This is a genomic window from Synechococcus sp. CS-603 (assembly GCF_977929215.1).
The window spans coordinates 2,312,578-2,538,678 of the sequence record NZ_OZ376778.1; the positions used below are offsets into that span (position 1 = coordinate 2,312,578).

The 226,101-nt window shown below is 63.8% G+C and carries 222 protein-coding genes, 3 tRNA genes and 4 pseudogenes (2 of these 229 cut by a window edge); 141 read left to right on the forward strand and 88 right to left on the reverse strand.

The window, feature by feature from the left end; genetic code table 11:
- Together ACXMDM_RS12230 and ACXMDM_RS12235 are read left to right on the forward strand one after the other, a co-directional pair.
- Nucleotides 1–187, forward strand: partial view of an AbrB family transcriptional regulator gene (locus ACXMDM_RS12230; RefSeq protein ID WP_071799793.1) — the 3' portion only. 185 nt of this gene lie to the left of the window's left edge; 187 of the gene's 372 nt are visible here — the last part of the coding sequence; the start codon falls outside the window, past its left edge; the stop codon is at nt 185–187.
- Between the two features lie 101 nt (nt 188–288).
- Nucleotides 289–939, forward strand: a complete 651-nt coding sequence (locus tag ACXMDM_RS12235) for a hypothetical protein (protein ID WP_186437669.1) — start codon at nt 289–291, stop codon at nt 937–939.
- A gap of 38 nt (nt 940–977) precedes the next feature.
- Here ACXMDM_RS12235 and ACXMDM_RS12240 read toward each other — a convergent pair whose 3' ends face one another.
- Nucleotides 978–1,253: a hypothetical protein gene (locus tag ACXMDM_RS12240; RefSeq protein WP_259723016.1), complete on the reverse strand. Its 276-nt coding sequence runs from the start codon at nt 1,251–1,253 to the stop codon at nt 978–980.
- Nucleotides 1,254–1,740: 487 nt separating this feature from the next.
- On the opposite strand from ACXMDM_RS12240, the gene ACXMDM_RS12245 reads away from it, so the two are divergent.
- Nucleotides 1,741–3,195 carry a transposase gene (locus ACXMDM_RS12245; protein ID WP_083544325.1) on the forward strand — a complete coding sequence of 485 codons (1,455 nt, stop codon included), beginning with the start codon at nt 1,741–1,743 and terminating at the stop codon, nt 3,193–3,195.
- A 688-nt stretch (nt 3,196–3,883) separates the two neighbouring features.
- On the forward strand, nt 3,884–4,078 hold the full coding sequence (locus ACXMDM_RS12250; RefSeq protein WP_071799796.1) for a hypothetical protein: 195 nt from the start codon (nt 3,884–3,886) through the stop codon (nt 4,076–4,078).
- A 1-nt stretch (nt 4,079) separates the two neighbouring features.
- Here the strand turns inward: ACXMDM_RS12250 and ACXMDM_RS12255 are convergent, their stop codons facing one another.
- Nucleotides 4,080–4,301, reverse strand: a complete 222-nt coding sequence (locus ACXMDM_RS12255) for a DUF1651 domain-containing protein (protein WP_071801845.1) — start codon at nt 4,299–4,301, stop codon at nt 4,080–4,082.
- Nucleotides 4,302–4,616: 315 nt separating this feature from the next.
- Between ACXMDM_RS12255 and ACXMDM_RS12260 the strand changes: the two genes are divergently transcribed.
- Together ACXMDM_RS12260 and ACXMDM_RS12265 are read left to right on the forward strand one after the other, a co-directional pair.
- Nucleotides 4,617–5,030 (forward strand): hypothetical protein, encoded by a 414-nt coding sequence (locus ACXMDM_RS12260; protein WP_071799797.1) that lies wholly within the window; start codon nt 4,617–4,619, stop codon nt 5,028–5,030.
- A 90-nt stretch (nt 5,031–5,120) separates the two neighbouring features.
- The gene (locus tag ACXMDM_RS12265) at nt 5,121–6,059 is read left to right on the forward strand and encodes an IS481 family transposase (protein WP_071801696.1); all 939 of its coding nucleotides are present in this window, start codon (nt 5,121–5,123) and stop codon (nt 6,057–6,059) included.
- A 342-nt stretch (nt 6,060–6,401) separates the two neighbouring features.
- On the opposite strand, the gene ACXMDM_RS12270 is transcribed toward ACXMDM_RS12265, so the two are convergent.
- Together ACXMDM_RS12270 and ACXMDM_RS12275 are read right to left on the reverse strand one after the other, a co-directional pair.
- The gene (locus ACXMDM_RS12270) at nt 6,402–6,584 is read right to left on the reverse strand and encodes a helix-turn-helix domain-containing protein (protein WP_071799799.1); all 183 of its coding nucleotides are present in this window, start codon (nt 6,582–6,584) and stop codon (nt 6,402–6,404) included.
- A 149-nt stretch (nt 6,585–6,733) separates the two neighbouring features.
- Nucleotides 6,734–7,789 (reverse strand): hypothetical protein, encoded by a 1,056-nt coding sequence (locus ACXMDM_RS12275; RefSeq protein ID WP_145537368.1) that lies wholly within the window; start codon nt 7,787–7,789, stop codon nt 6,734–6,736.
- A gap of 328 nt (nt 7,790–8,117) precedes the next feature.
- On the opposite strand from ACXMDM_RS12275, the gene ACXMDM_RS12280 reads away from it, so the two are divergent.
- The 4 genes from ACXMDM_RS12280 (at nt 8,118) to ACXMDM_RS12295 (ending at nt 11,048) form a co-directional block, all read left to right on the forward strand.
- On the forward strand, nt 8,118–8,357 hold the full coding sequence (locus ACXMDM_RS12280; RefSeq protein WP_233830939.1) for a hypothetical protein: 240 nt from the start codon (nt 8,118–8,120) through the stop codon (nt 8,355–8,357).
- The gene (locus ACXMDM_RS12285; RefSeq protein WP_083544326.1) at nt 8,266–8,964 is read left to right on the forward strand and encodes an IS3 family transposase; all 699 of its coding nucleotides are present in this window, start codon (nt 8,266–8,268) and stop codon (nt 8,962–8,964) included. Before ACXMDM_RS12280 ends, ACXMDM_RS12285 begins: the two co-directional genes overlap by 92 nt.
- Before the next feature lie 11 nt (nt 8,965–8,975).
- Nucleotides 8,976–10,349 (forward strand): IS30 family transposase, encoded by a 1,374-nt coding sequence (locus ACXMDM_RS12290; protein ID WP_083544327.1) that lies wholly within the window; start codon nt 8,976–8,978, stop codon nt 10,347–10,349.
- 474 nt (nt 10,350–10,823) lie between these two features.
- Entirely contained in the window at nt 10,824–11,048 is a 225-nt protein-coding gene (locus tag ACXMDM_RS12295; RefSeq protein WP_233831209.1) for an integrase core domain-containing protein, read from the forward strand.
- Between the two features lie 68 nt (nt 11,049–11,116).
- On the opposite strand, the gene ACXMDM_RS12300 is transcribed toward ACXMDM_RS12295, so the two are convergent.
- The 4 genes from ACXMDM_RS12300 to ACXMDM_RS12315 all read right to left on the reverse strand — a co-directional run bounded on the left by ACXMDM_RS12300 (nt 11,117) and on the right by ACXMDM_RS12315 (nt 17,067).
- On the reverse strand, nt 11,117–12,505 hold the full coding sequence (locus ACXMDM_RS12300) for a glycosyltransferase family 4 protein (protein WP_083544329.1): 1,389 nt from the start codon (nt 12,503–12,505) through the stop codon (nt 11,117–11,119).
- Between the two features lie 44 nt (nt 12,506–12,549).
- The gene (locus ACXMDM_RS12305; protein WP_233830942.1) at nt 12,550–14,169 is read right to left on the reverse strand and encodes a hypothetical protein; all 1,620 of its coding nucleotides are present in this window, start codon (nt 14,167–14,169) and stop codon (nt 12,550–12,552) included.
- Between the two features lie 6 nt (nt 14,170–14,175).
- Nucleotides 14,176–15,981, reverse strand: a complete 1,806-nt coding sequence (locus ACXMDM_RS12310; protein ID WP_071799805.1) for an ATP-binding protein — start codon at nt 15,979–15,981, stop codon at nt 14,176–14,178.
- Between the two features lie 102 nt (nt 15,982–16,083).
- Complete coding sequence (locus tag ACXMDM_RS12315; RefSeq protein WP_259723019.1) at nt 16,084–17,067, reverse strand: hypothetical protein; 984 nt, start codon at nt 17,065–17,067, stop codon at nt 16,084–16,086.
- A gap of 263 nt (nt 17,068–17,330) precedes the next feature.
- Here ACXMDM_RS12315 and istA point away from each other — a divergent pair, with 263 nt between their 5' ends.
- Both istA and istB read left to right on the forward strand, forming a co-directional pair.
- Nucleotides 17,331–18,749, forward strand: a complete 1,419-nt coding sequence (istA, locus tag ACXMDM_RS12320) for an IS21 family transposase (protein WP_071799807.1) — start codon at nt 17,331–17,333, stop codon at nt 18,747–18,749.
- Nucleotides 18,664–19,431: an IS21-like element helper ATPase IstB gene (gene istB, locus ACXMDM_RS12325; RefSeq protein WP_233831211.1), complete on the forward strand. Its 768-nt coding sequence runs from the start codon at nt 18,664–18,666 to the stop codon at nt 19,429–19,431. The genes istA and istB overlap by 86 nt, the downstream gene beginning before the upstream one ends.
- A gap of 355 nt (nt 19,432–19,786) precedes the next feature.
- On the opposite strand, the gene ACXMDM_RS12330 is transcribed toward istB, so the two are convergent.
- From ACXMDM_RS12330 to ACXMDM_RS12340, 3 genes are all read right to left on the reverse strand, one after another.
- Nucleotides 19,787–20,248, reverse strand: coding sequence for a helix-turn-helix domain-containing protein (locus tag ACXMDM_RS12330; protein WP_071799809.1), 462 nt, complete (start codon nt 20,246–20,248; stop codon nt 19,787–19,789).
- 133 nt (nt 20,249–20,381) lie between these two features.
- Nucleotides 20,382–21,131 carry a transposase gene (locus ACXMDM_RS12335; protein WP_205526843.1) on the reverse strand — a complete coding sequence of 250 codons (750 nt, stop codon included), beginning with the start codon at nt 21,129–21,131 and terminating at the stop codon, nt 20,382–20,384.
- Nucleotides 21,132–21,146: 15 nt separating this feature from the next.
- Nucleotides 21,147–21,728, reverse strand: a complete 582-nt coding sequence (locus ACXMDM_RS12340) for an IS110 family RNA-guided transposase (protein WP_205526844.1) — start codon at nt 21,726–21,728, stop codon at nt 21,147–21,149.
- Nucleotides 21,729–22,290: 562 nt separating this feature from the next.
- On the opposite strand from ACXMDM_RS12340, the gene ACXMDM_RS12345 reads away from it, so the two are divergent.
- The 3 genes from ACXMDM_RS12345 to ACXMDM_RS12355 all read left to right on the forward strand — a co-directional run bounded on the left by ACXMDM_RS12345 (nt 22,291) and on the right by ACXMDM_RS12355 (nt 27,075).
- The gene (locus ACXMDM_RS12345; RefSeq protein WP_145537049.1) at nt 22,291–22,551 is read left to right on the forward strand and encodes a hypothetical protein; all 261 of its coding nucleotides are present in this window, start codon (nt 22,291–22,293) and stop codon (nt 22,549–22,551) included.
- Nucleotides 22,552–23,188: 637 nt separating this feature from the next.
- Entirely contained in the window at nt 23,189–25,624 is a 2,436-nt protein-coding gene (locus ACXMDM_RS12350; RefSeq protein ID WP_071799811.1) for a plasma-membrane proton-efflux P-type ATPase, read from the forward strand.
- Between the two features lie 344 nt (nt 25,625–25,968).
- A complete protein-coding gene (locus tag ACXMDM_RS12355) occupies nt 25,969–27,075 on the forward strand; it encodes a metallophosphoesterase family protein (RefSeq protein WP_071799812.1) in 1,107 nt (368 codons plus the stop codon).
- Here ACXMDM_RS12355 and ACXMDM_RS12360 read toward each other — a convergent pair.
- Together ACXMDM_RS12360 and ACXMDM_RS12365 are read right to left on the reverse strand one after the other, a co-directional pair.
- On the reverse strand, nt 27,035–28,465 hold the full coding sequence (locus ACXMDM_RS12360) for an NAD(P)/FAD-dependent oxidoreductase (protein WP_071801847.1): 1,431 nt from the start codon (nt 28,463–28,465) through the stop codon (nt 27,035–27,037). The two genes, ACXMDM_RS12355 and ACXMDM_RS12360, sit on opposite strands and share 41 nt — an antisense overlap.
- 38 nt (nt 28,466–28,503) lie before the next feature.
- The gene (locus ACXMDM_RS12365) at nt 28,504–29,793 is read right to left on the reverse strand and encodes a class I SAM-dependent methyltransferase (protein ID WP_499569721.1); all 1,290 of its coding nucleotides are present in this window, start codon (nt 29,791–29,793) and stop codon (nt 28,504–28,506) included.
- A gap of 47 nt (nt 29,794–29,840) precedes the next feature.
- Here ACXMDM_RS12365 and ACXMDM_RS12370 point away from each other — a divergent pair, with 47 nt between their 5' ends.
- A complete protein-coding gene (locus tag ACXMDM_RS12370; protein ID WP_071799814.1) occupies nt 29,841–30,677 on the forward strand; it encodes a TPM domain-containing protein in 837 nt (278 codons plus the stop codon).
- Between the two features lie 6 nt (nt 30,678–30,683).
- Here ACXMDM_RS12370 and ACXMDM_RS12375 read toward each other — a convergent pair whose 3' ends face one another.
- The 3 genes from ACXMDM_RS12375 to ACXMDM_RS12385 all read right to left on the reverse strand — a co-directional run bounded on the left by ACXMDM_RS12375 (nt 30,684) and on the right by ACXMDM_RS12385 (nt 33,824).
- Nucleotides 30,684–31,337, reverse strand: coding sequence for a glycoside hydrolase family 24 protein (locus ACXMDM_RS12375; RefSeq protein ID WP_233830945.1), 654 nt, complete (start codon nt 31,335–31,337; stop codon nt 30,684–30,686).
- A 607-nt stretch (nt 31,338–31,944) separates the two neighbouring features.
- Entirely contained in the window at nt 31,945–33,030 is a 1,086-nt protein-coding gene (locus tag ACXMDM_RS12380; protein ID WP_071799816.1) for a hypothetical protein, read from the reverse strand.
- Nucleotides 33,024–33,824, reverse strand: coding sequence for a TIGR04168 family protein (locus ACXMDM_RS12385; protein WP_499569724.1), 801 nt, complete (start codon nt 33,822–33,824; stop codon nt 33,024–33,026). Before ACXMDM_RS12385 ends, ACXMDM_RS12380 begins: the two co-directional genes overlap by 7 nt.
- A 94-nt stretch (nt 33,825–33,918) precedes the next feature.
- On the opposite strand from ACXMDM_RS12385, the gene nadA reads away from it, so the two are divergent.
- On the forward strand, nt 33,919–34,929 hold the full coding sequence (nadA, locus tag ACXMDM_RS12390; RefSeq protein WP_120352741.1) for a quinolinate synthase NadA: 1,011 nt from the start codon (nt 33,919–33,921) through the stop codon (nt 34,927–34,929).
- Nucleotides 34,930–34,960: 31 nt separating this feature from the next.
- Here the strand turns inward: nadA and ACXMDM_RS12395 are convergent, their stop codons facing one another.
- Nucleotides 34,961–36,046: a class I fructose-bisphosphate aldolase gene (locus ACXMDM_RS12395; RefSeq protein ID WP_071799818.1), complete on the reverse strand. Its 1,086-nt coding sequence runs from the start codon at nt 36,044–36,046 to the stop codon at nt 34,961–34,963.
- Between the two features lie 59 nt (nt 36,047–36,105).
- Here ACXMDM_RS12395 and ACXMDM_RS12400 point away from each other — a divergent pair, with 59 nt between their 5' ends.
- The 8 genes from ACXMDM_RS12400 to ACXMDM_RS12435 all read left to right on the forward strand — a co-directional run bounded on the left by ACXMDM_RS12400 (nt 36,106) and on the right by ACXMDM_RS12435 (nt 43,440).
- Entirely contained in the window at nt 36,106–37,152 is a 1,047-nt protein-coding gene (locus tag ACXMDM_RS12400; protein WP_186437645.1) for a ligase-associated DNA damage response exonuclease, read from the forward strand.
- A 348-nt stretch (nt 37,153–37,500) separates the two neighbouring features.
- Nucleotides 37,501–37,980 (forward strand): DUF1254 domain-containing protein, encoded by a 480-nt coding sequence (locus ACXMDM_RS12405; protein ID WP_205526845.1) that lies wholly within the window; start codon nt 37,501–37,503, stop codon nt 37,978–37,980.
- A 6-nt stretch (nt 37,981–37,986) separates the two neighbouring features.
- Nucleotides 37,987–38,859 carry a DUF1254 domain-containing protein gene (locus tag ACXMDM_RS12410; RefSeq protein ID WP_205526846.1) on the forward strand — a complete coding sequence of 291 codons (873 nt, stop codon included), beginning with the start codon at nt 37,987–37,989 and terminating at the stop codon, nt 38,857–38,859.
- Between the two features lie 524 nt (nt 38,860–39,383).
- Nucleotides 39,384–40,349, forward strand: coding sequence for an orange carotenoid-binding protein (locus ACXMDM_RS12415; RefSeq protein ID WP_071799819.1), 966 nt, complete (start codon nt 39,384–39,386; stop codon nt 40,347–40,349).
- Nucleotides 40,350–40,837: 488 nt separating this feature from the next.
- The gene (locus tag ACXMDM_RS12420) at nt 40,838–41,383 is read left to right on the forward strand and encodes a tyrosine-type recombinase/integrase (RefSeq protein WP_083544330.1); all 546 of its coding nucleotides are present in this window, start codon (nt 40,838–40,840) and stop codon (nt 41,381–41,383) included.
- 134 nt (nt 41,384–41,517) lie between these two features.
- Nucleotides 41,518–41,772 carry a tyrosine-type recombinase/integrase gene (locus ACXMDM_RS12425; RefSeq protein ID WP_499570417.1) on the forward strand — a complete coding sequence of 85 codons (255 nt, stop codon included), beginning with the start codon at nt 41,518–41,520 and terminating at the stop codon, nt 41,770–41,772.
- 219 nt (nt 41,773–41,991) lie between these two features.
- A complete protein-coding gene (locus ACXMDM_RS12430; RefSeq protein WP_071799820.1) occupies nt 41,992–42,561 on the forward strand; it encodes a hypothetical protein in 570 nt (189 codons plus the stop codon).
- Nucleotides 42,562–42,648: 87 nt separating this feature from the next.
- Nucleotides 42,649–43,440 carry a DUF1350 family protein gene (locus tag ACXMDM_RS12435; RefSeq protein ID WP_162922828.1) on the forward strand — a complete coding sequence of 264 codons (792 nt, stop codon included), beginning with the start codon at nt 42,649–42,651 and terminating at the stop codon, nt 43,438–43,440.
- A 169-nt stretch (nt 43,441–43,609) separates the two neighbouring features.
- Here ACXMDM_RS12435 and ACXMDM_RS12440 read toward each other — a convergent pair whose 3' ends face one another.
- On the reverse strand, nt 43,610–44,488 hold the full coding sequence (locus tag ACXMDM_RS12440; protein WP_071801850.1) for a bile acid:sodium symporter family protein: 879 nt from the start codon (nt 44,486–44,488) through the stop codon (nt 43,610–43,612).
- Between the two features lie 234 nt (nt 44,489–44,722).
- Here ACXMDM_RS12440 and ACXMDM_RS12445 point away from each other — a divergent pair, with 234 nt between their 5' ends.
- Nucleotides 44,723–46,435, forward strand: coding sequence for an ATP-dependent DNA ligase (locus ACXMDM_RS12445; protein WP_071799822.1), 1,713 nt, complete (start codon nt 44,723–44,725; stop codon nt 46,433–46,435).
- A 41-nt stretch (nt 46,436–46,476) separates the two neighbouring features.
- Complete coding sequence (locus ACXMDM_RS12450) at nt 46,477–49,056, forward strand: ligase-associated DNA damage response DEXH box helicase (RefSeq protein WP_071799823.1); 2,580 nt, start codon at nt 46,477–46,479, stop codon at nt 49,054–49,056.
- A 179-nt stretch (nt 49,057–49,235) separates the two neighbouring features.
- Here ACXMDM_RS12450 and ACXMDM_RS12455 read toward each other — a convergent pair whose 3' ends face one another.
- Nucleotides 49,236–49,484 carry a DUF8673 family protein gene (locus ACXMDM_RS12455; protein ID WP_071799824.1) on the reverse strand — a complete coding sequence of 83 codons (249 nt, stop codon included), beginning with the start codon at nt 49,482–49,484 and terminating at the stop codon, nt 49,236–49,238.
- Between the two features lie 91 nt (nt 49,485–49,575).
- Entirely contained in the window at nt 49,576–51,720 is a 2,145-nt protein-coding gene (locus ACXMDM_RS12460; protein WP_071799825.1) for an AAA-type ATPase lid domain-containing protein, read from the reverse strand.
- A gap of 95 nt (nt 51,721–51,815) precedes the next feature.
- Between ACXMDM_RS12460 and ACXMDM_RS12465 the strand changes: the two genes are divergently transcribed.
- A complete protein-coding gene (locus tag ACXMDM_RS12465) occupies nt 51,816–52,400 on the forward strand; it encodes a glutathione S-transferase family protein (RefSeq protein ID WP_071799826.1) in 585 nt (194 codons plus the stop codon).
- Between the two features lie 7 nt (nt 52,401–52,407).
- Nucleotides 52,408–53,058 (forward strand): ligase-associated DNA damage response endonuclease PdeM, encoded by a 651-nt coding sequence (gene pdeM / locus ACXMDM_RS12470; protein WP_071799827.1) that lies wholly within the window; start codon nt 52,408–52,410, stop codon nt 53,056–53,058.
- Here pdeM and ACXMDM_RS12475 read toward each other — a convergent pair.
- Complete coding sequence (locus ACXMDM_RS12475; RefSeq protein ID WP_071801851.1) at nt 53,055–53,489, reverse strand: CBS domain-containing protein; 435 nt, start codon at nt 53,487–53,489, stop codon at nt 53,055–53,057. The two genes, pdeM and ACXMDM_RS12475, sit on opposite strands and share 4 nt — an antisense overlap.
- A 194-nt stretch (nt 53,490–53,683) precedes the next feature.
- On the opposite strand from ACXMDM_RS12475, the gene ACXMDM_RS12480 reads away from it, so the two are divergent.
- Nucleotides 53,684–54,241 (forward strand): CDP-alcohol phosphatidyltransferase family protein, encoded by a 558-nt coding sequence (locus ACXMDM_RS12480; protein WP_071799828.1) that lies wholly within the window; start codon nt 53,684–53,686, stop codon nt 54,239–54,241.
- On the opposite strand, the gene ACXMDM_RS12485 is transcribed toward ACXMDM_RS12480, so the two are convergent.
- Entirely contained in the window at nt 54,213–55,130 is a 918-nt protein-coding gene (locus ACXMDM_RS12485) for an NAD-dependent epimerase/dehydratase family protein (RefSeq protein WP_071801852.1), read from the reverse strand. The two genes, ACXMDM_RS12480 and ACXMDM_RS12485, sit on opposite strands and share 29 nt — an antisense overlap.
- A gap of 83 nt (nt 55,131–55,213) precedes the next feature.
- Here ACXMDM_RS12485 and hisA point away from each other — a divergent pair, with 83 nt between their 5' ends.
- From hisA to proB, 14 genes are all read left to right on the forward strand, one after another.
- The gene (gene hisA / locus ACXMDM_RS12490; protein ID WP_071799829.1) at nt 55,214–55,975 is read left to right on the forward strand and encodes a 1-(5-phosphoribosyl)-5-[(5-phosphoribosylamino)methylideneamino]imidazole-4-carboxamide isomerase; all 762 of its coding nucleotides are present in this window, start codon (nt 55,214–55,216) and stop codon (nt 55,973–55,975) included.
- A 233-nt stretch (nt 55,976–56,208) separates the two neighbouring features.
- Nucleotides 56,209–56,571 (forward strand): Fur family transcriptional regulator, encoded by a 363-nt coding sequence (locus ACXMDM_RS12495; protein WP_083544595.1) that lies wholly within the window; start codon nt 56,209–56,211, stop codon nt 56,569–56,571.
- Complete coding sequence (locus ACXMDM_RS12500; protein ID WP_233830948.1) at nt 56,568–58,364, forward strand: DUF3685 domain-containing protein; 1,797 nt, start codon at nt 56,568–56,570, stop codon at nt 58,362–58,364. The genes ACXMDM_RS12495 and ACXMDM_RS12500 overlap by 4 nt, the downstream gene beginning before the upstream one ends.
- 155 nt (nt 58,365–58,519) lie before the next feature.
- A complete protein-coding gene (locus ACXMDM_RS12505) occupies nt 58,520–59,062 on the forward strand; it encodes a thylakoid membrane photosystem I accumulation factor (protein WP_071801854.1) in 543 nt (180 codons plus the stop codon).
- Nucleotides 59,062–60,492 carry a class II fumarate hydratase gene (gene fumC, locus ACXMDM_RS12510; RefSeq protein WP_071799831.1) on the forward strand — a complete coding sequence of 477 codons (1,431 nt, stop codon included), beginning with the start codon at nt 59,062–59,064 and terminating at the stop codon, nt 60,490–60,492. Before ACXMDM_RS12505 ends, fumC begins: the two co-directional genes overlap by 1 nt.
- 120 nt (nt 60,493–60,612) lie before the next feature.
- On the forward strand, nt 60,613–61,134 hold the full coding sequence (locus ACXMDM_RS12515) for a hypothetical protein (RefSeq protein WP_186437646.1): 522 nt from the start codon (nt 60,613–60,615) through the stop codon (nt 61,132–61,134).
- A complete protein-coding gene (locus ACXMDM_RS12520; RefSeq protein WP_186437647.1) occupies nt 61,131–61,292 on the forward strand; it encodes a hypothetical protein in 162 nt (53 codons plus the stop codon). The genes ACXMDM_RS12515 and ACXMDM_RS12520 overlap by 4 nt, the downstream gene beginning before the upstream one ends.
- Before the next feature lie 12 nt (nt 61,293–61,304).
- The gene (locus ACXMDM_RS12525) at nt 61,305–62,099 is read left to right on the forward strand and encodes a hypothetical protein (protein ID WP_499569732.1); all 795 of its coding nucleotides are present in this window, start codon (nt 61,305–61,307) and stop codon (nt 62,097–62,099) included.
- 87 nt (nt 62,100–62,186) lie between these two features.
- A complete protein-coding gene (locus ACXMDM_RS12530; protein WP_399253066.1) occupies nt 62,187–63,389 on the forward strand; it encodes a F420-0:Gamma-glutamyl ligase in 1,203 nt (400 codons plus the stop codon).
- A gap of 126 nt (nt 63,390–63,515) precedes the next feature.
- Complete coding sequence (locus tag ACXMDM_RS12535; protein ID WP_233830955.1) at nt 63,516–64,562, forward strand: hypothetical protein; 1,047 nt, start codon at nt 63,516–63,518, stop codon at nt 64,560–64,562.
- Between the two features lie 29 nt (nt 64,563–64,591).
- Nucleotides 64,592–65,071 carry a Holliday junction resolvase RuvX gene (gene ruvX, locus ACXMDM_RS12540; RefSeq protein ID WP_071799833.1) on the forward strand — a complete coding sequence of 160 codons (480 nt, stop codon included), beginning with the start codon at nt 64,592–64,594 and terminating at the stop codon, nt 65,069–65,071.
- Nucleotides 65,068–65,625 (forward strand): DUF3727 domain-containing protein, encoded by a 558-nt coding sequence (locus tag ACXMDM_RS12545; protein ID WP_071799834.1) that lies wholly within the window; start codon nt 65,068–65,070, stop codon nt 65,623–65,625. The genes ruvX and ACXMDM_RS12545 overlap by 4 nt, the downstream gene beginning before the upstream one ends.
- Nucleotides 65,622–66,137, forward strand: a complete 516-nt coding sequence (locus ACXMDM_RS12550) for a YqeG family HAD IIIA-type phosphatase (RefSeq protein WP_071799835.1) — start codon at nt 65,622–65,624, stop codon at nt 66,135–66,137. The genes ACXMDM_RS12545 and ACXMDM_RS12550 overlap by 4 nt, the downstream gene beginning before the upstream one ends.
- Nucleotides 66,134–67,246, forward strand: coding sequence for a glutamate 5-kinase (proB, locus tag ACXMDM_RS12555; RefSeq protein WP_071799836.1), 1,113 nt, complete (start codon nt 66,134–66,136; stop codon nt 67,244–67,246). Before ACXMDM_RS12550 ends, proB begins: the two co-directional genes overlap by 4 nt.
- Nucleotides 67,247–67,271: 25 nt before the next feature.
- Here the strand turns inward: proB and ACXMDM_RS12560 are convergent, their stop codons facing one another.
- On the reverse strand, nt 67,272–69,323 hold the full coding sequence (locus tag ACXMDM_RS12560) for a mechanosensitive ion channel family protein (RefSeq protein ID WP_083544335.1): 2,052 nt from the start codon (nt 69,321–69,323) through the stop codon (nt 67,272–67,274).
- Between the two features lie 469 nt (nt 69,324–69,792).
- Here ACXMDM_RS12560 and ACXMDM_RS12565 point away from each other — a divergent pair, with 469 nt between their 5' ends.
- The 10 genes from ACXMDM_RS12565 (at nt 69,793) to fba (ending at nt 78,549) form a co-directional block, all read left to right on the forward strand.
- Entirely contained in the window at nt 69,793–70,578 is a 786-nt protein-coding gene (locus ACXMDM_RS12565) for a chitin deacetylase family protein (protein WP_071799838.1), read from the forward strand.
- Nucleotides 70,538–71,593 carry a UDP-3-O-(3-hydroxymyristoyl)glucosamine N-acyltransferase gene (lpxD, locus tag ACXMDM_RS12570; RefSeq protein ID WP_071799839.1) on the forward strand — a complete coding sequence of 352 codons (1,056 nt, stop codon included), beginning with the start codon at nt 70,538–70,540 and terminating at the stop codon, nt 71,591–71,593. The genes ACXMDM_RS12565 and lpxD overlap by 41 nt, the downstream gene beginning before the upstream one ends.
- Before the next feature lie 65 nt (nt 71,594–71,658).
- Nucleotides 71,659–72,732, forward strand: a complete 1,074-nt coding sequence (gene leuB / locus ACXMDM_RS12575; protein WP_071799840.1) for a 3-isopropylmalate dehydrogenase — start codon at nt 71,659–71,661, stop codon at nt 72,730–72,732.
- A gap of 44 nt (nt 72,733–72,776) precedes the next feature.
- Nucleotides 72,777–73,679: a phosphoribulokinase gene (locus ACXMDM_RS12580; RefSeq protein WP_071799841.1), complete on the forward strand. Its 903-nt coding sequence runs from the start codon at nt 72,777–72,779 to the stop codon at nt 73,677–73,679.
- Between the two features lie 33 nt (nt 73,680–73,712).
- Nucleotides 73,713–74,048 carry a hypothetical protein gene (locus ACXMDM_RS12585; protein ID WP_233830958.1) on the forward strand — a complete coding sequence of 112 codons (336 nt, stop codon included), beginning with the start codon at nt 73,713–73,715 and terminating at the stop codon, nt 74,046–74,048.
- Complete coding sequence (locus ACXMDM_RS12590) at nt 74,045–74,908, forward strand: prepilin peptidase (protein WP_071799842.1); 864 nt, start codon at nt 74,045–74,047, stop codon at nt 74,906–74,908. The genes ACXMDM_RS12585 and ACXMDM_RS12590 overlap by 4 nt, the downstream gene beginning before the upstream one ends.
- A gap of 32 nt (nt 74,909–74,940) precedes the next feature.
- Complete coding sequence (gene accD / locus ACXMDM_RS12595) at nt 74,941–75,822, forward strand: acetyl-CoA carboxylase, carboxyltransferase subunit beta (RefSeq protein ID WP_071799843.1); 882 nt, start codon at nt 74,941–74,943, stop codon at nt 75,820–75,822.
- An 80-nt stretch (nt 75,823–75,902) separates the two neighbouring features.
- On the forward strand, nt 75,903–76,280 hold the full coding sequence (locus tag ACXMDM_RS12600; RefSeq protein ID WP_233830962.1) for a hypothetical protein: 378 nt from the start codon (nt 75,903–75,905) through the stop codon (nt 76,278–76,280).
- Nucleotides 76,277–77,380, forward strand: a complete 1,104-nt coding sequence (locus ACXMDM_RS12605) for a Gfo/Idh/MocA family protein (protein WP_071799844.1) — start codon at nt 76,277–76,279, stop codon at nt 77,378–77,380. The genes ACXMDM_RS12600 and ACXMDM_RS12605 overlap by 4 nt, the downstream gene beginning before the upstream one ends.
- A 95-nt stretch (nt 77,381–77,475) precedes the next feature.
- Entirely contained in the window at nt 77,476–78,549 is a 1,074-nt protein-coding gene (gene fba, locus ACXMDM_RS12610; protein WP_071799845.1) for a class II fructose-bisphosphate aldolase, read from the forward strand.
- Between the two features lie 110 nt (nt 78,550–78,659).
- On the opposite strand, the gene ACXMDM_RS12615 is transcribed toward fba, so the two are convergent.
- Nucleotides 78,660–81,689 carry a UPF0182 family protein gene (locus ACXMDM_RS12615; RefSeq protein WP_499569739.1) on the reverse strand — a complete coding sequence of 1,010 codons (3,030 nt, stop codon included), beginning with the start codon at nt 81,687–81,689 and terminating at the stop codon, nt 78,660–78,662.
- Nucleotides 81,690–81,842: 153 nt separating this feature from the next.
- Between ACXMDM_RS12615 and thrC the strand changes: the two genes are divergently transcribed.
- From thrC to ACXMDM_RS12630, 3 genes and pseudogenes are all read left to right on the forward strand, one after another.
- Entirely contained in the window at nt 81,843–83,129 is a 1,287-nt protein-coding gene (gene thrC / locus ACXMDM_RS12620) for a threonine synthase (RefSeq protein ID WP_071799847.1), read from the forward strand.
- A 108-nt stretch (nt 83,130–83,237) separates the two neighbouring features.
- Nucleotides 83,238–83,512 (forward strand): annotated as a pseudogene (locus tag ACXMDM_RS12625) (MoaD/ThiS family protein).
- A 110-nt stretch (nt 83,513–83,622) separates the two neighbouring features.
- Nucleotides 83,623–84,615 (forward strand): cupin domain-containing protein, encoded by a 993-nt coding sequence (locus ACXMDM_RS12630; protein ID WP_233830965.1) that lies wholly within the window; start codon nt 83,623–83,625, stop codon nt 84,613–84,615.
- On the opposite strand, the gene ftsH is transcribed toward ACXMDM_RS12630, so the two are convergent.
- Nucleotides 84,606–86,561: an ATP-dependent zinc metalloprotease FtsH gene (gene ftsH / locus ACXMDM_RS12635; protein ID WP_083544338.1), complete on the reverse strand. Its 1,956-nt coding sequence runs from the start codon at nt 86,559–86,561 to the stop codon at nt 84,606–84,608. The two genes, ACXMDM_RS12630 and ftsH, sit on opposite strands and share 10 nt — an antisense overlap.
- A 72-nt stretch (nt 86,562–86,633) precedes the next feature.
- On the opposite strand from ftsH, the gene rpmF reads away from it, so the two are divergent.
- Complete coding sequence (gene rpmF / locus ACXMDM_RS12640; protein ID WP_071799849.1) at nt 86,634–86,813, forward strand: 50S ribosomal protein L32; 180 nt, start codon at nt 86,634–86,636, stop codon at nt 86,811–86,813.
- A gap of 41 nt (nt 86,814–86,854) precedes the next feature.
- Here rpmF and ACXMDM_RS12645 read toward each other — a convergent pair whose 3' ends face one another.
- Nucleotides 86,855–87,199, reverse strand: coding sequence for a DUF565 domain-containing protein (locus tag ACXMDM_RS12645; protein WP_071799850.1), 345 nt, complete (start codon nt 87,197–87,199; stop codon nt 86,855–86,857).
- Between the two features lie 76 nt (nt 87,200–87,275).
- Between ACXMDM_RS12645 and recJ the strand changes: the two genes are divergently transcribed.
- Entirely contained in the window at nt 87,276–89,213 is a 1,938-nt protein-coding gene (gene recJ, locus ACXMDM_RS12650; RefSeq protein ID WP_083544339.1) for a single-stranded-DNA-specific exonuclease RecJ, read from the forward strand.
- 3 nt (nt 89,214–89,216) lie between these two features.
- Here recJ and psb30 read toward each other — a convergent pair whose 3' ends face one another.
- Nucleotides 89,217–89,324, reverse strand: a complete 108-nt coding sequence (gene psb30 / locus ACXMDM_RS12655; protein ID WP_071799851.1) for a photosystem II reaction center protein Ycf12/Psb30 — start codon at nt 89,322–89,324, stop codon at nt 89,217–89,219.
- A gap of 117 nt (nt 89,325–89,441) precedes the next feature.
- Between psb30 and ACXMDM_RS12660 the strand changes: the two genes are divergently transcribed.
- The 14 genes and pseudogenes from ACXMDM_RS12660 to ACXMDM_RS12725 all read left to right on the forward strand — a co-directional run bounded on the left by ACXMDM_RS12660 (nt 89,442) and on the right by ACXMDM_RS12725 (nt 101,580).
- Nucleotides 89,442–89,798 (forward strand): YkgJ family cysteine cluster protein, encoded by a 357-nt coding sequence (locus ACXMDM_RS12660; RefSeq protein WP_071801863.1) that lies wholly within the window; start codon nt 89,442–89,444, stop codon nt 89,796–89,798.
- A complete protein-coding gene (locus ACXMDM_RS12665) occupies nt 89,795–90,142 on the forward strand; it encodes a TMEM165/GDT1 family protein (protein WP_071799852.1) in 348 nt (115 codons plus the stop codon). Before ACXMDM_RS12660 ends, ACXMDM_RS12665 begins: the two co-directional genes overlap by 4 nt.
- 18 nt (nt 90,143–90,160) lie before the next feature.
- A complete protein-coding gene (locus tag ACXMDM_RS12670) occupies nt 90,161–90,445 on the forward strand; it encodes a TMEM165/GDT1 family protein (RefSeq protein WP_071799853.1) in 285 nt (94 codons plus the stop codon).
- 89 nt (nt 90,446–90,534) lie between these two features.
- Entirely contained in the window at nt 90,535–92,838 is a 2,304-nt protein-coding gene (locus ACXMDM_RS12675) for an RNB domain-containing ribonuclease (RefSeq protein WP_071799854.1), read from the forward strand.
- A gap of 3 nt (nt 92,839–92,841) precedes the next feature.
- Nucleotides 92,842–93,477: a flavin prenyltransferase UbiX gene (locus tag ACXMDM_RS12680; RefSeq protein ID WP_071799855.1), complete on the forward strand. Its 636-nt coding sequence runs from the start codon at nt 92,842–92,844 to the stop codon at nt 93,475–93,477.
- Between the two features lie 73 nt (nt 93,478–93,550).
- Nucleotides 93,551–94,060: a hypothetical protein gene (locus ACXMDM_RS12685; RefSeq protein WP_071801864.1), complete on the forward strand. Its 510-nt coding sequence runs from the start codon at nt 93,551–93,553 to the stop codon at nt 94,058–94,060.
- Nucleotides 94,061–94,106: 46 nt separating this feature from the next.
- Nucleotides 94,107–94,547, forward strand: a complete 441-nt coding sequence (locus ACXMDM_RS12690; protein WP_071799857.1) for a DUF2996 domain-containing protein — start codon at nt 94,107–94,109, stop codon at nt 94,545–94,547.
- A gap of 92 nt (nt 94,548–94,639) precedes the next feature.
- Entirely contained in the window at nt 94,640–95,722 is a 1,083-nt protein-coding gene (gene acsF / locus ACXMDM_RS12695; RefSeq protein WP_071799859.1) for a magnesium-protoporphyrin IX monomethyl ester (oxidative) cyclase, read from the forward strand.
- Nucleotides 95,723–95,838: 116 nt separating this feature from the next.
- Nucleotides 95,839–97,227 (forward strand): TldD/PmbA family protein, encoded by a 1,389-nt coding sequence (locus ACXMDM_RS12700; protein ID WP_120352810.1) that lies wholly within the window; start codon nt 95,839–95,841, stop codon nt 97,225–97,227.
- Between the two features lie 2 nt (nt 97,228–97,229).
- Complete coding sequence (locus ACXMDM_RS12705) at nt 97,230–98,627, forward strand: TldD/PmbA family protein (RefSeq protein WP_071799861.1); 1,398 nt, start codon at nt 97,230–97,232, stop codon at nt 98,625–98,627.
- 51 nt (nt 98,628–98,678) lie between these two features.
- Nucleotides 98,679–99,707 carry a methionyl-tRNA formyltransferase gene (gene fmt, locus ACXMDM_RS12710; RefSeq protein WP_071799863.1) on the forward strand — a complete coding sequence of 343 codons (1,029 nt, stop codon included), beginning with the start codon at nt 98,679–98,681 and terminating at the stop codon, nt 99,705–99,707.
- A gap of 62 nt (nt 99,708–99,769) precedes the next feature.
- The gene (locus ACXMDM_RS12715) at nt 99,770–100,039 is read left to right on the forward strand and encodes a DUF2164 domain-containing protein (protein WP_071799865.1); all 270 of its coding nucleotides are present in this window, start codon (nt 99,770–99,772) and stop codon (nt 100,037–100,039) included.
- Nucleotides 100,040–100,063: 24 nt separating this feature from the next.
- Nucleotides 100,064–100,288 (forward strand): hypothetical protein, encoded by a 225-nt coding sequence (locus tag ACXMDM_RS12720; protein WP_145537052.1) that lies wholly within the window; start codon nt 100,064–100,066, stop codon nt 100,286–100,288.
- A 225-nt stretch (nt 100,289–100,513) separates the two neighbouring features.
- Nucleotides 100,514–101,580, forward strand: a pseudogene (locus ACXMDM_RS12725) (ISAs1 family transposase).
- A gap of 8 nt (nt 101,581–101,588) precedes the next feature.
- On the opposite strand, the gene ACXMDM_RS12730 reads toward ACXMDM_RS12725, so the two are convergent.
- From ACXMDM_RS12730 to ACXMDM_RS12740, 3 genes are all read right to left on the reverse strand, one after another.
- Complete coding sequence (locus ACXMDM_RS12730; RefSeq protein ID WP_205526847.1) at nt 101,589–102,185, reverse strand: DUF262 domain-containing protein; 597 nt, start codon at nt 102,183–102,185, stop codon at nt 101,589–101,591.
- A gap of 167 nt (nt 102,186–102,352) precedes the next feature.
- Nucleotides 102,353–103,516 carry a restriction endonuclease subunit S gene (locus ACXMDM_RS12735; protein ID WP_071799870.1) on the reverse strand — a complete coding sequence of 388 codons (1,164 nt, stop codon included), beginning with the start codon at nt 103,514–103,516 and terminating at the stop codon, nt 102,353–102,355.
- Entirely contained in the window at nt 103,513–103,707 is a 195-nt protein-coding gene (locus tag ACXMDM_RS12740) for a hypothetical protein (protein ID WP_145537307.1), read from the reverse strand. The genes ACXMDM_RS12735 and ACXMDM_RS12740 overlap by 4 nt, the downstream gene beginning before the upstream one ends.
- A 46-nt stretch (nt 103,708–103,753) precedes the next feature.
- Here ACXMDM_RS12740 and ACXMDM_RS12745 point away from each other — a divergent pair, with 46 nt between their 5' ends.
- Genes ACXMDM_RS12745 through ACXMDM_RS12765 form a run of 5 tightly spaced genes read left to right on the forward strand, consistent with a single transcriptional unit; the run spans nt 103,754 to nt 105,100 of the window.
- Entirely contained in the window at nt 103,754–104,086 is a 333-nt protein-coding gene (locus tag ACXMDM_RS12745; RefSeq protein ID WP_145537304.1) for a ribbon-helix-helix domain-containing protein, read from the forward strand.
- Complete coding sequence (locus ACXMDM_RS12750; protein ID WP_071799875.1) at nt 104,083–104,337, forward strand: type II toxin-antitoxin system PemK/MazF family toxin; 255 nt, start codon at nt 104,083–104,085, stop codon at nt 104,335–104,337. The genes ACXMDM_RS12745 and ACXMDM_RS12750 overlap by 4 nt, the downstream gene beginning before the upstream one ends.
- Nucleotides 104,309–104,440 (forward strand): type II toxin-antitoxin system PemK/MazF family toxin, encoded by a 132-nt coding sequence (locus ACXMDM_RS12755; protein ID WP_499570421.1) that lies wholly within the window; start codon nt 104,309–104,311, stop codon nt 104,438–104,440. The genes ACXMDM_RS12750 and ACXMDM_RS12755 overlap by 29 nt, the downstream gene beginning before the upstream one ends.
- Before the next feature lie 55 nt (nt 104,441–104,495).
- A complete protein-coding gene (locus ACXMDM_RS12760; RefSeq protein ID WP_083544341.1) occupies nt 104,496–104,774 on the forward strand; it encodes an antitoxin MazE family protein in 279 nt (92 codons plus the stop codon).
- 20 nt (nt 104,775–104,794) lie between these two features.
- The gene (locus tag ACXMDM_RS12765; RefSeq protein WP_233830971.1) at nt 104,795–105,100 is read left to right on the forward strand and encodes a type II toxin-antitoxin system PemK/MazF family toxin; all 306 of its coding nucleotides are present in this window, start codon (nt 104,795–104,797) and stop codon (nt 105,098–105,100) included.
- A gap of 17 nt (nt 105,101–105,117) precedes the next feature.
- Here ACXMDM_RS12765 and ACXMDM_RS12770 read toward each other — a convergent pair whose 3' ends face one another.
- The 5 genes from ACXMDM_RS12770 to ACXMDM_RS12790 form a co-directional block, all read right to left on the reverse strand.
- Nucleotides 105,118–105,591 (reverse strand): N-6 DNA methylase, encoded by a 474-nt coding sequence (locus ACXMDM_RS12770; protein WP_250638235.1) that lies wholly within the window; start codon nt 105,589–105,591, stop codon nt 105,118–105,120.
- A complete protein-coding gene (locus tag ACXMDM_RS12775) occupies nt 105,549–106,481 on the reverse strand; it encodes an HsdM family class I SAM-dependent methyltransferase (protein ID WP_250638236.1) in 933 nt (310 codons plus the stop codon). Before ACXMDM_RS12775 ends, ACXMDM_RS12770 begins: the two co-directional genes overlap by 43 nt.
- Before the next feature lie 30 nt (nt 106,482–106,511).
- Complete coding sequence (locus tag ACXMDM_RS12780; RefSeq protein ID WP_233830974.1) at nt 106,512–106,985, reverse strand: type I restriction-modification system subunit M N-terminal domain-containing protein; 474 nt, start codon at nt 106,983–106,985, stop codon at nt 106,512–106,514.
- Nucleotides 106,986–107,162: 177 nt separating this feature from the next.
- The gene (locus ACXMDM_RS12785; RefSeq protein ID WP_071799877.1) at nt 107,163–107,330 is read right to left on the reverse strand and encodes a DUF2256 domain-containing protein; all 168 of its coding nucleotides are present in this window, start codon (nt 107,328–107,330) and stop codon (nt 107,163–107,165) included.
- A gap of 11 nt (nt 107,331–107,341) precedes the next feature.
- Entirely contained in the window at nt 107,342–107,521 is a 180-nt protein-coding gene (locus ACXMDM_RS12790) for a hypothetical protein (protein ID WP_499570443.1), read from the reverse strand.
- Nucleotides 107,522–107,730: 209 nt separating this feature from the next.
- On the opposite strand from ACXMDM_RS12790, the gene ACXMDM_RS12795 reads away from it, so the two are divergent.
- Nucleotides 107,731–108,225 (forward strand): TlpA family protein disulfide reductase, encoded by a 495-nt coding sequence (locus ACXMDM_RS12795; protein WP_071799878.1) that lies wholly within the window; start codon nt 107,731–107,733, stop codon nt 108,223–108,225.
- A gap of 407 nt (nt 108,226–108,632) precedes the next feature.
- Nucleotides 108,633–109,427, forward strand: a complete 795-nt coding sequence (locus tag ACXMDM_RS12800; RefSeq protein ID WP_205526848.1) for a cytochrome c biogenesis protein CcdA — start codon at nt 108,633–108,635, stop codon at nt 109,425–109,427.
- 109 nt (nt 109,428–109,536) lie between these two features.
- On the opposite strand, the gene ACXMDM_RS12805 is transcribed toward ACXMDM_RS12800, so the two are convergent.
- From ACXMDM_RS12805 to ACXMDM_RS12820, 4 genes are all read right to left on the reverse strand, one after another.
- Nucleotides 109,537–111,066 carry a SulP family inorganic anion transporter gene (locus ACXMDM_RS12805; protein ID WP_071799880.1) on the reverse strand — a complete coding sequence of 510 codons (1,530 nt, stop codon included), beginning with the start codon at nt 111,064–111,066 and terminating at the stop codon, nt 109,537–109,539.
- Nucleotides 111,067–111,464: 398 nt separating this feature from the next.
- On the reverse strand, nt 111,465–111,908 hold the full coding sequence (locus ACXMDM_RS12810; protein ID WP_071799881.1) for a nuclear transport factor 2 family protein: 444 nt from the start codon (nt 111,906–111,908) through the stop codon (nt 111,465–111,467).
- A 91-nt stretch (nt 111,909–111,999) separates the two neighbouring features.
- Nucleotides 112,000–112,236 carry a chlorophyll a/b-binding protein gene (locus ACXMDM_RS12815; protein WP_071801867.1) on the reverse strand — a complete coding sequence of 79 codons (237 nt, stop codon included), beginning with the start codon at nt 112,234–112,236 and terminating at the stop codon, nt 112,000–112,002.
- Between the two features lie 308 nt (nt 112,237–112,544).
- A complete protein-coding gene (locus ACXMDM_RS12820; RefSeq protein WP_071801868.1) occupies nt 112,545–112,688 on the reverse strand; it encodes a CAB/ELIP/HLIP family chlorophyll-binding protein in 144 nt (47 codons plus the stop codon).
- A 175-nt stretch (nt 112,689–112,863) separates the two neighbouring features.
- Here ACXMDM_RS12820 and ACXMDM_RS12825 point away from each other — a divergent pair, with 175 nt between their 5' ends.
- The 3 genes from ACXMDM_RS12825 to ACXMDM_RS12835 all read left to right on the forward strand — a co-directional run bounded on the left by ACXMDM_RS12825 (nt 112,864) and on the right by ACXMDM_RS12835 (nt 115,366).
- Nucleotides 112,864–113,499: a YbaY family lipoprotein gene (locus tag ACXMDM_RS12825; RefSeq protein WP_071799882.1), complete on the forward strand. Its 636-nt coding sequence runs from the start codon at nt 112,864–112,866 to the stop codon at nt 113,497–113,499.
- A 66-nt stretch (nt 113,500–113,565) separates the two neighbouring features.
- The gene (locus tag ACXMDM_RS12830; protein ID WP_071799713.1) at nt 113,566–114,519 is read left to right on the forward strand and encodes an IS1595 family transposase; all 954 of its coding nucleotides are present in this window, start codon (nt 113,566–113,568) and stop codon (nt 114,517–114,519) included.
- Nucleotides 114,509–115,366, forward strand: coding sequence for an META domain-containing protein (locus tag ACXMDM_RS12835; RefSeq protein WP_071799883.1), 858 nt, complete (start codon nt 114,509–114,511; stop codon nt 115,364–115,366). The genes ACXMDM_RS12830 and ACXMDM_RS12835 overlap by 11 nt, the downstream gene beginning before the upstream one ends.
- Nucleotides 115,367–115,520: 154 nt before the next feature.
- Here the strand turns inward: ACXMDM_RS12835 and ACXMDM_RS12840 are convergent.
- Nucleotides 115,521–115,592, reverse strand: a tRNA-Lys gene (locus tag ACXMDM_RS12840).
- Nucleotides 115,593–115,724: 132 nt separating this feature from the next.
- On the opposite strand from ACXMDM_RS12840, the gene ACXMDM_RS12845 reads away from it, so the two are divergent.
- From ACXMDM_RS12845 to ACXMDM_RS12875, 7 genes are all read left to right on the forward strand, one after another.
- Nucleotides 115,725–116,309, forward strand: a complete 585-nt coding sequence (locus tag ACXMDM_RS12845) for a gamma carbonic anhydrase family protein (protein ID WP_071799884.1) — start codon at nt 115,725–115,727, stop codon at nt 116,307–116,309.
- Between the two features lie 78 nt (nt 116,310–116,387).
- A complete protein-coding gene (locus ACXMDM_RS12850; protein ID WP_071801869.1) occupies nt 116,388–116,510 on the forward strand; it encodes a photosystem II protein Y in 123 nt (40 codons plus the stop codon).
- A complete protein-coding gene (gene trmFO, locus ACXMDM_RS12855) occupies nt 116,510–117,943 on the forward strand; it encodes an FADH(2)-oxidizing methylenetetrahydrofolate--tRNA-(uracil(54)-C(5))-methyltransferase TrmFO (protein WP_083544343.1) in 1,434 nt (477 codons plus the stop codon). The genes ACXMDM_RS12850 and trmFO overlap by 1 nt, the downstream gene beginning before the upstream one ends.
- 82 nt (nt 117,944–118,025) lie before the next feature.
- Entirely contained in the window at nt 118,026–119,156 is a 1,131-nt protein-coding gene (locus ACXMDM_RS12860; protein ID WP_071799886.1) for a linear amide C-N hydrolase, read from the forward strand.
- Between the two features lie 118 nt (nt 119,157–119,274).
- Entirely contained in the window at nt 119,275–120,795 is a 1,521-nt protein-coding gene (gene crtH / locus ACXMDM_RS12865; protein ID WP_259723213.1) for a carotenoid isomerase, read from the forward strand.
- 66 nt (nt 120,796–120,861) lie between these two features.
- Entirely contained in the window at nt 120,862–121,125 is a 264-nt protein-coding gene (locus ACXMDM_RS12870) for a hypothetical protein (protein WP_071799888.1), read from the forward strand.
- Nucleotides 121,118–121,699, forward strand: a complete 582-nt coding sequence (locus ACXMDM_RS12875) for a hypothetical protein (RefSeq protein ID WP_071799889.1) — start codon at nt 121,118–121,120, stop codon at nt 121,697–121,699. Before ACXMDM_RS12870 ends, ACXMDM_RS12875 begins: the two co-directional genes overlap by 8 nt.
- 1 nt (nt 121,700) lies before the next feature.
- Here ACXMDM_RS12875 and ACXMDM_RS12880 read toward each other — a convergent pair whose 3' ends face one another.
- Entirely contained in the window at nt 121,701–122,420 is a 720-nt protein-coding gene (locus ACXMDM_RS12880; RefSeq protein ID WP_071801870.1) for a response regulator transcription factor, read from the reverse strand.
- 179 nt (nt 122,421–122,599) lie between these two features.
- Here ACXMDM_RS12880 and ACXMDM_RS12885 point away from each other — a divergent pair, with 179 nt between their 5' ends.
- Nucleotides 122,600–122,869, forward strand: coding sequence for a DUF6761 family protein (locus ACXMDM_RS12885; RefSeq protein WP_071799890.1), 270 nt, complete (start codon nt 122,600–122,602; stop codon nt 122,867–122,869).
- Between the two features lie 25 nt (nt 122,870–122,894).
- On the opposite strand, the gene grxD is transcribed toward ACXMDM_RS12885, so the two are convergent.
- The 4 genes from grxD to ACXMDM_RS12905 form a co-directional block, all read right to left on the reverse strand.
- Complete coding sequence (gene grxD / locus ACXMDM_RS12890) at nt 122,895–123,218, reverse strand: Grx4 family monothiol glutaredoxin (protein WP_071799891.1); 324 nt, start codon at nt 123,216–123,218, stop codon at nt 122,895–122,897.
- A gap of 39 nt (nt 123,219–123,257) precedes the next feature.
- Nucleotides 123,258–123,491 carry a BolA family protein gene (locus ACXMDM_RS12895; protein WP_071799892.1) on the reverse strand — a complete coding sequence of 78 codons (234 nt, stop codon included), beginning with the start codon at nt 123,489–123,491 and terminating at the stop codon, nt 123,258–123,260.
- Nucleotides 123,492–123,566: 75 nt separating this feature from the next.
- A complete protein-coding gene (locus tag ACXMDM_RS12900; protein ID WP_120352743.1) occupies nt 123,567–124,112 on the reverse strand; it encodes a hypothetical protein in 546 nt (181 codons plus the stop codon).
- Nucleotides 124,113–124,140: 28 nt separating this feature from the next.
- Nucleotides 124,141–124,830, reverse strand: coding sequence for a lysophospholipid acyltransferase family protein (locus ACXMDM_RS12905; protein WP_259723220.1), 690 nt, complete (start codon nt 124,828–124,830; stop codon nt 124,141–124,143).
- A 193-nt stretch (nt 124,831–125,023) separates the two neighbouring features.
- Here ACXMDM_RS12905 and ACXMDM_RS12910 point away from each other — a divergent pair, with 193 nt between their 5' ends.
- Entirely contained in the window at nt 125,024–125,773 is a 750-nt protein-coding gene (locus tag ACXMDM_RS12910; RefSeq protein ID WP_071799893.1) for a pyridoxine 5'-phosphate synthase, read from the forward strand.
- Nucleotides 125,770–126,105 carry an MgPME-cyclase complex family protein gene (locus ACXMDM_RS12915; RefSeq protein WP_071799894.1) on the forward strand — a complete coding sequence of 112 codons (336 nt, stop codon included), beginning with the start codon at nt 125,770–125,772 and terminating at the stop codon, nt 126,103–126,105. Before ACXMDM_RS12910 ends, ACXMDM_RS12915 begins: the two co-directional genes overlap by 4 nt.
- Before the next feature lie 16 nt (nt 126,106–126,121).
- Here the strand turns inward: ACXMDM_RS12915 and ACXMDM_RS12920 are convergent, their stop codons facing one another.
- Nucleotides 126,122–126,301, reverse strand: coding sequence for a hypothetical protein (locus tag ACXMDM_RS12920; protein ID WP_145536639.1), 180 nt, complete (start codon nt 126,299–126,301; stop codon nt 126,122–126,124).
- A 115-nt stretch (nt 126,302–126,416) separates the two neighbouring features.
- Entirely contained in the window at nt 126,417–126,746 is a 330-nt protein-coding gene (locus tag ACXMDM_RS12925) for a hypothetical protein (protein WP_071799896.1), read from the reverse strand.
- 128 nt (nt 126,747–126,874) lie between these two features.
- Between ACXMDM_RS12925 and ACXMDM_RS12930 the strand changes: the two genes are divergently transcribed.
- The 4 genes from ACXMDM_RS12930 to ACXMDM_RS12945 are packed head-to-tail and all read left to right on the forward strand — an operon-like array spanning nt 126,875 to nt 136,363.
- Nucleotides 126,875–127,567 carry a metallophosphoesterase gene (locus tag ACXMDM_RS12930; RefSeq protein WP_071799897.1) on the forward strand — a complete coding sequence of 231 codons (693 nt, stop codon included), beginning with the start codon at nt 126,875–126,877 and terminating at the stop codon, nt 127,565–127,567.
- Complete coding sequence (locus tag ACXMDM_RS12935) at nt 127,561–130,902, forward strand: exodeoxyribonuclease V subunit gamma (protein ID WP_071799898.1); 3,342 nt, start codon at nt 127,561–127,563, stop codon at nt 130,900–130,902. The genes ACXMDM_RS12930 and ACXMDM_RS12935 overlap by 7 nt, the downstream gene beginning before the upstream one ends.
- Entirely contained in the window at nt 130,899–134,654 is a 3,756-nt protein-coding gene (locus ACXMDM_RS12940) for a UvrD-helicase domain-containing protein (protein ID WP_071799899.1), read from the forward strand. The genes ACXMDM_RS12935 and ACXMDM_RS12940 overlap by 4 nt, the downstream gene beginning before the upstream one ends.
- Nucleotides 134,651–136,363 carry an ATP-dependent DNA helicase gene (locus ACXMDM_RS12945; RefSeq protein ID WP_071799900.1) on the forward strand — a complete coding sequence of 571 codons (1,713 nt, stop codon included), beginning with the start codon at nt 134,651–134,653 and terminating at the stop codon, nt 136,361–136,363. Before ACXMDM_RS12940 ends, ACXMDM_RS12945 begins: the two co-directional genes overlap by 4 nt.
- 19 nt (nt 136,364–136,382) lie before the next feature.
- Here ACXMDM_RS12945 and ACXMDM_RS12950 read toward each other — a convergent pair whose 3' ends face one another.
- Nucleotides 136,383–138,554: a glutamine synthetase III family protein gene (locus ACXMDM_RS12950; protein ID WP_071799901.1), complete on the reverse strand. Its 2,172-nt coding sequence runs from the start codon at nt 138,552–138,554 to the stop codon at nt 136,383–136,385.
- A 155-nt stretch (nt 138,555–138,709) separates the two neighbouring features.
- On the opposite strand from ACXMDM_RS12950, the gene ACXMDM_RS12955 reads away from it, so the two are divergent.
- From ACXMDM_RS12955 to ACXMDM_RS12965, 3 genes are all read left to right on the forward strand, one after another.
- The gene (locus ACXMDM_RS12955; protein ID WP_162922832.1) at nt 138,710–138,967 is read left to right on the forward strand and encodes a hypothetical protein; all 258 of its coding nucleotides are present in this window, start codon (nt 138,710–138,712) and stop codon (nt 138,965–138,967) included.
- Nucleotides 138,968–139,530: 563 nt separating this feature from the next.
- Nucleotides 139,531–141,306 carry a DEAD/DEAH box helicase gene (locus ACXMDM_RS12960; protein WP_370454082.1) on the forward strand — a complete coding sequence of 592 codons (1,776 nt, stop codon included), beginning with the start codon at nt 139,531–139,533 and terminating at the stop codon, nt 141,304–141,306.
- 106 nt (nt 141,307–141,412) lie between these two features.
- Nucleotides 141,413–141,667 (forward strand): cyclin family protein, encoded by a 255-nt coding sequence (locus tag ACXMDM_RS12965; RefSeq protein WP_145536636.1) that lies wholly within the window; start codon nt 141,413–141,415, stop codon nt 141,665–141,667.
- A 9-nt stretch (nt 141,668–141,676) separates the two neighbouring features.
- Here the strand turns inward: ACXMDM_RS12965 and ACXMDM_RS12970 are convergent, their stop codons facing one another.
- Together ACXMDM_RS12970 and ACXMDM_RS12975 are read right to left on the reverse strand one after the other, a co-directional pair.
- A complete protein-coding gene (locus ACXMDM_RS12970) occupies nt 141,677–141,877 on the reverse strand; it encodes a DUF8633 family putative protein (protein ID WP_071799905.1) in 201 nt (66 codons plus the stop codon).
- A gap of 237 nt (nt 141,878–142,114) precedes the next feature.
- Nucleotides 142,115–142,309, reverse strand: coding sequence for a hypothetical protein (locus tag ACXMDM_RS12975; protein ID WP_071799906.1), 195 nt, complete (start codon nt 142,307–142,309; stop codon nt 142,115–142,117).
- A 124-nt stretch (nt 142,310–142,433) separates the two neighbouring features.
- Between ACXMDM_RS12975 and ACXMDM_RS12980 the strand changes: the two genes are divergently transcribed.
- From ACXMDM_RS12980 to ACXMDM_RS12990, 3 genes are all read left to right on the forward strand, one after another.
- Nucleotides 142,434–144,230, forward strand: a complete 1,797-nt coding sequence (locus ACXMDM_RS12980; protein WP_071799907.1) for an ABC transporter ATP-binding protein — start codon at nt 142,434–142,436, stop codon at nt 144,228–144,230.
- A gap of 85 nt (nt 144,231–144,315) precedes the next feature.
- The gene (locus tag ACXMDM_RS12985; RefSeq protein ID WP_071799908.1) at nt 144,316–144,948 is read left to right on the forward strand and encodes a ParB-like protein; all 633 of its coding nucleotides are present in this window, start codon (nt 144,316–144,318) and stop codon (nt 144,946–144,948) included.
- Between the two features lie 182 nt (nt 144,949–145,130).
- The gene (locus tag ACXMDM_RS12990) at nt 145,131–145,988 is read left to right on the forward strand and encodes an LCP family protein (protein WP_071799909.1); all 858 of its coding nucleotides are present in this window, start codon (nt 145,131–145,133) and stop codon (nt 145,986–145,988) included.
- A 3-nt stretch (nt 145,989–145,991) separates the two neighbouring features.
- Here the strand turns inward: ACXMDM_RS12990 and ACXMDM_RS12995 are convergent, their stop codons facing one another.
- Nucleotides 145,992–147,029, reverse strand: coding sequence for an FAD-dependent oxidoreductase (locus tag ACXMDM_RS12995; RefSeq protein ID WP_071799910.1), 1,038 nt, complete (start codon nt 147,027–147,029; stop codon nt 145,992–145,994).
- Nucleotides 147,030–147,032: 3 nt separating this feature from the next.
- A complete protein-coding gene (gene psbP / locus ACXMDM_RS13000; RefSeq protein WP_083544596.1) occupies nt 147,033–147,629 on the reverse strand; it encodes a photosystem II reaction center PsbP in 597 nt (198 codons plus the stop codon).
- 129 nt (nt 147,630–147,758) lie between these two features.
- Between psbP and recR the strand changes: the two genes are divergently transcribed.
- From recR to gap, 4 genes and pseudogenes are all read left to right on the forward strand, one after another.
- Entirely contained in the window at nt 147,759–148,328 is a 570-nt protein-coding gene (gene recR / locus ACXMDM_RS13005) for a recombination mediator RecR (protein ID WP_233830982.1), read from the forward strand.
- Nucleotides 148,329–148,345: 17 nt separating this feature from the next.
- Nucleotides 148,346–149,275 carry a lipoyl synthase gene (gene lipA / locus ACXMDM_RS13010; RefSeq protein ID WP_071799912.1) on the forward strand — a complete coding sequence of 310 codons (930 nt, stop codon included), beginning with the start codon at nt 148,346–148,348 and terminating at the stop codon, nt 149,273–149,275.
- Between the two features lie 231 nt (nt 149,276–149,506).
- A pseudogene (gene gltS / locus ACXMDM_RS13015) lies at nt 149,507–150,650 on the forward strand (sodium/glutamate symporter).
- A gap of 58 nt (nt 150,651–150,708) precedes the next feature.
- Nucleotides 150,709–151,725: a type I glyceraldehyde-3-phosphate dehydrogenase gene (gene gap / locus ACXMDM_RS13020; protein ID WP_071799913.1), complete on the forward strand. Its 1,017-nt coding sequence runs from the start codon at nt 150,709–150,711 to the stop codon at nt 151,723–151,725.
- Here gap and ACXMDM_RS13025 read toward each other — a convergent pair.
- From ACXMDM_RS13025 to lysA, 9 genes are all read right to left on the reverse strand, one after another.
- Nucleotides 151,716–154,574 carry a cyclic nucleotide-binding domain-containing protein gene (locus ACXMDM_RS13025; RefSeq protein WP_071799914.1) on the reverse strand — a complete coding sequence of 953 codons (2,859 nt, stop codon included), beginning with the start codon at nt 154,572–154,574 and terminating at the stop codon, nt 151,716–151,718. The genes gap and ACXMDM_RS13025 overlap by 10 nt on opposite strands.
- A 35-nt stretch (nt 154,575–154,609) precedes the next feature.
- Entirely contained in the window at nt 154,610–155,149 is a 540-nt protein-coding gene (locus ACXMDM_RS13030) for a hypothetical protein (protein ID WP_499569765.1), read from the reverse strand.
- Complete coding sequence (locus ACXMDM_RS13035; protein ID WP_071799916.1) at nt 155,146–156,126, reverse strand: DUF952 domain-containing protein; 981 nt, start codon at nt 156,124–156,126, stop codon at nt 155,146–155,148. Before ACXMDM_RS13035 ends, ACXMDM_RS13030 begins: the two co-directional genes overlap by 4 nt.
- A complete protein-coding gene (locus ACXMDM_RS13040) occupies nt 156,123–156,350 on the reverse strand; it encodes a hypothetical protein (RefSeq protein ID WP_071799917.1) in 228 nt (75 codons plus the stop codon). Before ACXMDM_RS13040 ends, ACXMDM_RS13035 begins: the two co-directional genes overlap by 4 nt.
- Nucleotides 156,351–156,375: 25 nt before the next feature.
- Nucleotides 156,376–157,356: an oxygen-dependent tRNA uridine(34) hydroxylase TrhO gene (trhO, locus tag ACXMDM_RS13045; protein WP_071799918.1), complete on the reverse strand. Its 981-nt coding sequence runs from the start codon at nt 157,354–157,356 to the stop codon at nt 156,376–156,378.
- Complete coding sequence (gene bioB / locus ACXMDM_RS13050) at nt 157,353–158,312, reverse strand: biotin synthase BioB (protein ID WP_071801875.1); 960 nt, start codon at nt 158,310–158,312, stop codon at nt 157,353–157,355. The genes trhO and bioB overlap by 4 nt, the downstream gene beginning before the upstream one ends.
- 68 nt (nt 158,313–158,380) lie before the next feature.
- The gene (uppS, locus tag ACXMDM_RS13055; RefSeq protein ID WP_071799919.1) at nt 158,381–159,217 is read right to left on the reverse strand and encodes an undecaprenyl pyrophosphate synthase; all 837 of its coding nucleotides are present in this window, start codon (nt 159,215–159,217) and stop codon (nt 158,381–158,383) included.
- Nucleotides 159,214–160,077, reverse strand: coding sequence for a diadenylate cyclase CdaA (gene cdaA / locus ACXMDM_RS13060; protein WP_259723212.1), 864 nt, complete (start codon nt 160,075–160,077; stop codon nt 159,214–159,216). Before cdaA ends, uppS begins: the two co-directional genes overlap by 4 nt.
- A 24-nt stretch (nt 160,078–160,101) precedes the next feature.
- The gene (lysA, locus tag ACXMDM_RS13065) at nt 160,102–161,517 is read right to left on the reverse strand and encodes a diaminopimelate decarboxylase (protein WP_259723211.1); all 1,416 of its coding nucleotides are present in this window, start codon (nt 161,515–161,517) and stop codon (nt 160,102–160,104) included.
- A gap of 41 nt (nt 161,518–161,558) precedes the next feature.
- Here lysA and ACXMDM_RS13070 point away from each other — a divergent pair, with 41 nt between their 5' ends.
- From ACXMDM_RS13070 to ACXMDM_RS13085, 4 genes are all read left to right on the forward strand, one after another.
- Nucleotides 161,559–162,035 (forward strand): GNAT family N-acetyltransferase, encoded by a 477-nt coding sequence (locus ACXMDM_RS13070; RefSeq protein ID WP_259723210.1) that lies wholly within the window; start codon nt 161,559–161,561, stop codon nt 162,033–162,035.
- 245 nt (nt 162,036–162,280) lie between these two features.
- Entirely contained in the window at nt 162,281–164,854 is a 2,574-nt protein-coding gene (locus tag ACXMDM_RS13075) for an ATP-dependent Clp protease ATP-binding subunit (RefSeq protein WP_259723209.1), read from the forward strand.
- Entirely contained in the window at nt 164,851–166,077 is a 1,227-nt protein-coding gene (locus ACXMDM_RS13080) for an iron-containing alcohol dehydrogenase family protein (protein ID WP_259723219.1), read from the forward strand. The genes ACXMDM_RS13075 and ACXMDM_RS13080 overlap by 4 nt, the downstream gene beginning before the upstream one ends.
- Nucleotides 166,078–166,106: 29 nt before the next feature.
- Nucleotides 166,107–166,958: an alpha/beta fold hydrolase gene (locus ACXMDM_RS13085; protein WP_499570426.1), complete on the forward strand. Its 852-nt coding sequence runs from the start codon at nt 166,107–166,109 to the stop codon at nt 166,956–166,958.
- 52 nt (nt 166,959–167,010) lie between these two features.
- Here ACXMDM_RS13085 and ACXMDM_RS13090 read toward each other — a convergent pair whose 3' ends face one another.
- The gene (locus ACXMDM_RS13090; RefSeq protein ID WP_259723207.1) at nt 167,011–167,193 is read right to left on the reverse strand and encodes a hypothetical protein; all 183 of its coding nucleotides are present in this window, start codon (nt 167,191–167,193) and stop codon (nt 167,011–167,013) included.
- A 52-nt stretch (nt 167,194–167,245) separates the two neighbouring features.
- On the opposite strand from ACXMDM_RS13090, the gene ACXMDM_RS13095 reads away from it, so the two are divergent.
- Complete coding sequence (locus ACXMDM_RS13095; protein WP_233830988.1) at nt 167,246–167,902, forward strand: LmeA family phospholipid-binding protein; 657 nt, start codon at nt 167,246–167,248, stop codon at nt 167,900–167,902.
- 22 nt (nt 167,903–167,924) lie between these two features.
- Here ACXMDM_RS13095 and ACXMDM_RS13100 read toward each other — a convergent pair whose 3' ends face one another.
- From ACXMDM_RS13100 to ACXMDM_RS13110, 3 genes are all read right to left on the reverse strand, one after another.
- The gene (locus ACXMDM_RS13100; RefSeq protein WP_071801880.1) at nt 167,925–168,779 is read right to left on the reverse strand and encodes a phosphatidate cytidylyltransferase; all 855 of its coding nucleotides are present in this window, start codon (nt 168,777–168,779) and stop codon (nt 167,925–167,927) included.
- Nucleotides 168,780–168,805: 26 nt separating this feature from the next.
- Nucleotides 168,806–169,384 carry a precorrin-6Y C5,15-methyltransferase subunit CbiT gene (gene cbiT / locus ACXMDM_RS13105; RefSeq protein ID WP_071799923.1) on the reverse strand — a complete coding sequence of 193 codons (579 nt, stop codon included), beginning with the start codon at nt 169,382–169,384 and terminating at the stop codon, nt 168,806–168,808.
- Between the two features lie 108 nt (nt 169,385–169,492).
- Complete coding sequence (locus ACXMDM_RS13110; protein WP_259723218.1) at nt 169,493–170,884, reverse strand: aminotransferase class I/II-fold pyridoxal phosphate-dependent enzyme; 1,392 nt, start codon at nt 170,882–170,884, stop codon at nt 169,493–169,495.
- A gap of 87 nt (nt 170,885–170,971) precedes the next feature.
- Between ACXMDM_RS13110 and ACXMDM_RS13115 the strand changes: the two genes are divergently transcribed.
- Complete coding sequence (locus ACXMDM_RS13115) at nt 170,972–172,654, forward strand: ABC1 kinase family protein (protein ID WP_499569771.1); 1,683 nt, start codon at nt 170,972–170,974, stop codon at nt 172,652–172,654.
- A gap of 47 nt (nt 172,655–172,701) precedes the next feature.
- The gene (locus ACXMDM_RS13120; protein WP_259723206.1) at nt 172,702–173,184 is read left to right on the forward strand and encodes a hypothetical protein; all 483 of its coding nucleotides are present in this window, start codon (nt 172,702–172,704) and stop codon (nt 173,182–173,184) included.
- A 5-nt stretch (nt 173,185–173,189) separates the two neighbouring features.
- On the opposite strand, the gene ACXMDM_RS13125 is transcribed toward ACXMDM_RS13120, so the two are convergent.
- Nucleotides 173,190–174,182, reverse strand: coding sequence for an RpoD/SigA family RNA polymerase sigma factor (locus ACXMDM_RS13125; RefSeq protein ID WP_259723205.1), 993 nt, complete (start codon nt 174,180–174,182; stop codon nt 173,190–173,192).
- A gap of 152 nt (nt 174,183–174,334) precedes the next feature.
- On the opposite strand from ACXMDM_RS13125, the gene ACXMDM_RS13130 reads away from it, so the two are divergent.
- Nucleotides 174,335–175,066 (forward strand): pseudouridine synthase, encoded by a 732-nt coding sequence (locus tag ACXMDM_RS13130; protein ID WP_259723204.1) that lies wholly within the window; start codon nt 174,335–174,337, stop codon nt 175,064–175,066.
- 23 nt (nt 175,067–175,089) lie between these two features.
- On the forward strand, nt 175,090–176,040 hold the full coding sequence (locus ACXMDM_RS13135) for a helix-turn-helix domain-containing protein (protein WP_259723203.1): 951 nt from the start codon (nt 175,090–175,092) through the stop codon (nt 176,038–176,040).
- Here the strand turns inward: ACXMDM_RS13135 and malQ are convergent.
- Nucleotides 175,965–177,518, reverse strand: a complete 1,554-nt coding sequence (malQ, locus tag ACXMDM_RS13140) for a 4-alpha-glucanotransferase (RefSeq protein WP_259723202.1) — start codon at nt 177,516–177,518, stop codon at nt 175,965–175,967. The two genes, ACXMDM_RS13135 and malQ, sit on opposite strands and share 76 nt — an antisense overlap.
- Nucleotides 177,519–177,571: 53 nt before the next feature.
- Nucleotides 177,572–178,774 carry a Coenzyme F420 hydrogenase/dehydrogenase, beta subunit C-terminal domain gene (locus tag ACXMDM_RS13145; protein WP_162922833.1) on the reverse strand — a complete coding sequence of 401 codons (1,203 nt, stop codon included), beginning with the start codon at nt 178,772–178,774 and terminating at the stop codon, nt 177,572–177,574.
- A gap of 111 nt (nt 178,775–178,885) precedes the next feature.
- On the opposite strand from ACXMDM_RS13145, the gene ACXMDM_RS13150 reads away from it, so the two are divergent.
- Entirely contained in the window at nt 178,886–179,881 is a 996-nt protein-coding gene (locus ACXMDM_RS13150) for an LCP family protein (RefSeq protein WP_083544351.1), read from the forward strand.
- 1 nt (nt 179,882) lies between these two features.
- On the opposite strand, the gene ACXMDM_RS13155 is transcribed toward ACXMDM_RS13150, so the two are convergent.
- Complete coding sequence (locus tag ACXMDM_RS13155; protein WP_499569775.1) at nt 179,883–180,386, reverse strand: hypothetical protein; 504 nt, start codon at nt 180,384–180,386, stop codon at nt 179,883–179,885.
- 126 nt (nt 180,387–180,512) lie between these two features.
- On the opposite strand from ACXMDM_RS13155, the gene ACXMDM_RS13160 reads away from it, so the two are divergent.
- Nucleotides 180,513–181,508, forward strand: a complete 996-nt coding sequence (locus tag ACXMDM_RS13160; protein ID WP_071799930.1) for a ribose-phosphate pyrophosphokinase — start codon at nt 180,513–180,515, stop codon at nt 181,506–181,508.
- 153 nt (nt 181,509–181,661) lie between these two features.
- Nucleotides 181,662–182,840, forward strand: a complete 1,179-nt coding sequence (locus tag ACXMDM_RS13165) for a glycoside hydrolase family 10-like protein (protein ID WP_259723200.1) — start codon at nt 181,662–181,664, stop codon at nt 182,838–182,840.
- 31 nt (nt 182,841–182,871) lie between these two features.
- On the opposite strand, the gene pepN is transcribed toward ACXMDM_RS13165, so the two are convergent.
- From pepN to ACXMDM_RS13180, 3 genes are read right to left on the reverse strand one after another with little or no spacing between them, the layout of a single operon-like run.
- Entirely contained in the window at nt 182,872–185,535 is a 2,664-nt protein-coding gene (pepN, locus tag ACXMDM_RS13170) for an aminopeptidase N (RefSeq protein WP_259723199.1), read from the reverse strand.
- A 48-nt stretch (nt 185,536–185,583) separates the two neighbouring features.
- The gene (locus ACXMDM_RS13175) at nt 185,584–186,051 is read right to left on the reverse strand and encodes a glycine zipper 2TM domain-containing protein (protein ID WP_071799932.1); all 468 of its coding nucleotides are present in this window, start codon (nt 186,049–186,051) and stop codon (nt 185,584–185,586) included.
- 46 nt (nt 186,052–186,097) lie between these two features.
- Nucleotides 186,098–186,520 (reverse strand): DUF8650 domain-containing protein, encoded by a 423-nt coding sequence (locus ACXMDM_RS13180; protein WP_499569779.1) that lies wholly within the window; start codon nt 186,518–186,520, stop codon nt 186,098–186,100.
- A gap of 170 nt (nt 186,521–186,690) precedes the next feature.
- On the opposite strand from ACXMDM_RS13180, the gene ACXMDM_RS13185 reads away from it, so the two are divergent.
- Entirely contained in the window at nt 186,691–187,836 is a 1,146-nt protein-coding gene (locus ACXMDM_RS13185) for a histidine kinase (protein ID WP_071799934.1), read from the forward strand.
- Nucleotides 187,837–187,906: 70 nt separating this feature from the next.
- A tRNA-Glu gene (locus ACXMDM_RS13190) sits at nt 187,907–187,979 on the forward strand.
- 307 nt (nt 187,980–188,286) lie between these two features.
- Here the strand turns inward: ACXMDM_RS13190 and ACXMDM_RS13195 are convergent.
- Nucleotides 188,287–188,862, reverse strand: a complete 576-nt coding sequence (locus ACXMDM_RS13195) for an SRPBCC family protein (protein ID WP_370454078.1) — start codon at nt 188,860–188,862, stop codon at nt 188,287–188,289.
- Nucleotides 188,863–189,028: 166 nt separating this feature from the next.
- Here ACXMDM_RS13195 and ACXMDM_RS13200 point away from each other — a divergent pair, with 166 nt between their 5' ends.
- The 6 genes from ACXMDM_RS13200 to ACXMDM_RS13225 all read left to right on the forward strand — a co-directional run bounded on the left by ACXMDM_RS13200 (nt 189,029) and on the right by ACXMDM_RS13225 (nt 196,012).
- On the forward strand, nt 189,029–190,177 hold the full coding sequence (locus ACXMDM_RS13200) for a ferredoxin-NADP reductase (protein ID WP_499569781.1): 1,149 nt from the start codon (nt 189,029–189,031) through the stop codon (nt 190,175–190,177).
- A 149-nt stretch (nt 190,178–190,326) separates the two neighbouring features.
- Nucleotides 190,327–191,850, forward strand: a complete 1,524-nt coding sequence (zwf, locus tag ACXMDM_RS13205) for a glucose-6-phosphate dehydrogenase (protein ID WP_259723197.1) — start codon at nt 190,327–190,329, stop codon at nt 191,848–191,850.
- Nucleotides 191,851–191,896: 46 nt separating this feature from the next.
- Complete coding sequence (locus tag ACXMDM_RS13210) at nt 191,897–193,198, forward strand: glucose-6-phosphate dehydrogenase assembly protein OpcA (RefSeq protein WP_071799937.1); 1,302 nt, start codon at nt 191,897–191,899, stop codon at nt 193,196–193,198.
- Nucleotides 193,199–193,222: 24 nt separating this feature from the next.
- Nucleotides 193,223–194,674, forward strand: a complete 1,452-nt coding sequence (locus tag ACXMDM_RS13215) for a cobyrinic acid a,c-diamide synthase CobB (RefSeq protein ID WP_071799938.1) — start codon at nt 193,223–193,225, stop codon at nt 194,672–194,674.
- A gap of 35 nt (nt 194,675–194,709) precedes the next feature.
- The gene (locus tag ACXMDM_RS13220) at nt 194,710–195,321 is read left to right on the forward strand and encodes a histidine phosphatase family protein (RefSeq protein ID WP_071799939.1); all 612 of its coding nucleotides are present in this window, start codon (nt 194,710–194,712) and stop codon (nt 195,319–195,321) included.
- Between the two features lie 4 nt (nt 195,322–195,325).
- Nucleotides 195,326–196,012, forward strand: a complete 687-nt coding sequence (locus ACXMDM_RS13225) for a GAP family protein (protein ID WP_071801887.1) — start codon at nt 195,326–195,328, stop codon at nt 196,010–196,012.
- Between the two features lie 35 nt (nt 196,013–196,047).
- Here the strand turns inward: ACXMDM_RS13225 and ACXMDM_RS13230 are convergent, their stop codons facing one another.
- From ACXMDM_RS13230 to folD, 4 genes are read right to left on the reverse strand one after another with little or no spacing between them, the layout of a single operon-like run.
- Entirely contained in the window at nt 196,048–197,526 is a 1,479-nt protein-coding gene (locus ACXMDM_RS13230; protein WP_233830994.1) for an AAA family ATPase, read from the reverse strand.
- A complete protein-coding gene (locus tag ACXMDM_RS13235) occupies nt 197,523–198,113 on the reverse strand; it encodes a divergent PAP2 family protein (protein WP_071799940.1) in 591 nt (196 codons plus the stop codon). The genes ACXMDM_RS13230 and ACXMDM_RS13235 overlap by 4 nt, the downstream gene beginning before the upstream one ends.
- Nucleotides 198,110–199,012, reverse strand: a complete 903-nt coding sequence (gene crtE / locus ACXMDM_RS13240; RefSeq protein WP_186437605.1) for a geranylgeranyl diphosphate synthase CrtE — start codon at nt 199,010–199,012, stop codon at nt 198,110–198,112. The genes ACXMDM_RS13235 and crtE overlap by 4 nt, the downstream gene beginning before the upstream one ends.
- 52 nt (nt 199,013–199,064) lie before the next feature.
- Complete coding sequence (gene folD / locus ACXMDM_RS13245) at nt 199,065–199,988, reverse strand: bifunctional methylenetetrahydrofolate dehydrogenase/methenyltetrahydrofolate cyclohydrolase FolD (protein ID WP_071799941.1); 924 nt, start codon at nt 199,986–199,988, stop codon at nt 199,065–199,067.
- Between the two features lie 82 nt (nt 199,989–200,070).
- On the opposite strand from folD, the gene ACXMDM_RS13250 reads away from it, so the two are divergent.
- The 3 genes from ACXMDM_RS13250 to ACXMDM_RS13260 all read left to right on the forward strand — a co-directional run bounded on the left by ACXMDM_RS13250 (nt 200,071) and on the right by ACXMDM_RS13260 (nt 203,910).
- Nucleotides 200,071–202,158 (forward strand): HDIG domain-containing metalloprotein, encoded by a 2,088-nt coding sequence (locus ACXMDM_RS13250; protein ID WP_071799942.1) that lies wholly within the window; start codon nt 200,071–200,073, stop codon nt 202,156–202,158.
- Between the two features lie 48 nt (nt 202,159–202,206).
- Nucleotides 202,207–203,343 carry a sirohydrochlorin chelatase gene (locus ACXMDM_RS13255; RefSeq protein WP_259723196.1) on the forward strand — a complete coding sequence of 379 codons (1,137 nt, stop codon included), beginning with the start codon at nt 202,207–202,209 and terminating at the stop codon, nt 203,341–203,343.
- A gap of 315 nt (nt 203,344–203,658) precedes the next feature.
- Nucleotides 203,659–203,910 carry a DUF2811 domain-containing protein gene (locus tag ACXMDM_RS13260; RefSeq protein WP_071799943.1) on the forward strand — a complete coding sequence of 84 codons (252 nt, stop codon included), beginning with the start codon at nt 203,659–203,661 and terminating at the stop codon, nt 203,908–203,910.
- 137 nt (nt 203,911–204,047) lie between these two features.
- On the opposite strand, the gene ACXMDM_RS13265 is transcribed toward ACXMDM_RS13260, so the two are convergent.
- The 6 genes and pseudogenes from ACXMDM_RS13265 to ACXMDM_RS13290 all read right to left on the reverse strand — a co-directional run bounded on the left by ACXMDM_RS13265 (nt 204,048) and on the right by ACXMDM_RS13290 (nt 208,884).
- The gene (locus tag ACXMDM_RS13265; RefSeq protein ID WP_499570430.1) at nt 204,048–205,634 is read right to left on the reverse strand and encodes a GMC oxidoreductase; all 1,587 of its coding nucleotides are present in this window, start codon (nt 205,632–205,634) and stop codon (nt 204,048–204,050) included.
- Between the two features lie 644 nt (nt 205,635–206,278).
- Nucleotides 206,279–206,355: transfer RNA gene (locus tag ACXMDM_RS13270), tRNA-Met, on the reverse strand.
- A gap of 16 nt (nt 206,356–206,371) precedes the next feature.
- Nucleotides 206,372–207,343: an asparaginase gene (locus tag ACXMDM_RS13275; protein WP_499569786.1), complete on the reverse strand. Its 972-nt coding sequence runs from the start codon at nt 207,341–207,343 to the stop codon at nt 206,372–206,374.
- Nucleotides 207,344–207,364: 21 nt separating this feature from the next.
- Nucleotides 207,365–207,868 (reverse strand): CGLD27 family protein, encoded by a 504-nt coding sequence (locus ACXMDM_RS13280; protein WP_071799946.1) that lies wholly within the window; start codon nt 207,866–207,868, stop codon nt 207,365–207,367.
- Nucleotides 207,869–207,902: 34 nt separating this feature from the next.
- Nucleotides 207,903–208,256, reverse strand: a pseudogene (gene rsfS, locus ACXMDM_RS13285) (ribosome silencing factor); the annotation flags it as partial.
- A complete protein-coding gene (locus ACXMDM_RS13290; RefSeq protein WP_071801891.1) occupies nt 208,249–208,884 on the reverse strand; it encodes a DUF3318 domain-containing protein in 636 nt (211 codons plus the stop codon). The gene ACXMDM_RS13290 and the pseudogene rsfS, both read right to left, overlap by 8 nt.
- A gap of 116 nt (nt 208,885–209,000) precedes the next feature.
- Between ACXMDM_RS13290 and carB the strand changes: the two genes are divergently transcribed.
- Both carB and ACXMDM_RS13300 read left to right on the forward strand, forming a co-directional pair.
- The gene (gene carB, locus ACXMDM_RS13295) at nt 209,001–212,351 is read left to right on the forward strand and encodes a carbamoyl-phosphate synthase large subunit (RefSeq protein ID WP_071799947.1); all 3,351 of its coding nucleotides are present in this window, start codon (nt 209,001–209,003) and stop codon (nt 212,349–212,351) included.
- A gap of 28 nt (nt 212,352–212,379) precedes the next feature.
- The gene (locus ACXMDM_RS13300) at nt 212,380–213,066 is read left to right on the forward strand and encodes a DUF3386 domain-containing protein (protein WP_071799948.1); all 687 of its coding nucleotides are present in this window, start codon (nt 212,380–212,382) and stop codon (nt 213,064–213,066) included.
- A gap of 66 nt (nt 213,067–213,132) precedes the next feature.
- On the opposite strand, the gene ACXMDM_RS13305 is transcribed toward ACXMDM_RS13300, so the two are convergent.
- Complete coding sequence (locus ACXMDM_RS13305) at nt 213,133–213,363, reverse strand: DUF6447 family protein (protein WP_071799949.1); 231 nt, start codon at nt 213,361–213,363, stop codon at nt 213,133–213,135.
- Between the two features lie 45 nt (nt 213,364–213,408).
- A complete protein-coding gene (locus tag ACXMDM_RS13310; RefSeq protein ID WP_071799950.1) occupies nt 213,409–215,148 on the reverse strand; it encodes an ABC transporter ATP-binding protein in 1,740 nt (579 codons plus the stop codon).
- Between the two features lie 50 nt (nt 215,149–215,198).
- Between ACXMDM_RS13310 and ACXMDM_RS13315 the strand changes: the two genes are divergently transcribed.
- A complete protein-coding gene (locus ACXMDM_RS13315; RefSeq protein ID WP_071799951.1) occupies nt 215,199–215,384 on the forward strand; it encodes an RNA-binding S4 domain-containing protein in 186 nt (61 codons plus the stop codon).
- A gap of 31 nt (nt 215,385–215,415) precedes the next feature.
- Nucleotides 215,416–216,156: a triose-phosphate isomerase gene (tpiA, locus tag ACXMDM_RS13320; RefSeq protein WP_071801892.1), complete on the forward strand. Its 741-nt coding sequence runs from the start codon at nt 215,416–215,418 to the stop codon at nt 216,154–216,156.
- Here the strand turns inward: tpiA and ACXMDM_RS13325 are convergent.
- Nucleotides 216,132–216,392: a hypothetical protein gene (locus ACXMDM_RS13325; protein ID WP_071799952.1), complete on the reverse strand. Its 261-nt coding sequence runs from the start codon at nt 216,390–216,392 to the stop codon at nt 216,132–216,134. The two genes, tpiA and ACXMDM_RS13325, sit on opposite strands and share 25 nt — an antisense overlap.
- On the opposite strand from ACXMDM_RS13325, the gene ACXMDM_RS13330 reads away from it, so the two are divergent.
- From ACXMDM_RS13330 to ACXMDM_RS13355, 6 genes are read left to right on the forward strand one after another with little or no spacing between them, the layout of a single operon-like run.
- Entirely contained in the window at nt 216,385–216,621 is a 237-nt protein-coding gene (locus ACXMDM_RS13330; protein WP_233830996.1) for a pentapeptide repeat-containing protein, read from the forward strand. The genes ACXMDM_RS13325 and ACXMDM_RS13330 overlap by 8 nt on opposite strands.
- Nucleotides 216,612–217,751 carry an HlyD family secretion protein gene (locus ACXMDM_RS13335; RefSeq protein ID WP_083544355.1) on the forward strand — a complete coding sequence of 380 codons (1,140 nt, stop codon included), beginning with the start codon at nt 216,612–216,614 and terminating at the stop codon, nt 217,749–217,751. The genes ACXMDM_RS13330 and ACXMDM_RS13335 overlap by 10 nt, the downstream gene beginning before the upstream one ends.
- Nucleotides 217,729–219,675, forward strand: coding sequence for an ATP-binding cassette domain-containing protein (locus ACXMDM_RS13340; protein WP_071799954.1), 1,947 nt, complete (start codon nt 217,729–217,731; stop codon nt 219,673–219,675). Before ACXMDM_RS13335 ends, ACXMDM_RS13340 begins: the two co-directional genes overlap by 23 nt.
- Entirely contained in the window at nt 219,672–220,799 is a 1,128-nt protein-coding gene (locus ACXMDM_RS13345) for an ABC transporter permease (protein ID WP_071799955.1), read from the forward strand. The genes ACXMDM_RS13340 and ACXMDM_RS13345 overlap by 4 nt, the downstream gene beginning before the upstream one ends.
- Nucleotides 220,796–221,932, forward strand: coding sequence for an ABC transporter permease (locus tag ACXMDM_RS13350; protein WP_233830998.1), 1,137 nt, complete (start codon nt 220,796–220,798; stop codon nt 221,930–221,932). The genes ACXMDM_RS13345 and ACXMDM_RS13350 overlap by 4 nt, the downstream gene beginning before the upstream one ends.
- 41 nt (nt 221,933–221,973) lie before the next feature.
- Nucleotides 221,974–222,477: a cation efflux transmembrane domain-containing protein gene (locus ACXMDM_RS13355; RefSeq protein ID WP_071799956.1), complete on the forward strand. Its 504-nt coding sequence runs from the start codon at nt 221,974–221,976 to the stop codon at nt 222,475–222,477.
- Between the two features lie 276 nt (nt 222,478–222,753).
- Here ACXMDM_RS13355 and ACXMDM_RS13360 read toward each other — a convergent pair whose 3' ends face one another.
- Entirely contained in the window at nt 222,754–223,917 is a 1,164-nt protein-coding gene (locus ACXMDM_RS13360) for a glycoside hydrolase family 10-like protein (RefSeq protein WP_071799957.1), read from the reverse strand.
- A 271-nt stretch (nt 223,918–224,188) separates the two neighbouring features.
- On the opposite strand from ACXMDM_RS13360, the gene folP reads away from it, so the two are divergent.
- A complete protein-coding gene (folP, locus tag ACXMDM_RS13365) occupies nt 224,189–225,064 on the forward strand; it encodes a dihydropteroate synthase (protein ID WP_233831000.1) in 876 nt (291 codons plus the stop codon).
- A gap of 5 nt (nt 225,065–225,069) precedes the next feature.
- Here folP and katG read toward each other — a convergent pair whose 3' ends face one another.
- Nucleotides 225,070–226,101 carry the end of a catalase/peroxidase HPI gene (gene katG, locus ACXMDM_RS13370; RefSeq protein WP_071799958.1) on the reverse strand. It continues 1,170 nt past the right edge of the window, so 1,032 of the gene's 2,202 nt are visible here — the last part of the coding sequence; its start codon lies beyond the right edge, outside the window; it ends in the stop codon at nt 225,070–225,072.

The following is a 226,101-nucleotide window of genomic DNA, read 5'->3' on the forward strand; positions in this document are numbered from 1 at the left end:
CAAAGGACGCGGCAGTGGTGGGCGCAGTTTGAGCTACACCGCCAAAATCCAGTTCAACGGAAATTTGCTGGTGGGCAAGGCCTACACAGCCCTACTTGACCTCAAGCCTGGCGATGAATTCGAGATCAAGCTGGGTAAGAAGCAGATCCGGCTGATTCCTGCTGGTGCGGTCGACGACGAAGAATGAGGCGAGCGTGCAGCTCTGTTACGGCTGACGTCAAGGCCTCCACTGCGGTTGGTGCGACGAACAACTTTCCCTAGCGTGATTGCCACTGGTGCAGGGTCACGGTGCAGGAAAACCAGCTCGTCAGAAACTGCCTGCGACGGCACGGTGGCGCCTTGTTGTTCGTGGCACCGGAGTGGAGCGAGGCTCAGCGATCTGTCCAATGCCAGATCGTCGACGTCTTTGCGCTGAAAGTGGTGACCGGTTTCACCTGTGATCCCCACGGCAGGTTGCTGCTGGAGGCCGATCCCTCGGTGGCGGCTGGCCGGAGCTGGTCGCTGGTCAAAGCCTGCCAGCTGGCGCGTAACGACGCCAGACCAAAGCGTTGGGTGGTGCTGCAACGCAACACCAAAGCCTGGGGGCTGTTTTGGGCAGGCGGCGGACTGCATCGCTGCCGGCAGGAACTGCTGGAGACCACGCGATCACCAACACCGGGTTCCGCCATCGTCCCGGTGACGCCGGAAGCGGTGCTGAAGCTCGTCCTCAATCTGCAAGTGGAGGACAAGTCTGCAGAGAAGGCAAGCCAAACGGTTGTTGCTCCTGCTCCTGCTGCAGTGGCTGCCTCTGGAGTTCTGCGGGCTGTTCTGTTGACCTCCCTGGCCTGGCTTGCCGTGCTGGGCGTGTCCGCTGCACATTTCCTGGGAGTGCTGCAGGAACAGGACCGCAAGTTGGAGCTGCTGCTTGAGCGGCTGCCAGCACCCGCTGTCAATCGCTGATTTACAACCCGTAGGCCCAATGGGCAGCGGGCGCCGGCTCAGCTGCCGCTGGAGGGCCCGGCCTCCTCACGCGGGGCTGCCGCAAAGCGCTCCCACTGCTGCTTTTCCTGCTCGCTGCGGATCTGCTGGATGCGGCTGAGGAATTGCTCGATCACCGGCAGCGCCACCTGCCGCAGGAAGTGCCGTTCAGTGGCTGAAAAGGGAGCTCCATGGGCCCTTGTGGCCTCGGCCGCTAAGAGAACGGCGAGGATGGCCTCGCGGCAGCTGAGCAGGAGCAGCACGGGATCGGTGCCGCTGTTGATGGGACGGGGCATGGCAGCAGACGCCAGTTGGCGCGCAGGCGGGACGCCCCTACCGCCGCACCGCATGGCAAGGGTCGGCCGTCAGGCCGACTTGCACCGTCCTTGCCGCGGGGCGGACGATGGGAAGACCCGCCTCCAGCCGCCTCTCTAATCGCTCTTGTGATTCCACCGCCCGGATTCCCCAAGCGCTGGCAATCGGTACGCGATCCACTCCGCTCCCCTTTGTCGAGGGCATCGCCCTACCCCACCATTCCGGTGGACCCGATGAGCCTGAGCGCTCCGGCTTGGCCCGTTCCCCATAACTCGGAGCCTGTCGCGCATGGATCAGCGGCCGAGCTCTCCACAGACGCCCACGAATCTGCCCAGATCCCAGTGGCAGCAATGGATCTGCCCACGAGAATTGGGCATGCAGAAGCCAAAGTCCTTCCGCCCCTGGTAGCCGGAGCAGACGACCCTGCTGCCGCCACAACCCCGTGACTGGCTCTCGGTTGATCACCAGGTGGATTTCCTGCTGGATTTGGTGGTTGAGCTGGATCTCTCCTCCATCCTGATCCCCGCTCAGGCCAAGGATCCACGCGGTGAGAAGGGTTTTGATCCGCGCATGATGACCATGCTGCTGCTCTACGCCTACTGCGTGGGCATCGTCTCCTCCCGCAAGATCGAGCGCGCCTGCTACGAGGATCTGGCCTTTCGGGTGTTGACGGGCAACCAGCAGCCGGACCACACACGGATCAGTGAGTTCCGTCGCCGCAACCTCGATTCCCTCAGGGGTCTATTTGTTCAGATCCTGCGCCTGTGCCAGAAGGCCGGGGTTGTGAGCCTGGGCCATGTGGCGTTGGACGGCACCAAGGTGCAGGCCAATGCCTCCATGCACAAAGCCATGAGCCACGAGCGCATGCTCAGGGCGGAGAAGCAGCTGGAGAAAGAGATCAATGCCTTGATGCGCAAGGCCGAGATCCTTGATGCCCAGGAGGATCGCCGCTACGGCAAGGGGAAGCTGGGCAGTGAGCTCCTCGATGAACTGAGGCGGCGTCAGGACCGCCTGGCCAGGATCCGCCAGGCCCGCAAGGAGATGGAAGCGGAGACCGCCGCAGCAGCAGCACGTCAGCGGCACGAGGAAGCAGAAGAGGCCAAGGCCCAAGCCACTGCCGCCCGGGAATCGGATGCACCGGCAGCCGAGAAGGCCGATCTTGACAAGAAAGCCGAGGCAGCAGCAGCCAAGGCCAGGGCGGCCCGTGAGAAGGCAATCGAGGCTGCCGAGATCGCCGATGTGGAACCGCCGGATCTGGAGCCCTTGGCGCCTGAGGCGATGCCACGCCGTGGTCTGGCGAGAAGGGCCGATGGCACACCGCAGAACAAAACCCAGCGGAACTTCACCGACGCCGACAGCCATCTCATGAAGTCAGATAGCCACTACATCCAGGGCTACAACTGCCAGTTGGCGGTGGACAGCGACTACCAGGTGATCGTGGCGGTCGGGGTGAGCAACCAGCCGCCGGATGTCGAGCATCTGGAACCCATGCTGGTACGCATCGCCGCCAGCGCCGGTGCCCTGCCCACGGTGATGACGATGGATGCGGGCTACTGGAGCGATAACAACGCCAACGCATGCGCTGATCAGGGCATTGATGCCTACATCGCCACCGGCCGGCTGCCCCACGGCCAGCCGCCCCCGCCGAAATGCGGACCGCTGCCCAGGAACGCCGATGCCAAAGCCCGCATGGCCCGCAAGATCAGAAGCAAGAAGGGCGCCAAGATCTACGCCCAGCGCAAGGCGATCGTGGAGCCGGTGAACGGGCAGATCAAGGAAGCCCGCGGTCTACGCCGCTTTCTGTTGAAGGGCATTGAGAAGGTGAGCGGCGAATGGCACCTGATCGCCGCCACCCACAACCTGTTGAAGTTGTTCAGGTTCAGGCGATCACAGCAACAGGCGCTGGTGGCGGCAACGGGATGAGGGGCATGGCCAAACCCTGGCGATGGCACTCAGGATTGGCTCAAACACAAATCGAAAGACCCTAGAAACGAAAGAAGGGGGCCTCATCGCTTCGACTCAGGGCCGAGTTTGCCGTGACCGGCGGGCCCCTGCTTTATCGGCAACAAACTCCTAGGCGGAGATTTACAGAATGTGCAAATATATTCACCACTATCGGAAAGTCCCGCTGCCTCCTCGCCCATTTCAGTGAGGCAGAAGCGAATAGTCTTCAACCTGAATACGCAGTGGTCACGAAGGCAGCAGGCTACTCAGAAGGCACACAACGCCAATCAAGCCCTCACCAGTAGCCCACAGCTCGCCAGGAAGTATGTAGAGCAACTCATTCCCTTCTGCTCCAGCATTGGGAGCGTCGTCTTTTACGTGTGGGAATTGGGAGTTGGGTGGTCAGTAGGCCACGATTCTAATCTAGTTCAAGACCGTTGCGTTTACCCATCACAAGGAAGATCGTTCTACCTCTGGGGCGAGATCGGCTGTACCTAGGAGTGTTGCCAATACTGCAGCGCGCCCCTTAGCACTACGAATTATGGCTGAGGGAAACCCCTAGGTTCTGGTCTCCTTCTGGGTGGGTTCATTGAGTCAGGGCCACCACGCTCATCTCAGGGTCCAACCCAAGAAAAGTGGGAACACTGTCACCAGCTACCCCTGACCGATGCCTCTCACCACCTCTGATATCTCCATCCAGCTCTTGATGGACAGCACGGTCAGCCTTCAAGAGATCGAGGCCCGCATTACGGCCGGGGTCTTCACGGCGGTGCACAACCCTGACCGTGAGCCTGCAGTGCGACAGGTGCTGGATCTGTTGCTTGCGGTGCCGGATGCCATCAGCCCAGTTGGGGTGATCTGAACTACCACTGTGGCTCCACCCTTCTCCAGCCCGCCTTCAGTAACTTCTGCCACTGCTCGACCGCCCACTTCCGGGAGAGCCTCTCTCGCCGCTTCAGCAGGGCTGGCTGACCGGGAATCGGCTCCCCTCGATCGATGAACACGTAGGCCTTGTAGCGAGCAGCAGGATCACGGTGGAAGCGGAGGACATTGCGGCCATTGGGCTGCTGGAGCCAGCCGTCCATGAAGAAGAGAATAGTACGGCTGTATTCTCGCCGATCGTGAGCCCGATGCTGCCAAGCGTGGTGGAGCTGGCGCCATTGGGCGCAAGGAAACACACCTTGGAGGCAGAAGGTGAAGTAAGACAGCACTTCATCCGTCCCTCCACCTGCCTCTATGCCCGATCGAGAACAGCAGGACGAGGTCCTTTTTCGCTGTCGCCTGACAGTCTTTACTGTTGTTTCACCTCATCATCAGGTGAAAGTCGTTCTCACCTCTCCCTCATCACCGGTTTGGGCAGGTGGCATCGTCATCCCTCACCACAATTGCCCCCTAGGCCCATGGCACCCGCCAACCTCGCCACCGTCGAGCCCCGGTTTATGAGCGCCCGCTTCCGGCCGGAGCTCAAGGCCCTTCTGCTGATATGGATGCCGCTTCTCCTTGGCCTACCGGCCCTGGCGGCCCCCATCGACATGATCTGCTCGTTACCGCCCGCCTCCGTCGGGGGCCTAGGAACCCTCGTTGACTTCAGCCTCAGCGAAGGCTCGGGTAGAGGTTTGTCGTTCTGGCCGACCAGCGGGCAGCGTCGATCGGTGCTCGCTCAAGTTGCCAGCTGGAAGATTCAAATCCTGCAGCCCGGAAGCGGTGTACTTCTGTTCAGCATCGATCGTCTCAACGGCAGCATCACCGCCGCCGAGGGTGAACCTGGGCGCTGCACCAACGCAGGCCATGTTCGTTTGGATCGAGCCATCTAGATGTGTAGTCCCACCACGTTGTTCAGCTGACAAGGGGGTGTGAGGTCGCCAGGGTCGGAGTGTCACCACCGTCCCAAGACCTCACACACCATGCATAGCCACCCTCTGGCCCGACTGACACCCATCAGTCGGGAACGGCTCATCCGCCGGCATCTCGATGAAGGCGTGCCACTCAAAGCCCTTGCAGCACAAGCCGGGATCAGCCTGCGTACGGCCTACAAGTGGCTCTCCAGGTTTCGAGCAGGCGGCGTAGCGGCACTGGCGGATCGACGGAGTGTTCGCCGCAGCCAGCGGCGGACGCTCGATCCGCAGCAACTCCAGCAGGCTGTAGACCTGCGGCACCAGCGCTGCACGCTCCGCCGCATCGCCAGGGCTCTCTGTGCGCCCCTCTCCACCGTTGGTCGGCTCATGAAGGGCCTGGGCCTGGGACGCCTGAAGAACCTTGACCCCAAACGTCTTGTTCGTCGCTACCAGTGGGAGCGCCCCGGGGACATGATCCATGTCGACATCAAACAGCTGGCCAGGTTTGAGCGGGTCGGCCACCGCATCACCGGCGACCGTCGTCAAGGCTCCTCCCGAGGTGCCGGCTACGAAAAGGTGCACGTCGCGATCGACGACGCCACCCGCCTGGCCTACGTCGAAGTGCTGGCTGATGAGCAGAAGGAGACGACCGTTGGATTCCTGGCCCGTGCCGTCGGCTGGTTCTCTGAGCAGGGGATCACCTGTCGGCGGATCCTCTCAGACAACGGCCCCTCCTACCGCTCTGGAGACTGGCGAAAAGCCTGTCGCGCCTTGGATCTCAAGCCCATCCGCACCAAGCCCTACACGCCGCAGACCAACGGGAAGGCCGAACGGTTCATCAAAACCATCCTGGCGGAATGGGCTTACGTGATCGCCTACCAAACATCGGATGAACGCAACCGCTGGCTACCCCGCTATCTGGGGATCTATAACGGCAGCAGGTGCCACATGGCTCTCGGTGGCCTCACGCCTCAGCAATGCCTCCAGCGGCTGCTGATCGCTGAATGACCTGGTGAGAAAGCACATCTAGAGGCCTGGTCGGATACCTGAGTGCCACGGACACGTAGGTGATGTCCTCTGACAATGCATTGCAGTGAATTTCGAAACTGCGTCGCCTGCCGATGTCGGGTTCAATTGCGCCTGAGGCTGATCGGGACAAGCAGCAGCTCACCCCCTACTCCTCCAGGCACAGGTATTCAGCCGACGGTCACCGCCTGGGCTTACAGCCCAAACAGCTGTCCGATGCGAGGGGACATTCCCTGGAAGTTCACATGGGTAGCTACGCCAGGTTCATGACCAGAAACCTGACGGATGCATTTGACGTGGTGAACAGCAATATTATGTCGACTACTATTCTTGTTGGAAACGTGTCTTGAACTGCTCCTTCCCCTGTAACCGCCAGGTCTTCCTCCATTTGAAGAGGGTGATCACGTGAATGCCCAGCTCTTCTGAAATCCGGGTCACGTTCTGCCGGTGCGGCGGGCTCATCCGCCTTTTCACATCAGCCTTGACGGCCTCGCTGTATCCGTGCATTGAACTGCTCCATCAAGCCCCCTGGTGGAAAAGTTGGTCGGGATGGAGAGGCGTCATCTTGTCAGGCAGAGGGGGGACCAGCGCTATAAATGGAGAGCGTTAGCGGAGACTAAAATGTTTGACATCGACTATTCGAGTTAGCCTTGCGGTTAGGGGGGCGATTGAAGGGAAGGTGAGTTGATCTTACACAGGCGTTTACGTAGCTTGCGTATGTAGCCGAACATGACTACGACCCCAAGTCCTGGTAGTGATGGACCTGGGACAGGCGTGACGGTACCCGTAATGGTAAAAGCATCCAGGGCGGAAGTGAGGTTGGTAGTACTGTTGCCGGTCCCGCGCACATCCTCTAAGTAGGTCGTCCATCGGATTCCACCGATCTGGGTGCCAGTTGAAAGCCCGACATCGATGTAGCTTAAGTTGGGGATATTGTTGTTTGTGCCGTTCATTCCCGTTTGAGTGCTGTTCGAGCCTACGCCGATCACTGTTGAGGTTGAAGCCGCTACATAGTTGCCTAAGCCCGCCTGGCCAGTAAAGCCGCCACCGGCCGCAACGTATTGAGAGGCAGCCCCGGGAGTGAAGGTGAGCGCAGTGTTGATCAAAGAGCTGAATGGATTCCCCTGTGAATCGAGGAACTGGATCACCGAATATTCCCAGGTTGTACCAGCGGTATTGAGACTAGCAAAATCGAAAGACGCCCCAGTAACGCCCAAGTTGGCATTGAAGCGTAACTCGAAACTATTCGCCGTTATCGTGCCTGGATTGTTGCTGATAACACCGGTGGTGTAGCCATGGCTGGCTCCTACCCTTCCGGAAGTTACCGCAGGGAATGGAGACGACGACCCTATAGCTCCCAGTACCACACGTCCATATCCGCCGAAGCCAATTGCACTATTTGCAGAAAGGGTGAAGTCATTGAGATCGCCATTGCTGCTAACCAGTTTGGCGCCGGTGAGGTCATTGATGGTGTTGTAGCTGAAGGGTGTGTTTCCACTGAGTACCTGACCTGGACTGATTAGGTTGAGCACTTCACTGCCTGGTGTCGATCCAGAGAGGAACTCAAGATTGTTAAAGTTAGCAGCATGGGCTTGATATACTCCCGCCAGCAAGCCACCAGTGATTCCAATCAGTGTATTAAGTACTGTAGGGATAACCTGGCTCCTTTGTCTATTGACTGATTTGATTGCAGGAACAAACAATTTTATCATTTATCGGAAACGATGTAGCTCAAAGACAGTCACAGTGGTTAAAGTAAGTTATTAATAGGCAATAGCAATACTGAACACTATTGCCAAGCTGAACTACCTGCGGGGTGAAGGCACGAGTTAAAGCAATAACCCAATTTAGCGGATCCGTTCGACCGCATGGGACTGATGCCAACAGACTAAGTTGGTCTGGGTTTTCTCGACAAGCCCCATCGTTAACCTTTGAGGCGGGGCACCGCCCCTGAAAGGGGCTCCTACCGTTGGCGAAGCCTTCTCCGAAGGAGTTGAGCAAACGCCGTACCACAGCCCTGAGTTCAAGGCCAGGGTCGCCATGGAGGCGATCAGTGGCCGCAAGACGCTCCAGGAGATTGCCGCTGATCACGCGATCCACCCAATCCAGGTGAGCCAGTGGAAGAAGCAGATGCTGGAGGGCGCCAGCGAGCTGTTAGGCCGAGGCAAGAGCAGCAACGCCAAGGAGGATGTACAGGCCAAGGAGGCGGAGCTGTTCCAGCAGATCGGTCGTCTCCAGATGGAGCTGGAGTGGCTTAAAAAAAAGTCTCAGCTGCTGTGATGCCCGTGAACTGCGCAAGCTGGTCGACCACGATCACCCTGAGATCAGCATCACCCGGCAGTGTGAGCTGCTGGGGCTGCCACGATCCACGCTCTACTACCGGCCCACACCGATGCGTGAATCGACGCTGCGGATCATGGCCAGGATCGATGCTCTCTATCTGGAGGATCCCTGCAGCGGCAGCCGCCGGATGGTGGACTACCTGGCCAGAGAAGGGATCCCGATCAGCCGTGAGCGCGTGCGAAACCTCATGCGGCGCATGGGTCTACGGGCCATCTACCAGAAGCCACGCACCACAGTGCCAGTTGATCCATCGGAGCGCTTTCCCTGCCTGGTGGACCTCAAGGAGGTCAAGGAAGTGGATCAGGTTTGGGCAACGGATATCACCTATATCGCGCTGCGGAAAGGCTTCCTCTACCTCGTGGCTGTTGTGGATCTGTTTTCCCGGCATGTACTCAGTTGGAAACTCACGGGCAGCCTTGACACGGAATTCTGCCTGGAGGCCTTGGAGATGGCTCTTGCTGGTGGGAGAAAGCCACAGATCTTCCACTCCGATCAGGGGTGTCAGCTCGGTTTCAAGTGGTCGTCGCAACACCTCATTCACTGAGGGATTTTGGGATGACGAGCAAGCATCAGCGGCAGATGGCCGTTCGCTCGATGAGGGGGAAAATCCCCTCTCCTGGCCGTCCCTCGACAGCTCAGCACAAGCATCGAGTTCTTTTCTGGATGGCGATCGCTCAGGGGTTATCGAGCGAGAATGCCGCATCCGAGGCGGGCATCCCTCAAGCGATTGGAACGCGTTGGTTCCGCAATGCTGGCGGGATGCCTCCGATCGATCTGAACCCGCCTTCGGGCCGTTTCCTGTCCTTTTCTGAGCGGGAGGAGATAGCCATCCTCTGGGCGAGGAATCTGGGAGTCCGCGCCATTGCCCGTGAGCTGGGTCGCTCCGCCTCGACCATCTGCCGAGAGTTGCGCCGTAATTCCTCAACACGCAGCAATGCGTTGGCCTATCGGGCCACAACGGCACAGTGGCATGCTGAACGTCGCGCCAGACGTCCCAAAGTTGCCAGGCTCGCCGGGAACGGCCACCTGCGTAAGTATGTCCAGGAACGGCTTTCTGGCCAGATCACCCGCCCGAACGGTGATGTCGTGCCGGGTCCTGTTACAAGCTGGATCGGCCGCAGGCATGGTCGTCGTCAGGACCGGCTTTGGGCGACCTCCTGGAGCCCGGAGCAGATCTCGAACCGGCTCCGTATCGATTTTCCTGATGATGCGTCGATGCGGATCTCTCATGAGGCGATCTATCAGGCTCTCTATGTTCAGGGCCGTGGAGCGTTGAAACGGGAACTTGTCGCGTGCCTGCGCACTGGGCGTGCCCTACGTGTTCCTCGCGCAAGGCGCCAGGCAAGCGGCAAGAACTTCCTCACCCCGGAGGTCATGATTTCCCAGCGGCCGGCCGAGGTTGACGATCGCGCCATTCCGGGGCATTGGGAAGGCGACCTCATCGTGGGGCTCAAGAGTTCAGCGATTGGAACGCTCGTGGAGCGCACCACCCGATTCACCCTGCTGCTGCACCTGCCCCGCATGCAGGGCCATGGAGAACAGCCACGGATCAAGAACGGCCCCCCACTGACCGGACATGGTGCAGAGGCGGTTCGCGATGCGATCGCTGCAACGATCGACACGCTTCCTGCTCAGCTGCGCAGATCCCTGACCTGGGACCAGGGAGCTGAGATGGCACAACACGCTCAACTCCGCATCGACACAGGCCTGAGGATCTTCTTCTGCGACCCGCATAGCCCCTGGCAACGCGGGTCGAATGAAAACACCAACGGGCTGCTGCGGCAGTACTTCCCAAAAGGTACTGATTTGTCCCGACACTCCCGTAACGAGCTTGATGCCGTCGCCCTGGCACTCAATACACGCCCACGCAAAACCCTCGGATGGAGGACCCCTGCTGAGGCCCTTGACAATCATCTGAGGGCTTTGTGAAATCCCCTTTCTAATTCGCGACGGTGTTCTCGCGCATCGCTGCCATCGGACCTAAGCGACAGATCTGGCATTCTGTTCTCCCTGAAAACCACTGTGCATACTGGCTTTTGGATCCATAGGCACCGTCTGTTGAAACGATCATCAAGTGAGCCGGTGATCCATTTTTCCCTCTGAACAAACCGCCTTGGCGGCAAGCGGGGGCGTCAGCCACCGATTGCCGACGAGGTGGAACCGCCCGCAAGCGGGCGGGGCCCAGCCGCTGCTGCTCGTTACTAACTGATCGAAAAGAAATTTAAAAATGATGCAGCTGAGAAAACCCGTATCTACAAGCCCTTATGCTCCTTTTCCAACCCGGTGTTGCGACGACCGGTGGAATCCACCCAGTTCACCTCCGGTGACTTCGTGGCAAGGCTCAAGGCAGAGGAGATCAAGGTCAGCTGGTCGGGACGGAGGCGCTGTTACGACAACATCCTGGTGGAGAGGCTATGGAGAACAGTCAAATATGAGGAGGTGTATCTCCGTGCCTACAGCGATGGCTGGGAAGCGGAAATCAGCTTGGCCCGATTCCTTTGGAGGTACTGCCATGTAAGACCACATAGCTCATTGGGCGGCAAAACCCCCAATGAGGTCTACAGTCAGATTCAACCCTGTTCTTCCCGCCCGAGGTTTACGATGTCAGGGGCCGAATCTGTCCAATAAAAGCCACCCACCTCAGATCCCAAGGGGCTGTGTGGCCTGTCCTGTTCATGTGGTGCCAACGGCAGCGATCAATCCAGGGAAAAGGTCGGCAGAAAGTTCGCCACGTTGCATAGCTCAATATCGATCGCCCCAACATCGGTAAAATCCTGGCTGGTATTCCTGGTTCGCTCGATGAATCGAGCAGTTCTGACTGGGTGGGCCGTCAGCCCGACGAGGCGCTGAATCCAGTTTTTACGGGACACGGCTGGGACAAGACCCTGCAGCCCAAGGAACCAGGGAATCAGTGAGGCTATGAGGCCAAGAGATTCAGATGGACGATGCGCGAAGGATGGCATGGAGATAGCGATCGAACGAATAAATGCATGCTGCGATTCGGCAAGAACCAGGGGCTCACAAAGGGTCCGAAGCTCAGATCCAGTTGTACTCAAAGCATCAATAAGGCGATCGGGATGACAAAGATAAGACTCATAACAAGTGGTCGGCTTAAGCTCTCGCTCAAGAAGACATCGCTTCATCCACTCAAGATCCACACTACCAAGCGAGTGATCGCTGTGGCAGCTGTAGACGAGGCCCCGCCGATACTGGACCGGGCAGAGATACTCCGGCTCAATCAACTCCGACGCCGCAGCATGATCGCTACAGATCACCGGCAATCCTGCATAACTGGCTTCAATGAGAACTCGTCCAAGCGTCTCCAGATTAGAGGTGGTAGGAAACAACAGCACATCGATCCTGGCAAGGAAGTCCCAGATCTCGGCACTCGAGCGTGCAGGGGAATAGCTATAGACATCGGATATGCCGAGCGCCTGTACCAACATCTGGTCAACTAAATGCGGCTCACAGCTGGAGGAATGGTTGTGCCCGCAGGCGAACAACCTGTAGCGACGGGATGACAAACTTTTAGTCTCTTGATTCAGCTCAATTAACAAACGCACGAGATCTGGAAAGTTCTTGTCTTCCGAGATGCGCCCTAGATAACCAAGAATCAAGTCCGCGTCAGTGTTCCGAGAGCGCTTAGACAAAATCCGCTCACGCTCCGGAAAGCACACAGCAAGTGGATGAGAAAGAAGTGAAGGAAAATGCTTGAGCCCTGGAAAGATTGCTTCAAATACGCCCCGAGCGTAGCGGCTGGGCACCAAGAGCGTGTCGTCGTACCGAAGAAAAGGATGGCAAAGAAACTCTTGAAATAGATAGCCGCTCCAGAGAGCAGTATGCACATCCCGGACGATTCGATAGGAAAGTCGAAGGTGTTCTCGGAGATAGAAATAATAATGCGCATGAGGACCTACATTGCTCACTACACAGTCGGCATTGGCCAACATTTCGACTGCGTAAGAGTCATCAGAAAGCAGCCGATTAAAATCATGGAAGTGCACGTTTAAAGCAGGCCCTGACCGATGCTTCAACAGCCAAGTCATGTTCTCGTGGGCAAAATTTACGCCATCACGCTGGGGCAACGCTGGATCGGTCCTGTAGTCATGAAGGGTAACTCGAAATGTCTTCAGATCAGGCTCTCCCCATCAAAAGGCTCAGTTGCTTGGAGGCCTGCAAGAGCAAGGATGGTGGCCGGCAGGTCCTCCAGTCGACCATGACGCAGCTTTTCACCTGGCTTGATTCCTGGACCAACAGCGAGAAGCAGGTTACTGACCTCGGTCCCATGCATCACATGCCCTCCAGAACAGAAGAAGGGAAGAGGGCCAATTCGACCAAACTCCTCGCTATCCAATACATCAGCTGGAGGGCCAGAATCACCCCAGCGCACGATAAGGTCAGGGGGCAGGTGAGAACTTTCAAAAGGCGTTTCTCGCATGATCAACACATCATGTGCCAAGAATTTCCCGGTACGGGGATTCACGCATCGCAGGAGCAAGTCACGTAGCTCATGAAGAGTGGGGAGGAACTCCGCAGCATCGACCAGGCCTTCCACCTCACGCCCACGGACGTTCAGACGCACATAGCCATCTGCCACACTGGGGAGAGCGAAAGCCCGCATGCGGGGCCATAAGTTTCGGAACCAGTTGGCCGGATTCCAGCTGAGTGGATCTCCCGAAGCCTCCTGCTCAAAGGGACTGGAAATCAGAGCCTGCGCCGCCTCCCCCACGGTCTTCCAGACTTCAGCCTTCCAGTGCTCTCCATAGTCGTAGCGCCTAGAAGGCACTGGGGATCCAACCTCAGAAGTTGAGCCAATAGCGGTCTCACCTGGAAAGGCCCAGCGATACATCAGCTCTGGAAGAAGCGCCATACTGGGCACATCCATATGGTTGGCCGATACTTGATCAATGGTGTAGACAATAAATGAAGTATCGTGACGCGCAAGTGTGTACAGCCTGGCCAGTGATCGGTCAATTTCGCGATAGACTTCAATGAGCGGCGAATTCCCTTCAGGAGATTCATCAGCCTGCGAGGGCAGAGCTCCTTCCCCTAAATGCCAAAGCATGTGATTCGCTGTATGGCTTTCTGAATAAAGAGAAAGAAAGAGATCCCAGTCTTCTGCTTGCAGAAGCTCAGCGCAGATAGCCGTTCGACGGCGGACAGATTCACACAATTGTCTCTGAAGTTTCAGCAAGTCCTTCTTGATATAAAGACTGGGAAGGGAAACAGAGCGCTCAGGCTTGCCTGAGATCGGATCAATCATTAACTTCAGGCCATCTTCGATTGGCGGATAGAGCCCATGAACACTCTCAAGATTTGCCAATAACCATTCTGGCTGACTCAAGGGAGCAAATGTATTGGTCTCGCTCCCCCAACCTGCTACTTGGAGGCCGTTGAGATCAGAAGACATAGGCGCCACCATATCGAACACACAGATTCGATGAGAAGCATGGCCGGAATAGAACAGTGGCAGCGAGGCCGAGTCTCTGTGAATTGGCAGAACAGCATAGAGATATTTCTGTGCATCAAAGCAGCATCCTGGATGCGTTGTAGCTCGTCCCGTGAGAAAAACATCCCAACAGGATTCGTTCAGGAAAAGCTTAGTGTAAGAATAGTTACCTGTCGCACCATTCGAGCGCATCCAAGCCAAAAATGGAAGCTCCCCAGAATCCAATGCGTCCATAAGGAGCTCAGTATTAGGAGCATCGATTCCAAGCGCAATAACAGATCTTTTGACACTATCAGTCATGGGTTATCACGGAGTAAGGAAGGGAGTCTGAATCGAGGTCTTTACTGCCGAATCAACCACTCGCAGTTTGCTGACGTGGGGCTTGATCAGCTGCAAGAGCCGCTCGGAGTCTGGGTGGTCTTGCGGCAAGGCATCGCTAAGCAAAGTGCATGTGCCAAATGAGGGAGCAGGAAGCCCCCTCTGAAGAATCTCGTTGGTTCTCAACGTGATCAGAGCTGATCTCAGGCGTTGGTCCTGAATCAGGATCTGAGCAGCGGAGAAGCCATTGGGAGACTTACACGCCAATGGCTTCTCATCAATCCAGGCCTCGTCAGCAAGGACTAGCCCATTACAGTGCAATTGCCGCGCCAATTCATGGGCCAGCGCATGCAGAACCCCAGGCTTCATGCCATCAGAAACTATCAAAAGGTGAACCAGGACAGGCTCTGCACATGTAAGCATATTAGCCAAGATCTCATGGTAAACCAAGGGAGTATCAAACGTACCGATCTGAGGCTGGGCGTTCACCTCGCAGACAATGCCTCCGCCATCCTTCCACGACACATTAACGTCAGGTATGATCAGGTCGATTCCGGCGATGTCCAGCCGGAAGGTTCGCGCAACATGAAGTGCAAGCTCTAGATTCTCAGGATGTACTTGGTCTTTGTCGATCACGATTTGGGTTCCACCTGCTGAGATGTTCGCTTTGCCGCGAAGCCTCACAACAGTGCCCTCCTTAGGAATTGAGAGAGAATCTAGCCCTTGGTAGGCAAGAAGCATGTGAGCTTCTGGATCGAGTTCGAGTCGCATCTTGCCAGTCCTTCGCCAGATCCTCTGATGCAGCTCCGAGGACTGCTCCCTGAGCACGAGACCAGCAACAGTTGTCCTGCCGTCGCCAACAACTCTGCCGGGAATTCTGTGCATGATCTTGACGATTTGACCATGAGCGACTGTGAATCGATAGTCCTCTCCAGCGATGAACTTCTCGACGAGAATCCTCCCAGATAACTTTGCAGCCTCTCGATAGGCCATCCCGACAGACTGCTCATCCCTCAAACCAGCAAAGACCCCGCGGCCCTGCTCTTGGTCCGCTGGCTTGATCACCACGGGATAGCCCAGTTCACCTGCCAGCCGGATGGCCTCTTCTTCTGAACGGCAGATTTGATGGGTGGGCCCAGGCAGCCCATGCTGCTTAAGAAAGCAGGCTGTCCGCGCCTTATCTTTCGCCAGAGCCACGGACATGCAAGGAGTCTGATCCGTCAGAGAACTGTCGATCCAGCGTGTTGAAGCACCGTGGCCAATGGCCATGATATATCTGTCGATCCGAATTACCGGTAGGGCCAGCTCATGGGCCGCCTTGACAAAATAGAAGTTGTTGGTCCCCTTCAGGCCAAAGGCACTCAGTTGTCTGATCAACTGATCCCTGCTCCGGTGAATCTCCTCCAGGCGATTGTTCACGGCAGCAGGAGATTGGACGAAGGCATTGATCAGGAATTCAAGCCAGCGCAGGGTGTCCACCGAAGCCCGTGGAAACGAGTAGGGAAGGAAAAGATCGTGCGCCTCCAAGGGGACATCCCTCCCCTCGATCCTTGCAGGACACGAGTGATAGGGTCCGAACACAGGAAGATTCGCCAGGCGCTGGATCTCGAGATGGGTCATCAGAATCCCATCGAGGAGATCCAGGACGGGGGACTCTCTGCCCCCATCGCCATGAGTTGCATCAGGCTCCACGACCCTGGAGAGGAAGTCCCTGACCTTGCCTGCTGCTGTGGGCCTGTCACGAAGGATCCCGATTCGGCCTTCAAGGAAAGGCTGACGGATTCCGTAGCCCATGCCCTGATAGACCCGGAACTGGGTCGAGAAACGAAGAAGAGAGAAGTTCTTGCCTCGTGGTCCTGATCGCTGAGACCGATCGGATGAGGGGAGCGCCACGACTCAGGCTCCCACTACTTCGGACCGACCCATAGATTCCGTATGGAGCCACTCCAGGATACAAGCCTTGGCCGTATGGACATTGAGGGCATGAACCAGCACGGGATCACCCGGAGCGGCATCCTTGAGGAAAGCGGGGATGGCGGCATGGACCTCTCCGACATAGCGAAGGTCCACCCCCGGATCGGCTGCATAACCGGCCTCAAGAATCATCGCCACAGCCTCTTCCTCAACGCGACCAGTATCCTGTTCACCTCGTGCAATCCGGACCACATCGAACAGCCGACAGGCTTCAGCTGCCATGGAGCACATCCAGTGATCAGCAGCGACGAAGCCCAGTCGAAGCAAGATCCGCGTGCGGGAGTTAGGCTTCGTGTTAAGCGACTCCATCAGCACAGAAATGGACTGTAGCGTTTCAGTGGTTCCCGCCCAGCTCAGAACGATGGATCGCCCAGGAGTATCGATTCTTTCAGATCGACCTGGATTGTGGCTCGAATCGAAGTCAAGGATCCGCTCTCGAATCAGATTTGGAGCCACGCCCATCCTCTCGGCCATCACCGCCACGAATGCCGCTGCGATCACTGTCCCCCGGCACAGACCACCCCAGGCACCTTGGATCTCCGCTGCAGGAATCTCACACAGTGTGGTGTCGCCGCGACACAGGACCACCACGCCATCGGGCCCATCTCGCCACAGGGCGGCCGCTTGCAGGTTGATCTCCTGGCGGCGGCTGGTGTTCTGCCGGGCCCTGACGCTGAGGATCGCGTTCAACGTCTCGTCGTCGCCGCCAGTGTTCTGGCGGATGTAGAGATCCGTTTTGAGGTAGCTGCGGATCTGATCGAGCAGCCGGCCTTCTGCCGGCAGGATCCCCATCAGCTCGGTGCCACCGAAGTTGCGGCTGTGCAACACCGCCTCGCTGCCGTAGTGGGGATGCTCAGGAGTCACCAGGTTCACGGCCACATCAGACTCCTTGCTATCCGGCGACAATCTGGTTGAGGGGTCGCGCCAAACAGGTTGACCGCTCTTGAGGGGCTGAGCTGAATCCAGTTGCCATGCGCAGGGCACCGGCCCATGCCAGCTCCCCTTACCGCTCAACAGATTGCGCTGTACATGTCCAAACGACGAGTCAGCAGCCGCCAGGAGGTGGCTGCTGCAGCGGCGGGTATCTCGGTGAGTAGTGCTCACCGGATCGATTCAGGCCGCCTCCAACCCAAAGCCGCCAAGCCCCCAGCAGACGCCGACCTGACCCGTTGGTTGAGGTTTGGGAGCCCCTGTTGGTGCCGTTATTGGAGCGCCATCCAGCTCTGACGCCCACCACGTTGTTGGAGCACCTGCAGGAGAAAAAGCCAGACCAGGACTGGATTCCTGTCAAACGCACCCTGCAGCGTCGTGTGCAGCAGTGGAAGGCGTTGCAGGGCCCACCGCCGGAGGTGATGTTCCCCCTGGCCTATCAGCCCGGCGAGATCGGCTTTTGCGATTTCACCAAGGTCAAGCGGGTGGAGATCACAGTGCGGGGCGAGCCCTTTCCGCACCTGCTGTTCCACTACCGCCTGGCCTGGAGCGGCTGGGCCTACGGCCAGGTGGTGCACGGCGGCGAAAGCTTTGTGGCTCTCTCAGAAGGGTTGCAGAACGCCCTGGCCGCCTGCGGTGGTGTGCCCAGAGAGCTGCGCACGGATCGGCTTTCGGCTGCCAGTCGCAATCGTGATGGCAGTTACGCCATCGACATCACGCCCCGCTACCAAGCCCTCTGCGCCCACTACCACCTTGCTCCCAGCCGCAACAACCGCGGCGTGGCCCAAGAGAACGGCATCGTCGAGGCGCCCCATGGCCATGTCAAACGGCGGCTGGAGCAGAAGCTGCTGCTGCGCGGCAGCTGTGATTTCGACGAGCCGGCCGAATACGGCGAGCTGCTCTCCGAGGTGTTCAGTGCCCTCAATGCCCCACGGCAGCGGCGCTATGAGCAGGAGTTCGAGGTCCTGGGCACCTTGCCTGCCTTCCGATTCGCAGATTACGAGCTGCTGACTGTGCGTGTGCGTAGCACCAGCACGATCGAGGTGCGGCAGGTCGTCTACTCCGTGCCGCCGAGCCTGATTGGCCGTCAGGTCACGGTGCGGCTGCACCATGACCGGCTGATCGTTTACCTCGGTAGTGACTGGGTTTGCCAGTTGCCCAGGGTCTACGGCAGCGGCTGCCATGGACCCCGGGCTTGGTGTATCGACCTGGAGCACCTGATCGATGGGTTGCGCGCCAAACCCCGCGCCCTGCTGCATTGCCGCTACCAACGCCAGCTGTTCCCTGATACCCGCTGGTGGGATGTCTGGCAGCGCCTGCTTGCCAGCGGTGACCGCGACGCGGCGGCCCGGCTGATGGTCGAAGCGCTGTATGTCGCCGTGCGGGTGGCGTCATTTGAGCTGGTGCTCGCCTTTCTGCAGCAGGCGCAGCAGCGCAAAACCCTGTCCCTCTCGCTCTTGCAGCAGCGCTTCCGGGTGCCGCCCCGCACAGGCAACCTGCCTGATCTCGTCATTCCCCAACACCTGCTGGCCTCCTATGACCACCTCCTCCCCGGTGCCCCGCTCTCAGGCGGTGGAAGCGGCCCTGCCGCTGCTGCTCAAACAGCTCAAGCTGGCGCGGTTCCGCAGCCACTGGCAGCCGCTCGCTCAGCAGGCTGAGGCCGAGGGCTGGAGCCCCGGCCAGTTCCTCTATGCCCTCTGCGAGCAGGAGGTGGATCACCGTCAGCTGGCACGGCACCAGCGCCTCCTGCGGGAGGCTCATCTGCCCTGGCAGAAAGGACTCGATGGCTTTGATCAGCAGCAGATCGAGGCCAAGCATTGGCAGGAGCTGCAGGTACTGGCCCGCAGCCACACCTGGCTGCTGCAGGCCGAGAATCTGCTGCTGTTTGGCCCCAGCGGCGTGGGCAAGACCCACCTGGCCATAGCCATCACAATGGCGATGATCGAGCAGGATCAACCCTGCCGCTTCTTCCCGGCCACCGCTCTGGTGCAGCTGCTGCAGAAGGCCAAGGCCAGCTACGAGCTGCCGGCCGTCATCCAGAAGTTGGATCGCTACGCCTTGCTGGTGATCGACGACATCAGCTACGTGCGCCGCAACGAGCTGGAAACCTCGGTGCTGTTTGAGCTGATCTGCCACCGCTACGAACGCCGCTCGTTGCTGGTGACCTCCAACCAGCCGTTCCGCGAGTGGGACACGATTTTTCCAAGTGGATCCATGACCGTGGCAGCGGTGGACCGGTTGGTGCACCACTGCCACATCGTGGGCATCAAAGGCGAGAGCTACCGTCAGAAAGAAGCTGCTGCAAGGGTTTCTAGTGATTCCAGTGATCCGCCTATGTAATTGACGCGGGCGACATGGCCGTCACGATCAATGGCCGCAGCAACCCAGCTCGCCAGAAACAAGGCGGCGACACGAAAACTGGCCCACCAGCCTTGAAATTGACGCCCGACCCACAACTTGATTGACGTCACGCGACAGCATGGTCAAGATCCAGTACCTACATGGAACCTCAAGCTTGCAGGAGGTTCAAAACAGGGGGATGCCACCGGTCAACCAGATTGACGCCACCCATCAACCTGATTGACACGGGACAGCAGGCTGAGCCCGATCTCAGCGCAGGCACTCGCCAGCCTGGCACCGGCTGCATTCGCCTCGGCGATCAGCTCAATGGCCCTATGCCGAGTCGCAGCAGTGGTCAGCCTTCCGCGTCCTCCGAGCAGAAGGCTTCCCACTTTTTTCGCAGCACCAGCAAGGCCGCCATCTCCGCCATGGCCTTTTCCTTGCGCTGCAGCTCCTTTTTGAGGGCTTTGATCTCTCGCTGGTCCTGGGCGCGGAGCTTTTCGAGCTCCTTCTGCTCGGCCATCGTCAGCACCGGCTTGGCATTGGCATCCTGGGCTGCCTGGCGCCAACGCTCCACCTGCTCGAAAAACGGGCCCCGCTCCCGGCAGCATGCGCTGAGCTCAGTGGCATTCAGGCTAGCGGTCTCCAGCACCACCGTGAACTTGTCGGCAGCGCTCCAGCCGTCTGGGTCCTTCTCCGATGCCGGCACCACCTCCCCCTGTAACCGCCACGTCTTCCTCCATTTGTAGAGGGTGATCACGTGGATGCCCAGCTCTTCTGAAATCCTGGCCACGCTCTGCCTGTGCGGCGGGCTCATCCGCCTTCTCACATCAGCCTTGACGGCCTCGCTGTATCCGCGCATTGATCATGTCCTCAAGCCCCCAGGTGTACTGACGAGAGGGGTGACATCTTCCTAAGAAACACCCACGGCCATCAGAGATCTCGGCCATTCATCCGGTTGCGACCAGTTTGTAACCAAGCGCTTTTGCACGCCTTTCCAGACCACGCACGTGTCGTTCTTGTGATGCCTGCTGGTAAGCCAAAGCCCCCGGCTCTTGAAATGCCATGCCATAGCGCAACATATTATAGTAAAGAATGGCAATCTTGCGCGCTGTAGCTATCAATGCTTTGCCTTTTCCAACCCGTGCAGATAGCCGCCGCTGGAATGCACCCAAGGCAGTGCTGGTTCTGCTGATTGGCACTGCTGCCATCCAAAAAGCGCTGCCGGCCCTAGTTGCTCCCTGTCGTGTCCGCGAGGAAAGTACCCGGCCACCAGAAATCTTATTTTGTGGGCTCAAGCCAAGCCAGGAGACAAAATGCTTGGCGCTTGGCCAGCGGGTCATGTCAAGCCCACACTCACTGATCAAGGTAATCACCGTTGCAGGCCCTAAACCGGGCAGGCTTAATAGGTCTTGGCCTGCTAACGCTGTAATCAAGGCCTGAGGATTGAACGAGAAACCATTGCCCATGATTCGCCAGTCGCTTGCTTGCTTCTCAGGCTCAACATAGCTATCCCCGGCCAGGTCATTCAGAACGACTTGACCGGCTAATTCACATTCTTGAATCTTTACTGAATAAGCATCAAACATCTCGACTGCAACCTTAAGCTCAAAGAGGTGTTCTTCTTGATAGTTGCCGTTTAGAGCGGCAGCTATCGTTGCTTGTGACTCCTTGCAGCGGGGATCACGCAGTGCGGCCAACTCCTCTGCATCTCTTTAACCTGAAAGGATGGCATCAATGATCCTGCGTGCAGTCAGACCAGTGATGTCTTTCACAACATGATGCAACTGTAGATTCATTTGCATGAGGGCCTTCTGCATGTGTTGCTGATGCGAGGAGCGATAACGCACCAAAACATCCCTTTGCCGGAAGTAAGCCCTGAGCTTGGCGATACAGGGATCTGGTTGAAAGCTTGCGCGAACAAGACCGTAGCTGTGAAGTTGCTGCAACCATTGAGCATCACTGATATCAGTCTTCCGTCCGGGAACATTCTTGACGTGCCTAGCATTGACCAGATAGACTTCAATGCCATATTCCACTAGTATTTCGTAGAGTGGAACCCAGTAGATTCCAGTCGATTCCATGGCCACCGTCTTGATGTCGATGGCAAGCAACCACTCAGCCATAGCTTTCAAATCATTGGTGAAGCTTGAGAATTTCCGTACTGGGTCATCGTCAAGCTCCGCTGGTACCGCTACAACATGAAACCGACTGCCGATGTCGATTCCTGCTGAACGTGGATTGACCACTCTTAGGCGCGCACGGCGGAGGCGAGAGGGGGAAGAAGTTCCTGGCATGCATCCACTGCAATGGGTCTGAGGAGGGAAGCCAAGCAGGTTCTGCGCTAAAGAATGAACATTTTCCTAATCGGGATCAACACTCGGGATTACTCCAGAAGTGTCGTCGCCAGGGCAGGGAGCGCTGTGAGAACCCAGACCACGTTTCCTTGCGGGAACAAGTCTCCAAAGATGTCATCGGCCATGGCCTGACTTACCCATGGCCAGTTTGGCAACGGCCTTTGGACTTGGCCGTGGGTGTTTCGGACGCGAGGGCGTGCTCAGGGGTACTGGTACGTTTCCTGAAACCGGGGGAGACGACTGGTATAAATCCATCGAACGACTCATTGGCCAAACTGATTGGCCCAGCGAGAAGCTTTACACGAATGTCAATGATTGCTAAACTGCAGAATGACTTGTCGTAAACCACATTTCAGGCATCCCCATTATCGTTTCATGTGCAGCCAGTTCGTCTTTACCGTGAGGCATGGGGCCTACCTGGTTGCACGACAGGCTTTGCATGGACGGCGGAGTCTCCCAAACTAGTACCCACGCAGACGTGGTGGCAGGCGTTAAGCGAGCCGTGATTGTTTCCCTGACAGACGGTGGCAGCAATGCTGTGAAACATGGGCTTCGCACATCAGTCATGCCCAATACACTTCAAGCTGAAGTCAAGGCCCTTGAAGCACAGGGCACCAAAACCAAACTGATTGTGTGCGGCTTGTCTCCAGGCATGACGCACATCAAGAGCCTCGTTGACCCCACCTCGATTAAACCCATGATGACCGATGGGCGCTCTAGAGGGGTTGACGAAGCCAAAGAACTCGTTGCTTTTTGGAACTAGTATTAGTTGCCCTTTCATGCCTCATGCATAAATCACATCGTCACCACAATAGACAAATCCGCCATATTTTTTCATTTTCTGTAGATGCGAAAGTTGCAGATCTACTCTATAAAAACTACTTTTCTCAGATATCGACTATCGGCCCATTAAGCGGGCACCTTGAAATAGTATCATTTCCAAGCCAGACCTGAGACGCCAAAAACTCATCCTGCGAACGCGCAGATCCCGCAGACATCCAACTCCATGGCTTCAAGTTAGTCCGCTTCCATCTAGCATTGATGATGGGTTAACGGCTGTGTCTATGATCAAACAGCGAGCTTAGTCTCTCACAGAGAATCGCCTAGAGCAGGCCATCATATTGACCTAATATATCTCAAAGCCTATGGATGTACCTCTCCACATCCCAGAATCAACACTATCCCATTCAGCTATGCCAAATGGACAGCTTCAATTACATAGCTCAAAGGCCGACAGGGAGTCGTGCGTACTTTTCAAGATACCCACAATAAGTTTTCGCATCTCAAGCATCAAGCCCGACAGGAGTAGCCATGTTAAATAGTTATCATCTTCATCGACACAAAGCAACAGCAAGGGAGGGCTCATGAGAACAAGATCAGGTCAATCGAAAAGCTCAGAAATGGAATCAACAGATACAGAGCTTTCAAGTAATCTATCAATACCTGATCTGATAGCAAAACTCAAAACATCTAAGACAGGGCTCAGCCAAGAGGAAGCTGATCAACGCCTTTCTAGGTACGGACCAAACGAATTAAAAGAACAAAAAGCCAATCCCTTTCTGGCTTTTCTCCAGAACTTCTGGGGACCAATTCCATGGATGATTGAAATTGCAGCAGTTCTTTCGGCAATAGTGGGACATTGGCCTGACTTCTTCATCATTCTCCTGTTGCTGATCTCCAATGCTTTTGTTGGCTTCTGGGAGGAACATGAGGCGGGCAACGCAATCGCTGCACTGAAGGCAAAGCTGTCTGTAAGAGCGCGAGTCAAACGGCATGGACAGTGGATCACGATCGCATCTCGTGAATTGGTACCAGGTGATTTGATCCGCCTGCGACTTGGTGACATTGTGCCCGCCGATGCCCGCCTGCTTGATGGGGATCCAGTCGAAGTCGATCAATCCGCTCTGACTGGCGAATCTTTACCCACTGAACGCAAGTCTGGCGAGGCCATATATTCAGGTTCAATCCTTCGCCAGGGGGAAGTCAGTGCAATAGTTTACGCGACAGGTTCAAAGACTTACTTCGGTAAGACCGCGCAACTCGTGCAGACAGGACAGACAGTCAGCCATTTTCAAAAGGCAGTCTTGAAGATTGGCAATTATCTAATTGTCCTGGCTTTGGGGCTTGTAACGCTAATTATTGTCGTTGCGATCATCCGAGGGGATCCCATCCTTACAACCTTGCAGTTCGCCTTGGTGTTGACAGTAGCGGCGATTCCTGTCGCCATGCCGACGGTTCTTTCGGTCACAATGGCCGTTGGAGCCCGATTGCTTGCCAAGAAACAGGCGATCGTAAGCAAATTGGTTGCAATCGAAGAGTTAGCAGGTGTAGACGTTCTCTGCGCGGATAAAACTGGCACACTGACCCAGAATAAGTTAACTTTAGGAGATCCCTTTTGTGTCAACTCAAGTTCTGTCGAGGAGGTCATTCTCTATGGTGCGCTGGCATCACGCTCGGAAAACAATGACACGATTGATCTCGCTGTATTGGATGGGATAAAGAGCAACCAGTCTCTAAATAATTACGAGATCGTCCACTTTATCCCCTTTGACCCAGTGCATAAACGTACTGAATCTACAGTCAAGGGTAGTGACAGCAGGACCTTCAAGGTGACCAAGGGAGCACCGCAGGTAATTCTTGCTTTAGCTGAAAACACTCAGGAGATTAAAATGGCCGTTGACAAGGCTGTCAATGCATTTGCGGCACGAGGGTTTCGCTCGTTGGGAGTAGCGCGAGCAGAAGGGGATGGGCCCTGGCAATTTATAGGGGTTCTCCCCTTGTTCGATCCGCCCTGGGGCGATGCAAAGAGCACAATCGCTACGGCAAGCAAGATGGGTGTTCAGATCAAGATGGTGACAGGCGATGCACTCGCGATCGCTAAGGAAACAGCAAAAGTACTGGGGCTGGGCACAACTATTCTCGATGCCAGCAGTCTGGGCGATGTCAAGCAGCAAGAGACAACGGCGGCAGCTAAATCCATCGAGCAAGCCGATGGCTTCGCCCAAGTGTTCCCTGAACACAAGTTCCATATTGTCGATGTGCTGCAAAAACACGGTCACTTTGTTGGCATGACCGGTGATGGTGTGAATGACGCCCCTGCGCTGAAAAAATCGGACTGCGGCATTGCTGTTTCGGATGCAACAGAGGCGGCAAGGGCAGCCGCAGACATTGTGCTGCTGACGCCTGGACTGTCGGTGATTATTGAAGCGATCAAGGAGAGTCGCCGCATTTTTCAACGGATGAACAGCTACGCGATCTACCGCATCACCGAAACGCTGCGCGTTCTGTTGTTGATGACATTGGCAATCCTGGTGTTCAACTTCTATCCTGTCACCGCTGTCATGATCGTCATACTGGCATTACTCAACGATGGTGCAATATTATCGATCGCCTATGACCGCGTTCATTATCGCGATCAGCCTGAAGTATGGGATATGCGCTTAGTGCTAAGCATCTCTACCGTGCTGGGCGTAATGGGCGTAATCTCTGCATTTGGATTATTTTATCTGGGAGAGCGTGTTTTTCTACTAGATCGCGACCATATCCAGACCTTGATGTACCTAAAACTCTCTATCGCAGGACATTTAACCATCTTCCTGACACGTACACAAGGACCGTTCTGGTCGATTCGTCCCGCAAGGATTCTATGGTTCGCCGTTCTCGGCACCCAGGCTCTTGCCACGGTGATCGCCGTCTATGGGTTCTTCATGACACCGCTCGGCTGGGGCTGGGCACTGTTCGTTTGGGGCTACGCACTGGTTTGGTTCCTTGTCAATGACCGCGTGAAGCTACTCGCCTATTGGCTTCTAATACCGCGTCGATTGAAATTCTCCTAATTGTTTTCAATCGCTGAGTTTTAGGGTCAGAATATGGGGCGTTAGTGGATGAGCGTTGCGGAATCAACTCCGCCAGAGTGGTTCAACTAAACAGCAAGGGCTCGCCCAACGAAGGCATCACCACTCTCCATCTTTCACCGTTCCAGCTGGCTCCATAGGTCCAGAGCTGCTCCAGAAGATGGTTTCTTACTGGCGAGCCTTTTTCTATCTATTGATGCGATAGCTGTATCTGTTTCACAATTCATGGCTGAGACGCGCGCTCGCACCCACGAACATCAACGACAGGGTGGATGGGCATCCGGGTAAGAAGCCAGGCCTTTGCCAGCCATTGGTAGCGTCAGTCCATGAATGCGCCGTTTTCTCGCCGTAAGCTTCTTGCCCTCGCCGCCGGCGCCGCCGGTGCCGGTGGCTTGCGGGCCCTGGGGGTCTGGCCTGGGGGGAGCCAGACGGCTGAAGGCGAGATCAGCGCCAGCGCTGCGGCAGCCCCAGGAGCGGCGAGCGCGGCGGAACTTGCCGCCGGAGTGAAACTGCCAGCGCGGGCCGATCTCCGCCTGGTGCTGATCTCTGATCTCAACTCCAGTTACGGCTCCACCACCTACATCCCCGAGGTGGCCAGGGCCGTGTCCCTGATCCCCTCGCTGCGCCCTGACCTGGTGCTTTGCGCCGGCGACATGGTGGCCGGACAGAAGACCAGCCTCAGCGATGGCCAGCTCAGGGCGATGTGGGCGTCTTTCGGGGGGCGGATCCTGGCGCCCTTACGCAACGCCGGCCTGCCCTTTGCGCCAACGATGGGCAACCATGACGCGTCGTCGAGCCGCAGCGGCGGGCGTTACACGTTCGAGCGTGAGCGCCAGGAAGCGGCCCGTTTCTGGACGAGTCGCCGCAAAGATCTGGGGCTCTCCTTCCTGGATGCCTCGGGCTTTCCCTTCTTCTATTCCGTTCTGCAGGATGGGCTGTTCCTGCTGGTCTGGGACGCCTCCTCCGCCCTGATTTCAGCCGAGCAGCTGCGTTGGGCCGAGCGCAGCCTCGCCTCTGACGCCGCCCGCTTGGCCCGCCGCAGGCTCGTACTCGGCCACCTGCCCCTGCAGGCCGTGGCCAAGGGCCGCGACAGCGGCGGCAACGTGCTGAGCGGAGCGAGCAGCTTGCGCCAGCTCCTGGAGCGCTACGACGTGGAGGCCTACATCAGCGGCCACCAGCACGCCTATTTCCCGGCCCGGCTTGGCCAGCTCGATCTTTTCGCGCTCGGCGCCAGCGGCAGCGGCCCGCGCCAACTACTCCTGGGAGGCGCCGCCGCCTTCCAGACCCTCACCGTGCTCGATCTCTCCTGGCAGAGCGGAAGCACCCGTGACACCACCTACAACCTGCGCACCCTGGAGGTGGTGAACCGCAACGCCCTCCCGGGTCGAATCATCAACCGCCAGGGCCAGGCGCTGGTGCGGCGAGCCGGCTGACCCCGGGGATCTCGGAGATCTCGGTGGCCGCCGGAGCCCGCGTCAGGCCCACATCCACGCCGATGTGCTGCTCCGGGCGGCCGGTGATCAGCAGGGCGCTGCGCTGACGGGTGGCGATCTGCCACAGCCAGCGGGTGAGCAGGGTGATGCGGTTTTCGGTGGCAGGGATGAAGGCCAGGTGGGCCAGTCCCCAGAGCAGCCAACCGAGCAAGCCAGTGACGCGCAGGCCGCGCAGGTCGGCCACCGCGAACAGCGGACCGATCACCGCCATGGAGCCAAGATCCAGCCAGCGGAAGGGCGGACTGACCTCGCCCTTGATCTGGCGCAGGATGTCGCCGGCCACCCACGACCCCATCTGCACCGCCGGGCCGGCCATGCCGGGCAGCGGCGCGCCGTCGCTGGTGTGGCCGTAGCTGCAGAGATCGCCCACCACCCGCAGCTCCGGATGACCCGGCACCGAGAAATCGGGCTCCACCAGCACGCGCCCGAGGCGATCCACAGCGCAGCCGCTGCGCTCGGCCAGCAGTTTTCCGAGCCGTGAGGCCCGCACCCCAGCGGTCCAGCAGACGGTGGCGGCCTCGAGAAAGCGGGGTTCCCCTTCTTCCTTGAGCAGGACCTTGCCCGGCTCGATCGCCCCCACCATTGAGCCCAGACACAGCTCCACCCCATTGCGCTCCAGGTACTCCGCTGCCGCCGCCGAGAGGCTGGGATGCATTGTTGGCAGCACCCGATCCACCGCATCCACCAGCACCACCCGGCAGAGCTCCACCTGCAACTGCTTGAAATCGCGGCGGATGGCGCTGTGCATCAGCTCCACCAGGGAGCCCGCCAGTTCGCAACCGGCCGGCCCGGCACCCACCACCACCACCGACTGCAGGAACTGGCGGCGCTGGGGATCGGTGGTCTGCTCGGCCTCTTCCAGGGCCATCAGCAACCGGCGACGAATTTCCTGGGCGTGCTCCAGGATCTTCATCGGCGGTGCCAGCGGCCGCCATTCCTCGTGACCGAAATAGGTGCTGCCCGAACCGCAGGCCAGCACCAGCTGGTCGTAGCCGTAGTGATGGCCGTTGAACCGCAGGGAACGGTTCTCCAGATCAAGGTCGGTGACCTCCCCCAGCAGCACCTGAACGTTGGGGGCCTGACCCACCATCTGGCGCAGGGGCGAGGCCACATCCGCCGCCGAGACCAGCCCCGAAGCCACCTGATAGAGGAGGGGCTGAAACAGGTTGAAATTGCGCTTGTCAATCAGGGTGACGCGCACCGGCTGGCGGGCCAGGGCCTGGCAGACGCGAACGCCGGCGAAGCCACCGCCCACCACCACCACATGGGGCCAGCTCGCCTGGGTGGCGGCGGGGGGGTCGAGTTCAAGAAAGAAGCGTTCCGGCGCCATTGAATCGGTGAGCATCAGCAAGACCAACAAGTTGACGTTTAGGGCGCAGGCGCCGAGCGGGTTGTCTCCGTTGCAGCACTCGCACAGGCAGGGCGGGAACTGGGCTGGGCCTTGATGGGCGGGCTAGGCCGGTTCGGCCAAAAACAGGGGGTGTCGCCTGAACGGGGCTGGGCCTGATCCGCTCCGGACTCGCCCCGGGCAAAGGCCAGCCAGCGGAAATCACCGAGGGCGGCGGGATCCACCAGCCGCAGCAAGGCTTCGCGACGGGCCAGCAGCTCGCCCAGCCCGGCGCCGCCCTGGTGCTGAAGCCCGTGCAGCCGTTCCGCCAGCCCCAGGGCCAGCAGCGCCTCCCCCTGGCGGCACTGACCCAGCAGCTGCCAACCGCTGGCGCTGGCCGCCGCCACCAGGCTGTCGATGCAGAGGTGGGCGGTGAGATCCCAGTGGCCGGGATCGGCCAGGGGATCGCTGCTGGCCTGCTGGCCCCGGTAGGCCATCAAGGTGCCGTTGGAGCGCTGCGGCGCGTAGTAGCGCCAGGCCTCCAGGGCGTAGTCGACCACCAGCAGGCGGCCGCAGCGCAGCGCCGCACCACAGGCCGCCAGCCAGGGCTCGAGCCCCGGATGCAGCTCCGTGCACCAGCCTGGAGGCCGCTGCTCCCCAGGCGGTTGCAGGCCCAGGGGCTGCAGCCGTGCCGCTGCCGCCGGCTCCAGGGGTCCGCCGGGCTCCAGCCGCAACGTTCCCTGCTGGAGCGTCACCAGCTGCTGGCGCCAGCCCGCCCCGCTGCTCACGATCCGCTCCACCGCCAGGGCATCGAGCACCTCGTGGGCCAGCACCACGCCCCGCAGCGGCCGCGCCGCCAGCTCCTCGAAGCTGCTCCAGCGCACCGGCAGCGGGCAATCCTCAAGCCGCTGCCGCTGGCGGGCGGCCATGCCGGCGTTGGGCTCCACCAGCACCAGCTCGGTGCAGGCCGCCAGCAACGGCCAACCGTCCACCAGCGCAGCGGCCAGCTGCCCGGCCAGGTCGCCCTCGCCAGGGCCGGTCTCGATCAGGGAGAGGCGGGAGCTGCCGATCTCCTGCGAAGAGGTGTCTTGCGTCGGTGGATCCAGTGCAAGCTCCTTGAGCCACTGGGCAACCTGGGCCGCGAGCAGGCCGGCAAAGTCAGCCCCCAGCGACGGGGCCGTGGCGAAATCGCCATGGCGGCCGATGCGCAGGCGGCCAGCTCCGTAGGCACCGTGCTCAGGGTCATGCAACGCCCAGTCCATGTAGCGGGCGAAGGGCACGCTGCCGCCTGCCGCTTCGAGGCGCTGTTGCAGCCAGGCAGGAACGGGCACGGCAGGAGCCTGGCTGGAAGAGAATGAAGCGTCACTGAAGCAGCCGCATGGGTCAAGCCGACCGATCCCGTCCCACTCCTCCGCCTGGCCTGCTCGGGATCGCGGCGGCCCTGCTGGTGCTGCTGACGGCCCTGGGCGGCCTGGCCGGGGGGGCGATGGCGGCGGACAACCCTGAGTTGCTTCCCGATCACCCCACCCCGGTGATCGATCTGGCCCGGGCCCTCACCGACGGCCAGCGCGACAGCCTGGAAGCCGAACTGGCCGATTTTGAAACAAGCAGCGGCTGGAAGCTGCGGGTCCTCACCCAGTACGAGCGCACCCCCGGCCTGGCGGTGAAGGAGTTCTGGGGGCTCGATGAGCGCAGCCTCGTGCTTGTGGCCGATCCGCGCGGCGGCAACCTGCTCAACTTCAACGTCGGCGACGCCCTGTTCGCCCTGATGCCCCGCACCTTCTGGGTGGAGCTGCAGACGCGCTACGGCAACCAGTACTACGTGCGCGACCACGGCGAAGACGGCGCCATCGTTGATTCCCTCGCTGCCGTGGAAACCTGCCTGGAGCGGGGCGGCTGTCAGGTGGTGCCCGGCCTTCCCCAGGAGCAGTGGTTGCTCACCTTCTGCACCTCAGTGCTGGGCGGCTTGATCGTCGGCTTTGCCGGCTACCCACGCAAGGAGGGGGATCGGGTCGCCTGGAGTTGGGTGCTGCTGCTCTCACCGCTGTGGGGAATGCTGTTCCTGATCTTTGGACTTGGGCCGGTGATCACGCGCACCTCAGATCTGCTGCCCATCCTGCGCAACAGCCTCGGCTTCCTGGGCTCAACGGTGCTGGCCTACCTGATCGCCCAGCGCACGGTGGGCAAGCCCCCGCTCAGCGGCGATCAGGCCTGAACTGATTTAGTTGGGGGTGCTGCCGACATCCCGCAGGGCACAAGCCAGGCTGCCGTAGGTGCACTGAGCAATCGGCGGCTCCACGGTCTGAGCCTGGGCAATGTCATTGCGGCGGATGATGCTGGCCCGCAGCATTGAGAGATTGGCCTCATAGAACTGCTTGAGCTCGGTGAAGCGCTTGACCGGCTGGCCATAGAAACTGCGGCCAGCGAGGGTGGGGAAGGAGGCCCACTCAGGTGCCAGCTTGGCAGCCAGTTGCGGGGTCATCACGCCGCGGTCTGCCAGCTCAAGGGCTCCACGGTGGCGGATCAGAAAAATCGCTGCTTGATCCTGCACCTCAGGGCCGAAGCCACCCAGACCCATCCGACGGGTCACCATGTCCCAGGTGGGTGGCATGAACTGGTAAGCACCGGCAGCTGCACTGGCATACCGGGCCGTGCGCATCACCCGGTTGGGGTGACGGTCCAAGGAGGACATCAACGAGCCGCCGAACAGGATCCAGTAACCCTGGTCCTGGCCGTTGGCCCAGGTGCCCTCAGCGAAGCGAATCGTGTTGAGCAGGGCCCGTCGTTCCGGCGTGATCGCGAAGGAGCGGGCCGTGTCGGCGGCTTCGCGCACATCCACCGCGGCCACGGAACGGGGTTCCAGTGGGGAGGCCATGGGAGCGCTCATGCTGGGACGACGAATCTCCTGCCAGATGGTGGCCTGAGCCGGGGCTGCTGCCCCGATCAACAGAGCGGAGAGGAGGAGGCGAGCGGGCGGGAAGAAGTTAGGCAAACCGGGGATGTCGTGAGTGGGGAAGAACAACGCAAGGCATTAGCCACCTCAGAAAGCAGTGACCGCCATGGGAATTTGGCGGACTTTGACGCAACAAGAAAACGAAGAAGGTTGCGATCGCAACCAAATTGCGGCGGGAATTAGTTGGAACGACTGCAGAACAGCTGAGCGAGAAAACTTTGTGCTTCAGCAGATGAATCGTGAAAGATTTGGATCAGGAACCGTCGGAGAGATGGATGGATACATCGCGGCGGGCTATGTCGTTGGATAACTTGACAAATACCGGGCCCACAGGTGTTCGCATAAGTGACAGTCGCATAAGTGTCTACCGGTTATCAGATGTGGTGTGGGCGTTCGCATCACTGACTCAGGCAAGGATTCTTGTTGATCAGGGCCCCATCTTTCGCGATGATCAGCTCTCCTGATTGAAGCCATGAGCATCGATAGGCATTTCCAGTAAAAGCCTTCCAGTGCAGCGCTTCTCGGCCATTCAGGCTAGTGCCGAAGCCGCTCTTGCAGCCGCAAAGGCTTCGATCGCCTCAGCCGCCTGCTCCGCCCCATCGCTCACCAGTGGCGCCCCCCGGGCGGCCAGCAACGGCTGGTCGAGTTGCCAGTCACCGCCCAGCAGTTGGGCCTGGCTCAGCAACCGGTGCGGCCCGCAGCGCTGCAGCTCCCGCTCCATGACCGCCGCCTCGGCGAAGCCCTGCCGCGCCACCAGATGGACTCCCATCTGATTGGAGAGGGCCTCACAGAAACTGCTGTAGCCCGCCTTGCCGATCAGCCGCTCGCACAGGGGCATCACCTCCAGCGGCCGCACGTCTGCGGGCAGAACCCGGCCATTCGGTGCGGCTGCAGCCGCTGGATCGGAGCTGATGAACCACCAATCGGGCCAGCGTCCAAACAGTTCGGGATCGAGCCGATAGCCGAAGCCACCGAAGGCCAGCAGCACGCAGCGCTGTCGCTGCTGGGGCAGATCCAGTTGGCGGCGCAGGATCTGCGGATTCAGCCGTGGCTTCCCGGCGGTGAGTCCCACCCGCGTCTCCGGCAGCCGCCAGTCCATGGCCAGCGAAAACGGGCAGCGGATCAGACCATCACCCCGGCGGTACAGATCCCGGCAACGCTCCGCCCAGGCCAGGAACGCACCGCCCATCGGGGCGTAGATGTCGTCCCAGCCGAAGTTGCCCATCCAGAGCAACGGCAGCCCGGTGGCTTCCGCCAGCCGGGCTGCGGCAGGGGGAACATCGCCCAGCAGCAGCGCAGGGCCGCCCTGGGCCGCCAACCAGGCCGCCTCGGTGCTGATCTGCCCAGGCAGGCGCTGCTCCAGGGCCGCAAGGGCCGCGAGTGTGGCCGGCCCGTCCACTCCGAGAGCATCAGCCTGCACAGCGCCCACATCCCAGCCACAGGGGCGGTGCTCAAAGGGAGTGGCCCCGAAGGCGCCGGCGAGAAAGGAGGTGGGCAGGGAGCTGGAGATCACCAGCCGCCAGGAGGGTTGGCGTGCCGCCAGGGCCAGCAGCACCGAAGCCACCCGCGACCCATGGCCAAAGCCGTGGCCGCTGACGCAGGCATAGATCAGCACGTCACGGCAAGGGGTTGCTCCACCAACGTCTGTTCATAGAGCAGGCGACCTTCCGGGCTGTACCAGCGGTGGCTGGCGTGAACCAGCCGGTGGCCGTCAAGTTCGGCCCAGGAGAAATGGCGCAGTTCCCGCCCCTCACCGTCGATGCCGTGGCGCGGCACACAGGCCGCATTGAGATAGGCGGTGCCGCGGCGATCAACCAGAAAGCTGCGGCGTTCGCCGCTGCCACGCATCAGGCGGTGGTGCATATGACCGAAAACCACCAGCGGCAGGGGGCGCTGGCGCTGGATGCGCTCGATCGCCATCGCCAGGTCCATGTCGCCCCAGTCGCAGGCGGGAGGTTTCCAATCCCGGCCGCAGGGGTCGCGGGCCTCGCTGCCCAGGCCCGTGGGGCCTGAATGGGCCAGCAGCACGAGGGGGCGCTCTGGATCGGCAGCCAGGGCGGCCGCCGTGATCCGATCGGCCGATTCCCGCGAGGAGACCGGCCCCCACAGCGCCTTCACCCCCATGGAAAGGTGATAGCCGCCGCCGGCGCTGGCTGGGCGCCCGCCCACCACCGAGAGTCCAGCTGGCTCAAGGTCGCAGCGGCGCCAGCCGCAATGGCGCTCACCGAGTAGGTCGATCTGGCGCTGGAGCTTGCGGCCGCTGTCGTCTTTGCCGGTGTCGTGGTTGCCGAGAATGCAGGCGAGTGGCTGATCGAGCGAGGCGAGGCTGGTGGCGATCCGCTCCTGGCCATCACTGAGATCGCCGACCACCAGAAAGGCATCGGGCGCCAGGATGCGCAGCAGGGCCACGTCGCTGCGATCCCACTGCCCGTGCAGATCCCCGGCAATGGCGATGCGTATCTGCGCCGTGTCGACTCCCTAGGCTGGGAGCATCCTGCCGCAAATGAGGCTCCGGTTGGTTTTCGCGGCCTCTGAGACTCGCTTCCCTTCTCCCACCACCACCGCTGCCGGCTCAGGCTCCGCTCCAAGCCACGCGGCCCTGCCGGGGGCCATCGACGCCCTGAAGCGCCGGCGGAACGCCGTGATCCTGGCGCACTACTACCAGAGCCCCGAAATCCAGGACGTGGCCGATTTCATCGGCGATTCCCTGGAGCTCTCCCGACAGGCGGCTGCAACGGACGCCGAGGTGATCGTCTTCTGTGGCGTTCACTTCATGGCCGAAACCGCCAAGATCCTCAGCCCCGCCAAAATGGTGCTGCTGCCGGATCTGGAGGCGGGCTGTTCCCTGGCTGACGCCTGCCCCGCCGACGCCTTCGCCGCCTTCCGCGCCGAGCACCCAGACCACCTGGTGGTGAGCTACATCAACTGCTCGGCGGCGGTGAAAGCCCAGAGCGACCTGATCTGCACCAGCAGCAACGCCGTGCGCCTAGTGCAGCAGCTGCCAGCCGAGCGGCCGATCCTGTTCGCCCCCGACCAGAACCTGGGTCGCTGGGTGGCCCAACAGAGTGGGCGTGAACTCACCCTCTGGCCCGGCAGCTGCATCGTGCACGAAACCTTCAGCGAGGAGGCCGTGCTGCGGCTGAAGCTGGAGCACCCACAGGCCGAAGTGATCGCCCATCCGGAATGCCAGCCCAACCTGCTCGATCTCGCCGACTTCATCGGCTCCACCAGCAAGCTGCTGGCCCGCGCGGCCGCCAGCCCGGCCCCCGGTTTCATCGTGCTCACCGAGCCCGGCATCCTGCACCAGATGCGGCGCCAGGTGCCGGCCAAGAGTTTTTATGAGGTGCCGGGTCTCGACGGCTGCAGTTGCAACGCCTGCCCCTACATGCGGCTGAACACGCTGGAGAAGCTCTGGCATTGCCTCGAGACGATGGCCCCGGCGATCGAGCTCGACGAAGCCATGCGGCTGAAGGCCCTGGCGCCGATCCAGCGGATGCTGGAACTGAGCGTCTGAGCTGGATCGCGTTCCTCAGCGCAGGTCCGCCTCAGTAGCTGTAGTTCGCCACAAACAGCGAGCCTGCATCATCTGTGGGTTCCGAGCCCGGCACATAAACGCCGCGGGCAGCGGCGCCGTTGGCCCTGGCGCGGGCCAGCAGGGCCGCCTGACCCGCCGCCAGATCGTGGCCCTTCCACTGGCTGAGGCATGAATGCTGCAGGGCACGGCCGTAGGAGAACCCCAGGTGCCAGGGGGCGCCAGCAGCGGCCGCATTGATGGCGGAGAGGTACACACTGGCCTCCTCCTCGCCCAGTCCGCCCGAGAGAAACAGGATCGCCGGCACGGCGGGGGGCACGCTGCGCTTGAGGGTGCGCAGGCTGAAATCGGCCACCTGCTCGGAGCTGGGGCGCTCGGTGCAGTCGGCGCCGGGGAGGGTCATCGAGGGCTTGAGCAGGGTGCCCTCCAGGAACACTCCGTTGAGCCCGAGGGCTTCATAAACCGTGCGCAGTACCCATTCCTGCAGGGCGGCGGTGGTGAGGATGTCGTGGTCGCCATCCATCAGGATCTCCGGCTCCACGATCGGCACCAGGCCCTCGTCCTGGACGGTGCGGGCATAGCGAGCGAGCCCCCAGGCGTTCTCACGCACGCACAGCTCCGACGGGCAGCCATCGGCTGAGATGCGCAGCACCGCCCGCCATTTGGCAAAGCGGGCGCCGCGGGCATAGGCGCTCGCGGCCCGCTCCCGCAGACCCTTAAGCCCGGTGCACCAGCTTTCGCCGGGCAGGCCACCGGCCAGGGGCTCCACGCCCAGATCCAGCTTGATGCCGGCGATCAGGCCCTGCTGCTTGAAACAATCGAGGATCGAGGCGCCCGCTTGGCTGGAGCTGGCGGCAGCCTGCTGGAACAGGGTTTCCTCGTAGAGGATCACGCCACTGATCCATTCGCCGAGGCCAGGGGCGGTGGCCAGCAGAGTGCGATAAGCGCGGCGGTGCTCCTCACTGTTCTCCAGTCCAATCGCCGCAAAGCGCTTGCCGATCGTGCCGGTGGATTCATCGGCCGCCAGCAGACCACTGCCAGGCCGGGAGAGGGCGGCGGCCGTGGCCTCCAGCTCCTCGCGATAGGTGTCGAGTGCCATGGGGCCAGCGGCGATGCGGGATCCATGGCTAACTGGGAAGGGTCGTCACCGTCAACGCCATGGCCCTGCCCCGCGACGGCCTGATCCAGCTCAGCCCGCAGGGGCTGTATTGCCCGGCGGCAGACGCCTGGATCGACCCCTGGCGGCCGGTGCCCCGGGCCCTGATCACCCACGGCCACGCCGACCATGCACGCCCCGGCAGTGGCGCCTATTGGGCCGTGGCCAGCGGCGAAGGCGTGCTGCGCCAGCGGCTGGGCCAGGCGATCGCGCTCACAGCCATGGACTACGGCCAGGAGCTGAAGCTGGGTGACGCCACCCTGTCGTTCCACAGCGCCGGCCATGTGCTGGGCTCCGCCCAGATCCGCCTCAGCGCCGGTTCAGAAACCTGGCTGATCAGCGGCGACTACAAACGGGATGACGACCCCAGCTGCGCGCCGTTCGAGCCGGTGCGCGCCGATGTGTTGATCACCGAGGCCACCTTTGGCCTACCGATCTACCGCTGGCAGCCGGGCCGAGAGGTGGCCGCCGAGATCCTGAGCTGGTGGCGGGCCGCCCCGGAGCGGCCATCGCTGCTGTTCGCCTATGCCTTTGGCAAGGCGCAGCGGCTGCTGGCGGAACTGGCGGCGCTGGGAGTGCAAGAGGAGGTGCTGCTGCATGGCGCCGTGCAGACCCTGATGGCCCCCTACCGATCCCAGGGCATCGTGCTGCAACCGACGCGACCCGTTAGTGAGCTGCCAAGAAGTGAATCACTGGCAGGCCGGCTGGTGATTGCGCCGCCCTCAGCCCACCGCTCGGTGTGGATGAAACGCTTCAAGGCGCCCCAGACGGCCTTCGTGAGCGGCTGGATGGCCGTACGTGGCGCCCGGCGGCGGCGCGGCTACGAGCGCGGCTTCACCCTCAGCGATCACGCCGACTGGAACGGCCTGCTGCGCAGCGTGCGCGATTCAGGCGCCCGCCAGGTGTATGTGACCCACGGCAACAGCGACGGCCTGGCCCGCTATCTGCGCGAACAGGAAGGGATCGATGCGGAACCCCTGCAGGGGGGCTTTGAAGCGGAGCGCTCAGACGAAGACAGGGTTGCCGCTGGCGTCGAACCATTGGGCTGAATCCAAATCATTTTCAAAATCACTGGTTCCTAAGACGAACAGCCCTGCCGGCTCTCAAAGGCTGGAGTTGCCAAAGGGGCAAAGATGAGGCCTGCACGGTTGTCCGCACTCTCCGCTCCAATCCGAGAAGCGCGCATTCGCTATAGCAACGGACCAGCTCGCGATATCAGAGCGGAGAAACAAAAAACCAAAACGTGATCCAAAGACGATCTAATATAGAATCACAGCTATTTATAGCGACACGACACACTCTCCAAAACAGCTGGTCCAGCGGGAAAGTATTCAATGCTCAGAAATAATTCAAAGCGGCTTTCATTCGCCTTTGTTGCATTTTAAAGCCTTACCGCCTTGCCAGCCCGGGCTCAAGCCAAACCGGCCGCTGTCAACGTCAAGCAGATCGCAAAGGAGGCTTTTATCGATGGCTTTCCGATGGTGATGAACTATACCATATTCTACGAGTATTTCATCAACAGATCTGGAGCCGAATACAAAGCACCTTTAAACCATCTCTACAACACAGCTCGCGCCTACACCCCGAAAGACACTGCGATTGCTACACCCAATAGCGATACGCCCTATTCATCCTTTGGGATGTATTTACGCGCAGAACCATTTGCTATCTGCAATCCAAGGATTGAAGAATCACGCTACTTCTCCGTGCAACTCGTTGACATTTACACGTTCAACTATGGGTACATCGACAGTCGCACAACAGACAACAGTGCCGCGCGTAACACGATTGCAGGTCCGAACTGGACGGGAGAAAAGCCTGATGGAATCGGCAAGCTGTTCCGCAGTGAAACTGACTTCTCCATCGCCATCATCTGAACTCAGTTGATTGATTCTGCCGATCTCGAAAATGTTGTAAAAATCCAATCAGTCTACCGGGCCTTAACACTCTCCAAGTTTCAGAACAAGCCATCACCACCAACCGCACCAGCCATCGCCTGGCCCGCGATCAACAAGGAGCTGGCTGACACCAATCCCTTCACCTACCTGAATTTCGTTTTGGGCTTCGCCCCAGCCACAGGGCCAGCCGCCGTGGAAATTCCCATGCGCAAGCGCTTGGCCAACATCGGCATAGAAGCGGGCAAGCCGTTCTCCCTTGATGCACGTTCACCCCAGCAGAAGGCTGAATTCACCATGGGAATGACGAGTGGTCTGGAGGCAATCAAGGCAACCACCGGCGCCCTTGGCAAGGATGAAAATGGTTGGCACGTAGCCACAAACGGCTTCGGTGATCGCAAGACCTATGCGGGCAACTTCTCACTCCGTGCTGCCGCCGCCATGGCGGGCATCTATGGCAATGATGCTGTTGAAGTGTTGTATCCATTGCTGGCCACCGATGGAGACGGAAAGAAAGCCGATACCAGCACCAACCGCTACACACTCACCTTCACGGCCGATCAGCTGCCACCCGTCAATGCGTTCTGGTCCGTCACCATGTACGACGGAAAGACGCAGTTACTGATCGACAACCCGATCAACCGGTATCTGATCAACTCGCCGATGCTGCCCAAGCTGAAAAAGAACATCGACGGCTCACTCACCATCCACATCCAGAAAGATTCACCGGGCAAGGCAGGGGAAGCCAACTGGCTGCCAGCCCCCAATGGCCCGATCTATTTGGTCATGCGGCTCTACTGGCCCAAAGAATCGGCCCTGAAGGGATCCTGGCAACCGCCAGCCTTGCAGCGGGTCGAGTGAATCCGGTCAAAGCCATGGCCCGTCGGTTGCCGGTCTCAGCCTCGTTGGAAACATCCAAGTGGTCACGGAGCTTCCTCTGACAGAGCGACGTAGTCGGTGAGTAAATGCGGCTCCCACAATACAGGGCAGCGAGTGAAGATCCCATAGCCTATCAATTAGAATTAGCTATTTTGCGAATCGAGAATATGTACCACAATCTATTCTTCACAGTCGATCGATCTGAACGACCAAGGCCCGCGGGCTTATCGTTGATGGGCCGTTGCAAGAGACAGACCCTCCCTGCCGCCCCTCAATTGAAAACAACAAGAAGAGCAAGATTAAAGCGATAGGCAGCAAAATTCAAATCAAGAAGAACGAGCTACACCGATTCATGTTTACCAGAAAGAATTAACAACTTTTCAGTCATTCCGATAACTTAACTCCATGATCAACAATGCCAATCAAAGCCAGTCGCACGGCAGGCTCTTGGCATCACAATTCAGCATAGATCGAGGCTAAGATAACTGATCGAAGAATTAAAGAAGTTGCCCTTTACCATCGAGTCTGCTCGCAATATTTTCCCTGGAACGCTGGCAGCGGATGTGGTGCCAGCCACGATTGTGCGCTTCAACAAATTGGAGGTTGAAGACAAACTGGCGTTGATCTGGTTTGCCTACCAGGAAATGGGAAAGACACTCTCAGTGACAACTCCCGACCCTGTGAATATGCAGTTTGCCAGCAGCACGCTCAGCCAGATCAAGTTGATGGATTTTAGTGAGCAAGTGCAATTAATGCGCGACCTCGCCAGTCGCACGGATCGACCCATCTCCCGTATTTATGCCACCTGGTCAGTCAATATCAAACTTGGCTTTTGGTTCCAAATGGGCCAGTGGATGGAAGAGGGGATTGTCACTCCGATTCCTCAGAACTACCAACTCTCAGCCAATGCCTTGGCTGTCCTTCAAGCCATTCGGGATGTTGTTGATCCAGGTCAACAAATTACGATTCTGCGCAATGCCGTGGTGGACATGGGTTTTGACACAGAGCAGTTGGGCAGTTACAGCTCGGTGGCGGAACCGTTAGTCCCACCGATAGAGAGGGCCAAGCGCAACCCGATTGCTGACATTCCTGGCGTGGAAAACCCTTTGATCTGTGAGTATATCGAAAATCTGAATGCCAATGACTTTGACGCCCTGCTTCAACTCTTTGCTTTGGATGGCGCCTTGCAACCCCCTTTCCAACGTCCAATTGTGGGGCATGAAGCCCTGATTCGCTTTTTTCGGGAAGATTGTCAGAACTTGAGCTTGTTGCCAGAACGGGGCATCACCGAACCGGACGAGGATGGTTACACCCGGATCAAGGTCACCGGCAAGGTTCAAACCCCTTGGTTTGGTAGGGATGTGGGCATGAACGTGTCCTGGCGCTTCCTTCTCAATCCAGAGAACAAAATCTACTTTGTAGCCATTGACTTACTCGCTTCCGCCCAAGAGCTGCTGAATTTGGCTCCTTAGGTTGTTTTGTTATTCAGCAGTCCTGCGACAAAGAATGCGAAGCCACTTAAGTGATAAGATTTGGCACTTTTTCATAACAGCCAGCTCCACATCAATGCCCATTTCATCAGGAGTTTTCCTCCACTTGCTCAAGAAACTACTCCACGGTCTCAACTAGATTGGCGCCACAATCAAACCGATTGAAACGGGGCATTATGCTTGAACTAGCATCCATGGGGAAAGCTATAGGGATCGGGGACAAGGGTTGGATCGTCGCCATACGTTTCTAATGGCCAACCTTCTCTATAGGGTACTTTTCAGAAAATCCAAACCAGGCATGGTGTAGTTGCCTGCAAATTTCGAAATATATGTAAGACAAAGGCAACATCAAAGTCGCTGGCGACACATCATGAATCACAGCAGTCAACCATAGCATCAGTCGAACGGGAAAATAGCTGTATAATCGCCTTGCTTCAAAGACCCTGCCTAGGCGTTCGATAGTCCTATCTATGCCTGAGGATCTGCTCAGCCTCCTTCAAGACAAGCTGGCATCACTTGGTTATGCCCGAAGAACAAAAGAGGCGTATGAACTTTGGATTCATCGCTTTTTTGCGTTTCATCAGACATCCCATCTAAGTGAAATCAAGGAAACGGAACTCAATTCATTCCTGATTCACCTGGCAACAGTGGAAGGCGTTAGCCCCTCAAGCCAACATCAGGCCTCTTCAGCATTGATCTTTCTTTGCCGTCATGTACTCGGCAATGGGAAGATCAAAGCATCTTCATTAAATCGGATTCCCAGACAGGACAAGCTGCCTTTGATTCTTTGCCAGGAAGACGTGGAGAAAGTACTTCGTACCATGTCTAATCCTAGTTCTGTCGTGGCAAGTTTGCTCTATGGCAGCGGATTACGACTGATGGAAGCGCTACAGCTCAGATGCAGAGACTTGGAGCTGCGTAGACAGAAGTTCGTATTCGCAACGGTCAAAGCGAGGTACTCAGGACCACAATCATTCCATTTCCCCTCATCACCCCCCTGCAACAACATCTGTTAACTGTCAGAAAGGTTCATCAGACAGACCTGGAAGCAGGATGGGGGCGCGTGCAATTGCCAGATGTTCTTAGCCTTGACAAGGGATGGCTTTCAACCTGCTGGGAATGGCAGTGGCTGTTTCCTCAACATAGACGCATGATTAATCAACTGACCGGCGAGCAGAGTCGTCATCATCTCAATCCAACCGTTGTTCAAAAAGCCCTGAAGCAGGCACTCCACAAATGTGAGATTCATAAACCCGTAAGCTGCCACACTTTGCGACATAGTTTCGGGACCCATATGTTGGAATTGGGCAATGAACTAAAAACCATCCAGATCCTGATGGGGCATGATCATCTCAGAGTCACACAACAATACAGCCAACTAACGAATCCAAATCGTTTCGGGTAGACCTGTTTCATTGGCTAACACTGACCAGTATGTCGAAACAACTGGCAGCACAAAGCCGTGTAATACCTACACAAATCTCAATGTCATCAGGACATTGCTTTTTGCCACTGCAATCTCAAAGGCACAGCAACAAAACAAGCAGTGTGGATACACGCCCCTACGGCAGGCAAGCAGTCGATGCCACTTAGCTTGACCAAGCCTGTAGTGATTCCACCGTCCATGGCACTCGTCTCAACCTTTGAACTGTTACTGAAGCCGCAGCTACCGACTTCAGTCACGGCAAGTATTCCAAATCTTGCTCCCCTGACCCGGACAATTTTACAGGGGTACTTTTTGTCAATTGCCAATCCTAACGGAATTAAAATTGCCCTTAGAATCATATTTACAACACAAACACCAGGACTGGATCCCGCCACGGTTCTTGCCTTTCTTGATACTGCGGGGACGAACACAACCTTGACAGGTAACACCACCATTGCAAGCGGTATCGCTAGTACTACTTACGACATCACGATTGATGCTAACGATACTTGCCTCTTGATTCTTCAGCCAAATATCACAGATCAGAAGTTTTTCCTAGCCAGTGATTATGAATTGCGCGGATACTCCGAGATTTTTGCCTTAGAGCCAAATAGCCTGCGCTCTCTTGCTGTTCTTGTTACCGCAGAACACCGAGGCACATTTTATGGATTGCTTGATGACAAAGAGTTCCTCAATCTCGGTGAGGTTGCTTACTCCTTGCCGTTGGCTGGGGGTGGATCGCTTATCCATGTGGATTCTGCTTCATAAGCACCACCGCGAATGACCTTGGGCCTCTTGATGCTTTCACCATTAATGCGGAGTCGACAGGTACTGCTCCACCCACAACCGCGTGGGGTGATCCAGTTCATCGGTGCCTTCCTGTTCGGCTCCTTTCCAGGCAGTGCCTATCGGCCCCTGCTTCAGGCTCTGTATGCGCAGGGTTATTCCTTAGTGTTGCATCGTTTTTCATTCAATCCAGTGCAGTTCAACCACTGGCAAGTGGCTTTCGGCTTGCTGGAGAGGAAGCAGCAAGTCCTCGATCAGATCCAGCAAGCGCTTCCCCCTGACAAGGCAGCGTTCTATGCCGACCCAACCAACACCTGCTGGTTGGGTCACAGCCTCGGATGCAAATTCATCCTGTTGCTGGAAATCCTCAGCAACCAGCCTGATCGCCGCGAGGAAATTCTGCGCGGTGCTTTGCCGGTACTCGCTGCTGAATCCATCTTGGCTCGATTGGGCCACATGGAGAGAACATCCGCCGATGGCGGCCAAGGTGTCCGTGATCAGGCTTCAATCCTGTTGGCTCCAGAGATCAGCAACACAGTTCGCGTGCTGCGTTCCGGATGGCAGATCTCCCGACAAGGGGTCCAACCAAACCTGCAACAAACCAAGGATCTCGTCCTGGCCAGCTTCGAGCTGTTCAATCTGACTGGGGTGATTGGCTTCAACAGCGACGGCATCTCGCTTGACGATGTGGAGTTCCTGAGATCAGAACTGGCACGGCGAGAGGTTCCATCACTGCCCATAGCTGAGCTGGAGGGATGGCATTTCGAACCTCTGGGATTGCATGTAGGCCGACTGGCTCAGAGCATCGACGACGGATTCGTTCAGCTAAGGGCAACGCTGAAGCAGCCCCTAGTTTCATAGATCAAGTAGCCAAAGATCAAGCAGACTTTGCAAGGGATATTGCAGCGTTCTAGACGTATCGATCAAGGACTTTCTATCCTTTTTAAGATCTTTTTTCTACCAGATTTCAGCCAACTCAGCTGGAAGACATAATCATTGGCCGATGGCTGCGGACCCACCCAATAGCTCATCAAACCGAGAGTCTCGGCTTATTGATCAGCCGTCTGCCATAGAGAATAGCCATGAATCCAGTGCCATACATCAACAAGCTGTAAACAGCAGCAGGCACAGCCATCTCAGGGTTGTTGAGCAAGCCAGCGGTTATAGCAATCGCCAGGGTTCCATTCTGAATGCCCACTTCAATCGCCAAACAGATCTGTTGGGCGCGGGGCAGCTGAAATAGCCTCCCAGCCAGAAGGCCGGCCAGCATGGCCAGCAGGTTCAGGAAGAGCACTCCGATTCCCACCTGCATGAGAAACCCCGGCAATTTGCTGCCTTCGCGGAACAGCAGCAGCCCAATAATCAGGGCTAGCAATCCCGAAGCAAGCCGGCTCATGGGCTTCTCGAGGCGACGTGCGGCTTGAGGAAAGGCGCGCCGAATGGCCATGCCAATCGCAATCGGTAGCAGGGTGATCAGGACAATCTGCAGCATGGTCGAGCCGATCGGCAGGGCGATGGCGGCCCGTTCTCCAAGAAAGGTTTGGAGTGCCAGATTGATCAAAATCGGGATGGTAAAAACTGTGATCACGCTATTGATGGCCGTGAGGGTCACCGACAGGGCCACATCGCCCTTGGCCAGGTAGGTGATCAGATTCGATGAAGGACCGCCCGGACACACCGCCACCACAATCAGTCCAACAGCAAGGTCGGGCGGCATGGGAAGGATCGTTGCAATCAACGCACCCAGCAGCGGCAACACCACAATCTGGCAAAACGTACCCACGGCAACGGCCTTGGGATAGCGCGTGATGCGCTTGAAATCGTTGGGAACCAGGCTCAACCCCATCCCCAACATGACAACTGCCAAAGCCAGCGGCAGTAAAATAGCGGTGAAGAAACTACTCTGCATCAGCACCAGAACTGGAAAACAGTAAAGGAATGAAGCCGTTCAAACAACTGGCTCTCAACATCGACTCATTCTCGATCACTACCATCCATGGGTTGCGATCCATCGACCCCTTTTCAAGGTCAACTTGGTCCGTCAACCTGGTCCGGCAGCGGCACTTCGCTGATCGCCGTGCTGCTCACAGCGCCTGAACTGTCTGGGGCAGTGTGAAGCACGTTCCGCTTGAGCAGGCTGCCCATGCGCGAGTTCTGCGCCCTCTATGAGCAGCTCGACCGCAGCCCCGGCACCAACGCCCGGGTGGAAGCGCTGCAGGCTTATTTCGCGGCAGTGGATCCAGCCGACGGGGCCTGGGCGCTCAGCCTGTTGCTCGGCAAACGACGCAAGCGCCTGCTCACCGGAAGGCGCCTGCGCGAAATCGCCCTGGCCGCCTCAGCTCTGCCCGAATGGTTGTTCGACGACTGCCACGGCCAGGTGGGCGACAGTGCCGAAACCATCGCCCTGCTGCTGCCCCAGCTGGCGCTGCCCGAAGCCGAGCTGATCGAGCGGCCGCTGGCAGAGTGGATGGGGGAGCGGCTGCCGGCGATCGCAGCGCTTGAGGTTCACGCCCAGGCTGAAGCCGTGCTCAGCACCTGGGCGGGTCTGCCGCCGGGCCAGGCCTTCCTGTTCAACAAGCTGCTCACCGGTGGCCTGCGGGTGGGTGTGTCCACAGGACTGGTGACACGGGCCCTGGCGCGGCTGGCGGGCCTCGAAGAGGCAGAGATCGCCCAGCGGCTCATGGGTGGCCTGGAGCCCAGCGCCGACGCCTTCCGCGCCCTGCTCGCCCCGCTGACGGAGGCGGGGGCGGTGCCGGCGAGTCGGCCCTATCCCTTCTTTCTGGCCAGCCCCCTCGATCCGGCCCAGCTGGAGGGTTGGGATCCAGCCCATTGGCGGGCGGAGTGGAAGTGGGACGGCATCCGCGGCCAGTTGATCCGCCGGGCCGGCACCAGCTTTCTCTGGAGCCGTGGCGAGGAGCTGGTGAACGAGAGCTTCCCAGAGTTGGTGAGCCTGGGTGAGGCCCTGCCGGAGGGCACCGTGCTCGATGGCGAAGTGATCGTCTGGGATGCCGGAGAGGAGCGCCCCGCCAGCTTCGCCAGCCTGCAGCGGCGGCTGGGTCGCAAGAGCGTGGGCGCCAGCCTGCGCCGTCAATGCCCGATGGCCTTTGTCGCCTACGACCTGTTGGAGTCCGGCGGCGTCGACCAGCGCACCGAGCCGCTGCAGCTGCGCTTGGCACGCTTGGAGGAGCTGCAGGTCGCCGTTGACCAGGGTGATCATCCCGAACGGCAACGCCTGCGGATCTCGGCGGGCTTGTCCCTGGAGTGCTGGGAGGAGCTGGAAGTGCAGCGTGGCCGCGCCCGCGAGGTTGGGGCCGAAGGGCTGATGCTCAAACGGCTCGACTCCCCTTACCGGGCCGGCCGCCGACGCGGTGATTGGTGGAAGCACAAACTCGAACCGCTCCATCTCGATGCCGTGCTGCTCTACGCCCAGGCGGGCAGTGGCCGGCGCGCCAACCTCTTCACCGATTACACCTTTGGCCTTTGGAGCCAGCCGCCTGGAACCACTGGCTTTGGCGATGCCGCAAACGCTGGCCCAGGAGAACCAGAGCCCCAGCTGATGACCTTCGCCAAGGCTTACTCCGGCCTTGATGACGCCGAGATCAACGAACTCGACCGCTGGATCCGCCGCCACACCACCGAGCGTTTCGGGCCAGTGCGGGCGGTGGAGCCCCTGCAGGTGTTCGAGCTGGCCTTCGAAGGGCTGCAGCCCTCGAAACGCCACAAGAGCGGCATCGCCGTGCGCTTTCCGCGCATCTCCCGCTGGCGCCGCGACAAACCGGCGGCCGAAGCCGATTGCCTGGCAGGCGCCCTGGCGTTGATGGACAGTGAGCGGGAAGGAAGTGGATCAGCTCGGTAGCGTGTCGCCCGGTAACGGGCAATCTGGCCGCTCAACAATCTGTGCCCAGAGCCTCACTCACCCCGATCGAAGCCTGGTTCGAGCAGCAGGGCTGGCGGCCCCAGCCGTTCCAGCGGCGTTGCTGGCGGGAGTTTCTGGGCGGCCGCAGCGGGCTGATCCAGGTGCCCACCGGCGCCGGCAAAACCTATGCCGCCGTGATGGGGCCGATCGCAGCGATGCTCGCCGAGGCGAAGCGCAACGGCGGAGCAACGCCCACGGGCCTGCGCCTGCTCTATCTCACCCCGCTGCGGGCCCTCAGCCGTGACCTGGCCCTGGCGATCCGCCTGCCTATCGAGGCTATGGGCTGGCCGTTGCGTGTGGGCATCCGCAACGGCGACACCCCCAGCGCCGAGCGGGCACGCCAACTCAAGAATCCGCCGCAGATCCTGATCACCACCCCCGAATCGCTCTCGGTGCTGCTGGCCGGCAAGGCCGCCAGCGCGCTGTTCGGCGCCCTTGACGCCGTGGTGCTCGATGAATGGCACGAGCTGATGGGCAGCAAGCGCGGCAGCCAGAGCGAGCTTTGCTTGAGCTGGTTGCGCCAGCGCCGACCCGAGCTGCGCACCTGGGCGATCAGCGCCACGATCGGCAACCTGCAGGATGCTGCCCGCGCAGCGGTGGGTGCCGCAGGCCAAGAACCAGGCACCGAGCCCCTGATCATCACCGCCAAGCTTCGGCGTGCCACCGAGATCCGCAGCTTGCTGCCCGAGACCATCGACGGCTTTCCCTGGGCCGGCCACCTCGGCCTGCGCATGTACGAGGAGCTGGTGGCAGCCCTGGATCCGGCCGTCTCCACGCTGCTGTTCACCAACACCCGCAACCAGGCCGAGCGCTGGCATCAGTGCCTCCGCTACGCCTGCCCGGAGATGGAGGACGGCCTGGCCCTGCACCACAGCTCCATCGACCGCGGGGAGCGCGAAGCGATCGAAGCGGGCGTCAAGAACGGGATGATCCGCTGGGTGGTCTGTACCAGTTCCCTGGATCTGGGGGTGGACTTCCAGCCGGTGGAGCGGGTGGTGCAGATCGGCTCCGCCAAGAACCTGGCGCGGCTGCTGCAGCGGGCCGGCCGCTCCGCCCACAGCCCCGGGGGCACCTCCCAGGTGCTGTTCATGCCCACCAACGCCCTGGAGCTGCTGGAGCTGAGCGCCCTGCGGCGGGGGCTGGACGCAGGGCTGGTGGAAACGCGGCGTCCGCCTGTGGCCCCGCTCGATGTGTTGCTGCAGCACCTCACCAGCCTGGCCTGTGGTCCGGGGTTCGAGCCCGAGCAGGAGCTGAGGGCGGTGCGCAGCGCCTGGAGCTTCCGCCACCTCGATGACGCCAGCTGGCAGTGGTGCCTGCGTTTCCTCGAGCAGGGCGGCGACTGCCTCGGGGCCTATCCCCGCTACCGCAAGCTCGAGCGCGAGCCGATCGATCCACCTGCTGCCGTTATTCCCAGCGTCATTCCCACCGCCGCGGCCAGCACCCCAGGCGAGCCCCCCTTCCGCTACAAGGTCGGCGACAACGCCATCGCCCGCCTGCACCGGCTCAACATCGGCACGATCACGGCCGATCGTTCGGTCACGGTGAAAGTGGTGCGCGGCGCCAGCCTCGGCCATGTGGAGGAGTCGTTCGTGGCCCGGCTCAAGCCGGGGAATGTCTTTTTCTTCGCCGGCCGCCAGCTGGAGTTCGTGCGCCTGCGTGAGATGACCGCGCTGGTGAAGGCCAGCAGCAAAAAAAGCCAGACGGTGCCGGCCTGGGCAGGCGGGCAGCTGGCGCTCTCCGATCTGCTCGCCAGCCACCTGCGCAGCGAGGTGCACCGTTGCGCCGCGGCCATGGAACAGGAGGATCCGGCCAACTCAGGCCTCGACAGCGCCGAGTTACGGGCCCTCGAACCGCTGCTGCGCCGCCAGGCCGACCTCTCCCGCCTTCCCCGCCAGGATCAGTTCCTGGTCGAAACCTGCCGCAGCCGCGATGGCAGCCACCTGTTCGCCTTTCCCTTCGAAGGGCGCTTCGTGCACGAAGGGCTGGGCTTTCTCTGGGCTGGCCGCTTGACGCGCCATCAGGCCGGAACAATCACCGTGTCGGTGAACGACTACGGCTTCGAGCTGCTGGCACCCCGCGGCTACCCCTTCGCGGAGTTGGTGGAGTGCCACAGCGAGGAGCTGCTCGATGGCGCCAGCCTGCAGGCGGATCTGGAAGCCTCGATCAATCTCTCCGAACTCTGTCGCCGTCGCTTCCGCGTCATCGCCCAGGTGGCGGGCCTGGTGGTGAACGGCTTTCCTGGCCAAAGCAAGAGCGGCGGCCAACTGCAGATCAGCGCCGCCCTGCTCTTTGACGTGTTCGAGCGTCACGAACCGGGCAACCGTTTGCTGGAGCAGGCCAGGCGCGAGGTGATCGAGGAGCAGCTGGAACTGGGTCGCCTGCACCTGGCCCTGGAACGGTTACGGGCCAGCAGCTTGCTGCTGGAGGAAACAGCCCGGCCCGGCCCGCTCGCCTTTCCGCTGCTGGTGGAGCGGCTGAACAACAACCGGATGAGCAGCGAATCGGTGCTGGAGCGACTCGAGCGCCTGGTGGCCGAAGCCCGCCGGGCTGAAGAACGCTGACCGCGATTAAGCCTTACAGAAAGCGGGTCACGTCCTGCTCAACCATGACCAACGACTGATCCGTCTCAGGCTTTCTCCAGGCGCTTGACGATCACGGTCATGAGCACCAACGAGCCAACCAGAACGGCAAGCAGAAAGGCATTGATGATCATGGCTTCAGGTCAATCAGAACGCCATTATCACTGAGGTGATCGTCCCTGCTCGGGAAGGGGTGGTTGGACATGCAGGCAGCGGTCACGCAGCAGGCGGGCGACCGGGAGGTTGAAGCAGGGAGGATCGCTGTCGATCTGGAGCAACCACTCCGCCATCTCCATGCGCAGGGCGTAGGCATCTTCGAAGCGCTCGGCGCGTTCAAGGCCGAGCAGGCGCTGCTCGATCCACTGACGGGTTTCGCTGGGTAACTGGCGTTGGATTCGGCGTCGGCTCATCGGAAACACTCCGGCTGACGCCTGAATCCTGATCGATCAGCGGGCCCTTTGGGTAGCAAGACGAACACATTGGGGCCAACACCTCCAGCGTTCAGATCGGCGCCGCCACCAACCAGCGACCGCCAGCCCCCAGGGCCAGGGCCAACAACCAGGCCAGCCACACCAGCCGGGGGCTGGGCAGCAGCAGGCGCCGCAGCAGCAGCAAGCTGCCGGCTGCGCCGATCAGCAGCACCAGGCTCTGGCAGAAGGCGATCACGTGGGGATCGGCGCTCCAGCTGGGCCAGGGGCCTGGCCACACCCCAGCCAGGCTCACCGGCAACACCATCCCCGCCTCCGCCATGCCGAGCGGAAGATGGCGGGCCAGCAACAGGGCCCAGAGCAGGGGCAACAAGCCATAGAGCCCCAGCCGCAGCCGGCTGGCGTAAAGCGAAGAAGCCGGCAGCGAGGAGGCCAGCAGCCGCAGCGCCAGGAACAACAACGACGGCAGGGCCAGGGCCAGGCAGCCAAAGGCCAGCCGCGGCAACAACGGTCCGAGCTGCAGGCTAGCTGGAGCCAGCGCCCAGCCCCCCAACAGCCGCTCCCAGAACTTCAGGCAGACGCCCCCCGCCAGCACCAGGATCAGCCCGGCTTCCCCCGCCGGTGGCACCATCTCGCGCTGCAGATCGGCGGCGGGAGGCCTCAGGCTCAGTTGCACGGAGCGATGCGGGCAGGCCTGGGCGCAGGTGAGGCAGAGCACGCAGTTGCGGTTGTCCTCGAGGTGAGCCGGGTGGGTGCCAAGCGGGCAGCCCGCCGTGGCCAGGCCCTCCCCATCGGCGGGGCCACCTTTGAAGCAGGCATAGGTGCTGCAGCTGCCGCTGCAGGTGCCCTGCTCGGCGCGCAACTCCAGGATCGAGAGCTTGGCGAACAGGCCGTTCATCCCCCCCACCGGGCAGAGATAGCGGCACCAGAAGCGCTTCTCGAAGCGCAGCGAGCCGATCACAGCTCCCGCCGTGATCAGCAACAGCAGGCAACTGCTCAGCCAGGCGGTGTGCTCCAGATCGGCCAGTTCCTCCCAGAGCAGGATCGCCGCAAAACCAGCCGCGAGGGCCGGTGCGGCCCAGGCATCGGTGTTGCCCCGGGGCCAGGCGGCCGGCTGCCAGCCAAACAGCCGCGCCAGCCGCTGAACGATCTCGCCCCAGACCATGAACGGGCAGAACGAGCACCACAGCCGGCCCACCAGGGGATAACTGAGCAGGATCAAGGGCCACCACCAGGCCCAGAACAGATTGAGGCCACCATTGCTGGCCCGGTCCTGGGGACCCAGCCACAGCCAGAGGTTCACCAGCACGAACACCCAGCTCACCAAGCCGAACAGCAGGCCGTTCCAGAGCCGGGGCGAGCGCATCCACTGGCGCAGTGGCGGCCGCCAGCGCCAGAGATCGAAGCGCAGCCGTTGGGGCCGCGGCGTCAGCCAGAACACCTCTTCCGGCAGGGCCACGGGCTCAAGCGACGCCAGGGCCGAAGCCGGCATCTGGCGCAGGGCCCGGTCCACCAGCCCTTCGAGCTCGCGCACGTTGCCGGGGAAATCATGGATCTGCAGGCGGCGGATCACCTCCTCTCCCACCACCGGCGACACCGCCCAGCCCAGCTTTCGGCTGTACAGCCGCAGCAAATAACGCAGCCACTCGCCCAGGTCCTGGCGTCGCACCCGCAGCGGCGGCACCCGGATCAGGGTGCAGCAGCGATCGAAGCCGGGCAGGGCCGTTTCGGTGGTGAAAAACAGGCGGCCAGCGAAGTTGCGGGGCGTCGAGCCTGGTCCTGGGGCCTGCCAGTCGCCGCTGCGGGCCAGCGTCAACAGGGCCGGCAGCAGGGCGGGATCGACCCGATCGAGCTGGTTGATCAGCAGGCTGCCGTCACCGATGTCATCGAGCAGGGCACCGGCGCCATCGCTGCTGGCACTGCCGAACAGCTCCGCCCCATTACTGCGCAGCAGGGCTCCATCGAGCTGCACCATCAGCTGGCGGCGGGTGGCGGAGCCGAAGTGGATCAGGGCGGCCGCATCGTCCTTCTCCAGGCCGGGCTCACCGGCCATCAGCACCGGTCGCCGCTCAGGGTCGCCAGCCGCCTGGCGGACCCGATCCCTCAGCTTGACGGCGTAGCGGCTGCTGCCGACGATTCCCCGCCGCGCCCGGCCCACCAGGTAGGGAGCCAGGCGGCTGTACCGCTCGGAAACGGGCAGCTGGCCGGCTTCAGGCATGGACAACATCTCCCCCGAACAGCAGGCACCGCCATAGCGACCGAGCTTGCTCCAGCGATCACCCGATTCTGGAGCCTGTTGCCGATGATGGGGCCATGACCCTCACCCTTTATGGCGGAGCCCGCAGCCGGGCCTCGATGCCCCGCTGGTATCTGGCCGAGAAACAGATCCCCTACACCTGGATTCAGCTCGACATGGCCGCCGGCGAACACCGCCAGGAACCCTTCCTCTCGCTCAACCCCTTCGCCAAGGTGCCCCTGCTGGTCGACGAGGGCGCCAGCTCGGCAGATAGCGGCAGCCTGCGCCTGTTCGAAAGCGGCGCCATCCTGCTGTACCTGGCCGACCGCTACGGCCATGAGTTCAGCAGCCCGGCCCAGCGGGCCGAAGCGGAGCAATGGGTGCTGTTTGCCAATGCCACCCTGGCCACCGCCCTGTTCGTCGAAGCCGCGCGCGAGAAGGAGTTCCCACGGCTGATGGCGGCCCTCAACACCCGGCTGGAGGGCGGAGCCCCCTTGTTAGGTGAGGCCTGGGGGGTGGCGGACTGCGCTGTACAGGCCCATCTGGCCTACCTGCCGATCTTCTTCCCCCAGCTCGATCTAGGCGCCTACCCACACGTGCAGGCCAGCATCGAGGCCACCCAGGGGCGTGTCGCCTACCAGGCGGCGATGGCCACGGGCTAATTCGCTGATGGCCAGCCACCATCCCTTCGACTGGCGGGGCCACCGCCTGGAGCTGCTCGGCGCCAAGGCCGTCTGGGATCCGGCCCAGCGGCTGCTGCTGCTTGCCGATCTGCATCTCGGCAAGGCCGAAACCTTCCAGGCCCACGGCATCCCCCTGCCCAGCGACGGCGATCGGGGCACCCTCAATGCCCTTCTGGATCTGGCCCACCACTGGCGCCCCCGGGAGGTGGTGGTCCTCGGCGACCTGATCCACAGCCGCCTCGGCCTCACCGCCGAGCTGCGCCAGAAGCTGGCGGCCCTGCCGGCCTTGCTGGGCTGCCCGCTCAGCCTGATCGGCGGCAACCATGAACGGGGCAGCTGGTTGGCGGGCCTGAGCCAGCAAGCCAGCCTCCAACGCGGTCCGCTCTGGTTGAGCCACATCCCGGAGCAGGCACCGGCAGGGGCCGACGAGCGGCTCAATCTCTGCGGCCATCTCCACCCGGTGGCGCTGGTGGGCTCCGGCAACGACCGGCTGCGGCTGCCCTGCTTCAGCTTCGATGCCAGCGCGCCACGGCTGCTGCTGCCCTCCTTCGGCCAGCTCACCGGCGGCCATCCCTGCGACCCTCGCCTGCCCTGCTGGCTGGTGGCCGACGGTTCCGTTGTGGCCTGGCCGGCTTAAAGCGTGCGGGCCATCGAACGCACCACATCACCGCGGGTGAGCACCCCGGCGAGCTTGCCGGCTTCGAGCACAAACAGGCGCTGGGTGCTGCGGTCGTGCAGCAGCCGGGCCGCCTCGGCGAGGGAGAGCGTGGCCTCGCAGCTGTGGGGATGGTCCCGCATCAGTTCTCCCACCGTGCTGCCCAGCACCTGGTGCACCTGCCTGTCCCAGTCGAGGGGGTTGCGCAGATAGATCACCGCATCGAGCAGCATCACGTAGGGGCCGGCATCGAAGCCGCCCTCCTTCACCATCAGCTCCTGCTCGCTGAGCTCACCGATCAGAACGCCACTGTCATCCACCACCGGCAGACCACTGATGTGGTGATCGCTGAGCAGTTGCACCGCCTCCTGCAGGGGCGTGCTCGCTTTGACGCTCAACACCGGGGAGGTCATCGCCTCTGCCACCTGAATGCTGGACGGGGTGTCGGAAGTCATCGGGGCGGCGCGGCTGCAAGGGTTCTAGGCCAGCGGGAAATCCTGCGGTGCTCGGATACGTCCAGACTGGACGCCCCAACAGCTGATCGGGCGTGTCGCTCCCATCAGATCCAGCAGAACCAGCAGCAAGTCCAGCAGATCCAGCAGCCGGCATGACGGCAGGTGCCCGCCGCTGCCGCGCCCTCGCCGACGGGCTCACCGTGGCCCGTGCCCTGATCGGCCTGCCCCTGCTGCTCGCCCTTCTCGCCGGCCAGGGCGGATTGGCCTGGATCCTGCTGCTGCTCGGCGGCCTCTCCGACTGGGCCGATGGCGCCCTGGCCCGCCGGGCCGGCGGCGGCTCGGCCTGGGGGGCCCGGCTCGATCCCCTCACCGACAAGATCCTGATCAGTGCGCCGTTGCTGTGGCTAGGCGCCAGCGGTGGCCTGCCGCTCTGGGCGGTGTGGCTGTTGCTGGCGCGCGAGCTGTTGGTCTCCGGCTGGCGGGCCGGCCAGGGGGATGGCGGCCCCGCGTCGCGCGCGGGCAAGGCCAAGACGGTGCTGCAATTCAGCGCCCTGCTGCTGCTGCTCTGGCCCACTGGCTGGGGCCCCACTGGCGGCGGCCTGGCCGCGGCCCTTCAGGCCCTGGGCTGGTGGCTGTTCTGGCCCTCGCTTCTGCTGGCGCTGAGTTCGGCGCTGGGCTACCTCAGGCCAGCAAGGCCGCGTCAGCACTGAAATCCGGTGTGCCAGCTGCGCGCAAGGCGTAGTCGTTGGCGTAGCTGTCGGCCAGGGCGCCCTCGGCATCGAACACCGGCGACCAGGCCAGCTCCCGCTCCAGCCGGTGCACATCCACGAGGAAGTGGTTCAGGCGCAGGGGGAAGGCCTTGCGGGCCTTGGGGTCAAGCCCGGCTGGATCGAAGGAGCGGATCTCCACCGCCGCCGGATCCTGGCCGCAGGCGCGGGCCGCCGCGGCCACCAGGCCGCGAAAACTGATCCCTTGGCGGGCCGTGCAGTTGTAGATCCGGTTGGTGGCCGCTTCCACCTCCAGGCAACGGGCCATGGCGATGGCGAGATCGCTCACGTGGCCGAGCTGGGTGATCGTGCTGCCATCGCCTGGCAACGGCACGGGGCGACCGTGCACGATCCGATCAAAGAACCAGCTCTCCACCGGGTTGTAGTTGCCCGGACCGATGATGTAGGTGGGCCGGAAGCTGGTGAAGGGAATCCGCTCGCTGCGCAGCCAATCCTCGGTTTCGAGCTTGCCGGCATGGCGGCTGGCCGGGTCGGTGGGGCTGTTCTCGCTGAGGGGCCAGAGCTCACTGTCGGCGTAAACACCGGCCGAGCTCACATACACAAAGCGGTGCTTCGGCTCGCCGGTTCTCTCGAGCACGGCGCGGCTGTCAGCAAGGGAGCGGCCGCTGCTGTCGATGATCACGTCGAAGCTTCGCCCCTGCAGCGGCGCCAGGGCCTCGGCGTCGCCGCGATCGCCCGCCAGATGCTCCACCCCGGCCGGGACGGGATTCCTGCCGCGGGTGAACAGGGTGAGCTCGTGGCCGAAGGCGAGCAACTGGGCCACCAACGGCTTGCCGATGAAGCGGGTGCCACCCATCACCAGGATCTTCACGGCAGTGGCAGTCGAACGGGGCGCCATTCAAGCGCCGGGGAGGATGGAGTCACCGTTCCATGCGCCTCCCCGCCGCCCGCCCGATGCAAGTCATTCCCGCCATCGACCTGCTCCATGGCCACTGCGTCCGCCTCCACCAGGGCGACTACGACCAGGTCACCCGCTTCAACGACGACCCGGTGGCCCAGGCGCTGCAGTGGCAAGAGCAGGGTGCCGAGCGCCTGCATCTGGTCGATCTCGATGGCGCCAGAGAGGGCGTGCCGGCCAATGACGCGATCATTGGGGCCATCACCAACGCCCTGGCCATCCCGGTGCAGCTGGGCGGCGGCGTGCGCACGGCCGAGCGGGCCGAGGCCCTGCTGAGCTGCGGCCTCGATCGGGTCATCCTCGGCACCGTGGCGATCGAGGAGCCCCAGCTGGTGCGCCACCTGGCGGCCCTCCACCCCGGCCGGATCGTGGTGGGAATCGACGCCAGAGACGGCAAGGTGGCCACCCGCGGCTGGCTGGAGGAGAGCACGATCGAGGCCACCGCTTTGGCCGCCAGCCTCGAAGGCAGTGGTGTGGCCGCGATCATCAGCACCGACATCGCCACCGATGGCACCCTGGCTGGCCCCAACCTGGAGGCGCTGCGCCAGATGGCCGCCGCCAGTTCAATCCCGGTGATCGCCTCCGGTGGGGTGGGATCGCTCACCGACCTGCTTTCTCTGCTGGCGCTTGAACCCCTGGGCGTCAGCGGCGTGATCGTCGGCCGCGCGATCTACGACGGCAGCGTCGATCTCGCCGAGGCGCTGCAGGCGGTGGGCCCCGGCCGTTGGCAGGACCCCCTCTCGCTCAGCGTGGGCTGAAGGTTCAAAATGGCTCAAAGACAGGCTCATGACTCAGCTGAGGAGAGGCCTTCCTAGGGGCCAGAAGGGTTCTGACAAAAGGATTGGGGCGCCGATACAATGATGATCTGGTAGTCATCCATTCCTCTCCGACTTGTTCATTCGTGCCTGCATCGCCACCAGCCACTGTCCTTGAGGACAACATCCAATCAGGCGATGTGAACGAAGCCTTTGGTCGTTGCCGGGATCTGGGCATGCGGCTGAGTCGCCAGCGGCGCATGGTGCTCGAGTTGTTGTGGACGGAGAAGAGTCACCTCAGCGCCCGGGATATTTTCGAGCAGCTCAACAGCCAGGGCCGCAACATCGGCCATACCTCCGTTTATCAGAATCTCGAAGCGCTTCAGTCAGCTGGAGTGATCGAATGCCTCGACAAAGCCAGTGGCCGGCTCTACGGCTACCGCAGCGATCCCCACAGCCATCTCACCTGTCTGGAATCCGGCGCCATCCACGACCTTGACGTCGTGCTCCCGAACGAATTGGTCAGCCAGATCGAAGCGCTCACCGGCTTCGAGATCGAGTCGTACACCTTGCAGCTCAGTGGCCGCCGCCGGGCTTGACACCCCGTCCGCAGCGCCCCTGCCCTGGCGAGGGGCTGGAGAAAACCGCCCAGGCTGGTTACCTTGACGGCATTGGCCTGCCCAGGAGCGTGATCGAAGCCCCAGAGCCCGCCAGTCCAGGCCCCGGCGGTGGCCCCCAGCTGCTCCTCTTCGCCGAACCCCTCCAGCGCGAGGGCCTGCTTCGTCTGCTGGGGGCCGAGGCCAGCTCGTTCCGTCTGGCCATCAGCCCCTCCGAGCTCGCGGGCGCTCCCCAGCTGGTGCTCTGGAGCCTGGCTGCACCGCTTGAGCCCGCCACCCTGTTGCGGGAACTGGAACAACTCGAGCAGCGCTGGCATCCGGCCCCCCTGCTTCTGCTCCTGCCGGCCATGCCGGCCTGCAGCCGCGACTGGTTGCTGCAATTGCCCGTGGCGGGTCTGTTGCAGCAACCCGACCCCGACCAGGTGGGCGCCGCCGTGGCCACGCTCCTGGCCGGTGGCCGGGTGCTCGACCTGCGCGGCGGCGGCAACAGCGAAGCCACCCCTGGAACCTCTGCCAAGGCAATGGGCGCGATCGGAGCGGGCCAGGGGCTGGGCCAGTCGTTGCTGCAGAGCGGCCTGCAGCAGATCGAGGCCGAGCTGCGGCTTTGCCGCCGTTGGCTCAGCCCACCACCGGAGAACCTGCTGCTGGCGGCCTTGCTGGAAGGCCGGCTGCGGGAACTGGCGGCCGCCCGTGCCTTCCTGCTCTGGCTCTGGGGACCCCTCAGCCTGGCCTGGGGGGCACCGGAGCCGGGCGAGGTGGGGTTGCCGCAACCGCCTGCGAGTGGCAGCACGGCGATCACCCTGCGCCAGCGCACCGCCGAGGGGGTCTGGCAGGCGATCCAGGGCCGGCTGGCCAGCGCCAGCGGCTGTGATCAGGAGGGCGGCAGTGCCCTCACATCCCAGGCCGATGGCGCCCTGTTTGCCCTGCAGGGGCTCAGCCCCGAGCGCCGCCGCGATTTGCTGATGGCCTTGCTGGGCCAACTCGATCACCTGTTGCAGCGCCTGCGCCAGGAGCGGCTGCGTGGCGACGAGCTGCAGGGTCGCTGGCTGCAACTCCAGCCCGAGCTGCGCCGCCACGCCCTGCGCCAGATGGCTGGGCCCTACGTGCAGCTGCCCCAGCAAGGGGCCTTGCTGCCGGTCGCCGACACCCTCAGCGGCCAGAGCGATCTGCTGCTCAACGATCCCGAGCTTCCCCCCTGCCTGCCGATGCTCGCGGCCCTGCTCAACGCCCAGCCCCTGCTGGTGGAGGGACGGCTGCTTGCCCCGGACGAGCCCCAGGCCCTGCTCCACCTAGAAGCTCTCGTGAGCAACTGGCTGGTGCGAACCGCCGAGCTGATCAGTGCCCAGGTGCTGGCCTGCTGCGGCGACTGGCCGGAACTGCGCCGCTACCTGCTTGTGCAGGAGCTGCTGGCCACCCGCAGCCTGGAGCGGCTGCGCAACCAGCTCAATGCCCGTCAACGCTGGAGCGAGTGGTTCGAGCGACCGATCCAGCTCTACGAAAGCCGCCGGCTCATCTACCGCCTGGAAGGGGGATCGATCAAGCCCTTGCTGCTGACCGAACCCCGCGACCAGGAATTGCGCCAACTGGGCTGGCTGCAGCAGGCCGTCACCCTGGCGCTCGAAAGCCGCGATGCCCTCGCCCCCCAGCTCCAGGCCCTGCTGCGCCGCCTCGGCGATCTGCTTGTGGTGGTGCTCACCCAGGTGGTGGGCCGGGCGATCGGCCTGGTGGGCCGCGGCATTCTGCAGGGCATGGGCCGCGGCATCAGCAAGCCCTGAATGATCCAGGCCCTGGCTTCTGGCCGGGCTTCGCCGGGCCTTCTGGCGGAGAGGCGCCGGCCGGGCGTCACAATGGCTCCCATTCCCCTCTGGTTGCCCGGTTGCGCGTGCCCCCTGGTCTTGTCTCCTTCTCCAGCCAGCGGCTTGGCCAGCTGATGGCCCGGCTCTCGGGCCTGCTGCTGCTGCTGCTCCTGCTGGCGGCTGCGCCGCAGGCGGCCGAGGCCGCACTCGAGACCAACAGCTACGACGGCAACATCTACGCCCTCTATGCCGGCAACGGCTCCCTGGTGCCGCCCCGCAGCAGCCTGGAGCAGGCGCTGGCTGATCACCGCGCCGCCGTGGTGGTCTATTACCTCGATGACAGCGCGGACAGCAAGCGCTTCTCGCCGGTGCTCAACGAGCTGCAGCGGCTCTGGGGGCGCAGCGTCGAGCTGATCCCCCTCACCACCGATGCGCTTCAGAACCGTCAGGAGACGGGCCGCACCGATCCCGCCCACTACTGGAAAGGGGACATCCCCCAGGTGGTGGTGTTTGACCCCACCGGTGATGTGGTCTTCGATGACAGCGGCCAGGTTGACATCGACGCCATCAACACAGCCCTGCGCGAGGCCACCGGCCTCGATCCGATGGCCGGCGCCGGCCTTAGCACCACCCGCAGCTTCAACGAACTCAACAGCGAAGTGGTTCCCGCCGGCTGATGGGTAGCGCCAGCCCGCAGCAGCGGATCGAAACCGACAGCCTCGGGGCGATCGAGGTGCCAGCCAGCCACTACTGGGGCGCAGAGACCCAGCGCTCCATCCATTTCTTTGGCTATGGCGAGCGGATGCCGGCGGCGATCGTGCGGGCGTTCGGCCAGCTCAAGGCGGCCTGCGCCGAGGTGAATGCAGCCATGGGTCTGCTCGCCCCTGAGCAAACCGCAGCCATCGTCGCCGCGGCCGAGGAAGTGGCCAGTGGCGCCCTCGATGGCGAATTCCCCTTGCGCGTCTGGCAGACCGGCTCCGGCACCCAGACCAACATGAACGTGAATGAGGTGATCGCCAACCGGGCGATCGAGGCGATGGGCGGCGTTCTGGGCAGCAAGACCCCGGTGCACCCCAACGACCACGTCAACCTCAGCCAGTCGAGCAACGACACCTTTCCCACCGCCCTTCATATGGCCGTGGCCGTCGAGATCGACCAAGGCCTGATCCCCGCGATCGGCGCCCTGATCGAGGCGCTGCGGCAGAAGGAAAGGGCCTTTGCCGAGGTGATCAAGGTGGGCCGCACCCATCTCCAGGACGCGGTTCCCCTCAGCCTCGGCCAGGAATTCTCCGGCTACCGGGCCCAGCTGGAGCAAGGCCTGGAGGCCGTTCAGCTGTCCCTGCCCAGGCTGCGGGAGCTGGCGATCGGCGGCACGGCGGTGGGCACGGGCCTCAACGCCCCCGCCGGCTTCGGTGAGGCGGTGGCGGAGCGGCTGAGCCAGCGGCTGGGGCTCCCTTTTGGCAGTGCTCCGAACAAATTCCAGGCCCTCGCCGGCCACGAACCGCTGGCCGTCACCCACGGCGCCTTCACGGTGCTGGCCGGCTCGCTCCTGAAGATCGCCAACGACATCCGTTGGCTGGGCAGCGGCCCGCGCTGCGGCCTCGGCGAACTGGTGTTGCCGGAGAACGAACCGGGCTCCAGCATCATGCCGGGCAAGGTCAATCCCACCCAGTGCGAAAGCCTCACCATGGTGGCCATTCAGGTGATGGGCAACAACACAGCGGTGCAATTCGCCGCCAGCCAGGGAAACTTCGAACTCAACGTTTTCAAGCCCCTGCTGGCCCACAACCTGCTGGAGAGCTGCGCCCTGCTCTGCGGGGCCTGCAACGGCTTCCGCCGCTTCTGCATTGAGGGGCTTGTGGCCAACACCGCCCGCATCGAGACGCTTCTTGATCAGAGCCTGATGCTGGTCACGGCCCTGACACCGGCGATCGGCTACGACCGGGCCTGCCAGATCGCCAACCATGCCCACCAGAACGGGCTCAGCCTGCGGGAGTCCGCCCTGTTGATCGGCCAGATCAGCGCCGAGCAGTTCGACCACTGGGTGCAGCCCAAGCAGATGGTGATCAGCGCACCCACCCGGCTCACAAGCCAGGAGGGCCACTGACCCAAAGCCAGGCCCCTGGCAGCGGCCTGACAGGGACAGGAGTTGGGGCTGGTGGTTCCATCACCCATGACAGAATCCGTTCGGTCGATTCGTCTTCACCCTTTCATGTCGATTTGCCCGGTGCCTCGCCTTCGCATGGGCCTGCTCGCAGGGGCAGCCCTGATCGCCGTTGCCTTGCCAGCGGACGGGGTCGCCCAGACCCCGACAATGCAGGCACCGGCTGAGAAGACCGCAGAAACGCTCATTTACAAGCTCGAGACCACCTGCAGCCTCAAAGGTGCCGAGCCGGTCGACTGCACCGTCGATGCGATCGACACTGGAGACGCCACGGTGTATCGCCATCAGATCGGCTCGCGCTCGGAAACGATCCGCATCAGCGAAGAACCGATCCGGATGTCCCGCTGGATGCCCGCTGGCAAGCAGTGGGTTTCGCTCGAGCAGGCCGGTGCCCGACTCTCCACCAACACGATCTGCTTCAACGGCCTCGATCTCTGTGTGGTGAACCCCAACTACCTCAACAGCATCACCGAAGACAATCCCACCGCCATGGACGGCAGGGATCTGGTGCGGGTCTTCTTCGCTGAGGATGGGCGCATCAACACCACCTGCTACGACGAAGGCTGCGAGCGGATCAAGAAATGAAGCTATTCAATGGACTGGGCAGCGTGATGCTCAGCGGTCTTCTGCTCGTCCCGGCCGGGGCAGGCCTGGCCGTTGATCGATCGTCCCACCTGAGCCTGCCAGGGGTGGCCAGTGACAGGCCTGAAACGGCTGAATCCAGCAGCTCCAGCACCACCTGATCGCCAGGGGCGGTGGCGGCCGGGGAGGCGGTGGACGGGGCGGCAGCCGAGGTAGCCGGGGCGGGCGGCGGCCGGTCCAGGGGATCCGGGAGTGGCTCCCGCACGGGATTCCACCAGGCCAGCGGATCGCTCAACCGCGGATCCTCCAGGCCCAGCGGCGGCTGGAACAACAAAGTGAGCAGCGGCAATCGCGGCAGCAGTGGCAACCGGCCCAGCCTCAATCGCCCCAGTGGCAACAACCGCCCCAGCACCGGTAGCCGCAACTCCAACCGTCAGGGCAATCGCGGGCAGAACGCCAACTTGAACCGGAATGTCAACCGGAATGTGAGTCGGAACGTCAACCGCAACGTCAACCGCAACAACAACTGGAACGGTCGACGGGTGAACGTCAACAACGTCAACGTGCGGCCAGGCTGGGCCAGGCCGGGTTGGGGCGTTGCCCGGCCCTGGAACCACGGCTGGTATGGCGGCTGGTCCACCCCGTCTTGGGGCTGGTGGGGTGCAAGGGCGGCTACGTGGGGGGTCGGGACCCTGGCCACCGCAGCGATCATCAACAATGCCGTCGATAACGCCGTCTCCAGCAACCAGACCTACATCGTTGTGCCCAACAGCGATTACCAGTTGCTTTATGGCAGCGTGCAGCCCTCCGGCACCGATGTGGTCAGCTTCGCGGTAAATGAAAACGGTGAGACCTACCAACTCTCAGCCGATTGCAATGCCGGATTGATCGACGGCCAGGAGCCGCAGAGTGCCGATGAAGCCGAACTGCTCAATGCCGCCTGTCAGGTGGCCTTCGGCTCGGCCTGATTGAAATCCTGATCCGGGGCCAGAGGCTCTGCCCTGGATCGGGCCAACGCTTACGCTCCCGCTGATTCCGGTTGCGCCAGTTCCGCTTTGCCCTTCCTGTCTTCACTGTTCTCGGTCGCCTTGATCAGCGCCGGCTTCTTCGGCCTTGCCCTCCTCTGGCTGGAGTTGCGACACCGGTTGCGGCCCGCCTCTCCCTTGCGTCTCTCCGTCGCCGACTGGTCCGTGACCACGGGCGCCAGCGAAGCGCTGGTGGAGGGGCTGGTGAGGATCCATAACCCCCATGCCCGCATGGAAGTGATGGTGCCGGAGCTGCTGCTCAAGCCCACCCTGCTGGGACGCGCCAACCTCGCCGGGCTGCAGCTCTCCACCGAGGTTCTGGCCGAGCATCCCGATGAAAAGGCCCGCCCGGACGGCTATTGGGCCGCCTACATCGTCAAAGGAAAAAAAACCACCCAGGCCAGGCTGCGCCTCCACATCAAGGCGCCAGCCGGAGCCAATGCAGCCGGAACCAATCTCGCGGCCCTGCTCGACACCCTCTGGCTGGAGATCCTCTGGATCAACTACGGCCCCTTCGGCCGCCTGCAACGCCGCGATGGTGTGCTGGTCCCGCTGCGCAAGCCCGAACCGCTCGATCCCGGCACCGCCCCCTGGCGGCAGGGGGAAGGCTGCTCGGTGTTGCCGGTGCCCACCCACTTGCTCGGGGTGCTCGACGATCCAGCCGAGGTCTTGCGCCGTTATGCCGGCGGAGTGCTCCGGGCCGGGGACATCCTCACCATCGGTGAAACGCCCCTGGCGGTGATGCAGGGCCGTTACAACCATCCCGCCATGGTCGAGCCCTCCGGCCTGGCCCGGCTGCTCTGCCGCGCCTTCCATCCCACCAGCAGCCTGGCTACAGCCTGCGGACTGCAGACCCTGATCGACGACGTCGGTCCAGCCCAGGTGCTCGTGGCCTGGCTGGCCGGGCTGGTGCTGAAGATTCTGGGTAGCAAAGGCTGGTTCTACCGCCTGGCCGGGGAGCAGGCCCGGCTGATCGATGACATCACGGGCACCACGCCCCCCTACGACCAGACGATCGTGCTGGGCCCCAGCCAGCCCGAACAAACCTGCCGCGAACTCGCCGCCGCCCTCGGGGTGCCGGTGGCGGTGGTTGATGTCAACGACCTCGGCCGGGTCAAGGTGCTCGCCTCCAGTGAGGGCTGCGATGAAGGGCTGCTGCTGCGAGCCCTTCGGCCCAATCCGGCCGGCAACGCCAACGAGCGCACGCCGCTGGTGGTGGTGCGGCCGGCCTGAGCTGCGGCAAGCAGGGGGCTGCCGATACAGTTCAAGTAGTGGACGTATTTTGTGCATCACCCATCCCCCCATGGAACTTCGGGAGGTGATTCACCCGCCCAGTCTTCGGATCTCAGGATTGAGCCGTTGCAGGGCTGGACTCTGCCCCTGCTCCAGTCCGCCGCATTTGTCGATCTGCAGCCGCTGCTGCAGCGGTCGCTGCTGCTGAAGCAACCGGAGCGCCTGCTCAGTGCCCTGGTCAGCCGGCCTCCGCTGGCCCCTGAGATTCTCCTGGCCTTCCTGAACCCCCAGAAGATTCTGGGTCTCGTCGTCGTGCGCCGCCTCAATCGCAGCGGCAGCTGCTGGGGGATCGAGCAGTTGAGGGTCTGCGAGCAGGCCCTCGAGGAGCCAGGCAATCCCAGCGAGCGGCAGGTGGAAGCCGCCATGCTCAAGGAAGCCCTGCATGGTCGTTTGGGAGCGACCAGCTGGATGGCTTCCGCCGGCACCTGCCAGCTCGATCGCCTCGCCCTGCTGCGGGAACAGGGGTTTCAACCGCTGCGCCAACAGACCATCTGGACGTGGCGAGCGGCTCGGCTGCAGGCAGGGGCCGATGGCCTTCCCGCCGACCTCCAGCTCAGCTCCTTGAACAGGCGCACCGCTCCCCTGCTCTGGCATCTGGAGCAGGCGGCCTGCCCGGCCCAGCTGCGCCAACTTCTGGATCGTCGCTGCGAAGACCTGCTGGATCAGACCCAGGGCACTGGCCTGCTCTGGGTCGACCCCACACGTCAACAGGCAGTGGCTGGCGTTCGCCGTCTCCGCCGGCATGGTCAGGCCCCGCACGAGCTGGAAGTGACCCTCCATCCCGGCTGGTCCCATCTGCTGGGAGCGCCCCTGGCTCGCATGCTGGCCCAGGTGGCAGCAGGGGCCCATCAGGTGCGGCTGCGCAGTGACACCAACGACAGCGACCGGGGCCGCTGGCTGCAGGACCTCGGCGCCGTTGCCGAGGGTGAGGAATTGTTGATGGGCCGCAGCGTCTGGCGGCGCCAGGAGCATCTGGAGCGAACCGCCGCCTCCCGCTGGCGGTTCGACACCGTGCTCGAACCGTTCAAGCCCCGCCGCAGGCCAGTCCCGACGCCGTTGTTGCCCAACCATGGACTTCGCCGTGAATCCGCCGTGCTCAGCTCCAGCCGTTGAGCCCTGCTCAGCCCCCCCGGCCCCGTTCCATGCTCGCCTTTGATGTAGGGCGCCGGCGCATCGGTCTGGCCGGCTGTGATCCCCTGGGGCTGTGTGTCAGCCGTTTGCCCCCCCTGCTGCGGGGCCCCTTCAACCGCGACCTGCTGGTGCTGCGGCCCCTGATTCAGCAACGCCAGGTCAGCGCCCTGGTTGTGGGACTCCCCCTCGATGAGCGCCAGCAGACAACAGCCCAGGCCGTGCACTGCCGCCGCTATGGCCTGGCGTTAGCCCAGGCACTGAGCCTGCCCCTGGCCTGGGTGAACGAACACAGCAGCAGCTGGGCAGCCGGCGAGCGCCACGGCCTGCATGGCGATCGCAGTGGACGTTTAGATTCAGCCGTAGCGGCTTTGCTGCTTGAGCAGTGGCTACTGGAAGGTCCTGAACCCCAGACACAAGGCCTCTCCACCGGGCTCAAGAGCCAGCCGGCCGATGCTGAGACATCCTTAAGGGGTCTGCCCCATCCACCATGACTGCCGAAGGACCGACGATCACAGAATCCGGGGACGTCCCCACCGTGAACGTCCGCGACAGCCATGACCGCCAACTGCTCTGCTTTCTGGAGCAGCTGATCCCCCTGGACGGTCAGGATTACGCCCTGCTCACCCCGGTGGACACCCCGGTCTGCCTGTTCAGGATGCAGGGGGATGAGGAGCCCGAGCTGATCGACACGATCGATGCCAGCGAGCCGATCCTGTCGGTGGCCGATGTGGTGCTGCAGGAACATGACCTGGTCCTGGTGCGCTCCGCCGTCACCCTCACCGTCAGTGGCGAACTGGAAGAGCCCGACCCCGATGATCTCGACGACGAGGATGGGGAAAGCGAAGACGACACCGACACCTACGAACTCCTGGTGAGTTTCATGGTCGATAACGGTGAATACGGCCTCTACATTCCCCTTGATCCGTTCTTCGTGGTCGCCAAGATGCAGGGCAGTGGCGAAGGAATCGTGGTTGAAGGTGAAGAATTCGAGCGAATTCAGCCGCGCATCGAGAACGAGCTCGATGAACGGGAGCTGGCGGGGTGAGACTCCAGCGCCTGCTCCAACCCAGCTGGATGCTCGATACCAGCCTGGCAGAACTGCCACTGGAGCGCCTGTTCCAGGGGAGGATCAAGGCGCTGATCCTGGATGTTGACCGCACCCTGCTGCCCCGCCACAAAGCTGAACTGCCGCCGCTGATGGAGCAGTGGCTGCGCCGGGCCCAGCAGACCATGCGTCTGCACCTGTTCAGCAACAACCCCTCAAAGCGCCGCATCGGTGCGGTGGCTGAACGTCTTGATCTGCCCTTCACCACATCAGCTGGCAAGCCGCGTCGCCGCGCCCTGCGCAAGGTGCTGGCCGAGCTGGGCCTTCCTCCCAACCAAGTGGCCATGGTGGGCGACCGGTTGTTCACCGACGTGCTGGCCGGCAACCGACTCGGCCTGTTCACCGTGCTGGTGAAGCCCGTTGACCCCCAGGGCCAACCCTGCCAGCGCGACCACCTGCAACGGGCGGAGTTGCGCCTGGCCCGCTGGATCAGCACCCGCCTGGACCGATGAGCATGCGGCGCGTTGTCAAGGTGGGAACGAGCCTGCTGCGGGGCTCGGCGTCACGCAGCACCGATGCCGTGATCGCCGCTCTGGCCTCCAGCCTCAGCCAGCAACAGCGCCAGGGTGATGCCATCACGCTGGTAACCAGTGGGGCCGTCGGGCTGGGCTGCCGCGCCCTGGAGCTGGCCCAGAGGCCTGGCGAGGTGGTGGCTCTACAGGCCGCCGCAGCCATTGGCCAGGGCCGGCTGATGGGGCTCTACGAGGCTGCTTTCGCACGCCACGGGGCCTTGGTGGCCCAGGTGCTGCTGACCCGCGGTGATCTGGCCTCCCGGCGCCGCTATCAGAACGCCTGCCGCACCCTGGAGCAGCTGCTGAGCTGGGGGGTGGTGCCAATCGTCAACGAAAACGACACCCTGGCCACCGATGAGTTGCGCTTCGGCGACAACGACACACTCTCGGCGCTGGTAGCCGTGGCGATCGGCGCCGATGAGCTGGTGCTGCTCACCGATGTGGACCGGCTGTATTCCGGCAATCCCCGCACCGATGCCCAGGCCCGGCCAATCGAGGAGGTGCAGGATCTGGCCGAACTGGCACGCCTCAGCCATGTGGCTGAAGGCGGCGGCCAGTGGGGCACCGGCGGCATGACCACCAAGCTGACGGCGGCCCGAATCGCCACCTCCAGCGGAATCCGGGTGCGCCTGGCCGATGGCCGTGATCCGGCGGTGCTCGACGCCCTCTTCGCCGGCGAAAAGCTGGGCACGGTGTTCCAGCCCAGCACCACACCCCTGACCGATCGCAAGAGCTGGCTGGCCCATGCCCTCTTGGTGAAGGGCAGCCTGCGCATTGATGCGGGCGCTGAGCGCGCCCTGCTGCGCCAGGGCGCCTCCCTATTGGCGGTGGGCATCCGCGCCGTTGAGGGTGAATTTTCGCGGCGCGAGGCTGTGCGCCTACTGGCCAGCGACGGGCGGGAACTGGGCCAGGGCCTGTGCACCCTGAGCAGCGAGGAATTGCGCCAGATCATGGGCCTCAGCAGCGATGAGGTGCGCCGCCAACTGGGGGCTGTAGGTGATGCGGTGGTGCACCGCGATCAGCTGGTGCTCACCTGCCTAGCCGGTTAAACAACATGGGCGCCAATCAACGCGCTCAGTTGGACCCAGAGCTTGTCTCACTCGTTCGATTCTGATGCATTTCAATCTGCCTGTGGGGGACACCGAGGCTGATGCCATGCAGGTGGAACGCCTCATTGATCCGCAGCCTGAACTCTCTGCCGACGACCCACTGTTTCAGCGGTGATGTGGTGATCCAAGCCCGTAGCAAATGACCAGAGTGCTTGATTGCGTCGACTCCCAAGATCTCCACGGGATGAAGGATCAGTGCCTGCCACTCTGGATCGGCTTCCATATCATCAGCAACCTGCCTGATCACTGCAAGGGCTTGGCGCAGATCGGCATCGGCAGACACCTCCACTTCAAAGTCCACCCGTGACCAATCTTTGGAAAGATTTGAAACCGTGCGTATTTCACTGTTGGGAATGGTGATCAGCTCACCCCCAGCGGATCGTAGTTGGGTGGTGGCCAGATTCATATTTTCAACGAATCCACCAGAGGCGTCCACATTGATGATATCGCCGATCGCGAATCGATCCGTTGAGAGGATCATAATTCCATTCACGATGTCTTCCAGCAAACTCCTGGAGAGAAAGCCAATGGCAATGGCCACCACCCCCGCTCCCGCGAGGACGGCTGGGTCAATTCCAACGATTAACATCGTGGCATAGATTCCAAAAAGAATGCATGTCAACCTACCGATCCCTTTAAGCACTTTTGCATAGGTGGTTGCACGCATCTGATAGCGATTAGAACCTGGATGCTGGAGGATTGAATCACGAACCCAATTATTGATCGTGTGATCAATCATCAAAACAATCACCAGCTGAGCAAGGGAAGCCAACAACCAGATCAATGGAACAAGAATAGCTTGCTGGGCAAGGGCCAACGTGGTCGTACGGCTACTTGGCCAGATCAATAAAACAGAAATAACCCCAGCCACAATCGTACTCAGCAGCAGAAGATCGACGAGCTGAAGTGCAATATTCCAGAGACTTTTGATCCGCTGAAGGGACCTGTAGTCCTCAGACCCGATCCCAGAGGCCTTCTGAGGTGGCTTGTGACCCATCTGCTGGACTGTCCTGCCGAACCGTCGCAGGGCTCTGGCAAAGACATTCCGTTTGTGACGCAGCGGAACTGAAAGTTTGAAGCGCCTCGAAACATTCGACGCCATTGAGGAGTGCTCGGTCTTCGCGAGCGGATCGGCGCCTCCTTGGGGAGGTCCATCAGGATTCATGGCCGCTTGTTTTGCCGCTGATTCCAGTTGATTCAGACTGGATTGAATGGCACGAATCCGGTCTCGGAGCAGCCTGCTCAGGCTCGAGAGGAGCACAAAGGCAGTAAAGGCAACAGCCGTGAATCCAGCGGCAAGGATTGGGCGACCCAGGGGATACCGGGCATCAAAGGCGACTCCCCAAACCGCACCGTTGAGAGAGGCCCGAAGATCCTCCTTCCATTTCTCAGCCAATTCTTGCGTTGTTGTGCCGGCATTGTCAGCATCAACATCAGTGATTGTGGCAATAATTTGCTGAGATAGATCAATGTCTCGATCAGCCACCGCAAAGACAACCGTGGCATTGTTCTGTTTGCCAATTTCTATGCTTGGGGTGGCTTTGTTGACCGGCTTAGGCGTCGTTACCAACCAGAAAACGGGCGCCTTGCCTTCCACCGGGCTCTGATCAACGCCATGTCGATCCCCGGGTTCTGCCCATTGTTTTGTTGAACGCCTCAGCTGCGCCACGACAGCGCTGAAACTTTGTTCAATCGTGTCCGACCGTCGCTCCACGGTCTCAATGACTTCATCCTCTGTTGTATTAGGCTCCAGCTGAACAGCGACGATCAATCGTGCATCAGTTCTTTCGCTTGAAATATACGGAATGACCACTCGACTACACCACCTGCGCCCACAGCGTTGGGCCTGGCGTGGATCCCACCATTGCTTGGCAGACGTTGTTGTAACAGAACTCTCCCCACCGGAGAGCGGTAGTTGCGCATGGGCATGAGAGAAGGAAGCCAGGACAATCGCCAGGATGCCAGCCAGCAGAAACAAAGGCCACTGCTTCTTGACTGCCTTCTCTTTTGCCAACATCAACAGGGACCCTTGATCGCATGATTGACAACTGTATCGCTCACCCAAGTGCCGATGCTGTCCCAAAAGAAGCTGACGGATCAACGGCAGTGAGCGCAAGCCATTCAGGCCAAGTCAGCGAAAGATTGAAGGCTGCTGTCCTTTCGATTGTCTTGACAACCCAAAGGCAACATAAGCAGTCTTGAAGACACTCATGCGGGGCCAGCGTCAGCTCATCAGGGCACACCTTTCGAATAAGGTTCCCTTAAGTGCTGATGACCCTGGGAAGACTGGAGTTCAAAAGGCACATACTTGGTGGCCGCCTTCAACACAAGCCTGCTTCCACTCACGTTGGCTTCCAACGAAGTCAACTTCAGCTCAAGTTGTTTTCGCTCAGATCCAGACTCCGCTCACGCCACACCAAACCGCCCACACCAAAATGCTCACGCCGCACACTTGCCATTAACAGGCGCTTCCGATGAGCCCGCCCATGGCTGTCCTAATCCTGAGTTTGCTGTTGCTGGGGCTGGCGCTGCTGGTCCTGCTGTTTCCTTCTCTGGTGATCCGTGTCCTGCTGGTTGCCCTGAACCCCTGGATGATCTTTGTGGGGCCGGACCGAGAGAAGCGGCTGGCCCTCACCATCGATGACGGACCGAGCGGCGCCGGCTCAGGCGCCATTCTCGAACTGCTTCAGGAGTTAGGGGTGCCGGCCACCTTCTTCCTGATCGGCTCCCATCTGCAGCGCGACGAGCCCTTCCCCCGCCGGGCGCTGGCGCAGGGCCACGAACTCGGCAACCATCTCTGGCGTGACGAACGGGCGATCGCCCTGTCCAGGCCAGCCTTCGAAGACCAGCTGCGCCGGACCGAGCAGGCCATCGAGCGTGCCGTTGCCCCAGCCCAGCCCAGCTGGCGCTGGTTCCGCCCCGGCGGCGGCTGGTTTCACAGGGAGATGGATGACTGGCTCGCCGGCGGCCCCTATCGCCTGGTGCTCGGCTCGATCTTCCCCTGGGACACCCTGCGGCCACCCCTGTGGTTCATGCGCCTGTTCATCTGGATCAATGCCCACCCCGGTGGAATCCTGGTGCTGCACGACACCCCAGAGCTCAGCGCCCGCACCGCCTTGATCCTTCGCCGGATCGTTCCCGACCTCCGCCGCCGGGGCTACCGGTTTGTACCGCTGCACGAGCTGCTCGCGGAGGTGGGGCCTACGATCCGGGCCGTCCGCCCGAAGGGAAATGCGCTTCAGCAGCCTGCTCGATCGGATCAGCGCCGTTGAGGAGAGCAGCCCCAGGCACCTGGCGGCCGATCCTGAGCTCAGCGGCGCTGAAGCCCTCGATCGCGCCGGGGCCGGCCAGCTGGCCTTCCTCGAATCCGGCAACGCCCTGGCGGCCGCCCTTTCAGCCAGCGCCGCCGCCGCCCTGCTGCTGCCCCTCGACGCCGACCTGCAGCGCCTGGCCACCGAGCGGGGGCTGGCCTGGGTGGCACTCAAGGATCCGCGCCTGGGCTTCGCCGAGGCCCTTGCCGCCCTCCACCCCCAGGCCACCAAGCCAGCGGGGATTCACCCCAGCGCCGTGGTGGATCCAGCCGCCAGCCTGGCCGCCGAGGTGCACGTGGGTGCCCGCGCCGTGATCGGTGCCGGCTGCGCGGTAAGCCGCGGTTGCACCCTCCATCCCGGCGTAGTGCTCTACGACAACGTGCAGCTGGCTGAAGGCTGCGAGATCCATGCCAATGCGGTGCTCCATCCCGGCAGCCAGCTCGGGGCTGGCTGTGTCATCCAGTCGAACGCGGTGATCGGTGCCGAGGGCTTTGGTTTCGTACCCACCGCCTCCGGCTGGGTGAAGATGCCCCAGACCGGCCGGGTGGTGCTGGAGGAGGGGGTGGAAGTGGGCTGCGGCTCCACCATCGATCGCCCCACGGTGGGCGAGACCCGCATCGGTGCCGGCACCAAAATTGACAACCTGGTGCATGTGGGCCATGGCGTGATCACCGGCCGGGGCTGTGCCCTGGCGGCCCAGGTGGGGATCGCCGGTGGCGCCGTGCTTGGCAACGGTGTGATCCTGGCGGGCCAGGTGGGCGTGGCCAACCGTGCCGTGATCGGCGATCGGGCCATTGCCTCCTCCAAATCCGGAATCCATGGTGAAATCGCCGCCGGCGAGGTGGTCAGTGGCTACCCGGCGATCCCGAACCGGCTGTGGTTGCGTTGCTCCGCCGTCTTCAACAAACTTCCGGAGCTGGCCCGCAGCGTGCGCCAGCTGAGGGCCAGCTCCGGGCCAGCTCCGGAGGAACCCTGACGGCACAAGGGGGGCAGGGCAACCCGGCCGGTAATCTCGCTGATTGATCAAGACCGGCCACCTGCATGACCAGTTACCGGATCACCCTTCTGCCCGGCGATGGCATCGGCCCGGAGATCACGGCGGTGGCCCGGGGGCTGCTGGATGCGCTGAGCGCCAGGCACGGTTTTGCCCTGGAATACGACAGCCAGCCGATCGGTGGCGCCGCGATCGACGCCTGCGGGGAGCCATTGCCGGCCAGCACACTTGAGGCCTGCCGCCAGAGCGACGCCGTGCTGCTCGCGGCGATCGGCGGCCCTCGCTACGACAGCCTGCCCAGGGCGCAGCGCCCCGAAAGCGGCCTTCTCGGCCTGCGCGCTGGCCTGGAGCTGTTCGCCAATCTGCGGCCGGTGAAGATCATCCCGGCTCTGGCCGGCGCCAGCAGCCTCAAGGCCGAAGTGATCGAGGGGGTGGATCTGCTGGTGGTGCGTGAGCTCACCGGTGGCATCTACTTCGGCACACCCAAGGGCCGAATCGAGGCCGATGGCCAGGTGAGGGCCTTCAACACGATGGCCTACAGCGATTTCGAAATCGACCGGATCGCCAGGGTTGGTTTCCAGTTGGCGAGCGAGCGCGGCGGCAGGCTCTGCAGTGTTGACAAGGCCAACGTGCTCGATGTCAGCCAGCTCTGGCGTGACCGGGTCGAGCAGATCGCGCTCGAATTCCCATCAGTGGAGCTCAGCCACCTCTATGTGGATAACGCCGCGATGCAACTGGTGCGGGCCCCGAAGCAATTCGATGTGCTGCTCACCGGCAACCTGTTCGGCGACATCCTCAGCGATGAAGCCGCCATGCTCACCGGCAGCATCGGCATGCTGCCGTCAGCGTCGCTCGGCGCCAGCGGGCCGGGAGTTTTTGAGCCGGTGCATGGTTCAGCCCCGGACATCGCCGGCCTCGATCGGGCCAACCCCCTGGCCATGGCACTCTCAGCCGCCATGTTGCTGCGCGTCGGCCTGAAGCAAGGCGAAGCCGCCGACCAGCTGGAGCGGGCTGTCGACGCCGTGTTGGCCGCTGGCCATCGCACCGGCGATCTGGCCGGCAGCGGCGAGGCCGCCGTGGGCTGTCAGCGCATGGGTGAGCTGGTGCTGGCGGCCCTCTAACCGGCGACCTGCGAAACTCAGATCCCCCTTCCTCGCGCTCGCCGATGTCCAAGCGTCACCCGATCGTGGCTGTCACCGGTTCTTCCGGCGCCGGGACCAGCACTGTCAAACGCGCCTTCGAGCACATCTTCGATCGCGAAGGAATCGTGCCGGCCGTGGTGGAAGGTGACAGCTATCACCGTTTCGAGCGGGCTCCGATGAAGGCGGAGATGGCCAAGGCCCAAGAAGCGGGCGTGAATTTCTCGCACTTCGGACCGGAGGCCAACGTCTTCGACAAGCTCGAAGAGTTGTTCCGCACCTACGGCAAAACCGGCAACGGCGAGAAGCGCTACTACCTGCACAGCCCCGAGGAAGCCGCCGAGCACAACGGCCGGCTTGGCACCAGCCTGGATCCCGGTCAGTTCACCCCCTGGGAGCCGATCTCCCCAGACACCGATGTGCTGTTCTACGAAGGCCTGCACGGTGGCGTGGTGGGCGAGGGCTATGACGTGGCCGCGCTGGTCGATCTGCTGATCGGCGTGGTGCCGATCGCCAATCTGGAGTGGATCCAGAAGATCAGCCGTGACAACGCCGAGCGTGGCTATTCGGCCGAGGCGATCGTCGATACGATCCTGCGCCGCATGCCTGACTACATCAATCACATCTGTCCCCAATTCAGCCGCACCGATATCAACTTCCAGCGGGTGCCCACGGTGGACACCTCCAACCCGTTCATCTGCCGCAACATCCCCTCCCCGGATGAAAGCTTCGTGATCATTCACTTCCGCAAGGGAGCCCGCGAGAAGTGGGGGATCGATTTTTCCTATCTGCTGCGCATGATCCACGACTCCTTCATGTCGAGCCCGACCAGCATTGTGGTCAATGGCGGCAAAATGGGCTTCGCGATGGAGATCATCCTGACGCCGATCATCGGCCGGATGATCAAGGACAAATCCAACCACGCCTGAGCGATTAGGCTGGCGCCATTACGTTCAGCATTGGTGAGGCCGATTTCCTTCGCCACACCTCCAGGTTCCGATCCGTCGTCCCCGCTGCCGTCCTTCGTGATCCGAGGGGCCGGCGCCCCGGGAACGGCTCCCCTGCGCTGGGATCAGATCAACAGTGGTGAGGTGCTGCGCAGGGCGCGCCAGATTTATTTCCACTATTTCGAACATTGCCCGGGGGGAACCGCCCCGATCGGCATCGTCCTGCACAGCCGCAACGGCCAGGGGCGCGTGGTATTTGAAGTGCCGGTGCTGCTCCCCGACGAACAGTTCGTGCCCCTGGATCTGATCCGCAGTCGCGGTGGCCGTCCCCGCGGCTTTCGCGGGCTATGACCCTCCAGACAGCTGCCCCCGCCTTGTCGATCACCCCTGGCCTGGCCATTCTTGTCGCCCTGCTTGGCGCCTGTGTCGGCAGTTTTCTCAACGTGGTGATCCACAGGGTTCCGCGGCGCGAATCGATCCTGTACCCCCCCAGCCATTGCCCACGTTGCGGCACCAGCTTGCGCTGGCAGCACAACCTGCCGCTGATCAGCTGGCTGCTGCTGCGCGGTTGCTGCGCCGATTGCCAGCGGCCGATCGCCATTCGCTATCCACTGATCGAGCTGCTCAGCGCCGGCCTTTGGATCGCCATGCTGTTCGCCAGGCCAGGCGCGATGGCAACGCCGCCGACCTGGATGCTGCTGTCCGCCGGCTGGCTGCTGGTCAGCTGGTTGCTGCCCCTGGCCCTGATCGACTGCGACCATCTCTGGCTGCCCGAACCCCTCTGCCGCTGGGGCCTGGTGCTGGGTCTGGCCGTCACCGCCCTGCTCGGGCTGAGCCAGTCGGCCGCGACGGCCCGCGAGCTGCTGGCCGACCATCTCCTGGCTGCCACCGCTGGCCTGCTGGCCTTTGAAGGGCTCAGCGCCCTGGCCGAACGGTTGATCGGCCGGCCGGCCTTGGGGCTGGGCGACGCCAAGCTCGCTGCCCTACTCGGCGCCTGGCTGGGCTGGCAAGGCCTTTGGGTGGCGGTGATGCTGGCCGTCCTTACCGGAGCCCTGCTCGGTGGCGCCGCCAGGCTGGGCGGCTTGCTCGGGCCCAGGGAGCCCTTTCCATTCGGTCCATTCCTGGCCTTCGGCGGCATCGCCACCTGGGTGGCCGGCGAAAGCTGGTGGCTGAGCCAGCTCCAGATCCTCAGCGGCGGCGCCAGCCTTTAATGGACTCCTCGCTTCGAGCTTGCTGATAGCCCATGTCGCTGTTCGACTGGTTCGCCGATCGACGCAAGACCACTCCGGTCGTCCGTGCCGCCCAGGAGGTGGAAGAAGGGGATGGCCTCTGGAGCAAGTGCCCGGAATGTGGCCTGGTCGTCTACCGCAAAGACCTGATCACCAACGCCAGCGTCTGCATCGGCTGCGGCCACCACCACAACATCGACAGCGGCGCCCGGATTCGGCTGATGGCCGATGAGGGGAGCTTCATGCCGGTGGACCGTGATCTGGCACCGACGGACCCGCTGGCCTTCAAAGACCGACGCAGCTATGCCGATCGGATCCTCGACAGCCAGGGCAGCACCGGCCTGAGAGATGCGGTTGTCTGTGGATTTTGCCGGCTGGATGACAGGCCCCTGGCACTGGGGGTGATGGATTTCCGCTTCATGGGCGGCTCGATGGGATCGGTGGTGGGCGAGAAGCTGACCCGGCTGATTGAGACGGCCACAGATCGCGGCCTGCCGGTGGTGATTGTCTGCGCCTCCGGCGGTGCCCGCATGCAGGAGGGAATGCTGAGCCTGATGCAAATGGCGAAGATTTCTGGTGCGCTGCAGCGGCACCGCCAGGCCGAACTGCTCTACATCCCCCTGCTCACCCACCCCACCACCGGCGGCGTAACCGCCAGCTTCGCCATGCTCGGCGACCTGATCCTGGCCGAACCCAAGGCCCTGATTGGCTTCGCCGGCCGCCGGGTGATCGAGCAGACCCTGCGTGAAAAACTCCCGGAGGGTTTCCAGACCGCCGAATATCTGCTCGAGCACGGCTTCGTCGACCAGATTGTTCCGCGCACCCAGCTGAAAAGCACCCTCTCCAGCCTGCTCAGGCTGCATGGTTGCCGCACCGCCGTGGCAGCAGGAGCATGAGATCACTCCCCCGGTCACGCTGGCGCACCAACCTGCTGAGCAAGGTCCTTTTGAGCAAGGTCCTTTTGAACAAAGTCCTGGTGAGTCTTGTCCTGGTTCTTGGGCTTGGCCTGCCACTTGGCTTGGCCTGGGCGCCGGCCGCCATTGCCGCGCCGGTGAGCTGGAAGGAAGTGAGCGCCAGTGAGGAGGGGCAGCAGTGGTGGGACGAAGGCAGCCTGCGGCGCAGCCGCGAGGGCTACCTCTCGGTGTTGAGCCGCTTCAAGCCAGAAGACAGCAGCCAGCAGGGCAGCCTCTACGTGATGGAGATCAACTGCAGCGAGCAACGCTTCCGTGACGTTTCGGTGAATGGCCTGCCGCGCTTCAAGGCCCCCTGGCAAAGCGCCGCAGGCGACACCTTGATCAGCGAGGTGATCGAGGAGGCCTGCGCGGCCGGTGCTCCCTTGCTCGCCGCCGCATGACTACAACTGCGTCGCCGCTCAAGGTCGCGGTGGCCGGCCTGGGTTTTGGCGAAAAGGTTCACCTGCCTGCCCTGCGGGCCTGCCCGGGCACCGAACCGGTGGCCCTCTGGCATCCGCGCACCGCTCGCCTTGAAGCCGCCTGCCGCAGCGCCGAGTTACCCGGATTCAGTGATTTCGAAGCCCTGCTCGCCGATCCCGGCATCGAGGCTGTGGTGATCGCGACCCCACCGGCGCCGCGCTTTGAGCTGGCCTGCGCCGCCTTGAAGGCGGGCAAGCACCTGCTGCTGGAAAAACCGGTCTGCCTGGAGGCCGAGCAGGTGCTTGAACTGCAACGGCTGGCCATCAGCGCCGGACTGAGCGTGGCGGTCGACTTCGAATATCGGGCCGTACCGCTGTTCCAGCAGCTCGAAGCCCTGCTCAGAGCCGGGGCCATCGGCGATCCCTGGCTGGTGACCATGGACTGGCTGATGGGCAGCCGCGCCGATGCCTCCAGACCCTGGAGCTGGTATTCACAGCGCAGCGAAGGTGGCGGCGTGCTGGGGGCCCTCGGCACCCACGCCTTCGACATCCTGCAGTGGTTGGTGGGTCCGTGCACCGCCCTGAGCGCTTCGCTCGCCACGGCGATTCCCGAGCGCCCCCTGCCCGATGGCAGCGGCCGGCAAGGCCGGGTGGATGCCGACGACAGCGCCCTGCTCGGCCTGGAGCTGGAAGGGGAGCGCGGCCAACGGATCCCCGCCCAGCTCGCCCTTTCCTCGGTGACGCGCCAGGGCCGGGGCTGCTGGCTGGAGCTGCATGGCAGCGAGGGGGCCCTGGTGCTGGGCAGCGACAACCGTTCGGATTACGTCCACGGTTTCCAGTTGTGGCAGGCCAGTGGCAGCGGCCCGTTGCAGCTGCTGGCTCCGGATCCAAACCTCGCCTTCGCCCAAACCTGGGTGGATGGCCGGATTGCGCCGGTGGCTCGCCTCCACCAGGCCTGGAGCGACAGTGTGCGGGAGGGACGGCCGATGCTGCCGGGCCTGGCCGAGGGCTACCGCAGCCAACGCTGTTGTGATCGCGCCCTGCTGGCTGCTGAAACAGGAGAACGACAGAACATCACCTAAGGTGAGCCTAATTCCGTCTTGGCCTTTGATCACCGGCGTTCCGGTTTCCAGGCCCCAATACGGTTCCTTCACCACTTCCATCAGAGGTTTTCACCATGGCCCTCGTTCCGCTTCGGCTGCTGCTCGACCACGCTGCTGAGAACGGCTATGGCATTCCGGCCTTCAACGTCAACAATCTGGAACAGGTGCAGTCGATCATGGAGGCGGCCTACGAAACCGACAGCCCCGTCATCCTGCAGGCCTCCCGCGGCGCCCGTCAGTACGCCGGCGAGAACTTTCTTCGCCACCTGATTCTGGCAGCCGTGGAAACCTATCCCGGCATCCCGGTGGTGATGCACCAGGACCACGGCAACAGCCCCGCCACCTGCTTCGGTGCTGCCGCCAACGGCTTCACCTCGGTGATGATGGACGGCTCGCTGGAAGCCGACGCCAAAACTCCGGCCAGCTACGACTACAACGTGGCCGTCACCAAGGAAGTGGTGGATGTGGCCCATGCCATCGGCGTGAGCGTGGAAGGCGAACTGGGTTGCCTTGGCTCTCTTGAAACCGGCAAGGGCGAGGCTGAAGACGGCCACGGCTTTGATGGCGCCCTCTCCCGCGACCAGCTGCTCACCGATCCCGCCGAAGCCGCCGATTTCGTTGCCAAAACCAAGGTCGACGCCCTGGCGATCGCGATCGGCACCAGCCACGGCGCCTACAAATTCACCCGCAAGCCCACCGGCGAAGTGCTGGCCATCTCCCGGATCGCCGAGATTCACAAGGCCATCCCCAACACCCACCTGGTGATGCACGGCTCCAGCTCGGTTCCCAAGGAATGGCTGGACATGATCAACCAGTTCGGTGGCGCCATCCCCGAAACCTATGGCGTGCCCGTGGAGGAAATCCAGAACGGCATCCGCAACGGTGTGCGCAAGATCAACATCGACACCGACAACCGCCTGGCCTTCACCGCCGCCGTCCGTGAGGCTGCCGCCAAGGATCCGGCCAACTTCGACCCCCGCCACTTCAACAAGCCGGCCCGGGCCTACATGAAGAAGGTCTGCCTTGATCGTTACCAGCAGTTCTGGTGCGCCGGCCAAGCCAGCAAGATCAAGCAGCAGAACATCAACTACTACGCCGAGCTCTACGCCAAGGGCGTGCTTGAACCCAAGACCGCCGTTGCGGTCTGAGTGAAACAGGTCTGAGTTAGCCGGCTTTTGGTAAAACGGCGTGAGCTCAACGGCTTACGACTCCAGCCCCCGACTCAACCTTCCGCTTCCAGACCAAGACCACCATTCCATCAGGGAGCTTCGGCTCCCTTTTTTGTCGGCCAGGTACGGCCTGAATGAACACGCTCAAGTGCAGATGCCTGGGTAGGCCTCTCTGACTGGAGACAGGGACCGGGTAAGGGGGTGGGCAGCAGGTTGGGGTTCAAGTTGGGGGCTGGTGGTTCAGCCGGGGATGCCGGATCGAGAATCTGCGGGAGGAACCCGTTGGGGTTCGTCGGGGAAACGGAGGCAGGGGCCGTCCCGGAAACCAGCTTCGCGAGGGCCGTGTCGAGATCGCGCTCCATCACGAACCTGGTGCCATCGGTGACCACGACCCGCACCAGGGTGGGCAAGGCATTGTTCTTCGACTGCAGATAGATCGGCTCGACGTAGAGCAAGCCATTCCCCACCGGCAGCACCAACAGGTTGCCGCGCAACAGCTGGGAGCCCGTGCGGTTCCAGAGTCCGAACTGGAAACTGATCTGAGGGTCCTGCTCGATCAGGGCCGTGATCTGCTGGGGGCCCAGCAGCAAGCGCTGCTGCGGAAAGCGCACCAGCTGAAGTTCGCCGTAATTGGGAACGTCGTTGCGGGCTGCCAGCCAACCCACCATGTTGGAGCGCCGTACCGGCGAGAACGGCAGCAGCAAAACGAATTCGGGCCTGTCAGTGTCTTTTCCGGGGAGCTGCACATTGGCGTAATACGGCTCGACAGGAGAGATGCGCGAGCCGTAGATCTCCAGTGGCACCGACCATTCATCCTCCCCGTTGTAAAACGTGCGCACGTCGGTGACGTGGTACTTCAGCAATCGCTCCGATTGGATCTTGAACTGACTGATCGGTACCCGGATGTGCTCAAGCAGGGGCTTCGGCATCGCCGCCAGCGGTTGGAACAACTCAGGAAAAGCCCGTTGCCATGTGCGCAGGATTGGGTCGCTCGGATCACTCACATAGAGCCAGAGCCGGCCGTCGTGGGCATCGACCACGGCCTTGACGGGGTTGCGGAAATAGCGGATGCCATTGGCATTGGCTTCGCTGTAGGGATAGCTGCGGCTCGTTGTGAACCCATCCAACATCCAGTATTGATGTTGCTCGGAGCGAAAGCCTGGACTGTCCCCCACCGCAACGGTGACTAGGTAGGGCTCACTCTCAAAACCCAGGAAAGGAGCGAGCGCCTCAAGCCGGTCCTTCACCGGGCGACGCAGCAGCAACAGCGAGCGGGGGGTGAAGGAGCCGCTGAACAACACCCGCGGCTCCTTCAGGTACACCGCCGCCTTGAACCGTTGCCAGCCATTGCCGAGCGAGATGCCCAGTTGGCCATCGAAGTGGGTCCAGAAATTCAGCTCCCCGTCGGGGAAGTCGAACTCCTCCACAGTGGTTGGAGCGATCACGTAGGGAGCAGACTCGGAGCCGTAATAGAGGCGGGGCCGGCCCACAGGGAAAGCTCCGAGGGCGCTGGCATCACTGATTCCAAGGGCCTCATTTCCCTGCACACGCCCGCTGCGGCCCAGATCCTTGACAAAAAACGACGGCAAGCCGTCGGGGCCGAACGTGTTGACCGGCGAGACGGTGAAGCCATAGCCATGGGTGAAGACCAGATGGCGGTTCAACCAGGTGCGTGAGCCCTCCGGCAGGGCGCCGCTATCGATTTCCCGGGCCGCGATCAGCACCTGCTGGGATCCCCCCGTGCGCGATTCATCGCCGAGCGCGTAGCGATCGACCGCCACCGACGGGAAGGTGTAATACAGCCGCAGCTGCTGCAGCTGGCGGTTGGCGGCCAGCAGCGGTTTGCTGTCCCAGAGACGGATGTTGGCCAGGGTGCCCGGTGCCGCCTTGATGTCGGCGGGGGTCAGGAGCTGGCGGGGCTCGAGGACGAGATCCTGGACACTCTCAAGGCCGAAGGCATTGCGGGTGGCGCGAATGCTGCGCTCCAGATAGGGGGTTTCAACCACCAGCTCCCGCGGTTCCACCCAGAGGTTCTGGACCTGCGGTGCCACCAGGAACTCGGCGATCGGCAGCACCAGCACGGTGGCCACCAAGGGCAACAGGGTGAAGCGCCGCAGCCAGTTGCGCCGGATCGGCAACACCAGCTGCAGAGCGGTGATCAGCAGCAGCGCGGAGAGCAACAGCCGAATCGGCAGGCGCACATGCAGGTCGACAAAGCCGGCGCCGGAGGCGACCCCGCTGCCGTCCACCATCAGAGCGAAGGGGGAGAGCGCCGCGCTGCAGGAGGCCACCACCGCCAGCACAGCGATCTGAGGCTTGAGCACCCGCTTCTGAGCCTGGCTGAGGCCGGCGAAGCGCAGATCACTCAGGGCGCTGCCTTCGCTGAAGGTGAGCCAAAGGCAGCCTGCCAGACCGACCGTCACCTGGGCGAAGAGCACACTGAGCAACAGCCTCAGGGCCGGCAGCTGCAAGACCGTGAAGCGGAGATCAAAGCCGGTCAGCGGGTCCCCCTCCCCGAACGGCACCGCCAGCAGGGCCGGCAGCCACAGGCTCCAGCCCCGGGCCAGGGCGGTGGCCGATCCCGCCAGGGCCGCCGTCATCACCACCCGCAAGGTGGTCAGGGGCCAGAGCAGTAAGGGGCAGAGCAGGCCAAGACCCAGGCCGATGAACAGCAACGGGGGCAGATCGGCGAACACGGGAAAACCGCTGATCACCTCACCGCTGAATGGCGAAGCAATCAGCCCCCGGGCCTGAACGGCCAGGTAGGTGAGTCCGCCGGCCAGCAGCAGCAGCAGAGCAGCCAAAACGGCAACCAGAGAGGCTGGCCCCAGTTGAAGCTGATAAGAACGCGACAGGGATTTGACCCCACCTTGATGACGGAGGCTCCAACAACGCTGGAGCTGCTTGAGCTGGAGGGCGATCCCCAGACCCATCACCACCGCAAAGGTCGTCAGCTGCAACAGCCAGCGGCGCAGCAGCACGGACTGGAAGCCAAATTGCGCGAACCACTCCCACTCGATCCCCAGACGGGACACCGTGACCACCAGCACCATGGCCGCGAACGCAGCCAGAAGCGCTCTTGCGGCCAGCGACAGCAGCCGGTGGGAGGGGGTAGGCACAGCTTGAGGTTAGAGAGAGGTGCGGAAAAGAGAATCATGATCCGCCGCTTCCCGACCACCAACAGCCTCCCGCTGAATCCCGACCTCGAGTGTCGGGATTCAGCGGGAGACTAGAAGCGCGCTGCTAGTTTTCTTAGTTGTTGCTGCAAGGCCGTGACAGCCACCCTTTCCCGCGCCACGTTCACGGGCCTGCGCTGCAAGGAATGCGGACACCCCTACGAGGCCACGGCCCGCCACGTCTGTGAAGACGTCTGCTTTGGCCCCCTTGAGGTCGTCTACGACTACGACGCCATTCGCGCCCGGGTGAGTCGGGCTTCGATCGAGGCCGGTCCGGCGTCGATCTGGCGCTATCGCGAGTTCCTGCCGATCGCCGGCGACCCGATCGATGTGGGCACCGGCTTCACGCCGCTGGTGAAAGCCAACCGCCTGGCCCGGCGTCTGGGCCTGAAAAATCTTTACATCAAGAACGATGGGGTGAACATGCCCACCCTTTCCTTCAAGGATCGGGTGGTGTCAGTCGCCCTCACCCGCGCCCGCGAGCTGGGGTTCACCACGGTGAGCTGCGCGTCCACCGGCAACCTGGCCAACTCCACCGCCGCCATCGCCGCCCACGCCGGCCTGGAATGCTGCGTGTTCATTCCCAGCGATCTGGAGCTGGGCAAGGTGCTCGGCACCTTGATCTACAACCCCACCTTGATGGCGGTGAAGGGCAACTATGACCAGGTCAACCGGCTCTGCTCGGAGGTGGCGAACACCTACGGCTGGGGCTTCGTGAACATCAACCTGCGCCCCTACTACTCCGAAGGCTCGAAAACTCTCGGCTACGAAGTGATCGAGCAACTCGGCTGGCAACTGCCCGATCACATCGTGGCTCCCCTGGCCTCCGGTTCCCTGTTCGGCAAGATCCGCAAGGGATTCGATGAATTCATCAAAGTGGGGCTGGTCGACGAAAAGCCGGTGCGCTTCAGCGGTGCCCAGGCTGAAGGCTGCTCACCGATCGCCCAGGCGTTTGCCGAGGGCCGTGACTACATCACTCCTGTGAAACCGAACACGATCGCCAAGTCGATTGCGATCGGCAATCCCGCCGATGGCCCCTATGCCCTTGATATCGCCCGCCGCAGCAACGGCTCGATCGCCGCGGTCAGCGATGACGAGATCGTGGCCGGCATCCAGCTGCTGGCTGAAACCGAAGGGGTGTTCACCGAAACCGCCGGCGGCACCACAATCGCGGTGCTCAAGAAGCTGGTGGAGCAGGGCAAGATCGATCCCAGCGAAACCACCGTCGCCTACATCACCGGCAACGGCCTCAAGACCCTCGAAGCGATCAGCCCGGTGGTGGGAGAGCCGTACACCATCGAGCCCCAGCTGGCCAGCTTCAACGCGGCCTGGGAGCGGGCCCAGTCGTTGCAGCGAGCCAGCTGGGAGCCCATGGGCGTCTGAGCCAAAGCCGAAAGGGCGTTTCAGCCGGCACCAACCCAGCCCTTTTCAAGCCATGTCCCAACCCCCAAGCGCCCCTCCATTGGGCCGTTGTTCCTCCCCCCACCTCCCATGACCATCCAGGTTCTGATCCCCACCCCCTGCAGAAATTCACCGCCGATCAAGCCAGTGTCGACGTGGACGCCAGCACGGTGGATGAGCTGCTCACCGCCCTCGAAAGCCACTTTCCCGGCATCCTGGCCCGCCTCACCGACGAGAACGGCAAGCTGCGCCGCTTCCTCAACGTCTATGTCAACAGCGAGGACATTCGCTTTCTCGATCACCAGGCCACGGCCCTGAGTGATGGTGATGAAGTGAGCATTGTGCCGGCGGTGGCCGGAGGCTGAATCCTGCAGGTTCAGTGGCGAATCGAATCTCCCAGGGTCAGTGGACCTGAACTGGTAACGCCAACGGTGCCCTTCCGTCCATAGGCTTGATTGCCATTGTGGCCGGACGCATGACCCAGACAGCCAGCCCCCCTACCAATACAGCCACTCCAGGCTTCACGGATGTGGAGCCAGGGGCCAAAGCCGTTCTGTTCGATTACCGCCAGGCCGCCAATCCGGTTCGCCACGGGCTGACCGAGCCGATCCCTGAAGGGCGCTGGGGCCCTGAACTGCATGCCACAGGGCCCTCAGCCATCCTGCCGCTCGACCTCAGCGACAAACTGGGCTGCCAGGGCCCTGCCACCAGCCCGGCCCTGTCGGCCAACTTCGTGCGCATCCTGGCTGGGGACACCATTGAGGTGGCCGCCAAGGCCACCAGTGCACTGTTTTATGTGTTCAGGGGTCAGGGGCATTGCCGGCGCGAGGCCAGCCGCCACGGCGCCGCCCATGACCAGGCCTGGAGCACAGGAGACCTGTTCGTGCTGCCCAGCGGTCCGGCTCCCCAGCTCGAAGCGGAGCAGGAAAGCGTTCTCTACTGGGTGCATGACGCCCCCTTGCTCTCCTTCCTTGGCGTCAGCCCCGAGGAGCCCCGCTTCGAGGCCACCCACTACCCGGGCCCCTGGATGCGCCAGGAACTGGCAGCCTTGGCCGCCGATCCCAGCAGTGCCCGCAGCAACAGGCTCAGCCTGCTGATGGCCAACGCGGATCTGCCCCGCAGTCGCACGGTGACCCACACGCTCTGGGCCATGCTCGGCCTGGTGCCGGCCGGCGCGATCCAGCCGCCCCATCGCCACCAATCGGTGGCCCTCGATCTGGTGATCGACTGCCAGCCCGGCTGCGTCACGATCTCCGGCCCTGAGCTCAATGCCGATGGCACGATCCGTGATCCGCTGAGCATGGCCTGGGAGCCCGGTGCGGCGTTTGTGACCCCACCGGGACACTGGCATTCCCACGTGAACCAGAGCGGCCACCCGGCCATGCTGCTACCGATTCAAGATGCCGGGCTGCACACCTATCTGCGCAGCCTGGATATCCGCTTCAGCAGCGGCATGCCTCAGGAGTGAGCCAGAACCCCGCCGGCGGCCTCGGACCGCCGATTCGCTGCCGCCGGCTGGGAGGCTTCAAAGCGCTCCACCAAGTGGCGGAAGGTCTCGCCATCGAGGGTTTCCTGTTCGATCAACTCCTCCACCAACTGGTCGAGCAGGTCACGGCGGGGACGCAGCAGGTTCACCGCCTGATCCAGGGCTTGCTGGGCCAACTGACGCACCTGCGAATCAATCTGCCGGCCGGTTGACTCGGCATAGCTGGGCCGGGTGTGGATCAGGTCGCGGCCGAGGAACACCTCGGAGGCATCGCCCTCCAGGGCCACTGGCCCAAGGCTGGAGAAGCCATAGCGGGTGACCATCTCCCTGCAGATCCGGGTGGCCATCTGGAAATCGCCGGAAGCCCCCTGGGTGATCTCGCTGGGGCCGAACACCACCAGTTCCGCCGCCCGTCCCCCCATCACCACCACCAGGCGGTCGCGCAGATAGGCGCGGCTGATCAGGCCGGAATCGAGGATGTCCTCGTCGGGAGTGGTGCGGGCAAAGCCGCCGACCCCTCCGGAACGGGGCAGCAGGGTCACCTTGTCCAGAGCGTCGGCCTTGGGCAGCAGGGTGGTGATCAGGGCGTGGCCCACTTCGTGGTAAGCGATCAGCCGCTTTTTGGCGCTGTCTTGAAGGGGGGCCACCGTCAGCCCCATCGTGATGCGCTCCAGAGCATCATTGAGGGCGAGATCATCGATGCTGGTTTCATGCCGGCGGGCCGTGAGGATTGCCGCTTCGTTGAGCAGGTTGGAGAGATCAGCTCCTGAAAAACCTGGCGTGCGGGCAGCCCAGGCCGCTAGCGACACGGCCTCAGACAGAGGCCGGCTGCGGGCATGGACGGCAAGGATCGCTTCGCGCCCGCGGCGATCGGGGAGATCAACGGTGATCTGGCGATCAAAACGGCCCGGCCGGGTCAGGGCGACATCGAGCACGTCTGGACGGTTGGTGGCCGCCAGCAGAATCACCCCGGAGTTCTCCTCAAAGCCATCCATCTCCGTGAGCAGCTGGTTGAGGGTCTGCTCACGCTCATCGTTGCCGCCGCCGATCCCGGCGCCGCGCTGACGGCCAACCGCATCGACCTCATCAATGAAAATGATGCAAGGGGCTTTTTCCTTGGCGCGCTTGAACAGATCGCGCACGCGGCTGGCGCCCACACCCACGAACATCTCGACGAACTCCGAAGCCGCCATCGAGAAGAAGGGCACCCCCGCCTCGCCAGCAATCGCCTTGGCCAGCAGCGTTTTGCCGGTACCTGGCGGGCCTACCAGCAGCACGCCTTTGGGGATCTTGGCGCCGATGGCGGTGAATCGCTCCGGTTGCCTCAAAAAGGTGACCACCTCCTGCAGTTCCTCCTTGGCCTCGTTGATGCCCGCCACATCCTCGAAGCGCACGCTGGCGGTGCCCTCCTCCTGAACACGGGGCTGACTGCGACCAAAACCGATCGCTTTGTTCGCCACCTGGGAGGAGCGGCGGATCAGCAAGGTGAGCCCGCCAACCAACAGCACCACCAGCAGGATGTTGATCACCAGACCTGCGGAGGCCTCCTGGTCGCGGTTATCGCTGACGCTGAGGGGAACCCTGGCCTGCTGGGCTGTTTGCAGCAACAGTGAATCGTTGGCGAACACCGGCACATCCGTGCGGGTGCCGTCGTTCAGCACCACCGCCACCTCCCGTTGGTGGGGGGATAGGTCCAGCTCCTTGACCTTGCCGTCGCGGATGAGCTGCAACAGCTCGCTGTAGGAGGGCGGCGGCGTGGTCTGCAGGCCCAGAGCCCGGAAGGGATTGGTGCGCGCTGGCTCAGGAGCCGGAGTGGGCGCGGCCTGGGCCAGGAAGGAGCCAGCCGGGACAGTGCCTGCCAGAAGAGTGCCAGGTGCGACGGACCAGAGCGGGAACACTGGAGGTGGAGTGCTCACAGGGTTCTGCATGGCCTGTCAGTTTAGCGATTTGACGAAAGGCAAGACCAGAGCGGATGATCATTGTTTGGTTGATCAATAGGGATGGCTGCTCCCAAGAAGAAAACATCGAAAGGGAAGCGCAATCAGCGTCATGCCCATTGGAAAGCCCAGGCCACCGTCGCAGCCAGGAAGGCGTTGTCGCTCGGCAAGGCGGTCTTGAGCGGACGGGCCCAGGGCTTTGTCTATCCCGTCGATGAAACCGCCGAAGACGAAGCCAGCTGAGATCGGGCCGCACAAGACAACGGGTTGGCCTGACCAGGGAATCAGGAGCCGAGCTTGAAGCCCTCAAGCACCACGGCGTAGACAATTCCGATCCGGAAGTTGTCACAGATCACCCAGCCCAGCCCTGGCTCTCCTTTGAGAAAGCGGCTGCGTAGCCTGATCACCAGCTCCACGAGCACCACCATCCCCAGCACCGCCAGGGGGCGCTGGCCGATGCGGAATAGGAAGAAAGACGTGAGATTGTTACCGGCATAGAGACCGATCAACAGCGCCAGTAGGGCCGCGCTGCCTCTGCGCCAGCTCCCCCTGAGCCAATCGAGCAGGAGTCTGCTGACTTCGGCTTGGAGGCGCTGGAAGCGGGTGGCCTGGAATGGCTGGCGGGTCATCGCTGTATCGAGGCCGCTGGCTGCTGGGAACTCTGGGGAGAACGTGCCTGCATGGACGCAGGTTAGGGGGGCATCGATGGGAAGCAACAGCGCAGAATGCGGCCATCTCCGTGGGGACCCCTTGCTCACCCGCCTGCCCCAGCAGCGCTGGCAGCTGCCAGCTCCCCTCCCGGAGATAGATGATGGAGCCGAGGCCATCGTCGCGCTGGGCCTTGAGCCCGAGATTCTGGCTGTTCTGCGCCGGCGGGGCTACGGCACGGCAGAGGCGATCGGCCATGTGCTCGAACCGGCGCCGGCCCCGGATCCCCATCAGCACTTCAGCGATCTGAGCCGGGCCGTCCAGCGGCTGTCTCAGGCCTGCGCCAAGGCCGAAGCCGTAGCGATCTGCGGTGACTACGACGCCGATGGCATGACCAGCACCGCCCTGCTGGTGGGAGTGCTGCAGCGGCTCGGGGCCAGGCCGGTGGCGGCGATCCCCAGCCGGCTCGACGATGGCTACGGCCTCAATGCCGCCATGGTCGAACGGCTGGCCGAGGAGGGCATCGCCCTGCTGGTCACCGTCGACAACGGCATTGCCGCCGTTGAGGCCCTTGAGCGGGCCCAGGCCCTGCAGGTGGAGGTGATCCTCACCGACCACCACACCCTGCCACCGCAGCATCCCCCCTACCTGGCCCTGCTGCATCCGGCCTGCACTCCTGAGGGTTCGCCCTACCGAGGTCTGGCCGGCGTCGGGCTGGCCTACGTGCTGGCCGTTGCCCTCGCCGGCAGCCTGGGCCGGAGCGACGCCACCGCCATGGCGCTCGATCTGTTCTGTATCGGCACGATCGCCGACATGGCTCCCTTGTTGGGGGTGAACCGTCGCTGGCTGCGCGACGGGCTGCCGCGCCTGCATTGCTCCGGCCTGGCGGGCCTGCAGGCGCTGCAACGCCTGGCTGGCGTGGGGGACACCCCCCTCGATGCAACGGCTGTGGCTTTTCAACTGGCGCCTCGGATCAATGCGGTGGGCCGGCTGGGGGACCCCCAGCTGGTGGTGGAGTTGCTCACCACCGCAGACGACGAACGGGCCATGGAGCTGGCCCAGGAGTGCGAAGCGCTCAACCGGCAACGCCGCGAGCTCTGTGATGCGATCGAGGCCGAAGCGGTGGCCTTGGTGGAAGCGGACGGCCCGGAGCGGACCCCGTTTCTGCTGCTGGCCCAGAGCCATTGGCACCATGGCGTGATCGGGGTGGTGGCCGCCCGGCTGGTGGAACGGTTCGGCCTGCCGGTGGCTCTGCTGGCAGGCGAGGGCAACGGACGCTTGCGCTCCTCGGTGCGGGCGCCGCGGGGCTTTGCTGTGGATCAGGCCCTGAGCCATTGCCAGGCGCTGCTGGAGCGCCATGGCGGTCACCCGGCGGCCGGTGGCTTCACCGTGCGGGCCGAGAACGTGGCGGCGTTGCATCAGGCCCTCAATGGGCTGGCAGGTGATTGGTTGAAGGGACGCAGCAGCGGTGCCCCGGTGGAGCCAGAAGCCAGGCTCTCCCTGGATCGGGTCACTCCCAATTTCTGGCGGAACCTGCAGCGGCTCGAACCGCTCGGTGCCGGCCTGGCGGTGCCGGTGTTCTGGTCTGCCGGTTGCAAGGTCATCGAACAGCGCCTGCTGCGTGGCGGCCATCTGCAACTCAACCTTGAGCAAGGGGAGTGCCGTCAGCGGGCGATTGCCTGGCGTTGGCAGGGTGAAGGTCCCGTTCCCATCCAGGTGGATGTGGCCTTCCGCTTGCGCATCAATCGCTGGCAGGGCGAGGAACGCCTGCAACTCGAACTGGTGGGCCTGCGCCCCAGTGGCGGCGGAGAAGTGGTGTTGCAACGGCGCGAACGCACCTACTGGTGCCGCCGCGATGGGGACGACCTGTTGATCCGCAATGAGGCCGGGGAGGAATTGCGCTCGCCAGCTTCAGCAGCAGCCAGCAGCAAGACCCACCCCTATTTGCAGGGACTGTTCAACGAGGCGGCTCTGGCACTCGGCTTGGCAGCCTGACGCTCAGAGCGCGCCGCGCCGATAGAAGAGAATGAAGATCACGGCTGGCCCTGCCAGGGTGATCAACGCCAGGGCCATGAAGTTGGCAATGAGATGGATGTCGATACCCATGAATCCCTGGCCCGCTACGAAGACGTTCTGTGGCTCAGGTTACGGGAGAACGGAGCCCTGCAAACGGATCGGACCGTGCCACTGTGACCGCTTGTCACAGCAACCGGGGTGGAGTTGATGGGCTGCGGAAGCCACTGGAGCTGCATCGGCGGGTGTGGCGCCTGCTGCCGGCTGGATCCGGAGCGGCGGAGCGAGGCCCTCGAAGCCCTGAGCCCGATGCAGCGCAGCCAGTACCTGGACATGGTGGGCGCCGATGGTTGGTGCCGCCACTACGACACCGGTGGACGCGCTTGCCGCATCTACGCAGACCGTCCTGATTTTTGCCGGGTTAGCAACCTTCCTGCCCTGTTCGGGGTGCCGAGCGAGCAGAGCGACGCCTTCGCGATTGCCTGTTGCCGCCAGCAGATCCGCGAGGAGTACGGCGGACGCAGCTCGGTGCTGCGGCGCTTTGAGCGGGGCACGCGTCAGCCATGAGCAACAGCCCTGAGCCCGATGACACACCGGCTGAGGCGAAGCCAGCGGACACAACCGTGTGGGCGCTTATCTTCACCACCTTCACCACGGTGTTCCTCGCCGAGCTGGGCGACAAGACCCAACTGGCCGCCCTGTTGCTGGCCGCTGAATCCGGCCGGCCCCTGCTGGTTTTCGCCGGGGCTGCCCTCGCCTTGATCTGCTCCAGCCTGGTGGGCGTGCTGTTGGGGCGCTGGTTGGCCTCCGTGCTGCCGCCCCAGCGGCTGGAGCGGATTTCCGGACTGCTGATGGTGTCCCTCGGCCTCTGGCTGGGCTCCCAGGCCAGCCTCGGACTGCTCAGCCCGTAACTCCGAAACCTTGATTCGATGCAACTTCCGCTCCTGGCCTCCACCTTTCTGACTGTGTTTCTCGCCGAGCTGGGTGACAAGACCCAGCTGACGATCGTGACGATCAGCGGCACCACCAGCAATCCGATCGCGGTGTTTGTCGGCAGCTCGGGGGCCTTGGTGCTCGCCAGCTTGCTGGGTGCCTACGCCGGGGGTTCCCTTTCCACTTTGATTCCTGCCGATGCCCTCCAACTCGCCGCTTCGCTCGGCTTCCTTTTGATCGGCACCCGGCTGATCATTCGAGCCGGAACAGAAGATTCGTAGAGTGTGGCTTCATAACAACCGCTTTCCTGGGCATCGCTGCGCGCCCAGGGCTTCCAAGCCTTGCCTGCTTTCCTTTGACTCTCCCCCCGATGAAGTTCACGGTCGCCGGTCTGCTCGACCAGCTCCCTGCCTCCGACGCCCTGCCACTCGCCAAGTTGGAGAAGGCTCTCGGTCTGAGCCAGAAGACCGACAAGGCGATGCTGCGGATCGCGCTTGAGGGCTTGGGCCGCGTTGGGCTTCTTGAGGAAGGCGAAGCCGGCGTGCAGCGTTGCCACGACGAGAGCCTGATCGAGGCGCGCCTGCGCTGCTCCAGCAAGGGCTTCTGTTTCGCCCTGCGCGAAGACGGCAACGAAGACATCTATATCCGCGACCACCAGCTCAACCACGCCTGGAACGGTGACCGGGTGCTGGTGCGCATCACCCGTGAAGGCGGCCGCCGCCGATCCCCAGAGGGTGGGGTGCAATGCATCCTTGAACGCGCCACCACCAACCTGCTGGCCCAGGTGGAACGGCATGAGGATCGCCTCGTCGCCGTGCCGCTCGACGACCGACTGCTCACCAGCGTGGCGCTTCCAGCCAGCGATGACACCTACCTCGATCCTGACAAGCAGTCGGTGGTGGAGGTGCTGCTGGACCGTTACCCCGTGGCCCAGTTTCCCGCCCAGGGTCACGTCGCCCGGCTGCTGCCGATCAATGGCGGTGAGGAGGCCGACCTCGATCTGCTGCTCACCAAACACGGTCTGCGCAACCCTGTCGCTCCACCGCGCAGCACCCTGCGCAACCCGAACCCCAAGGGCCGCCTCGACCTCACCGCACTTCCCACCTTTTTGCTGAACGGCTGGAGCGGTGGCGAGGCGCCAATCTTGCCGGCGGTGTCACTCGAAGAGGTGTCACTCGAAGAAGGGGAAACGGGCGTCACCCTCTGGGTCCACTCCCCGGCCGTGGCTGAGCGGCTGACCGCTGGCGGCAGTCTTGACCTCTGGTTGCGTGAGCGGGCCGAGGCCCTCTGCCTGGGCAGGCGCTGGATTCCGCTGCTCAACCCTGCCCTGAGCAAGGCGGCCGGCTTTGTCACAGGCCAGGAGGCTGCCGCCGTTTCAGTCGGCCTGCAATTCAATGCTGAGGGGCAGCTGGAGCACTATCGCTTTGCCCTCACCACGATCAAGACCGACGCCAGCATCGATGCCGCCTGCCTGCAGGCCCTCGCCGAGCGGAAACCCAAGGCACGCACCGTACCGGCAGCGCTGAAATCCCTCAAGGATCTGCTGCCGGTGCTTGAAAAATTGCTGGAACTGGCGGCTGTGCTGCGCCAGCGCCGGCTGGCCAATGGATCGATCGATCTCGATCTTCCCCTGCCTGACCTCGAATCCCTCGGTGACCTGCCTCTGCCAGAGCCGGGCGAAAGCCGCCAGGGCTGGCTTGTGGCGTTACCGCCACAGCATCCCTTCGCCCTGCTGAGGGAACTGGTGCTACCGGCCGGTCAGGCCCTGGGCAAGCACCTGGCAGCCCTTGATCTGCCTGGAATCTTTGCCGTCAATCCGGGGGCGGATCCGGCCCAGGTCAACGAGGTGGCCAAGGCCGCCCTTGCCTTGGAGATTCCCCTGGAGCTGGCCGATGACGGCAACGCCCCGGTGGCTTCTGAGCTGGCTGCCGCCTTCGCCGCCACCGACCGCAGCCGGGTGCTGCAGCGCCAACTCAGTGAGGTGCTGCCCGAAGTGCAGTTCAGCCCGAGCCCTGGATCCCACAGCCTGGCGGGCGAGACAGAAGCCTTTGCTCCTTGGTGCCTGCCATCGCTGCACTACGCCGATCTCTGGAATCAGCATGTGCTGGTGCTGCTGCTCACCGAGGGCAAGGATCGGCCCAGCGTGCGCCACAAGGTCAGGGTCGACCTGGCTTCTGATGTTTGCCACGGCACCATCGACTGGCCCCTGCTGCCCCCCAGTCAGCGCACCGAACTGGAGCAATCCCGCAGCACCTCCTTGATCCAGCGCCTCAACAATCGCGCCCGCTTCGTACTTGAGCTCAAGACCGATCTGGTAGTGATGGCGCAGGCCCGCGCCGCCGAACCAATGGTCGGTCAGACCATTTCCGGTGTGATCAGCGGTGTTCAGAGTTACGGCTTCTTCGTCGAAATTCCGCCATCACGGGTGGAGGGCTTGGTGCATGTCAGCTCGCTCAAGGACGACTGGTACGAGTACCGCTCCCGCCAAAACCGGCTGGTCGGTCGCAAGAACCGCCGCACCTACAGGCTCGGAGATGTGGTGGACGTGGAGATTCAGAAGGTGGATGTGCTGCGCCATCAGATCGATCTGATCGTCGTCGAAACCGAGGGAGACCCAGACGGCGAAGCCGTCAGCCAGGCGAACGATCAGGAAGCAGCCACCGGGGAGGACTGAGCCGTGGCGCCGGTGGTGTTGGCCGTCTCGGGCGCTTCGGCCATGCCCCTGGCGGAACGGAGCCTTCAGCTCTTGCTTGAAGCTGGCGAGGAGGTTGAACTGATCGCCAGCCGTGGCGCCATCGGCGTCTGGCTGGCCGAACAGGGTGTGCGCATTCCCTCTGAACCTGAGCTGCAGACGCTGTTCTGGCGCGAGCGCACCGGTGTGAGCTCCGGTCAGTTGCGCTGCCACCGCTGGAATGATCAGGCCGCTGCGATCGCCAGCGGCAGCTTTCCCACCCGGGGCATGGTGATCTTGCCGGCGAGCATGGGAACAGTCGGTCGGATTGCCAGCGGTGTGGCCACCGACTTAGTCGAGAGGGTGGCCGATGTCCACCTCAAGGAAGGCCGGCCGCTGGTGATTGCGCCGCGAGAGATGCCGTGGAACCTGATTCATCTGCGCAATCTGACCGCCCTGGCTGAAGCGGGGGCCCGGATCGCCCCACCGATTCCCGCCTGGTATCACCGCCCCACCACCCTTGAAGAGATGGTGGATTTTCTGGTCATCCGGGTGTTCGATTCTTTGGGTTATGAGCTTGGGGCGCTGAAGCGCTGGGAAGGACCGGTCGACCTCGCGCCCACCGCCAGAACCACGGCCTGAATCACGGCGGAAACTCTTCCTGAATCACTGCTGAACCGCTCAATCACCTGCCCGTTTGCTGGCGCCGGACCCCGTGCTCTCCCGTCTTCTGCTTCTGCCCCTGCTCGCTCCCCTGCTGGCGGTCCTGCTGGTCGCGGCGATCAACCCCCGGCCGACGACTTCGCTGCGGCTGTTGATCTGGAGCTTGCCGGCCTTGCCGCTGGGTGCCTGGATCGGTCTGGCTGGCGCTGGCGGTGCAGCCCTCAGTGCCGGCTTCACCGCCCTGGCCCTGAAGCAGGGCGCGATTCCAGCGCCAGCGAACCCCAGGCAAGAGCCAGCACAGGCGCAACGGCGAAGCAGCCGTCGCAACGACGAGGATCCAGGTCGCCAGAAACCGGAGAGAGCCAGCCGCAGCCAGCCGTTCACGCCGCCGGCCTGGTCTGGCCCCGAGCGGGCCCCCCAGGATCCGCTGCCCACCGTCTCTGTCCCCTTTCGGGTGATTCGGCGGGGCCCAGCGACAGTTGCTGGGCCAGTGGAGCAGGCGCGGGCCACCGCCATGACGCCTGAAGAGGGCTGGGACGCTCCCTTGGCGGAGGATTGGTGAGACGCCCCTAAAGTTGCGCGAAGGTTCCCTATCGAGGTCTGTGCCCGTGAGCGATTCAGCCAGCCCCGCCCCCAAGACTGAAGCCAAAGCCAAGCCGGCAGCGGCGGCAGTCAAAGCCAAGCCGCCCGCTCCGGAAGACAAGCCATTTGCGGAGTTCATCCCCCAGCTCTTCCTGCCGGCCCTGACCAAGGAGATCAAGTCCTATGGAGGTCCGGATGTGGAGCTGAGCTTCCTGGAAGCCCCCATGCCGGTGGTGGGCTTTTCCTGTTGGCAGGTGCTCGGCGTTCTCCCGGGTGGCCGGCGCTTCTGGCTGTGCTTCACCGCCGCCCAGATCGGCTCCGCCAAGACCATCGCCCTGGCCGAATCAGGCAGTGAACCCAGCCTGCTGGAGCCCTTCTTGATTGATGAGCGCAAGACCACCCTGGCCCTGCTGCTCTCCCGGGTGGTCTCCCGGCTCAATGGCCAGAAATGGCTCGGCCCGAACTGAGCAACCACGCAGATCGCTGCCGCTCTTCACATCGCGGCATCCAGGCGCTGAAGCCTCCTACGATGGGGGCACCATTTTGCTGAAGCGCACGCATGGTGCCTCCGATCGCCGCCCCCAGCGCCCCTGCCGGCTCGCAGGCCCAGGCGTTCAAAGAACCCGTCAAGGACACAATCCTGACGCCGCGGTTCTACACCACCGATTTCGACGCCATGGCGGCGATGGATCTGCGGCCCAACGAGGTGGAGCTCGAAGCCATCTGCGAAGAGTTCCGCAAGGATTACAACCGCCATCACTTCGTTCGCAACGCCGAATTCGATGGCGCCGCCGACAAGCTCGATCCCGCAACCCGCAAGGTGTTTGTGGAGTTCCTGGAGCAGAGCTGCACGTCGGAATTCTCCGGTTTCCTGCTCTACAAGGAACTCAGCCGCCGCATCAAAGAGAAAAACCCCTTGTTGGCGGAATGCTTTGCGCACATGGCCCGCGATGAAGCGCGCCACGCCGGCTTCCTCAACAAGTCGATGGGTGATTTCGGTCTGCAGCTCGACCTGGGCTTCCTGACCGCCAATAAGGCGTACACCTTCTTCCAGCCGAAGTTCATCTTCTACGCCACCTACCTCTCTGAGAAGATCGGCTACTGGCGCTACATCGCCATCTATCGCCACCTGCAGCAGCATCCAGAGAGCAAGATTTTCCCGATCTTCAACTTCTTCGAGAACTGGTGCCAGGACGAAAATCGCCACGGCGACTTCTTCGATGCCCTGATGAAAGCCCAGCCAGACACCGTGCGCGGTCTTCAGGCCCGTTTGTGGTGCCGCTTCTTCCTACTGGCCGTGTTCGCCACCATGTATGTGCGCGACGTGGCCCGCAAGGAGTTCTACGAGGCCCTCGGCCTAGATGCCCGCAGCTACGACAAGATGGTGATCGAGAAAACCAACGAAACCTCCGCCAAGGTGTTTCCCGTGGTGCTCAATGTCGCCCACCCCAAGTTCTACGAGCGGCTTGAGCGGATCGTCACCAACAACAGCGCCCTGAGCGCTGCTGATCAGTCCGGTGGCTTCGCCCCGATCCGCATCCTGCGCAAACTGCCCTTCTGGGCGGCCAATGGCCTGGAGATGGCCAAGCTCTTCTTGATGGCTCCGATCCGCAGCGAAGACTTCCAACCTGCGGTGCGCTGAACCCAAGGTTTCGCGTCAAAGGTTTCGCATCAAAGGCCCCACAACACGTTCCACCACCCCACCCAAACCTCTTGGTTGCTTCTCCCCTGGCCCTGGTTCAGCTCGATCCCTTCGACCTGAGCTGGCGATCGAGGCTGGAGCTGGTGCTGGCCTCAGGCCGCGCCGCCGGAGCCAGCCTGGTGGAAGTGTTTCTCGAGAGCACCGACCACATCGGTCTGCTGGCCGAGCAGGACAGCATCACCAATGTCAGCCCGGCGTTTGGCAAGGGCGCTGGCATCCGGGTGTTCCGCGAGGAGCGCGATGGCTTCGTCTCCACCAACGACCTCAGCGAGCGCGGGCTGATGGCGGCCCTGGAGCAGGCCCTCGGCATGCTTGGCCTGGAGCGCGGCAGCAGCGACTCCAGCCGCTTCGACGGCCTCTCAGGCCTGCGCGATTACGGCCAGAGCAAACAGGCCTGGTTGGATCATTGCCCCGGCTTGGGCGAGGCCACCAGCCGGCTTCTGGAGGGCACCGCCCTGCTCGAGCGCCACGGCCAGCACCTGCAGGCCCGCCGCGGCAGCTATGCCCGCGACTGGCAGGAGGTGATGGTGGCCGCCAGTGATGGCACCTTCGCCCGCGACATCCGGCTGCACCAGTCGGTGGGGCTCAATGCCCTGGCCGCCGATGGGGAGCACCGGGCCAGCCAGGGGCGGCGCTATGGCAGCAGCGATCGCCCCGATGACCTGCGCCAGTGGGACCCAGACGCTTCGGCCGCAGAGATCTGCGCCAGCGCCCAGGCCATGCTCCGCGCCGATTACGTCGAAGCCGGCAGCTACCCGGTGGTGCTGGCCAACCGCTTCGGCGGTGTGATCTTCCACGAAGCCTGCGGCCACCTGCTCGAAACCACCCAGGTGGAGCGGGGCACCACCCCCTTCGCTGAGCAGGTGGGCAGCCCGATCGCCCATGCGGCGGTCACGGCGATCGATGAGGGCCTCAGCAGCGGCGCCTTCGGCAGCCTTTCGATGGACGACGAAGGCATGGAGCCTGAGCGCACCGTGCTGATCGAGAACGGCGTGCTCAAGCGCTTTCTCTCCGACCGGGCCGGCGAACTGCGCACTGGGCACGCCCGCACCGGCAGCGGCCGACGCCAGAGCCATTCCTTCGCCGCCGCCAGCCGCATGCGCAACACCTTCATCGCCGCTGGCCCCCACAGCCCCGCTGACCTGATCGCCTCGATCGAGACCGGGCTGTATTGCAAGTCGATGGGTGGCGGCAGCGTCGGCCCCACCGGCCAGTTCAATTTTGCCGTCGAGGAGGGCTACCTGATCGAGAACGGAGAACTGGGAAAGCCGGTGAAGGGAGCCACCCTGATCGGTGAAGCCAAGGAGGTGATGCCACGCATCTCGATGTGTGCCAACGATCTGGAACTGGCCGCTGGCTTTTGTGGCTCGGTGAGCGGCAGCATCTTCGTGACGGTCGGCCAGCCCCACATCAAGGTCGACAGCATCACGGTGGGGGGGCGATGAGCATGGGCACCTCACTGAGCGCCACGACCCCAGCCGCTGCCAAGGCTCCTGGCCTCGATGCCGTCCAACTGGGCCAACAACTGGAACGCCTCGCCGGCGATCTGGGCATCGAGCGATGGGATCTCGGGGCCGCCTGCAGCACCGACACGTCCGTGCAGGTCGACCGGGGTGAAGCCAAGCAGCTCAAGGGCGCCCAACGCAGCTCGATCACCGTGCGGGTCTGGAACGGCGATGGCCTGGTGGGCATCACCAGCACCTCCGATCTCTCCAAGGCGGGCCTGGCGCGCGCCCTCGCCGGCGCCAAGGAAGCCAGCGCCTATGGCAACGCCAACGACACACCGGCCTTTTCACCCCTGGCGGGCGCTCCCCTGGAGCCCCTCGATCAACCGATCCAAGACCCCCAGGCCATTCTCAGCCTGCTGACCACGCTCAAAGAGGCCGAGCGCGACCTGCTTGGTCGCCACGCAGCGATCACGACAGTTCCGTACAACGGCCTGGCCCAGCGCGCCAGCGAGCGGATCTACCTCAACAGCGCCGGCGCCTGCCGCCAACAGCAACTCAGCACCGCCAGCCTCTACCTCTACGCCAGGGCCGAGGAAGCCGGCCGCAAGCCACGCAGCAGCGGTGCCGTGCGCCTGGCCTATGGCGCCAGCGAACTCGACATCGCCGGCTGCATTGATGAAGCCGCAGAGCTCACCATCTCCCACCTCGACTACGCCCCGATTGCCACGGGTTACTACACCTGTGTGTTCAGCCCCGAAGCGTTTCTCGACCTGGTCGGTGCCTTCAGCAATCTGTTCAACGCCCGGGCCGTGCTGGATGGCGTCAGCCTCAGCCATCGGGAGTCGCTGGGCGACAGCTTGGCCGTTCCCTTCCTCTCCATCCATGACAACGGCCTGCACCCGGGCAACATCGGTGCCTCCAGCTTTGATGGCGAAGGCACGCCGGTGAGCCGCCTGGGTCTGATCGAAGATGGCGTTCTCAGCCACTTCATGCACTCGGAGGCCACCGCCCGTGCCTTCGGCGTCGCCCCCACCGGCCATGCCGGCCTGGGGGCCAAGGTGTCGGTGGGTGCGAACTGGTTTGAAGTCGGCTCCGGCAGCAGCGCTGGCGGCGCCCAGGGGCTGGATCGTCACAGCGCCGACGGCGTGGTCTGGATTGATTCCCTCTCAGCGCTGCATGCCGGCGTCAAAGCCAGCCAGGGTTCGTTTTCGCTGCCCTTTGATGGCTGGTTGATCCAGGGCGGTGAAACCCGCTCGATCGAGGCGGCCACCGTGGCCGGCGACATCCGCCAGGTGCTCAAGGCTTTGGTGGGCTTTGAAGGAGAGGCCAAGGTCACCCCCGATGGCCTCTGCCCTCACGTGTGGGTGGAAGGCTTGTCGATCACCGGCGACGCCTGATCCGATGCGCCTGGTCGCCAGCCTCTCGGCTGCGGGGAAGAAGAAAGCGTCTTGAGGATCTTGTTCTGGGGCACCCCCGCTTACGCGGTGCCCAGCCTCGATGCCCTGGTGGCCGCCGGCCACGAACTGGTGGCTGTAGTGAGCCAGCCCGACCGCCGCCGGGGGCGAGGCTCCGCCTTTCTTCCATCAGCTGTCAAAGCACGCGCCCTGGAGCTCGGCCTGCCGGTGTTCACCCCCCAGCGCATCCGCAGGGAGGCAGAGCTGCAGGTTCAACTGGCTGCCCTTGGCGCCGATATCTCCGTGGTGGTGGCCTTCGGCCAGATTCTGCCTCCAGCCGTGCTCAACGAGCCGCCCCTGGGCTGCTGGAACGGCCACGGCTCGCTGCTGCCGCGCTGGCGCGGGGCCGCGCCGATTCAGTGGAGCCTGCTGGAAGGCGACGCCGAAACAGGCGTTGGCATCATGGCCATGGAAGAGGGCTTAGACACCGGGCCGGTGTTACTGGAGAAGCGGCTGACGATCGGCCTGCTCGAGAACGCCCAGCAACTGGCACTTCGCCTCAGCAAGCTCACCGCCGAGCTGCTGGTTGCGGCCATGCCCTTGATCGAGAAGGCAGGAGCTGGCCCGGAAGCCGAACGGCTGGCGCGGCTTGAGGTGCGGCCCCAGCCCAGCGCCAACGAGTGCTATGCCCGCCTGCTGGCCAAGAAGGATTTCCGCATCAACTGGAGCGCCTCAGCCCTGACACTCCATCGCCAGGTGATGGGGCTGTATCCCGGAGCGCACAGCATCTGGGGGGAGAAGCGGCTGAAGCTGCTGGTCAGCGAGCCCCTGGTGGCCAGGCTGGTGGACCAACTCAGCAGCCAGGCCGCCCAGCTGGCTCAGGCCTGGAACAACCGGGACTCCAGCTCGCGCCCGACTGAGCAACCCGGCACGGTGCTGGAGGTGGTGCCATCCCTGGGACTGGTGGTCTCCACCGGCGGCTGCCCGCTGTTGATTCGCGAAGCCCAGCTAGAAGGAAAGGCCCCCGCCCGAGGCCAGGCCCTACTCCAACAGCTGGGGGCCAAGGCGGGAGATCGGCTGTAAATCTGCGGCACAACTGGCTATTCTCACCGCCACAAACAACCCACGCGGCTGCCGACCGATCCATGGCCATCCAACTCCCCAAGCAGGCACGCAAGGAGGCCGTGGCTTCGATTATCAATTACTTCCACGACTCCAGGGAAGAAGAGATCGGAACCATTGCTGCCGGGGGGCTGCTGGAGCTGTTCTTGACTGAAATCGCCCCGAGCATCTATAACAAAGCCGTGTCAGACGTTCTGGGCAGAATCAGAAATCACATCGCCGAACTAGACATTGACCTGAACGAAGAAGAATTTCCCGCATCGGCAAGCAGGCAGGGGCGTGCTGATCTCTAACCTTTACCCAGCAGAGTCCAAGCAATGGGCATAAAATCAAAAGAACCATTCCTTAGTGGAATTGCCCTGCTGCTTTTAAGCAGCGCATTGGTGGCCTGTGCTGGATCGTCTCCGAGCAACACCACGCCGTCTGCAGCCGAGCAGAAATCTCCACTGCTTGTGCCTCTCGATCAGGCCAGGGAAGCCGCCAAAGAACTGGAAGCCAAACAACTCGAACGGCAGAATGCTGCAGTTGAAGCGGTCCAATGAAGAGATACAGCGGGATTCCTGAAAAACAAAACCAAGGCACTCGCGCACAATGCAGGTGCTTCCCCGAAACACAGGGCTGATTGAAAGTCTGTCACAAGCGAGCTTGGCGTTGCTGCGAGCATTGGGTTTGGTCGGCGGGAATGGATCCCTTCTTTGCCAGAACCCTCTCCTGCTAATGCCTCTGCCGACCTGATCAGCTTTCTGCAGGCGATCCCAGAGGGACGGATGCGTCGTGGGGTGCGCTTCCCCCAGTGGTTTCTGCTCCTGGTGGCGGTCCTCGGGATCTTGAGTGGCTGCCAGAGCCTGCGGGATCTGGAGCGCTTTGCCCTCCGCCATCACGCTGCGCTGAACCAGGCGTTGGGTCTTGAGCTCAGGCGGCCACCCACTGATTCCACCTTCCGCTATCTGTTCCTGCAGGTTGATGTGGCCGAGATCTGCCGGCAGCTGCAGGGGTGGATGCTCGCCCAGATCCCAGGTGGTGCGATGGGTCTTGATCAGCTCGTGTGCGACGGCAAGACACTCCGCGGCTCGATTGTCCAGACCGACGGTGGCGGCGGTGCGTTCATTTCTCAGGTGACGCTCTACTCCAAGACCCTGGGTGTGGCCATTGCCCAGGCCACCTACGACACCCGTGAATCTCACGAGCGTGCCGTACTGCGGGAGCTGTTGGCCACGATGGATCTCGACGGCGTCTTGATCCAGGCCGACGCGCTTCATACCCAGAAACCGTTTTTCGGCAGCTCACGGAGCAGGGGGCCGACTTCCTCCTCACAGTGAAAGCAAACCAAAGGACCCTGCATCGCCAGATCGGCGAGCAGTTCCTCTACTCCCGCAAGATCCCTCTCACAGCAATGGTTTCTGAACGCAGCCATGGACGCGACACCACCTGGATACTCAGGGCCAAACAGGCTCCTGACTTCATCAACGAGGCCTGGCCCGGCAGTAGCTGGATTGTTGAACTTGTCGTCAGTGGCAAGCGTCATGGCAAGCCCTCCCTCCAGCGGCACCTTTTTCTCACCAGCCTGCGCACCACGCCAAAAGCCCTGCTGCAACTGGTGAGGGACCGCTGGTGCATTGAAAGCTGGCACTGGATCCGCGATACCCAGCTCCATGAAGATGAACACCGTTATGGCGGCCCCGGCGCTGCCGTGCTGGCCACGCTGAGGACCCTGGCCCTCAACCTGCTCGGGCTGCACGGCCACTACTCGGTGAGAGCTGGGCTGGCTGAGGTGGCCCACGACATCGCCAAGCTGCTCACAATGGCTGGGATCAGGCCAGGATGGGCGACTTGATCAGACTTTCAATCAGCCCTGATTGCAGCCGTAGGCCGCCAGTGGTGGCTGTACAGCTGCTCCTGGTGTTCAGGAGGTTGGCCCATGAGCACGAAGTTGCGGATCAGATCGGCCTGGGAGAGCTCCCGGCCGGTTGAGTTCATGCTCTCGAAGATCAGCTGGGGGTTGTCCTGATCCCTGGAGAGGGCCACATCCACCACCAGCAACTTGCTGATCCCGCGGCACACCACCGACAGATCTGTGGCGGGCTTGCGCAGCTGCTCGAGGAAGAAGGCGTGGTTATCGGTGATGCGAATCGAGGGCTTCGGCGGTAGTGGCGCCCCGCGTCCTTCCACCAGAGCGTTCAAGGTGGTGCGATCGGTATCGGAGAGCAGCAGCTTGAAACGCTTGTCGCCCTTTTGGAGCCGGTTGATCAGGTAGTACTCGCGGACCATGTCCGGCGCAAAGCCTTCAATGGGCTCCTGCTGCTCTTCTGGCAACTTCGCGAGCACTTCGGCGAGGGCGGTGAGCAGCAGGGTGACGGTGGTCAGCCGCTGCTGGCCATCGATCACCAACTTGGGCGCCCGCACGGCGAGGTTGCCGAGGCCTTCATCGATGTGCACCACCGAGCCGATGAAGTGGACGCCAATCTCCTCAGAAGCACCAGTCCGGAGGATGTCGGCTCAGAGCTGCTCACATTCCTGACGGGTCCAGGAGTAGGTGCGCTGGTAGATCGGGATGATGAATTGCTGGACTGCGTGCAGGATCTGGAGAAGTTTGGCTTCGGTGGCTTTCATTCGGTGGCCTCTTTTTGGCATGAGGCTGTGAGCTCCCCACGGAATGCGCGGAGATTGAGGGAGGCGAAAAAAGTCTCACCAGCTTTCATGGCCTCGACATGCCGGAGTAGTTCAGTGCGAAGTCTGCGCACCCTCCTTGCAAAGAGATTTTGCTGACTAATCCTAGGAAAGGGAATCTTGAAGCCGCGAATATCGCCAAGAGAAATGAATTTCTGAGTTCCCCCGCGTCCGGCACTTGCGACATGTGATTTGAACAGCTTGCCATCTAGGACTTGACGAACGTACTCAGGGTTCATTCGACTATTTTTGAATTTAATCAGAGCAACGTTTTTGATTGCAAAGTCCGGATCAAAATCAACAACAACCGGGCCGCCGATTGTCCCAATCATCGGCATAATTATATCCCCCCTGTCAACCTTCGACCTTTTGTTAATGTCAATGAAGTCTGCTTCAGAAATTAGTTTGGCACCTGAGTAGTCGATTCTGCCGCGGGAAAAATTCTTCGAAGTCATAAGGGAAAAGCCGACATCGACATACATTGGAGAGTCGTGTGTGCCATCCCGAACGTCACAGACCTCGCCCAAGGCAACTGCCTCCTCTTTGGATACAAGTAGATCGCCAAACATCTCGATGAAGATGGCCTGGCCTAGCTGGTTTAGGCAGACCAGGGCACGCTGACGCTTGCGGCGCAGTTCGTCGGCCTTATCCAAAATCGCCGCGACGCGCCGCTGCTCCTCCAGCAGGGGGAGGGGGATTTCGGCGGATCTGAGTTTTGCCACCGAAAGATGCTTAACGGTAACAAAGGGTGTTTCCTCTTCGATCCGCTTCAGAATGGTCGGAAGAGCGTGATACAGGTAGTCATTATTTAGGACATCTTCCTTCGCAATTGTCCTGCAGACTCGTTGATTAAGCAGGGCAGCAGAACTTTTCCAGCGCTCTCGATTAAATTCTCCATCCATGCCAATCAGAATGTCTCCATTGTTGATCAAATAGTCTGCGTGATAAGGGCCGCTGTAGTAAGTCTTGCTGGTCCCAGGCAGGACATCTCTGATTCGTATTATTGGCAGGCCAACAGGCTCGTCGGAAAAGTAGTCTGATTTGAAGGCGAACCCTGAGAGAAAACTGCATACTTCCCCGAGATAAGCACTGGGCCAGCTCATCGAAGCATCCCCTCCAGCTCCTCGACCTTCTGCAGGATCCCCAGCTCGATCACGCGTGGTTCCGGCAAGTTCTCCAACGGCGGGCGGTGCTCCACCTCTTCATGCACCAGCTCGTTGGTTTGATCAAGCCTGAGGTTGAGCTCCCGCACCATCCCTGTTCGCTGCTGTCGCACCTGGACAGGGCTGGCCATTGGAAAGTCGATATGATCATACTGGCCTGCATACCTTTTCCCGTCCATGGCGCGCTCCAGCCCCCCCGCCGAACGGGTGACCGTGACCATGTCGTCAGAACTGGTCGCCGGAATCGACCGCATCGAGGGCAACCGCAGCCGCTTCGTCGCCGAGGCCGTGCGCCACGAACTGCAGCGGCGCCAAAGGCTTGGACTGCTGCGTTCCCTGGAGGCTCCCCACCCCGACAGCGTCGCCACCGCAGCCCTTGGGCTGGCGGATTGGGCCGAGGCCCTGCCCGAAGGGGACAGTGACCTGCTTGATCCCAGCGCCGGAGTGCCGCTGCATTGGCGGCCGGAATCCGGTTGGCAGGTTGCCGGCTCACCAGATGTCCAGCCATGAACCTGCCCCGGGGCAGCCTGGTGCTGGTGGATCTGGAGCCGACCCTCGGCCATGAACAGCGCGGCACCCGACCCTGCCTGGTGGTAAGTGATCCGGCGGTGAATTCCAGCCAGAGGTTTCCGCTGCTGGCTGTGGTTCCGATCACCGGAACGCCGGCCCCCGGCGCCCTTTATCCGCCCCTGGCCCCCAGGTGCGAGCGGTCTTACCAAGCCCTCCTATGCCCTGGTGGATCAGCTGCGCTCGATCGATAAGCAGCGCATCCGCCGCCGCTACGGCCAGGTGAGCGAGGTGGAGCTGGCCAGCATCGATGCGGGCCTGCGCCTTTATCTCGGCCTGGAGCCTGATCTCGGCTGAAGCAGCTCGTCCGCGACCCCCGTTACCATGACATGTAACCAGCGCTGACGCTGTCATGGAAGCCGAAGCCAACCCGGAGGCTCCCCGATCGGAGGACAGCGCCCAGGAAGCGCGCCGCGCCGCCAACCGCCGCAAGGTGCGGGAGCACCGCCAGCGGCTGCGGGCCCAGGGGATGCGGCCGATCCAGATCTGGGTACCGGATGTGCATGCGCCTGGGTTTGCAGCCGAGGCGCGGCGGCAGTCGCGATTGGCCAACGAAAGCCCGGAAGAGGCCGAGATCCAGGCCTTCATCGATTCGGTGGTCGAGTGGCCCGATGACGAGACCAGCCAGTGAAGCGTGGTGAGCTTTGGACCATGGCCGGAGGATCCGGCTATGCCAGCAAGCCCAGGCCTGTGGTGATCGTTCAGGACGACGCCTTCGCGGCCCGCGACTCGATCGTGGTCTGTCTGATCACCACCGACAACACCGATCTCCCTGTGTTTCGGGTGTGGGTGGAACCCACAGCAGAGAACGGCCTGAAAGCAACGAGTCGCCTGATGGTTGACAAAGTCACCACCGTGGCCAGGAACCGCCTCGGCCAGAAGATCGGCCGCCTGAACGATGACGACGTGATCCGCCTCAACCGATCGTTGCTGGTGTTTCTTGGCCTGGCCCGCTGAGTGGAGATGGGATGGGCTCATCGGAGCATCCCCTCCAGCTCCTCGATCCCCTGCAGGATCTCCTGCTCGATCGCCCGCAGTTCTGCCAGGATTTCCATCGGAGGCCGGTGCTCCACCTCTTCGTAGATCAGCTCCTTGTAGCGGTTGAGGCTGAGGTCATAGCCCTGGGCCACGATTTCCGCCTTGGGCACGCAGAAGCTCTGCTCCGTGCGCGCCCGTTCGCGCTCTGAGCTTGTGCGTTCCTTCCAGCGGGCCAGGGCATCGGGCAGGTTGTTCTTGGCGTGCTCGCCTTCTTGTAAAGGCTCTTTCGGCGCAGGCCCCAGCTTCTCGAGCGGCAGCAGAGGATTGCGCTTGTCGTCGAGGCTCCAGCCATCGGCGCTCATGTCGTAGAACCACACCTGATCGGTACCGCCACGGCCGGTTTTGGTGAACAGCAGGATCGCCGTGCTCACGCCTGCATAGGGGCGGAACACCCCGCTCGGCAGCGACACCACGCCTTCGAGAAAGTGATCGTCCACCAGAGTGCGGCGCAGTTCTTGTGGGCCTTGCTGGAGCCGAACAGCACCCCATCGGGCACGATCACCGCTGCCCGGCCACCGGGTTTGAGCAGCTGCAGGAACAAGGCCATGAACAGCAACTCGGTTTTCTTGGTTTTCACCACCCGTTGCAGCTTGCCGCTGGTGCTTTCGAAATCCAGCGAGCCAGCAAAAGGCGGATTGGCAAGAATCAGGGAGTAGCGATTCTCCTCGAGCGCACCGTCTTCAGAGAGGGAATCGCGATAGCTCACATCGGGGTTCTCCACCCCGTGCAAGAGCATGTTCATCGAGCCGATGCGCAGCATCGTGCTGTCGAAATCAAAACCATGGAACAGGCCATGGTTGAAGTGCTCGCGCTGCTGGGTGTCGCTGAATAGCTCCGGGTGGTGCTCGCGCAGGTATTCGCCCACCGCCACCGGAAAGCCGCAGGTGCCGCAGGCCGGATCGGCCATCACGTCGGTGGGCTTGGGCTCCGTCATCGCCACCATCAGCTCGATGATGTGGCGCGGTGTGCGGAACTGGCCGTTGGTGCCGGCGGTGGCCAGCTTGCCCAGCATGTACTCGTAGATGTCGCCCTTGGTGTCGCGATCCGCCATCGGCACCGCATCCAGGAGATCGACCACCTTGGCCAGGAGGGCGGCAGTGGGGATCGTGAAACGCGCGTCCTTCATGTGGCTGGCAAAAGCCGAGCCATCGCCGCCAAGGGTGCGCAGGAAGGGGAACACGCGCTCGCCCACCAGCTCGAACATCTCGGTGGCGGCCAGCTGTTTGAAGCGGCTCCAGCGCAGCCGCTCGTAAGGGCGCTCCTGCGGGTCATTGCCTTCGGGATAAAGCCGCCGCACCATCGGCTGCCCGGTGCGCAGGGCCTTGCGCTCCTACAGGGTTTCCAGCTCATCGAGGCGGCGGATGAACAGCAGGTAGGTGAGCTGCTCCAGCACCTCCAGGGGGTTGGCGATGCCGCCACTCCAGAAGGCATTCCAGATGCCATCGATCTGGTTGCGCAGCTCGCCGGTGAGCGCCGAGGCGGCGGTGGTTCCGGCGGCGATGGTGGGCGCGGCGGTGGCGGCCGCACCGTTGCCATTGCGGCGGCTGCGGCCATTCCCGGATGCAGAGGCCTGCCTGGGCGGTGGGCTGATCCCGGCGGCCTTCAAGCCGCCACCAGGGCCACGGGCTTTCTCGGCGGCGCCCATGGCCACCACATGATCCTTGGCAGCTTCGAATTCCTCATCGCTGAAGGGTTCATCGGCCAGATCCAACAGATCAGCGCGCAACTCCGCATTGCTGAGCCTGCTGCCATCTTCTGGGATCAAGGCGAGCAGGGCGTCGGTGAGATCGGTGCGGGCGGCCATCAGGGGCAGATTGCGGAAAAAGATTGGGGCGCGAACGTTCTATAGAAACGCAGTTTGACATTCGCATCGGGATGGCCACATTGTCTGGGTCAAGTCTGGACAACAATCCGTTCGGCCAAATCACTGATGATTTCGGCTATGGGAATCCTGGAGTCAGGCTGGGATCGCGTACACAGGTCAAGGCAGAGTCGAACCCCCCGTCGCATTCAGCCGCTTGCGATTGTTGCGGCAGCGATCGGAGCAATAAAGCACCTCGTCCCAAACGTTCTTCCACTTTTTTCGACACTGGAAGGGGCGCCCGCAAACCGGGCAGATTTTGGTGGGGCGATTGGCGTGATGGGGCATCGGGTTGTTGCCTATTTGGCGATCGCCTTCCAGATCCACCAAGCCACCAGGCCGAGAAGCACCCAGGGAAGCAAGGCCCTGAACACCAGCAATACCAGCACGAGCAGCCCAGCGGAAACCACAGTCCGCTTGGTCAGCGCCTTTGCCTCATCGGTCATGAAGCTCCAACGGGGAATCAGGGACATCGGCAATCAAGGGTTGTCCCCGGCAAGCTACCGCCCTTTGCTGGCCGTGGTTTCCAGCCCACCAGACAACAGCGCAAGATGCGGCGGCATCTCAGCGGTGGGTCGGGATCTGGAGGGGCGCAATCCGATCGGACTGTTCATCGGTAGTAGGGGGCGAGGGATCTCCGTTGCCTTGGCCCAAGGCTTTAACCCTTCTTCCACCATACAAATTCATCATGGCTCCCATCGTCACCCAGTCGATTCCGAAGTTCGCGGCCATCGCAATCCTCGGCGTTGGCATCACCACGGCTTTCAGCAACCCGCAAGGCGTTCAAAAGTTCGTCTCCGAGGCGATCTCCCATCCCGCCCAGGCCCAAACCACGGGGAAGCTGGCGCAACAACTGCAAGGCAAGCCAGTTGTTGTCGACGTCTATGCAAGCTGGTGCTCTGCCTGTAAAAACATCGCTCCAACCCTCTCCCAGCTCAAGCAGAAATATGCAGGAGCCGTGAACTTCGTTGTTTTAGATGTCTCAGATAGGGCCTCTACAGCCAAATCCGAAGCAACCGCCCGCAAGCTTGGGCTCAGCAATTTCTTTGCTGCCAACAAAACCCAGACAGGTTCCCTCACCATCATTGATCCTGCAACAGGCAAGATCCTGGCGCAACATCGCAACAACCCAAACAAATCAGCCTACACAAAAGTTCTTGACGCTGCAATCTCAAGGAAATAAAGTCATCAACCTCCTAAGCATCAATCCAAAGCAGATTCTTCTGCCATAGGGTTCATGCTTAAGCCCTTCATCCAGCCATCCCAGCGTGTTGAACCGCCAGTGACCAACAGTCACTGGCCTTTATCTTCGTTGGTTGAGCTCATTGGAAGCCACTTCTGTTCGCGCAAGCCCACTGACGCCACGCTCAGCTCCCAGCACCATCGCCAACGCATTGACGCATGGGCTTGCTGCAATCACAGCCATGCCTGGCTGTGATTTCGCCATAAGAAACTATCAGCCAGCAGCACTGAAGCGCTAACTCCAGAAGGTCAACTCCACCCCGTGATCACTATGAATCTTCTAGAAATCCAAACCCAGAGCCAGACACCATGACGCGCGCGCACAGACGCAGAAGGAGCCCCTTTCAGATGCCAAGACAATGGAAACTGTTTGGCGCCCTGGTCCTAACCGGCTTACTGATCGCCCTGCTGGCCACTGGCCCCCTATCGCTAGCTGTCTACCGCCTGATTTCAATCGTTGAGAATCACTATCAAGAATGGTTCTCCCAGCAGGATGCGGCCAATCCATTCGTACTGCTTCCTCTTGCCTTTACCGGAGGATTGATTGCCAGTGTTTCCCCCTGCATACTGGCGATGCTGCCAATCAACCTGAGCTATATCGGCACACGCAATATCACCTCACGGCAAGACGCCTTCAACAAAGCGGGATTATTCGTTCTTGGCAATGTAGTAATCTTAAGCCTATTCGGCCTGGCCTCCTCCTTCGCGGGCCTAGTGATGATCGAATATCGCGGTTTTATCAATATTGCCGTTGGAGCGATCATCTTGTTGATGGGATGTAGCTTATTGGGAGTGATCAAGGTGCCGCTTCCTCAAGTCAATGTTGGTAGTTCAACGGTTGGTCCTTTTGGCGTGGGTTTGACTTTTGCCTTGGTCAGCTCTCCTTGCTCCAGTCCGGTGTTGTTCGCAGTGCTTGCCGCTGCCGCTGCAAGCGGCTCTCAGCCACTCGCTGTGCTAACGATGACAAGCTATGCCCTGGGCTACACAATTATTATATTTTTAGCAAGTTTGTTGGCTGGGTTTGCCAAACAAGCCAAGCTATTACTGGAATATTCCGAAGAAATCACCAAGTTCGGCAGTATCGCCTTGATCCTGGCAGGACTGTACTATCTCATCACAGGGGTAGGCTGGTTTATGGTCTAACTCCAGCTCAATTCCACAGCAGCCATCGTGATTGCCCTGGGATGCAGCCCCCAAACGCAATAGTCAAGGCTTCATTCAAGCAAAGAACGAGAGCATTGGGAGTTGAAGCTCAAGAGAGATCACAGCTCGCGCCGATCACTACAGCGGGGCTTTCGCTGATGCGCTCAAACAGATCAAGGCTCTCTCGGTTGAGATTCAACACTTTCACGCTGGAGCCGGCCTGGCGACGTTTGCGGATCACCTGATCGAGGGCGCGTGTGCCAGTCTGATCCCAGATCCGTGCCTCAGCCATATCAATGGTGATGCAGGGTGGGAACCGATGCTGACTGAAGCCAGCCAGAAAATAAACGGCGCTGACAAAGAACAACTGACCACGCACGGTGTAGTGAATGTGTTCATCCGTCAACCAGGTGGATTCCACAGAAATCACTTTCGCCACCTTGCGGCTGAACAGAATCCCCGCCTGGGCCACGCCAACCACAACAGCGATCGCCAGATTGCGCGTCAGCAGAGCCAGCACCAAGGTGGTGACCATGATCGAACTATCGCTCTTGGGCAGCTTTCCCATCTTCAGGAACGACTGCCAGTTCACCGTGCTGAACGACACCATCAGCATCACCGCGACCAGGGCCGCCATCGGAATGCGCGCCAGCCAGCCGCTCAGTGAGATCACAAGGATCAACAGAGACACCCCTGCTGTGAGGGTGGAGAGGCGGTAGCGACCGCCGGATTCGATGTTGATCACACTCTGGCCAATCATGCCGGCACCTGCCATGCCGCCAAACAGGCCGGCAACGATGTTGGCGATGCCCTGAGCCCTGGCTTCGGCTTCATAATCCGAGTCTTCATCCACCAGGCCTTCCACCACATTGGCTGTGAGAAACGACTGCAGCAGCCCAACAAACGAGATCGCCAACGCTGTGGGCAGGATGATGGCGAGGCTGTCGAAAGAAGCGGTGATCGTCGGAATAGCAAAGACTGGCAGGTTCGAAGGAAGTTGGCCCAGATCTCCCACCCGCGGCACCGGCAACTGCCACACCTCGGCGATCACGCCGATCACCACAATCGCCACCAAGGTGGAGGGCACCCGTTTGGTGAGGCGGGGAAGGCCGTAGATGATCACCAGCCCAAGAGCAACCAGAGCCCACACGATCGGCCAGCTCACAGCCTCCACCCCCACCAGCGGTGAAGGGGTGTCCACACCCAGGCGGCCAAAACCGAGCTGAGGCAACTGGGCCAGAAAGATCAGCACCCCGATTGAATTCACGAAGCCCAACGTGACCGAACGGGGCACGAAACGCATCTGCTGGGAAAGGCGCAAGTAACCCCAGGCGATCTGAAACAGGCCCGCCAAAATACAGGCGGCGAGCAGATAGCTGAGGCCATGGGATTGCACTAACCCGCCCATCAACAGAGCCACACCGGCCGTGCAGGCCGACACCATGCCTGGCCTTCCGCCCAGCAGGGCTACCACGATCAGAATGCAGATCGAGCCAAACAGACCCACCTGCGGATCCACCCCGGCCACGATCGAGAAGGCGATGGCCTCGGGGATGATGCCCAGGGCGACCACGAGGCCAGCGAGTAATTCCTTGGGTAACGCTTGGCGATTGGGGATCAGTGACCAGCCGTGCAGCACAGGAAATCAACGTTGAAGGGAGTTGAGATCATGCTACGTAGCGGCCTTCGGCTTACGGAAAACCCGAAACCACGTTAGATCATTACGCTCCGGAATTAGCTTGCAAAATGAAGTTTCAGGTTGAAATGACGGAAAGGCAACTGGGCCCAAGGAGCCTGGCTTTTCCGATAAGATGCTCCTACGTACCGATCGTGAATAGAAGTTGCAACGCCGCGAATCCCACTAGACAGGTGGCGGCAAGTAACGAGATGGTCTGTAACACAATCGAATCCTCCTGCCTCTTCTGTCCCCCTAAGGCTGGCTGGTCATTCGCCCCAATGCAAGGCCAGTGCGGAGAACGACAAACACATTCGTAGATGAAGTTGTGTTGCTGATGGTACCAACGCCCTTGGCCGCCCTCAGGACACGAATCGTCGGTAGAGCCAGCGCACAAAACCACCCAGCACAGGCACCGGTGCAAAGGTGGGTCCAACGAAATCGAAGTAGTCGCGATGCTCAACGATTTTTCCGTTGGCACCGATGCAAAGGCTGGTGGTGCCGGGATAAACAAACTCCAACCCCTTGATCTTCAGGCCCATCGTCCACTCCACAAAGGCGGTGTCGCCACTGAGCGCCACTGCAACGGGCTCAAGGAAGACGTCGTCGCAGCGACGCATCAGCCCCTCCTGAGCCTGGATGTAGGCGTCAATGCCTCGTTTCTCCTGGGTTGGATCCTGAAAATAGACCGACTCGTCATAAACGGCTCGCCATTGCTCGGCAGCAGGTCCGGCAACGCCATAGGGCTTGGTGAACAGGGCACGGAGCGACTCTTCAGTGAGCGGCGGCATCGGGACCCGATTCATGGCAGCTCGATGGAGCGGGGGACATTTTGATGGTGACGGACTGAACTTTCAAGGCAGAGCGTCGGATCCGCTAGCCGACGCACCGAAATCCTCAGAAACAGAAAGGCAAGAATTTGGTGTGACAGGCGGCGTAGCCATCGACAAGGGGACCAAGACCAATTTGGTGGACGATGCCCGCTCCGGTAAGTCCTTCCACGACAACACCGATCAAGAGTCCAACCATGGCGGCACGGCCATTAAAGAGTTCAGCTCTTTTGAGTTGGTCCAGATGGATCTGCTCGGTGGAGTAGTCGTTGAAGTTGCGATTGCCGGGATTAGATGTTGTCATCAATTTTAGTTGAGAAAAAAGAATTTGAATTGATCCGACCTGATCGGAGCGGATCTGAACTAGTCAGAGCTGATCTGGCATGAAATGAGCAAAGACCGGAAGAGTCAACCGATCTTTACGAGCAGTCGGACGACTCTCGGGCGACTGGGAGAGTGATTGGAATGGAATCACCCATTGTTTTGACCTTCAGCGAGGGTCACGCGAGAGATCAGTTGGTCGGGAAAAGATGTAGCCCACCATGACGGTGAGGACCACCACAAGGCCGATCATGCTGGCGATGGCTGCGCTGTAATCACCATTCATGCTGATCAACCCAAGCCGATTTGGGTGAGGATGCCTTGTCCAGTGAGCAGTTCGGTGCCGAGGCCGATGACGAAACCAAGCATGGCCAGCCGGCCATTCCAGGTTTCAGCGAAGGCAACAAAACCGAAGCGGGAAGTGGAATCAGCCATGAAGGTTTCGAAATGCTGCAATCACTGTAACAGATCGTAACGAGCTGCGTTGGGCTGGCCTCTGCTGGTGAGTTCCGATCCCCCCTCGATCCCTCTTTCTCCGGTTTACGGCCAACACGGGCGAGAGGGCCCAGGCGGGGGTGCAGGCTGAAATCATCGACACAACGGACTCCCCATGAAAGAACTGACACGTCCCTGGCTGGCTGGAGGAATCCTGGCTGCGGCGGTGCTGCTGCAGGCCCCAGCCCAGGCCGGAACCCTCTCGGGCACGGCGAGCTACCGGGAACGCATCGCCCTACCGCCTGATGCGGTGTTCGAGGCGGTGCTTGAAGACGTGGCCGTAGCCGACGCACCGGCCCGGGTGATCGGCCGTGTGCGCCTGGAGCCGGCGGGACAGTCGCCGTTTCGCTTCTCGATCCCCTACCGCGAAGCCGACCTGACCCCTGGCGGGCGCTATTCAGTACGCGCAAGCGTGCGCCAGGGCGGCCGGCTGCTGTTCACCACCGATACGATCAGCCCAGTGCTCAAGGGCGGCGCCAGCCAACCACTGAGCCTGCAGATGGTGCGGGTGGGTGCGGGCCGTGAGCCCTCGCCGCAGGGTCCCTTGGGCCGCTTGCCGGCCAGCTGGCGGGGGGATCTGCCCGCCGCCAGCGGCAGCAGCCGCTGGCAGCTGGACCTGCTCACCGACAGCAGCTATCAGCTGCGTCAGACCTATCTGGATCGCCCAGCGCCGAACAGCTTCGATGACATCGGCCGCTGGCGTCTTGAGACGCCCAGCAACCGCCTGGTGCTCAAAGGCGGACTTGATTAGGCAGCAAGCTCCGCAGGCAGCCCTTTTGGGACCTAGGCTGGTACGCATATACCAGTCGTCACTGCCATGGCTATGAATCGGATCCAGTTCCAGGCCAGCCTGTCGCTGCCCCAGTTTATTGAGCTCTACGGAACCGAGCAAAAATGTGAAGTTGCCCTGGAACAGGCGCGCTGGCCTGATGGTTTCCGTTGCCCACGTTGTGAGGGCAAGGAGTACGGGCTCATCATTGGCAGGCGCCACAAGCGCTATCAGTGCCGGAGCTGTCGTCATCAAGCCACCCTCACGGCCGGTACCATCTTGGAGGCAACAAAGTTACCTCTGACCACCTGGTTCCTTGCCTTCTACCTCGTCGGCCAAGCCAAGACAGGAATCTCCTCACTAGCTCTGAGGCGTCATCTCGGTGTGAACTACCGAACGGCATGGTTGCTTCAGAACAAGATCATGCAGGCAATGAAAGAACGTGATGGCGCCTATGTCCTCAGAGGAAGGGTGCAGGTGGATGATGCCTACCTTGGCGGAGAACGCTGTGGTGGCAAGCCTGGTCGTGGATCGGAGAACAAGGTGCCGGTCGTGGCAGCCGTCTCTGTCGATGAGGCGGGCCACCCCCGGTATATAAAACTTGCCACCGTGCCCACGTTCTCTTTTGCCGCTATTGCTGATTGGGCCCAAGATTCACTGGCGATAGGCTGTGAAGTGATCTCCGATGGGCTGGCTTGCTTTCGCGCCGTTGCAGAAGTCGGTTGCTTCCATCATCCTGTGGTCGTAAAGGGTCGTCATCCCAATGAATTACCAGAATTCCGTTGGATTAACACGGTGCTCAGCAACTTGAAAACCAGCTTCAGCGGCAGCTTCCATGCCCTTCGCTTCGAAAAGTACGCTGATCGCTACTTGGGCGCCTTCAGCTACCGCTTCAATCGGCGGTTCAATCTGGCGGCAATGACCGAGCGTGTGGTTCATGCCATCTGCAGCTGTCAAGCACGGCCGGAACGACTCCTGAGGTGTGCGGAGTTTGCTACCTAATCGAGAAGGCGGAAGGGAAGCGCCCGTTTTTCTGCAGGCTCTGGAGGGCGGCGGCGCCCTGGCCAAACTCGATCTCAAGGGCGAGCCGATTCGCTCGCGCCTGAACGATCGTCTACAGCGCTTGCCGGCACCCGAGCTGCTGGAGCCGCGCCTGCACCTGATGGGGATGTTCCGCTATCTGGCTGATGCGGCCAACATCCGGCTCTGCGCCACCGGCACCCGCCTACCGGTGGTCAAGGAGGGCGACTTCATTCAGTTGGAGAAGGCCTACCTGGGGGCCCTTCCGGCTGGAGCGGCCGGAGAGCCGCTGTTGGTGAACCTGGAGGGGCTGATCGCCCAGCGTCCCTCAGCTGAGCCGGGCCGGGGGCCGGAGCGCACCTTGGTGGTGGAGCGTTTTGTGGGGGTGCATCCCGGCAAGGGCTGCCCACCGGTTATGGCTGCCTCAAGCGGTTCTTCAAAATCGGCTGTCGCTCCTACGCCCAAGCCCTCCCTGCGCGGCACCCTCTGGCGGCTGCAGGCCCTGCAGGGCGAAGACGGACCCAAGCTGATTGCCCCGCCAGGCCAGCCGGTGGAGCTGCAGCTCGATGCCGAATCGGGGCGAGTCAGCGGCAGCGGCGGTTGCAACCGCCTGATCGGCGGCTTCCAGCTCAGCGGTGAACTGCTCAGCTTCTCCAAACTGGCTGGCACCAAAATGGCCTGCCCGCCCCCCGTGATGGACTTTGAGCGCCGCTACAACACGGCCCTCGGGCAGGTGCGCCGCTGGAGCCTCGACAAGCAGAACCTGCTGCTGCAGAACGAGCAAGGGCGCACGCTGCTGCTGTTCAAGCCCGCCCCATCAGAGCGATGACAACAGCGATCACAGCGTCGTCCACGGTGCCTGTGACGACTGATGGTGCGATTCGTGAGTTCAGGGCAGCGTTTCGTTCACTATCGGGTTGAGGGGCCCCTGCGAAAGCCTGCTGAAGCTGTCACGACAGCCCAGGCTCCCAGCTCAACAAAAATGGGTCGCCTGAGATTCGAACTCAGGACCAATCGGTTAAAAGCCGAGTGCTCTACCGCTGAGCTAGCGACCCGCCCGGATGGGCAGCCCTGACGGGCACCAACGGAACGTATCACGTGGACGGGGGGGAGTTGAAGCCCTTGCGATCGCCACCTTCAACAGCAGGCACCAACAATGGAAGCGCCCACACCTTTGCCCGTCGTCTGTGGCCGTCGAGTCTGCGCCGAACCAGGCTGACGCCGCCTGGCTCAGCCCCCGCCTGGATCCGGCCGCCTGGGTGCACCCCAGTGCCGTGGTGGAAGGGGATGTTCACCTGGCGGCCGGTGCCAGTCTCTGGCCGCTGGCCGTGGCCCGGGGCGATCTTTGCTCGATCGTGGTGGGGGAGAACAGCAATGTGCAGGACGGAGCGGTGCTTCATGGCGATCCGGGCCAGCCGGTGCTGATCGGCCGTGAAGTCACGGTGGGGCATCGGGCGGTGGTGCATGGGGCCGTTCTTGGCGATGGCTGCCTGATCGGCATCGGCGCCGTGGTGCTCAACGGCGTGACCGTGGGGGAAGGAGCCCTGGTGGCAGCTGGCGCCGTGGTCACAAAGCATGTGCCGGCCCGCACGCTGGTGGCGGGAGTGCCCGCCCAGCCCCGGCGCGAACTGAGCCTTGAAGAGGTTGCTGCCCAGCGGCAGCACGCCTTGCGGTATCGCGATCTGGCCGCCAGGCACGCCCGCCGTGGCGCCAACAACCCTGGCGGCCTAACAGGCGAACGGTCACGGGGCTCTGCGCCTGCCGATTGCTGAGATTTGGATCAACCCGACCCACTCGCCCGAGGCCACGCCCCCTGATCCCTAGGATCACAGCACGCTGACATGCAACTGATGGACGCTCGGCTCCTGCTGGTAACCGCTCCGATCCTGCTGGCCGTTGGCTGGGCGGTGTTCAACATCGGTCGGGCTGCGGTCGGTCAGCTGCAACTGATGCTCAAGCGCTCGCGCGCCTGATGGTGTTGGTCATCGGCGCCGGCCTGGCCGGTACCGAGGCGGCCTGGCAGATCGCCCGGGCTGGGGTGCCGGTCCGGCTGTTGGAGATGCGCCCGCAGCTGCGCTCACCGGCCCACCACAGCGCTGAGTTCGCCGAGCTGGTCTGCAGCAACAGTTTTGGGGCCCTCTCCCCAGACCGGGCCGCCGGCTTGCTTCAGGAGGAATTGCGCCGGCTCGGATCCACCGTGATCGGCACCGCCGATCGCCATGCGGTGCCAGCCGGCGGAGCGCTGGCCGTTGATCGTGGCCGCTTCAGCGCTGCCCTCACAGCGGCGTTGGAGCGCAATCCGTTGATCACCGTGGAGCGCGGCGAGCAGCGCGCACTGCCTGATGCCAACGAAATCTGCGTTCTGGCCACCGGTCCGCTCACCAGCGATGCTCTCGCCGAGCAGGTGCGGCTGTTCACCGGCCGGGACGACTGCCATTTCTTTGATGCCGCCAGCCCGATCGTGGAAGGGGAGGGTCTGGATCTCTCGGTGGCCTTCCGCGGTTCGCGCTACGACAAGGGCGATGCCGACTACATCAACTGCCCGATGGACCGTGGGCAATATGAGGCCTTCCGCGACGCCCTGCTGGCAGCGGAGCAGGCCGAGCTCAAGGATTTCGAAACAGAGAGCGCCACCTTTTTCGAAGGCTGCCTGCCGATCGAGGAGCTGGCCCGCCGCGGCGACGACACCATGCGCTACGGGCCGCTCAAACCGATCGGCCTCTGGGATCCGCGCTGGGGTGATCTCTTCGATCGCGAGGTGCGCCGGACCCGGCGGGCCTACGCGGTGGTGCAGCTGCGCCAGGAAGATCGCGACGGCCGGCTCTGGAATCTGGTGGGCTTCCAGACCAACTTGAAGTGGGCGGAGCAGAAGCGGGTCTTCCGGCTGATTCCTGGCCTGGAGAACGCCACGTTTGTGCGCTTCGGCGTGATGCACCGCAACACCTTCCTGGAGGCCCCCCAACTGCTGGAGCCCAGCTTGCAGTTCCGGCGGCGGCCCACCCTGCTGGCCGCAGGTCAGATCACCGGCACCGAGGGCTACGCCGCAGCGGTGGCGGGCGGCTGGCTGGCTGGCACCAACGCAGCACGACTGGCCCAGGGCCAGGAGCCGCTGCAACTGCCGCCCACCACCATGATCGGCGCCCTGATCCACTTCATCACCACAGCTCCGAGTGGCAAGTTTCAGCCGATGCCGCCCAACTTCGGTCTGATGCCGGAGTTGCCACAACGCATCCGTGACAAGCGCTCCCGCTACGGGGCCTACCGCGATCGCTCCTTGAAGGATCTGGAGCCCTTTGCAAACAGCACCGAGTCGGAACTGGACCCATCGGCATCAGAGGCAAGTGTCACTGGGCTTCAACAGGCCACGGCACTCCAAGCCGCCTCGGCGGCCCAGCTGATCAGTTGAAGCGAAGCAGGCGCTGAAATCGGATGAACCGGGTGAAATCACTCTTCTAGGAATATGATTGCCTCACCCACACCATCTCGCCATGCTCAAGTCGCGATTCGGCAACGCCGTCGCCATCACCTGCGGTGCTCTGCTGACCCTGAATCCGGGAACTCTGGCGCAGGCCTGCACAGGTGGGGCCCTGACTGCCGCCGATGGGGGCGTGGCTGTGGGACGCACCCTGGAATTCGGCAAACCGCTCGATTCCCAGATCGCCATCTGGCCAGCGGGAAGCCAGTTCACGGGATCGAGCAACCGTGGAAAGGGCCTGAGCTACACCTCCCGCTACGGATTCATGGGAGCCACAGCGGCTCAGTACACCGACATGATCCTCGATGGCCTCAATGAAAAGGGCCTCAATGTCGGTCTGTTCTATTTCCCCGGCTACGCCCAATACACCCCCGATGCCAAGGCAAGGCAAGAGCGCACCCTGGCCCCGGCCCAGTTGGGCGCCTGGCTTCTGGCCAATTTCGCCACGGTGGAAGAGGTCAGGGCCGGCCTCAAGAACGTGGATGTCACGGCCCAGGTGATCAGCCTGCTGGGTGAGGTGCCCCAGGTGCATTTCAAGGTGCAGGATGCCAGCGGCAAGAGCATCGTGATTGAGCCCCGCGATGGCCAGCTCCTGGTGCATGACAACCCCACCCGGGTTCTCACCAATTCCCCCACCTTCCCCTGGCAACTCACCAACCTCACCAATTTCATGAAGGCCAGCAGTGCCTACCCACCGCCAATCACAGTTGGTGCCCCTGGCGCAGGTGAGCTCAAGCTGGTGCCCTTCGGGATGGGAAGTGGCGGCTTTGGCTTACCCGGCGATTTCAGCCCGCCTTCCCGCTTCGTGCGCATGGTGTTCTTTACCCAAAACGCCGTGACCACCCCCACCACAAAGGCGGCGGTGGCCAACCTCTTCCACATTCTCAACAACTTCGACATCCCGATCGGTGTCGCCCGGCCGCCTTCCGGCACGGCGGAAGTGAGTCCAGACTTCACCACCTGGACGAGTGTTTCCAACCTCAAAGACCTCACCTTCAACTGGAAAACCTTCGGAGATCAGCGCGTAAAAACCATTGATCTGCGCCAGGCCCTCGCCGCCGCCAACGGCCAGTTGAAACTGCTGCCAATGGGCTCCCAGCAACCTGATGCCGTCAGTCCCACGCTCAACGTGCTGGTGAACTGAGCGCGGCAGCCGCCAAGCGGCCCGGTTCTGAAGGATTCGGCCCGGCACCCACTGAACGGCTTGGCTCGGCCTGGCTTGCCTCAGTCCTAGGGTCGCTTTTATTGGCTTCAGCACAGCGGTGGACCGTCCCGAGTACGACGCGATTGTGATCGGCTCCGGCATCGGTGGGCTGGTCACCGCCACCCAGCTGGCGGTCAAGGGTGCCCGGGTGCTGGTGTTGGAGCGCTATCTCATCCCGGGCGGCAGCGGCGGCAGTTTCGAGCGCGAGGGCTACACCTTTGACGTGGGCGCGTCGATGATCTTCGGCTTCGGCGAGAAAGGTCACACCAACCTGCTCACCCGCGCCCTGGCCGCTGTCGGCGAACACCAGGAGACAATCCCCGACCGCTCCCAGCTCGAATACCACCTGCCCGATGGCCTCACCGTGGCGGTGGACCGCGACTACGACACGTTCATCGAGCGGCTATCCGCTCTCTTCCCCCATGAAGCCAGCGGCATCCGCCGCTTCTACGACACCTGCTGGAGCGTGTTTCGCTGTCTCGATGCGATGCCGCTGCTGTCGCTCGAAGACCCGGCCTACCTGGCCAAGGTGTTCCTTCAGCACCCCCTGGCCTGCCTGGGCCTGGCCCGTTGGCTGCCGGTCAATGTGGGCACTGTGGCCCGCCGGCACATCCAGGATCCGGCGCTGCTGAAGTTCATCGACATGGAGTGCTTCTGCTGGTCGGTGATGCCGGCGGATCTGACGCCGATGATCAACGCCGGCATGGTGTTCTCCGATCGCCACGCCGGCGGAATCAACTATCCGAAGGGAGGGGTGGGCAGCATCGCTGTCAAGCTCGCACGTGGCCTGGAGCGCCATGGCGGCGAGATCCGTTACAAGTCCAGGGTTAGGCGGGTGCTGCTGGAGCAAGGCCAGGCCGTGGGCGTCGAGCTGGCCGGGGGAGAAACGATCAGGGCCAAGCGGGTCATCTCCAACGCCACCCGCTGGGACACCTTCGGCTCCCTGGTTGAACCGGAGCAGATCCCAGCGCGTGAACACGTCTGGCGCAAGCGTTACAAGGCCTCGCCTGCCTTCCTGTCGCTGCATCTGGGGGTGGATGCCGGGGTGATCCCCGTTGACAGCCACTGTCACCACCTGCTGCTGGAATCGTGGGCCGAAATGGACGCCGAGCAGGGAACGGCGTTCGTTTCGATTCCCACCCTGCTCGATCCAGATCTGGCGCCAAGCGGCCATCACATCGTCCATGCCTTCACGCCCTCAGCCATGGAGTCCTGGAAGGGTCTGTCCCCAACGGCCTATCAGGAGGCCAAGCAGCGGGCCGCCGATCAGCTGATTACCAGACTCGAAGCGATCTTTCCCGGGCTTGGAGCGGCCATCAGCGTCAGGGAAGTGGGCACACCCCGCAGCCATCGCCGCTTCTTGGGCCGCCATCAGGGCAGCTACGGGCCGATTCCGGCACTGCGCCTGCCAGGCCTGCTGCCGATGCCGTTCAACCGCACAGGGATCCCGAACCTCTACAGCGTCGGAGATTCCTGCTTTCCCGGCCAGGGCTTGAACGCCGTGGCCTTCAGCGGCTTCGCCTGTGGCCACCGCGTCGGCGCCGATCTGGGCCTCAACCCCTGGGCCCTACCCGAGTAATTGCGCCAGATACACCACAGAAGCAAGAGAGCCTTTGTAAGATTGATGCAATTCGCAACAAATCCAATGGCTGCTGTCGCTCCCACCCCCGAAGAGCTTGCTCGCTACCTGGAGCAACAGGGTGCCATCAGCAAGCCTTGGCTGCTGCTGCAGCTCAGGCTCAGCAAGCTCAAGGAAGAGAAAGAGATGACAGGGATGGGCGGCGACGAATACCTACGTCGCATTCAAGACGCCCATCAAGACCTGATGCGGATCGGTACCTTCTGGAAAGGCCGTGAAGCCGAAACATTTGGAACCAGGGGAGGTTCGGTCCATCAAGGAGATGGTTGAGGCAGCGTCTGCTTGCGTCTCTTCTGCTTCGCTCCCGCAGCGCTACCCGATCGCGCCCCTGATCCGCCTCACGCTGATCACGCTCTATCTGGCCTTGGTGTTGCCCCTGCCACTCCTGGCTCCAGCGCCATTGCAGGCTTGGCTGCTCGCCGCTCTCCCCCTCGGTTTGGCCTTGGTTCTGGCGTTGCTGAGCGAAGAAGTCTGCCTGGACAGCGATGGCATCCGCGTCAGCCACCCACGTTGGTGCAGCTGGTTTTTACGTCGCGGCTGGCAGCTGGCATGGCCTGAGATCAGGGCGCTCGTCCCGGTCAGCACCAGTCAGAACGGAACGGTTTATTACGTCATGGCCAACGACCGGATGTCCTTTCTGCTGCCCCAGAGGGTGGCGCGATTCGAAGATTTCTTGATGCGCTTCGAAGTTGCGACCGGCCTCAAAACCACCACAATCCAACGTCTCACTCCCCCCTGGACCTACTGGACCCTCGCTGCCCTGAGTGGGCTGCTGCTCGGCGGCGAGCTGCTCACCTTCGCTTGGGCACCAGACCGGGTGATTCAGCTGGCGGGAGTCGGCTGAATCAACTGGCGTTGGCAACCTGACGCAATGAAGGGCTGTCGTTGACTGGGCTGTTGGCGTCCGGCAAGGTTTCGAGGCTGAAGCGATAGCCCTGTTGGCGCACCGTTTCAATTCCTCCTCCTTCACCAAGCCCGGCCAGTTCCAGCTTGCGCCGCAGGGTGAGCACCTGGGTATCGACGGAGCGTGGGCCCCCACTGAACGGTGGCCAGGCCATGCGCAGAAGTTCTTGGCGGCTGCGCACCATCCCCGGCGGCATCAACAGAGCGCAGAGCAGGGCGAACTCGCGGGGGCTGAGTTCAACGGGCTGGTCACGCAGCATCACCTGGCGCAACAGCAGATGGACCTCCAGGGGGCCAACGCAGACCCTCTCCTGCAGACCACTGCCACTTCGCCGCAACAGGCTTCGGCAACGGGCCGCCAGTTCTTCCAAGCCGAATGGCTTGCGTAAGACGTCGTCGGCACCGGCATCCAGCATCGCCACCACCGGATCGGCACCGGTTCGTGCCGTCAGCACCATCACCGGGCAGCGCAGATGGGCGGCCAGGCTGAGGGCTGAACTCTCCTCGAGCAACTCGGCACTGACCAACAGATCTGGAATCTGATCCTCACAAAGCTGAAGCGCTTCAGCAGGCGAGGCCACGGCAGCCGCCAGATAGCCGTCCTGACGCAGGCGCTGAGCCAGCACGGTGCGCAGGGTGGGATGGGGCTCCACAACAAGGATGCGCTTGAGGGCTGAAGCACCCTGACGTCGCTCAAGCCCGGCTGGGCCGGCGGCCGACGCACTGTGTTCAGGATTCTGGCTCGGCCTTGGCTCCACACGACATCCATGGGGAGCACTCAAGCTACTCGCTATTAAGCTGGTTACCGAGCTAACCGGTGCTTCGACTCCCGCCCCCTGCCATGACCGCGCTCCAGAATCCCGAAGCCATCAGGCATTTTCAGTCGCTTTGCGATGCCTGCCAGGGCTTGGTGAGCCGGTATCACAGCCCTTCGGAGCTGCGGCTCTATGCCGATGGCTACCTGCATGCCCTACGCCGAACCTCGGTACTTGACGCCCAGTCCCAGCGACGTCTGGAAGAACTGATCGATCGTTGGATTCTCGATCCCTCCTCTTTCATCGGCCCGGAAGGGGGCCTGAACGCCCTCTACGAGTCGGGAAGGGCCTATTAGGACCTAGCGAAGCGGAAGCGGCTGCTTAAGAAGCCAGGGCCACGGCGAAGGTTTCGCGCAGTTCACCGGAGTTGTACATCTCAATGAAGATGTCTGATCCACCCATGAACTCGCCATTGAGGTAGACCTGCGGAATCGTCGGCCAATCGGAGAACTCCTTGATGCCCTGGCGGATCTCAGGATCAGAGAGAACGTCGAAGCTTTCGAACGGCACGCTCAGAGCATTGAGGATCTGAACAACGTTGTTGGAGAAGCCGCATTGGGGCATCAGCTTCGTGCCCTTCATGAAGACAACGACAGTGCTGCTGCCAACCAAAGTCTTGATCCGTTGCTCGACGGCGCTATCCATGGTGGTCTGATGTGGGTGATAAGGGGATTGGAGGTGTACTCAGGCTGGAGGAGCCGTCTGAAGGGCCAGGGCATGGATGGCTTCGCTGGCCAGTTCGCTGCGAAGCGCCCCATAGACCAACTGGTGTTGCTTGATCCGGGAGAGGCCGGTAAACGCTGATGACACCACCTTCACTTGAAGATGGTCACCACCGCCGGTGAGGTCGTCGACTTCCACCTGGGCATCCGGAAGGCTGCCACAGATCGCCAACCTGACCTGATCCGGAAGGACCATTGCGATCTCCTGTCTGCTTTGAGCTGGAATCTAGAAGCTCCGCCGCCAATTCTGGCTGGCGGGCGGGCGGGAGTTTCAGTTGGCTGGTGTCGTTCCAGGGGCTGGCGTACCAGCGGTGTAGGGAGTGGTCGTGAAACCAAGCTCCACCAAAGCCTGGTAAGCCCTGCGACCTTCCTCGCGGGCCGGCGTCATCACCCTGACCACCTCGACCAGCAGGGGGACAGCCACTTCCGGCTCGTTCTGGCGCCGCAGCAGGGCCGCCAGGCGCAGGTTGGACTGGGCCAGGAGCTCCAGGGCTTCGCGACCTTTCTGGTCCATCTCCCTGGGGATCCTCGCGTCGAGGCCACGGAAGGCCCCGCTCAAGTCGCGGTAGAGACCCAGCAGGCGCAGGCTGACATCCCTGGCCAGGTCGTAGTCCTTGCGGGCTGCGGCGAGATCACCGCGGCTGACGGCGGCATCACCGCGGGCCAGCAAGGCATTGATCGAAGCCAGGTTGAAACTGATGCCTGTGCCTTCCAGAACCTTGGGGGGCTCGTTCTGGGCCAGAACCCCCGGCGCTGGGAAGAGGGGAAGGATGGCGGCAGCCAGGGCTAGGCCAAGGGCGGCAAGGGGCCGGCGCACGTTGGATCTGCATACATTCGGGGCGACTCTAAGGGGACAGGAACGGACCCCCCACCGCCTCGCGGGCCGCTTCCTCGGCTGATTGCATCGCCTCAGCCAGCTTTTCATTGAGGGCCTTCACCGCTGATCGCCCCTGGCCATTGACATGGAGCACGGAGCCAAAACACAGGGCCGCACGGCTGCGCCGCTCGGGTCTGACCTGGCTGTAGCCAAGCCCCACAGGCACAACCTGAACCACCACACCCTGGCTGGCAGCCAGCACCGCCAGCCTGGCCAGGCCCTGATGGAGCCGGATCGGTCCGTCCTGGCGCCGGATCTGACCTTCCGGAAACACCACCAGCTGCTGACCTGCCGCCAGCAGATCCACCGCGTAGCGCAATGTGGTGGTTCCAGGCTTGCCCTGGTCAACGGGGAAGCAGCCCAGCCGTTGCAGAAACCAGCCCTGGATCCCCTGCATTTCAGTGCGGGTCACCATGAAACGGCAATCACGCCCACTGACGCGGCGGCCAGCGGCCCTGGGAATCAACAAGGCATCCCAGCGAGCCCGGTGGGTGGGGGCGAGCAGCACCGCCCCCTGATGGGGCAGGTGATGGGCTCCGATCACCTCGATGGAGCGGAACTGGAAGGGCAGGGCCAGATCCTGGGTGCAAGCCATGGCCAGGGGAGCCCAGGCCGGGCTGATACCCGAGCAGAGCCGACGCTCACGGCGCAGCAGGATGCGGTCAGCTGAGGGCGAAGCGACCGGGGCCGCCGCTGCATCGAGGACCTCCTCCCGCGGATTCACTGCTATCTGCGCTTGCCTAACGCTTAAAAAGCTAGGGGGCCGAGCCCTGCAGCGATCATGCGCTCGGGCAGTTGCCGCAGCGGTCCGGGGTCGATCCATAGGATCCATTCAGTCATTGATCCCTGCCATGGCCAGCCTTGGCGTGAATATCGATCACATCGCCAATGTGCGCCAGGCCCGTAGGGCTCAAGAACCCGATCCAGTCACTCTGGCGCTGCTGGCAGAACTGGGCGGAGCCGATGGGATCACCGTTCACCTGCGCGAGGACCGCCGCCACATCCAGCTCAGGGACCTGGAACTGCTGCGCTCCACCGTGCGCAGCCGCCTCAACCTTGAAATGGCCGCCACAGCCGAGATGGAGGCCATCGCCCTGAGCATCCGCCCCGACATGGTCACCCTGGTGCCCGAGAAACGGGAGGAGGTGACCACCGAAGGGGGGCTCGATGTGGCCGCCCAGCTCCAACCACTGACCGCCCTGGTGCAACGCCTGCAGGCGGCCGCCATCCCCGTGAGCCTGTTCATCGATCCAGAGCCCGCCCAGCTGGAGGCCAGCCGGGGCTGCGCAGCCCGTTGGGTGGAGCTGCATACCGGTGCCTACGCCGATGCGGCCTGGGCCCAGCAACCCCTGCAACTCGCTCGCCTGCACGAGGCCACGTCATTAGCGGGCCAGCTCGGGCTGCGGGTGAATGCCGGTCACGGCCTCACATACCAGAACGTGGAGCCGATCGCCGCCATCGAGGGAATCGAGGAATTGAACATCGGCCACACGATCGTGGCTCGCGCCCTGGCCGTAGGCCTGCAAGAAGCGGTGAAACAGATGAAGGCGCTGGTCCAGAATCCGCGCCGTGTCCCCCTGTTCGGCGGCCTCTGCCCATGAGTGACCCTTCTGCTTGCACCTATTTCTTTGTGGCCGCCAGCGCCGCCTTCCTCACGGTCGAGGAACCGCTGGAAGAAGTGCTGCGCGAGCGGGTCCGTCACTACGCGGAACTGAACAAACCGATCGACTTCTGGCTGATTCGCTCGCCTGCCTTTCTGGCCGCCAGCGAACTTCAGGCCCTGGCGAGCTCCGTGCCATCCCCAAGCGCGGCAGTGGTTTCAACCGATCCCAAATTCATCAACTTCCTGAAATTGCGGCTTGAATTCGTGGCCAAAGGCAGTTTTGTGGCTCCCAGCGCATCCATACCCGATCCCCTGGCCACCTCCAACTAGCCAGCTGAATGACGAGCTAGGCGGCCTGCTGCTGCTTCTCCACCATCCAACCGGCCAGAACTTTTTGCTGGCAGGCATCCAGGGCCTGATCGCTCAAGAGGCGTTCGCGAAGGCGCTCGAGATCTTCGGGGTGGAGTTCACCATTGGGCTGCCAATGGAGATTGGTGGCGATCAAAGTGTTGACTTGCTGACGCATCTCCAACACATCGTGGCAGATCCCAGGGCGGCTCGAGACTCCAGATCCCCTGGAATTCCTGAAGAGATTCATGAAATCCGGTGGCTGCGCCGTCACTTTCTTCAGCGCAAGCCCCTCAGAACAAGCCCAGAAAGCGGCGGCGGCCTTCAGCTTCTGACTCCTTCTTCTGGTCTCGGCCGTCCTGCTGATGGCGGGGCCGTTGATCACCGATCGTCAACAGCGCTTCCTTGTTCTTCCACCAGACCCAGTCACGGATCGGCGGGGTGGCGAGCAGGTCGGCCCGGCTCAAGCGCAGGCCGAGCTTGGCGGAAGCCTCAAGCAGCACCTCCACCATGGCCTCCCCGTCGGCACAGGCGGCCAGGGCTTCATTGGTGCGTTTTGCGCCATTCAGCGCCTTGACCAGCAACTGGACCTTCTGGGAGACGGGCAGGGAAGCAGGATCCATCGGCCCGCAACGAAGGGGATTGAAACGTAGTACCAGCGCCGAACAGAGGCTGAGACGCTCTGGGCAGACAGAAGGGCGATCGAAGGGCGAGAATGAACGAGCGCGACACCAGCTAACGCGCATTTTTGATGGCGTTCCCGACGCAAAGGCTTCATCACTGGGTGATCGGGGATGTGCATGGATGCGCCCGCTCGCTGCAAGCCCTGATTGCCAGGCTCCCGATCCAGGACCGGATCATTCTTTGTGGTGATCTGATCAATCGCGGCCCCGAGATCGAGCGGTCGATGCAGCTGGGCTGGAATCTGGTCTGCAGCGGCAGGGCCGTCTGGCTGCGCGGCAACCATGAGCAGCGGCTGCTCTGCGCCCTGGAGCGCGGTGGAGGCCTGGCCAATTCCGAGCTGGCCGGATCCGACACCTTCCGCCAACTGGGAAACCGGCAGTGTGCGCTCTGGAGCAGCCGACTGACCAGCTTGCCCCGTGCCTACTGGGGCGACGGCTGGGTGGCGACCCACGCGGGCTTTGACCCGCTCACCTGGGCGCCTGATCTGGGCATTCGCTCCCGCTTCTGGGAGGCCTACGACGGCAGGTACGGAACAGTGATCATCGGCCACACGCCCCAACAGGAGGTGAAACGGCTCCAAAACGCCATCGTCATGGTCGACACCGGCGCCTGTTACGGCGGCCGGCTCACCGCCTATTGCCCTGAAACCGGCGCCAGCTTGAGCGTGCCCGGCAGCGAACAGGTCGAACGCAACGAACTGGCCGCTTTCGATCCCAACGCCGACCGGCGTGGGCGGCTTCTGACCTCAGGCCGTTGCTGACGGTCTTCCGCAGCAACCGGGCCGAATTCCTTGCCAGCGTGCTGGCCCAGCAACTGCTTCTCGATCCGCCTGGCCCCTGGGAGACGGTGCAGGTGGTAGTCAACACCTGGCCCACCAGTCGCTGGCTGGGCGAACAGCTGGCCGTCGAACTGGGCGGCATCGCCGCCAACCTGCGCTTTCCCTTTCCCGGCAGCCACCTCCGCCAGATCGTCAACCATCTGCTGGGCGACGATCCCGGCGGGGCCGATCCCTGGCGTGCCACCAACCTGGTCTGGCCACTGCTGGAGCTCCTGCCCGAACTGGTGGCAAGCGACAGCGCCGCCCTGCTGGCCCGCTGGCTCGAAGGGCGATCGGACCGGCAGGCCCTCGACGGGCCGCTCTGGCAACTGGGTCGGGCGATTGCCGATTCCTTCGACGACCTCAGCCTCTATCGCCCGGACCTCGAATCGGCCTGGCTGCAGGGCCTTGACCATGGCGACCGCGGCGGTGCCCTGCCGCCCCTGCAGGGCTGGCAGCCCCTGCTCTTCCGCCGCCTCCATGACCGCCTCGGGGTGAAGCCATTTGGGCTGCGGGTGATCGAGGCCATCGAACGGCTGGGCCAAGGCACCGCCCACACCGACGGACTGGTCGGCCCCCTGCGCCTGTTCGGCCTCAGCAGCAGCGCCCCGCTTCAGGTGCAACTGCTGCAAGCCCTCGCCGGCACCCTGCCGGTGGATCTCTACCTGCTCACGCCCTGCCGCGACCTATGGCAACGCTGCCGGAACCGGCGCCGCGAACTCAGTGATGCGATCGCCTTGGCGGAGCCCTTCGCGCTCGACTGGGTGGAGCAGGCCCCCGGCCTGGAGGCCCGCTTCGGCCGGCTCGGCGGCGAGTTCCAACAGCTCCTTGAGGGAACCGGCGAAGCCCAGCTGGGCCGCTCCAGCGAGCGCGATCTGTTTTTTCTGCCGGCGACGGCAGCGAGCGAGCAGGCCCGCCGTCCCGATCTGCTGGAGCAACTCCAGGAGCAAATGGTTGACACGGAGCCACACCAGCCCCTGAAGCTGGAGCCAGGAGATCAGTCGCTGGAGTTCCATCCCTGCCCGGGCCGGCTGCGCCAGGTGCAGATCGTGCGCGACAGGCTGCTGCAACTGATGGCGACTGACGCCAGCCTCGAACCACGCCACATCCTGGTGATGACGCCGGATGTGGATCGACTGGCCCCGTTGCTCGCCGCCGTCTTCGGCGACGCCGAAGCCACCGGCGTGCTGCTGCCCTGGCGGCTGACCGACCGCAGCCAACAGAGTGAGGCCGGCATCGCCGCAGCCCTGCTGCAACTGCTGAAGCTCGGAGGTGAACGCCTCACCGCCTCGGCCTTCCAGGCTCTGCTGGAGAGCGCCCCGCTGCAGGAGCACTTCCAGCTTGATGCCGCCGAAGCCGCTGAGCTCAATGGGGTTCTGCAGGCCTGTGGCTTCCGCTGGGGTCTGGCGGCGGGCCAGCGCAGCGGCGATGCCAGCCACAGCCTGGCCTGGGCGATCGACAGGCTCCTGCTTGGCCTGGTGCTACCCGATCGGCCCGGTGTGGCCGCCGGGGGCTGTGCGCCGCATCAGCTGGGCGGTGCGATCGAGCGGATCGGCCGCTGGATCCATCTGCTCACCAGCCTGCAGCAGGTGCTCACCGAACTGGACACGGCCCGCAGCAGCGGCGCCTGGGCGGAGCGTTTGCCCCTCCTGCTCAGCCGTCTGTTCGGCGATGGCGGCGAGCGGGGCTGGGAGCTGCAGCTGATCCGCGAAGCAATCGCTGAGTGGACGTTGTGCGCCGGCAGCTGCACGCTGCAGCTCACCGCCCCGGTGGTGGCGGCCGTGCTGGAAGAGCGGCTCTCCGCCGACAGCGGCCGCTTCGGCCACCGCAGCGGGGCCTTGACGGTGAGTGCTCTTGAGCCGATGCGCGCCATCCCCTACCGGGTGATCGCCCTGATCGGCCTTGATGCCGGCAGCTTCCCGCGCCTACGCCAGCGCCCCGGCTTTCACCTGATGGAGAAGCAGCGGCGGCTCGGTGATCCCAGCACGGCCGATCAGGACCGCTACGTGCTGATGGAGGCCCTGCTCTCGGCCCGGGACAACCTGCTGCTGTTCTGGAACTGCCGCGATGAACACAGTGGAGAGCAGCTGCCGCCTGCGGCACCGATTCGCCAATGGCTGGAGCTGCTGCGCAGCGAACTCGGCGAGCAAGCAGCGGCGGATCTGGTGATCGCCCACCGGGCCAATCCCCTCGATCGCCAGAACTTCCTGCCCAGCCACGGACGGGCTCCGGCCAGCTGTGATCGGCGTCTGCTCCGGGCGCTCGAACGGCTGGAGCAGCCCGAGGGGCGCCGGGCTGGAAGCGGGCCGCGGCTGACTCCGGCGGCCCCACTCGCCTGTCGCGGTGGCCAGAGCGAGGCGCCACCGAACCGGTCACTCCCCGCGGCCGAGACCTACCAGGCCCTGCGCGACTGGCTGGTGGCTCCCCAGGGGGAGTGGCTCAAGCAGCTCGGCCTGCGGCCGCGGGAATGGGTGGAGCCGATCGAGGATCTGGAGGATCTTGAACTCAGCGAGCGGCAGCGGGCCACTTTGTTGCGGCAGGCCTTGACCGAAGCCGGTTCGCCCATGCCAGCCGATCCACCTGACTGGAGCGAGCTCACCGCCGGGCGCGGCCTGCTGCCGCCCCACGCCGGCGCCGAACTGGAGCGGCAAGTCCTCGATCAGCGCTGGACTTCCCTGGGGGAGCTGCTCGCCAGCTTTGGAGAAGCCCGCCTCGAAACCCACCACTGGCCTGGCCTGAGCAGCGATCGGGAGGACGCCATGGAAGCAACCGTGTGCTGGCACGGCCAGCGTTTGGTTCTGCTCCAGACCAAACAGGCCCGTGCCGGCCACAGGCTGGAGCTGACACTGCAGTGGCTGCTGGCCATCGCCGCTGGCGCCCCTGGAGCGGAGGCCGTGCTCATCGCCCGCGATCAGAACAGCTTCAAGGAGCAGGAGCGGTTGCGGGCCCCGAGCCCTGCCGACGCCAGCGCACACCTCCAGCAATGGCTGGAGTGGCAGCGACAGCACCGGCCGTGCTGCTGGCCGGTGCCGCCCAGCAGCGGCTGGGCCTATGCCGCCGCGGAGTGGAAGAAACCCGGCAGCGGAGCCGCCAAGGCACGCACGGAATGGGAGGGCAGCGATTTCGGCGGCCACGCCGAGCGGGAGGAGGAGGTCATGGCCCTCTGCTTCGGATCCAGCACCCCGTTTGATGAGCTGCAGGAGGGAAGGTTTGGTCCCTTCACAGACCTGACCACGGCGCTGCACACTCCCCTGCTTGAGCTGGGGAGCAGGCCATGACAACCGAAGTGGCCCAGGCCAGCAACGATCGGGGCCATCAGGATCCAGGCTCCGACTTCCAGCCCAACCAGCTGCCCCTTGGGACCGGTGTCGTGCTGCTGGAGGCCAGCGCCGGCACCGGCAAGACCTTCGCCCTGGCCCACCTGGTGCTGCGGCTGGTGGCGGAGCGGGGTTTGCCCCTGCGCGAACTGCTGGTGGTCACCTTCACCGAGGTGGCCGCCGCCGAGCTCAAGGACAGGATCGGGCGGCGCCTGGAGCAGGCCCTACGCGGCCTGGAGCCAGCTGCGGCGAGCCAGCGCCCCAGCGGCGATGGCGTACTCGGCGAATGGCTGGACCAGCGGGCAGGGACGGGCCCGGGGTCTGAGCAGGCAACCAAACAACTGCGGGCCCGCCTGCTACTCGCCCTTGAAGACCTCGATGCCGCTGACATCACCACCATCCATGGCTTCTGCCACCGCACCCTGCGCCGCCACGCCCTGGAGGCCGGCCTGGGACCGGAGTTGGAGCTCGAATCCGATGCCAACCGACTGATCGAGCAGACCTGCCACGACTACTGGCAGCAACAGGTTCTGCCGTTGCCGGCCCATTGGCTGGAGGGTCTCAAGCGCCAGGGCCTGGGCCTGAACCAGCTGCGGCAGCGGCTCAGCAAACTGGAAGACAATCCAGCCCTGGCCCTGCCCGCCCTGCCGCCAGGCTTCGTGGCCGATCAGCCGTTGGGCGATCAGCTCACGGCCTACTGGAGCGAGCTATGGCCCCGGTTCTGCGAACAGTGGCAGCAACGGGGCGAGCTCCTTTACGCCGCCTTGAAAGAGGCCCCCGTCCACTGGATTTCGCTGGGAGCCCGAAGCGATAAGACCTACCCGGCCAAGCCCAGGAACGACCGTCACCAAGCGGTTTCGGCCTGGCTGAAGGCCCAGGCGACAGCTGGGAGCCACGCCCAGGGCGGGGACACCTATGCCGCGCTGGTGGCAGGCGACAACCCCCTCAAGACCTATTTCCACCCGGGGCCGTTCACCAAGGCAGCGAGCCCCTGGGAAGGCCCTGAGGTGTCCCTGCCAGAGCGGCCCCTGATGGAGGCGGTGGCGGCCCTGGTGGATGGACCTGCCGAGGCCGCCCAGCTGCACTTCGCCCACTGGGCTGTGCGCGAACTGCGCCAGCGGCGCCAGCGCAGCGGCCGGATGGGGTTCGGGGATCTGCTCACCGCCCTCGATCCCGGCCCCGAAGGCCAGGAGCACGGCGAACTGATCGCCGCGATCGGGGGGCGCTACCAGGTGGGGCTGATCGACGAATTCCAGGACACCGATCCACTGCAGTGGCGCATCCTGCGCCAGGCCTTCAGCTGCCCGGACCGTCACCTGCTGGTGATGGTGGGAGATCCGAAGCAGGCGATCTACGGCTTCCGCGGCGGAGATCTGGGCACCTACCAGGCCGTGCGCCACTCCACCGAGAGGGTGGTCGCCCTGCGCCAGAACTTTCGCTCCTCAACGGCTTTGGTGGAGAGCCTCAACCGGCTGATGGAGCCCGGCCTGGTGCGCTCCGGCCTGCGCGTGCCGGCGGTGGTGGCCCAGCGCAGCGGCGGCCTCCAGCTGACCCTGCCCCCAGGCAACTCCCCCCTGCAACTGCTCTGGCTGGGGGAGGGATCGCGCAGCGAGCTGGAGCGGGGGCTGCCCGAGCAGATCGGGAGGCTTGTTCTGGAATTACTGGAACGGGGCATCGAGGTGCGCGAGGGCGACCAGCGGCGCGGCCTGCTGCCGGAGGACATCTGCCTGCTGGTGAGCCGCCACACCCAGGCCGAATTGCTGCGCCAGGCCCTCGAGCAACGGGGCATCGCCAGCCGGCTGGTGAGCAAGGCCGATCTGTTCCAGAGCGAAGGAGCAGCGGTGCTGCAACGGTTGCTTGATGTCCTTGCCGAACCGGGCAGCGAACGGCGGCGGCGCTTGCTGGCCGCCTCGCCCCTGCTGGGCTGGAGCGCCGAAACGATCGCCCAGGCACCGGCCAGCGCCTGGGAGTCGCTGGCGGAGCGGCTGGTCCGGTTGAGCGCCATCGCCACCAACCGCGGCCTGCTGGCGGCCCTCGGGGAACTGATCAGTCCCGAGGTCATGGCCGGAATCGTGCTCAGCGGCAGGCTCCTCGCCGACCTGCAGCAGGGCGCCGAGCTGGTCCAAGAACGCATGCACCAGGAGCGCCTGAGCGCCGCCGCTACCGCCGACTGGCTGCGGCGACGGCGGCACCATCCACCCCTGAGCCCACCGCAGAACCACCAACCCAACAGCGCCGCAGTCCAGTCGGCCGTGGCCATCGTGACCATGCACCGCAGCAAGGGCCTGGAGTTTCCTGTGGTGATCTGCCCGTATCTCTGGCAGGCCCCGACCAGCGGCAGCAGCCGCAGCAACAACAACGCCTGGCCCCATCGCAATCCCCACTGGGGCCCGGGGCTCGCCGCCCAGACTGCCGCCGATCAGGCCAGGCGTGAGGAAGCCGAACGGCTGGCCTACGTGGCCGCCACCCGGGCGATGGAGCTGCTGATCCTGGGCTACGGACCCGCCAAAGACCAGCAGTCCAACCCGCTGGAGCCCTGGCTCGTCGATCAGCGGGCCTGTGGCCGCAAGGGGCTGGACTCCCTGCAGCAGATCGCCTTGCCAACGGAGGCGCACAAGAGACAGCGCTGGCAGCCTCCGGCCCAGATTGGGAGTCCCGCCACTGGCCCGATCCCCGAGCGCCCCCTCGCCAGCGGCTGGGGTCGCAGCAGCTATTCCAGCTGGACCCACGGCGCCTCCTCGGCCCAGGGGGCCGCCGCTGGCCTCATCCCCCCCAACCTGGAGGAGGGCCGTGACACCGATGCGATCACCAGCGCAGAAAGCCAGGCAGGGGAGGAATCGGCCCTGGCCGATGAGCAACAACCCTCGCCGGCCGATGGCTGGTCTGCGCTGGGGCCCCTCGCCTTCTTCCCTCGCGGAGCCTCGGCCGGCGATTGCCTGCACCGCATTCTCGAGCGGGTGGATCACCAGCTCCCGGCCGCCGATCCAGGCAACAACCAGCAGGTGGAGCTTGAGCTACAGCGAGCCGGCATCGGGGCTGAGCACCACGAAGCTGTTCTGAGCTTTCTCGATCAGCTGCGTCTCACTCCGGTGGGCGGTGCCCTCGGCGATTTCCAGCTCTCCGGGCTGCCGGTGAGCCGGCGGCTCAATGAAATGAACTTCGACCTCCCCCTGGCCGGTGGGCCAGGGCAACTGGTCCGGGCCGCCGGCCTGGCCCGGGTGTTCCGGGATCACCCCTGCCGTGGCGGCGAGGGCTACGGCGATCAACTGGCGAGCCTGGAGGTGGCCAGCCGCGGCTTCCTCACCGGATCGATGGATCTGATCTTCACCGCCCCCGATCCCAGCGGCCAGGAACGCTGGTGGGTGGCCGACTGGAAGAGCAACTGGCTCGGCGTGCGCGATGGGGCCGGCCAACCCCTGGCCTGCGGGCCGCAGCACTATGGCCAGGCCGCCATGGAGGGGCTGATGGTCGCCAACCACTACCTGCTGCAAGGCCATCTCTACCTGGTGGCCCTGGATCGCTACCTGCGCTGGCGGCAGCCTGGTTACCAGGCCGAGCAACACCTCGGTGGCTACCTCTACGTGTTTCTGCGGGGGGTGCCCGGCCCCCAGGCCGCGATGGTGGCTCAGTCGATCCCAGGAATGCTGGTTGAAACGGTTGATCTGGCCAGGCTCGCAGCACTCGACACCCTGCTGCGCGAAGGGCAGCCATGACCAGCTCTTCCCATTCTCCAGCTCCATCACCCCAGTCCCGTCCCTGGCTGGGGCCGTTGGCAGACGCCTTGGCCGAGGCGCTGCCCCGGCTCTACGGCGTCCAGCCCGATCCGCTTGTGCGCGAGCTGATCGTCGCCCTGACGGGCGCCCTGGAACGGGGGGAACTGGAGCTGTCTCTGCAGGGACCGCCGCCGGAGGGGGTGACAGCCGCCGCCTGGCCCCAGGGCCACAGCGACGCCCTGGAGCGATCTGGACTGGCCCAGGAATGCAACGCCGCCACCGGAGCGCTGCCGCCACTGCTGCGCACCGGCCAGGGGGTGGGCTGGCGCCTGTGGCAACAGCAGCTGCAGACCCTGCTGGCCGAGCTGGAGCAACGGGCCCAGGCCGGGCTGGCGGAACCGATTGCGGACGACGCGCAACAGGAAGCCGTGGAGGCAGCCGTCCGCCGCGGTGGCCTAGATCAGCAGCAGCGACAGGCCGTGCAGGGGCTGCTGAAGCATCGCTTCGTCCTGCTTGGCGGCGGTCCGGGCACGGGAAAAACCGCCACGGTGGTGCAGATGCTGGCCGCGGTTCTCAGCCTCAGGCCCCAGCTGCGCGTTCACTTATCTGCCCCAACAGGAAAAGCGGCGGCACGGCTCAAACAGGCGATCGACAGCCGCTCCGCCTCTTTGCCAGAGACGTTGGCGGGCCAGCTGGCTGGCCTTCCCTGCACCACCCTGCATCGCTTGCTGGAGAGCCAGGGGGAACGCTTCGGCCGCCATCGCCAGCACCCTTTGGCCTTGGATCTGGTGGTAGTGGATGAGGTGTCGATGCTGGATCTGACCCTGGCCAGCGCCCTGCTCGAAGCCCTGCCGGAGCAAGCCCAGCTGCTGCTGGTGGGAGATCCAGACCAGCTCCGGCCAGTCGGACCAGGGGCCATCCTCTGCGCATTAGATCAGCCGGAGCAACGCCGTGGGCTTGGCGAGGCCGCCATCACACTCACCACCACCTACCGCAATCAGGGTGCGATCGCCGCCGTTGCCAATCGGCTGCGCCAAGGGGATCGCCAGGCCGTGCTCGATCAACTCGAGCAGCTGGGAGCCAACGACAACATCTCCTGGCTGCGCTGCGCGCCCCCCAGGCTGCCGGCTGAACTCAAGGTGCGCATGCGAGCGCAGCGGGAGGAGCTGGGCCAACGCGCCAGGGCTTTCAGCCCAGAAAGCCCTGGCAGCGCTGCAGCAGGAACGGCCCTGCTGCTGCAGTTGGAGGCCTTCGTGGTGCTCTCGCCCCTGCGGCGAGGCCCCTGGGGTACAGAAGAACTCAATCGGCTGCTGCTCGAAGACCAGGGCGGGCGAGGTGCCGCCTCCTGGCCAATCGGCACGCCGGTTCTTTGCACCCGCAACCAGCCCGGCGAGGATCTGGCCAATGGCGATGTCGGCGTGGTCGTGGCAACAGCCACAGGCCGAGCAGTGCTGTTCCCAGGGCTGGGCGGCAACAATCAACAAGACCTGCGGCTGGTTCACCCGGCCCTGCTGGAGGGGGCGGAAGCCGCCTTCGCCCTGACCATCCACAAGGCCCAGGGCAGCGAATATGCCGCTGTGGGCCTTGTGGTGCCCCGCTCAGAGGTCGGGGAGTGGCGTGGCCTTTACACCGGATTGACCCGGGCCAGGCAGGAGGTTGTCTTGGTCACCCCCCAGGATCCAGGCTGGCTGCCTGAACTCCTGGCTTAGAGGGCAGAGGCGGAATGAATCAGCGGAAAAACAGCAGCTCCTGGTAGGTGGGCAGGGGCCAGACGGAGTCGTCAACCAACGTCTCCAAGCTGTCCACGGATGTCCGGAGGGTGTCCATCAGGGGCAGAAGGGTGTTGGCGCAGTAATCCATGTGGGCTTGAACCTCGCCATGGGGAGAAGAGCCGATCGCGCTCTCTAGGGCCGCGCAGGCCTGCATCAGCTCCTGGCTAAGGCCGGAGATTTTGCCAGCCAAGGCCTTGTCAGGGGAGAGGCCCAAGGTTTCCTGATGATTCAGGGAATTGGCCAGATCACCGAGGTAGGTCATCACCGCTGGATAGATCTGGGTGCGTGCCATCTGCAGGGCAACTTTGGCCTCCACTTCGATCGCCAGAACGTACTGTTCGGCATAGACCTCAAAGCGACTTTCCAGCTCCACAGGGCTCAGCACCCCTTCACTGGCAAACAATTCGCGGACATCAGGGCGTTGCAGCACGGAAAGAGCTTCGGCAGTGTTGTGAAGGTTCTCCAACCCTCTCTCCTCAACGGCCATGTGGTGCCACTCCTTGGAGTATCCATCTCCCCCGAACACAACAGAGCCATGCTTCTCCATGATCCCCTTGAGGACGGAGATTGCAGCGATTTCGAGCGATTCACCAGCGGCTATTTTCGCCTCCACTTCACTAGAAATAAAACGGAGCGAATCAGCCAGGATGGTGTTCATCGCCACCAGCGGGCCAGCCACTGACTGGTTGGAGCCGACGGCGCGGAATTCGAAGCGGTTGCCGGTGAAGGCAAAGGGCGAGGTGCGGTTGCGATCGCCTGGATCTTTGGGGAATTCCGGCAGAGTGTCGACACCGAGTTGCATCAGGCCGGCAGAAACCGAACTGGTGACTTCGCCGTTGAGAATCTGCTTGTAGACCCCTTCGAGTTGGCTGCCGAGATAGACCGAAATGATCGCCGGCGGCGCCTCGTTAGCCCCGAGGCGGTGATCATTGCCCGCGGTGGCGACAACGGCTCGCAGCAGCGGACCATAGAGGTGCACGCCCCGAATCACAGCCCCGCAAAACAGCAGAAACTGCATGTTTTTGTCGGGGGTGTCGCCGGGGTCGAGCAGGTTTCCCTGGGTGGCATTGCCCACGGACCAGTTGACATGCTTACCGGAGCCGTTGATGCCCTCAAACGGCTTCTCATGCAACAGGCAGTTCATGCCGTGCTTGCGGGCCGTATTTTTCAGCAACGTCATGGTGAGCTGCTGGTGGTCAGTGGCCACGTTGGCGGCCTCAAAGAAGGGAGCCAGCTCGAACTGCCCTGGAGCCACTTCGTTGTGGCGTGTCTTGGCGGGGATGCCGAGGGTGTACATCTGGCGCTCGACGTCCTGCATGAACACCTGCACCCGTTGGGGGATGGCGCCGAAGTAGTGATCGTCGAACTGCTGCCCCTTGGCCGACGGAGAGCCGAACAACGTGCGGCCGGCCAGCAGGAGATCGGGACGCAGTGAAACGAAAGCGCTGTCGACCAGGAAATATTCCTGCTCAGCGCCACAGCTTGAATTGACCGGGGCCACGTCTTGGTACCCGATCAATTTGAGCAGGCGTTGGGCCTCGCGATTCATCGCCGCGTTGGAGCGCAGCAAGGGGGTTTTCTTGTCAAGAGCTTCTCCTGTCCAGGAGATGAACACCGTGGGGATGCAAAAGGTGACCCCGTTCGGGGTTTCCATCAAGAAGGCAGGACTGGTGATGTCCCAGGCGGTGTATCCCCGGGCCTCAAACGTGGAGCGAATACCGCCGTTGGGGAAGGATGACCCATCGGGTTCGCCTTGCACCAGGACCTTGCCGGTGAACTCGGTAATGGTCGAACCGTCACCTTGAACTGAAATGAAGCCGTCGTGCTTCTCAGCGGTGCAGTTGGTCAGTGGGTAAAAAACGTGGGCGTAATAAAGCGCGCCCCGGCCGGTTGCCCACTCCTTCATGGCCTGGGCCACCACGTTGGCGACCGTAACGTCGAGCTTGCCGCCTTCCTTGATCGTTTTCTGTACCGACTTGAAAACTTCCTTCGGCAACGCCGCCTTCATCTTGGCTAGATCGAAAACGTCATGGGCCCAGAGGTCCTGGAGAGGGGCATTGGGAGCCGTTGTCGCCGCCGGACGATCCTGGATCGTCTGAAAAGCGGAGAGACGCTGCGCGCTGGGCATGGGTCGAGAAAGTGATCTGTGAGGCATCCTTGGTGCCAGGCTGCCGGCGGGATGAAGCCGTTGCTACCGATCAGATCGCAGCCGATCGGGCAGAGAAGAGGCCCGGACCCCAAGGGTTGCTAAAGCAAGGCAACCAAGGAGGCTCTCCGGCGCTGATGGGACAGACTGAACGGGTTGCTCGACGCACCCCGATGATCCGTTACTACCTCCTGCTTCCGGATCCAAAGGGTGGCGAAGCCACGCTCGGCCGCATGCTCGACGACCGCTCCGAGGCCTGCTTTGACATTGCGGCCACTCCACCCGGCTGGCAGACATGCAGCAACCAGATCCAGAGACGGCTGCATTCCCACGACAAGATTGCCGAAATCAGCCTGGCGCGTGCCCAGGCCTGGCTTCCGTCGGCCTTTGCCTGAGTTCAACCAGTCCAACGCACCCGGCGCCAGAACTGCTCCAGACTACTGAGGCCATGCTGAACGGCGGTCCGAGTCAGCAGCCGGGTGTCAACAGTTCTGAGTTAACAGCTCTGAGTCAAGACTTCTGAGTTAACAGCTCGGACTCAAAGCTTCCAATCAGCAGGCCCTGCCCCACGGACGCATGAAGGCCATCCGGAATCGGGAAGGCCATCTCGATTCGGCTACCCGAAATGTTGCCATCAGAAGCAGACGTAAAAGTGAGGGAATCCTCAAAGCCATGCGCTTTTGCGGGGCTCAGCGCAACCCGCGGGTAATCAGTGATACAATGATTACTCACCCTTTGATAAAGGGCAAGGCAGTCTTGCATCAGGTCGAATCGGCCAGAGATTGGGATCACTGCCGGCCTGTGTTGAAGGATCTCCCAGGCCTAAGCCTCGTCAATTTTTTCCGTGACCCAGCAGCCTTCCGCGTGCGAGAGCTTCGCGTGCTCTTCGGACGCCACCAGCCAACCGCAGCCTGACACCACCATTTCTGATTTGCCTGCATCCCTTCCTGCCACTCCCTTGGATACCAGCCCAGCAGCAACGCCAGAGTCTCCGGATGTTCCGGAGGCCCCTGAGACCATTGAATCTGGCCAAGGCGACGTTGAGATCGAAAACGGCTTCTCCTGTTTCGGCCTCAGCGAGCAACTCGTTAAGGCTGTTGTTCTCTGCGGCTACACCACTCCATCACCGATTCAGAAGGCTGCCATCCCTGAGCTGATGCTCGGCCGCGATCTGGTTGGCCAGGCCCAGACAGGAACCGGCAAGACAGCCGCCTTTGCCCTGCCCCTGCTCTCCAGGCTGGATCCCAACCAACGCACCCCCCAGGTGTTGGTGCTCACCCCCACCCGGGAACTCGCCCTGCAGGTTGCCGAAGCCTTCAACACCTACGCCAGCCAACTGCCCCAGGTGCGCATTCTGCCGATCTACGGCGGCGCCGATTTCCGTGATCAGATCGTCAGGCTGAAGCGTGGTGTTCAGGTAGTGGTCGGTACACCTGGCCGGGTCATGGATCACATGCGGCAGGGAACGCTCGACCTCTCCGGACTTCGCAGCCTGGTGCTCGACGAAGCCGATGAGATGCTGCGGATGGGCTTCATCGACGACGTCGAATGGGTGCTTGAACAACTCCCTGAGCAGCGCCAAGTGGTGCTGTTTTCCGCCACAATGCCCTCGGAGATCCGCAGGCTCTCCCGCAAATATCTCAAGGATCCAGCTGAAGTCACCATCCGCCAAAAAGGGGCCGAATCGAGCACCATTCGTCAGCGCCATCTAGTCGTCAATGGATCCCAGAAACTCGAAGCCCTGACCCGTGTTCTTGAGGCCGAAAGCAGCGAAGGGGTGATCATCTTTGCTCGCACCAAGGCCATCACCCTGGCGGTCTCTGAAGCCCTTGAACAGCATGGCTACGACGTGGCCGTCCTCAATGGAGACGTGCCCCAGAACCAGCGCGAGCGCACCGTCGAGAGGCTGCGCAGCGGTCAGGTGAATGTGCTGGTGGCCACCGATGTGGCAGCCCGCGGCTTGGATGTCGAGCGCATCACCCTGGTGATCAACTACGACATTCCCTTCGACAGTGAGGCTTACGTCCACCGGATCGGTCGCACCGGCCGTGCCGGACGCAGCGGTGACGCCATCCTGTTCCTGACACCAAGGGAAAGGCGTTTCCTCTCCGGTTTGGAGCGCACGGTGGGCAAGCCGATCGACTTGATGGAGGTGCCCACCAATGCCGACATCAACCAAAACCGGCTCGACAGGCTGCGTCAGCAGCTCACAGCCCTGGTTAAGACGCCGCGAGCTGCTGAACAGGAATTGGCCCTGCTCAGCGAGATTCTGCAACGGGTGGGTCGCGAGATCGAAGCCACGCCAGATGAACTGGCCCTCGCTGCCCTGCAACTGGCGGTCGGCACGAAGCCACTGTTGGTCCATGGCAACGAAGACTGGCAACGGTCCAGCGGTCAACGTGACAGGGAGCGCTCCCGTGACGGCGATGATCGCCGTGGCGACCGTCGTCGCCCCGAGCGACAAGGTCGCGAGGAAGGAGGCCACACTCCCGACGCCAACATGGAGCGTTTTCGCATTGAGGTGGGCTGGCGTGATCGGGTCAAGCCCGGCAACATCGTGGGAGCCATTGCCAACGAGTCCGGGCTCACCGGACGCAGCATCGGCCGAATCCAGATCTTTGACACCCACAGCACCATCGATCTGCCCCAGGGAATGCCTGAGGATGTCTTCGATGCTCTGCGGCGCCTTCGGGTGATGAACAAGGAACTGGAAATCAGTCGCCTCACGCGCTGAACCTCGTTGACCCTCTGACCGACGCATGACTTCGCCAGCGGCTGTGAGCCAATCCCTCTTGACGTTGATTTCTCCCAGCTGTTGGTGGCTCCAGCGCAGCGCGGCCTTGGCAGCAGTTGCTGGCCTGGCTTTTTCAGGCCTGGTTCCTGATCAGGCCATGGCCCAATCAGACGACGTGGTCGTGACCAGGCTCTGCCTGGCCGGGTTCAGTGCGGCTTTCCAGGCCGCCAGGCAGGTGGCGCCTCCCGGCATGAACACCTACGCCTGTTCCTGCTTCGTGGAGCAGATCAACCAGGGCTCTGACCTGGCCTCAGCGCAATCCACCTGCCGGGAGCGGGCGATCGCGCGTTATCGCATGTGATCCCTGGGATCAGGCGCATGTTCCAGTCAGGCCATCGGTGCAAAGAGAGGACACCTCCTCGAGGCTGATGGCTTCGAGTGAGGCGATCAGTGTGGGCTGAATGTCAGGACTTTCTGACATAATCAACGTGTGGAGGAGATCGAGTCGATCGGCCAGCGCCAATTCGCCACTCTCACTCCAGGCCAGGCTCCAGGGAACGGGGGCGGGCATTGGATCAGCTAGCAGAGTTAGGATTTGCTAACAATGGCTGAATTTTTCAGTGTTGGGGCCACTTCCCAGATTTTTTTCAACTTCTGTTGGGACATGTCCACCGTCCGCAGGCAGGCGCGCAAGTTGAAACTGACCAGCCAAGAAAAGCCTTAGCGAAAGCCAGGAACCACCCAGACAGAAAACTCGGATCGATCCCAATCCTTGATCGATCCCGCAGCGTCCCTGGCGGCACAAGCCTCAGACAGCGCCTTCAAGCAGATCGAGCAGCTCGTGATCCTGCTCGCGGCTAACGGCCAGGCGGCGCAGCTGATCGGGCGGCTGCAGCAGCAAAGCTTCACCTTCGTGATGCTCGGGCAGGGCCGCTCTGAGGGAGCGGCGGCGAAGTTTGGCTGTCCAGCGCTGGGAGCGGTTGTAAGAGCGAGAGCGTGTCATGGCGATGGCCTCAATCGCAGCCCATTTGTTCTAGCTGGAATGGCCAAGGGAAACAGCTCAGTTCAAACACAAGCCAACGCGCCGGGTTGAATGGCTTTCATCCGCCGAACGCTCAACCCCATCCATGGCCCCATCGCCACCCTCTCCAGCCCTCCAGCGTCTGCTGGCCACGCTGCGTCCCCACAGGCGTCTGGTCTGGCTGGCGGCGCTCTGCTCGGTGCTCAACAAACTCTTCGACCTGGCCCCACCGGTGCTGATCGGCCTGGCGGTCGATGTGGTGGCCAGACAACAGAACTCCTGGCTCGCCGGGATCGGTATCGGTGGTGTTCCCTCCCAGCTGGCCCTGCTGGGGGTGCTCTCGTTCCTGATCTGGAGCGCTGAATCCCTGTTCGAATACCTCTACGGGCTGCTCTGGCGCAACCTCGCCCAGACCGTGCAACACGAGCTGCGCCTGGAGGCCTACGACCATCTCCAGCGCCTTGAGATGGCCTTCTTCGAGGCCGGCAGCAGCGGCCGTCTGCTGGCCATCCTCAATGACGACATCAACCAGCTGGAGCGGTTTCTCGACCACGGCGCCAACGAACTGCTGCAGCTTGTTACCACTGTGCTGGCGGTCGGCACGGCGATGGCGGTGCTCTCCCCAGGGGTGGCCGGGGTCGCCTTTCTGCCGATCCCGGTGATTCTCTGGGGGTCTGTGATCTTTCAGAAACGCTTAGCCCCCCGCTACCGGGACGTGCGCGAGAAAGCCAGTGATCTCAACAGCAGCCTGGTCAACAATCTCGGCGGGATGCTGACGATCAAGAGCTACGCCGCAGAGGCCTGGGAACTCGGTCGGATCGGCTCCTTAAGCGACGCCTACCGGCGCAGCAACCGCCGCGCGATCCAGCTCTCGGCCGGCTTCATTCCCCTGATCCGTTTCGCGATTCTGTTCGCCTTCGTGGCGATCCTGGTGATCGGCGGCCTGCAGGCCTGGCGAGGAACGATTGCCATCGGCAGCTACAGCTTTCTGGTATTCATCACCCAGCGGCTGCTCTGGCCGCTCACCACCCTGGGCCGCACCCTCGACGACTACCAGCGGGCGATGGCCTCCAGCGACCGGGTGCTCGACTTGCTCGCCACCCCAATGGCGATCCCAAGCGGTGATCGACCCTTGCCACTGCAGGAGGTCAGAGGAAGCCTGGAATTCCGCCAGGTCAGCTTCGGCTACGGCGGCCGCGAAGGATTGATTGAGAACTTCAACCTGACCATTCCAGCTGGCCATACCGTCGGCATCGTCGGGGCGACCGGCTCGGGCAAGAGCACCTTGGTGAAGTTGCTGCTGCGGCTCTACGAGGTGGATCAGGGCGAGATCCTGCTGGATGGGTTGCCGATTCGTGATCTCAGGCTCGACGACCTGCGGCGGGCGATCGGACTGGTGAGTCAGGAGGTGTTCCTGTTCCACGGCAGCGTGGCCGAAAACATCGCCTACGGCAGCTTTGGGGCCACCCCGGCGGCGATAGCCCGTGCCGCCCAGCTGGCTGAAGCCAGCGGCTTCATCGACGCCCTCCCTGAGGGCTACGACACCGTGGTGGGCGAGCGCGGCCAACGCCTCTCGGGCGGGCAACGGCAACGCATCGCCCTGGCCAGGGCCATCTTGAAGAACTCTCCCGTGCTGATCCTCGATGAGGCCACCGCGGCGGTCGACAACGAAACCGAGGCGGCGATCCAACGCTCCCTGGAGCTGATCACCGCCGAACGCACCACCCTGGTGATCGCCCACCGGTTGAGCACCGTGCGCCACGCCGATCGCATTGTGGTGCTGGAGGCAGGCCGGATCATCGAGAGCGGCCAGCATGAAGACCTACTGCAGCGAGGAGGCGTCTACGCCAGCCTCTGGCGTGTTCAGGCGGGATTACGGACCGATGAAGCCCTCAGCCTCTGAGATGGGGCCTTTCAACGCTCTTCGCGCGAATGTTGCAGCATGGAGTCGAACTGACTGCTGTCACCAGGCCGCTGCGGCCACGCCCATGGCGCTCAACTCCGGCTCGTTTCACCTGTTGCCCTCTCCACAGGGTGAGCTGTTCGAACTTCCGCTGCGACGCCTTCAACCGACCCAGTTCTGCCTTGGCTTGGCGGAGGTGCGGGCCCGGGCGAACGATTTCCGGCTCGAATCGATCGAAAGCCGGCGCCGCTATCTCAAAAGCCGGCCTGTGCCGGTGGCGGTGAGCAGTGCTGGCGAGCACTGGATGATTGATCGCCATCACCGGCTCAGGGCCCTGCTGGATGTCGACCCCTCCGGGACGGTCTTTTGTGCGGTGGTTCTGGAGCTCAAAGGAGCCAGCCGGCTCCATTGCCTCGAAGAGCTCAATCGCCGGGGCTGGCTCTATTTGCAGGATGGCCAGGGGAACGGTCCCTATGCCCCTGAGCAACTCCCCCAAAGCCTTGAAGCGATGCAGGACGACCCTTACCGCAGCCTGGTCTGGAAGCTCAAGCAGGAGGGCCTGATCAAGGCACAGCCGGCCGTGCCATTTCTCGAATTTCACTGGGGCGCCTGGTTGAGGCGGCAAGCCCTGCCGCCCTTCAGCTCCAGCGAGCTGGATCCCGCCCTGGTCCAGGCCCGCCTACTGGTCCGCAGCCGGGCCGGCTCGGGGATCCCTTGACGCTGATGCCAAAGCAATGTGTTCTGTAGCGGGTGAATTCAAATACCATTTGTGTACTCCACCCCCTAACGCCACACTCAGGGGTTGGGAACCAACGCTTTAACGCCCCTCGGGCATCGTCAGCCTTGCCATTCCAATCCAAACGTCCCAAGCCGAGCCGTCCCTGGCCCGTGTTTTTTGCCATGGTGCTTGGCCTCAGCGGAGGCTTGTTTTTGGCGGCTCCCCTGTCTGGCTTGCTGGCCGGCGACGAAGTCCGTGGGACCAGACCGCTCAGCAATCCGTTTGGCCGCTGGGTCGATACCGATCAAGACCTGCTCGTGCTTGGTTCAGATATGAGCGGAGCCAACACCGATGTGATGTTGACCCTTCGGGTCGGTGAGGGCCGCACCACGATCACCCAGGTACCGCGTGACACCTACATCAATTCCGATCGGTTTGGCCCCCTCAAGGCCAACGCCCTCTACGCCTACGGCGGCACCGAGGCCGTCAAGCAGGAGCTTTCCGATCGTCTGGGCCGACCGATTGGCCACTACCTGATCATCAAGTTGGGAGCCATCCGCCGCATGGGAGACGTGCTGGGCGGCGTTGAAGTCGATGTCCCCAAACGGATGTACTACGTCGACAACAGCCAGGGCCTCTACATCGATCTCCAACCCGGACGGCAAACGCTCAAAGGTCGGGATCTGGAGGGCTTTCTGCGCTGGCGCCACGATGAGAACGGCGACATCGGCCGTATCGATCGCCAGAAACTTGTGCTGGCCGCACTGTTCTCCAAAATCATCCGTCCGGAGAATCTGGTTCGGCTTCCCAGCCTGCTCGCGGCTGCTGGCGATGATGTCAAAACCGATCTCGGCCCGATGCAGATCGGTGGCCTGATCACGGCAATGGCCACCACCACGTTGACAACCGAACGCATCGGCGGCCGGCCCTTCGATCGCGACGGCATCAGCTACTGGGAAGCTGACTGGCCCGCCGTCACCGCTGGCAGCAACTCCAAGGGCGAAGGATCAGGCGAAGGCCGGTATCGCTTCTTGTTCTGACGCTCAGGCGGCGGCCAGATCAGCAGCCAGCTGCTCGGCAAGCGCCGGAGCCGTTGCGAACGGTCCACTGAAGCCCGCGAAACTCCACAACCCCGGCGCCGCCGCTATCGGACCAACCAAAGGCCCGCCATCGGCGCAGAAGGCCACCGGCACCTGGCGATAGTCGGCATCAAGGCGCGCAAGGGCTGGATCCAGCAGCGCCAGCCCTCGGCGCAAGCGTTGCTCCATCCGCGTGGGATCGGGAGGCACAAGACCTCCGGGGCCGGCGGGCACCAGTGTGATCTGCCCCAATAAAGCCCCGCTCCCCCAGGGGGCCAGGCCAGCATCAACAATCCAGGCGTCCTGCGTCAGCGCGGCGGACCTGGCCTCCAGGGCCGGCCGGCGCCAGGCACGCGGTTGCACGACCCTGCCGCGCCGCACCTGCTCAAGCCAGGGATTGCCAGCGGGAAGATCCCTGACAATCAGCACACCGGCCCAGCTGTGACGCAGGTTGGACACAAGAGATGGCCACAGACTCCGGCAAAACGCTCCTGCGGCCAGAACAACCTGGCTGGACTCGAGGCTGGCGGATGGCGAGGGGTCCGGCCCAGCCAACCGCAGGATCCAGCCCCCCCCTGGACGTGGCTGCAGGTTCAGCACCCGGGCGTCGAGCTGGTTCACCCCGGCGGCGGCAAGAACCCTTGGCAGGGCAGCCGTGAAGCGCCTACTGTCCACTTGCCCCACAGGCAACGCGGCGCTGAGCAAGGCAAGGGCTGGCGGTGGCAGTTGGTCAAGCCATCCGCCCCAGCTGTGCAGCACCAGCCCGCTGGCAGCAAAGCCCAGCGGGCCATGACACGACTCCAGCTGCCGCCAGTGACGGCGAGCGGAGAAGCCAAGCATGGCTCCGTAGCTCAGTGAGGTGGCCGAGCCAGGTGGATCCGCCGGATCTTCGGCTGGTGCCACCAGGGTGACGGCCAGACCGCGGCTGATCAGGGCGAGGGCAACCAGCACACCGGCCAGGCCACCGCCCACGACAACCACCGCATCGCGCGGCGCTGCCATGGCTCAGATCTGCAGGGTGAAGGAGGTGATCACGTTGTGGAACAAGTCGCTCACTTTGGGCCAGCGGGCTTCGTTGGTGCTCGCCGCCAGGGTGTACAGACGGCCACGGTCAACAACAACGGTGGCCAGTTCGTGCCGGTCCCGATCGGCGAGATGAACGGCGTACTCCAGGTCATAGAAGGTATGGCCGCCATCCTCACGCTCGATCGCCTCGACCAGTTCGGCCTGGCGGCCACTGCCTTCTGGGGCAATCACAATCCGGCCCAGCTTCTCTCCCACCGCCACGGCGCTACCGAGATTCTCGAGGCTGTTGGTGTCATTCACATCGGAGATCACCAGGCTGAGGGTCTCGTCGCTGTTGATCAGATCGTGGAAGACCACCTGGGGACCGTCGCTGACGGCCACCCGATTCCAGCCGGTGGGATAGAGAAAGGCGTAGCGGCCATCGGGGCTCTGAAAGGTGTTCAGGCCCGCCCCCGACGCACTGCAGCCGCTCAGACCGGCCCCGATCAACAGGGCAGCGAGAACCCAGCTGAACAGGCGGGTGAGGAACGACGACGGCAACGACAAGGGCAGCACAGGGGAAGGGGACGGAGCCATCAGCTGACGACCGGTGCGAGGGAGGTGCCAGAGCACCGCCGCCATTCTGAACCGTGCCAGGACGCAGGCCCCTAGATTCCGGCCAGTTGCGGCGGTTCTCTGAGCGGCTTCACCCGCCCACTGGCCCGGTTGATCGACCAGTTCGAGCGATTGCCGGGGATCGGGCCTCGCACGGCCCAACGCTTGGCCCTGCACCTGCTCAGGCAGCCCGAAGAACAGATCCATGCCTTCGCCGATGCCCTGCTGGCGGCTCGCAGCCAGGTGGGCCAGTGCAAACGCTGTTTTCACCTCTCGGCTGAGCCCCTTTGCGAGATCTGCCTGAATGAAACGCGCCGCAACGGCCAGCTCTGCGTGGTGGCCGATTCACGCGACCTGCTCGCCCTGGAGCGCACCCGGGAATTCAAGGGGGCATATCACGTGCTCGGCGGTTTGATCTCGCCGATGGATGGGGTCGGACCAGACCTTCTGCATGTCCAGTCGCTGGTGCAGCGGGTGGACAGCGAGGACATCAGCGAGGTGATCCTGGCGCTGACCCCGAGCGTGGAAGGTGACACCACCAGCCTCTATCTGGCCAGGCTGCTGCGGCCGTTCACCCCTGTCAGCAGGATCGCCTACGGCCTGCCGGTAGGCAGCGAACTGGAGTACGCCGATGAGGTCACCCTGGCGCGAGCCTTGGAAGGCCGCCGCAGAATGGATTAGCGATGGCAAGGGATGCAATGAATCCAGCGGCGCAAACGGTCACCGGCCGTCGCCACAGCGCCATCGCCCCGGCCGAGCGGCTGCCGCCATGGCTGCGACGACCGATCGGCACGGCCTCAGACCTCGAGGCAGTTCAGGAGGTGGTCAAACAGCAGCGGCTGCACACGATCTGCGAAGAGGGCCGCTGCCCCAACCGGGGCGAGTGCTACGCAGCCGGCACCGCCACCTTCCTGCTGGGCGGTCCGATCTGCACCCGCAGCTGCGCCTTCTGCCAGGTGGAGAAGGGCCAGGCTCCGGTTCCCTTCGATGCCGACGAGGCCGAACGGGTGGCCGAAGCCGTTGACACCCTCAAGCTGCGCTACGTGGTGCTCACCGCTGTCGCCCGCGACGACCTGGCCGACCACGGCGCCAGCCTGTTCACCGGAACAATGGCGGCGATACGGCGCCGCCATCCCCAGATCGCGATCGAGGTGCTCACCCCTGATTTCTGGGGCGGCCATCGCGGCGAAGCGGAAGGTGTGGCGGCCCAGCAACAGCGCCTGGGCGTAGTCCTGGCGGCAGAGCCGGTCTGCTTCAACCACAACATCGAGACGGTGCAGCGACTGCAGGGGCAGGTGCGCCGTGGTGCCACCTACTCCCGTTCCTTGGGATTGCTGGCGGCCTGCCGGCAGCTGGCCCCCGCCATCCCAACCAAATCAGGCCTGATGCTGGGCCTGGGCGAAACGCTCGAGGAGGTGATGGAGGCCCTGGCCGATCTCCGGGGCGTGGGATGCGAGCGCGTCACCATCGGGCAATACCTGCGGCCTTCCCTGGCTCACCTGCCAGTGGATCGCTACTGGCGACCCGAGGAATTTATGAAGCTGGGAGAGCTGGCCCAAGGCCTGGGCTTTAACCAGGTGCGCTGCGGACCACTGGTGCGCAGCAGTTACCACGCCGGCGAGAACTAAGACGTCACATCTGCCGGGAGATCGGCGGATCTGATCAGTGGAACTGATCGGCAGATGTGATCAGCGGGGGAGTCAACAGGAAAAACAAGCCGGGCCACAGGAACGCACCAATTCAATTCGTTCTTTTCAATCAGGTCTTCTCAATCAGGTCTTCTCGATCAGTTCTCCACGAAATCACAACCCTGTTCCATACAATTTGAGAGCTTCGCCACCTTCAACATCGCCATCGTGGTGCTGGCCATCGGCCGCTGGCTCAACCAACGTGTCGCGATTCTTCGAGATTTCAATATCCCAGAACCGGTCACCAGAGGTCTGCTTGCTGCTGGCCGTCGTCCATGGTTTCACCGGGATCGAAGTCGGCTTCAACCTGGCAACCCGTGACTTCCTGCTGCCCTATTTTTTTGCCGCCATTGGCCTGAACGCCGACATCAAGACGTTGATCTCAGGCGGCCGACCGTTGCTGGTGCTGGTGGCGGTCACCATCCTTTACATGATTCTTCAGAACCTGACGGGGGTAGGGGTGGCCAGCCTGTTGGGTCTCAATCCGCTGATCGGCCTGCTGGGGGGATCGGTTTCGTTGCTGGGCGGCCACGGCACAGCCATTGCCTGGGCACCGCGGTTCGCCGCCAGCCATGGCGTCAGCAATGCCCTGGAAATCGGCATCGCCTGTGCCACCTTCGGTCTGGTGCTGGCCTCCTTGATGGGCGGCCCGATCGCTCGCCTGCTGATTCGTGGCAACAAGCTTCAACCGCGTCTGCCGCCAAGGGAATCCCGGCGGGAGTTGATCGGAGGCGAGGCCGAGTCGATCAGCTATTTCAGCCTGCTGCGCACGCTGTTCTGGTTGAACGTGAGCCTGGCCCTGGGCGAGGGGCTCCATGAAGCCTTACAAGCAGCCGGCCGCAATCTGCCGTTGTTCGTGTGCACCTTGTTTGGCGCCATCCTGCTCACCAACACCGTTCCCCGCCTGGGACGATTTCAGTGGCCAGCCAACAGCCGATCGCTGACGATCATCTCAGAGATTTCCCTTGGCATTTTTCTGACGATGTCGCTGATGAGTCTGCAGCTCTGGACGATCGCTGAACTTGCCGGGCCGATTCTCACCATTCTGGCGGCACAGTTCGTAGTGGCTTTCCTCTTCGCCATTGTTGTGATCTTCCGTGTGATGGGCCGCGACTACGAAGCTGCTGTGATCTGCTCAGGCTTCGGCGGCATCTCCCTCGGTGCCACTCCCACGGCGATGGCCAACATGGCAGCTGTAGCCCAGACCTACGGCCCGGCCCATCGCGCCTTCATCATCGTGCCACTGGTTTCTGGATTCTTCGTGGATATCAGCAATGCTTTGGTGATTCAGCGCTTCCTCAACTGGCTGGGCTGAATTCAGGCAACTGCTAGGTTGTGCTGGGATTGAATCGCAAGTTGGCAGAAAAACAACCATGACCATCAAGATCGGCATCAATGGCTTCGGCCGTATCGGCAGACTGGTGTTCCGCCGGGCGTTCGAAATCGAAGGAATCGAGGTGGTCGGCATCAATGATCTGATCGATATTAATTACATTGCATACATGCTTCGCTATGACTCAACCCACGGCCGCTTCAAAGGGGAGGTGTCGATCAGCGATGGCCAGCTGATCGTTAATGGCCGCAGCATCCGCGTGACAGCCGAGCGCGATCCCCGCCAACTGAACTGGGGGGATGTTGGCGCTGAGATCGTTCTAGAGGCCACCGGCCTGTTCCTCACCGATGCCACCGCCCGGGCGCACATCGAGGCAGGCTCCAAAAAAGTGGTGCTCTCCGCCCCATCAAAAGACGGCACGCCGATGTTCGTGATGGGGGTGAACCACAGCAGCTATGCCGGCGAAGATATCGTCTCCAACGCCTCCTGCACCACCAACTGCCTGGCGCCGATCGCCAAGGTGCTGCATGACAACTTCGGCATCAAGGACGGGCTGATGACCACCGTGCATGCCACCACCGCCACCCAAAAAACGGTGGATGGCCCTTCGGCGAAGGACTGGCGGGGTGGCCGGGGGGCAGGGCAGAACATCATTCCCTCTTCCACAGGCGCTGCCAAGGCGGTTGGCAAGGTGATCCCTGCCCTCAACGGCAAGCTCACCGGCATGGCCTTCCGGGTTCCAACCCCCGATGTTTCGGTGGTGGATCTCACCGTGAATCTGGAGCGGCCCGCCAGCTACGCAGCGATCAAGGCGGCGATGAAGGCGGCCTCAGAGGGCCCGATGGCGGGCATCCTCGGTTACACCGAAGACGCTGTGGTCTCCAGCGATTTTCTGGGCGAATCCTGCACCTCAATTTTTGATGCCAATGCAGGCATTGCCCTCACCGACACCTTCGTCAAAGTGGTGGCCTGGTATGACAACGAGTGGGGCTATTCCTGCAAATGCCTCGACCTGATCCGCCACATCGCCACGCCCACAGGGGGCCTTCAGGCCTGAACCGATCGCATGAAGCGCTGGAGATGGCGACTCTCCAGCTCCAGCACGCGCCGTGAAAAGTCCTGGTCGATAGCGAGCACGGCATCGAACGAATCGACAGGAACCGCCAGCAGGCGCGTGCCATCCACGGCCGCCTCGATCGTGTTTTCCGTTGAGCTGTGGGTGAGGACCTCCAGCTCATCGAGCACCTGGCCAGGCTTGAGCTGGTCGTCGCGGCGGGCCTCTCCCTCCCGGTAGCGCACCACCGCCTGCCCTTCGATCAGCAACAGCAGCTCGCGGCAGCGATCGCCCACTTCTGTGATCAGCTCGCCGGCGGCATAGCTGCGCAGTTCGGAGGCCTCCGCCAGGGATTCGAGCGTGTCACTTCTGGTGCGCCGGAAGAAATCACTGGCGGCCAGGAACACCCGTTTTTCAAGATCGGGAAGGGCGGCCAGCTCAGGCATTCGCGGCGCCCCCTCTGCTGACCCCTCCTTGGCCCCGGGGCTGAGCACCAGCGCGGCGGCCTGCCTCAGCAGTGGGGGAGAAGACGGAAGCAGAAATGCAGGGGCGCGGCTGCGGCCCCGCTGGCCATCGAGGCGGGCGATCAGGAGCAGGGCCGCCGCCGCGATCGTGGCGGAGCGATCCTGCAGCAGGCTGTCGAGGTGATCGAGGCTGGCCTCCAGCGGGATCTCCAGGGAGCAGGCGGTGGCCTCGGCGCCGGGGCTGCTCAGAGCTGCCAGCAGCTCGGGTGCCAGACGCTCGCGCCAGGTTTTCTGCTCCAGCAACTCCAGCAGCACCAGGGGCGCAATCCGTTGCAGACGCTCGACCAGACCCGGCAGTTGCGGGTCCCCCTGCAGGCTGATGAAGGCCTCAAGAATCGCTGCCACGCTCAGTTCCTGCCGGTGGCGGATGTGATCGGCAAGCAGGGTGCGCACGAACAAAGGCTGCTGTGCCAGCGAGGGCTGGTGCAAGGCGCGGAAGGCCTCTATCAAGGCGGGCAAGCGCTGCAGCAGCACGTCGGCCCTGTGGGCCACACCCTCGGTGGGCTGGAGCATGCCAAGGATGCTTTCCTGCTCCTGTGCCGTGATCGAAAACTGGCGCTTCAGGGAATCTCGTGCAGCAGGATCGGCCGCCTGGGCCTGGCGGCCCTGCAGCAGGACCAGCCGCTCCAATGACTTGCGATAGCCACTCAGCCGTACCTGATCCTCAAGGCTGCGCCGGCTGTCGGGATCGAGCAGGGCCGGATCCTCCACCCCGAGTTCCTCCAAGAGTTGCTCATGTTCGGCATCGGCAATGCCGAGCTCCCGGCGCATTTGCCTGAGCACATCCAGGCTGCTGGAGACGTTCACGTAGCCCTCAGCCAGGGCGTCTCGCACCACGCCTTTGTAGGCCTCCTGCCGCTTCTCACGGGTGAATCCAGGCAGCACCTTGGCGAGCACATAGACCTCATGGGTGTTCAGATCCCGCAGGGTGCGTCCATCAAGGAACTGCCCAACGTTGAGCTGCAGCCGCTCGAGTTGCTTGCGAAAGCGGCTGGCCAGATTCTCGCGGCCATAAAGATCGGGATCACGATTCCAGGCCCGGTATAACCACAGCGTGCTCAGCATCACCAGCAGCAGGTCAAGCAGCGCTTGCAGAGGCAGGGGCAGCAGCAGAATCAGGGGCCGACCGGAAAAGATAAAAAAGACATTGAAGATCCCGAATGTGCAGAGACAGAACAAGCGATGCCGCACCTGCAGGCTCTGGTCAGATTCCAGAGCTGAATCAGATTGCAGGGAAGAATCGGAAGACTGGCTTGCACGGTTGTGGTTTTTTCGGGCGCACGTTTCTACCCAGTGACCGATCCGGATCCCCAGCCAGGTGCAGAGCCCCAGCACCAAGGGCACCGCCACGAGGCGTGGCAGGTTGATCGGCTGACCAAACAGAAAAAGGCCCGGACTGAGCAGGGTGGCGAGTTGATCACTCTGGCGGATCCAGGCCCCTGAAAAATAATAAGCCCAGTTGCCGGCATAGAGGTAGTAATAGAGGAAATAACCGATCACCAGGCCCACGTAGCCATAACGATCAAAGCCGGCTGTGGGTTGAGCCAGTGCTGCCCAATACATCCGCTCGGCATCGATGTCGATGCAGGGTTGCTGGCAGGCCACGCAGGCGCTCTGCTCGGAACCATCCGGCAGCACCGTGCGGCACATCGACTGGGTGATCAACTGCTCGCTGGTGTGGGCTTTGCTGCCCAGCAATCCGCTGGGTGTGGAGTAAACCGCTTGCACTGGGGCCATCGGACAGAAGTATTGGCACCAGGCCTTGCCGCCGAACAGATAGCCCACCGTGATCGCACAGGCGATCGTGAACAGCAACCAACCAGCCAGCACCAGTCGATCGGCATTGAAGAACAGCAGCCGGCCGCAGAGACCGACGAACAACCAGCCGAATTGCAGCCGCCCGTAGTGACGGCCAAGCCAGGAATCGGGAGGCACTTTGGCCAGCTCCATCCGTTTCTTGCCGCTCTTGGCGTTGATCCGCTCGAATTGCCGTTGTAAGCCCAGCGCCCGGGGGATCTGGGAGAGGAAGGAGAGCGGGCAGATACGGCGCCAGAACTCGTGGCCGAAGACCAACAGAATGAAGACAGCCGAAGGAACGATCGCGCCCCAGAACAGCGTGGTGCCCAGGGGATAGGGCCGATCGACCCGGCAGACACCCTGAACCTCAACGCAGGCCCCAGACAACCGCAAGGGGCTCCAGGGATGGGTGGGTTCCGTCAGTGCCGCCGACCAGGGGTCATAGAACAGCGAGGCGATGATCAGAAGCCAGCCGGCAGTCAGAAACCAGCGCACCAGGTGCATCCGCGACTCCGCAATCTGGTTCGCCATCCCTCGGCCAAAAGAGTGGGGCGAAGCTAACCCGCTTAGCGCAGATCTGAAGGACTGATCTGGAGCGGGGTCAGGATTGCACGGCATCGCCGCAAGCCTTCCTGGCAATCTGCCGCCATCAGCAGACCTGCCCCGCCCCAGAACACCCGCAGAACCAAGTCGAGAGGCCCCCTGCCCACCGCCCGGCCAGGCACGAATCCAAAACGCCGGAAGTAGCGCACCAGGCGCTGATGTTGTCGCTGTTCATCCCGAATCGCCAGCAGCTGGGCTCGGCGGCAGGGCGTTTGCTCCAGGGCCCAGGCAAAGGTGGCGGCCCAGATCAGCACCCCGACGATCCGGTCGTCGGAGCGCACCCGCAGGGTGTCGAGATGGAGGCCAGAGGGGAGCGGCAGGGCCCAGCCCTTGAGCTCACCGAGTAACTCCGCCGCTTCCCCCTGCCGGCAGCGGGCCACCCCGACCCGCAGGCCCCAGACCCCCAGGCGCCGGCCAACCTGGAGGCGAAGGCGCAGACCGCGTGCCGCGGCCAACAGCTCGATCGCGGCGAGGCTGGGCAGGCCTGGGGGCAGGTCGCTCATGCCGGGTAACGCTCCACCGCAAGCACCGCGCCGATGGGCAGGGGACCGTAGAGATGGGGGAAGCGTTCACCGCCAGGCGGCACCGGCTCCAGCTTCAGGGGAGCCGTGAGCCGGTCGGGATCAATGGTGAGCAGCCGCACCGCCCCGGCATCGGCGTAGAAACGCTGGTAGGTGGCGGCCAGCTGGTGAGCCCAGCTGGCGTGGATGAATCCCACCTGCTCCAGGCTCTGGCCCCGGGTCGAGCGGAGATACACCCCTGCCGCCTCTGCCTCGTCCCATTCAGCGGCCAGTGCCAGGTGGTAAAGGAAACGGGGAGAGCGCCAGCGCAGTTGCTGGCCCATCACCGCCGAGAAAGCTTCGCTGGCCAGAAAACGCTCGAGCCAGTGCTGCAGGGGCCCAAGCCCGGGCTCGTTGTCGAAGCCGGCCGGGTCGGCCAGGCGGAACTGACGCACGAACGGCAACAGGGCCAGATCGGCAAGGCAGGGGCGCGAGCCCAGCAGCCAGCCGCCGGCCCCAGCGGAAATCCCGGCGGCCAATGCCGCGTTCCAGCGATGCAGAACCGCCAACGCGGCCTGGCGATGGGCCGTCGCATCGGCGCCCGGATAGCGACTGGCGTATTTGAAGCGATCGAGATGGCCCTTGAACGTTCCGTCATTGATCGCCACCAGTTCGTCGCTTCTGCGGGCCAGCTCGGGCTCGCCGCGTCGCAGCAGATCCTGGGGATCGGACTGCCCCAGCGCCCAGTGCATCACCTCCAGGCTCTCCTCAATCACCCAGACCGGCCGGCCGCTGCTCGCTGGGCCTTCCAGCACCGGCACCGTGCCCTTCGGTGACACCGCCAAAAGCTCGGCCGGCTTGGCCTGGAGGCTCACCTCGCGCAGCTCCACCGCCAGGCCAGCCGCGCTCAGGGCCAGCCGGGCGCGGATCGCGTAGGGGCAGCGGCGAAAACTCCACAGCACCGGAGCCTGGCCACTCACCGCGCGGCCAGGAGGCGTTGCAACGACGCAGAGACGCCGACACGCTCGGCGGGATCTCCAACAAGCGTTAGCTCGCCGGACTTCGGCCACCAGTTGAGGCGAAGATTGGTATCTGGCCCACCGAAAATGAACATCTCGAACTGACCTTTGTGTTCCCAGTGGCCCTGGCCATCGAGGGAATCCACCAGAACCTTGAGCTCATCAAGCGTGCCAAGGAATGTCATCGAGGCGGATCGCAGCAAAGCCAGTTTACGGAGCTGGACTGGCTTGGGGATCCACCGCCCAAGCTGCAGAACCGATGTGGTTCTCCCCCCGCCCGCGCGCCAGGGAGATCTGGCGTTGGCGCTCGGCGAAGCGAGCACAGTCGGCGTTGCTGAATTGGCCGATGCAGTGGTGGCAGCTCACCCCTTCCACGTAGCTGGGCTGCTGGCGATCGGCCAGCGAGAGGGGCAGCCCGCAGGCATGGCAAAGGCTGTGGCTGCCGGGCTCGAGCCGGTGATTCAGCGCCACGCGCTGGTCAAAGACGAAACACTCGCCCCGCCAGCGGCTCTGGCTCTCGGGCACCTCCTCGAGATAGCGAAGGATCCCCCCCTTCAACTGGTGCACCCCCTCGAATCCCTGCTGCTGGAGATAGGCCGTGGCCTTCTCACAACGGATGCCGCCGGTGCAGAACAGGGCCAGCCGGCGGGGCTGGCGCGCCGCCACCAGAGCGTGGAGATCGCGCTCCACCCAGGCTGGAAAGTCGCGGAAGCTGGCGGTGGCCGGATCGATCGCCCCGTCGAAGCTGCCCAGCGTCACCTCATAGGTGTTGCGGGTGTCGATCACCAGGGTGTCTGGGTCCGCGATCAGGTCGTCCCACTGCTGCGGCGGAACGTCGGTGGTCTGCCGTTGCGCCGGCTGGATCTCCGGCCGGCCCATGGTGACGATTTCAGCCTTGATCCTCAGCTTCAAGCGGTGGAACACCTGCCGCTCACTCCAGCTGAATTTGGGCTCAAGATCGGCCAGGCGGGGATCAAGGCGCAGCTGATCGAGAAAGCCACGCAAGCCAGTCTCAGGCCCGCAGAGCGTTCCGTTCAGACCTTCCTCGGCCAGCAACAGGGTGCCTTTCAGGCCAGCGGCCGCCGCCAGCGGCAGCCATTCGGCGCGCCGCTGGCGGAGCTCGCCGGGCTCGAAGCTCACGAACGCATAGAACGCCGCCACCAACCAGGGGGTATCGCCGGAATCGCTCACACCGTGTTGAGGCTGGGTACTTCCACGCTCACGCCCGCCGCCGCCAACAGGGCACGATCAGCCGCCACATCGGGGTTGCCCGTGGTGAGCAGGGTGTCGCCGTAAAAGATCGAATCGGCGCCCGCCTGCAGGCAGAGGATCTGGGCCTCACGGCTGAGCTGTTCGCGGCCGGCGCTCAGGCGCACCCGGCTGAAGGGCATCAGCATCCGAGCGGTGGCCACCATCCGCACCAGCTCCAGCGGATCGAGCGGTTCCTGTTGCTCCAGTGGTGTGCCCTCCACCGCCACCAGGGCATTGATCGGCACGCTCTCGGGGTGGGGATCGAGGTTGGCGAGCACCTGCAGAAGCCCGGCCCGGTCGGTGTCGCTCTCGCCCATGCCGATGATGCCGCCGCAGCAGACGGTCAAACCCGCCCGGCGCACCCTGGCGAGGGTTTCAAGGCGCTCCTGATAGGTGCGCGTGGTGGTGATCCGGCCGTAGAACTCGGGGCTGGTGTCGAGGTTGTGGTTATAGGCGGTGAGGCCAGCGGCAGCCAGCCGTTCGGCCTGCTGGTCGGTGAGCATGCCGGCGGTGACGCAGGCCTCCAGGCCCAGGGCCCGCACCCCGGCCACCATGGCGAGCATGGCGTCAAACGGGGCGCCATCGCGGATGTCGCGCCAGGCCCAGCCCATGCAGAAGCGGTGGGCACCGGCCGCCTTGGCAGCGCGGGCCCGCTCCAGCACCGGCTCCACCGCCAGCTCCGGGCGACCGCTGACATCGGCGCTGTGGTGCATCGATTGGGGGCAATAGGCGCAGTCTTCTTCGCAGCCGCCGGTCTTGACGCTCAGCAGGGAAGCCAGCTGGACCCGATAGCCAGGATTGGCGGCCCGGTGCACCTGCTGGGCTTGCCAGAGCAACTCGAGCAGGGGTTGCTGCAGCAGATCTTCGATCTCCTGGCGGCTCCAGTTGTGACGCAGCGGAACAGGCAAAGCCTGATCGCCGTGAGCGGAGCTGACAGCAGCGCGTGAGGGGGCGGAGGTGGCGATCAAGACGGGACGTGGGAAGGGGGCGTTGGGGGAGCGACCGGCGCAGGGGCCGTAGCTGTGACACCGCCGAAGCGACGCTGGCGGTTCTGAAAATCGAGCAGGGCCTGCACCAGGGCCTGCTCGTTGAAATCGGGCCAGAGCACATCGGTGATGTGAATTTCGGCGTAGGCCAGCTGCCAGAGCAGGAAATTGCTGATCCTGTATTCACCACTGGTGCGAATCAGCAGATCCGGATCCACCTCCCCGACCGTCTGCAGCTGGCCGGCGAAGGCGGCTTCATCAATCGCGCCTGGATCGAGTTCACCCCGCGCCACCGCTTCGGCCAGCCGCCGGGCCGCCTGAACCAGCTCCCGCCGGCCGCCGTAGTTGGTGCAGACGTTGAAGTGAATCCCCGTGTTGGCGGCGGTGCGGGCCGTGGCGGCGGTGATCAGTTGCTGCAGGCCCGGCGGGAGCTGCTCGAGATCACCGAGGAAGCGGATCCGCACCTGCTCGCGCTCCAACCCCTCCAGCTCCCGGGCCAGAACCCGCTCAAACAGGGTCATCAGAAAACTCACCTCCTCGCCAGGCCGATTCCAGTTCTCGGTGGAGAAGGCATAGGTGGTCAGGGCGCTGATGCCCCAGTCACTGCATAGGCGCAGGGTGCGTTTCAACGCCTCCACGCCTTCGCGGTGCCCCATCACCCTGGGCAGGTTGCGCTGGCGAGCCCAGCGCCCGTTGCCATCCATGATCACCGCCACATGGGCGGGCAGGCGGGCCGGGTCGAGCAGGGCCGGTAACGGCGCGATTGCTTGCCGGGACGCCTGGATCAGGTCAGTGGTCGCCAGGGAGCGACTCATGCGCGGGATTCGGGCGTGTCCTGCGTCACGCTACGCCCGGTGGGAAGGGGCACCACCGATCCATGGCCTGGCTTGGCAGGTGGTTTCGGAGCTGGCATCGCCAGGGCTTCGCTGAGCAGATCACGCAGCCGGCTGCTGGTGATCGGTCGCTCCAGGCGCCCCTGACGGGCCAGCGACAGGGTGCCGGTCTCTTCGGAGATGACGATGCACAGGCAGCGGTCAAAGCGCTCGGTGATGCCCATCGCTGCCAGGTGGCGGGTGCCATAACGGGCAATCCCCTGGCGCGACAGGGGAAGGATCACCCCGGCCGAGAGGATGCGGTTGCCCTTGACCAGCACGGCCCCGTCGTGCAGAGGCGTGTCGGCGGCAAACAGGTTGAGCAGCAGGTCGACGGAGAGCAGGGCGTCGAGCTCGATGCCGGGATTGAGAAAATCCTCAGGACGCAGATCACTGCCGAGATCCAGAAGGATCAGGGCACCGCGGCGGTTCTGGGAAAGGCGTCCGGCTGCTTCAGTCAGCAGGGCAACCGAACCGGAGAGGCCGGCATCAGCGCGTTGGCTGCCGAGCAACACACCCAGCCGGCCAGTGCCGAGCAGCTCCATCAAGCGCCGTAGTTCCCCCTGCCAGAGGATGGCCAGGGCCAGGCTGCAGCCGAGCACCACCGCTTCGAGCAGACGGGTGGTGAGGGGCAGGCTGGAAAAGCGCTGGACCACCCAGACCAGGGCGACCAGAAACAGCCAGCCGCGCAGCAGCCAGAGAGTGCGCGGCTCCCGCACTCTCGCCAGCAGGACCACTCCGAGGGCAGAAGCGAACAGAAGGTCGAGAACCAGGCGAATGTCCACAAACCCCAGCCAGCCCACAACAGGTCTTGTTCGTTGCCGTGCTCAGGGTACCGGCGAGAACCGCTCCGGTAAGAGGTCGTGGCGCAGCAGTTCGTCCGGCTGCTCCCGGGCCTGCACCAGCTCGGCCGCGCCCCCCTGCACCAGCACGGCCGCCGGCCTGGGGATGCGGTTGTAGTTGGAGGCCATCGAGGCGTTGTAGGCCCCTGTGGCGAAGACGACGATCACATCACCCCGGCGGCTGGTCGGCAGGGCGAGGTCGTGGAGAAGCACATCACCGGATTCGCAATGCTTGCCCACCAGGGTCACGGTTTCGCTGGCAGGGGCGGTGGGCTGGTCGGCCAGCACGGCGGTGTAAGGCGACTGATAGGTGATCGGCCTGGGGTTGTCGCTCATGCCGCCATCCACCGAGAGATAGGTGCGCAGGCCGGGGATCTCTTTACGACTGCCGAGGCTATAAAGGGTGAGACCGGCTGTCGCCACCAGGGAGCGACCTGGCTCACAGAGCAGGCGGGGCAGGGCCAGCCCTCGCTCACTGCAGGCGGCATTCACTGCTTCAGCCACGCCCTGCACCCAGGCCTGAATCGACGGCGGATCATCACCGGAGACATAACGAATACCGAGCCCTCCGCCCACGTTGAGATCACTGCAGGGATGGCCAAGCGAACGGGCGAGGGCGAGGGCCTCAGCCATCACGCCGGCGAGATCGTGGTGGGGCTGGAGTTCGAAGATCTGGGAGCCAATGTGGGCGTGGAGCCCTTCGAGGCGGGCCCAGCTGCAGCCGACCAGATGTTGCAGCACGGCCTCGAGCTGGTCGGGATCAAAGCCGAACTTGCTGTCGAGGTGCCCGGTGCGGATGTACTCGTGGGTGTGGCACTCGATGCCCGGTGTGAAACGCAGCATCAGCCGCACCGGTTGTGGGCGGGCTGCTGCGAGCTCTTCGAGCAGCTCAAGGTCGAGCCAGTTGTCGACCACCACGGTCACCCCATGCTCCACCGCCAGTTCCAGCTCTTCGCTCGACTTGTTATTCCCATGCAGCACGATCCGATCGGCTGGCATGCCGCCACGCAGGGCGGTGAGCAGTTCGCCGCTGGAAACGGCGTCAAGACCCAGGCCTTCCGAGGCCACCAGGGCACTGAGCACGAGGCTGCTGTTGGCCTTGGAGGCATAGAGCGCCAGGGAAGGTCCGGGGTAATGGAGGGCCAGGGCGTCGCGATAGGCGCGGCAGCTGGCGCGGAGGGTGTCCTCATCGAGCACATAGAGGGGTGTGCCGTAGCGGCGTCCCAACTCGCTCAGGCCACAACCGCCCACTTCCAGCCGCCCGAGCGCATCAAGTCGGGCGCTGAGGGGGGCGAGGTTGCGGTTGGGGCTGAGCGTGTCCTGATTAGCCTCCAGCGCTGGCTGCAGACCCGGCTCGGCGGCGGCACGATCGAGTGGACTGAGCACGTTGAAGGAGGTCATTGTGATCGGCCTGCACCCTTGGGCTTTCAATCGTAAGGACCGTGGCGCACTCTGCTGAAACCGGGATAGCGCAGTCATGGCCCAGGCCACTCACGACCGACGATCTCCAGGCCTGCGCCGCCCTCGACCGGCTGGCCCTCGGCGGTCTGTGGAATGAGGCGCAGTGGCAGCGGGAGCTGGCTGAACCGGATCGACCCTGCCTGGGGCTCGGCGCAGGACCCACGCTTGTGGCGATCGCGACGGGCTGGGTGATCCTCGATGAGCTGCACATCTCGCTGGTGGCGGTTGATCCCAGTGAGCAGCGGCAGGGCCTGGGCCGTCGCGTCCTTGAGGCCCTGCTGCTGCAGGGACAGGCCATGGGCTGCAGCAGCGCCACTCTGGAGGTGGCGGCGGGCAACGGGAGGGGGCAGGCCCTGTATGGCGCGCTGGGCTTTCGCACCCAGGGACGGCGTCGCTGTTACTACCGCAGCGGCGAAGACGCTCTGATCCAATGGCTCAGTCTGGAAGCCAGGGATTGAAGCCAGCAGGCCTGGCCAGGGCGACATTACTGGGAAAGTGCCGGGACATTCGCCAAATGGATCGCCTCAAAGGTTCGGATTGCCGACCTTCAATGATGCGGAAGACCGCAAGATTTGGAAGGGCAAGCTATGAAGATCAACGCCATGGCGCCCTGTTCTGGCAATGACTTTGGCGATTCTTGCCGCGAATCCCCCGGCACCCGCTTGACCCTGATAAGTTGTTAGGACTTGCACAGGCACCGCCAATGTTCGAGCGGTTTACCGAGAAGGCCATCAAGGTCATCATGCTGGCCCAAGAAGAGGCTCGCCGCCTCGGCCACAACTTCGTTGGCACCGAGCAGATTCTGCTGGGCCTGATCGGCGAAGGTACGGGTGTGGCCGCCAAGGTTTTGAAGTCCATGGGAGTCAATCTCAAGGACGCCCGGGTTGAAGTCGAAAAAATCATCGGCAGGGGCTCCGGCTTTGTAGCCGTCGAAATCCCGTTTACGCCACGGGCCAAGCGAGTCCTGGAACTCTCGCTCGAAGAAGCGCGTCAGCTCGGACACAACTACATCGGCACCGAGCACCTGCTGCTTGGTCTGATCCGTGAAGGCGAAGGCGTCGCCGCACGGGTGCTGGAAAACCTTGGCGTCGACCTTGCCAAGGTGCGTACCCAGGTGATTCGGATGCTTGGCGAAACCGCCGAAGTGGCAGCTGGCAGTGGCAGCAAGGGCTCGACCAAAACCCCAACCCTTGATGAATTCGGCAGCAACCTCACCCAGCTGGCTGCTGAAGGAAAGCTTGACCCCGTGGTGGGACGCCACAACGAGATTGATCGGGTCATTCAGATCCTGGGCCGGCGCACCAAAAACAACCCCGTGCTGATCGGCGAACCCGGCGTCGGCAAGACCGCCATCGCCGAAGGCCTGGCTCAGCGCATCACGGTCGGTGAAATCCCCGACATCCTCGAAGACAAGCGCGTTCTTACTCTCGATATCGGACTGTTGGTGGCCGGCACCAAATACCGCGGTGAATTTGAGGAACGCCTCAAAAAGATCATGGAGGAGATCCGCAGCGCCGGCAATGTGATCCTGGTGATCGATGAGGTCCATACCCTGATCGGCGCTGGAGCTGCGGAAGGGGCCATCGATGCCGCCAACATTCTCAAGCCGGCTCTGGCCCGGGGCGAGTTGCAGTGCATCGGTGCCACCACCCTCGATGAATACCGGAAACACATCGAGCGGGATGCGGCCCTCGAGCGGCGCTTCCAGCCGGTGATGGTGGGTGAGCCTTCCGTCGTCGACACCATCGAGATTCTGCGGGGCCTGCGCGAGCGTTATGAGCAGCACCACCGCCTGAAGATCAGCGATGAGGCCTTGGTGGCCGCAGCCACCCTTGGCGATCGCTACATCAACGACCGCTTCTTGCCCGACAAAGCGATCGATTTGGTGGATGAAGCCGGCAGCCGCGTGCGCCTGATGAATTCCAAGCTGCCTCCAGCCGCCAAGGAGTTGGATAAGCAGCTCAGGGGCGTGCAGAAGGAAAAAGAGAATTCTGTGCGCGAACAGGATTACGGCAAGGCCGGTGAACTGCGTGACAAAGAAGTGGAGTTGCGCGAGCAGATTCGCCTCATCCTCCAGACCCGCCGCGAGGAAGAGCCCTCCGCAACGGAGGCAACCACCGACGTCGACCCTGCCGTCGCGGTGCCCGAAACTGCCGTCGCTATTGAGTTGCCGTTAGCGGGCGCTGATGGCGACCGCAGCCCGGTGGTCACCGAGGAAGATATCGCCCAGATCGTGGCGGCCTGGACTGGTGTTCCAGTTCAGAAACTCACCGAAAGCGAATCGGTGAAGCTGCTGAACATGGAGGAAACTCTCCACCAGCGTTTGATTGGTCAAGACGAGGCCGTCAAGTCCGTGTCCAAGGCAATCCGGCGCGCCCGGGTAGGCCTTCAGAACCCGAATCGCCCGATCGCCAGCTTCATCTTCTCCGGTCCTACCGGCGTTGGTAAGACTGAACTCACCAAGTCATTGGCAGCCTATTTCTTCGGGAGCGAAGAGGCCATGATCCGGCTGGACATGTCGGAATACATGGAGCGCCACACGGTCAGCAAGCTGATCGGCTCGCCTCCCGGCTACGTGGGCTTCAACGAAGGCGGCCAGCTCACCGAAGCGGTCCGCCGTCGCCCCTACACCGTTGTGCTCTTCGACGAAATCGAGAAGGCCCACCCCGATGTGTTCAATCTGTTGCTTCAGTTGCTAGAAGATGGTCGTCTGACCGATTCCAAGGGCCGTACGGTTGATTTCAAGAACACCTTGATCATCATGACCTCGAACATCGGTTCGAAGGTGATCGAGAAAGGTGGTGGCGGGCTCGGCTTTGAGTTCTCCGGTGCCGCCGCTGAGGAAACTCAGTACAACCGGATTCGTTCGTTGGTGAATGAAGAGCTGAAGCAATACTTCCGCCCTGAATTCCTCAACCGTCTCGACGAAATCATCGTCTTCCGTCAACTCAGCCGTGACGAGGTCAAGGAGATCGCGGAAATCATGCTGCGAGAGGTGTTCAGCCGCATTCTTGAGAAGGGCATTGAACTTTCGGTTACCCCAGCCTTCAAGGAGCGTCTGGTCGAAGAGGGTTACAACCCCAGCTACGGCGCCAGGCCTCTGCGCCGTGCCGTGATGCGCCTGCTCGAAGACAGCCTGGCCGAAGAGTTTCTCTCGGGCCGTCTCAAGGATGGCGATTCGGCTGTCGTCGACGTCGACGACGACAAGCAGGTTGTGATCCGTCCCAAGGGTGAAACCGTCGCGCCGGAACCCGAACTCGCTGGTGCTGGCGTCTGACCACTCTGGCCATCCAACACGCGATTGCACCTGCCGTTGTCCTTCGCGGCAACGGTGCCTGGGTAGCTGCCCTTCCCCGCATCGCCACGCTCTGCAAACGTCCTTTAGTCCTTGGGCGAAGCGCCTCCACAGCTGCGCTTCGCCAGCAACTGCAAGCCGATCTGGTAAGCCAGGGTCTTGACCCCCTGGCCGCAGAGCTCCAGTTCGATTGCTGTGAAGCCGATCTGGGCAACCTGATTCAACAGATCGTCAGGGGCAAGTCCAACGTCAACGCCAAGTCGAACACCAAGGCCGTTGATTCGGTGATTGTTGACGCGGTGATCGCGATCGGCGGCGGCAAGGTTCTTGATGCCGGCAAGCTTTTGGCCCATCGCCTTGGCCTGGCTTGCATCACCATTCCCACCAGCGCCGCCACCTGCGCGGGCTGGACGGCTTTGGCCAATCTCTATTCAGCCGGCGGCGCCTTTGAGCGGGATGTGACCCTGGATCGTTGCCCCGATCTTCTGGTCTTCGACCATGCCTTGGTGCGCCAGGCGCCACCTGCCACCTTGACCAGTGGTATCGCCGATGCCATGGCCAAGTGGTACGAAGCCTCGGTCAGCAGCAGCAACAGTCCTGATGGATTGGTGCAACAGGCGGTTCAGCAAGCCAGGGTGCTGCGGGATCAATTGATGCTGGAAGCGGAAGAGGCTTTCAACAACCCCGGCAGCGAGGCCTGGGTGAGGGTCGCCGAAGCCTCTGCCCTCACCGCCGGACTGATCGGCGGCGTTGGTGGTGCCAGCTGCCGCACCGTTGCTGCCCACGCCGTCCACAACGGCCTCACCCAGCTGAGTGCCTGCCACGACAGTCTCCATGGCGCCAAAGTCGGCTTTGGTGTGCTCGTCCAGCTCAGGCTGGAAGAACTCCTCAGTCAGAATCGTTTGGCCGTCCAGGCGCGCCGTCAGTTGATCAGCCTGTTCCGCAAACTCAAGCTTCCCATCTGCCTCGAAGACCTGGGCCTGAGCCAGGTCAGCCTCGAGGAGCTCCAACAGGTCTGTGCCTTCGCCTGCCAGCCCGGCTCCGACCTACACCACCTTCCCTTTGCGGTCAGCCCCACCGTTCTGTTGGCTGCCCTGGTCAGCACCACGGAAGGCTGCGAGGCGACGCCCGAGCCACGCGGAGCAGTCATCGCCCAGGCCGAACGCAGCCAACTCGAAGCCACTCGCACCGGACCGGACGCTTGAGCCTCGCTCCAACCCCTCCCCCTCCACTCCTGGGAGGCCGGCCACTGCTGGAGTGGGCAGCAGCATCCTTGCAAGATCCCTTGGGACGGGAACTGGCTGCAGCCGTGCAGTGGTGGACCTTACCTGGTTTGCCGGAACAATGGCCCGTAGCGGTGCTGGGCCAGGGAGAACCGCTGCTGCTCTTGCACGGCTTCGATAGCTCCTTGCTGGAGTTCAGGCGGCTGGCCCCGCTGTTGGCAAGCCGGGCCCAGTTGTTCATCCCCGACCTTTTTGGGTTCGGATTCAGTCCCCGCTGCCACGATGGCCCCTATTCCCCGGCAGGGGTGCTGGCCCATCTTGATGCCTTGTTGGAGGCTATCGCCGGCCTCGATACCAGGCCTGTGGGTGTGATTGGCGCCTCCATGGGTGGTGCGGTGGCGGTCGAACTGGCCCGCCGCAGACCAGAGCGGATCCGGCGGCTGCTGTTGCTGGCGCCGGCGGGGCTCACCGGCCGCCCGAAGCCATTGCCCCCGCTGCTCGACGAATTAGGGGTCTGGTTTCTGAGCCAGCCTGCCGTGCGTCGCGGTCTTTGTCGCCAGGCTTTCGCGGACCCAGAAGCCAGCGTGGGGCCGGCCGAAGCAGAGATCGCCTCGCTGCATCTACGCACACCAGGCTGGGCCGATTCGCTGCGACGCTTCGCCCGCAGCGGTGGTTTCGCCGGTTGCGGCAACCCGCTACCAGCGCAGCCGCTGCAGGTGCTTTGGGGAGCCAACGACCGGATTTTGCGGCCTCCGCTGAAGCGGGCAGCCATGGCCCTGCTGGGAGGGCGAGTGATGGAGCTCGAGGCTTGCGGTCACCTTCCCCATCTGGATCAGCCCAATCAAGTGGCCGCCTCGTGGTGAACCAGAGGCGGCCGTTGCCAAGGGGGGGGAGCAGGAACGCTCCTCCTGGGTCTCACCAGAGGCCGCGAATCGGCTCTAGCACCGGTGCGGGCTGGAAGATCGGCTCAGTAGCCGGTGTGAACTGCATGACTGCCTCACAGGCTGGCTCGATGGCATGGGCGGGAAGCGAGAGAACGGTGCTGGCCGCTGAGAGGGCAGCGCCCGCCAGCAGAGCCCTGAGGGTGGAGGAATTCATGACAAGCCTGTGCTTACTGTTTCAGCGGAAACCACAACCATTCGCTGTCGGCATGGCCAGAGTTGACACGGCTGACCAACCCATGGAGCCCCGCAGCGGCCCGATCCTGCAACTCATCGCGGCCGGACTTCAAGTTTGGATCGGCAGCCAATGCGAAGCCGTGCAGAACCTGGAGCTGCAGCTCCATGGCACCGCCCTGCAATTGCTGCGCGGTCAATTGCAGGGGGTCAGCCTGAGCGGCCAACGGGTGGTGTACAGGGGTGTGGCGATTGAGTCGGTGCACCTGCGCAGCGAAGCCATCCAGGTGAAGGTGGCGGCCCTGATCAGGAGCAAGGCCGTTGAGCTCGACCATCCCTTCATCGTTCGTGGCCAGGTGTCCTTCAGTGCTGGTGGCCTGGTGGAAACCTTTCGCCACTCCCGCTGGCAGGCCTTGGGCGACAGCCTCGCCGAACAACTGCTGGGGATCACTCCGCTGGCCGATCTGCGCTTGACCGAGAACACTTTGATCTTCAGCGCGCACGCCACCGGCGAACACCCGGAGCTGGAAATTGAAACGCGCCCCTGTGCGCTGGATGGCAGCGTTGGCTTCGTCTGCCTCGATGGCACCTTGAAGCTGCGCTTGCCGATGGATCCCGCCATCCAGATCGAATCGGCCGGCGTGCAGGACGGCAGCCTGCAACTGCAGGGTGAGGCGCTGGTATCTCCTTGAACTCAGCTGAACTGATCTGAACTCAGCTGACCAGGGGCAACACCAGGGTCACGAAGTAGAACACCACCGCCGGAGTGAACAGATAGCTGTCGATGCGATCAAGGATGCCGCCATGGCCAGGAATGGCGTCTCCGGAATCCTTCACCCCGGCATCCCGCTTCATCATCGATTCGGTCAGATCACCCACCAAGGCGAACACCGAGACCAGAGCGCCGAGCAGGCCGCCGATCGCCCAGCCCCAGGGCCAGCCCAGCAGCACGCCACCGACGCCACCGACCAGCACACTCCAGGCCAGCCCACCGATGGCGCCCTCAATCGTCTTCCCGGGCGAAATCGGCGAGAGGGGATGGCGGCCGAGACGGCGGCCAATCACATAGGAGCCGATGTCAGTGGCGACCACCAGCAGGCAGGCCAGCAGGGTGAGTGCCATGCCTGAGCTGGCCGGCCCGCCGAGCTCTGCCAGTCGGGGGGCCAGCAAGCCGTCGCTGAGGTCACGCAGCCGCAACCAATGGCTGGGAAGAAAGCCCAGATAGAACAGCCCGAAGATTGAGGCGGCAATATCGGCGATGGTGCCGGTGACGGGCTGCAGCAGTAACCAGGCACAGATCGCCGCCCCTGACACCGGCACGACCGCAGCGGCCAGGTCGGCGGCCATGCCACCACCGCTGCCCCACTGGGTGGCGATCAGCAGCAACTGGCAAACCACCAGGGTGGTTTTGGTCGCAGGGCGGATGCCTTTGAACTGGGCTAGGCGGAAGAACTCCAGCAAGGCCAGGTGCACGATCACGCCCACCGCCAGGGCAAACCACCAGCCGCCCAGGCCCACCACCACCAGGCCGAAGCCCCCGGCGGCAAGACCGCTGACCACCCGGGACAGCGAGGTGGGAGAACGACGGGCCTGCTTCACCCGTGACGCTCGGCCGCGATCAGAAACAGGGGCTCAGCAGCCGCCAACCTGGCCTGGCTGCCGCGACGCTGCATGCGATGGACCGTGGCCTGAACCACCTGCACATCCAGCGCCTCAAGCTGACCCAGCGTGTCGGTGGCATCCACCAGCCCCTCAAGGTTGGCCGTACTGATCACGAGCCGGCCGCCAGGCTGAAGGGCGCGCCAGACAACATGGAGCACGGCCGAAAGCGGGCGCCCCACTTCCAGCAGCACCCGATCCGGATGGGGGGGCAGCAGATGGAGGTCGTCGGGGGCCTGGCCTGCCTGAATATGGAGATTCTCGATCGCAAAGCGCCGACGGTTGCGCTGCAGCAAGTCGATCGCCTCAGGGTCCCGCTCCAGGGTGTGAACCGTGCCGGCAGGCATCAACCGTGCGATCTCCAGGGCCAGGGCTCCGGTGCCGCCGCCCACATCCCAGACCACTGAGTCGGCCCGGGGACGCAGATGCGCCAGCAGCATCACCCGCAACTCCATGGGAGTGGGACTGAAGCCCGGGGCGTCCTCGAAGGCGGCATCAGGCAGGCCTGGGGTCACAAAATCCCAGGCAAAGCAAGCTCCAGAGCCAGCACCTGCAGCACCACTTGAACCGGGTGAGGATCCGAATCGATTCGCCAGGCCTCCAGCGCCCATGGCCAGCGCCCTTCAGACCACAACCTTCACGCTATCAGCGATCTGACCCGGCCAGAGCCGTCGCTGCTCCTGGAGCCACTCAGCCCGCCCCTGATCGATCCGCTCTCCGGGGATGAGCAGGGGAATGCCCGGCGGATAGGGACACAGGGGTTCGGCCGCCAGCCGGCCCACTGCTTGGGCCAGGGGTACGGCCTCGCTGTCAGAACGCCAGGCCAGGCCAACGGGCAGCTCCGGCTCGGCCACCAGCGGCAACGGCAGCGGCAGAAAGGCCGGCAGCGGCACACCGCCCAGGCACGCAGCCAACCGGCTGAGCTGACGGGGCAAGCGCCGACTCAACAGCGGCGGTGGCACCTGCCCCAGACAGAAGGTGAGACAGCCAGGTTCGGGCAGCTCGGCGATCACCCCACGCTCGCTCAACCAGTCGTCGGCCACCAGGCCGTTGACGCCCAAGGCGGCCGTGTTCAGCACCAGACGGAGCGGATCCTGATTGGCGACGACCGGCAGGCCAGCTGTCTCCAGCCGTTCGCGCAACCGCGCTGCGATGCCAAGGGCGCGCTGCAACTGAAGCGCGCCGCGCGGACTGTGAAGCTGGCAGAGGGCCGCCTCCACGGAGGCGAGCAACAGGGCACTGGGGCTGGAGGTCTGCAGCCAGAGCAAGCCACGCCACAGCGCTTCGGGCTCGACCCGTTGCCCCTGCAGCAGCACCACCGCGCTCTGGCCCAGACCGCCGGCGGCCTTGTGCAACGACTGCACAACCACGTCCGCCCCTGCCGCCAAGGCCGGGACCGGCAACAGCTTCGCTGGCAACCCCGCAGCGCCGAAATGGGCCCCGTGGGCCTCATCGACCAGCACCGGCAAGCTCCGGCGGTGGGCCAGGGCGATGCAACCCGCCAGGTCTCCGGCCAACCCCTGATAGGTGGGATGGACAAGCACGACGGCCGCTAGTGAACCGGCCTGCTCCAGCACCCGCTCCAGCCAGGCCGGCGTCGGTGGTTGCCACAAACCGGTGGCGGGATCGAAAGGCAGGTCGAACAGCACCGGCCGGAGCTGGGCAAGAACGCAGCCGTGCAACAGGCTGCGGTGAAGGTTGCGGGGCAGCAACACCCGGCTGCCGGGGGGGGCCAGGGCCAGCAGGGCCGCCTGAAGCAGGCCGCTGGAGCCATTCACACCGAACCAGCAATGGTCAGCGCCGCAGAGGCCAGCGGCATCGGCCTGGGCCAGCGCCACCGCCCCCTCGGCCTCCAGGGGTCCGCCGATCGAGGACAGTTCGGGTAGATCCCAGCGGGCCGGCGAAGCGGCCAGCAGCCGGCGGAGACCCGGTGCCAACCCCCGGCCACGCCCATGGGCCGGCAAATGCAGCGGCAGGGTGGGGCCCGGGCCAAGAAGGGCCTGCAGCAGGCGCATGGTCACCGCCGAAGTCTCCTTAGAGTTTGTTCTGTTGAGCCTGCCCGTTCAGGAGCTCCTGCCATCGTCACCCGCGCTCCGGCCCCCTTGGCACCCCCGTTCACGACCGATCGGGACCCGATTTTCTCCTACGACCCCCGGGCCGACCGTCGTTGGCTGCTGTTGCGGCCCTGGATTCTGATCGCCCGGCTGGTGGTGGTGCTCTGGCAATTGCTGGGCCTGGCCGTGGTGCTGGCGGTTCAGGGAACCAGCCAAGACGCCAAGGTTCAGCAACAGGTGGGGAAACGCATCCTCACCACCCTCACCGACCTGGGGCCCTGCTTCATCAAGCTGGGCCAGGCCCTCTCCACCCGCCCCGACCTGGTGCAGCGCGCCTGGCTCGAGCAGCTCAGCCAGCTCCAGGACAACCTCCCGCCCTTCCCCCATGCGATCGCCCTGGCGGTCATTGAGGAGGAGCTCGGCGCACCGGCCGACCAGCTCTTCGAGCATTTCCCCGCCTATCCGATTGCAGCGGCCAGCCTCGGCCAGGTCTACAAAGCGGAGCTGACAGGCGGACACTGGGTGGCCGTCAAGGTGCTGCGTCCGAACCTGGCCTATCTGCTGCGCCGGGATCTGGTGTTGATCCGGCTGCTCGCGGTGCTCAGCGCGCCATTCCTGCCCCTGAACCTGGGGGTGGGCCTCGGCGACATCATCGATGAGTTCGGGCGAAGCCTTTTTGAGGAGATTGACTACCGCCGCGAAGCTGACAATGCCGAACGCTTTGCGGCCCTGTTCGCCACCAACCCAGCCGTCACGGTGCCAAAGGTGGAGCGGCTGCTCTCCAGTCGCCGGGTACTCACCACCAGCTGGATCCATGGCATCAAGCTGCAGGATCGCCACGAACTGGAGTCCCATCACCTTGAGCCCGAAGCCCTGATCCGCACCGGCGTGATGGCGGGGATGCAGCAGCTGCTGGAATTCGGCTATTTCCACGCCGACCCCCACCCCGGCAACCTCTTCGCCCTGCCTGGCAAAACCGGTCCGATGGGCCATGTGGCCTACGTCGATTTCGGCATGATGGATTCGATCAACGATGCCGATCGCCTCACCCTTACGGCGGCGGTCGTTCATCTGATCAACCGGGATTTCCTTGCCCTGGCCGGCGATTTTCAGACCCTCGGCTTTCTGCGCCGCAACGCCGACCTCACCCCGATCGTGCCGGCCCTGGAAACGGTGCTCGGCGGCCAGCTGGGTGAAAACGTCGGTTCGTTCAACTTCAAGGCGATCACCGATCGTTTCTCCGAGTTGATGTTCGATTACCCCTTCCGGGTACCGGCGCGCTTTGCCCTGATCATCCGGGCCGTGGTCAGCCAGGAGGGCCTGGCTCTGCGGCTTGATCCCAGCTTCCGAATCATCCGGGTGGCCTATCCCTACGTGGCCCGCCGGCTGCTGGCAGGGGACACCGCCGAGCTGCGCGAAAAGCTGCTGGAGGTGCTCTTCGACAACCAGGGGCGCCTGCAACTGCAGCGGCTCGAAAGCCTCCTGGCCGTGGTCGAACAGGATGAGGCCAACGCCGACCTGCTGCCGGTGGTCGGAGCCGGGCTGCGCCTGCTGCTCGGTCCCCGTGGCGACAGCCTGCGCCAACGGCTGCTGCTGATGCTGGTGCGCGACAACCGCCTGCACACCGACGATCTCAAAGCGCTGCTCGATCTGTTGCGTCGCACGTTTTCCCCGCTCAAGCTGGCGGGCGGAGTGCTGCAACGGCTTAACCCCCTGGCCCCCGCAGCCTGAGCAGCAGGGACAACGGCACTGGATCGCTAGGGTCGCTATCCGACCCCATGCCTGCTTTCGCCGTGATCTCCGAGCCGATCGATCTGAGCGAAGCCACCGCGCTCGCCTCCGGTGGGGGCTTCACTGATCTCGACGCCCATGAGATGCTGCTGCAGTACGTGCCGATCGGCCAACCGCCTTTTTTCCTCGCCGGCGTGGGCCTGGTGATCAGCCTGCTCTGCGGCCTCACCTTTTCCAAGCTGGTGCAGAACCGGCTGGATGGCTGGAAACAGGATCGCCTGGCGCTGCTGCCCCTGGGCACGGCCGAAACGGTGGCCTCCTACACCGGAATCATCCTTGGCGTCAGCCTGTTCATTGGCGGCAGCTTGCAGGTGTTTGGCTTCGGTGGCGGCACCGCCCTTCTGGTGGCCTTCCTGCTGTCGTTGCTCACCGCCGGTGGCCTCTGGATCCAGCTGGAGCGTCTGATGGGCCAGGTGCAGGACGGCAGTTTCAAGGCCGTGGACTTCGACAACTTCGACCAGTTTTTCTGAGGCGATCAGGCCACCAGATAGCCCTCCAGGCGACGGGACTGGGAGCGGAGGCCTTCGAGGGCGCGGCGCTCCAGGTTACGGGTCTTGTCGCGGCTCATGCCCAGCTCCCGGGCGATTGAGGTGAGGCTCATCGGCTCTGCGACGTCCATGCCATAGCGCATCTTCAGCACATCGCGCTGCAGCTCCGGCAGTTGCTCCAGCAGCGCCCGCATGTCTCCGCGCAGGCACTCGTTATCGACGTTTTCCTCGGGCAGGGTGCCATCGCCCTGCAGCAGGTCGAGCAGCTCGGTATCCTCGCCGTCGCCCACCTTGGTTTCCAGGCTTACCGGTTGCCGCGCCCGGCAGAGAAGGTCCTTCACTTCCTCTTCCGGCAGCTCCACCGCCACCGCCAGCTCGCTCAGGCTCGGGGTACGCCCCAGTTCCTGGCTCAGCTCACGCTGACCTTTCTTGAGCTTGTTGAGCGTTTCGGTGATGTGGATCGGCAGCCGGATCGTGCGGCTCTTCTCGGCAATCGCCCGGGTGATCCCCTGGCGAATCCACCAGTAGGCGTAAGTGGAGAACTTGTAGCCACGGGTGGGGTCGAACTTCTCAACGCCGCGCACCAGACCGATCGTGCCCTCCTGGATCAGGTCGAGCAGCTCCATGTTCCGCTTGGTGTATTTCTTCGCCACGCTCACCACCAGGCGCAGGTTGGCGGCCACCATCCGCTCCTTGGCGCGGCGCCCGCAGGCCAGCTTGCGCTTGAGCACGGGCTGGCTCAGGCCCAGGGCCTGGGCCCACTGCGCCTGGCTGGGGGCCTGGCCTCCGGCACGCATCTTCAGCTCAATCTCCACCTCTTCAAGGCGTATCAGATCTTGAACCTGGCGGCCGAGGGTGATCTCCTGCTCATGGCTGAGCAGCGGCACCCGGCCGATGTCGCGCAGGTAGGAGCGCACCAGGTCGGCGCTGGGAATGATCGCCGTGGAGGAATCGGCTGCGGCCATGGAAGAAGAAGGCATCGGGCCGGTACGCGAGTTAGGAAACCCTTGTATTTCGTAATTTACCATCTCCGCACGCAATGCTCTGCAGCGCTTCCCCTGCTGCCTCCACTGCCGCTGCTCCTGGCTCCGGCAGACTGGCTCTCCTGGCGCAAGCAATCCGGGCAACAGCGATGGCAGCGGAACGGGAACGGATTCAGAAGCTGCTGGCCGGCGCCGGACTCTGCTCCAGACGACATGCCGAGCAGCTGATGCGCGAGGGGCGGGTCCGGGTCAACGGCGTTGTGGCCCAGCTAGGCGATCGGGCCGATTCCCGCCTCGATCGCGTCGAAGTCGACAACCAACCGCTGCCCAATCCGGCTGGCAGCCTCACCGTTCTGCTCAACAAGCCCGCCGGGGTGTTGTCCAGCTGCCATGACCCCGAAGGCCGCACAACCGTTCTGGACCTGCTGCCCAGGGAACTGACAGAGCAGACCGGACTCCACCCGATCGGGCGGCTTGATGCCCACAGCCGCGGCGCCCTGCTGCTCACCAATGACGGAGCGCTCACACTCCAGCTCAGCCATCCCCGTTATTCCCACAGCAAGACCTACCACCTCTGCCTGCGTGGCCATCCGGACCGGGCCTGCCTGGATCGTTGGCGCCAAGGGGTCCCCATTGATGGCCAGCCGTCGCGACCCGTCGCGGTTCGTGTCTTGAACAACCCCGGCAACAGCAGCGACCACACCTGGCTGGAGCTGCGGATGCGCGAAGGTCGCAACCGCCAGATTCGGCGCACGGCGGCCCTGTTGGGTTTTCCAGTCCTGGACCTGCAGCGAGTGGCGATCGGGGCCCTGACACTGGGAGATCTGCCCGAAGGCCGTTGGCGGCACCTTTCCGGCCAAGAATGGCTGGATCACGGCTGACCCTCGCCTTCCCATCCGCTTCCATGGCCCCCTCCTGGTTCGTTTACTCATTCCCTGGCCCCCTTGGGCGCTGGCTGCGGCGGGCTCAGCCGGTGGCGGCGGCGGCGGCAGAACCCCCAGCCGATCCCTTGCTGACGGTGGGTCTGATGCTGCGGCGGCATCGGGAAGCGCGGGGCCTGAGCCTGCGCCAATTGGCCAACGAGACCCGGATCAGCACGCCGGTGCTGGAGGCTCTGGAGCGGGGTTGGCGGGAGCGACTGCCGGAAACGGCTTACCTGCGCACGATGCTGCCCCTGCTGGAACAGCACCTGGCCATGCCGGCAGGTTCCATGGCGAACGCCCTGCCGCAACAAGCGCCTCCAGTCCACGACGGCTGGGATTCCAGCCGGCAGCCCTTCCTCTCCCGATTCACGCCGGGCTCCATCGATGTCTTCACCACCTGGCAGGGGTCGGTGCTCTATGCCCTGATCAGTCTCGGTCTTCTCTACGGGCTGAACATCCAGCAACAACGGCTTGCGGCGGCCAACCAACTGACCCTGCGGCCGGTGTCGCCCCTGCCGCTGGCCATGCAGGACGGCCCGGCTGATGCCAATGACGAGCTGCTCAAGGCCTATCCGGAACTGCGGCCGCTGCGGCTGGCCGAACGGGGCGTGGCGATGCAACGGCTGCGGGGGTTGGAGAGCGGCAACGCCATGCCATCGGCGGGGGTGCTGCGGCTGCAGCTGGCCGAACCGACCAGGATCGACCTGAGCAGTGAAAGCGGCGAGCGCACGCAATTGCAGGCGGCCCGAGGCGAACTGGTGCTGCAGATGCAGCCGCCGATCCAGCTGCAGCTCAACCCCGCTCCCAGCCGACCGGCCGTGTTCTGGGATGGTCAGGCAGTTAAGGCCGAGGCGACTCAGCCGGGCCGCTTCCGCATTCCCCCGGCAGCTGAAACAGCGGTTCCGTCCCCGGCTGCGGGCTCACGGCCGTAGCGACGGGCCAGTTCGCCGAGACCCTGCAAGGGTCCGCGCAGCGCATCGATGGGCTGCTCCAGCCGCCAACACCAGTTGCCCGTGCTGGTGCCAGGCGTGTTGAAGCGGGCGCGGTCATCGAGGTGGAGCAAATCCTGGAGGGGAACAATGGCCAGTTCGGCGGAAGAGCCCAGCGCCAGTTCCAGCAACTGCCAGCCGGGCGCGTCGATGTGCTGGCCGATCAACTCGCCGACCTGGTGACGCCGGTCCTCGCTGAGGTCCTGCCACCAGCTCAGGCAGGTGGCGTTGTCGTGGGTGCCGGTATAAACCACCCAGCGATCACCCCGATAGTTGGCAGGGAGATAGGAGTTGTCGGCGTTGCCGTCGAAGGCGAACTGGAGGATCTTCATGCCTGGCAGGGCAAAGCGATCGCGCAACGCCTCCACCTCCGGCGTGATCACGCCCAGGTCTTCGGCGATCAGGCGCAGGGGTCCATCGCCAGGCCCCAGCAGGCTGCCCAACAGGGCATGGCCAGGAGAACGTCTCCACCGGCCCGCCTGGGCCGTGGTCGCGTCGCCGGGCACGTCCCAGTAGGCCTCAAGGGCGCGGAAATGGTCGAGGCGCAGCAGATCAAAGAGCTGGAGTTGGCGCGCCAGGCGCCGTCTCCACCAGCGAAAGCCGCCCAGCCGATGCCGCCACCAGCGATACACCGGCGTGCCCCAGAGCTGGCCGCTGTCGGAGAAGTAGTCGGGTGGAACACCGCTTTGGCTGAACAGCGAGCCATCAGAACGCAGCGAAAACAGCTGACGATTCGCCCAGACATCGGCACTGTCATGGGCCACGTAGAAGGGCAGATCGCCGATCAGTTGCACGCCCAAAGCGCCGGCATGGTCAGCGAGTCGTTGCCACTGGCGTTGCAGGTGCCATTGCAGCAGCGCTTCTTGAAGCAAGGCGTCAGCCTCCTGCCGATCGAGCTGCCGCAAAGCGGAGCGCCCATGGCGGGCCAGGGGTTTTGGCCAGAGCCACCAGGGCTGCTGGCCATGGCGATCGCGCAGCACCATGAAGCGACAATGATCCTGCAGCCAGCCGGCCTGCTGGTCGCTCCAGTTTTGGAAGGCACGGAGCTGCTCGGCCGGTTGGCCGCTCCAGCGCCGCAGCAACAACCGCCCGAAGGCCGCAGCCCTCAGCGGGCAGGCGTTGAGGTCCAGCTGGTCGTCGCGGCTGGCCGGCAGTTCCTTCAGATCGTCAGCAGCCAGGAACCCCCCAGCCACCAACTCCGAGCCATCAAGCAACCAGGGGTTGAGGGCGAAGCCACTGGGAGAGCTGTAGGGAGAGCCGGTGCCATCGGTGGGGGCCAGGGGCAGCAACTGCCAGGCCCCGATGCCCTGCTCGGCCAGCAACTCCAGCCATTCCAGGGCCGCCGCCCCGAAACTGCCACTGCCAGACGTGCCGGGCAAGGCGGTGGGATGGAGCAGGACGCCGCAACGACGCGTCGCCACCTGCTTCTCGGATCGTTCCCGCAGGGATGCGGCCTTCCCAGATGCTGTCTTGCTCACGCGCTGGGAAGGCGGTAGCGGCTGATGATTTTCTTGGCGAAGGCCGGGATGTGCTGATCCGCCTTCTCCGGGTGGTTGCGGCGCACCCAAAGCGCGTTGCGGGTGAAATGGGAGTCGATCGAGAAGCGACCGTATTCCAGACCTTTGGGACCCACCCGCTGCACCAGCCAGCCCACCACCTCAGCCAGCCAGCCGGGCAGCTTCACCGCCTTGTCATAGGCGCCGATGCCCTGTTGCACGGCGGCGCGCCGATCACCGCTGCTGGTCACCGGCGCAAGCTCCAGTTCAGGCTCGACCAGATCCAGCAGCAGCTGGCCGAGCGGGTTGCGTACCACCAGCCATTGGCGGCCGAAAGTGGCACCCATGTACCCCACGACCAGATCGGCTCCGGCATTGACGTAATCGAAACAGCTCAGGCAACTGGGCGCGAAAACATCCTTGAGATGGGGCGTGTCGAGGCCGAAGAACGGCACCGTTTCCTGGCGGCCATCGCTATGGCGGAAATGAATGCGGAAGTCCTGCATGAACTCGTAGTGCACCACGGTGGCCGGCGAGCTGCTGGCGCTCTCCAGAAAGGTCTGCAGGCCAGCGCGGCTGACATTGTCAACACAGGGCATGCCGAGCACGTAGAGCTGCTCGAGTGGGAGGGTGTCCTGGACGGCTCGCAGGGCCTGGATCTGGCAGCCCACGCCGATCGCCAGCAGCCTGCGAATGCCGCTTCCCGGCAGTTGCTCCAGCACCTCAAGGTTGGGGGAGAGGGTGGGCTTGTTCACCCGTGCCGCCAGAACCTCTTCCGGGGTGCGGGCCAGCACCGGCACCGGCGTGAAGCGATCGTCCGGGCTCTGCTGCACGCAGAGCACCGCATCCACCAGCCCGCTTTCCAGCGCCCGCACCCCGATCCGGCTGACGATGCCTGTCCACTGGGCACCGGCGATCGGTGGACCCAGCCTGGCGCTGACCATGCGCTGGTGAACCCCGAAATACAGCTCGTCTTCGTTGTTGAGGTCACGGCTGCGGCCATGGGCTTTCTCCTCGAGACGCTCGAACTGCTGGTTGAGGAAGGCACAGGCGTTACGGACATACGCCACCCAGCGGCTGTCGCAAAGGCCGCAGTCACTGCAGAGATCCTTGGCTGGCTTGGGGCTCCCCTTGGCCAATGGCCTGGCCCGTTCGTGGGGGGGGAGAGAGGCTGTCGTCAAAGTCAAATCCTGCCGTTGAGCGGCATAGGAGCTCACAACCTATCGGTCGTTCGGGCTGGCCTGCACGGGCTGGGCGAGAGTGGGACAAATCGATCCAGGGAACCGACGCCCATGGCCGGCGGCCAGAGAAGCACAATCAGCTCCAGCCTGAGCAAGGCAGGTCAAGAGCTTGGGAACCGAGCTCGCAAGGCGCCGAGGCGCACGTATCTACTGGTCCTGGCCACAGCGACTCTGGGCCTGGCAGGCGGCATCGGCGCGCTCAATCTGGTTTGGGCCCAAGCCGATCCTGAGCGAACCGGCGCCCACCAGGCAGGAGAGCGCGCCAGGCTGAGCCCTCCGCCCACTCGCCCGATCACGGTGCTGTTGATCGGCAGCGACGCCGATCTGCTCGGGCAGGCCAGGAATGGCGCCGCCCCTTCAGGGCCCGCCAACAGCGACGCCTTGCTGCTGGCACGGGTGGATCCCGCCGGGGCCCTGCGGCTGCTGATCCTTCCCGCCGACCTGGCCGTTCAGCTACCAGGCGAGAAGCCCCCGCAGTCGCTCGGTTCGTTGTATCGAGAGGGCGGGCCAGCCCTGGCCAGCAGCTCCGTGGCAGCCCTGCTGGGGCTGGAATCCGGTCAACCCCAGCGCTATGTGGTGGTGCCCCGGGCCGCCCTGCGCAGCCTGGTTGATGGGCTGGGCGGCGTGGAGATGAATCTGGAGCAACCGTTGCGCTCCACCGACAAGACCCAGAATTTCGAGGTGGATCTGCAGGCCGGCCTGCAGAATTTCAGGGGCAATCAGGTGGAGCAGATGGTTCGCTTCCTGGAACCATCCCTGGGCGAACAGGGTCGCCGGATCCGCCAGCAGCTGGTGCTTGAAGGCCTCTTCCAACAGCTGTCCCGCCCTGAACAGGGATCTCGGCTGCCAGAGCTGCTGACCCAACTGGCTCCGCAGGTCGACACCAACCTCTCCACCGGTGAAGCCCTCAGCCTGCTCAGTGCGGCAACGGCCAATCCCAAACAGATCCGCTTTGACCAACTGCCACTGGCGCGGCCCAGCAAGGCCGACCAACCCTTGCGGCAGCTCCAGAAGAGTGCGGCCGTGCCGCTCTGGCCCAAGGGCTGATTCAAGCCAGCGCCAAGCGCTGCCAGCCCAGCTGCAGGGCTGCGGCCAAGGCCAGCTCCTCGGCGTCTTGGTCGGAGCCGGAAGCAGGGTTCTCCTCTCCAGCCATGCCAAGCCAGGCCAGACCTTCGCGGCGGCGCATTGGCCCCTCCCAGGGGCCGCCCCACTGAATCAGGCCCACCAGGGGCACCCCGCAGGCATGGAGAAGCGCGCTGTAGGCCGCCGGGATGCCACCGCCGGCAGCGGCTGCGGTGATCAGAAGCAGCGTGGGTTGCCGCCATGAACCCAGGGAATCGGCCCAGCGGCCATCCGGCTCGATCCACTGCCCCGGATCCAGCGGCAACGGCGCCAGCCAGGGGCCATGGCGCTCAGCCAAGGAGGCCAGGCGAGCCGTGGCTGTGGCCTGAGCCTGGGCGGGCCAGCCGGCCAGCGGCAAGGCCAGCAGGTCCGCCAGGCGGCTGGCCGCCTTCAGGGTGGTCGCGGCGTCACAGCCAGCACCGACCAGCATCAGGCGTTGCTCGGTGCGGATTGGCCCAGGCTGGACTGTTACGGCCCCTGTCTTTGCCATTTTTTGCAGTTCTAACGGCGACAGGCTTCTACCATCGGGACTAAGCCATGCGTCATCGCCGCCGCCGTGAGCAGTTTCTTGACCGCTGAGCAGGTGAAGCAGGGCGCGACAGCCCACGACACCAGGCGGCTGAGGCTGTTCAGTGGAACATCCAATCCAGGATTGGCCCAGGAAATCGGCGCCTACCTGGGAGTTCCGGATGGCCCGAGGGTGATCAAACGCTTCGCCGATGGCGAACTTTATATCCAGATCCAGGAATCGATTCGCGGTTGTGATGTCTTCCTGATCCAGCCCACCTGCGCTCCGGTGAACGATCACCTGATGGAGCTGCTGATCATGGTGGACGCCTGCCGCCGCGCCTCCGCCCGCCAGATCACCGCCGTGATCCCCTATTACGGCTATGCCCGCGCCGACCGCAAAACCGCTGGCCGCGAATCGATCACCGCCAAATTGGTGGCCAATCTGCTGGTGACCTCGGGGGTGGACCGGGTGCTGGCCATGGACCTGCATTCCTCCCAGATCCAGGGCTATTTCGATATTCCCTGTGATCACATCTACGGATCACCGGTGCTGGTGGATTATCTCTCCGCCCGTGATCTCGGTGAGGTGGTGGTGGTCTCCCCTGATGTCGGTGGCGTCGCCAGAGCCCGGGCCTTCGCCAAGCGCATGCACGATGCGCCACTGGCGATCATCGACAAACGACGCTCCGGTCACAACGTGGCCGAGAGCCTGACCGTGATCGGTGATGTGGCTGGCAAAACCGCAATTTTGATCGACGACATGATCGACACCGGCGGCACGATCGCCCAGGGGGGCCAGTTGTTGCGGGAACGGGGGGCCCACAGGGTGCTGGCCTGCGCCACCCACCCCGTGTTTTCACCGCCGGCCATTCAGCGTCTCTCCGAACCGGGCCTGTTCGAAGAAGTGTTGGTCACCAACAGCATCCCGATTGCCCCCGAGTGCAGCTTCCCCCAGCTCCAGGTCTTGTCGGTGGCCAAGATGCTGGGTGAAGCGATCTGGCGCATCCATGAGGAGAGCTCGGTGAGCTCGATGTTCCGCTAAGGCCAAGGCCGGAACTTTGGTGGCCACCACCACTGGCAGGGGCTGGTCCGAGCCGATACTCTCCGCCCTGGTGCCACAGCTTTCACCATCGCTCCGATCCTTCCCGCAGAGCCCGAGAACCCCGCCCCAAAGGCGGAGCCCATGCCGATGGCCATGCCCCTGAGGGTTCGACTCAAGGGCGCCCTGCCGGCCCTGCTCACCACCCTGCTCACCGCAGGATTACAGGGCATTGGCGCCCTGCCGGCCCTGGCGGCCAGCCCCCGGGTGGGCGTCTGGCTCACCAACAGCCCCAGCCCCCTCTACTACGACCGCCGCCGGCTGGAGAAGGCCGTCGACGAACTGGCCGCCACCGGGATCAACACCCTCTATCCGAATGTCTGGAGCCGGGGAGCGACGTTCCACCGCAGCCGCTTTGCACCGATGGAGCCGGCCTTGCTCAAGGCCGATGCCTCGTTAGACCCGATCTGTCACCTCACCAGCGCGGCCCATCGCCGGGGCATGAAGGTGATCCCCTGGTTCGAATATGGCCTGATGGAGCCGGCCGATGCCGAGGTGGTGCGCCGTCACCCGGAATGGCTGCTGCGCCGCAGCGACGGCAGCACCCTGTACGCCATGCATGGGGCCAACCTCAAAACCTCGCCGCTCAAGGATCTGCGGGTCTGGTTGAACCCCGCCCACCCTGGGGTGCGGGCCCGGTTCATCGGCCTGATCGGCGAAATCGTGCAGCGATGCAACGTGGATGGCATCCAGCTCGATGACCACTTCGCCTGGCCGGTGGAACTCGGCTACGACGCCTACACCAGCGCCCTGTTCCGCAAAGACACCGGCCGTGAACCGCCGAGTGATTACAACAACAGAGAATGGATGACCTGGCGCCGCCAGCAGCTCACAGGCCTGCTGCGGGAACTGCGCCGTGAGATGAAGCGCTCCCACAGCGGCTCTGTGGTCAGCCTTTCGCCCGGGCCCTTCCGCTTCTCCTATAACCACTGGCTGCAGGACTGGGAGATCTGGGCCCTGGGCAACCTGGTGGATGAACTGGTGGTTCAGAACTACGCCTATTCGGTGAATGGGTTCGCCAAAGACCTCGACCAATCGGCCTTAGTCAAGGCCCGCCGCTGGGGCATGCCGGTCCAGATCGGCATCCTGGCCGGCTTCGGCAAGCGCACCACGCCGATGCCCGCCCTGAACCAGAAGGTGAAGCTGGCGGCCGGCAAAGGAATGGGAGTGATCTACTTCTATTGGGAAGGCCTGTGGGGGGTCCATGCCGGCCCCGAAGGTGCGGCCGCCCGCAAAGCCGGCTTCCGCAAGCTGCACTCCAGCGCCTTCCCCTAGATCAGGATTTACGAGATCAGGATCGGCAAGATCAGGATTGGCGCCCTTCGCTGCCGAGGCACTGATCCACCACCTCGCGGGTGTTCGCTGAGAGTTCGGCGGCCGAGAGCCGGGCGGCGGCTTCGCGCATCCGTTCGCCGCGAAGGGGGCCGTAGCTCTGCCAACGGCTGAAGATTTTGGCCATGCGCGAGGCCGTGATCGGATTGCGGCGATCCAGGTCGGCAATCTGATCGGCCATGAAGCGATAGCCCTCACCTCCAATGGCGTGGAACACCGGCGGGTTGCCGGCCAGTCCGCCCAGCACGGCACGGATGGAGTTGGGAGCAGCCGCATCGAAACGCGGGTGGGCCAGCAGCCCACGCACCCGCTCAAGGCCATCGCCGAAAGGAGCGCTGGCCTCAAGGGCGAACCAGGCGTCGAGGATCACCGGCTTCTCCTGCCAACGCGCGTAGAAGGCGGCCATCGCCGCGCTGCGCTCCGGCCCATCCCAGGGCTGCAGGGCCCGCAAGCCCGCCCGGGCAAGGGTCATCGATGGGCCATCCACCGCGGCCGCCGCCGCCGCCATCACGCCACGATCCCCGGCGGCGGCCAGCCAGGTCCAGGCGGTGGCGGTGAGCATCCGCTCGCCATTGCCGGCCGGCCAGGGCTGATCCCAGTGCTGGCGGCAACGCTCAAGGGCCGAGCCAAGCGGGGCGGCGAGGGCTTCACCGAAGCGCCGCTGCAGGGCCAGCTGGGCCGCCAGGAGCAGCGGTGGATCCGGCGTGTCCATGGCCTGTTCAAGCTCGGCCATCCCCGGCAGGGCCATCAGGCAACTGCGGCTGGCATCGCCCAGGTCGTCTTCATTCAAGATTCGCTCAAAAGCAGCGATCAGGCCCGATTCCAGGGCGCTGTCTGCCTCACCGTCGGCGCGGCTGAGCACCGCCTGACGCAGCAGGGTCTGACCGGCATCCCAGCGGGCGAAGGGATCGGAATCGGCAGAGAAGAGCAACAGTAACTCAGGGCGTTGCCGCTCGATCTCCAGCCGCACCGGCGCTGAAAACCCCCGCAACAGCGACAAGGCCGGCGGCTCGCTGGAGCTGGGCAGATCGGCGAAACGAAAGATCTGCTCGGCCTGATCGATCACCAGCAGGCCTTGGGCGCCCAGGGGAAGCTCTTCGCCGCCAGCGCCCAGCAGGCCCAGGGCCAAAGGAATCACGAGCGGTTGCTTCTGCGGCTGCCCCGGGGTGGGCAGGGTGTGCTGGCGCACCTTGAGTTCCAGCACGCCGCCGGCCCCATCCCAGCGCCGCTCGATCCGTAGCACCGGGGTACCGGCCTGGTGATACCAGCGGCGGAAGCGCTGAAAATCAAAGCGAACGGATTGCGATTCTCCGTTCTCTGCCCCAGCGGTGGCGGCCTCTTCCATGGCCGCAACAAAGTCTTCGCAGGTGGCGGCGGTGCCGTCATGACGCTGCACATACAGCGCCATGCCAGCCATGAACAAGCGGTGTCCCAGCAGGGTGTGGAGCATGCGGATCAGCTCCGAGCCCTTTTCATAGATCGTCGTGGTGTAGAAGTTGTCAATCGCCTGGTATTGGTCAGGCTGTACCGGATGGGCCGTTGGACCGGCATCTTCACGGAACTGGGTGTTGCGCAGCATCGAGACATCCTCGATGCGCTTGACAGCAGCGGAATGGAGATCAGCAGTGAAGGATTGATCCCTGAACACCGTAAGACCCTCTTTCAAGGAGAGCTGGAACCAGTCGCGGCAGGTGATGCGATTGCCGGTCCAGTTATGGAAATACTCGTGGGCAATCACACTCTCGATGCGCTCGAGTTCGCCGTCCGTTGCGGTGACCGCATCGGCAAGAACCAGCTTGGAGTTGAAGATGTTGAGGCTCTTGTTCTCCATCGCGCCCATGTTGAAATGGCGCACGGCCACGATGTTGAATTCATCGAGGTCGTACTCCAGCCCATACACGCGCTCATCCCAGGCCATCGCCCGTTGCAGTGAGGCCATGGCGTGGGCGGTGAAGGGGGCATCGCCGGGCTCCACGTGGAGGCGGAGTTGCACGCTGCGCCCCGAGGCTGTGGTGAAGGTCTCGCGCACCTCCTCCAGCCGGCCGGCCACCAGGGCAAACAGGTAAGAGGGTTTGGGGAAGGGGTCGTCCCAGATCGCATAGTGCCGATTCCCCTCCAACTCCCCCTGCTCCACACCGTTGCCGTTGGAGAGCAGCACCGGGCAGTCGCTGCAGTCGGCCTCCAGGCGCACGCGAAAACGGCTGAGCAGATCAGGACGATCAGGATGAAAACTGATCCGCCGGAACCCCTCGGCTTCGCACTGGGTCGTGAACAGTCCGCCGCTGGCGTAGAGCCCTTCAAGGGTGGTGTTGGTCTGGGGCCGGATGCGCACCAAGCTGGTGAGCAGGAAGGGCCCTGGCGGTGGCGCCAGGATCACCAGCCGGTCGTCCTGGCGCTGGTAGGCCGCCGGCGGCAGGGTTTCGCCATCGATGGCCAGTTCCAGCAGTTCGAGGTCCACGCCGCGCAGTTCCAGCGGCGGCGATGGTGACGGGGCCTGGATGGCTGGGGCAAAGGCCAGGGCCGCCTCCACCAGGGCCTGGTCCGAGAACAGGCGCACGGTCAGGTCCGTGCGATCGAGGCGATAGGGAAACGGCTGGTAGTCGGCCAGCCGGGTCACGCAGTGGGGAGCCAGGCTCATCGGGTCTGGAAAGCAACGCTTCCTTGATCCTGGCGCCCCGTTCGGCCCTCACCAGGGCAGGGGGTCGCGGCCCTGGCCGGCATTGCAGCCCACCTGGGAACCCAGCAGGGCCCCAAGAGGCACGGCCCAGGTGCGACCGTCCTGGCGCGAAGCGGCGTAACCGAGGCCGCCGCCGAGAACACCGCCGACTAAGCGGCCGATCGAGCAGCGTTGCTGAAGATTCTGGGCGTCCTGCCAGCTGCTTGGGCCCTGCTGATAGGGGGCCGAGTTGATGCGTTGGCTGGGGTAATCCTGGAAGGGGGCCGGGAAGTTCCTCGCCAGAGAGACGGGGGCCTGATTCTGCCAAGACCTCGAGCCGGCGAGGGCTTCGGCAGGAACAGCCAGCACCAGACCAAGAACAGCGGCGGCCAAGGCGGCCGGTGCCTGAGAGCGAAGCGAGAGCGTGAAGACCATGGCGTGTGAGGCGGTGGAGATCCCCGAAGGGATGCCATCAGCAAAGCCCCAGTCCCCGATCAAAGTGCAACTGAGAAGGCCTCCAGCTACGTCTGAATGCAACCGCCACTTACGGAGCTGGAGGCCGGGCTCCGCCAGCACCCTGTTGCTTGATCGCGTCCTGCACCCGCTTGACCACATCGGCAGGGACCTCCTTGGGGCAAATCTCGACGGCTCCGATCACTGCGGAATTGGTGGACCCACGCCGGATCTCCTCGATCGTGAGTGCCTTGGTGCCCACCTGCTGGATCAAGCCCCCATGCAGCCCCTGAATCACCTGGGCGATGGTTTCGCCGGCGATGCCCACCGCTGTATCGAATTCAACCTTGGCGCTGCGTGAAATGCAGACGTTGACAGCCGCAATCCTGGTGTAAAGCGACATCTCCGCTTCGGTGGCCGGCGCGGCCTGGGCCTCGGGAACCAGCAGCGTCAGGGGGACAATCATCAGGGAGGCCGCCAACAGACGGCTGCTCCAACGAGAGGGAAGTCGCAAAGCAAGAGTGATCATCAACCCCCATGCTGAACCATGATCAGCGGGACATCAATCCACCAGGAGTGCAGCCCATGGAGTGGCTGACCTTGGACTGGACCCAGGACTTGCCCCAATAAGCCATAGGCTGGATCCAAGTTTTGGTTCTGTGACTGGTGCCCGGCTCAGGGGACATGGTCCCCATCACCCTGGATCAGGAAGCAGCTCCTGCAACCCGTCAAGCCCTGACGCTGCTGATTGTCGCGACCTCCCAGCACCTGAGCTCGCCGGGCCTGCGCGGGGTTCTCCAATTTCTGGAGAGTCATGACTATGGCTTCGAGCTGAATCTTCAGATCGCCGATCCAGCCAAACGCCCCGAGTTGCTGGAGCTCTATCGCCTGGTGGCCACCCCCGCCGTGGTCAAGCTCCACCCAGCGCCTCGTCAGGTGTTCGCCGGCAACACCATCCTCGAGCAACTCAAGGGCTGGTTGCCCCGTTGGCAGCAGCTGGAGATGGTGAGCGGCCTGGGAATGAGCCTGCGCCCGGTCGAGAACGATGGCAGCCGCAGCCAGCGGGAACTCCAGCTCGAAGACCAGCTGCTGGTGCTGCGCCAGGAGAATGAAACACTGATTAATCGGCTCGGGGTGCAAGAACGGCGGCTGCGGATGGTCGCCCATGAACTGCGCACGCCCCTGACCGCCGCGAAACTGGCCCTGCAGAGCTTGCAGCTTGGACAGATCGACAACAGCCGCTGCAAGGACGTGCTGAACCGCCGGCTCGACGACATCGAGCATCTCTCCAAGGACCTGCTGGAGGAGGGCACGACCCGATGGGAAGCCCTGTTCAATCCCCAGCGCCTGGATCTCGGCTCAGTGGCAGCGGAAGCCCTGCTGGAGCTCGAAAAACTCTGGGTGGGCCGGGACTTGACACTCCTGGCCGATGTTCCCGCCGACCTGCCTGATGTCTTCGCCGACCAACGGCGCATGCGCCAGGTCCTGCTGAACCTGCTCGAAAACGCCCTGAAATTCACCCCTGAAGGGGGGCAGGTGACGCTGAGAATCCTGCACCGGACCAGCCAGTGGGTTCAGGTGTCAATCTGCGACACCGGCCCTGGAATCCCGAGGGAAGAACAGGAACGGATTTTCCTCGACCGCGTCCGCCTCCCCCAGACCTCTGCCACCACATCGGGATTCGGGGTGGGTCTGTCGGTGTGCCGGCGAATCACCGAGGCCCACGGCGGTCGCAGTTGGGTGGTCTCGGAGCCAGGCGAGGGAGCCTGCTTTCACTTCACCGTCCCGACCTGGAAAGGCCAGCACGCCCTGGCCCAGAGTCCGCCTTGACGAAGGGCCACTCCAAACCGTAGTTTCCAACCACGGCCCGCCTGGCTTAAACGCTGTGCCCCGTGGCCTTGCCCCCATCGTCTAGAGGCCTAGGACACCTCCCTTTCACGGAGGCGACAGGGGTTCGAATCCCCTTGGGGGTATTCAATCGAAGAGGTCGAAGCGTTTTTGCTGACTTTTCGATTGACAACCATTGGCTATTAACGGCGATTCGCTGTTCACAGCGATTGCGCAACCATCCAGCTATGCTGGTTAGCTATTTCTGATTTAAATGGTTAGTTTTCGAGGTTTTTCCTCTTCTTTGGCTCTTATTTTGTGCGAAAACAAACTCGCAGTTAGAAAGGGTTAATCAGTGCTTACGGGCTCTGATGATCAAGCGCTGCTAGTTGCAGCGAACAACGGCTGACCCTGCGTTCGCGATCAAACCTGATTCAGAGGCCTCGTTCAGGCTCAGAACTGCTGCGGCAGGCCTTGGCTGGCCCGACGTTGGGCCTCCCGCTGCACGGCCCGCAGATTGGCGGCCAGATCCTCACGCAGTCGCTGCTCGATCAGGCCGATCGGCATGCCCTGGCGCCCCTGAACCGTCAGTTCGTAGAGAAGCCTGGAGCCCAGGCGATCACCGCTCACCCGCCAGGCCCCCTCGAAGCGCCGGAAATCACCCTGGGTCATCGCGAAGTGAAGCAGGCCTTCCTCGGGCTTTTCGGTCAACTCGAGCTCAACGCGAGCCTTGAAGCGCAGACCGCAGAACTCCTGGCAACCGACCTGCTCCAAGCCCACCCGGGCGCCGCGGCGCCAGAGCAGGCGGGAGGTGGCGAGGTTGGGGATGAAGCGGCTGAGGTTTTCGTAATCGGTGATGACGTCCCAGACCAGGGCATGCTGCAGATCCAGGCGCAGCTGCACGGCGAGGCGGCGCACACCCTGGGGCAAGCGCTCCATGTCCTGCTGAATCGTGTCGAGATCACAGGCCGGCTGGTTCGGATCCAGTCGAGGCTGGGGGGCAATACCGAAGGCCGAAAGTTGCGCCAAGAGAGAAACGCCGAACTCGGGGGGTTGGGAGGTGAGGGCCGCTACACCCCGATGTCAGAACCCAAACCTAACCCTGCCGATCTGGGCGCTGGTGGGCAAGGCCTGGAATTGCCTGCCTGATCAGGCTTGCCTATGATTTGGGCGCATTTTCAGGAACGGTGGCTGAATGCGCACCTCGACAGCAGCGCTTGGCCAGAGCGATTCCCGCATGTTCACCCTTGTGGTTCAGGGACTGGGCGGTCCAAGTCAACGAACCGCCGAGCGACGCCTCAGCGTCTGCTTCAGCCAGATGCAAGCCACCCTCCGTCTGATCAACCAGCAGGGGGCTCGCCTTCTTTCGGTCACGCCGATCGGGGACTCCCCCGAGGCTGAAGCCTCCGCCCCAGTTCCCACCACCCCCTCTCCAACCGTGACCACCACCAGCGCGCACGAGGCACCACCCGTCAACCTCTACAAGCCGAAGGCCCCCTACCTCGGCACCGTGCTGGGCAACTATCCCTTGGTGGCCGAAGGGGCGATCGGCCGGGTGAACCACATCACCTTCGACCTCTCCGAAGGCAATCTCCACTACGTGGAAGGCCAGAGCATCGGCATCATTCCCGACGGCGAAGACGCCAACGGCAAGCCCAACAAACTGCGGCTCTATTCAATCGCCAGCACCCGCCATGGCGACGGCCTGGAAGACAAGACGGTTTCCCTCTGCGTCCGCCAGCTCCAGTACGAAAAAGATGGCGAGACCATCTACGGGGTCTGCTCCAGCTTCCTCTGCGACATTGAGCCAGGCAGCAAGGTGAAAATCACTGGCCCAGTGGGCAAGGAAATGCTGCTGCCTGCCGATGAGGAGGCCAATGTGATCATGCTGGCCACCGGCACCGGCATCGCCCCGATGCGCGCCTACCTGCGCCGCATGTTCGATCCGGGTGAACGTGCCAAGAATCCTGGCTATCAGTTCCGCGGCAAGGCCTGGCTGATCATGGGTGTGCCCACCACCCCCAACCTGCTCTACGAAGAGGATCTCCAGTCGTATCTCACCGAGTTCCCTGACCACTTCCGCTACACCAAGGCGATCAGCCGTGAGCAGAAAAATCCTTCCGGTGGGCGGATGTACATCCAGGACCGGGTCGCCGAACACGGCGAGGAAATCTTCAATCTGATCGAGGATCCCAAGACCCACGTCTACATGTGTGGCCTCAGGGGCATGGAGCCAGGCATCGACGAAGCCATGACCGCCGCTGCCACCGCCAAGGGGCTGGATTGGAGCGTGCTCCGTCCCCAGCTCAAGAAGGCTGACCGCTGGCACGTCGAGACCTACTGAAACGGGTTTCAGCCGCTGGGTTTGACGCTCTTGGCTTGCCTACGGGCAGGCCATTTTTTGCCGAAACCAGCACAAATCTGCCGGCAACGCTGCGCAGGTGCCGTCCTGCCAGCTTTTGTGGGTAGATCAGCCTGAATGACGCCCTCTCCATGACCAGCACCCTCACCAATCCACTCAGGGTCGGGTTGCGCCAGGAGCGCGTGATCTCGCCCCAGTGCCTGGTGATCTTCGGTGCCAGCGGCGATCTCACCCACCGCAAGCTTGTGCCTGCGCTGTTCGAGCTGTTCCGCCAGAGGCGGTTGCCCAGCGAGTTCGTCATCCTCGGCTGTGCTCGACGCCCCTGGAGTGACGACGACTTCCGCGGCAAGATGGCCGAGGCGCTGGCTGACACGATCCGTGATCACCCCCGCGACTGGGAGCAATTCGCTGGAAACCTCTACTACGAACCGGTCGACCTGCAGCAGAGCGAGCAGCTTCTGCGCCTGGCCGATCGCCTCGATGGCCTCGACCGCCTGCGGGCCACGCGGGGCAACCGCACCTTCTATCTCTCCGTTTCACCTGATTTTTACGGCAGCGGCTGCCGCGCCCTCGCCGACGCCGGCCTGCTGAGCGACCCGAAGCGCAGCCGGGTGGTGATCGAAAAACCATTCGGCCGCGATTACGGCAGCGCCGAGAAGCTCAACCGGATCGTGCGGGCCTGCGCCCAGGAGAATCAGGTCTTCCGAATCGACCACTACCTGGGCAAGGAGACGGTCCAGAACATTCTGGTGCTGCGCTTCGCCAACACGATCTTCGAGCCAATCTGGAACCGCAATTTCATCTCCAGCGTGCAGATCACCGCCGCTGAAACCGTGGGGGTGGAGGAAAGGGCCGGCTACTACGAGAGTTCCGGCGCCCTGCGCGACATGGTCCAGAACCACCTCACCCAGATGCTGGCGCTCACCACGATGGAAGCGCCAGGCCGTTTCGACCCCGAAGCGATCCGCAACGAAAAGGCCAAGGTGCTGCAGGCCGCCCGCCTGGCCAACAACACGGAGCCCTGGAAATGCTGCGTGCGCGGGCAGTACAGCGCCGGCGGCAGCCCCAGCGACCCGTTCAAGGCCTACCGCGACGAGCCGGGCGTGAACCCGAACAGCACCACCGAAACCTATGTGGCGATGAAGCTGTTCATCGACAACTGGCGCTGGCAAGGCGTGCCCTTCTATCTGCGCACGGGCAAACGCCTGCCGAAGCGGCTCTCCGAGGTGGTGCTCACCTTCCGGGAAGCTCCCGTCCACCTCTTCGATGCCGCCGGCGGCAGCCCAACGGCCAACCAGCTGATCCTGCGCATCCAGCCCGATGAAGGCGCTGGCTTTGTTTTTGATGTGAAGGCGCCGGGTTCAGGCATGCGCAGCCGACCGGTCGACATGCACTTTTCCTACGACGAATCTTTCGGGGAACCGTCTGACGAGGGCTACGTGCGCCTGCTGGCCGACGCCATGCTGGGTGACCCCACCCTCTACACCCGTGCGGATGAAGTGGAAGCCGCCTGGCGGCTGTACACGCCGCTGCTGGAGCTGATCGAGGACAGCCCCTGGCAGTTGCCGGTTCAGCCCTACGAGGCCGGCACCTGGGGACCCGGTGCCGCCGACAGCCTGCTGGCCTCCGACGGCCTGATGTGGCGCCGTCCCTGAGCTCCAGACACCTGACCAACCGCCGACCCTCCCTGCGCTCGCCCCGATGTCCCCCCAGCTCACCCTTCAGGCCCCGCTCGAACTCTCCCCTGACGAGGTGCCGAATTATCTCGAGCATCTGTGGGGCAGCGAACTCGACGCCTCCACCGGAGCCTCCACCTTCACCCTGGTGGTCTGGGAGCCGTCGTGGCTGCAGCAGCAGCTGATCCGCACCGGCCACATCGACGGGCCGATCAACGGCCTGCTCAACAAGGAGCTCTTCGCCGCCGCCCGCTCGGTCACAGCGGATTGCGGCTTGCCGCTCTGCACCGCTCCGATGGCCCCCGAGCTGTCCCACGCCCTGGGTGAGCAACCGGGTGAACACAAGGCCGAGGATCTGCGCGGTCAGTTTGTGGACCAGGCGATAAGTGCCCACCGCCCGCGCCGGCTGATCACCCTGGCCCCGACCCTGCGCGAAGACCACCCGCTGGAAACGCTGGTGGCCGCCTACTGCCCCCTACCGGAGGAGAGCAGTGGCAGCCCACCGGCCTGTGGCGACGTGGTCGTACTGCGGGGCGGCAAGGGCGCCATCGAGCAAGGCCTGGCCCTTGTGGGTCCGCTGGTGGCGGAGGAGCTCCCTTGCTGGGTGTGGTGGAACGGATCTCTCGATGAATCCCCCGATCTGCTCGAAGCCCTGGCTCTGCCCAACCGGCGGGTTGTGCTCGACAGCTCGATCGGGAATCCCCGCCGCTGCCTCGATGTCTTGGTGGACATGATCGCCACCGGACGAGCGGTGAACGACCTCAACTGGTTGCGGCAGCGCGGCTGGACCGAATCCCTGGCGATGGTCTTCGATCCGCCCGGCCGCCGTGAGGCCCTCAACAAGGTGGTGCAGCTCGACATCGACGTGGAAGGAACGCACCCGGTGCAGGGCTTGCTGCTGGCGGCCTGGATCGCCGATCGGCTCGGTTGGCATCTTCTGAACAGCTACCAGATCCCCGCCGACGGCCTGGATGTGGGCATCGGAGCTGAATTCCAGCGCTCCGATGGCGAGAGCGTCCAGGTGCGGCTGATGTCCGTTCCCGTGGGGATTCCCAACAGCCATCCCGGTGCCCTCGTTGGTCTGCGGCTGATCTGTTGCCCGCAGGGGAAAAAACCGCTGTGCGTGATCCTCTGCTCCGAATCGGGCGGCTGCATGCGCCTCGAAGCCGGTGGGGTGGCGACGATGGAACTGGCCGAGGAGGTGGTGAGCGTCTCGGGGGACAGCGAGGAGATGGAGATGGCCCGCTTGCTCAGCGGTGGACACGACTCCACCAATCCCCTGCTCGCCGCCGCCGCGCCCCTGGCTGCCAAGCTGCTGCCTCTTTGATCCGCGTCCCGACGACCCGCCGGCATGGCCTGTTTGATTGCGGCCCCCTGCAGCGGCAGCGGCAAAACCCTGCTCAGCCTCTGCCTGACGGCATTGGTGCGCCAGCGGGGCGAGACGATCCAAACCTTCAAGGTGGGACCGGATTACCTCGATCCCCAGCTGCTCAGCCTGGCCAGCGGCCGGCCCTGCCGCAACCTCGACAAACTGCTCTGTGGCTCCGACTGGGTGCAGCGCAGCTTCCCCTGGTGGGGGCGGCAGGCCGATCACTGCCTGGTGGAAGGGGTGATGGGCCTCTTCGATGGCCGGGGACCTGGCCTGGAGGGCAGCTCGGCTGAACTGGCCTTGAGCCTTGAGCTGCCTGTGGTGCTGGTGGTGGAGGCCAGCCGCCAGGCTGGATCCGTGGCCGCCCTGGTGAGCGGCTTCCGCGACCATCTCGCCAGCCTCCACGTTGCCGGGGTCGTGCTCAACGGCGTCAGCACCGAGCGACATCAGGCCCTGCTCAGCGAAGCCCTGGCGGCCATCGCCATGCCGCTGTTGGGGGTGCTGCCCCGCCACCCCAGCCTCAACTTGCCCTCACGGCACCTGGGCTTGCTCCCCGCCCACGAGCTCGAAGACGTCGAGTCCAGCCTGGAGGCCTGGTCCGATCTGGCTGAGCGCCACCTCGATCTCGGCCGGCTGCTGCCGCTGCTGGAGCCGCCGCCCAACCCAGGCCCTGCGGGCCACAGCCAGGATCCGATTCGCTGGTGCCTGAAGCAGGCCAGCCCGCAGCCTCAGCCGCGGGCCCAGTCCCAGGCCAACGCCAAGGTCCAGCCGGTGCGCCTGGCGATCGCCAGCGATGCCGCCTTTCACTTCCGCTACCCCGAAGCCAGTGAGCTGCTGGCCGGGCTCGGCCTGGCGCTGCTGCCCTGGCAACCGCTGGCCGATGAGCCCCTGCCAGCCGGCTGCCAGGGCGTGATCCTGCCTGGGGGCTACCCAGAACTGCACGCCGCCGCTCTGGCAGCCAGTGGCCGCAGCCTTGCTGAATTGCGCCGTGCCGCCGCGGCCGGATTGCCGATCTATGCCGAGTGCGGCGGCCTGCTGCTGCTCGGCGAGCAGCTGGTGGACGACAACGGCGGGGCCCACGCCATGGCGGGGCTGTTGCCGTTCTCAGCCCGGCGCGGCGCCCTGCAGCTGGGCTATCGCCAGGCCAGCCCCCTGGCCGACGGCCTGCTGGTCCGCCAGGGGGAGAGCCTCTGCGGCCACGAATTCCACCGCTGGGAGCTGCAGCCAGCGGGCCTCAGGCGGCCTGGGGCGGAGCCAGCGCTCTGGCAGCTCGAAGGCTGGGGCTGGCCGCAACGGCCGGAGGGCTGGAGCCGGCCGAACCTGCATGCCAGCTGGCTGCACCTGCACTGGAGCGGCTGCGCCCAGATCTGCCATCGCCTGGGGGCCGCCGCCGCCGCCGCCCAGCCGCTGGCCCCCGCCCATGCGGCAACCTGAAGCCGGCACGCCGTTCGTTTTTCACCAATCGACCCTTGACGACCTCCCACCAACACCCCACGTCGGAGCTGTGGTTGTTACGCCACGGCGCCACCACCTGGGCCCGCCAGGGGCGCCACACCGGCACTACCGATCTGGCCTTGTTGCCCGATGGCGAAGACGAGGCCCGCGCCCTGGCTTCGGTGCTCTCTCCCCTCAGCTTCGCAGCGGTGCTCTGCAGCCCGCTGCTGCGGGCCCGTCAGACCTGCGAGCTGGCGGGGCTGGCCGGCGCCGCCCTGCCCTGTGAGGATCTGCGCGAGTGGGACTACGGCGACTACGAGGGCATCACCACCGCCGAAATTCGCCAGCAGATCCCCGGTTGGAGTGCCTGGAGCCATGGTTGCCCAGGCGGCGAGAGTGTGGCCCAGGTGGATCAGCGCTGCCAGCGGGTGATCGCCTTGGCCCTGGCCCTGGTGCCGGCTCCCGGCCAACGGGTGGCGCTGTTTGCCCACGGACACATCCTGCGGGCCCTGGGGGGTTGCTGGCTGGGCCTGGGGGCCGCCGGCGGCGGCCTGCTGTCGCTGGCCACCGGTACGGTCAGCGTGCTCGGTCACGAACGGGAACAACGGGTGATCCTGCGCTGGAATGCCCCCACCCCTGCCAGCTGAGCCGATGAACCAGGTCGGTCTCTGGGGCGAGCTGATCGCCTATGGCAGCGGCGTCAGCCTCAGCCCGATCCACATCGGCCTGCTGTTTCTGTTGCTGCTCGGTGCCAACCCGTTGCGGCGGGGAGGACTGTTCGTGCTCGGTTGGATGGTGACAATCGCGCTGATGGTGGGCCTGCTGCTCACCGTGGGCCACGGCTTTCTGCTGAGCATGGAGCAGGGCACCAGCCACCGCACCGGCCTGGACCTGCTCGGTGCCGGTGCCCTGCTGGCCCTCGGGCTGCGCGAACTGCTGCCGAGCAAGCAGGGTCTCAAGGAGCCGCCGGCCTGGTCCAAACAGCTCGATCGCCTCAGCAGCTTGCCGTTGCCGCTGCTGATCGGCGCCAGTGCGGGCCTCGAAGTGATCAGCCCCGACGATGTCTTTCTGGTGGCCAAGGCGGCCGCCGCCCTGCTCGCCGCCGGGCTGGCCTGGCGCCAGGAGTGGATCCTCGCGGCCCTGTTCACCGTGGCCGCCAGCCTGCTGTTGCTGCTGCCCTACCTGGCTGTGGTGCTGAACCGGCAGGGGATCCTGCCGCTGCTGGAGCGGGGCAAGGCCCTGCTGCTGGCACGCAGCGATCTGGTGGTGGGCGGCCTCAGCCTGGCGCTGGCCGGCTACCTGGGCTGGCAAGGGATCGAGGGCCTGCGGCTGAGCTGAGGCTGAGTTCGGCTGAAGCTGAGTTGATCGGGCCCTTAGCCATCGCCTGTTTCCTCCTCCTCCAACCAGCGCCGCCAGTGGTCCGCGTCGGCTTCGCTGCCTTTGGAGCCCACCATCCAGACCGCCGTACGGGCCCGGCTGACCGCCACATAGATCAACTGACGGCGGAGCAGGGGATCGCGGGGCCAGAAGACATCGGCATCGATGAACACTTCGGAGAAACTGCTGCCCTGGCTGCGGTGCACGGTCATCACAGCAGCAGGACCCAGTGAGGCGAAGGAATCGCGCACCAGGAAGTAGCGCCGCCAGAGGCTGCGGCCTTCTTTTTTGCCCGCCTCGCGGGCTTCCGCCGCCAGGCGGGCCAGCACCGCCTCAAGCTGCCGGCGCCCCAACGATCCAGGCGGGGGAAGGAGCCGCAGCGAGAGTGGCGTCTCGCTGCTCTCCACAGCCACCACCTGGGTGTCGATCACGGGGCCGCCACTGACGCCGAAGCCGGCCAGGTCACAGCGCTCCGGAGTGACATCGCGCACCACCAGCTCCCGATTCGAGGCCAGCACCATGTCGGGTTCTTCGCCACCCTCCTCACCCTGCGGGCAGGCCGGTGCCATCACCGCCTGGCGGGTGAGCAGCACTTCGCCGGGCAGCACCGGCAACTGATCAGCCATGGCGCCATGGATGGCGCGACGGGCCAGGGGCACCAGCTGCTCAAGCGAGCGGTTGGTGTAACAGAGGATCCGGGCCTGATCGGGGTTGTCACATTCGGCCGCCCGGCGCAGGGCGGCCTGGGCCGCCTCCAGCCAGGGCTGACGCTCCAGCAGCGCCACCAGCCCTCCCTGCTGGCGCATCACCGGAAGCAGGGGCGGGAGCCGGCAAGGCAGGCGCTGCTCGCGCAGGCCAGTGGCGAGGCGAAGCACCGGCCCCTGGTGGCGCACCACCTCGCTCAGGGCGCAGCGGTGGGCCCGCTCGATCTCAAACACCGGACTGGAGGGGGCGCCAACGGGGGGCAACTGGGCCGGATCACCCACAAACACCAGGCGGGTGGCAAAGGGATGGGCGCCTTGCAGGGCGATCTCCAGCAGCTGGCCATCCACCATCGAGGCCTCATCGATCAGCACCAGGCCCAGGTGTTCGAGGGCCACAGCCGTCTGCTCGGTGGCCTCGCAGACTTCGCGGCCACCCTGGCGCCGCAACTTCAGCCGCAGCAGGCGGTGCAGGGTGGAGGGATGCCAGGTGGCCCGCAAGCCGCTGAGGTCGAGGTAATGGCGCAGCACGCTGACCGCCTTGTGGGTCGGGGCCACCACCGTCCAGCAGAGGCCAAGCTGCTCAACATGGGCCAGAAACGCCATCGACAGAAAGGTCTTGCCGGTGCCGGCATAGCCACTGAGCACGAAGGGGGTGCCATCCGCAGGCCTGGCCAGCCAGCTGACGAAGGCCTCAACGGCCCGTTGCTGGCCGGCGGTGAGCGCAACCGCTGCGGCCGGACCGGGGCCCCTCAACCGATCCGAGCCACTCAACCGATGGGAAGCCAGCCCCAGCCCCGGGCGATCTGCAGGGGGGAGCCGGCCAAGGCCAGGCCACAGAGGGCGATCGCCGGACCGATCAGGCTGCCGACGAGCACCTCGAGGCGGGTGTGGCCCAGGGTTTCCTTGAGAAGCGCCGTTGCCGCAGCCGTGACCGGAAGCTTGTCCGATAGATCTGCCGGTTGGTCTGCTGGGAGGTCTGTTGGTTGATTCACGCTGGCCTCCTGCCAGAGCGCCGCAGGAAGGCTGTTGATCCGTTTGGCCTGCAGGCCGGCGGCGTAGCGCACACCGGTTGCGTCGTACATCACCACAAAGGCAACGGCGCAGGCCAGGGCAAAGAGGGGGTCATCAAAGCCCAGCTGCCAGCCGGTGCCGGCGGCTGCGCCGGTGACCAGGGCCGAGTGACTCGACGGCATTCCGCCGGTTTCGAGCAGGACCGCCGGCCGCCAGCGTTGATACAGCACCAGTTCGACCAGCACTTTGGCGAGCTGGGCCAGGCCACAGGCCGCCAGGGCCCAGGCCAGCACGCCGTTGCCCAGCAGCTGCTGGGGAATCGAGCCTCCCGCAGAGAGCACGCTCATCGATCCCGACTCGTGATGTAGTCAGCCAGAGCGAGCAGGGGCTGGGCCTTGGCCTGCCAGGGGAGAAGGGCCTGCTTGGCTTCAGTCACCAGCAAATCAGCCCGCTGGCGGGATTCCTCCAGCCCAAGCAGCTTGGGATAGGTGGTTTTGTCGGCCGTCAGATCCTTGCCGGCGGTCTTGCCGAGCACCTCACTGCTGGCGGTCAGATCGAGGATGTCATCGATGATCTGGAACGCCAGGCCGATGCCGCGGGCGAACCGGCCAAGGGCATCGAGTAGGGGCTCCGGGGCGCCGGCAATCAGGGCACCGCTCAGCACCGAGGCCCGCAGCAGCGCCCCTGTTTTATGCAGATGGATGTACTCGAGCGTGCCCAGATCCACCGGCTGGCCCTCCGATTCCAGATCCACGACCTGGCCGCCGACCAGTCCAGGAGCACCGGCGGCCAGAGAGAGCTCACCAACCACCTTCAGCAAGCGCTCGGCCGGCACCGCCGGGCTGCGTCGCGCCACCATCTCGAAGGCGCGGGTGAGCAGGGCATCACCGGCAAGGATGGCGTTGGCTTCGCCGAACACCTTGTGATTGGTGGGGCGACCGCGGCGCAGGTCGTCGTTGTCCATGGCGGGAAGGTCGTCATGGATCAACGACATGGTGTGGACCATCTCCAGGGCCACGGCGGTGGGCAGGGCCAGGGCACTGTCTCCGCCAGCCAGTTCACAGCTGGCCAGGCAGAGGATCGGGCGCAGGCGCTTGCCGCCGGCCAGCAGGGAGTAGCGCATCGCCTCCCGCAGTGACTCCGGCCGCTCCGGTCCGAGGGCGCCATCAAGGGCCGCATCGACACGCAAGCGCGAGGCCTCCAGGTAGGCAGCGAAATCAAAACCCGTGCTCACCGCCACGGCCATCGGTACCAGCGCGTTGGCCGGGATTCTCTCAGGCCATCGCACGGCATGGCACTCAAACAAGAAGATCCGCCAACGGATTGTCAACTCCCGGCTGCGCCGCTGAGCTGCGCTTCCACCAACTGGTCACCGTATTGAGCAGCAACATCGTCACCGTCATCGGGCCGACACCACCGGGCACTGGCGTGATCGCCGCGGCGATCGGCTCCACCTCCGCAAAACGCACGTCACCGCAAAGCCGCCCGCGGGCCGCCGGGCCGGCCGCTGGGTCTGGAGCCAGGCGGTGGATGCCGACATCCACTACCGCGGCCCCGGCTCTGACGTGCTCAGCACCCACCAGCAACGGCTGTCCGGCGGCCACCACCAACACCTCGGCCTCGCGCGTGAGTGCGGCCAGATCTCGGCTGCGGGAATGGGCCACGGTCACCGTGGCATTGGCAGCCTGGAGCATCAGGGCCATCGGCTTGCCCACCAGGATGCTGCGGCCGACCACAACAGCCCTGGCGCCTTCTAAAGCGATGCCGGCGCGCCGCAGCAGGGCCATCACCCCGGCTGGGGTGCAACTGCGAGGACCGGGCTCCCCCTTGAGCAAACGACCGAGGTTGAGACTGTGGAGCCCATCGGCGTCCTTCTCCGGATCAATCGCCGCCAGCAAGCTCGCCTCGGGCAGGCCGGGGGGAAGGGGAAGCTGCAGCAGGATGCCGTCCACCTCTGGATCCTCGTTCAATCGTCGGATCACGGCCAGCACCTGATCGGGCGTGGTGTCCACGGGCAGATGGGCGCCGAGGTTGCGAATTCCCACCCGCAGACAAGCCTTTTCCTTGTTGGCCACGTAAACCCCGCTGGCGGGGTCTTCGCCGACCCTCAACACCGCCAGTCCGGGCGGGCGACCGGCCTTCTGGAGATTGGCGGCGATCAGCGCGCTGAGGCGCTGTTCCAGCTCCGCCGCCAGTTGACGACCATCGAGGGACAGAGCCATCGCCGGCGTGCTCAGGTTGTACCAGCATGACAACCCGGCCGCCGCGGCACGCCTCGCTAGCGTTGGTGGACCGGCGGCGGAGATGGTGCTGCACCTGGCTCGCGCCAAACGAACCTGGCGCCAATGGCTGCGGCGGGAATCGCCGCGTCAGGCCTTGTATTGCTGGAAGATCAGGGATTGGCTGGCTGTGCTGCTGGTCTGCGCCCTGGTGGCCCTGGTCTCGAGCTGGCCCTGGCTGGTGGAGCCGATTCTGCGGCCGGGCATCCCGGCCCCGTTCAGTGCTGTGGCACCGCGGGAAGCCACCGTGGTCGACACGGACGCCCTGGAACGACGCCGCTCCCAGCTGGGAACCCGCACCAACGTGCAGGTTGTGGATCGCCAGGCCAACGTCGAACTGCAGCAACGCCTGGAGCGCCAGCTCCAGGAACTGGCCCAGGTGGCCGCAGGCCCCCAGGACCGGGTGGCCCCGCTGGAGCTGGCGCCGCCTGAGCAGGACTGGCTGATGGCCCAGAACCCAGAGCAACGCGCGGCCTGGAATCAGGCCTTGCGCCAGGCCCAGCAGCGCATGCTCAGCCAGGGGGTGGTGGGAAGCGTGGCGAAACAGCAACTGGAGCAGGCCGCCAGCCTGCAGCTGGCCCCATTGCCGGAGACGGCCAAAACCCTGGGCAGCCGCCTGCTGGCGGTCAATCTGCAGGGACGCACCAACCTGCGCAACGATGCCGGACTCAGCCAGCGCTTGATCGAAGAGCTGCTCAACCAAGAAGGGATTCCGCGCATCAGGGTGAAGCAGGGGGACCTGATCACCCAGCAGGGGGAGCCGATCAGCCCCCAGGCCTACGACGTGCTCGATTACTTCGGTATGGTGGATCGCAGGCCCTTGTTGAGGGCCTGGGTGGTCCATTTCCTCGAAGCCTTGGCCGCCTGCCTGGTGACGGTCCTGATCATCCGTCGCTGGCGCAGCAATCTCGAGCCTCGCCACGCCCTGCTGGTGCTTGGCATGCTTCTGGTGGTTCAGGGCTTCAAGCTCTGGCTCGGCAACACCGCCAGCCCCCTGGCCCTGCTGGTGCCGCCCACCTTGCTGCTCGCCCAGGCGCTGGGGACAACCACAGGCCTGGCCTGGCTGGCCTCGGCCAGCTTGTTGTGGCCCCAACCGCTCGACGACTACAGCGAGGTCCGCCTGATCGTCGCGGCGGTGGTCGCGGCGGTCGCGGCGGTCCTGGCGGGGCGACAGCGCAGTCGGGCCCAGCTGGTTCAGCTGGCGATCCTGCTGCCCAGTGGCGCCCTCGCCCTGCAGTGGCTCATGCTCCAGATCGTGGCGCTCTGGCATGGCCGCACCCGACTGCTGCCCAGCGGCAGCGAATTGGGCGGGGAGGCTTTGCTGATGGGCGGCCTGCTGATGGGCGGCCTGCTGCTCGGCCCTTTGGTGGAGAGCTTCTTTGGCCTGCTCACCCGAGCCCGCTTGATGGAACTCGCCGACCTGCAGCGGCCGCTGCTGCGGCGGCTGCAGGTCGAGGCGCCCGGAACGTTTGAGCACACCTTGATGATCTGCGGGCTGGCCGAGGAAGGAGCTCGCGCCATCCATTGCGACGTGGACCTGATCCGCACCGGCTCCCTGTATCACGACGTTGGCAAACTGCATGCGCCGCAATGGTTCATCGAGAATCAGTCGGAGGGGCCCAACCCCCATGACCTGCTCGATGACCCCGCCGGCAGCGCCGCCGTTCTGCAGGCCCACGTGGATGAGGGGCTGAAACTGGCTCGCAAGCACCGCCTGCCCAGGCCGCTGGCTGATTTCATCCCGGAGCATCAAGGAACCCTGCGCATGGGGTACTTCTTCCACCAGGCCCGGGAGCGAGACCCGTCGGTGCCCGAAGCGAACTACCGCTATGTGGGACCCACCCCCCAACGCCGAGAAACGGCGATCCTGATGCTGGCCGATGGCTGTGAGGCCGCCTTGCGCTCGTTACCCCCAAACACCTCAGAGCAAGAAGCGAGTGCGATGGTGCGCCGGCTGATCGATGCCCGGCGCTTAGACGGCCAGCTCAAGGACAGCGGACTGAGCCGCGGCGAACTCGAACTGGTGATCCGTGCCTTCGTGCGGGTCTGGAAGCGGATGCGTCACCGACGCATTCCCTACCCGATTCCGGCCCGCAAGGCCTACAGCGCCTGAATGGTGCCCAACCCCGTGGCGATAGGGTCCATGCAGGCAGATCCGCCCATGGTTTCTTCTTCGCTTCTCTCCTCCGCAGGATCTGGCTCCAGGATCGGTGTGCTGATCTGTGGCCACGGCAGCCGCAACCGACTCGCTGTCGATGAGTTCGCCCGGCTGGCCACCGGGCTGCGCCAGCGCCTGCCCCAGGTACCGGTGGAATACGGCTACCTGGAATTCGCCCGGCCGATCCTGCGCGACGGCCTCGAAAGCCTGCGCCAGCAAGGCGTGGACCAGGTGCTGGCGGTGCCCGGGATGCTGTTCGCCGCCGGCCACGCCAAGAACGACATCCCCTCCGTTCTCAACACCTACACGGCTGAAACCGGCCTGCGCATCGACTATGGCCGCGAACTGGGCATCGATCTCAAAATGATCCAGGCGGCCGCCGCCAGGATCCGTGACGCCCTCGTGCCCGCCGCTCAGACGCTCCCGTCTTTGCACGACACCCTGCTGGTGGTGGTGGGGCGGGGCTCTTCGGACCCGGATGCCAACTCGAACGTCAGCAAGGTGACCCGGATGCTGGTAGAAGGCATGGGCTTCGGCTGGGGGGAAACGCTGTATTCGGGGGTCACTTTCCCGCTGGTGGAACCGGGTCTGCGCCATGCCGTGAAGCTGGGCTTCAAGCGGGTGGTGGTGTTCCCCTATTTCCTGTTCTCCGGCGTGCTGGTCAGCCGCATCCGCCACCACACCGAGCGGGTGGCGGCCGACCATCCAGACATCACCTTCCTTGCGGCCTCCTACCTCGGCGATCACCCCCTGGTGATAGACACCTTCCAGGAACGGGTGGAGGAGGTGGTGCGGGGCGACACGCAGATGAACTGTTCGCTCTGCAAGTACCGCGCTGAGGTGCTGGGCTTCGAGACCGAGGTGGGAGCGCCCCAGCGCAGCCACCACCACCACGTGGAGGGGCTGATCGAAGGCTGCACCCTCTGCGAGCGCGAATGCACCGGGGCCTGCCAGCCCGACGGCGTGCCGATCCCCCTGGGGCATCAGGCCCACAGCCACGGCCACGGTCCTGACCACAGCCATGACCATGGCCACGCTCCCTACCCCCAGGCTGACCATCCGCTGGGCCCACGCAGCCTTGGCTCCAGAGGCTCAGCCGTCTCGACTCCAGGCGAGTCCCAGGAGACAAGCAACCGATAGGTTCTGCTGATCAATCAACGATTTCCCCAGCCGAAGCAGGTTTTCCCCAGCGAAAGCATGGTTTTTCCACAGGTTGAGCGGCGGGAACCGGCTTGATAGCGAGACATCTGGGGATTGTGATGAATTCATCCCCAGGAACTTGACAGCAGCGTGCCATCGCTTTTTCCAATCGACGCCGGCGGCAGGGACAGCCAAAAAACGAGCGAGCAGTTGGCTGTCTCATCCCAACGCCCGGTGGGTTTGGCTGGGATTGGTCGCTTTGACGCCAGGCCATGGTCTGTGGCTTGCTAGGCACGAACGACGCAGGACTGGCAGTTGGGCAACGGTTCAGATCAGGGCCATCGGCACGACGACATCACAGGCAACGAGCTGGTCTCCCTCGAGGCCGAAATTCCCGAGGTGCTCTTCGATGGGATGCGGGAGTTCATTCGCAGGCACCCCCACTGGGACCAATACCGGCTGGTCAGCTCCGCTCTGGCCTGCTTCCTGTTTCAGAACGGCTGCACAGACCGCAACGTCACCCAGCACTACCTCAACGGTCTGTTCCTGCGCCAGGAAGCCAGCTGAGGGGCACAAAAAAAGCGGAATCATGATTGATTCCGCTTTGGTTTCTCCCTTGCCCGACCCTGTGAAAGGTCGCCCCCAGATTGTGCGGCTGGCTCCTTAGAGGCATTGTGGTCGTTGACACCAGTCGCCCGCTCCCGTCAGGAGCCGCGCACAAGATCGTGAGCCGCCCGTTCACAGGCTCTCCAGGTGATCGCCATCTCCGTGAGGGTGGGGCTCTGCCAACCCGAACTGGGCCAGCAGGCCCCATCGGTGAGCAGCAGGTTGGGGGCCCGCCAGCAGCGGTTCCAGGGGTCGAGCACCCCGTCCTCCGGCCGCTCCGCCATGCGGGCACCGCCCAGTTCATGGATGTAGTAGCCGGGTGGAAGCGCCTCGCTGGACACGGCCAGGTTGCGGCGCAGCAGCGGCTCGGCCAGGGGGATCAAGAAAAGGTCTTCAAGGGGTCGGATCTGCCCCCCCGCGGCTGTCACCACCTCCCCCATCCGCTGCTGCATGTGGGCCACCAGCCGCCGTTCGTTTTCGCCCCAGTGGCAGTCGATGTGGGCGGTGGGCAGCCCCCAGGCATCCACCTGATCGGTGTTCAACGTGAGGCGGTTGTGAGCTTCGGGGAGCACCTCGCCAAGACCGCTGAGGAAGCCCACCGCTTCGCTGCGGCGCCGTTTCAGCGGCCCGGGCGGGTCGAAGCGTTGCAGCCCCGCCCAGATTCCATAGCCGCGCAGAAACGGCAGCGCGCCCCCATCGCCGAGGTTCACGGTGTTGGGGATGAAAACGCTGCCAGCAGCGGAGAGTTCGGCGGCTTGGCGGGGGGCTGGCTGGTCCGGGATCGCGAAAAAGCGGCAGCTGGAGATGTGATCCATCAAGTAGCGCCCCAGGCAGCCGGAGGGGTCCTCCACCCCACCGCTCTGGTGGTCGGCGCCGGAGTGCAGCAGGATCCGCACCGATTCGAGGGTGGAGGCGCAGAGCACAACCAGGGCCGCCGGGGCGCGCCGCCGGCGGCCGCTGAGCCGTTCAACGAACACCACGCCATCGGCACGGCCGCTGCGGCGATCACAGCTGACATGGCTCACCACCGCGTTGCTGCGCAGGGTCACCCGGCCGGTGGCGAGGGCCCGGCCCAGGGCACCGGCCTGGGAGCTGGAGGAGGGCCAGGGCTGCTGCCCATCGCCGCGGTTGCCAAGGGCGAACCCACGGGAATGGATCAGGGGGAGGCCGAGATCCTTGCCGATCGCCTGGCCCAGGTGCCGCTCCGCCGGGGTGTAGGGCAGCGGCGGCAGAAACTCCCCATCAGGAAGCTGGGGCAAGCCATCACGCTGGCCATGCACGCCCAGCAGCCGCTCCAGGCGGCCGTAATAGGGCGCCAGGTCATCGTTTTCGATCGGCCAGCAGGGGCCGTGCCCATCGCGGGCAGCCGCCTTGAACTCGTAGTCGGAGAGCCGCAGGGTGATCCCTCCCCAGGTGAGGCTGCGGCCACCCACCTGCCGGCCACGGCTCCAGACAAAGGGCCTCGCTTCGGGGGTGGTGTAGGGGTTCTGGAGCTCGTCGACGTAGAGATCGGGGTTGGTTTTCCAGTAGCCGGGGTGCTGGGCCTGGAGCCGTTGCCGACCGCTGCTGAGCTTGCTGAGCCGGCGCAGGCTGTTGAGCGGCTCACTGCCGAAGGCCTGGGATGGGCTGAGATTGGGGCCGGCTTCGAGCACCAGCACCCGTAGGCCCGCCTCCGCCAGCACCATCGCCGCGACCCCACCGGTGGCACCGGAGCCCACCACCACCGCATCGAATCCATCGAGTTCGCCTGGGGAGGAGGAGGTCGGTGCGATGGGACAAGGTCGCCGGAGGCGAGAGGCTAAACCAGTGGCAGCAACGAAGGCAGACGCCTGGAGCAGGCCAGGGGTGCGGCCGGCCGCACAGAGATCAACAACAGAGAAACAACGCAGAGAACAACTGAGCCACTAGCAAACAACCAGCAAGAATAAAACAGCCATCAAGAATCAAACAGCGCTAAGTATCAAAAGGCGTCGAGAATCAAGCAGCTGTCAAGCACGAAGCCAACAACAAAGATTTAACGTCCGCCAGAAACGAAGCCGCTGATGGATCAATAGTCCAATTTAAATCATTCTCAGGTTCGGGATTTTCAGCTTCAGTCCATGAATCGCTGGTTATTGCGTTGCCCTCAAAGACAACCCGATTGCTGCGGCGCCAGCACCAATCAGAGATCGAAGAGGCCAAGTGCCATTCCAGGCAAGCCATCTAGAAAGGCATTCCAGTCAGCCCATCTAGGCAAGCCTTCCAGTCATGCCAACTCGATCACGCTGAGCATCAGCCGCCCAGCATCAAAAAACCCCCAGATGCTGAACCAGCATCTGGGGGTTTGAAGTGGTGGCGGGGAGGAGATTTGAACTCCTGACCTTCGGGTTATGAGCCCGACGAGCTACCAGACTGCTCTACCCCGCGCCGCTCTGGAATCTTATCAGTCGAAGCGCAGCTCCCCTTGCACCGCCAGCTCCAGACCCAGGCCAGGCGATAGGAACTGCTGGCCGAGTTCTTCCAGTGCGAGCGGGGTGAGCCAGTCAAGTTGCTTGAGCAGATGCAGCGCCACGGCCTGTTTGGCCCGGCTGGCGCCGTCTTCCACCTTGATCGCCAGGCCCAGGCCCTCGCCCATCCGGGCCAGACACTGAATCCCCTCGGCGCCACCCTTGCTGACAACAAGACCGTGGCTGCGGCGCATCAGCTCGGTGTCGAAGCGGCCTTCGCCCGCCACAAGCTCAGGGTGCGCCAGCATCGCCCGGCTCAGCCGCTCCAGCTCAGGCTGCTCGGAAGCCCCCAGGTGGGCGAACAGCAGAGCCATCTGGGCGAGCTGCATCTGCAGGGTGGGGGCGCCACAGTCATCGCGAGCGGCGACCAACTCCGCCCCGGGCAGGCCCAGCAACTCACCCACTTGCTTGAGCAACTGCTGCTGCAGGGGGTGGTCGGTCTGCAGGTAAGACTCCAGCGCCCAGTTCATCCGCCGGCAGGTGGCTAGAAAGGCGGCATGTTTTCCCGAGCAGTTGTGCTCCAGGGGGCTGGCGCCTGGTCGGGGCTGTGGGCACTGCAGCCGTTCAGCCTCCAGATCGGCACTCCAGAGAATCTTGAAGGCTTCGCGGGCCTGGGCGGGGGTGCCGGTATGGGAGGAGCAGGCGATCGCCAGGCCCCGATCACCGCTGCCGGTCTGGTCGGCGGCGCCGCTGCTCACGCACATCTGGGCCTGGAAGGGCTTAAGGGCCGAGCGCACGAAGCTCAGCTGCTGGGGGTCACCCGCCCGCATTAATACCCGCCCGCGCTGGTCGCAGACCACCGCATGCACCCGGTGCACCGACTCGGCAATGCCGTTCCTGAGCAGCAGCACCTCCAGGGGAGGAACCCCAGGGCGTTGGGGTGAGCTGAAGCTGGAGGGCAGGGTCATCGCCACATCGTCAGTGCTTTTTCAAAGAGCCTGGCAGAGCCCGGTACCGAGCAGAATTAAGCCCGCGGCCAGCCCCAGTCCCAGTTCAAGCCGCGCCAGCACGGGACGGACTTCATGCAGGGCCACCAGCAGATCCTGCTGGCGCCACGCCAGGGGCTTCTCCCACACCTGGCCGTCATACCAACCGGATTCTTCGTACTCCACCCGCTCAGATCGCAGGCGCCTGTGCACGTAGCTCCAACCCAGCCATTGACGCAGCAACAAAAACACCGCCGGCAGCACGGCGAAGACGGCAGCCACCAAAACGAGCCGGGGAAGGTTGTGACGCAGGGGCCAGCTGCCACTGGCAATCAACAGAGAGAGCGGCAGGCTGATCAGCCAACACCAGGCCAGGGGGCGGATCAGGCCAGAAGCCTTGACTGCCGGCCAGGTGAAAAACCAGGACGCACAGAGTTGGCGGTACTCCTCAAGGGGCCGCTGGTTCGTCGGCACCGGACAGGGTGGGGACGGGCAGGCCTGATCCATGGGGGCGCAACGGCGGAATCTCGTCGGGCGGGAAGGAGCTTGAGCTTAAGAACGGCACCTGTTCGCCGTGCCCCCAGAACGCTTCGAGGTCGTAATACTCACGATCGCGGGCGCTGAGCACATGGACGATCAATTCGCCGTAGTCGAGCAGAACCCAGTGGCCTTCACGCTGACCCTCCTTGCCGCGGGGCAGGCGGGTGGCTTCAAGCTCCAGACGGTCTTCGACCGAGCGGGCAATCGCCCGCACCTGAACATCGGAGAGGCCGGAGCAGATCACGAACCAGTCGGCCAGTGACGACACCTCATCCACCCGGATCAGGCAAATATCCACGGCCTTGCGGTCGTCGCAGGCCTCGGCAGCCAGCCGGGCGAGCTGATCACTATCCATAGACGTTCTCACTGGTGACGGACTGGCGACTTCCCTGCTGTTGGGCCATTTCGGCACGCGCTTTCTCCGCACTCTTGCGCAGGGCTTCGAGGCGGTCTTCGTAGAAGGAGCGTTTGCGTTTCTTGCGGGTCTGTTCCACCCGCTCTTTCAGGGCGCCACCCAGGCTCTTGTAAGCGTTGGGCAGGCTGTAGCCGAAGCGGGTGGCCAGGGAAATGGCCCGCTCGTCGGCGGCAATGGCGTCCTGCAAGCGCTTCTCAGAGTTGTTCTTGAGATACAGCCGGTAGCCGGCAAATCCCGAGAGGCCCATGGCCATCATCAGCAACAGGCCGTCCTGCACCCAGAGCTCACCGATCGCACCGCCCAGGCCGATCGCCAGGGCGGCCATCTCCCAACCGTCACGGGGCACCGCATCGTTCTGCACCCGGCCCACCTCGTGCCAGAAGAGCAGGTTGCGGTGATCGAGGGCCAGCTGATCCCACTGATCGAGATCCACCTGGATCTCCACCTCATCGCGACCAATCTCTTCGATCGAGATCAAGGCAGGATCGGCAGAGGCGGCGGCTTCCACAAACACCCAGCTCTGCATCTCCGGAGGGAGGAGCCCCTTCAGGCGCTGGAGTTCGCTCATGAAACCGGCGGACATCGTTTCGATCCTGCATATTAGCGAGATCGGCCGCCAGCGAAGGGCAGCAGAACCATCGGGGTGCGTGAGAGGCTAAGCCCGTTTGGCCCCTCACCCATCCCATGCCCCGACGGTCGGATCTGCGTCGCATCCTGCTGCTGGGTTCAGGGCCGATCGTGATCGGCCAGGCCTGCGAATTCGATTATTCCGGCACCCAGGCCTGCAAGGCACTGCGGGATGAGGGTTTCGAGGTGGTGTTGGTGAACTCCAACCCGGCTTCGATCATGACCGATCCGGAGATGGCGGATCGCACCTACATCGAACCGCTCACCCCCGACGTGGTGCGGCAGGTGATCGAACTGGAGCGCCCCGATGCCCTGCTGCCCACCATGGGCGGCCAGACCGCCCTGAACCTGGCGGTGGCCCTGGCCGAAGACGGCACCCTTGAGCGCTTCGGTGTCGAGCTGATCGGCGCCAACCTGCAGGCGATCCAGAAGGCGGAAGACCGGCGCCTGTTCAAGGAGGCGATGGAGCGCATCGGCGTGGCGGTGTGTCCGTCCGGCATCGCCTCCTCGCTGGAGGAAGCCGAGCGGGTGGGCGAAGAGATCGGCACCTACCCCCGCATCATCCGGCCGGCCTTCACCCTCGGCGGCTCCGGTGGCGGCATCGCCTACAACCCCGAAGAATTCCAGGCCTTCTGCAAGAGCGGCTTAGAGGCCAGCCCGGTCAGCCAGATCCTGATCGAGCGCTCGCTGATCGGCTGGAAGGAGTTCGAGCTGGAGGTGATGCGTGATCTCGCCGACAACGTGGTGATCATCTGCAGCATCGAGAATCTCGATCCGATGGGGGTACACACGGGCGATTCGATCACCGTGGCGCCGGCCCAGACCCTCACCGACCGCGAATACCAGCGCCTGCGTGACCAGTCGATCGCGATCATCCGCGAGATCGGCGTTGAAACCGGCGGCAGCAACATCCAGTTCGCGATCAACCCCGCCAATGGCGATGTGGTGGTGATCGAGATGAACCCTCGGGTGAGCCGCTCCTCGGCGCTGGCCTCAAAGGCCACTGGCTTCCCGATCGCCAAGATCGCCGCCCGCCTGGCGGTGGGGTACACCCTCGACGAAATCCTCAACGACATCACCGGCGCCACCCCGGCCTGCTTCGAGCCCACGATCGACTATGTGGTCACCAAGATTCCGCGCTTCGCCTTCGAGAAGTTCCGCGGGTCGCCTGCGGTGCTGAGCACCTCGATGAAGTCGGTGGGGGAGGCGATGGCCATCGGCCGCTGCTTCGAGGAATCGTTCCAGAAAGCCGTGCGCTCGCTCGAAACCGGCCATGCCGGCTGGGGCTGTGACCGCCCCGATGAACCCCTGGAGCCCAGCGACCTGGAGCGGATGCTGCGCACCCCTGCCCCGGATCGCATCTTCGCGGTGCGCGCCGCGATGGTGGCCGGCCGCAGCGACGCCGACATCCACCGGCTGAGCGCCATTGATCCCTGGTTCCTCGCCAAGCTCAGGCGGCTGATCGAGGCCGAAAACCGCCTGCTGCACGGACGGACCCTGGAGCAGCTCGCGGCAGCGGAGCTGCTGGAGCTGAAGCAACTGGGCTTCTCCGATCGCCAGATCGCCTGGGCCACCAGCAGCGACGAGCTGAGCGTGCGGATCCGGCGCCAGGCCCTCGGGGTGAACGCCGTGTTCAAGACGGTGGACACCTGCGCCGCCGAGTTCGAATCCAGCACCCCGTATCACTACGCCACCTATGAGCGACCCCTGGAACGGCTGACGGGCGCTGGTCAGATCGAGCAGCTGCCAGCGCAAGACGAAGTGAGGCAGGAGAAACGGCGCAAGGTGATGATCCTCGGCGGCGGTCCCAACCGGATCGGCCAGGGGATCGAGTTCGACTACTGCTGCTGCCACGCCTCGTTTGCCCTGCGCGGCGACGGCTTCGCCACGGTGATGGTGAACAGCAACCCGGAAACCGTCTCCACCGACTACGACACCAGCGACCGCCTCTACTTCGAGCCGCTCACCCTCGAGGACGTGCTCAATGTCATCGAAGCGGAGCGACCTGAAGGGGTGATCGTCCAGTTCGGCGGCCAGACACCGCTCAAGCTCGCCCTGCCCCTGCTGCGCTGGCTGGCCACGCCGGAGGGGCTGGCCACCGGCACCAGGCTGTGGGGCACCTCACCTGAATCGATCGACCAGGCCGAAGACCGCGAGCAGTTCGAGGCGATCCTGCGCCGGCTGGAGATCCGCCAGCCCCGCAACGGCCTGGCCAGAACCGCTGACGAAGCCAGGGCGGTGGCGGCGGCCGTGGGCTACCCCGTTGTCGTGCGTCCCAGCTACGTGCTGGGCGGCCGCGCCATGGAAGTGGTCTTCGATGAAACCGAACTCAACCGCTACATGGTGGAGGCCGTGTCGGTGGAGCCCGACCATCCGGTGCTGATCGACCAGTACCTGCAGAACGCGATCGAGGTGGATGTCGATGCCCTCGCCGACCGGGAAGGCCGGGTGGTGATCGGCGGGCTGATGGAGCACATCGAGCCGGCAGGCATCCATTCCGGCGATTCGGCCTGCTGCCTGCCGGCGGTGTCGCTCGGTGCCGGAGCGCTGGCCACGATCCGGCAGTGGTCCAGGGAGCTGGCCCTCGCCCTCCAGGTAACCGGCCTGATCAACCTGCAATTTGCGGTCCAGCTCGATGCCGAGGGGCGCGAGCAGGTGTTCATCATCGAGGCCAATCCCCGCGCCTCACGCACGGTGCCGTTCGTGGCCAAGGCCACCGGCGTGCCGCTGGCCAAGATCGCCAGCCTGCTGATGGCCGGCCACACCCTCGCTGAGCTGGGTCTCACCGAGGAGCCCAAGCCGCCGCTGCAGAACGTCAAGGAGGCGGTGCTGCCGTTCAAGCGCTTCCCCGGCGCTGACACCCTGCTGGGCCCGGAGATGCGCTCCACCGGCGAGGTGATGGGCAGCGCCGCCGGCTTCGGCATGGCCTATGCCAAGGCCGAGATCGCCGCCGGCGATGGGCTGCCCACCACTGGCACGGTGTTTCTCTCCACCCACGACCGCGACAAGCCTTCGCTGTTGCCGGTGGCCCGGCGCCTCGCTGAGCTGGGCTTCGCCCTGATCGCCACCAGCGGCACCGCCCTGGCCCTGCAGGAAGCCGGGCTGGAGGTGGAGCCCATCCTCAAGGTTCATGAGGGGCGGCCGAACATTGAAGATGCGATTCGCTCGGCCCGCATCCAGCTGATCATCAACACCCCGATCGGGCGGCAAGCGGCCTTCGACGACGGATACCTGCGCCGCGCCGCCCTCGACTATGCCGTTCCGACGGTGACCACCCTGGCCGGTGCTCGGGCGGCAGTCGAAGCGATTGCCACCCTGCAGAGCGAGCCGCTCACCCTCTCGGCGCTGCAGGACATCCATCCGGCTCTGGGACTGGGGAAACACAGGCCAAGCCTCCAGGCTCCCTAAGATCGCATCCATCTCTGATTCGATTGTTTTGACCATCTCCGCCCCCGCCAGCACCGCCCCAGGCACCGACCTGCGCGAGCTCTTCCAGGCGGCCTACCAGAACCGCTACACCTGGGAACCGGGCTTTGGCGGCTACGCGGGCCGTTGCGTCTGGGAGCAGGAGGGCCAGCGCGCCGAAGGCCGTTTCATGGTGGGCGCCGACCTCAAGGCGAACGTGGAGGGCATCGACGACGAGACCATCAGCAAAGCGGTGGGCTCCCAGCTCTGGGAGGTCTGCATCCACCGGGTGCGCCGCAGCTTCGAGCAGACCCACGGCGCCAACACCTTCACCGCCGGTGACACCAATGAGGTGGGCGTTGAGGTGATCGTGGGCGGCAAGAACAGCGGCGATCGCTATCGCATCGCTAACGATGTGGTGACGATGGTGCACCGCCACATCCACGGCACGGTGGTGACGATCTACACCGGCAGCACCACCGACACTGGTGCCGGCTACCTCAGCCACACCTACAGCAGCCTCTACACCGACCCCGCCAGCGGCGCGGCCAAAGGTGGCAAGAGCAGCTTCACCGACACCTTCGTGCCACTCGGCGGCCAGGGCCCCTGGGTGCTGAGCGAACGGGTGATCGCCACCGAGGCCTTCAGCGGAGCCGATGGTGAAAGCCAGCCGGCCAGCCGTCAGACCTTCCGTTTCGAAGAGCTCACGGCCCATTGAGCCCGCTGGCTTGAATCCCCAACGGTTGCTTCACGAAAGGTGGCTGAATTAGCCTCCAGCCGCCATTCAGCCGCCTTCGGGAAGCGCCGTGATGCCCTTGAGGCGTTCGTTGAGCTGGAACGCCATCGACTGCCGCCCAACCGCCAGCACCTTGAGGGTGTCTTCGTGGAAACGCAACTGGGCATCCGCCACCTGCATGCCACGCACCAGTTCCTTCACATCGTCTGGAAGGGTGTTGAGGTCGTAGCGCTTGCCCTCGAAGGTGAGCACCGGCGGGAGGGAAGCAGGATTGGTCAAGGCAGTAGCAAGCGAGGTGAGTGAACGTTACGGCCCGCCTGGCCCTCAGGCCGCGACCCGGATCAGCTGTCGATTGCAGAGTTCACGGTAACGGCCGTCGCGGGCCATCAACTGGTCGTGGCTGCCCTGCTCAACGATGCCACCGGCCTCGAGCACCAGGATCTGGTCGGCTCCCTGCACGGTGGCGAGGCGATGGGCAATCACCAGCACGGTGCGACCAGCCATCGCTTGCTCCAGGCCCTGTTGCACCGCCTGCTCGGATTCAGCATCGAGGGCGCTGGTGGCCTCATCGAGCAGCAGCACGGCCGGGTTGCCGAGCACGGCCCGGGCAATCGCCAGCCGTTGCAGTTGACCGCCGGAAAAATTGCTGCCCCGCTCCTCGATCCGGGCCGCGTAGCCACCCGGCAGGGCTTCGATGAAGTCAGCGGCATTGGCCAGCCGTGCTGCCTGGCGCACCTGCTCGCTGCTGGCTGGACGTCCGAAGCGGATCGCCTCTGCCACCGTTCCGGAGAACACGGAGCTCTGCTGGGGCACCAGGGCGATGGCACGGCGCAGATCGGCGGCGCGCAGGCCGGCCAGGTCCTGGCCGTCGAGCAGCACCCGACCGCGCTGGGCGGTGTTGAAGCGCAGCAACAGGGAAAAGAGGGTGCTCTTGCCGGCTCCCGACGGCCCCACCAAGGCGACGAGCTGGCCAGGGGCCGCTGTGAGCTGGAGGTTGCGCAACACCGGTTTGGTCGGGTCGTAGCCGAACCAGACGCCCTCCAGGCGCAGCTCCCCACGCACCGAGCCCAGCGGCCTGGCATCGATCGGATCGGGAGTTTCCACGGCCTCCGCTTCAATCGCCCGTAGGCGCCGCAGCGAGGCCTGACCCTGCTGAAACTCGTTGTAGTTGGTGGTGAGGTGGGAGATCGGATCGATCAGCATCAGCAGGGCCGCCACATAACTGCTGAACCCCTGGCTGTCGAGGCCTCCGGCCTGGATCCGCGAGGCGCCGATCAGCAGCACCGAGAGGATGCCGGCCGCTTCGATGAAGCCCACCACGGGGTGTTGCAGGGCCAGCAGCTTGAGGGTGCGGTAGCGGGCACGGCGGTGCAGGTCGATCTCCTGCTCGAAGCGTTGCTGCAACCAGGGTTCAGCGGCGTAGGCGCGCACCAGCGGCAGACCGCTGATCGCTTCGCCCAGCAGCCCCGCCAGTTCACTCACCTGTTTCTGGCTGCGTTCGGCAGCGGCCATCACCCGGGCACCGAAGGCACTCACCAAGACCGCCACCAGCGGGGCCAGCAGCAAGGTGGCCATCGACAGCTTCCAATCCAGGAAGACCATGTAGCCGAAGACCACCACCAGCTGCAGCAGGCTCGGGGTGCTGTCTTGGATGGTTTTGTAGATCACTTCACCGACCCGGTCGGCGTCCTCGGTGAGGCGATAGGTGAGATCGCCGGCCGAGAGCTTCTCGAGCGCGCCGAATTCCAGCTTCTGCAGGCGGGCGAACAACTGGCTGCGCAGGGCCTGGCTGACCTGCAGGGCCGGGGAGGCCAGCAGGGTGTCCTGGCCGAACTGGGCCAGTTTCTGCAGCAGAAACACCGCCAGGGCCTGCAGGATCACCCGCAGCACGGTGGGGAAATCGCCGGCACCGATCGCCGGGATCAGCTGACCGGCCAGCCAGGCCAGCAGGGGCCAGCAGGCCACAAACACCAGCATGCAAACCCCTCCGGCCCAGAGCCGGCGGCGATGGGGCTTCAGCAGCGGCAACAGACCACGGAAGCCGGCCGGGGAGGGTGCGAGCATCGGCAGACCTTATCAGCGCTGTTTCAGTGCCCCCGCCTGCGGCTGAACCCATGCGCCTGGATCAATTCCTCAAATGGCAAGGGCTCGTGGCCACAGGCGGCGAGGCGAAGTTTCGGGTGCAACAGGGGGAGGTCCAGGTCAATGGGGACGTGGAGCTGCGCCGGGGCCGCCAGCTCACCCCGGGCGACAGGGTGACGTTCGGGCGCCACAACCTGGAGGTTCCTGCCTCCACCTAAGTTGGCCATCGCTCCACTGGTAAGGGTTCCTGTGCATAAAGCGGTGATCGCCGGCAACTGGAAGATGCACATGACCTGCGCGCAGGCCCGGGCCTACGCCCAGGCGTTCGCACCTCTGGTGGCACACATCCCCGGCGACCGGGACGTGGTGCTGGCCCCCCCGTTCACCGCGATCGAGGCGCTCAGCCAGGCGCTCTCCGGCAGTGGGGTGAAGCTCTCCAGCCAGAACGTTCACTGGGACAGCGGCGGGGCCTACACCGCTGAAATTTCAGCTGAAATGCTCCTGGAGCTCGGCGTGTCCTACGCGATCGTGGGCCACAGCGAACCCCGCAAATTCCACTGCGAAAGCGACGAGCAGATCAACCTGCGGGCCCGCAATGCCCAGGCCGCCGGCCTGATTCCGATCGTCTGCGTGGGCGAAACCGAGGCCCAGCGAGAAGCCAGCGAAACCGAGCGGGTGATTCGCCGCCAGGTGGAGCAAAGCCTGGAGGATCTCGATGCCACCCATCTGGTGGTGGCCTACGAGCCGATCTGGGCGATCGGCACCGGCAAGACCTGCGGCGCCGAGGAGGCCAACCGCATCTGCGGCCTGATCCGCGGCTGGGTGGGCCATCCCGAGGTGGTCGTGCAGTACGGCGGATCGGTCAAACCCGACAACATCGACCTGCTGATGGCCCAATCCGACATCGACGGGGTGCTGGTGGGTGGCGCCTCGCTGGAGCCAGCCAGCTTCGCCCGCATCGCCAATTACCAGGTGGCCGTGAGCGCCTGAATACCGTGCGCTTGGCCTGGGGCCAACAACCGTCCGAGTTCGGGGCGCTCTGCCTGAAACAGACGCCTGGGGAGTTCCTTGAACAGCAGGAAACCCGAGAACTGCGACACGCAGGAGCTCACCAGAGTGTTCTCGTCGGCCTGCTTCTCCTCGGGGCTGAGGTCTTGGAGACGGTTCAGCGGCACCTTGCGATCAAAGTGGCCGCGGTTGAATTCGCTCTCCATTTCGTTGAGCACCGCCTCGAAGGCCGGGCGCTGGCCGTTGGGGTCGTTGCATGCCGCCTTCCCGATCTCGATGGAGCAGAAGCGGCGTGAGCAGGTCCTCGCGCAGTTGCGCGGGGCTAGCTTGCGCGAAGATTGTCTCTACGGCACCAACCTGCGCAACGCCGATCTGACCGCTGCCGATCTCAGCGGCGCCTGCCTGGTGGACGCTCGCCTGCCTGTCGGTCCCAAGGGATGCGGCTGAAGCTGCTGATTGGTGGTGGGGTGATCCTCGCGGTGGCTGGACTGGCGGGCTGGCTGTGGCTGGGGCGATCCAGCGGCGGCCCTTTGAAGCTGAGTGGACGCATCGAGGGCTACGAAACGGATCTCGGGGCCAGGATCGGCGGCCGTGTGGCTGAGGTCACGGTTCGCGAGGGGGAGCGCGTCAAGGCCGGGCAGCTGCTGGTTCGCCTCGATGACGAGGAGGTGCGCGCCCGCCTGCGCGGCGCCCAGGCGCGGCTGGCTTCCTCCCGCCAGCAGTTGAGCCAGGACCGCTCTCAGATCGATGTGGTCGACAGCCAGATCCGCGAATCCCGCCTGACCGTGGCCCAGGCCGAGCAGGACAACCTGGGCCGGGTGGTGCAGGCCAAGGCCTACCTGGCCAGCGCCGAAGCCCAGCTGGCCCAGGCCCAGGCCCAGCAACGGCTGGCCAAGGTCACCCTGGGGCGCACGGACTCGTTGGTGCGGCAGGGTGCCGCTTCGCGCCAGTCGCTGGATCAAGACCGCACCGCCCTCGAAACCGCCGAAGCCGTGGTGACCGCCCAGCAGCGCCAGGTGGAGGCGGCCCGCGGCGCCCTGGCGCTGGCCGCCTCCACCGGTCTCAATCCCTCCATCCGCGCGGCCCAGCTGCAGGCCCTGGGTGACCAGCGCCAGCGCGCCCTCTCCCGGGTGCTGGCCGCAGAGAGTGATGTGCGCAGTGCCCAGGCGGCGGAGCAGCAGGTGAAAGCGGAAGCCGCTTACTTGAGCATCCGCTCGCCCCTGGCCGCCGTGGTGATCTCCCGCAGCGTCGAGCCTGGTGCGGTGGTGGCCAGCGGCCGCATCCTGCTCACCCTGCTCGATCCCGCCACGGTGTACTTGCGCGGCTTCATTCCCCAGGGGGATCTCGGCCGGGTGCGCCTGGGGCAACGGGCCCGGATCTTCCTGGATTCCGATCCCAGCCAACCGCTGGCAGCCCGAGTGGTGGAGGTTGATGCCCAGGCCTCCTTCACTCCCGAGACCATCTATTTCCAGCGCGACCGGGTGCGCCAGGTGTTCGGTCTCAAGCTGGCGATCGACAACCCGGCCGGTAACGCCAAACCGGGCATGCCCGCCGATGCCGAAATCCTCACCCCCTGATCCCGCCGCCGCCACCGCTGTGGTGGTGAGCGTGGTGGGGCTGCACAAGCGCTACGGCAGCCGCCCGGCTGTGGCCGGTCTGGAATTCAGCGTGCGGGCCGGGGAAATCTTCGGGCTGATCGGTCCCGATGGCGCCGGCAAAACCAGCACGTTTCACATCCTCGCTGGGGTGATCGAGCCCAGTGATGGCCAGGTGCGGGTGCTGGGCCGGCCGCCCCACGAGGCCCGTGAGCGGATTGGCTACCTGACCCAGCAGTTCTCCCAGTACCCCGACCTCAGTGTTGAGGAGAACCTGCGCTATGTGGCCGGCCTGCGGCTGGTGCCCACCGAGCTCTGGCGGGAGCGGCGCGGCTCCCTGCTCAGACGCCTGGGTCTGGAGCCCTTCGCCGATCGTCTGGCCAGCCAGCTCTCCGGTGGCATGAAGCAGAAGCTGGCCCTCTGCTGCGCCCTGATCGACAGACCCCAGCTGTTGCTGCTCGATGAACCCACCACTGGAGTGGATCCGGTGTCGCGCCGCGACTTCTGGGACGTGCTCACCACCCTGGCGGAGGAGGGGGTCACGATCGTGGTGGCCACCCCTGATCTGGTGGAGGCCGAGCGCTGCCACCGCATCGCCCTTGTGCAGCAGGGGCGCCTCGAGAGCCTGGGCAGCCCGGCTGAGCTGAAACGGGAGCTGGGCCTGAGCCGGCTGGAGCTGCGGGGGGCTGCGCCGGTGGCGGCTGAACCGCTGCTGCGCGGTGGCGCGATCGTTGACGTGCAGACCTTTGGCGATCGGCTCGATCTGCTGGTGAACGATGCGGCCGCGGGCGAAGCCCAGGTGCGAGAGCTGTTTCGCCAGGAGGGTTTGCCGCTGCAGGAGCTGCGCCGCAGCAGCCCAACACTTGAGAATGTGGTCGTGATCCGCCAGCGCCGCCAGGCCGGGGAGCTGCCGCTGCTGCCCTTCCCCCAGCCCCAGGCCGTGCGCCGCCACCGCTCCGATCTCGCCATTGACGCCCGCAACCTGAGCCGCCGTTTCGGGAACTTCGAGGCCGTGCGGCAGCTGACGCTGGAGATTCGCTACGGCGAGATCTTCGGTCTGCTGGGGGCCAATGGTGCGGGCAAGACCACCACGATCAAGATGCTCTGCGGTCTGCTGGCCCCCAGCTCCGGCCAGATCGTGCTGGCGGGGGAGTCGGAGCAGCTGCGGGGGCCGGATCTGCTGCGGCGGATCGGCTACATGAGCCAGAAATTCACCCTCTACGACGATCTCTCGATCCGCGAGAACCTGGAGTTCTACGCCGGGGTCTATGGCATTCCCGGCCCCCTGCGCCAACCGCGCATCGACTGGGTGATTGCCAGCTGCGGCCTCCAGGGCCAGGAGCAGATGCTCACCGCGCGGCTGCCCGGCGGTTGGAAGCAGCGGGTGGCCTTCGGTGCGGCAGTGCTGCACGATCCGGAGGTGCTCTTTCTCGATGAGCCCACCTCCGGGGTGGATCCCCTGGCGCGGCGCCAGTTCTGGAGCCTGATCAACGACTTCGCCCGCCGCGGCACTGCCATCTTGGTGACCACCCACTACCTGGAGGAAGCGGAGCAGTGCAACCGGCTCTGCTTCATGGTGGCCGGCGAAAATGTGATCGAAGGCAGCCCCGAAGCGATCAAGGCTGCCCAGCCGGGTCAGGTGCTGGAGCTGGTGTTGCCGCCGGATCAGCTCCAGCGCGCCACCCTGCTGCTGCGCCGCCACTGGCAGTCGTGGCGGGTGAGCCGTTTCGGGGATCGGCTGCATCTGGTGCTGGATGATCCCGAACGGGAGATCGAGACGCTGCGGCCGCTGCTGGCCCAGGCGCAACTCAGCCTGGAGGAGCTGCGCCCGGTGCCCCAGTCGCTTGAGGATGCCTTCATCGGCACGGTGCAGCGGGCCCAGGCGCCAGAGAAGGAGCAAGCGTGAAGCGAATCCTGGCCCAGTGCCGCAAGGAGCTGCTGCAGTTCCGCCGCGACCGGCTCACCCTGGGGCTGGCGTTTCTGCTGCCGCTGCTCACCCTGCTCATTTTCGGTTTCGCCATTCGCCTCGAAACCAAGGTGATCCCGATCGTGGTTCAAGACTTCGATCGCAGTCCGCTCAGCGCCGCCTACACCGATCGCCTCTTCGCCACCGACCAGTTCAAGGCCGCTCCCTGGCTGGGCAGCGGCGACCCGGTGGCCGCTGCGATCGATCGGGGCCTGGCCAAGGCGGCGGTGATCATCCCGCCGGAATTCAGCCGCCGCATCAAGGCCGGTCAGGCGGTGGAGGTGCAGGTGCTGGTGGATGGCACCGACGCCAACAACGCCCGGGTGATCCGCAACAGCATCCAGGGCATCACGGCCTTCTTTCTCTCAGAGAAGGAGCTGCTCAACAATCCGCCGCCGGTGCGGGCGCTGACGCGGCTGTGGTTCAACCCCGGCCGTAAGGAGTCGCTTTACATCGTGCCGGGGGTTTATGCCGTGGTGCTCTGGATCTTTCCCTCTCTGCTGGCCGCTATCGCCATGGTGAAAGAGAAAGACAAGGGCACAATTTTGCAGGTCTATGCCTCGGGGATCCGCCCATCGGAGCTGCTGCTGGGTAAGTCCCTGGCCTACCTGCTGGTGGGGGTGAGTGTGGCTGTGGTGGTGATGGGGCTGGGCGGTCTGATCTTCCAACTCAGCTTCGCGGGCGACCCAACACCGCTGCTGGTGGGCACCACGCTGTATCTGGCGGCGGCGGTGCTGTTCGGGTTGTTACTGGGGGTGCGCAGCGCTAACCAGAATTCGGCGGTGCAGGGGGTGTCGCTGCTGGGTTTTCTCTCGGCCCTGCTGCTCTCGGGCTTCATTTATCCGCTCAGCAATATTCCGCCGCCGCTGTCGCTGGTGTCGGCCTTGATCCCAGCGCGATATTTCATCGTGATCAGCCGTGATGCCTTTGTCAGGGGAACGGGCTGGGCCGGTGTCTGGCTGGATGTGCTGATGATCCTGGCCCTCGGGGCGCTGCTCTACGTGGCCACGTTGCGCTCGCTGGGCTCCCTGCAGCTGGCCGATGGCGGCGAGGGTGGGTCGTGAGGATCCTGCGTCACTGGTGGCGGGTGCTCTCGGTCAGCCGCTTCTGGGCCCTGGTGCGCAAGGAGGTTCAGCAGATCCTGCGCGACCGGCAGCTGATCAAGTTGCTGATCATTCCGCCCACGTTGCAGCTGCTGATCTACGGCTTTGCCCTCAACCCCGAGGTGCACAACCTCAAACTGGGGGTGGTTGATTACGCGCAGGTTGCGGCCAGCCGGGAGCTGGTGTCGGCCCTCACCGCCAACCGCATCTTTCTGGCTTCCTCCTATCCCCGCAGTGAGCGGGAGCTGGCCCAGCAGGTGGAGCGCGGCGAGCTCACCGCCGGCCTGGTGATCCCACCGAACTTCAGCAGGCGGCTGGCGGTTGGCGACACCGCCGAGGTGCAGGTGTTCATCGATGGCGTCGACGCCAACAGCGCCGGCATTGCCAACGGTTACATCCAGCAGATCCTGCGCCGCTTTCGCCCGGAGCCGGGGGCATTGCCGCCCAGCGCGCCGGTGCGTACCCAGGTGAGCTTTCTCTACAACCCCGGCCTTACCAGCAGTTGGTTCTTTGTGCCGGGGGTGATCGGCATCGTGCTCACCTTGATCGCCACGCTGGTGTCGGCGGTGACGCTGGTGCGCGAGAAGGACACCGGCACGCTGGAGCAGCTGCTGATGACCCCAGCTGCGGCCTGGGAGATCTTGATGGCCAAGATCCTGCCTCTGGTGCTGCTGCTGATGGGCGATGTGCTGCTGGCGCTGTTGCTTGGCCGGCTGGTGTTCGGTGTGCCGATCCGCGGCAATCTGCTGCTGCTGTTGACCCTCTCGGGCCTCTATCTGTTTGTGGGGATCGCTGTGGGGATCATGCTCGCCACGGTCTGCCGCTCCCAGCAGCAGGTGATGCTCACGGCCTTCTTCATCACCCTGCCGATGATTCAGACCTCCGGGGCGATTGCTCCGATCGAGAGCATGCCGGCCTTCTTTCAGGTGCTCTCTCTGCTCAACCCCTTGCGCCACTTCATCGCGATCCTGCGCGGGTTGATGCTCAAGGGTGTCGGCCTGGAGGCCCTCTGGCCCCATGCCTTGGCCCTGCTGGTGATGGCGCCGCTGCTGATGGCGATCAGCGTGTCGCGCTTTCGCAGCCAACTGAGCTGATCGGCGTCAGTTTGGCGTCAGACATCGTTTCAGTCCCCGCCATGGCCCCAGCTCCTGCCGACCCTGGAGAGTCCGCCAACCCGGCGGTGGGGTTCGGCTGGGGGGCGGAGCGGCTGAGCACGCGGCCGGCCACACCTCGCTTCACCTATGGCTTCGGCCGCAGCACCCAGCTGGCCTCGCTGGTGAATGCGGTGCTGATCAGCTCCCTGCTGGTGGGGCTCACGGACTGGGGCTGGCTGGACCCGCTCACGGCCATCGGCGTGGGTCTGGCGGTGGCCTGGAGTGGTTGGCAGTTGCTGCGCGATGCGTTGATGGTGGCCCTGCGCTCCCTGTCGGCGGTGGTTGACGTGCATCACCTGCATGTCTGGGCGATGAGCACCTCCCAGAACGCCCTCACGGCCCGCATTATTCGCCAGCCAGCTGGGGGCAACGACATGGAGCTGCTGCATGAGGCCAAACAGCGCCTGGCCCGCATTGGCATCGCCCACAGCACCCTGCAGATGGAGCTACCACCAGCACGCCTGCCGCCGGCAGCCCAACTCTGAGCAACACTCAGATCTGATGTCTTAACGCCAGGGCGCTGGCCTACTCCAGCTTCTGGGCCAGGGTGGTGAGCATCTGATCAAGGTAACGCTCGGGAATCCCTTGGCGACGGGCGATTTCACCGGCCTGGAGCAGGCCATCGCCTCAATGAACATCAGCCAGCTCGATCAGGGCCACCAAGGGGTACTCCGTTTTGGTGCTGAAACTCACTGATCACCGCGTGCCCCCACCATCCTGACAAGGGATCTACGTTTTTTGCGTGGGGTTTGGGGTGGACGTCACAGCGGCGCACGCGGTGCGGGGCTGGGGAACAGGGAAAGGAAGCCTGCGCGGCGCAGATCTTCCGCTTCGGCGGTGGCATTCCAGAGCGATTCGAAATAGAAGAACGCCACACCCATGCCTTTCTGCTGGACCGTCTGCACCTGAGCCTGAATCAGCTGCATTGGTGCTGGCTTGGTGCGTAGCCCCGTCATCACTCCGATCGCGGTGGGAATCTTCTTCTGGGTTTCCGCGAGTTCGGGGCGGGCCACCTCGGTGGCGAAGCTGGCCACATCAGGCCGGTAGAGCTGCACGATCACTTCATCGACGATGTTGCGCCGCACCCAGCCTAGCCAGTCCTGCAACTGCAGCTTGTAGGCGAAGTCGTAGTAGTTGGGAGAAACGGAGACGATCGCATTGGCTTTTTTGGCTTTCACAGCTTTGTGCAGATGGACCATGAAGGCTGAAATCTTGTCAGCGCGCCACTTGATCCAGGCCTGATCCATCGGGTTGCTCGGCACCGCGCGCTTGGTTTCCCTGGTGTAAAGCGCTTTGGTGTAACTGTCGTAGCCAAATTCATTGGGCAGGCTCATGTGGTCATCGAACTGGATGCCATCGCCGTCGTAATTACCCACCACTTCCAGCACTAGTTCGGTGATGAACTGCTGCACCTCAGGCCTGAATGGATTCAGCCAAACCACTTCCCCTGCCGCGCTGATTGAGGTGCGGCTTCCGTCTCGCCGCTCAGTGAGCCAGGTGGGGTGTTTGAGGGCCAAGTCCGAGAATGGCGGCGCCATGAAGCCGAATTCGAACCAGGGAATCACGAGCATGCCTTTGGCATGGCCCTCGCTGATCACATCGGCGATAATGTCTTGGCCTTCCAAGCCTTTATAGGAAAACGACTGAATCTTGCGGTCCCTGGTGACCTCGCTGGTATGGATGGCGTAGCCGGAATTCCAGACCACCGGATAAACAGTGTTGAAGTGCATCTCCTTCAACTGATCCATCGCCGCTCGCAACTTGGTGCGATCACGCATGGTGGTCATGTCGTTGGTGGTCATCCAGACCCCCCGGATCTCGGCGCGGGCGCCCTCGGCGGCCGTAGGGGCGGGCAGAAGCGGCACCATCGCCAGCAGCAGCCCGCAGAGCATCAAGACCGGCAGCAGCCAACGCGTTCGTTTCATGGCGCCGTTTGGATCAAAAGCCGGCTGACGCTAGCGGCAGTTGGCGCCCTTCCCCAGAGCCAGAACTTGTCGGCCGTAAAGGCCAGCAGGTTCCGAAAACGGAGGGGGTGGGATTCGAAGCCGGCGAAGGCTCCCGCTTCCCTTCGCCGGTTTTCAAGACCGGAGCCATCACCCACTCGACCACCCCTCAAAGGGCCCTGTCAGTTTCCCATGCAACCCACGCCTGGGGGGCTGGGGCTGAGGATGAATCGCGCCAACGGCAGCACCGACCATGGCCTCCACCAGCGCAGCGTCGGCTCCAGAGGCCGCTCTCCCCTGGGGTTCGCGCACCTACGTGATGGGGGTGATCAATCTCACCCCTGATTCCTTCAGTGATGGTGGCCGTTTTGATCGGCCTGCAGACGCCCTGCATCAGGCCCGAGCGATGCTGCGCCAGGGGGCGGATCTGCTGGATCTGGGGGGGCAGAGCACCCGGCCCGGCGCCATGGAGATCAGCGCCGAGCAGGAGCTGGAGAGGGTGTTGCCGGCCCTGGAGCTGATGCGCTCCGCCTGCGCGCAGCCTGGCGGCCCCCGCTTCTCGATCGACACCTTCCGATCAGGGGTGGCCGCCGCTGCCCTGGCCGCCGGAGCCCACTGGATCAACGACGTGAGCGGCGGTCGCCGTGACCCCGCCATTCTTGGCGTGGTGGCGGAATTCGGCTGCCCTTACGTGCTGATGCACAGCCGCGGCGATAGCCGCAGCATGGATGGCTTGGCCGTGTATGGCGATGTGGTGGCCGAGGTGCGCCAGGAGTTGCTGCGCGCCACAGACATCGCCCTGGCGGCCGGGGTGCGGGCCGATCAGCTGATCTGGGATCCGGGGCTCGGCTTTGCCAAAAACACCGAGCAGAACCTGGCCCTGCTGCGGGGCTTGGCGGAGCTGCGCCGCGAAGGGTTCCCCCTGCTGCTGGGCCCATCGCGCAAACGGTTCATCGGAGCGGTGCTCAACGAACCCAGGCCCCGAGCCCGGCTGTGGGGCACGGCGGCCGTCTGCGCCCAGGCGATCACGCTGGGCACCGATGTGCTGCGGGTGCATGACGTGGGCCCGATTGTTCAGACCGCCCGGATGATCGATGCGATCGTCCGCCCGCCTTTGGCGCTGCGTTGATCCCGTCAGCAGGAGCTTTGCGAAACCAGATCACGGCTCATCACCTTGCTCCAGGCCGCCACGAAATCAGCCACGAACCTGGCGGATCCATCGTTCTGGGCATACACCTCCGCCAGGGCCCGCAGCTGGGAGTTGGAGCCAAACACCAGATCAACGCGGCTGCCGCTCCAGCGCAGTTCGCCGCTGTGGCGGTCACGCCCTTCAAAGCTGTCTGCGGCTTCAGAGGTTGGCGTCCACACCGTGGCCATATCGAGCAGGTTCACGAAGAAGTCGGTGCTGAGCGTGCCTGGCCTGTGGGTGAACACCCCATCGGTTGAGCCGCCGACATTGGCGCCGAGCACCCGCAGCCCTCCCACCAGCACGGTCATCTCCGGCGCACTCAAGCCGAGCAGCTGGGCCCGATCAATCAGCAGTTCCTCCGCCCGCACCGTGAAGCTGCGCTTCTGATAATTGCGAAAGCCATCGGCCTGGGGCTCCAACACCGCAAACGACTCCACATCCGTTTGCTCCTGGGAGGCATCGCTGCGGCCGGGGCTGAAGGGCACCTCCACGGCATGACCAGCGGCGCTGGCCGCGGCTTCCACCGCTGCGCCACCGGCCAGCACGATCAGATCCGCCAGCGACACCTGGGTGCCATCAGCCTGAGCGGCATTGAAACGCTGCTGAATCCCTGCCAGCACCGCCAACACCCGCGCCAGTTGCTCGGGCTGGTTCACCTCCCACTGATTCTGGGGGGCCAGGCGCAGGCGGGCGCCATTGGCGCCGCCGCGCTTGTCGGAGCCGCGATAGGTGGAGGCCGACGCCCAGGCCGTCGCCACCAGCTCCGCCACCGAGAGCCCTGAAGCCAGCACCTGGGCCTTGAGTGTGGTGATGGCGGCGACACCGATCAAGGAGTGGTTGATCGGTGGAATAGGGTCCTGCCAGATCAGATCTTCGCTGGGCACTTCGGGGCCGAGATAGAGCGCTTTGGGGCCCATGTCGCGGTGGGTGAGCTTGAACCAGGCTCGGGCGAAGGCATCAGCAAAGGCCTGCTGATC

Coding starts and splice junctions, on each gene's coding strand:
- ACXMDM_RS12940 (WP_071799899.1), top strand. CDS start 130,899: ATGACAACCGAAGTGGCCCAGGCCAGCAACGATCGGGGCCATCAGGAT.
- zwf (WP_259723197.1), top strand. CDS start 190,327: ATGACCAGCACCCTCACCAATCCACTCAGGGTCGGGTTGCGCCAGGAG.
- ACXMDM_RS12720 (WP_145537052.1), top strand. CDS start 100,064: ATGGGCATAAAATCAAAAGAACCATTCCTTAGTGGAATTGCCCTGCTG.
- ACXMDM_RS12795 (WP_071799878.1), top strand. CDS start 107,731: ATGGCTCCCATCGTCACCCAGTCGATTCCGAAGTTCGCGGCCATCGCA.
- ACXMDM_RS12330 (WP_071799809.1), bottom strand. CDS start 20,248: ATGAGCCCGCCGCACAGGCAGAGCGTGGCCAGGATTTCAGAAGAGCTG.
- ACXMDM_RS13125 (WP_259723205.1), bottom strand. CDS start 174,182: ATGCCTTCTTCTTCCATGGCCGCAGCCGATTCCTCCACGGCGATCATT.
- ACXMDM_RS12750 (WP_071799875.1), top strand. CDS start 104,083: ATGAACCTGCCCCGGGGCAGCCTGGTGCTGGTGGATCTGGAGCCGACC.
- pepN (WP_259723199.1), bottom strand. CDS start 185,535: ATGAGCCTGGCTCCCCACTGCGTGACCCGGCTGGCCGACTACCAGCCG.
- ACXMDM_RS12760 (WP_083544341.1), top strand. CDS start 104,496: ATGGAAGCCGAAGCCAACCCGGAGGCTCCCCGATCGGAGGACAGCGCC.
- ACXMDM_RS13155 (WP_499569775.1), bottom strand. CDS start 180,386: ATGCTGGTCGGTGCTGGCTGTGACGCCGCGACCACCCTGAAGGCGGCC.
- ACXMDM_RS12915 (WP_071799894.1), top strand. CDS start 125,770: ATGAGTGACCCTTCTGCTTGCACCTATTTCTTTGTGGCCGCCAGCGCC.
- ACXMDM_RS12735 (WP_071799870.1), bottom strand. CDS start 103,516: ATGAGCTGGCCCAGTGCTTATCTCGGGGAAGTATGCAGTTTTCTCTCA.
- ACXMDM_RS13340 (WP_071799954.1), top strand. CDS start 217,729: ATGCCGAAATCCTCACCCCCTGATCCCGCCGCCGCCACCGCTGTGGTG.
- ACXMDM_RS12765 (WP_233830971.1), top strand. CDS start 104,795: ATGGCCGGAGGATCCGGCTATGCCAGCAAGCCCAGGCCTGTGGTGATC.
- ACXMDM_RS12270 (WP_071799799.1), bottom strand. CDS start 6,584: ATGCACGGATACAGCGAGGCCGTCAAGGCTGATGTGAAAAGGCGGATG.
- ACXMDM_RS12705 (WP_071799861.1), top strand. CDS start 97,230: ATGGGCACCTCACTGAGCGCCACGACCCCAGCCGCTGCCAAGGCTCCT.
- ACXMDM_RS13090 (WP_259723207.1), bottom strand. CDS start 167,193: ATGAATTCCTCCACCCTCAGGGCTCTGCTGGCGGGCGCTGCCCTCTCA.
- ACXMDM_RS12465 (WP_071799826.1), top strand. CDS start 51,816: ATGACCCTCACCCTTTATGGCGGAGCCCGCAGCCGGGCCTCGATGCCC.
- carB (WP_071799947.1), top strand. CDS start 209,001: ATGCCCCGACGGTCGGATCTGCGTCGCATCCTGCTGCTGGGTTCAGGG.
- ACXMDM_RS12715 (WP_071799865.1), top strand. CDS start 99,770: ATGGCCATCCAACTCCCCAAGCAGGCACGCAAGGAGGCCGTGGCTTCG.
- ACXMDM_RS13075 (WP_259723209.1), top strand. CDS start 162,281: ATGTTCGAGCGGTTTACCGAGAAGGCCATCAAGGTCATCATGCTGGCC.
- ACXMDM_RS12250 (WP_071799796.1), top strand. CDS start 3,884: ATGCCTCTCACCACCTCTGATATCTCCATCCAGCTCTTGATGGACAGC.
- ACXMDM_RS12740 (WP_145537307.1), bottom strand. CDS start 103,707: ATGGCCAGCCCTGTCCAGGTGCGACAGCAGCGAACAGGGATGGTGCGG.
- ACXMDM_RS12255 (WP_071801845.1), bottom strand. CDS start 4,301: ATGGACGGCTGGCTCCAGCAGCCCAATGGCCGCAATGTCCTCCGCTTC.
- ACXMDM_RS12800 (WP_205526848.1), top strand. CDS start 108,633: ATGCCAAGACAATGGAAACTGTTTGGCGCCCTGGTCCTAACCGGCTTA.
- ACXMDM_RS12775 (WP_250638236.1), bottom strand. CDS start 106,481: ATGGTGCGGCGGCTTTATCCCGAAGGCAATGACCCGCAGGAGCGCCCT.
- ACXMDM_RS12950 (WP_071799901.1), bottom strand. CDS start 138,554: ATGCCCAGCGCGCAGCGTCTCTCCGCTTTTCAGACGATCCAGGATCGT.
- lysA (WP_259723211.1), bottom strand. CDS start 161,517: ATGACCTCCTTCAACGTGCTCAGTCCACTCGATCGTGCCGCCGCCGAG.
- grxD (WP_071799891.1), bottom strand. CDS start 123,218: ATGGATAGCGCCGTCGAGCAACGGATCAAGACTTTGGTTGGCAGCAGC.
- ACXMDM_RS13280 (WP_071799946.1), bottom strand. CDS start 207,868: ATGGATCAGGCCTGCCCGTCCCCACCCTGTCCGGTGCCGACGAACCAG.
- ACXMDM_RS12850 (WP_071801869.1), top strand. CDS start 116,388: ATGGACGCTCGGCTCCTGCTGGTAACCGCTCCGATCCTGCTGGCCGTT.
- acsF (WP_071799859.1), top strand. CDS start 94,640: ATGGTGCCTCCGATCGCCGCCCCCAGCGCCCCTGCCGGCTCGCAGGCC.
- crtE (WP_186437605.1), bottom strand. CDS start 199,012: ATGGCCGTGGCGGTGAGCACGGGTTTTGATTTCGCTGCCTACCTGGAG.
- ACXMDM_RS12975 (WP_071799906.1), bottom strand. CDS start 142,309: ATGACACGCTCTCGCTCTTACAACCGCTCCCAGCGCTGGACAGCCAAA.
- ACXMDM_RS13290 (WP_071801891.1), bottom strand. CDS start 208,884: ATGAGCGAACTCCAGCGCCTGAAGGGGCTCCTCCCTCCGGAGATGCAG.
- ACXMDM_RS12955 (WP_162922832.1), top strand. CDS start 138,710: ATGGGACAGACTGAACGGGTTGCTCGACGCACCCCGATGATCCGTTAC.
- ACXMDM_RS12745 (WP_145537304.1), top strand. CDS start 103,754: ATGGCGCGCTCCAGCCCCCCCGCCGAACGGGTGACCGTGACCATGTCG.
- fumC (WP_071799831.1), top strand. CDS start 59,062: ATGGGTAGCGCCAGCCCGCAGCAGCGGATCGAAACCGACAGCCTCGGG.
- ACXMDM_RS12455 (WP_071799824.1), bottom strand. CDS start 49,484: ATGAGCCGACGCCGAATCCAACGCCAGTTACCCAGCGAAACCCGTCAG.
- ACXMDM_RS12645 (WP_071799850.1), bottom strand. CDS start 87,199: ATGACCCGCCAGCCATTCCAGGCCACCCGCTTCCAGCGCCTCCAAGCC.
- ACXMDM_RS12360 (WP_071801847.1), bottom strand. CDS start 28,465: ATGGCGCCGGAACGCTTCTTTCTTGAACTCGACCCCCCCGCCGCCACC.
- ACXMDM_RS12605 (WP_071799844.1), top strand. CDS start 76,277: ATGACTACAACTGCGTCGCCGCTCAAGGTCGCGGTGGCCGGCCTGGGT.
- ACXMDM_RS12920 (WP_145536639.1), bottom strand. CDS start 126,301: ATGCGTCAGCAAGTCAACACTTTGATCGCCACCAATCTCCATTGGCAG.
- ACXMDM_RS12895 (WP_071799892.1), bottom strand. CDS start 123,491: ATGGTCCTTCCGGATCAGGTCAGGTTGGCGATCTGTGGCAGCCTTCCG.
- ACXMDM_RS13150 (WP_083544351.1), top strand. CDS start 178,886: ATGGCCGGCGGCCAGAGAAGCACAATCAGCTCCAGCCTGAGCAAGGCA.
- ACXMDM_RS13110 (WP_259723218.1), bottom strand. CDS start 170,884: ATGCGCCTGCTGCAGGCCCTTCTTGGCCCGGGCCCCACCCTGCCGCTG.
- ACXMDM_RS12580 (WP_071799841.1), top strand. CDS start 72,777: ATGTCCAAGCGTCACCCGATCGTGGCTGTCACCGGTTCTTCCGGCGCC.
- ACXMDM_RS12980 (WP_071799907.1), top strand. CDS start 142,434: ATGGCCCCATCGCCACCCTCTCCAGCCCTCCAGCGTCTGCTGGCCACG.
- ACXMDM_RS12305 (WP_233830942.1), bottom strand. CDS start 14,169: ATGACTGATAGTGTCAAAAGATCTGTTATTGCGCTTGGAATCGATGCT.
- ACXMDM_RS13360 (WP_071799957.1), bottom strand. CDS start 223,917: ATGAAACGAACGCGTTGGCTGCTGCCGGTCTTGATGCTCTGCGGGCTG.
- psb30 (WP_071799851.1), bottom strand. CDS start 89,324: ATGGGTATCGACATCCATCTCATTGCCAACTTCATGGCCCTGGCGTTG.
- ACXMDM_RS12820 (WP_071801868.1), bottom strand. CDS start 112,688: ATGGCTGATTCCACTTCCCGCTTCGGTTTTGTTGCCTTCGCTGAAACC.
- ACXMDM_RS12590 (WP_071799842.1), top strand. CDS start 74,045: ATGACCCTCCAGACAGCTGCCCCCGCCTTGTCGATCACCCCTGGCCTG.
- ACXMDM_RS12480 (WP_071799828.1), top strand. CDS start 53,684: ATGACGGCAGGTGCCCGCCGCTGCCGCGCCCTCGCCGACGGGCTCACC.
- recJ (WP_083544339.1), top strand. CDS start 87,276: ATGGGAAGCAACAGCGCAGAATGCGGCCATCTCCGTGGGGACCCCTTG.
- ACXMDM_RS12970 (WP_071799905.1), bottom strand. CDS start 141,877: ATGCCCGCCCCCGTTCCCTGGAGCCTGGCCTGGAGTGAGAGTGGCGAA.
- leuB (WP_071799840.1), top strand. CDS start 71,659: ATGACCAGTTACCGGATCACCCTTCTGCCCGGCGATGGCATCGGCCCG.
- ACXMDM_RS12520 (WP_186437647.1), top strand. CDS start 61,131: ATGAAGCTATTCAATGGACTGGGCAGCGTGATGCTCAGCGGTCTTCTG.
- ACXMDM_RS12810 (WP_071799881.1), bottom strand. CDS start 111,908: ATGAATCGGGTCCCGATGCCGCCGCTCACTGAAGAGTCGCTCCGTGCC.
- ACXMDM_RS12660 (WP_071801863.1), top strand. CDS start 89,442: ATGGGCTGCGGAAGCCACTGGAGCTGCATCGGCGGGTGTGGCGCCTGC.
- ACXMDM_RS12425 (WP_499570417.1), top strand. CDS start 41,518: ATGATTAATCAACTGACCGGCGAGCAGAGTCGTCATCATCTCAATCCA.
- ACXMDM_RS12275 (WP_145537368.1), bottom strand. CDS start 7,789: ATGATAAAATTGTTTGTTCCTGCAATCAAATCAGTCAATAGACAAAGG.
- ACXMDM_RS12460 (WP_071799825.1), bottom strand. CDS start 51,720: ATGCCTGAAGCCGGCCAGCTGCCCGTTTCCGAGCGGTACAGCCGCCTG.
- ACXMDM_RS12995 (WP_071799910.1), bottom strand. CDS start 147,029: ATGGCAGCGCCGCGCGATGCGGTGGTTGTCGTGGGCGGTGGCCTGGCC.
- ACXMDM_RS12930 (WP_071799897.1), top strand. CDS start 126,875: ATGGCGTTCCCGACGCAAAGGCTTCATCACTGGGTGATCGGGGATGTG.
- trmFO (WP_083544343.1), top strand. CDS start 116,510: ATGGTGTTGGTCATCGGCGCCGGCCTGGCCGGTACCGAGGCGGCCTGG.
- ACXMDM_RS13025 (WP_071799914.1), bottom strand. CDS start 154,574: ATGGCGAACCAGATTGCGGAGTCGCGGATGCACCTGGTGCGCTGGTTT.
- ACXMDM_RS12910 (WP_071799893.1), top strand. CDS start 125,024: ATGGCCAGCCTTGGCGTGAATATCGATCACATCGCCAATGTGCGCCAG.
- ACXMDM_RS13095 (WP_233830988.1), top strand. CDS start 167,246: ATGGCCAGAGTTGACACGGCTGACCAACCCATGGAGCCCCGCAGCGGC.
- ACXMDM_RS12565 (WP_071799838.1), top strand. CDS start 69,793: ATGGCTGTCCTAATCCTGAGTTTGCTGTTGCTGGGGCTGGCGCTGCTG.
- lpxD (WP_071799839.1), top strand. CDS start 70,538: ATGCGCTTCAGCAGCCTGCTCGATCGGATCAGCGCCGTTGAGGAGAGC.
- ACXMDM_RS12395 (WP_071799818.1), bottom strand. CDS start 36,046: ATGGCACTCGACACCTATCGCGAGGAGCTGGAGGCCACGGCCGCCGCC.
- psbP (WP_083544596.1), bottom strand. CDS start 147,629: ATGGCTCCGTCCCCTTCCCCTGTGCTGCCCTTGTCGTTGCCGTCGTCG.
- gap (WP_071799913.1), top strand. CDS start 150,709: ATGACCATCAAGATCGGCATCAATGGCTTCGGCCGTATCGGCAGACTG.
- ACXMDM_RS12260 (WP_071799797.1), top strand. CDS start 4,617: ATGGCACCCGCCAACCTCGCCACCGTCGAGCCCCGGTTTATGAGCGCC.
- ACXMDM_RS13275 (WP_499569786.1), bottom strand. CDS start 207,343: ATGACCCTGCCCTCCAGCTTCAGCTCACCCCAACGCCCTGGGGTTCCT.
- ACXMDM_RS12400 (WP_186437645.1), top strand. CDS start 36,106: ATGGCCCTGCCCCGCGACGGCCTGATCCAGCTCAGCCCGCAGGGGCTG.
- ACXMDM_RS12870 (WP_071799888.1), top strand. CDS start 120,862: ATGGCTGCTGTCGCTCCCACCCCCGAAGAGCTTGCTCGCTACCTGGAG.
- ACXMDM_RS13235 (WP_071799940.1), bottom strand. CDS start 198,113: ATGAGCGTGCTCTCTGCGGGAGGCTCGATTCCCCAGCAGCTGCTGGGC.
- ACXMDM_RS13225 (WP_071801887.1), top strand. CDS start 195,326: ATGAACCAGGTCGGTCTCTGGGGCGAGCTGATCGCCTATGGCAGCGGC.
- ACXMDM_RS12340 (WP_205526844.1), bottom strand. CDS start 21,728: ATGCCAGGAACTTCTTCCCCCTCTCGCCTCCGCCGTGCGCGCCTAAGA.
- ACXMDM_RS12825 (WP_071799882.1), top strand. CDS start 112,864: ATGAAAGAACTGACACGTCCCTGGCTGGCTGGAGGAATCCTGGCTGCG.
- ACXMDM_RS13335 (WP_083544355.1), top strand. CDS start 216,612: ATGCGGCTGAAGCTGCTGATTGGTGGTGGGGTGATCCTCGCGGTGGCT.
- ACXMDM_RS12355 (WP_071799812.1), top strand. CDS start 25,969: ATGAATGCGCCGTTTTCTCGCCGTAAGCTTCTTGCCCTCGCCGCCGGC.
- hisA (WP_071799829.1), top strand. CDS start 55,214: ATGCAAGTCATTCCCGCCATCGACCTGCTCCATGGCCACTGCGTCCGC.
- ACXMDM_RS12430 (WP_071799820.1), top strand. CDS start 41,992: ATGGCACTCGTCTCAACCTTTGAACTGTTACTGAAGCCGCAGCTACCG.
- ACXMDM_RS13210 (WP_071799937.1), top strand. CDS start 191,897: ATGTCCCCCCAGCTCACCCTTCAGGCCCCGCTCGAACTCTCCCCTGAC.
- uppS (WP_071799919.1), bottom strand. CDS start 159,217: ATGAGTCGCTCCCTGGCGACCACTGACCTGATCCAGGCGTCCCGGCAA.
- ACXMDM_RS12875 (WP_071799889.1), top strand. CDS start 121,118: ATGGTTGAGGCAGCGTCTGCTTGCGTCTCTTCTGCTTCGCTCCCGCAG.
- ACXMDM_RS12310 (WP_071799805.1), bottom strand. CDS start 15,981: ATGGGCTACGGAATCCGTCAGCCTTTCCTTGAAGGCCGAATCGGGATC.
- ACXMDM_RS12350 (WP_071799811.1), top strand. CDS start 23,189: ATGGAATCAACAGATACAGAGCTTTCAAGTAATCTATCAATACCTGAT.
- rpmF (WP_071799849.1), top strand. CDS start 86,634: ATGGCTGCTCCCAAGAAGAAAACATCGAAAGGGAAGCGCAATCAGCGT.
- ACXMDM_RS13315 (WP_071799951.1), top strand. CDS start 215,199: ATGCGCCTGGATCAATTCCTCAAATGGCAAGGGCTCGTGGCCACAGGC.
- folD (WP_071799941.1), bottom strand. CDS start 199,988: ATGGCTCTGTCCCTCGATGGTCGTCAACTGGCGGCGGAGCTGGAACAG.
- ftsH (WP_083544338.1), bottom strand. CDS start 86,561: ATGCAGAACCCTGTGAGCACTCCACCTCCAGTGTTCCCGCTCTGGTCC.
- ACXMDM_RS12440 (WP_071801850.1), bottom strand. CDS start 44,488: ATGCAGAGTAGTTTCTTCACCGCTATTTTACTGCCGCTGGCTTTGGCA.
- ACXMDM_RS12505 (WP_071801854.1), top strand. CDS start 58,520: ATGGCCCGGCTCTCGGGCCTGCTGCTGCTGCTGCTCCTGCTGGCGGCT.
- ACXMDM_RS13255 (WP_259723196.1), top strand. CDS start 202,207: ATGGTTTCTTCTTCGCTTCTCTCCTCCGCAGGATCTGGCTCCAGGATC.
- ACXMDM_RS12240 (WP_259723016.1), bottom strand. CDS start 1,253: ATGCCCCGTCCCATCAACAGCGGCACCGATCCCGTGCTGCTCCTGCTC.
- ACXMDM_RS12375 (WP_233830945.1), bottom strand. CDS start 31,337: ATGGCCTCCCCACTGGAACCCCGTTCCGTGGCCGCGGTGGATGTGCGC.
- ACXMDM_RS12370 (WP_071799814.1), top strand. CDS start 29,841: ATGGGTCAAGCCGACCGATCCCGTCCCACTCCTCCGCCTGGCCTGCTC.
- ACXMDM_RS12545 (WP_071799834.1), top strand. CDS start 65,068: ATGACTGCCGAAGGACCGACGATCACAGAATCCGGGGACGTCCCCACC.
- ACXMDM_RS12495 (WP_083544595.1), top strand. CDS start 56,209: ATGCGGCTGAGTCGCCAGCGGCGCATGGTGCTCGAGTTGTTGTGGACG.
- ruvX (WP_071799833.1), top strand. CDS start 64,592: ATGCTCGCCTTTGATGTAGGGCGCCGGCGCATCGGTCTGGCCGGCTGT.
- ACXMDM_RS12990 (WP_071799909.1), top strand. CDS start 145,131: ATGGTGCTTGGCCTCAGCGGAGGCTTGTTTTTGGCGGCTCCCCTGTCT.
- ACXMDM_RS12780 (WP_233830974.1), bottom strand. CDS start 106,985: ATGGCCGCCCGCACCGATCTCACCGACGCCCTGCTCGCCTTGATCCCA.
- ACXMDM_RS13135 (WP_259723203.1), top strand. CDS start 175,090: ATGGCCCCCTCCTGGTTCGTTTACTCATTCCCTGGCCCCCTTGGGCGC.
- ACXMDM_RS12945 (WP_071799900.1), top strand. CDS start 134,651: ATGACCAGCTCTTCCCATTCTCCAGCTCCATCACCCCAGTCCCGTCCC.
- ACXMDM_RS13120 (WP_259723206.1), top strand. CDS start 172,702: ATGCCTGCTTTCGCCGTGATCTCCGAGCCGATCGATCTGAGCGAAGCC.
- proB (WP_071799836.1), top strand. CDS start 66,134: ATGAGCATGCGGCGCGTTGTCAAGGTGGGAACGAGCCTGCTGCGGGGC.
- fba (WP_071799845.1), top strand. CDS start 77,476: ATGGCCCTCGTTCCGCTTCGGCTGCTGCTCGACCACGCTGCTGAGAAC.
- ACXMDM_RS12475 (WP_071801851.1), bottom strand. CDS start 53,489: ATGACCTCCCCGGTGTTGAGCGTCAAAGCGAGCACGCCCCTGCAGGAG.
- ACXMDM_RS13200 (WP_499569781.1), top strand. CDS start 189,029: ATGCGCACCTCGACAGCAGCGCTTGGCCAGAGCGATTCCCGCATGTTC.
- ACXMDM_RS13310 (WP_071799950.1), bottom strand. CDS start 215,148: ATGCTCGCACCCTCCCCGGCCGGCTTCCGTGGTCTGTTGCCGCTGCTG.
- ACXMDM_RS12785 (WP_071799877.1), bottom strand. CDS start 107,330: ATGCCCCATCACGCCAATCGCCCCACCAAAATCTGCCCGGTTTGCGGG.
- ACXMDM_RS12665 (WP_071799852.1), top strand. CDS start 89,795: ATGAGCAACAGCCCTGAGCCCGATGACACACCGGCTGAGGCGAAGCCA.
- ACXMDM_RS12265 (WP_071801696.1), top strand. CDS start 5,121: ATGCATAGCCACCCTCTGGCCCGACTGACACCCATCAGTCGGGAACGG.
- ACXMDM_RS12830 (WP_071799713.1), top strand. CDS start 113,566: ATGGCTATGAATCGGATCCAGTTCCAGGCCAGCCTGTCGCTGCCCCAG.
- accD (WP_071799843.1), top strand. CDS start 74,941: ATGTCGCTGTTCGACTGGTTCGCCGATCGACGCAAGACCACTCCGGTC.
- ACXMDM_RS13215 (WP_071799938.1), top strand. CDS start 193,223: ATGGCCTGTTTGATTGCGGCCCCCTGCAGCGGCAGCGGCAAAACCCTG.
- ACXMDM_RS12290 (WP_083544327.1), top strand. CDS start 8,976: ATGACGAGCAAGCATCAGCGGCAGATGGCCGTTCGCTCGATGAGGGGG.
- ACXMDM_RS12560 (WP_083544335.1), bottom strand. CDS start 69,323: ATGTTGGCAAAAGAGAAGGCAGTCAAGAAGCAGTGGCCTTTGTTTCTG.
- ACXMDM_RS12420 (WP_083544330.1), top strand. CDS start 40,838: ATGCCTGAGGATCTGCTCAGCCTCCTTCAAGACAAGCTGGCATCACTT.
- lipA (WP_071799912.1), top strand. CDS start 148,346: ATGAATCCAGCGGCGCAAACGGTCACCGGCCGTCGCCACAGCGCCATC.
- ACXMDM_RS12815 (WP_071801867.1), bottom strand. CDS start 112,236: ATGACAACATCTAATCCCGGCAATCGCAACTTCAACGACTACTCCACC.
- ACXMDM_RS13040 (WP_071799917.1), bottom strand. CDS start 156,350: ATGACATTCCTTGGCACGCTTGATGAGCTCAAGGTTCTGGTGGATTCC.
- pdeM (WP_071799827.1), top strand. CDS start 52,408: ATGGCCAGCCACCATCCCTTCGACTGGCGGGGCCACCGCCTGGAGCTG.
- ACXMDM_RS12860 (WP_071799886.1), top strand. CDS start 118,026: ATGCTCAAGTCGCGATTCGGCAACGCCGTCGCCATCACCTGCGGTGCT.
- ACXMDM_RS13130 (WP_259723204.1), top strand. CDS start 174,335: ATGGCAGCGGAACGGGAACGGATTCAGAAGCTGCTGGCCGGCGCCGGA.
- ACXMDM_RS12280 (WP_233830939.1), top strand. CDS start 8,118: ATGGAGGCGATCAGTGGCCGCAAGACGCTCCAGGAGATTGCCGCTGAT.
- ACXMDM_RS13355 (WP_071799956.1), top strand. CDS start 221,974: ATGGCCCCAGCTCCTGCCGACCCTGGAGAGTCCGCCAACCCGGCGGTG.
- ACXMDM_RS12885 (WP_071799890.1), top strand. CDS start 122,600: ATGACCGCGCTCCAGAATCCCGAAGCCATCAGGCATTTTCAGTCGCTT.
- ACXMDM_RS13165 (WP_259723200.1), top strand. CDS start 181,662: ATGCCCCTGAGGGTTCGACTCAAGGGCGCCCTGCCGGCCCTGCTCACC.
- ACXMDM_RS13030 (WP_499569765.1), bottom strand. CDS start 155,149: ATGAGCGACCTGCCCCCAGGCCTGCCCAGCCTCGCCGCGATCGAGCTG.
- ACXMDM_RS13250 (WP_071799942.1), top strand. CDS start 200,071: ATGGTGCTGCACCTGGCTCGCGCCAAACGAACCTGGCGCCAATGGCTG.
- ACXMDM_RS12670 (WP_071799853.1), top strand. CDS start 90,161: ATGCAACTTCCGCTCCTGGCCTCCACCTTTCTGACTGTGTTTCTCGCC.
- ACXMDM_RS12285 (WP_083544326.1), top strand. CDS start 8,266: ATGTACAGGCCAAGGAGGCGGAGCTGTTCCAGCAGATCGGTCGTCTCC.
- ACXMDM_RS12925 (WP_071799896.1), bottom strand. CDS start 126,746: ATGGATCCTGCTTCCCTGCCCGTCTCCCAGAAGGTCCAGTTGCTGGTC.
- ACXMDM_RS13185 (WP_071799934.1), top strand. CDS start 186,691: ATGGTCCCCATCACCCTGGATCAGGAAGCAGCTCCTGCAACCCGTCAA.
- ACXMDM_RS12985 (WP_071799908.1), top strand. CDS start 144,316: ATGGCGCTCAACTCCGGCTCGTTTCACCTGTTGCCCTCTCCACAGGGT.
- nadA (WP_120352741.1), top strand. CDS start 33,919: ATGAGGCTCCGGTTGGTTTTCGCGGCCTCTGAGACTCGCTTCCCTTCT.
- ACXMDM_RS13265 (WP_499570430.1), bottom strand. CDS start 205,634: ATGGTGCTGGCGGAGGCGGGCCTACGGGTGCTGGTGCTCGAAGCCGGC.
- folP (WP_233831000.1), top strand. CDS start 224,189: ATGGCCTCCACCAGCGCAGCGTCGGCTCCAGAGGCCGCTCTCCCCTGG.
- ACXMDM_RS12630 (WP_233830965.1), top strand. CDS start 83,623: ATGACCCAGACAGCCAGCCCCCCTACCAATACAGCCACTCCAGGCTTC.
- ACXMDM_RS12675 (WP_071799854.1), top strand. CDS start 90,535: ATGAAGTTCACGGTCGCCGGTCTGCTCGACCAGCTCCCTGCCTCCGAC.
- ACXMDM_RS12445 (WP_071799822.1), top strand. CDS start 44,723: ATGCGCGAGTTCTGCGCCCTCTATGAGCAGCTCGACCGCAGCCCCGGC.